The following is a 191339-nucleotide window of genomic DNA, read 5'->3' as shown; positions in this document are numbered from 1 at the left end:
TTATTGCCTGGCGGCGATAGCGTTGTGGAACCACCTGACCCCATGCCGAACTCAGAAGTGAAACGCGACCGCGCCGATGATAGTGTGGCAGCTGCCATGTGAAAGTAGGTCACTGCCAGGCACCCAATTAAAAACCCCGATACGAAAGTGTCGGGGTTTTTTCGTTTGGAACTGAACAGGTTCTGCTCCGTAGAGCCAGCCCTTCACGCCGGTGAAGGGCTGGCTTGCACCTGCTATCAATCCACATCCCGGCCCAGGGCGGCACGGCGGATGCGATACCACTGCTGGCGGCTCAGCTGAATGTTTTCCGCCTGCACGGCCTGTTTTACCCGCGCCATCTTGCCCGAACCGATGATCGGCAGCGGCTGGCTCGGCAACATCATCACCCAGGCATAGACCACCTGCTCTATGCTGGCGGCGTCGACTTCCAGGGCGATTTGTGCCAGTTCGTCCCTGAGCGGCTGAAAATCCGGATCATGGAACAAGCGACCACCGCCGAGGCAGGACCAGGCCATGGGCCTGATATGCCGCTGCTGGCATTGATCCAGGGTACCGTCGGTGAGGCTGTCCTGTCGGATGGGAGAAATTTCCACCTGATTGGTGACCAGGGGATAATCCAGCCGCGACTGCAACAGCTCGAACTGACGCGGGGTGAAATTGGACACGCCGAAGTGCCTGACCTTGCCGCTTTTTCTCAGGTTATTAAAGGCCTTGGCCATCTCGTCGGCATTCATCAGATAGTCGGGCCTGTGGATCAGCAACAGATCCAGGTGGTCGGTGCCGAAATGGCGCAGCGACTGCTCTACCGAAGCGATGATATGGGCTTTCTCGCTGTTGTAGTGAGCCAGCTGATGCTCCGCTTTGGCAGCGGAAGGCAGCGCGATACCACACTTGGTGACGATTTGCAGCTGCTCTCTCAGCCGTGGTTTGAGCTTCAGGGCCTCGCCGAAGGCGGCTTCACAACCGTAGCCTCCGTAGATATCCGCGTGATCTATCGTGGTGATCCCAAGCTCCAGATGCTGTTCGATAAAGGTCAGTAATTGCTGGGGCGACATCTGCCACTCCAGCAGTCGCCAGTAGCCCATGATCAGGCGGGAAAACTGGGGCCCTTCGGGACTGATAAGAAGACGTGAAACCGGCATAGCTGGACTCCCTGTTATTGATTGTCATTATGGTTCTGTAAGGTCCTTCCCAAATATAGCTATTCTAGCCTTCCTGGGGGATGGACAGCTTGAGTTCGACGATACCGTCTTCCAGGTGCATGTCCACCTTGAATCCCAGTTTGCGCGCCAGCATCACCATGCCCCGGTTCGAGGGCATGGTGATACCGCTGAGGGTATGCAGCCCCCGCAGCCTGGCGTAGCGGACGATTTTTTCCATCAGCAAGCGGCCGAGGCCCACCCCCTTGAGATCGGAGCGCACCAGCACGGCAAACTCGGCATCGTTGTTGTCGGGATCCGACACCGCCCGTACCACCCCGAGAATATCGCCGTTGCCGGCCACCGCCACGAACGCCATCTCCCGGTCGTAGTCAATCTGGGTCATGTGGGCCAGCTCCTCGTGACCGATCACCACATCGGCGAAGAAACGCTTGTACCTGTCCTCGTCGGAGACGTGGCCGACAAAGTCCTTATGGGCCGGCTCGTCTTCCGGCAGTATCGGCCTGAGCAGTATACGGTTGCCGTCCTTGAGCGTGGCGGGCTCTTCCCATTCCTTGGGATAGGGCCGGATGGCCAGCCTGGCCTGGCCGTCGCCGTCGAATGGCCGCAGTTGCACACTGACATCCAGCGCCACCAGCTCGTTGCCGGTCGCCAGCAGCGGATGGATATCGAGGCTGGTGATCTCGGGGTGATTGATGATCAGGTGGGAAACCTGGGAGAGCACCCGGCAGATGGCTTCCATATCGAGCGCTTTCTGGGAACGGTTTGCTCTGACCTTGCCGCTTTTCAGGGCATGGATCACCAGATAGCGGGCCAGGGTCATGTTGAGCGGCGGCAGGGCCACCGCGGCCTGCTCTTCCCCTTCCCAGTCGACGCCGCCGTCGCCGAGCAGAATAACCGGGCCGAACACCGGATCCGATCGCACCGCTATGTGCAGTTCCTGGGAGCCGGCCCGGCGGGCCATGCGCTGCACCAGCAGGCCGTGGATGCGGGCTCCGGGGTAGGTTTGCCGCACCCGGTCGAGGATGGCGTCGGCGGCCCGGGCGACTTCCGCCGCCGAGCGCAGGTTGAGCATGACCCCGGAGACGTCGGATTTGTGAGCGATATCCGGGGAGCGCAGCTTGATGGCCACCGGATAGCCGATCTGCTCGGCGATATGGGCGGCCTCGGTGGCGTCGGAGGCGATCCAGGTGGGCAGGGTCTGAATGCCGTAGGAGGCCATCAGCCGGCTCACCTCGTGGGTATCCAGCTGGTGCACACCCTCGTCGAAGGCCTGCCGGATCAGTGTCCGTACCGTCTCGCTGTCGTTCGGCATGTCGGACACCGAAACCGGTGTTTCCATCAGCTGTTTCTGGTTGCGGCGATATTCCACCAGGTGCATAAAGGCACTGGCCGCGCTTTCCGGGGTACGGTAGGTGGGAATGCCGGCTTCGGTGAAGCAGCGCCTGGCCTCGAATACGCTGGTTTCACCCGACCAGTTGGTCAGGATATTGAAACGGGGCGATCGGGGGTGCTGGCGGACCAGCTCGATCACTTCCTTCGCGACCCGGGTGCTGGATATGGCGGCGGAAGGGGCGTGCATGATCAGGATGGCGTCGAAGTCGTCGCTGTCGAGCAGCACCCTGAGGCTGGCGAGATAGCGCTCTATCGGTGCATCGCCGACGATGTCGATGGGATTGGTATGGGACCAGGCCGAGGGCAGCACCTGGTCCAGCGCCGCCAGGGTGGCGTCTCCCAGGGTGGCCAGCTTGCCGCCCCGGGCCAGCAGGGTGTCGATGGCCATGATGGCCGGGCCGCCGCCGTTGGTGAGGATCACCAGGCGCTCGCCGCGCAGGCTCTGGGCGTGATTGAGGGTTTCCACCGCCGCGAACAGATCGTGGGTATCCCGCACCCTGAGCATGCCGGCCCGGCGAATGGCTGCGTCGTAGGCCGCGTCCAGGCCCACGTCGCCGCCGGTGTGCAGGTGGCCGAACTGGGCGCCGAAGCGGGTCTTGCCGCTCTTGACCACCAGCACCGCCTTGTTGCGGGAGGCGGCTCGCGCCGCCGACATAAAGGTGCGCGCATCCTGGATCGCGTCCATGTACAGCAGGATGGCATTGGTATGCCGGTCCCGGGCCAGGTAGTCGAGCAGTTGGGCGAAGTCGATATCGCCGGCGTCGCCCAGGGAAATGAAGTGGGAGAAGCCGATATCGTTATGGCGGGCCCAGTCGAGAATGGTGGCGCACACCGCCGCCGACTGGGAAACAAAGGCGATACGCCCCGGTTTGGCTGGAAAAGGCGCAAAACTCACATTCAGGCCCAGGTGCGGCAGTATCACCCCCATGCTGTTGGGGCCGAGCAGGCGCATCTGGTATTGGCGCGCACTATTGCGCATCTGCTCGATGGCTGCGGGCCGGGTGCCGGCGGCCAGGATAATGGCCGCTTTACAGCCCTTCTGCCCCAATTGCTCGATAATCAGCGGATTCTTGTCGGCCGGCGTACACAAAATCGCCAGATCCGGGGTGCGGGGCAGGCTGGCGATATCGGGATAGGCCATGACGCCGGCGATGGCCTCGTACTTGGGGTTGACCGGCATGACGGGGCCGCTGAAGTTGCCGGCCAGCAGGTTTTTCATTACCAGTTTACCGGCGCCGTTATCCCGGTGGGAGGCGCCGATCACGGCAATGCTTGCGGGGCGGAATAAGGCATCAAGTCCTTGCAGGGGCATAGCGACTCCTTGATTATCGGGCGAACCGTACCCACAGGGCCTTAGGCTTTGTAGCACATTATAATGCCCTGATCCTGTTTCATTTTCACTGCCGTGACCGGGGACGTGGCGGCGGCGAGAGCCGGCTTGCCGGCCTGGCGGGAAGTCGAATCTAACATCGGGGATGGTCCGGAGTATTGCGCTATCGCAAGTCCGGCACGGCGACGGGAAGTTCTGCTGCTGTTATCACGATACCCGACGAGCCCGCGGCGGTTCAGCCGAACAGCCGCTCCCGGAACATGAAGAAAACGGCGCCCAGCAGACAGAGCCCGGCCCAGACGAAGTCCATGCGGAAGGGCTCCTTCAGGTAGAGGATGGAAAAGGGCACGAATACCGACAGGGTGATGACTTCCTGCAGTATCTTCAACTGGCCCACGTTCACCACCTGGGCGCCGATGCGGTTGGCCGGCACCTGCAGCAGGTATTCGAACAGGGCGATGCCCCAGCTGATCAGGGCGGCCCAGATCCAGGGGCTGTTCTGCATGCTCTTCAGGTGGCCGTACCAGGCGAAGGTCATGAAGATATTGCTCAGGGTCAGCAGGCAAATGGTGATGAGTAAGGGGTTCATGACGTGATCTCCGGTACAGGCGCACGGATTATCGGGCCTGGCGCAAACTTGTACAAGATGGCGTGGGACGGGCTGTGAAAAGTTTTCACCCTTGCCGCTGTGGCCCGGGTCCCGGACAGGGGGTAAACTGGCCGAAATGCCCTGTCACCAAGGTTCAACATGCAGTTTCCCACCCTCGAAGATTTTGTCGGCAACACCCCCCTGGTGCGGTTGCAGCGGCTGGCCAGGCATACCCGCAGCCTGGTGCTGGTCAAGCTGGAAGGCAATAACCCGGCGGGTTCGGTCAAGGACCGGCCGGCGCTCAACATGATCCGCCAGGCCGAGGCCCGGGGCCTGATCCGGCCCGGCGATACCCTGATCGAGGCCACCAGCGGCAACACCGGCATCGCCCTGGCCATGGCGGCGGCGATCAAGGGTTACCGGATGGTGCTGATCATGCCCGACAACGCTACCGAGGAGCGCAAGGCCTCGATGCTGGCCTACGGCGCCGAACTGATCCTGGTGAGCAGGGAAGCCGGCATGGAAGGAGCGCGGGACCTGGCCGACAGCATGGCCGCCGAGGGCAAGGGCGTGATTCTGGATCAGTTCAACAATCCGGACAACCCCCAGGCCCACCTGCTGGGCACCGGGCCGGAGATCTGGCGTCAGACCGGGGGCCGCCTCACCCACTTCGTGTCCAGCATGGGTACCACCGGCACCATCATGGGGGTCTCCCAGTACCTCAAACAGCAGAATGCCGAGATACAAATCGTTGGCCTGCAGCCCTGTGAAGGCAGCCATATTCCGGGGATCCGCCGTTGGCCCGAGGCCTACCTGCCGGGCATCTTCGACCAGAGCCGGGTGGATCAGGTGCTGGACATCAGTGAGGCAGAGGCGGTGGACACCATGCTCAGGCTGGCGCGGGTGGAGGGCATCTTCTGCGGGGTCAGCTCCGGCGGCGCCGTGGCCGGCGCCCTCCGGCTGGCGGAGCAGGTCGACGATGCCCTGATCGTGGCCATCATCTGCGACCGGGGCGATCGCTACCTGTCATCCGGGGTCTTCAACGGCACTCGGGCTTGAAGCCGATAGCTGGGTGCTTGATGATGGCCGGCTTCCGGCTTTATGGTTCAGGATGTTTTCTGCCCCCGGGCTCGCAACCACTCCCGCCAGGGAGCCCGGCTGCCGGCGGGGTTGCCGTTCAGTACCAGGTGGGCGGCCAGGCCGAACACCACACCCCACAGGGCCGAGGACAGCCCGTACAGCGACAGCCCCGAGGCGGTGACGATAAAGGTGATCAGCGACGCTTCCCGCCCCTTCGGCTCCTCCAGCGCGGTGACCAGATTGCCGCCGATGGCGCCGAGCAGGGCCAGGCCGGCCAGCACCGCCACGAAGGCCACCGGCAGCGAGGTGAACAGGCTCACTATGGTGCCGGCGAACAGGCCGCCCACCAGGTAGAAGACGCCGTTGAACACCCCGGCCACGTAGCGTCGCCTGGGGTCTTCATGGGCGTCCTTGCCGGCGCAGATGGCGGCGGTGATGGCCGCCACCACTATGCTGATGCCGCCGAACAGCGCCATGGGCATAGACACCAGGCTGGTCACGCCGATGATGGGCCTGGCTCCGACCGGGTAGCCGGAACCATGCAGTATCGCCATGCCCGGCAGGAACTGGCCGGACAGGCTGACCAGCACCAGCGGCAGCGCCAGGCCCAGGGTGGCGGCCAGCGACCATTCCGGCCGGATCAGTTGCGGGGTGGCCAGCTCCCAGCGCAGGCCGGCCAGCGACGCCCCCTCCAGCACCATCGCCAGCAGTATGCCGGCCAGCAGCAGCAGGATCAGGCTGTACTTGGGCCAGAGCCGGCGACACAGCAGATAGGCGGCCAGCATGCCGAGGGCCAGGGCGGGGGAGCCGTCGATGGCGGTGAAGGCGCCCACCCCGAACTGGAACAGGATGCCGGCCATCATGCCGGCGGCCACGCCTTTGGGAATGGCGCGCACCAGGGCGTCGAAGCTGCCGGACAGGCCGATCGCCAGGGTGATGGCGGCGGCGGTGAGGTAGGCGCCCACCGCCTCGTTGAGCGACAGCCCGGGAAACAGGGTCACCAGCAGGGCGGTGCCCGGGGCCGACCAGGCGGTGACCACCGGAGCCCTGAGCCAGAGCGACAGCACCATGCCGGAGACGGCGGCGCCGAGGGAAATGGCCCACACCCAGGAGGTCATCATCTCCTGGGACACGCCGGCGCTGGCGCCGGCCTGGAAGAAGATGGCGAGCGGCCCGGCGTAGGACACCAGCACCGCCAGAAAGCCCGCGGCCACCGCCGGCAGCGACAGATCGCGCAGAAAAGAGGTCATATCCGGCTCCTTCTGAAAATAAAGCAATATGAGGGATAAATAGCAGGTTCTACCAGGATCTATCAGGCCGCGACAAACTTTCGGAGCCACTCAATCCAGTAGCACCCATGCTCAAATAGGCGGACAAAGGGAACGGCTCCGCCGACCGTCACATGCCAGGGATGGCATGTGACGAGCGACACAGGGATGTGCTCGAAGCGTGTCGGCGGAGTTGGCCCTTTGGCCGACTTCTTCGGGCCATGATGACGGCTTTGTCGACAAACTGATAGCCCCGGCACAAGGCCGGGGCCATGGTTATCGCCGCGAGGGATCAGCCGTTGCTGGCCGCGCCGGCTTCGGCGGCGGGCTGGCTGGCGCCGAGGCGCCGGCCCACCAGGGCGATGGCCAGGGTGGCGATGGCGCCCGGTACCGCCAGGGCCAGGAAGTTCATCTGGTGCGGCAGCGCCAGGGCCAGCAGGGTGCCGCCCAGCATGGGGCCGACGATGGCGCCGTTGCGGCCCACGCCCGAGGCCCAGCCGAGGGCGGTGGAGCGGATGCTGGCCGGATAGAACTGGGCCACATAGGCGTACAGCAGGATCTGCGAGCCGATGGTGGTGGCGCCGGCCACGGCCATCAGGCTGTACAGCAGCCACATGGGGTGGGGATAGCCGAGCAGCACCAGGGATACGGAGGCCAGCATAAAGAAGGTCACCAGCACCGAGCGCAGCGAGAAGCGGTCGGCCAGCCAGCCGCCGCCCACGGCGCCGACGATGGCGCCGATGTTCAGCACCATCAGCGACATCAGGCTGGAGCCCAGGGCGTAGCCGGCCATGGACATCAGCTTGGGCAGCCAGGAGCCGAGGGCGTAGACCATCAGCAGGCAGCAGAAGAAGGCGGTCCAGAACATCAGGGTGCTGAGGGTGCGGCCGCCGCGCAGCAGCTCCAGCACCGGCGCCTTCTGCTCCTTGACCGGCGGCACCACCAACTCGTCCTCACCGCGAATCTGCCGTTCCGGTGCCACCTTCTGCAGCAGTACCCGGGCCTCTTCATGGCGGTTCTGCGCCATCAGGAAGGCCACCGACTCGGGCAGGAACTTCATCATCAGCGGCAGCAGCAGCATGGGCACGGCGGCCAGGTAGAACATGATCTCCCAGCCGTAGTTGGGCACTATCCAGATCCCCAGGCCGGCGGACATCATGCCGCCCACCGCATAGCCGCTGAACATCAGCGCCACCAGGGTGCTGCGGCTTCTCTTCGGCGAGTATTCGCTCATCAGCGACACCACGTTGGGCATGACGCCGCCGATGCCGAGGCCGGCGATAAAGCGCAGCAGGCCAAACTGCCAGGGGTTGCTGGCCAGGCCATTGAGCACTGTGGTGAGGCTGAATAGTACCACGCACATCAGTATGGTTTTTTTGCGGCCGAGCCGGTCCGACAGCATGCCGAAGCCCATGGCGCCGAACATCATGCCGAACAGGGCGCTGCTGCCCAACAGGCCGGCCACGTAGGGGTTGAGCGCCCACTGATCCATCAGTATCGGCAGCACCACCCCGTAAATGACCAGGTCGTAGCCGTCGAAAATGATGATCAGGGTGCACCAGAACAGCACCTTCCAGTGGAAGGGGGTAAAGCTGGCGTTGTCTATAGTCTCGTTGACATCGATATGTTTCATCAGGTGTTACTCCGCGTGTTGTCCTTAAGTCTGGAGTCTGGAGTCCGGGGGCCTGGGCCCCCGCAGTTCCGATGTAAAGGCGGTCGATTCCTTCCGAGGCTGTCAGTCAAGGTGTTATCGGGACAGGGAACTGCCACGCCAACACGCAGCAAGTACTTCCCTGTATGCTCGACGATGGCATCCCTGCCATCGACGGTTGGCTCTGGCCGTCCCCTGTCCCTCTTGACTTAACGCATCAGGTCGATCCCTCCGGCCGCCTTTTCGTGTATCAGCCCGGATCTCCGCCCGCCACGGGGAGAATGGTGCCGGTGATATAGCTGGCGTCGTCGGAGGCGAGGAACAGGATGGCCGCCGCCTGTTCGTCCAGGGTGCCGTAGCGGTGCATCAGGCTGGTCGCCTTGGTCTGCTCGACCAGGGTCTGGTACCACTGCCGCTCCCGTTCGCCCTGGGCCTCGCTGTTGCGCGGGGTCAGCCGGGGCGGCGCCTCGGTGCCGCCGGGGGCGGTGGCGTTGACCCGGATGCCGTGCTCGGCGTATTCGAACGCCAGGTTGACGGTCATGGCGTTGACCCCGCCCTTGGCGGCGCCGTAGGGCACCCGCATCAGGCCGCGGGTGGCCACCGACGACACGTTGACGATGGCGCCACTACGCTGCGCCACCATGTAGGGCAGCACCGCCCGGCAGCACCACAGGGTGGGGAACAGGGAACGCTGGATTTCCTTCTGGATCTGCTCCGGACTGTAGTGCTCGTAAGGCTGGGCCCAGATGGTGCCGCCCACGTTGTTGACCAGCACGTCGATGCGGCCGAACCGCTCGCCCGCCCGGGTCATCAGGGTTTCTGCCCCGTCCCAGCTTTCCAGGTCGGCCTGCACCGCCAGGGCCTCGGCGCCTTGTTGTTCGAGTTCGGCCGCCAGTTCGTGCACGTAATCCGCCAGATCCGCCAGCACCAGGCGGGCGCCTTCCGCCGCCGCCCGCTCGGCCACCCGCCGGCCTATGCCCTGGGCGGCGCCGGTGATCACCATCACCTTGTCCTGGAAGCGGGCGCTCATGCCACCTGCTCCGCGAGGGTGGTGACGCTGGGGCTGAACTTCTCGTAGTGGAAGGAGGCGGGCTGGATGCCCTGGCCGCGGAAGTAGCCCAGCACCGCGTCCACCATGGGCGGCGGACCGCACAGGTAGACGTCCACCTCGCCGTGCTGGAGGGGAGCGTCTTCCATATGGTTGGTGACATAGCCCTTGCGCGGGTGGGCGCTGTCGGCGCCGGCCACCACCGTCTTGAAGCTGAAATTCCCGATATCGGCGGCGAACCGCTCCAGCGCCGGTACGCACACCAGGTCGTCGTCGTTGGTCACGCCGTAGATCAGGTGCACCGGCTGGTCGCAGCCCTTCACCTTGAGTTCTTCCAGCATTGCCAGGAAGGGCGCCAGGCCGGTGCCGCCGGCCAGCATCAGCACCGGGCGCGCCACCGGGCGCAGGTAGAACACGCCCATGGGGCCGGTCAGGCTCAGCCGGTCGCCGGCCCGGGCCTGGCCCACCAGCCAGGAGCTCATCAGGCCGCCCGGCACGTTGCGGATCAGGAAGCTCAGCTCCCGGCTGCCCGGGCGCGAGCTGAAGGAGTAGGCGCGGCTTTCCTCGCTGCCCGGCACCCTGATGTTGACGTACTGGCCCGGCAGGAAGGGGATGTCCTGGTCCGCGCTTACCTTGAGTTCGATGGCGGTGGGGGAGATCAGGTTGACCTCGGCCAGGGTGCCGCCGAACTCCACCTGGCCGGTCTTACACAGGGTGGAGGGGGCGGGGATCTCCACCACGCAGTCGCCGGAGGGCACCATCTGGCAGGTGAGCACCTTGCCCTCGGCCACTTCCTCCTCGGTGAGGGCCTCGTCGATGTAGTCGTCGCCCAGGTCGAAACTGCCCTGGCGGCAGCTGCCCTTGCAGGTGCCGCAGACGCCGTCGGAGCAGTCCATGGGCAACTTGATCTGGTTGCGGTAGGCCGCGTCCAGCACGGTTTCCCCTTCGTTGCAGCTGATGAAGCGGGTCACGCCGTCTTCGAAGTTGAGGGCTATGTTGTAACTCATGATGCTCTCCCCACCGGTTACAGGTGATAGATATCAATCACCTGATTGATGTAGTCGTTGTTCAGGATGATCTTCTTCTCGGTGATCACCGGCCGCTCACCGCTGGTGTCCAGGGTGTAGAAGGAGGTGCCGAAGAAGAACTGGGTCTGGTTGTAGCGGTGGCTGTTGGTCTGCCAGTTGAAGCGCAGCGTCACCCTGTCGCCCGCCTGCTCCAGGATCTCCAGGTTGCTGGTCAGGTGGGTGGTGCGCGGCTCCGGCAAGGAGCTTGCGCCGGAGCGCTCGGTCTTGATGCGGTAGACGCGATCTTCCAGGCCCTTACGGTTCGGGTAATAGATCAGCGAGATCTCACGCTGCGGATCCTCGGTCAGTTGATCCTCGTCGTCCCAGGCGGGCATCCAGTACACCACGTCTTCGTGGTAGCACTGCAGCCACTGATCCCACTGGCGATCGTCCAGCAAACGGGCCTCCCGGTGAATGAAAGCCTGGATTTGTTCGAAGCTCATGCTCATGCGGATGCCTCCTGTTCGGTGATGGAGATCAGGCGGGCGCGCTCGGTTTTGACCGCCTGCAGCATCTCTTTTACCCAGTGCTGGTGGTGGGTGACATAAAGCCCTTCGTCTTCCGGCTTGGCACCGCTCAGTATGGGCTTGAGGCCGATGGCGTCGGCGCCGGCGTCCGGGCCTTCAACCCAGTGGGCGGCGCCCCGGCTCATGTCGTTCCACTTCAGGCCGCTGGCCTGGTAGCCGTTCTGGCAGGCGCGGAATTCTTCCAGGTCGTCCGGCGTACCCATGCCGCTGACGTTGAAGAAGTCTTCATACTGGCGGATGCGCCTGGCGCGGTCGGCCGCCGGCTCGTTCTTCGGCGCCCAGCAGTAGATGGTGATCTCGGTCTTGTTGACGGAGATGGGGCGCAGCACCCGGATCTGGGTGGAGAACTGGTCCATCAGGTAGACGTTGGGGTACAGGCACAGGTTCTTGGTGGTGTTGACGATGGCGTCGGCCCGGGCCGCGCCCAGTTTTTCCTCCAGCCGCTGCAGGTGGTTGAACACCGGCCGCACTTGGGGGTTGGTGAGCCGGGTCCACAGCATCATGTGGCCGTTGTCGAAGGAGTAGAAGCCGCCCTCGCTGGACCAGCTCTTGGCGTCCACCGCCTCGGTGCCGCCCTTCTCGTAGTTGCGCTGGCTCATGGTGGACAGGTAGTTCCAGTGCACCGTGCCCACGTGGTAGCCGTCGGCGCCGTTTTCGGCGGTCAGCTTCCAGTTGCCTTCATAGGTGTAGGTGGAGCTGCCGCGCAGCACTTCCAGGCCGTCTTCCGCCTGATCGACGATGTTGTCGATGATCTTGGTGGTTTCGCCCAGGTATTCCCGCAAGGGCTGCACGTCGGCGTTGAGGCTGCCGAACAGGAAACCGCGGTAGGATTCGAACTTCGGCAGCCGCTTCAGGTCGTGGGAGCCGTCGGTGCTGAAGCTGTCCGGATAGCCGCCCTTCTTCTGGTCCCGGGCCTTCAGCAACTGGCCGTCGTTCTTGAAGGTCCAGCCGTGGAAGGGGCAGGTAAAGGAGGCCTTGTTGCCGCGCTTCTTGCGGCACAGGGTGGCTCCCCGGTGCGAGCAGGTGTTGAGCAGCGCCTGCAGCTCGCCGTCCTTGGTGCGGGTGATCATCACCGGCTGGCGGCCGACGGTGGTGGTGAAGTAGTCACCGGGGTTTTCCACCTGGCTTTCGTGGGCCAGGTAGACCCAGTTGCCTTCGAAGATGTGTTTCATCTCCAGGTCGAACAGCTCCTGGTCGGTGAAGATGCTGCGGTCGCAGCGGTAGTGGCCGCTCTGGGCGTCGGCTTCCACCGCGCCGCGGATCTTGTTTTCGAGTTTGTCGAGTTGGCGAGTCATCTGTCGTCACTCCATGCGATGTTGGGCTGGCCGTTTCCGGGCGCGAGTGTCCCCGGTCCGGCCCGCTGAGTGCGGGCCGGACGGCTGATAAACAGCCTGTTGTCCGGGGCGGTGTTAAGCGGTTTCGCCTTCCAGGGCGCGCTTGCGCTCGTGGCGGCTCTGCAGCTCGGGCTGGTCGGTGGCCACCAGCCGGATGTTGAACTCCACCCGGGTGAAGGGCTGATTCAGGCCGAGCTGCTCGGCGGCGGTCGCGTCCTCGACGCGCACCGCGTCCACCACCAGCTCCTCGCGGGTGGCGAAGGCAAAGTCGTCGTAGGTGTATTCGTCGCCGGCCAGGTTGATCTGGGTGGTCAGGTGCTTGTAGCCCGGTTTGGACACGAAATAGTGGATGTGCGCCGGGCGGTTGCCGTGACGGCCGAGCTGGTTGAGCAGGGCCTGGGTGGCGCCTTCCGGCGGGCAGCCGTAGCCGGAGGGAATGATGCTGCGGGCGCTGTAGCGGCCCTCGGCGTCGGTCTTGATCCGGCGACGCAGGTTGTATTCGCTCTGGGACGGGTCGAAGTAGGAGTAGGCGCCCTTGAGATCGGCGTGCCAGATATCGACGATGGCGTCGGCCAGGGGCTGGCCGTGCTGGTTGGTGACCTGGCCGGTGAGGATCATGGTTTCACCGGCCTGGCTGCCGTCGTCCATGCGGGCGAAGCCGTCGGATACCGGGGCGCCGGCCACGTACAGCGGACCTTCGATGGTGCGCGGGGTGCCGCCGGCCAGGCCGGCAGCCTCGTCTTCGGCGTCCTGGCGGATATCCAGGTACTTGTCCATCCCCAGGCCCGGGGCCAGCAGGGCGGCCTCGCCGTTCTTGCCCAGCTCGTTGATGTAGTAGACGGCGCTCCAGAATTCTTCCGGGGTGATGTCCAGATCCTCGATAAGCTGGAAGACATCGTGCATCACGCGGTGGACGATGGTTTTCACCCGCTCGTTGCCGCCGGCCTGGTTCAGGCCGGCCACTTTTTCCAGCAGTTCTTTGACTTCCTGAGTGTGCATGGTCTTGACTGACATTGCTCTGGCTCCTTGCTTGTTATCGGGTCGTAGGGGTACTGAGTACTTGCTTAACGGTCATCCTGGTGGATGGAGGACGGGTGCCGGCACAGGGGCGCGACACTGATGTCCATGTAGGGAAACAGCGGCAGGGCGCTTACCAGCTCCTGCAGTTCGGCGTTGTCCGCCACGTCGAAGATGCTGACGTTGGCGTAGCTGCCGGCCACCCGCCACAGGTGGCGCCACTTGCCCTGGCGCTGCAGCTCCTGGGCGTAGGCCTTCTCCCGGGCCTTGATCTCGGCGGCCACCTCGGCCGGCATGTCGTGGGGCAGGTTCACCTTCATCTCGACTTTGAACAGCATGTCTTGTCCTCCTGTTGGCGGGCCTCGCGGCCGCTGCTTATTTCCGGCGGTACCGGGCCAGCTTGTCTTCGTCTATCGCCAGGCCCAGGCCGGGCCCGGCGGGCAGTTCGACGCCGTTGTGATGGAAATTCAGCGGCGTCACCACGATGTCGTCCTTTAACAGCCGCGGGCCGAACATCTCGGTGCCCCAGTGCAGGGTGTCGAGGGTGGACCAGGCGTGCAGGGAGGCGGCGGTGCCGATAGAGCCTTCCAGCAGGGTGCCGCCATAGAGGCCGATCCCGGCGGCGCCGGCCACCGCCGCCACTTCCAGCGCCCGCAGCGGGCCGCCGGCCTTGGCGATCTTGAGCGCCACGGCGCCGGCGAAGCCGGCCGAGGCCAGGCGGAACATGTCGTTGGCATCGGCCACCGCCTCGTCCGCCAGGATCGGCAGGTGGAATTTCTGTGACAGCCGCACCAGGGCGTCGTGATCCTTCATCGGCGTGGGCTGCTCCACCAGATCGATGCCGGCGGCCTGCAGTTCGGCCATGCCCCGGGCGGCGGTACTTTCATCCCAGGCCTGGTTGACGTCGACCCGCACGCTGGCGCCCTCGCCCAGGGCTTCCTTGATCGCCGCCACGTGGCGCACGTCGTCCATCAGCGGGCGGGAGCCGATCTTGAGCTTGAAGTCGCAGTGGCGCTGGGCGGCAATCAGGCTCTTGGCCTCGTCGATGTCCCGGGCGGTGTCGCCGCTGGCCAGGGTCCAGAGCACCGGGATGTGCCGGTGCACGGCGCCGCCGAGCAGCTGGTGCAGCGGCTGGCCCAGGCGCTTGCCCTGCAGGTCGAGCAGGGCGGTTTCGATGGCGGACTTGGCCAGGTTGTTGCCGCGGGTCGCCCGGTTGAGCCCTACCCTGAGGGTATTGATGGCATCCGCCGGCCGGCCGAGCAGCAGGGGGCTGAAGTAGGTGTCGATGGTCAGCTTGACGCTTTCGGGGCTCTCCGGGCCGTAGGCCAGGCCGCCGATGGTGGTGGCTTCGCCCAGACCCTCGAGGCCCTCGCTGTCCTTGATCCGCACTATGACCATGGTCTGAACGCCCATGGTGGCCATGGAAAGCTTGTGCGGGCGTATGGTCGGGATATCGACCAGGATGGCTTCGATGGACTGGATGGTTGCTGACATGTAAGCTCCGAACGTCGAGTGATAACTGTCTGTTGCAGTGAAGTTACATTTTCGGAGTCATACTCACCAATATTGATTAAGTCGCAACCAATACCCTGGAGGTATGGATGGAGCTGAGACACCTGCGCTATTTCATCGTGGTGGCGGAAGAGCTGAACCTGACCCGGGCGGCGGAACGGCTGTTTATCGCCCAGCCGCCCCTGACCCGGCAGATCAAGCAGCTGGAGGAGGAGCTGGGGGTGAAGCTGTTTATCCGCAAGGCGCGGGGGCTGGAGCTGACCCAGGGCGGCCTGTACTTCCTGCAGCAGGCCCGTACCATCATGGACCGGGTGGACGCCAGCATCGAGGGCACGCGGCAGGTTGCCCAGCTGCGCAAGACGGTGTTCGCCATCGGCTTCGTGCCCTCGGTGTTCTACGGCCAGCTGCCGCTGATGGTGCGGCGGCTGCGGCGTAACAAGAACCTGGAGATAGTGCTGCACGAGCTCAAGACCCGGGAGCAGATAGAGGCGCTCAAGAGCGGCAAGATCGATATCGGTTTCGGCCGGGTGCACATCGAGGATCCGGACGTGGAGCAGGAGGTGCTGTTCAACGAGCCCTTGCTTATCGCCCTGCCCGCGTCCCATCCCCTGGCCGGGCGGTCGCCGACCATGGCGGAGCTGGCGGAAGTGCCCATGGTGGCCTTTCCCGCCGGCCCCGGCCCCAACTTCGTCGACGTGGCCCTGGGGCTGTTCCAGCGCCGGGGCCTGAAACTGCAGGTGATCCAGCAGGTCAACGATCTGCAGACGGCGCTGTCGCTGGTGGCCTCGGAAATGGGCTTCGCCCTGGTGCCGGAGCAGGTGCACAAGCTTTCGCGGGAGGGGGTGGCGTTCGTGTCGGTGGGGGACGAGCAGCTCACCATTCCGGTGATCGCCTCCCGCCGCCGGGGCGAGAATCCCAACGCGGCGATGCGGCTGGTCAACACCATACTGGCGGAGCTGGTGGAAAACCGGCTGACCGGGCGTTATCCCTGAGAGCCTGTTTACGCTCCTTGCGAAGCTTGTCTGTCACGGCGTAGCGAAGAGGCAACAGGGCCACCTCCACCGACACGCTTCAAGCACATCCCTGTGACGCTCGGCAAATGCCGTCCCTGGCATTTGACGGTCGGTGGAGGTAATCCCTGTTACCTCTATCAATCCCCGACGTTGTCTGAGGGTGATGTCAGCAGGCGGCACCGAGGCTCTTTGACCGATCTCATCGGTGAGTTAAGACAACGTTGTCAACAAACTGCCCTCAGCCCTGTAGTGTTTCCCGGATCAGCCGGGCCTTGTCCTGCAGCAGCGGCAGGAAGCGGCCGGTCAGGGTGTCCATGTCCACCCGGGCGGCGTTGGTGCTGATGTTGATGGCGCCGAGCAGTTGCCCCTGCTGGTCGAAGGCTGGCACCGCCAGCGAGCGCAGGCCCGAGTCCAGCTCCTGATCGACGATGGCGTAGCCCTGGCGGCGCACCTGCTCCAGGGCCCGGCGCAGTTCCGCCTTGTCGGTGATGCTGTGTTCGGTGTGGGCCTGCAGCCGTACCCGCTCCAGGTAGGCGGCCAGCTCGGCTTCCGGCAGTTGGGCCAGCAGCACCCGGCCCATGGAGGTGTAGGCGGCGGGCAGCCGGGTACCGACCGACAGGCGAATGGCCATCAGCCGGTGTTCGGCGGCGGAGCGGGCGATATAGACCACGTCGTCGCCGTCGAGCACGCCCAGCGAGGTGGACTCGCCGATCTCCCGGGTGATCTCCTCCAGGTAGTGCTGGATCACCACCCGGTAGGGGTTGGCCGAGAGGAAGGCGTTACCCAGCTGCAGCACCCTGGGGGTCAGCGCGAAGTGGCGCAGCTGCTTGTCCAGGTAGCCCAGGGCGTGCAGGGTCAGCAGAAAGCGGCGCGCCTTGGCCCTGTCCATGCCGGTTCTGGCCGCCACCTCGCTCAGGGTCATGCGCGGATGCTGCTGATCGAAGGCCTGCAGCACCTCCAGCCCGCTGGCCAGGGCGGCGACGAAGTCCCTGTCTTCGGGGCTGAGCTTGTCCTCTGCGGTCATGGTATTCCTCCTGTGGCGGTGTCGGCGGTGGCCCTGGCCATCCATGGTAGCAAAAGTTCGCATAACGAACACCCGTTTTCACTCCGCCTGTTTTGCCTGTTGATGCGCAAAAAATAATCTTTTATTTTTCAACAGGTTAATCGCTTTTTCAAAAAAATCGCCGGGATCGGGGTTTGCCACGTCCGTCGAATGGGTGTAAATATGTTCGTAATGCAAACCCAAGTTCGCAATGCGAACTTCAAAGTCACCCAGGGAGGCGATACCCATGGCCCAATTCATGAGCCTGCACGACGCGATTGCCCGTTACCTTCAGGACGGCGACACCGTCGCCATGGAGGGTTTTACCCACCTGATCCCCTTTGCGGCGGGTCATGAGATCATCCGCCAGGAAAAGCGTCGGCTGACGCTGATCCGCATGACCCCGGACATCCTCTACGACCAGCTGATCGGCGCCGGTTGTGCCGAGCGGCTGATCTTTTCCTGGGGCGGCAACCCCGGCGTCGGCTCCCTGCACCGGTTGCGCGACGCGGTGGAGAAGGGCTGGCCCCAGCCCCTCGAGATTTTCGAACACAGCCACGCCGCCATGGCCTGCGCCTACGAGGCGGGTGCCGCCGGCCTGCCGCTGGCGGTGCTGCGCGGCTACATCGGCAGCGACCTGCCCAAGGTGAACCCGCAGATCCGCTTTATCGAGTGCCCCTTCACCGGCGAACGGCTGGCGGCGGTGCCGGCGGTGCGGCCCGATGTGAGCATCATCCATGCCCAGCGCGCCGACCGGCAGGGCAACGTGCTGGTGTCCGGCATCGTCGGGGTGCAGAAGGAGGCGGTGCTGGCGGCCAAACACAGCATCGTCACCGTGGAGGAGATCGTCGACGACCTGCGGGCCGACCCCAATGCCTGCGTGATCCCGGGCTGGGCCATCGACGCCATCGCCGAGGTGAAAGGGGGGGCGGCGCCGTCCTACGCCCACGGCTACTATCCGAGAAACAACAGCTTCTACAAGGAATGGGACGCGATTTCCCGCGATCGTGACACCTTTAACCAGTGGCTGGAACAGAACGTTTACAATGCAGGAGGGCAGGAATAATGACACTCGCATACAGTTCTTCCGAAATGATGACGGTCACCGCCGCCCGCGCCCTGAGCAACGGCATGACCTGCTTTGTCGGCATCGGCCTGCCCAGCGAGGCCGCCAACCTGGCCCGCCTGACCCACGCGCCCGAGGTGGTGCTGATCTATGAGTCCGGCACCCTGCAGACCAAGCCCGACATCCTGCCCCTGTCCATCGGCGACGGCGAGCTGTGCGAGCAGGCGCTCACCACGGTGGCGGTACCCGAGATGTTCCGCTACTGGCTGCAGGGCGGCCATATCGACGTGGGTTTCCTCGGCACCGCCCAGATCGACCGCTACGCCAACCTCAACACCACCCTGATCGGCGACTACCAGGCGCCCAAGGTGCGGCTGCCCGGCGGCGGCGGCGCCCCCGAAATCGCCTCCAACGCCAAGGAAGTGTTCATCACCCTCAAGCACTCGCCGCGGGCCTTTGTGGAGGCGGTGGACTTTATCACCACCCTGGGCTACGGCCGGGACGGCAAGGGGCGCGACGGCGTGCCCAACATCGGCCGGGGCCCGACCAAGGTGATCACCGATCTGTGCGTGCTGGCCCCCGATGCCGAGACCAAAGAGCTGGTGGTGACCTCGCTGCACCCGGGCGTGACCCGCGAGCAGGTGAGCGAGGCCACCGGCTGGCCGGTGCGCTTTGCCGAGCCGCTGGCGCAGACCCCCGAGCCCAACGGCAAGGAGCTGGAGATACTGCGCTCGCTCAAGGCCAGAACCGCCGACCATCACGCCAAGCCGGTATCCCAGGAGGCCGCCCAATGAAGCCCGTTTACCTTTGCCACCCCAGACGCACCGCCATCGGCCGCTTCGGCGGCACCCTGGCGGCGGTACGCCCCGACGACCTGGCCGCCCAGGTGTTCAGGGCCGTGCTGGCCCAGGCGCCGGCGCTGGATCCGGCGGCCATCGACGAAGTCATCATGGGCTGCGCCAACCAGGCCGGCGAAGACAACCGCAACGTGGCGCGGATGTCGTCCCTGCTGGCCGGCCTGCCGGTGAGCGTGCCCGGCACCACCATCAACCGGCTGTGCGGCTCGGGCATGGACGCGGTGGGCACGGCCGTGCGCGCCGTCAAGGCCGGCGAGCTGGAGCTGGTGCTGGCCGGCGGGGTGGAGTCCATGTCCCGCGCCCCCTTCGTGATGGGCAAGGCCGACACCGCCTTCAGCCGCACCCAGACCATTGAAGACACCACCATCGGCTGGCGCTTTATCAACCCGCTGATGAAGGCCCAGTACGGCGTGGACTCCATGCCGGAAACCGCCGAAAACGTGGCCGAGCAGTTCAACATCTCCCGGGAAGATCAGGATGCCTTCGCCGCCCGCTCCCAGCAGAAGGCGGCCGAATCACAGAAAAATGGCCGTTTTGCCGAGGAAATCGTGCCGGTGGAGATCCCGCGCCGCAAGCAGGAGCCGCTGATCTTCGCCGACGACGAGCACCTGCGCCCGGACACCACGGCAGAGAAGCTGGCCAGGCTGCCGACCCCCTTCCGCGCCGGGGGCAGCATCACCGCCGGCAACGCCTCCGGGGTGAACGACGGTGCCGCCGCCATGCTGATCGCCAGCGAGGAAGCGGTGCAGCGTCACGGCCTCAAGCCCATGGCCCGCATCCTGGGCATGGCCACCGCCGGGGTGGAGCCGCGCATCATGGGCATTGGCCCGGTGCCGGCGGTGCGCAAGCTGCTGGAGCGGCACAACCTGACCATGGACGACATCGACTTGTTCGAGTTCAACGAGGCCTTCGCCGCCCAGGCCCTGGCCTGCATGCGGGAGCTGGGCCTGCAGGACGACGACGCCCGGGTCAACCCCAACGGCGGCGCCATCGCCCTGGGCCACCCGCTCGGCATGTCCGGCGCCCGTCTGCTGCAAACCGCCGCCCACGAGCTGCACCGGCAGAACAAGCGCCTGGCCCTGTGTACCATGTGCGTGGGTGTCGGCCAGGGTATTGCCACCCTGATCGAACGGGTTTAACTGTCCGGAGCCTGTCGAGTTGTCTTCCAGTGCAAGGAAGTCGGCCAAAGGGACAGCTCCTCCGACACGCCGCAAGTACATCCATGTAGGCTCGCACATGCCATCCCTGGCATGTGACGGTCGGCGGAGCAGTTCCCTTTGTCCTCCCTTTCGGCATGAGCGTGTCTGTGCTGGAATGTCTGAAGGTTTATCAGCAGTCTGAACGCCGGCTCCGGCCGGCTTCTCCTAACTATTCGGAGGCTGAATGTCTTTTCTGGAAATAAACGGCCGCGCCGTCGGCTACCGCCTGTTGGGCGACCCGGCGCTGCCGCTGGTGGTGCTGGCCCATCCCCTGGGCATGAGCCAGGCGGTGTGGGATGACCTGCTGCCCGCCCTGCTGCCCCGTTGCCGGGTGCTGAGCTGGGATCTGCCCGGCCACGGCAGCAGTGCGGCCTGGCACGGGGAGCAAGTCACTCCCGAGAGCCTGGCGGCGGAGCTGCTGGCGCTGGTCGGCCAGGCCGGCGCGGAGCGGTTCCACTTCGTCGGCACCTCCATCGGTGGGGTGATCGGCCAGCAACTGCTGAGTGCCAACGCCGAGCGCCTGCTGTCCGCCACCCTCACCAACACCGGGGCGGTGATCGGCACCGCCGAGGCCTGGCAGGCCCGCGCCAGGGCGGTGCGGGAGAAGGGGCTGTCCGCCATGGCGGTGGACATAGTGCCGCGCTGGTTTGGCCCCGCCGCCTGCGAGCGCGAGCCGGCCCTGCTCAAGGGCTGGAATACCATCATGGGGCGGGGAGACGCCAACAGTTACGCCCTGCTGTGCGAGATGCTGGGCCGCGCCAACTTCAGCGAGCAACTGCAGGGCCACGGCGTGCCCCTGCTGCTGGTAGGCGGCAGCGACGACATCGCCACCCCGCCCGAGTCGCTGCGCGCCCTGGCCCAATGCAGCGGCGCCGGCGAGCCGGTGATCCTGGAACAGGTAGGCCATGTGCCCTCGGTGGAATGCCCGGCGGTGTTCGCCGAACTGCTGGTAAAACGGGTGAGCTAAACCTCAACGATGGCGCCCCTGCCTGCAGGGGCGCCCACCATCAATCCACGCCAACGCTCCTTTCTTCAGCAACCCCAGCCCGGAGCCGGCAAGAGATAACTCGTCATGAACTCTTACGAAGCTAGTTTTGTTCGCGCACCCCACCCGGAATCCCATATCAAAACGGCGCTGATCGCCGCCATCTGTACCCTGACCATATTGCTTGGCGCCCTCTCCATCCGGCTGGGTGGTCAGGATGGCATGGCGCTGACGCTGTCTCTGTCGGGCGCGCTGCTGGCCCTGACGGCGGCTTGCCTGGCCCTGAGGTTGCCGGCGCGCATGGTCGACCAACCGGCAGCGGAGCCCGTCGTGGTTGAAACGGCGCCTTCGCTGCCTCCGGTGGCAGAACCCGTGCCCACCGCCGAGCCTGCGCCCGACCCGAGCTACTCCCAACGGCTGCTGGAACAGCTCGGCCAACTGGGCGCCAACGCCGGGCTGATCCTGGAAGAAATGGCCCAGGCCGGCATGCTGGCCCGGCAATCCGGTAACAAGGTGGCCGAGACCGCCCACCGCATCCGCGCCTCGGAGGCCGCGATCCGCTCACTCGCCGGTGATATGGAGAATATCGATCGGGTATTCAGTCAGTTGCAGGATCAGTCCGCCGAGATCGGCGCCATCGTGGGCAATATTCAGGACATTGCCAAACAGACCAACCTGCTGGCCCTTAATGCCTCCATCGAAGCGGCCCGGGCGGGGGAACACGGCCGGGGCTTTTCGGTGGTGGCGGACGAGGTCCGCAATCTGTCCCGCCGGGTGAACCAGTCCAGCGAACAAATTCGGGACATTGCCGAGAACCTGGGGCATTCCGCCACCAGGGCCCGCACGGGACTGGAGAACATCGACCAGTCCCGTGGCACCTGTTTGCAGGAGGCCAGCCAGGCCCTGGCGGCGATTGATGATATCCAGGCGGGTGCACAGACCCGCATGGAGATTGTTCAGCAGGTCACCCAGCGAGTGGGCCATCAGCAGTCGCTGGTGGCGGAGGTGCTGGCGGACATGGCCGGCGCCGAGTAGATGTTGTTTATCGGTTGACACCCGTCGGCAAAGCATTGTTACTGAGGCTAAACCAACCGGATGCCGGCCACGGAACGAACAAGACGATGCCAAACCAACAGATCCAGATTTTCACCAGCGCCGACGGGCAAGCGCAACTGGAAGTGGCGCTGGAGCAGGAGACGGTGTGGCTGAATCAGGCGCAGATGTGCGAGCTGTTTGGCCGCGATCAGTCAGTGATTTCCCGCCACATTCGCAATGTGTTCAAGGAGGGCGAGCTGCCCGAGGACAGCAATATGCAAAAAATGCATATTACTGGCTCAGACAAGCCGGTCTCTCGTTACTCACTGGATGTCATCATATCTGTGGGCTACCGGGTAAAGTCCCAGCGCGGCGTCCAGTTCCGCCAGTGGGCCACCCAGGTGCTGAAAGAGCACCTGGTTCAGGGCTACACCCTTAACCGGCGCCGTCTGGCGGAGCGGGGCATCGAGTTCGAACAGGTGATGAATCTGCTCAGCCGCACCCTGAGCAATCAGGGGCTGGTATCACCACAAGGGGCGGCGGCGGCGGGCGTGATCAGCGACAGCTGTACTTTGTGATCAAGAATCATCCCTTGGCCGATGGCAACAAGCGCTGCGGCTCCTTCCTCTTTTTGTGGTACCTGCGCCGTAATGCGGCATTGCTGGCCCGGCCGGTGGAACAACTGATTAACGACAACACCCTGGTGGCCCTGGCGCTGCTGGTGGCGGAAAGCCTGCCGGAGCAGAAAGCCTTGATGATCCGGTTAATCGAGCATTTTATCCTGCTCAAGGAGCCGGCCGGGGATAAGGGCTGACTAACGATCAAAGGCCCGCAATCGCAGGCCTTTTTGTCAGTCAGGACTCGGCTGATAGAGACTATTCCATGACACAGCTGATATAGGTTGGCCATTCACCTCGCTGCTGCATACGAGCGTACGAGTATTTTTCGAACAACTGTTGTAGTTGCTCATCATGAGAAGCATTGAAGTTGTAGTTCAGCTGGTCCCGGTATGGCATTCTGGCCCTCCAGTATCCCATGCCCTGATCGAGCAGTATCTTGCAGACCTTGCCTGATGCCCATTTGACCGTGATCATCCGGCCATGCAACAGCTCGTAAGCTTTGTTCATCATGGTGATGTTCGGTGAAACATCAAGCTGCTCTTTCAGCCAGCGCTCAATTACGGCCTGTTGGTCATCCGGGAGCGTCCAGTCATGAGAAACCTGAAAGCTTGGCTGAGTGGTGTTTGAAGCCAGCGTCTGTACTGTCAGTGACTGCAATTTGTCTCCAGTAAAGAGCTCCAAAAATCCGTTAAGCAGCATCAGTGACCACGGTGATTTGAGGTAACGATCCGAATAACTGACCGATACTGCATCGTCACTGGTGAGTAGCTCAGACAATTCGGGCATGTGTTCTTTCAACAGGGTTTCCAGCCTCATTTTCAGAGTATTAACCGGACCATCCAGCTGGGAGGTGATTTCAATAATACGTGCCCCCTGTACAGTCCGGTGCCAGCCAGCAGTATCAATAGGCTCACCCAGGATTTGAGTCGCTTGCTCGCTAGTTACCCAAACAGCATCCGTCAGTCCTTTCAGCCAGTCCTCTCCCGGTACGCCTGCATGGCTTGTGCTGCAGTAGAGGCTTCTGGTTTTGGCTTGAGATGAAAGCTGAGCAATCAGGTAAGGCTGGTTCAGTGCGTTGCTGTCCAGTTTGACCAGTTCAACCCCCATGCGTGTAAGCAACGAGATAGTTTCCCTGTGCTCTTCGCTCAATTTTTGGGGCTCGGCAATGCCGATACGCACCTTAAGTTTTTCGGCAATGGTCCAGGTCAGCACCTGCTCTCTGAAACCAGGATAATCGAGATCCCACTCAGTCTGTTCACCATGCAGGCACAGCAGTAGTGAAATAGTCTCGTCGGTACGATCCAGAGAATGGATAGCCTGGGTCAGATCACGAGCAGGCCCAACGGAGCAATATCGGCCACAGTGAAGGCCAGCAAAGATATCGGGTAGCCTCAAGTGTTCGACCAGCTCGGCGTTGGTTAACCACTCAAGCGCCAGCTTGCGATCCAGCTCTTCGCGTTCGACACGGCTGTCCTGGCTGGCAAGACAATGGGAGCAGATATTTTCGCAGTCGGCCGGACATTGCAGATGGTTTTTGGCTGCTTTCAGCAGCTCGGTGATATCATTCAATCCCTCCAGCACAAAACCAGCGCCACCACTGACTTCGTCAAACAGCTGAATCACCGCGCGGCCTTCGTTACTGTTTTGATCCCGATCAAAACGATAACTGAAGCCCATTTCACTGCTGGCAATACCCAGGCGGTCGGCGATGACATCACGAATGGCCACACCGAGAGTTGTGGCAATCACTCTTCCTGCGGGAGTGTCTGGCAGCCACTCTTTGGTGAGCGGGTTGCGAAGAAATATTTCCAGTACATCGGTGCGTATCTGATAGCCCAGATGCAGATGCGTTTTAACCGCTTCGCCGGAGCAGTCTTTTTCTTTTCGGCTGCCAGCTAGTCCGCCCACCGGCCGGTGATCTCTACCTGCTTCCAGCTCTTTTGGAGCCCCACCTGAAGCAAGCATGGACTCGGCTCGTCCGCAGGCCATACAAACGGCATAACCTTGTTCATGTTCGCCGGAAGAGTGGTAAAACACGTTGCCTTCATGACCAAAGCGTACAAAACCACAGCGATGATCCGGCAGGGCGATATTCTCTCCATTTACCTGAATACGGGGGCGTTCAATCCGGATAAATTTCTGGGAAGTGACGTCGTTGGTGGTTTCTTCATAAAAGTCGGTTACAAAGCCACCTGGTCGAAGTACTAGACGGCGTTCGTCGAATGGAATCGCGGTGTGACAATGAGAACAGCGCAAGTCAGCATTATTGGAATAGGCATTTTCGATAACTCCAGAATGACCGCATTCCTTACATTGCCAGGCGATATCGAATTTCTGTGCTTCATTGACTTGACCATTCCCGTGCCATTGCAGACTGACGCCGGCGGAGCGGTACACGCGGCCATCGATGACTACCTGAGAGCCGGGAGCATATTCGCGAATAGCGATGTTCAGGCTACGAGACGGCATCTCCTTACTGTCGAAGATATTGTCCTCTCGGCTGTCTTCCTGTTTGTTCTTCTTGTTCAGAAAGTCTTCGACGTTATAGGTTTTCAGACTCACCACATCGGTAGGGAAGCCGTACCCGGGCAGAAATGCATATGACGCCAAGTGCCGCAGCAGATACTCGTTGGCATGGCGATGTTGCTCCAGGGCGAGGGCGCGCCTGTAGGGGCCTTCAGCAGCAGCTTGCAACTTCTGGCTGATATTATCGTATTCACCTGTCCAGCGATCTTCCAGCGCGCTTAATGCTTGCCTAGTTTCACCGGTAATAACGTTCAGTGAACGACCTTCAAGGCTGGTACCCCGGACCAGTTGTTTCACTGGCTCTCTGAACTCTTCCGGGCTGACCTCCAGCCAGGCCAGAAACTGCTTGCAGGGGGAGTCATCCGGGGCGAAGAACCAGTGCAGGGTCAGCTTGGTGCGATCACCATCATCGCTGCTGTGCTGGCGCAGGTATAGTGCCAGGAGCAACGAGTTGACATGCCGCTGTACGATGCGCTCCGAACTGAGCGTGATATTGGGTGCTGGAATGGCGGTGATAAACGGCCATTTGGGATTGGCAAAGGCCCGCTGATTATGGGGATCGGCCTTGCACAAGGTATAGGCGATGGCGCGGGCCTCGTTGCGTCGTCCGGCCCGGCCGGCCCGCTGCAGGTAGTTGGCGGGGTGGGGAGGCAGGTTGTTCATGACCACGGCGGAAATACCGCCGATGTCCACGCCCATCTCCATGGTGGTGGAGCAGTTCAGCACGTTGATATCGCCGCGCTTGAAGGCTTCTACATAGTCATCCAGTCGTTTGGCTGATTGCTGGGCCGAGTGCTCGGCAGTGCGGTAGTAAAAGCCACCTTCCACTGTACGGTCGCTGATATCCGTCCACAGGTTTTCCCGGCGCAGCTGGGCAATGTCCGTATCCTGGGCGATCAACTGGCGGATCTGCGCTTGCTTGGAAACCGGGCTGCCATCTGCAGAAAGGGTGCTCAGTGCGGGCAGCTGAACGTGCTGGCAACGGTAATCCCGGTTCTGTATCTTTTGGGGTAAATAAGGTGTCAGCCCACGAAAGGTGGTGTCAAAAATACGGTGTGTCAGCGGGCAGACCCAACCCTCGGTTGGCAGTGAAAAGGTTAGCGTCTCTAAACTCAGTCGGTGTCCGATATCAAAGGGTTCCAGTATACGAACATGAAGCAAAGCAGACCATGCGGCCTCTAGCCAAGCATTAATTTTGTTGTCATCCGTATTGCGGTTAAGGCCGATGCCCTGCTCCAGCAGCTTAACAAGTCGATGAGGGGTGCCCGGCTTGATTTGCGGCCACATTTTGGTGGTGCTGCTTTCGGTCTTGTCACTGTTTGGAGCAAAAAGAGCCTTGGGGGAAAAGCGGCTGCCCATCCAGCGGCGCATTCGGTCTTCCATGGGAATAAAGGTGTTTTCCCGGACGTAAAAGTCCAGGGCCACCTTGAGAAAGTCCCGCCAGTCCTGCAGTGTCAGCGGTGTGCGTGGCGCATACATATCGCCTGTGGCAGGGATGGCTCGGGTTTCGGACCAGAGTGGCGGAGTAGTAGAAATCCGGTCCAGCCCCTGGTAACCCACCTTAATCAGTCCCAAGGTTTCGGTGCTGTTCTGGTTTTTGGGCCGGCGTGAAAATTCACGGGCCAGCAGCAGGCGCGCCATGGTCAGGCCGCCCTCATTGCCATCGAACAGTGCCGGGTTGGCATAGCGGTTATAGCGCAGAATAAACAGTTCAATATCCTTGGTAGCCGCAAGTCCCTGTACCATTTCTTGCCAAGAGAGCTGAACTGGTGGTGAGGCTGCAGGTATCAGTGATTGTGCGTCTGCACGCGTTTTTTTGGCCTCATCATACAGGCCGTGCTTTTCAAGCAAGGAGGCACTGGCAAGGAGTTGCTCATAACCGATTGGTAAAGCAGGCTCTACGATACTCTGTTTAGCTTGCTTATTTCTTAACATTTCAAACACCAGCCCACGCAGCCGTGAGCGCTCGGCTTCCTGCTGCATACGAACCGCCATACGTGCCGTGCCCTGGCGGCTGTCGGTAAAGGTGATCAGCTTACGGCCGCGGCCGGGCAGCTCTTCCGGTGAGCGGCCTTCACAATCCTTCTTGTCCGGATCGGGGCAGAACTCCAGCACGGTAGGTACCGCATTGGCGACATAGAAGGGGGCTCCCAAGTAGGCCTTTTTCAGAAAATCACCGGTGCCGCTGTTGGTGGCATGTCCACATTGGCTGCAGCAAACCTGGTATTCTGCTGTGCTCAAAATATTGATATTGATATTGCGGGTGGCGTTCACAACTCCCAGCTTATTGGTGTCGAGATCCAGGCTGTATGCCATGTAAGGATCAGCCGGTGAGCCGGCGATAATCAGTTGTTGGATGCTGGGTTTGTGAGGATCAGCTTCGGTTTCTGAATTTTCACTGTCATCCTCATGGTTAAGGGAAAATTCATCGCCGGCATAGGGGCTGGGCTGATGCAAAATGCCATTTCTGTCCTCGGCCAGCAGGTGGGGAGTTTTGCAGTCGCCGCAGAAGCCCAGTTCATAGACGGGAGCATGGCACTCACAGTGGGAACGCTGGTTTACATAGACGTTGCCGAAGGGCCAGTCTTGCAGGTGTTGAGATTTGGTGCTGCATTGCGGGTCAACGCAGGCCCAGAGGCCGTGCAGCATGCGCTGGAATAGGTGTGCCCTGAGCTTAAGAAAGGGAGGCTGGTTTTCTGCTGGGTGGGTGCCGGTCATAAGGTCAACCCAGTCGAGCATTTCTTGCTGTTGTTCCAGCCGGTTGCTGTCCTGCAGCTGCTCGGCCACCACCTTTATCAAATCGTTCAGATCGAGTGGCTTGTCCGAGCTTACCACTGCATGGCGCAGCCGCCTGGCGATATAGCTTTGGCAAAGGGCCTCGAAGCGAGCAGAAGATACAGTGTTCTCCGGTTCAATATCGCGAATGGCCTGCAGGCTGATGTTTTTAGCGGGAGAATTAAAGCCAAGATCCGGCCATTTACGGGATCCATCGATAACTTCAACGTGACTCATAGGGACACCGGCAAGGTCTGCCAGATAGCGCTGCAGGCGCTCCTTTGCATCGGCGCCGGCAATGGTGGCCGAGGTGGCGACAAAGCGGATTTCTTCGGAGGTTCTGCCAAATGCCTGCACGACCCGTCGCAGCAGCAGCGACAGCTCCGCCGCCTGGGAGCCCACATAGGTGTGAGCCTCGTCGAGCACAATCCAGCGCAGGGATTGCTGCTGCCTTGAAATTTCCAGGATCGGGTTATCGACCTGGCGAACCAGCATGTATTCCAGCATGGTGGCGTTGGTCATCAGTATGGGTGCTGGTTCCCTGCGCAGCAGCTCACGGGACAGGATCTGGTTTGATTTTTTGTCTTGTTCCCTGCGGATTTTGTCGGCGCGTTCTTCGGTTTTGCCGTTGTACAGGCAGAAACGGATATTGTTGCCATATTGACGGGTCCAGGCGTCGAGACGTTCCTGCTGGGAGTTGATCAGGGCGTTAAGGGGGTAGAGGAAGAGGGCACGCACACCGACCAATGCTTCTTTTTTCTGTTCATGTTCTCGTATCAGGTCTTCAAGAATAGGCACCATAAAGCACTCGGTTTTCCCCGAACCGGTGCCTGTGGTGATCACGGCTGATCGCGGCTTTTCATTCAGCAGCGTGCGCCAGGCATGAAGCTGATGAACATAAGGGTGAGCGGTTTTTGGGAACTGATAGGCGGGCGCCTTTTCCAGCGTGTTGAGCAGGCTGGGCGACAGCAGCTCACTCTGGATGTCTTGCAGTTGCAAGTCGGATTCGTGCCAGCCAAAGGTATGCTCAAATACTGGCGGTGCCAGAAAGCAGCCATCGGCGCCCAGCTCATTCACCATGCTCTGGCTCAGATGCTGGCGCAAACCAGAGTGATTAATCCCGAGTACGCTCAGAGTTGCCTCGCGAGTGCGCACAAGGCTTTGCTCAATTAGATCTCTAAAGTAACGCATTGGAATTCCTTATGCTTTATTTGGTGAGGCGAGCAGATAAGATACCATCAGGGCGTGTACCGGCATAAACCAGCCCTGACGGTCGAAGTCGGCAACAACGCGAATGGCAAACTTCAGATAGGCGGAAGCGGCCTGCAAATCGGTAATGCTCGCCCGCCCTGCGGTCACAAAAGCCATGAAGACGGGTAGGTAGGTGACCGTGTCGGTGAAGTCGACCAAAGACAGCGCTTTTACCCGTGGTGGAAGCGTCTGTTTTTGTATCCAGTTGGTCAGTTCGTTACTCAGCTGGGTTGGCCAGTTACGGTTGTCTACGTGCAGCCGGCGTAGATCCTGGTACCAGAGTGGCAGAATCTGTTCGGGCGATATTGTCGTCAGAGAGTAACGGTTTCCTGTACTCAAGTAGTCTCCCAGGTAATCGAACCCGGATACGATGGATCTGAGAACGCTGGCACGATTCGATATCAGGTTGTTGACCAGAACCTCCGGCAGACCGGTCTGCAACATGCTTTTGTGGAACAGCTGGTTCGCTTTCACCCAGAGCGGAAGCGGAATGGTTTCCCAGATAACCGCGAGCTCATCACGTATGCGGGAGCAGAAGGCTTCGTCTATTTCGAGACGGAATACTGCAAAGCTTAATGCTTCCGGGTTCCGAGAAAGGGCTTTCCAAGTTTCAAAGGATGACAGCGGAAGGTGGCGATAGTTTTGCTTTAAATCGGCCAGATACTGCCAGCCGCTATGATTGAAGTCGCCTGCCATGACTGCAACTTGCTCGTTAATGACGTGTGGATTGTGCACCGGATGGAAAAGTTTGGCCGCCCGATGCAGAGATGTGACGCTAACGGCTGTATCTTCGTGTCTTTCCGGAGCGAGATACAGAGCCGGGCGAAAGTGAATGGCTGAACTCTCTGCAGGATAAATCAGCCATGGGCCGCAGGACTGCATGACGGAGGGGATTTCAAAGTTGCCGGTGCCGGTCGACTCGGTCATTTTCTCGGCTAACTGCAAAGGTGCCCGCTTGGGATCCGACAGCAGCATGGCTTCGGCCTGTGCGCCATCCAGTACGATCTTGTTGGAAGCGTTGCGTATAAAAAAGTTATCGCGGCCTTCCCATTGCATATGGCCGTTGTAGCGCCGAATGTCGAGTTTTAGCAAAGGCTGTTCGGTTTCGAGAGAGAGCCTGATGTAGACATCCTGATCATCTACTGCTCCGAGCATGTTCTGTATATCGTTCAGGTAGCTGAAGAGGCTTAGCATGACCGGCTTTGAGCCCACCTGAATACTGAAGGCTCGTTTGGGATGGGGCTGTTCCGTGCTTACCAGTTGTAACTGTAGGTGAAAGGTTTGACCTTGTGGCAGGCCGGAAGTCAGTACAATACGATGACCCAGCAACTCATTTAATGTCAGCTCGTGAGCTGATGATGGGATGCTGTTTTGATCCAGCAGGCGTGCACCCTGATAAGGGTAAGGGAGGCGCAGCTGTACTGCAGGAAGGTTCTGGCCAGCTTCGAGTATGAAGGAAGAAGGAGGAGTATCACCGTTATACTTCAGATACAGGATATTTTCGGTCTTTGTCGTTTTCAGTTCATTATTGATAATGCATAAATCGAGTTCTACAGCACCCTTGGTCAGCAGGCGAGCCGGGTGCCCCGGAGACTCAGGAAATAAAGACAGATTTAAATCTTGTGGCAATACACCAAACCGTCTCTGGAGTAGTAGCTTTCCGGAACGGGTACGCAACGTGTAGCGTACTGCGCCCCAGGCATGAGGGTGATGCCGATCCAGCTGTTTTCCATTGATGAGCTCCAGTAATTCCTCTTTTGCATAGGGATAGTCATCCGGTAATTCGAGTCTTGGCCATCCCATATAAACCAGAGACGGAAGTGTGTCATAGAGTGCGAAAACACCGGTAAGGAAAGGCCTATTGCTGCTGTCGCGTTCTTGCTTCAGGGATATGGAATAATGTTCTTCCCCTCTAACCAGTGAGAGTGATTCACGGGACTCCACCCAGAGACCTTGTTCTTGGTCTTCGCCCAGAACACTTTTATTTTCGTTGTCACAGCTGAGAGTAAAGCCGGGGGGGACTCGTAGTCGAACCAGCCCTGACGACAGGGAGCAACTGGAAGAGGCAGCTAGTTGCCAGCGCTCTGAACGATGCTCAAAAATCAATGGAGCTTCACAATAATCAAGAGCGCTGTCATCCAAAAAAAGACAGTACACCATGTAGCCGTTATCCAGTAGGCGAAGGCTGACGGGCTCGTCAATTTTTTGTCGTGCTAATGTGACTTGGGTATTGCTGAACCGGACTTTGATACCTTGTTCGGTGACTTGACCATATACCGCTGGCCCCCTTGCCAGCAGGCGCTCACCTTCGTAATAAGCCAGTTCAAGGCGAGTGCTGTTCAGGTTGTTGACATCTAATTGAAATGTGGTCTCAGCAGGAAGTATCAGCTCAGTATATACAGACCATTGCGGTAACGTGCCATACAGAAAATGTTCACAAGTGAAAGCCCGGGCTCTCTCCAGGGCTTCTTTTCGCTCCTGCCGTTTTTGGCCTGCATCACGTAGCCACTCATTCAGTAGCAGGCGAGCATTATTCTCATCCAGTGGGATGGGGAAGGCGTTGGCCCAGCTTGGTTCTACTTGATCGAGATAGCTGGCAGGGTCTTGTTGATCCTTGAGGGGATGTCGTTCCGCCAGGTACATAATCTGGTCAACGATACCTGCCAGTAGCTGCCTGGTTTCCAGATTACGAAAAAGTGAAGGCAGTTCGTTTTCAAAGTCAGCCATCAGATCGGCTGTTGTTCTGCGGTTACCTTCAGTGCGGTAAAAGTGCTTGATTCCACGGCGGACGGCTTTTCCAAATCCATGGGAAGTATTTTGTACCAGAGGCCAAGGCAGGCCTCCTTCGATAAAAAGTGAACCCAGCCAGTCATTGCCATTCTCACGGGCCCGTACTGGCCTTTGCCAGTAGTGCAGGCCAATGGATGTCAGTGAGGCGCGACTCTGGGGGGATAGCTCGGTTTCAAGTACTTCTTCAGCACCAGACCATGACCATGAAGAGTTGTAATGACGCCGGTAGTGTTCACTTACAAACAAGCAGAAACATGCCGCCAAGTGTACTGGGCTAGAGGAGTGGTAGCTTTTTTTAAAGCTGGTGCTCAAGAGCTGAGTAAGAGAGCGATACTCATGCTCTGTAACATGATAGCTGTAGAGAGGCTTTCCATTTGGACCTTTAAATAACACCCGGCTAAACAAAAACTCACTGATCCATGCTTTGGCGGACATGGAGTAGATAGAAGTAGCAGTCATCTGAAGGGCCCGTCCATTTTTTGTTTGTTATGTTTTCTGCGACATTATCTTCGGGGTATTGAGGTTGAATACTCTGTTAACCTCTGGAACTGGTGAGAACTCTAACTCTCTCAGCAGGTGTGTAAAAATAGATATATCTGAAGTACAGAATAACGACAAAAATGTTCAGTGACCAGTATCTTGAGGAAGTGCTTTGGAGTTGCCGGGGGAATGAACTGAAAAAGGCCTGCAATCGCAGGCCCTTTGGGTATCAGGAGGCGGGTTTTTCCGGCACCAGGGGCACCGCCGGCTTGGCGATCAGCGAGCGGGTGTCTTCCACCGCTTCGGTGAGGATCACCTGGATATGCTGGCCCAGTTCGTAGACCGCTTCCTTGTCCAGGTAGACGCGGCCGTCGTCCCAGCTGCATTCCAGCCGGTCCCGGTTGGCCAGGATCAGGGAGGAGGGCATGAATACCACGGCGCCGTTTTCCTGCAGGCGCAGCTTCACGCCGCCCCGGCCGATGTCGATGATTTCGGCGTCGAACACCTTGCCCTCGGCCACCGCCGGCTGCAGGTAGCGCACATAGAGCCAGTCGGCGATGTCGCGCTCGGCGCGGCGGTGCATGCGGCGCTGCTCGGACAGGTGCTGGGCCAGCTCGGCGCTGGGCGCGTGGGCCTCGTGCTCCTGCTCGGCCAGTATCGCCTTGATCAGCCGGTGGTTGATGATGTCGCCGTATTTACGGATGGGCGAGGTCCAGGTGGCGTAGGCGGCCAGGCCCAGGCCGTAGTGCTCGGCCGGGGTCACGCTCATGGCGGCGAAAGACTGGTAGCGGCGCACCCGGTTGTCCAGGTAGCTGGTGTTGCGGGTGTCCAGCCAGCGGCGCAGGGCGCAGAAGCCCTCCAGGCTGGCCAGGCTTTCCGGCTCGAAGGGGGCTTCGTGGGCCTGCAGCAGTTCGGCCAACTGGGCCAGCTTCTCGGGGTCGAAGCCGGCGTGCACGTTGAACACCCCGGTGCCGGCGTGTTCGGTCAGCCAGTTGCCGCAGGCCAGGTTGGCGGCGATCATCGCCTCTTCCACCATCTGGTTGGCGATGCGGCGGTGATCCACGTGAATGGCCACCACGTTGCTGGCGTCGTCCAGCTCGAAGCGGTAGTCGGGCCTGTCCTTGAACACGATGGCGTGCTCGCTGCGCCAGGCGCTGCGGGCGCGGGTCAGTTCGGTCAGTTCGCGCAGCTGCTCGGCGATCACCTCGCTCTCGGGCTGCCAGTCGCCTTTCTGCTCGACCCAGTCGGACACCTTGTCGTAGGCCAGCTTGGCCTGGGAGCGGATGCGGGCGGCGAAGAATTCCACCTGGTCGGTGACCTTGCCGTCAAAGTCGATCAGCAGGCGGGCGCACAGGGCGGGGCGCTCTTCGCCGGCCTTGAGCGAACACAGTTCGTCGGCCAGGGTGCGCGGCAGCATGGGAATATTGCGGCCGGGCAGGTAGACGGTAAAGGCACGCTCGGCGGCAACCTTGTCCAGATCGCTGTCGTGGGGCACATAGGCGGTGGGATCGGCGATGGCCACGGTCAGCTCCCAGCCGCCGTCCAGCTTCTTCACGCTGAGGGCGTCGTCCATGTCCTGGGTGGACTCGCTGTCGATGGTGAAGAAGGGCACCTCGGTGAGATCCCGGCGCGGCAGCGATTCTTCCAGGGTCTGCCACTCGTCCTGGTCCCGCGGCGCCTGGTTGGCCAGCTTGTTGCGGGCCAGCACCACCCACCAGGGTGCTATGGGATCGTCCACCCCGGCCACCAGCTCCACCACCTCGGCGAAGAAACCGTTGTCGTTCAGGGCGTGGCGCTTGAGCTCGCCCAGCACCCAGTCGCCGTCCTTCAGGCCCTTTTCATCCAACCCCTTGATGGCGCGGGCCTTGATGGCGTCCTTGATCAGCGGGTGATCGGGCACGATGTTGAGCCGGTCGCGGAACCACTTCACCCGGGCCACGAAGCGGGTCAACCCCTGCTCGAGCAGGGTTTCCGGCTCGGCCACTTCCTTCTCGTTTTCGGTGCGCACCAGGGCGGTGATGCGATCGCCGTGCAGCACCTTCTTCATGTAGGGCGGCGGAATGAAAATACTTTCCTTCTCGCTCACCTCGAGGAAGCCGAAACCTTTGGCGGTGGCCTTGACGGTGCCTTCCTTGGTCGGCATGGATTCGCGCAGCTGTTGCTTGAGCTGGGCCAGCAGGGGGTTGTCTTGAAACATAGATTGGGAACCTGTCGAAATATCGGCCTGACTATACGGATTTACCCCCCGGATGCCAAGGAAACCTTGGCCCGGGGCCGGGTTTCGGTTCCCGTTCGGAGCCGGTCAGCCGTATTCCCGGAGCAGGGTGAGTCTGCCGGGATCCGGCTGACCGTTGCCGTCCACGCCCCTGTCCAGCAGGTAGCGCAACCGGTCCAGCATCGCCGTCCGGCCCGGTGCCCATTGGGCGCTCAGGCGGGCCAGCTGGGCGTTGCCCAGGCCGCTTTCCAGGCTGTCGGCCACCACCACGTCCAGCCCTTGGGCCAGTGCTTCCTCGGCCAGCTCCCGGCACCGCGCCAGGCCGCCCAACTGGCTGGGCCTGAGCACCAGGGCTTTCAGTTGTTCGAACAGAGGGTAATCCAGGGCGACATGGCGGCCGAGATCGAAGGCCACCGGCCAGCCGTGGCGCTCCGCCAGCCGCTGGCCGGCGGCCAGGTCGGCGGCGGGATCCAGCAGCCAGTCGATGCGGGCGGGATCGATGCGCCGCCACAGCCCTTCCAGCTGCTCCTCGCTCAGCCGGCCGCCCGCGTCCAGCACCAGTTGCAGGCCGGGCACCAGCAGGGTCAGTTCGCGCACCAGGCCGGCGTCGTGCTGCACCTCGCCGGTGAGGGTCAGCCAGGCCCGCTGGGGGTGCACCCGGCGGCAGCGCCAGGCGCGTATAATGGGCTCCCGCTCGCCTTCCAGCAGCGGCAGCGAGGGGGCCGGCTCGCCGTCGATGGCGGTGAGGGCGCAGTCCAGCCCGAATTGCACCGAGGGCAGGCTGGCGCCGTGGGGCTGGCCTTGGGCCAGCCGCGCACAGGCGGCCAGCAGCTCGTCCCGGGCCTCCTCCAGGCTCTCGCGGGACTCACCGGGCAGGGGGGCGATCTCGCCCCAGCGGCCGTCGATGCACACGTAAAAGCCCCGGCGGCGGCCGAGGGGGGTGCCCCTGATGGTGAGCGCCATGGTCAGGGGAAGTTCATAGCCGTAAACCGCAATATGCATTTGTGGTGACCCCGTTAATCGCCGTCGGAAATATCTTTAATTAAAAGTAACATCTGTCCGCTAGGGACGGTAGCGCTGTTTTCAGCGGCCGGGGCGCGGCTATGATAGGGGTTTCCTTTGATGACCAAGAGAGCACCGATGCCCCTGAGCACCTGGCTGAACGCCATCCGGCCCAAGACCCTGCCCCTGGCGCTGGCGTCCATCCTGCTCGGCGCCGGCGTGGCGGCCGGGGAGGGCGACGTCGACGGCGGCGTGCTGCTGCTGGCGCTGCTCACCGCCCTGCTGCTGCAGATCCTCTCCAACCTGGCCAACGACTACGGCGACGGGGTGCGCGGCACCGACTCGGTGGACCGCACCGGCCCCGTCCGGGTGCTGGCCTCGGGCCAGGTGACCCCGGCGCAGCTGCTGTCGGCGATCCGGCTGACCGCCGCTCTGGCGGTGCTGTCCGGCCTCTTGCTGCTGGGGTGGGCCCTGGGCGCCGACCGGGGCGCCTGGCTCGGTTTTCTGCTGCTGGGTGCCCTGGCCCTGCTGGCGGCCCTGACCTACACCCTGGGCCGGCGGCCCTACGGCTACATGGGGCTGGGGGATCTGGCGGTGTTCGTGTTTTTTGGCCCGGTGGCGGTGCTGGGTACGGCCTGGCTGATGCAGCACCAGTTGACCCCGGCCGGTTGGTGGGCCTCCCTGGCGGTGGGGCTGCTGTCGGTGGCGGTGCTCAATATCAATAATATCCGCGACCTGGAATCGGACCGCCGGGCGGGCAAACACACCCTGGCCCTGCGCCTGGGGCTGGCGCGGGCGCGGGCCTACCAGTTGCTGCTGCTGACCACGGCCCTGCTGGCGGGGACGCAGCTGATGGCGGGCTGGGGTTTCCTGGCCCTGCTCGGGCTCCGGCCCCTGGCCGAAGCCACCCGGCTGGTGCTGACCGAGCAGGGGCCGGCGCTGAACCGGGCCCTGGGGCTGACCGCCCGCGGCACCCTGATCTTTACCGGCCTGCTGGCCCTGGGGCTGGCCTGGGGGTAAAACCGGGGACTGGGGACTGGGGACTGGGGACTGGGGACTGGGGACCTGTCGCTCTCCAGTCCCCAATCCCAAATCCCCGCTTTTAAATTCTTTTGTTGATAAAGAGTTAAAGCAAGATTGCAAAAATTGTATCCAACCGCTTTGCTTTTGACCGGCGGCTCTGGCTATACTGACCTCCATCTTGTCGGAGTGCCCCCAAGGGCTGAGACCGCGAACAGCGGGATCCGTTGAACCTGATCAGGCTAATACCTGCGAAGGGAAACAAGTGAGAACCAGGCCTAAAAACTTCCTTCCGCCCGGTTCTTCCTCAACACTCCTGACAAGCATTTTCACGAACTCAATGGACGCAAGGTGAGATTGCTATGTCAAAAATTAATCGTCGCGAAGTACGCAGCCAGGCCCAGGACTACATCCAGAACCTCAAGGGCGAACCCTTTCCCAACTCCGGCCGCATCTACATCGAAGGCTCGCGTCCGGATCTGAAGGTGGCCATGCGCGAAATCCGCCTGGCCGACAGCTTCAAGGGCGGCACCCAGGAAAATCCCATCCTCGAGCCCAATGCGCCGGTGCCGGTGTACGACACCTCAGGCCCCTACGGCGATCCGGACTCCGAGCTGGACGTACGCCAGGGCCTGCCCCAGCTGCGCCGCCAGTGGATACTGGAGCGTGACGACACCGAGGAGCTGGACAGCGCCACCTCCCAGTTCACCCAGCAGCGCATGGCCGACGACGGCCTGGATCACCTGCGCTTCGAGCACCTGCCCAAGCCGCGCAAGGCCAAGCTGGGCCAGTGCGTGACCCAGATGCACTACGCCCGTAAAGGCATCATCACCCCCGAGATGGAATACATCGCCATCCGCGAGAACATGGGCCGCGAGCGGGTGCGGGACGAGCTGCTGCTCCGGCAGCATCCGGGCCAGAACTTCGGCGCCAACCTGCCCGAGTTCATCACCCCCGAGTTCGTGCGCAAGGAAGTGGCCGAAGGCCGCGCCATCATTCCCGCCAACATCAACCACCCGGAATCCGAACCGATGATCATCGGCCGCAACTTCCTGGTGAAGATCAACGCCAACATCGGCAACTCGGCGGTGACCTCTTCCATCGAAGAGGAAGTGGAGAAGCTGGTATGGGCCACCCGCTGGGGTGCCGACAACGTGATGGATCTGTCCACCGGCCGCTACATCCACGAAACCCGTGAATGGATACTGCGCAACAGCCCGGTGCCCATCGGCACCGTGCCCATCTACCAGGCGCTGGAGAAGGTGAACGGCGTGGCCGAAGACCTGACCTGGGAAGTGTTCCGCGACACCCTGATCGAACAGGCCGAGCAGGGCGTGGACTACTTCACCATCCACGCCGGCGTGCTGCTGCGCTACGTGCCGATGACCGCCAAGCGGGTCACCGGCATCGTCTCCCGTGGCGGCTCCATCATGGCCAAGTGGTGCCTGTCGCACCACAAGGAAAGCTTCCTCTACGAGCATTTCCGCGAAATCTGCGAGATCTGCGCCGCCTACGACGTCTCCCTGTCCCTGGGTGACGGCATGCGCCCCGGCTCCATCGCCGACGCCAACGACGAGGCCCAGTTCTCCGAGCTGTACACCCTGGGCGAGCTGACCAAGGTGGCCTGGGAATACGACGTGCAGGTGATGATCGAAGGCCCCGGCCACGTGCCCATGCACATGATCAAGCGCAACATGGAAGAGCAGCTGGAGCACTGCCACGAGGCGCCCTTCTACACCCTGGGCCCGCTCACCACCGACATCGCCCCCGGCTATGACCACTTCACCTCCGGCATCGGCGCCGCCATGATCGGCTGGTTCGGCTGCGCCATGCTGTGCTACGTGACGCCCAAGGAGCACCTGGGCCTGCCCAACAAGGAAGACGTCAAGCAGGGCCTGATTACCTACAAGATCGCCGCCCACGCCGCCGATCTGGCCAAGGGCCACCCGGGCGCCCAGATCCGCGACAACGCCATGTCCAAGGCCCGCTTCGAGTTCCGCTGGGAAGACCAGTTCAACCTGGCGCTGGATCCGGAAACCGCCCGCGCCTACCACGACGAGACCCTGCCCCAGGAATCCGGCAAGGTGGCCCACTTCTGCTCCATGTGCGGACCCAAGTTCTGCTCCATGAAGATCACCCAGGACGTGCGCGACTACGCCGCCAGCCTGGAGAACAACATCGCGGTGCAGCTGGTGGACATGGACGGCAACAGCGAGACCGTGGTCGCCGGCATGGCCCAGATGTCGCAGGAGTTCAAGAAGCGCGGCGGCGAGCTCTACCACCAGGCCGACAAGCTGGAGCAGGAGGAGGCATGACCCGACCCATCGTCTGGACCGTCGCCGGCTCGGACTCGGGCGGCGGCGCCGGCATTCAGGCCGACCTGCATACCATACAGGCGCTGGGCGGCCACGGCTGCTCGGTGATCTCCGCCATCACCGCCCAGAACTCGGTCACGGTGGCCATGGTGGAGCCGGTGCTGATGCAGGCCTTCACCAGCCAGCTGGTGGCCCTGGCCACCGACCTGCCGGCCCGGGCCATCAAGATAGGCCTGCTGCCCGGCGGCCTGCGCGCCGAGGTACTGGCCCGCTACCTGAAGGAATACCGGCGCCAGTGGCAACCCTGGGTGGTGCTGGATCCGGTGGCCATCGCCAGCACCGGCCAGGCCATGGCCGAGCCCAACCTGCTGCCGGCCATCAAGCAGCATCTGCTGCCCGAGGTGGATTTGATCACCCCTAACGCCGCCGAGCTGGCGGCGCTGTCGGGCATTGCGCCCGACTCGCCCCGGGCGGTGCGCGCCGGCGCCGCGGCCCTGCTGGAGCTGGGCGCGCGCGCCGTGCTGGTCAAGGGCGGCCACCTGGACTGGAGCGGGGATCAGGCCCTCGACTACTTCACCGACGGCCAACGCGAGATCTGGCTGGCCAGCCCCCGGCTGGACACCGTCCACGGCCACGGCACCGGCTGCACCCTGGCCTCGGCCATCGCCACCGCCGTGGCCCAGGACTACCCGATCGAGGATGCCCTGGTGCTGGCCAAGGCCTACGTCAACCAGGGACTCAAGGCCGCCGAAGGCCTGGGCAGGGGCGCCGGCCCGGTGGCCCACCTGGGCTGGCCCGACCGGCGCGAAGACTTCCCCACCGTGGTGATGCCGGGCTCGGCCCTGGGCAAGCAACTGGGGCTCGAGGGCAGCCTGCCCCGGGGCGCCTTCGCGCCCATGGATACCCTGAAGCTCGGGCTCTACCCGGTGGTGGACTCGGTGGCCTGGCTGGAGCGGCTGCTCGGGCAGGGCGTGCGCACCCTGCAGCTGCGCATCAAGGACAAGGCCGACGCCGAGGTGGAGGCCGACATCCAGGCCGCTGTTGAGCTGGGCCGGCGCTACCAGGCCCGGCTGTTTATCAACGACTACTGGCGGCTGGCCATCCGCCACGGCGCCTACGGCGTGCACCTGGGCCAGGAGGACATCGAGGTGGCGGATCTGGAGGCCATCCGCGCCGCCGGCCTGAAACTGGGGCTGTCCACCCACGGCTACTACGAGATGCTGCGGGCCCGGGAGCTCAAGCCCTCCTACCTGGCGCTGGGGCATATCTTCCCCACCAAGACCAAGGACATGCCGTCCCGGCCCCAGGGCCTGGCGCGGCTGGGCCGTTACGTGGCGCTGATGGACGACTACCCGCTGGTGGCCATCGGCGGCATCAGCCGGGAGCGGGTACCGCTGGTGGCCGAGACCGGGGTGGGCAGCATCGCCCTGGTCACCGCCATCACCGAAGCGGCGGACCCGGATGCCGCCACCCGCGAGCTGCTGGCCCTGGTGGAGGGGGATCATGCTGAGTGACGGCGAATTCCTGCGCTACAGCCGCCATCTGCTGCTCGAAGAGGTGGGCGAGGCCGGCCAGCTCCGGCTGAAAAACGCTTCCGTGCTGATCGTCGGCCTGGGCGGCCTGGGTTCGCCCGCCGCCCAGTACCTGGCGGCGGCCGGGGTGGGCACCCTGTGGCTGGCCGACTTCGACCAGATAGAGGTGAGCAACCTGCAGCGCCAGACCCTGTACGACAGCGACAGCCTCAAGCTGAGCAAGGCCGAGGTGGCCCGGGACAAGCTGCACAGGCTCAACCCCGAGGTGGAGCTGATCGCGGTCAACCAGAAGCTGGACGAAGGCGCCTTAAGCGATTTTGTGGCCGAGGTGGACCTGGTGCTGGACTGCACCGACAACATGGCGGTGCGCCAGGCCATCAACGCCGCCTGTTACGCCTGGGGCAAGCCGTTGCTGGTGGGGGCCGCCATCCGTTTCGAGGGGCAGTTGCTGGCGCTCAACCCGGAACTGGATCACGGCTGCTACCGCTGCCTGTACCAGCCGGAGCAGAGCGAGCGGCTCAACTGCGGCAACGCCGGCGTTATTGGCCCGGTGGTGGGCACCATCGGCCTGTTGCAGGCGCTGGAGGCCATCAAGTTTTTAACCGGCACCGGCAGCGTGCCCTGGGGCGAACTCAAGCTGTTCGAGGCCAAGGCCCATCGCTGGCACAGCCTCAAGGTGCCCAGGGATCCGGCCTGCCCCGTGTGCGGCAGAGATAGTGGAGAATCATCATGCGCGTAACCCTGAACGACGAAGCGCTGGAGCTGGCGGAGGGTACCACCCTGGGCCGGCTGCTGGCGGAGCTTGAGCAAGACAAACCCGGGGTGGCGGTCGCCCTCAACCAGCAGGTGGTGGCCCGCGGCCGCTGGCCCGAGCAGGCCCTGGCGCCCGACGACACCATCACCCTGTTCCACGCCATCGCCGGAGGCTGAGATGAGCCTGACCATCGCCGACAAGACCTTTAATTCCCGCCTGTTCACCGGCACCGGCAAGTTTGCCAACGGCGCCGTCATGAAGGCGGCGTTCGAATCCAGCGGCTCCGAGCTGGTGACCATGGCCCTGAAGCGGGTGGACCTCAAGGCCCACAGCGACGACATACTGCCGCCGCTGCTGGCGCTGGGCGTCAACCTGCTGCCCAACACCTCGGGCGCCAAAAACGCCGACGAGGCGGTGTTCGCCGCCCGGCTGGCGCGGGAGGCCCTGGGCACGAACTGGCTCAAGCTGGAGATCCACCCGGACCCTAAATACCTGCTGCCCGATCCCATCGAAACCCTGCGCGCCGCCGAGCGGCTGGTGCAGGAGGGCTTCGTGGTGCTGCCCTACTGCGGCGCGGACCCGGTGCTGTGCAAGCGGCTGGAAGAAGCCGGCTGCGCGGCGGTGATGCCGCTGGGCGCCCCCATCGGCTCCAACAAGGGGCTGGTGACCCGGGACTTCCTCGAGATCATCATCGAGCAGTCCACCGTGCCGGTGGTGGTGGATGCGGGCATAGGCGCGCCCAGCCACGCCGCCTACGCCATGGAGCTGGGCGCCGATGCGGTGCTGGTGAACACCGCCATCGCCGTGGCCGGCGATCCGGTGGCCATGGGCCGGGCCTTCCGGCTGGCGGTGGAAGCCGGACGGATGGCTTTCGAAGCGGGGCTGGCCGGCCAGAGCCACCAGGCCCAGGCCTCCAGCCCGCTCACCGCCTTTCTGGGGGCGTTATGAGCTTCTTCGAGATCTGGTCGTCCCTCGACTGGGACGACATCAAGCTGAGCATCTACGGCAAGCAGGCGCGGGACGTGGAGCGGGCCCTGGCCCGGCCGAAACGGGATCTGCAGGACTTTATGGCGCTGATCTCGCCGGCCGCCGAGCCCTACCTGGAGCAGATGGCGCAGCAGTCCTACCAGTTGACCCGCCAGCGCTTCGGCAACACCGTGGGCTTTTATATCCCGCTCTACCTGTCCAACCTGTGCGCCAACGACTGCACCTACTGCGGCTTTTCCATGAGCAACCGGCTCAAGCGCAAGACCCTGAACGAAGCCGAAATCGAGCAGGAATGCCTGGCGATCAAGGCCATGGGCTTCGACACCGTGTTGCTGGTGACCGGCGAGCACGAGGGCAAGGTGGGGCTCGATTACTTCAAGCGGGTGCTGCCGATCATCAAGCGCCATTTCAGCTACCTGATGATGGAGGTGCAGCCCCTGTCCCGGGAGGAATACGCCGAACTGCGGGAATACGGGCTGGACAGCGTCATGGTGTATCAGGAGACCTACCAGCACCTGACCTACGACCAGCACCATATCCGCGGCAAGAAGAAGGACTTTCGCTGGCGGCTGGAAACCCCGGACCGGCTGGGCAAGGCGGGCATCGACAAGATCGGCCTGGGCGCCCTGTTCGGGCTGGAGGACTGGCGCGCCGACAGCTTCTACGTGGCGGCGCACCTGCGCTACCTGCAGAAGCATTACTGGCAGACCCGTTATTCGGTGTCCTTCCCGCGCCTGCGGCCCTGCGCCGGCGGCCTGGAGCCCAAGTCGGTGATGAGCGATCGCCAGCTGGTGCAGCTGATCTGCGCCTACCGGCTGTTCGACCAGGAGCTGGAGCTCAGCCTGTCCACCCGCGAGGCCCAGGAATTTCGCGACAAGGTGATCCCGCTCGGCATCACCAGCATCAGCGCCGGCTCCAAGACCCAGCCCGGCGGCTACGTGGCCGACGACAAGGCCGAGCTGGAGCAGTTCGAGATCGACGACGACCGCGCCCCGGCCGAGGTGGCCAGGGCGGTGGCCGCCGCCGGCCTGCAACCGGTATGGAAAGACTGGGACAACAGCTACTCCGCCAGCCGCTGACCGATAAAAACGGTGAACCGGCATGAAAACCGGTTCATCGTTATAAATTGGCGGCCATCGGAGCTATAGTGAGCACGGCAAGGCTCACTTGAGCCGTGATTGTGGTCATGACGGAGGTGGCAACTTGGTTGCAAACAACACGCACAGCAAGGTGATCGGCTATATCCTGTGGATTTTCGGGTTTATGGGCGCGCACCGCTTCTACTACGGCCGCCCCATCAGCGGCACCCTCTACTTCTTTACCCTGGGCCTGTTCTTTATCGGCTGGATAGTGGACTTGTTCCTGATCCCCTCCATGGACCGCGCCGCCGAGCGCCGCTACGTGGCCGGCAGCAAGGACTACAACCTGAGCTGGATACTGCTGACCTTCCTCGGCATCTTCGGCGTGCACCGGCTCTATCTGGGCAAATGGGTCACCGCCATTATCTGGTTTTTCACCGGCGGCCTCTTCCTGCTCGGCTACCTCTACGACTACTGGACCCTGAACGGCCAGGTGGACGAGGTCAACCGCGAGTCGCGCCGGTTCGGGTAAATCGCCCGGAGTTCATCGCTTCAAGCATTATCTGACCGGCCCGGCTAGAGATAGGGGGTGGCCAAGGTGGCGGCCAGGGCTTTGCCCTTGAGCGCCGCCTGTTTGTCGCCCGTTATATGGGCCTGCACGGTGGCGCCTTCCTTCAGCAATCCCAGGGTGTCGGCCAGGGACTGGGCGTCTCCTGGTTCCAGGCCGCAGCGAGCCAGGTGGCCGGCGATGCGAGCGATAACGGCGGCCTTGTGCCGGGCGCACTGGCGATGAACCTCGTGCTCCGGATCGCCGTATTCCCCGCAGGTATTGATAAAAAAACAGCCGTGAAACTCGGTGAGCAGCTCGACCCTGTCGTTGAACCAGTCATCCAGGGCGTCGAACAGCGCCTCGATCACCGCCGCCACACCGCCTTCCGCCCGGGCGAGGCGGGCGTCCAGCCATTCCAGGTAATTCCGGTCACGATAGGCCACCACGGCCTCCACCAGCGCCTCCTTGCCGGGGAAGTGGTGGTACAGGGTTTTCTTCGCCACCCCCGAGTGCTGCAGTATCTGGTTGATGCCCACCGCATGAATGCCATGCCGGTAGAACAGCTCGAAGGCGGTGACGATAAGCTGCTGGCGCTTGTCCATGGGTCTCTCCTTTTTCGTCGATGTTGACAGAGGTATACCGATCTGTCTACTTTAAGTCATTGGTAGACAGTTCGGTCTACTTTTTGATGGAGAAAATCTATGAGCAATACGATGATTTCGCGCCTGTCGGGCGCGGGCCCGGCCCTGGTGGCGGGAGCGGGCGCCATGCTGTGCATTTCGGTGCTGGCCGGCCTGGAGCAGTTCAATGACGGGGCCCTGTGGCTGATGGCACCTTTCGGCGCCACCATGGTGATCCTCTTCGGCCTGCCGGACAGCCCGCTGGCCCAGCCTCGGAACATCGTGTTCGGCCATCTCCTGACCACCCTGGTCGGGTTGACTACCATGAGCCTGTTTGGGGTGCACCCCTGGTCGCTGGGCCTGGCGGTGGGCCTGGCGGTGAGCCTGATGTTGCTGACCGGCACCACCCACCCGCCGGCCGGGGCCAACCCCCTGATCGTGATGCTCAGTGGCCAGGGCTGGGATTTCCTGTGGTCGCCGGTGGCAATAGGGGCGGTACTGATTGTGCTGATGGGCCTGCTGTATCACCGCGGCACGGGGCGCCGGAGCTATCCGGCACGGTGGCTGTAGCGGGCCGTACAAGCGGGACGAAACTACTCGAACCGCGCCCTGAATTGCCGGTATTCCCGTTGGGCGGCGTCGGTGGTGGTGGTGTACAGCCAGATCTGCTGGCCCGGCCGGCACTGGGCCAGGCGGGAGCAGGCCAGGGGCGTCAGGGTGCCGAGGCGGGGGTAGCCGCCGATGGTCTGGCGGTCGTTGAGCAGCACGATGGGCTGGCCGTCCGGCGGCACCTGCACCGCGCCCAGGCTGACGCCCTCGGAGATCATCGACTCGACCGAGCAACGTAAAGCCGGGCCCTGCAACCGGATGCCCATGCGATCCGAGCGGTTGTCGACCCGCCAGGGTTGGCCGAAGGCGTTGAGCAGGCTGGCGTCATCGAAAAAGCGGAACTGGGCGCCGGGGATCAGCGCCAGCCGGGGTGTTTCCCCATAGTCGGGCAGGGCGTCGTCGGGCCGGCGGCGCGCCGGTGTGGCTGTTTCATTCGGCACAAAGGCCAGCCGGTCGCCGGCCGCCAGCTTGCTGCCGTCGCCCTGGTGGCCGCCCAGGCCGTCGCGCACCACACAGGCCCGGCTGCCCAGCACCGGCTCGGCGATAAAGCCGCCGGCCACCGCCAGATAGGTACGCAGCCCCTGGCGGCACATGCCGAGGCGCAGCACCTGGCCGGCCTTGAGGGTGAAGGCCTGCCAGGGCGCGAGGGGCCGGCCGTCCAGGGTGGCCTGCATGTCGGCGCCGGCCAGGGCCAGTCGGCAGTCCTGCCCGGCGGTCAGTACCAGACCACCCAGGGTGATTTCCAGCGCCGTGCCGCCCCAGGGGTTGCCCAGCAGCCAGTTGGCCCAGGCCCAGGCGTGCAGATCGGCGGGGCCGCCCTGGGTGACGCCGAGGCGGCGCACGCCGTAGCGGCCGCCGTCCTGCAGGGTGCTGAGCGGGCCGGGGCGGCTGATGGTGAGATATCCTGGTGCCATCGTGAACTACCTTGTTGCCATGGGAGAGGTATCGCCGCCGAGGCGTTCGAAGGCGGCCTTGTCGACCGGGACGAAACGTACCCGATCGCCCACCTGCAGCAGGCTTAAGTGTTTGCTGCGCGGGTCGAACAGGGTGGCGCTGGTGCGCCCGAGCAGGTTCCAGCCGCCGGGGGAGGACCGCGGGTAGGCGGAGGTCTGGCGGCCGGCGATGGCCACGCTGCCCGCCGGCACCCGAGGCCGAGGGGTATCGAGCCGGGGCAGCGCCAGTTCGGCGGGCAGGGTGCCCATAAAGGCGAAGCCGGGGGCAAACCCCAGGGCGAATACCCGGTACTCGTGCTCGCTGTGCAGCCGGATCAGCCGCTCGGCGGCGAGGCCGGTATGCCGCTCCAGCCGGGCCATGTCCGGGCCCACGCTGGGGTGATACCACACCGGCAGCTCCTTGACCGGGGCGTCGGCATGGTCCCGATCCGGGGTCAGCCCGGCCAGCACGTCTTGCAGTTTCTGCCGTGCCTGGTCGTCGTTGAGGCGCAAGGGATCGTACTGCACCAGCACCGTGGTGTAGGAGGGCACCAGATCCACCAGCTCGTCGCCAAACGCCTGCTCGCAGCCGCGCACCAGGGCGGTGATCCAGCCCATGTTGCGCTCGTCGATACTGTCGAACAGCCGCACCAGCCAGGCGTCCATGCCGGCGTTTTCCAGCCGGGGCAGGGTGCTCATGGCAGTTGGTCCAGGGCCTGGCGGATGGCCTTGACCGCCGCGATGGACTCGGGGTTGTCGCCGTGCACGCACAGGGTGTCGGCGGCGAGCATAAGCAGGCTGCCGTCGCTGGCGGTGAGCGCCTGGCCCAGGGCGATGCGGCGGGCCTGCTCCACGATCACGGCGGGGTCGTGGTGCACGGCGCCGGGCAGCCGGCGCGAGACCAGGTAGCCCTGGGCGTCGTAGGCGCGATCGGCGAAGGCCTCGAACCAGAGGGTAACGCCGTGTCGGGCGGCAAGTGTCTGGGCCGGTTGCGGATCCCGGGTGGCCATCACCATCAGCGGCAGGGTGGCGTCATAGGCGGCCACCGCCTTGATCACCGCCTCCAGCCGGGCCGGCTCCTGCATCATGTCGTTGTAGAGGGCGCCGTGGGGCTTGACGTAGGCCACCCGGCCGCCTTCGGCCCGGCACAGGGCGTCCAGCGCCCCCAACTGGTAGAGCACCAGGTTCTCGATTTCGGCGGGGGAGCAGGCCAGGGAGCGGCGGCCGAAGCCCACCAGATCCGGGTAGGCGGGGTGGGCGCCCACTTTTACCCCGTGATCCAGCGCCAGGCGCACGGTGCGGCGCATGGTGTCCGGGTCGGAGGCATGAAAGCCGCAGGCCACGTTGGCCAGGTCCACGAAGGGCATCACTTCCTGGTCGCAGCCCATCACCCAGGGGCCGAAGCTTTCCCCCATATCGGCGTTCAGCAGTAGTTTGGGCATGGTGTCGGTTCCGTCTGTCAGATGATGCCTTATCTTATCCTGTCATGGCCGATTGCTTAACCGGCGGCGGCACATCGGCGCTGATGCGTTATTTCTGAACAGCTCTATTTATCAAACCGGTTTTTGTGATTATGATACCTGCTCATTTTAACCAAGAGGTCCGGTCCACCGCCGGTAAACTATATGGATTGCTCGCGAAGTTGCTTGCAAAACAACGTTGATTTTTTAGCTGTTTCCTTCCTGTCACTGCTCCCGGCGCCCGCCGCCCCATCCGGATTTGTCCGCTGCCCCGGCTATACTCAGCTTGCCGGCCTGGCCTGTGCTATTCGCTGATCTGCACCTATTCGACACGTATCAAGAGGTAAATCATGGAATTCCTGATGGATCCGTCTATTTGGGTGGGCCTGCTGACGCTGGTTATCCTGGAAATTGTGCTGGGTATCGACAACCTGGTGTTTATCGCCATCCTGGTCAAGAAACTGCCGCCCCACCAGCGCGACAAGGCCCGTATCATCGGCCTGTCGCTGGCGCTGATCATGCGGCTGGCGCTGCTGAGCGTGGTGTCCTGGCTGGTCACCCTGACCACGCCGTTGATCACCCTGGGTGAACTGAGCTTCTCCGGGCGGGATCTGATCCTGATGGCCGGCGGTCTCTTCCTGCTGTTCAAGGCCACCATGGAGCTGCACGAGCGGCTGGAAGGCAAGATGCACGAGGCCAGCACCAACGTGGCCTATGCCGGCTTCGGGGTGGTCATCGCCCAGATCTTGGTGCTGGACGCGGTATTCTCGCTCGACTCGATCATTACCGCCGTGGGCATGGTGGACAACCTGGCGGTGATGATGATCGCCGTGGTGGTGGCCATGGTGGTGATGCTGGCCGCCTCCAAGCCGCTCACCGAGTTCGTCAACGCCCACCCCACCGTGGTGGTGCTGTGCCTGAGCTTCCTGCTGATGATCGGTTTCAGCCTGGTGGCCGAAGGCTTCGGCTTTCATATCCCCAAGGGCTATCTGTACGCCGCCATCGGTTTCTCGATTTTGATCGAGTTCCTCAACCAGCTGGCCAAGCGCAACTCCGCCAAGGAAGAGGCTCGCCAGCCGCTGCGCGAGCGCACCACCCAGGCCATTTTCAACCTGATGGGCGGTGGCAAGCAGGCGGCCATGGAACCGGACGAAGCACGTCAGCAGAGCCTGGAGCAGGGCTTTGCCGAGGAGGAACGGCACATGATCAGCGGCGTGCTGTCGCTGGCCGAGCGCTCCATCCGCACCGTGATGACGCCCCGGGCCGACATCGCCTGGCTGGACGTGGCCGACAGCCCCGAGCAGGTGATGGCGGAGCTGATGGCCTCGTCCCACAGCCAGGTCCCGGTCTGCGAAGGGGAGCTGGACAACCTGCTGGGCGTGGTGCGGGCCAAGGATCTGGTGGCCGGGCTGAAGGAGGGCAAGAGCCTGGCCGAGCTGGCCACGGGCAACGAGCCGATCATAGTGCCGGACAGCATCAGCGTGATCCGCCTGCTCAACATACTGCGCGATGCCCGCGGCAACATGGTGCTGGTGAACGACGAGTTCGGCACCGTGCAGGGGCTGGTGACGCCCCACGATCTGCTGGAAGCCATCGTCGGCGAATTCCTGGACGAGGACGAGATCCCGGAAGTGCTGGCCCAGGAAGACGGCTGGCTGGTGAAGGGCAGCACCGACCTGCACTACCTGGAGCAGGTGCTGGCGCGCAAGGGGCTGGTGGATCCGGACAACGACTACGCCACCCTGGCGGGCATGCTGCTGGCCTGGAGCGGCCAGCTGCCGGAGCAGGGCGCGGTGTTCGAGCGCGAGGATCTGCGCTTCGAAGTGACCCAGGTGGAGGATTTCCGCATCGCCCAGGTGCGCATTACCCCGCTTACCGCCTGATCTAAGGAGGGTGCCGGGACCTTGTCATGCCCGCGAAGGCGGGCAGCCAGGACCCGGGTACCTTCCCGCGAAGGCGACAACGCCGAGCCCCTGGACCCCCGCCTTCGCGGGGGTGACTACAACACCGCCTCTATGGCGGTTTTCAGTTTTTCGTCCTCCGGCTTGGTCCGGCTGGAAAACACCGCCGTGACCCGGCCTTCCCGGTCTATTACGTACTTGTAGAAGTTCCAGCGCGGCGCCTTGCCGCTCTGGCGGGCGATCTCCCTGAAGATGGGGTGGGCGTCGTCGCCCCGCACCTTGATCGGCGCCACCATGTCGAAACTGACCCCGAAATTGATAAAGCACACCTTGGCGGTTTCCGCTTCGTCTTTCGCTTCCTGGCGGAAGTCGTTGGAGGGAAAGCCCACCACCCTGAGCCCCTGATCCTTGTAGCGCTGGTGCAGCGCCTCCAGCCCCTCGAACTGGCCGGTAAAGCCGCAGAAGCTGGCGGTGTTCACCACCAGCAGCGGCTGGCCGGCGAACTGGCGCATGTCCACCGTCTCGCTCGAGTGCAGCCGGGGCAACTGGTGTTCGAACAGGGCGCCGGTGTCCGGCTGTGCCGCGGTTGCCGTCTGGCACAGCAGCAGGCCGCACAGGCCGCTGAACAGTTTTTTCATCTCGATCACTCCCTGATGGTCCATGGGCATGGCTTAAGGTTACTGCCACAAAGACCCTGGCGGATAAAAAATGCTTGCACCGGGGGTGACGATAGGGATGAACTGTGATGTTATATTATAACTAAATGGTTTGTTCTCATTCGTATCCATTGTTCAGGTAGCCCCCATGATGCCACTGCGATCTTCCCTGCTCGGCGCCGGCCTGCTGGCCGTTGCCGCTTCCACCCATGCCACCGAAGGGGTGCTCGACATCGTCGCGCCCTGGGAAATCGGCAGTACCGACCCCGCCAAGGCCGGCTATGTCTATACCCGGCTGCAGATCGGCGAAACCCTGGTGGAGGTGGACAACCAGGGCCACCCCAGGCCCGGCCTGGCCGAAAGCTGGACCATCGCCGATGATCAGTTGAGCTGGCGTTTCGCCCTGCGGCCGGGCGTGCGCTTCCACGACGGCAGCCCGCTCACCGCCGAGGTGGCGGCCAGGGCGTTGCAACTGGCCCTGGCCAAGCCCGGCATGCTGACCGAGGCGCCGATAGCGGCCATTACCGCCGAGGGGGATGAGCTGCAGATCCGCCTGACCAGTCCCTTCGCGCCGCTGCCGGCGCTGCTGGCCCACAGCTCCGCCCAGATACTGGCGCCCGCCTCCTACGACGAGGCGGGCGAGGCCACCCGGGTGATCGGCACCGGCCCCTACCGCATCGAGCAACTGCAGATGCCGCAAAAGCTGACCGCCGCCGCCTTCAACGACTACTGGGACGAGGCGCCCGCCATCGAGCGGCTGACGTACCTGGCCGCCGGCCGGGGCGAGACCCGGGCGCTGATGGCCGAGAGCGGCGACGCCGACATCGTGTTCACCCTGGATCCGGCCAGCCAGGCCCGGCTGCAGCGCAACCAGCGGCTGAGTGTGCACGCCGAGCCCATTCCCCGCACCGTGACCCTCAAACTCAACGCCGGCCATCCCTTCCTGGCCGAGCCCGAGGCCCGGCGGGCCCTGAGCCTGGCGCTGGATCGCACCGGCATGGCCGTGGCCCTGCTGCGCAACCCCGAGGCGGCGGCCGGCCAGCTGTTTCCGCCTTCTTTAACCGATTGGCACCTGAGCGAGGTGGCCGGCGCCGAACGGGATCTGGAGCAGGCCAGGGCCCTGCTGGCCGGCCTGGGCTGGCAGGCGGACGACAAGGGCATGCTCAGCCGCAACGGCGAGCCTTTCACGCTGACCCTGACCACCTTCGCCGACCGGCCCGAACTGCCGCTGCTGGCCACCGCCATGCAGGATCAGCTGCGGGAACTGGGAATTGAACTGACGGTCAACGTCAGCAACTCCAGCGAAATCCCCGCCGGCCACCGGGACGGCAGCCTGCAACTGGGCCTGATGGCGCGCAACTTCGCCCTGGTGCCGGATCCCCTCGGCACCCTGCTGCAGGACTTCGGCCCCGAAGGCGGCGACTGGGGCGCCATGAACTGGCATTCCCCGCGCCTGGGCGAGATTTTGCAGCAACTGCTGGCACAAACCGACGGCGAGACCGTATCCGGGCTGCGCATTGAAGCCGCCGGCATACTGCACCAGCAACTGCCGGTGATCCCGGTGGCCTGGTACCAGCAAACCGCCGCCGTGTCCAACAAGGTGGAGGGCTTCAGCATAGATCCCTTCGAGCGTAACTATCGGGTGAGCGAGATGAGGTGGGCCCAGTGATACCGGTATTGAGTTATCGGCTGATGCAGGCCGCCCTGGTGGCGCTGATGGTGGGGGTGCTGACCTATATCCTCACCCATGCCCTGCCCGGGGACATGGCCTTTCGCATCGCCGCCGGCCGCTACGGCTACGACTATGTGAACGCGGCGGCCGCCGCCGCGGTGCGCGCCGAGCTGGGCCTGGACCTGCCCGCCTGGCAGGCCCTGGGCCACTGGCTGTGGGATCTGCTTCGGCTGGACCTGGGCCATTCCCTGGTGAGCGGCGAGGCGGTGGTGGACGAACTGCGCCACCAACTGGGCCATTCCTTCAAGCTGGCCGCCGCCGCCGTGGGGCTGTCGCTGCTGCTGGGCCCGCCGCTCGGCATCCTGGCCGGGCTCCGGCCCGGCGGCCGGCTCGACCGGTTGACCCTGCTGCTGGCCACCGTGTTGCGGGCCCTGCCCCAGTTCGTGATCGGCATTTTGCTGGTGATGCTGCTGGCGGTGCAGCTGGGCTGGCTGCCCGCTGCCGGCCACGGCAGCGCGGCCCACACCCTGCTGCCGGCGCTGACCCTGGCCCTGGGGCTGGCCGCCGTGGCCTGCCGGGTGAGCCGCAACGCCATGCAGGGCGTGGCCGGCTCCGCCTATTACGCCTTCGGCCGCACCAAGGGCCTGGGCGAGGGCCGGGTGTTCCTGCGCCACGGCCTGCGCAACGTGGCGGTGCCGGTGCTGGCCCACCAGGCCATGCAGCTGGTGTACCTGATCGAAGGCGTGGTGGTGGTGGAAACCCTGTTCGCCTGGCCCGGCATCGGCCATGCCCTGGTGCACGCCATAGTGGCGCGGGACGTACCCATGATCCAGGGCACCGCCCTGGTGCTGGGGCTGATGTTCGTGCTGCTCAACGCCCTGGTGGACCTGCTGTGCCACCGTATCGACCCGAGAAGGAGGGAGGCATGAGCCAAACCGCGACCCTGGCCGCCCCGGCGACTCCCGCCGCCGGCCGCCGTTTTTTGAGCCCCCGCCAGCGCCTGGGCGCCGCTTTGCTGCTGGCGCTGGCCTTGTTCGGCCTCGGCCTGCCGCTGCTGACCGAACTGGATCCGGCCCGGCAGAACTACAGCCGGATCCTGGCCGCGCCCAGCCTGGCCGAACCCCTGGGTACCGATCACCTGGGCCGCAGCATGCTGGCCCGCATGAGCTCGGCGGTGCAGCTTTCCCTCGGCCTTTCCCTGCTCGGGGTGCTGACCGCCGCCGTGCCCGGCGTGCTGCTGGGCGTGCTCGCCGGCTGGCGCGGCGGCTGGGTGGACCGGGCCCTGGGCGTGCTGGCCGACACCCTGCTGGCCCTGCCCGGCCTGCTGCTGGTGTTGCTGCTGGTGGCCATAGCGCCGGGCAACTTCTGGACCCTGTATGTGGGCATCGCCCTGGTGCTGTGGATCGAATACTTCCGGGTGGTGCGCCTGACCACCCGCACCCTGATGGCCTCACCACAAATCGAGGCCTCGCGCCTGCTCGGCTTCGGCCCCGGCTACATACTGCGCCGCCACCTGTGGCCGGCGCTGGCGCCGGTGGTGCTGACCCTGGGTGCCTTCGGCGCCGCCACCGCCATCCTGGCCATTGCCGCCCTGGGCTTTGTCAGCGTAGGGCTGCGCCCGCCCACCGCCGAACTGGGCCTGATGATGACCGAGCTGCTGCCCTATTACCACGAGGCGCCCTGGGTGCTGCTGCAACCCATAGCGGCGGTGTTCCTGCTGGTGCTGGCCCTCAACCTGCTGGCGGGAGGCCGCAAGCCATGACCGAACTGCTGAAAGTGGAACAACTGGCGGTGGCGGCGGCAGATGCCATAGTGCGGCCGCTGTCGTTCACCCTCAGGGCCGGCCGGCCGCTCACCCTGCTGGGGGAAACCGGCTCCGGCAAGAGCCTGATCGCCCAGGCCATCATGGGCAACCTGCCCGCGGGGCTGCAGGCCCGGGGCCGGATCTGGCTGCGGGGCGAAGAGCTCCGCGGCCAGGCCCCCGCCGCCCGGCGCCAGCGGTGGGGGCGCCAACTCGCCATGCTGCCCCAGGAGCCCTGGCTGGCGCTGGACCCGACCATGCGGGCCGGCGAGCAGGTGGCCGAAGGCTACCGCTACGTGGCCGGCGCCGACTGGGCCCAGGCCCGCAGCCAGGCCGAGCAGGATCTGACCCGGCTCGGCCTGGGCCACGCCCTGCACCGGCTGCCGGGCCAGCTCTCGGGCGGCATGATGCAGCGGCTGGCCTTTGCCGCCGCCAGCACCGGCGGTGCCGACATCGTGATTGCCGACGAACCCACCAAGGGCCTGGACGCGGGCAGCCGTGACCAGGTGACCGGCCTGCTGCGGCAGGTGGCGGAGGCGGGCGGCGGCCTGCTGACCATTACCCACGACATCGCCGTGGCCCGCCAGCTGGGCGGCGAGGTGATGATAGTACGGGGCGGCGAGGTGCTGGAGTCCGGCCCGGCGGAGCAGGTGCTGCAGGCCCCCGCCAGCGACTACGGCCGGGCCCTGCTGGCCGCCGAGCCCGCCGCCTGGCCCGAACTGGCGCCCCTGAACGCGGGCGCCACCGTGCTGAAGGTGGACGGGCTGGCCAAGGAGCGGGGCGGCCGGCCCCTGTTCCGGGATATTTCCTTCGAACTGCGCGCCGGCGAGGTGATGGGCGTGGTGGGCCCCAGCGGCTGCGGCAAGAGCACCCTGGGCAGCATCTGCTTAGGATTGCTGGAACCGGACGCCGGCTCGGTGTGGCGCGACCCCGCCCTGGCCCGCACCCGCTACCAGAAGCTCTACCAGGATCCGCCCGCCGCCTTTGCGCCCTGGTGCAGCCTGGGCCAGAGCCTGAAGGATGTGGTGAAGCTGCACCAAAAGGACTGGGCCGAGGTGGAGCGGCTGCTGCCCCGGCTGGGGCTCTCGCCCGACCTGCTGGCGCGCTCGCCCCGGGAGGTATCCGGCGGCGAGCTGCAGCGGCTGGCGATTTTGCGCATCCTGCTGTTGGAGCCGGTGCTGCTGTTTGCCGACGAGCCCACCTCGCGCCTGGATCTGGTGACCCAGCAGCAGACCATCAGGCTGCTGACCAGCCTGGCCCGGGAGCGGGGCTGCGCCCTGCTGCTGGTGAGCCACGAGGCGGCGCTGGTGAACAGGGTGGCGGACCGGGTGCTGACCCTGGGGTAGGGGGCCAAACGGGGAGGGAGCTGCTAGACTGCAAAAGCACTCCCCAAACGGTTGGCAAGGAGAAACCCCCATGAAAAAACGTACCCCCGCCCTGGTTCTGCTTTCGCTGCTTACCCTGTCACTGCTGAGCGGCTGCAACACCGTTCGTGGCGCCGGACAGGATGTGGAAGCGGGTGGCGAAGCCATTCAGCGCTCCACCTACTGAGCACCCGGGCCAGGGGCCGGCAGCATTTGCTCCGGCCCTTTTTTGTTGCCCGCCGCCGCCCGAGCTCCGAACGGGCTTATTCTTCGCTATCCTCAGGGCAGGTGGGTCATGACAACGCCAGGGGAGGAGGCATGAACGCAAGCCAGGCGACCATCGGCCATCTCGGCGCACACCTGGCCGAGCAGAGGCGGGAACTGCGCCGGCTGGAGGGCGGCGGCGGCCGGCTGCTGACCCTGTTCAGCCTGCTGCTGGTGGCCCTGGGCGTGCTCACCGCCTTTCACGCCACCCCGCTGTTCCACCCGGCCGGGCCCCTGGGCTGGATAGCCCTGGCGCTGTGCCTGCTGGCCTTTTTTACCCTGGCCTGCGGCTGGGGCCACGCCCTGCTGAGTTTTCGCCCGCCGGCGAAACCACCCGGCCCGCCGCTGGCCACCGAGCTGGACGCCCTGCTGCACGGCGACGATCCCGCCCGCCTGGAGCAACTGCAGGCGGAATACCAACAACTGGGCCGGGAGCTGGACCAGGCCATCGCCCTCAAGCGCCGCTTCTTCAACCACGCCTGCGACGAACTGGCCATCAGCGCCTGGCTGCTGGCCCTGTTCGGCCTGCTGCTGGTGTTTGCGCCGCTGCTGGCATAGCCGAATGCGCCTGCTAAAGGCGCGATTTACAATTGCCTTTTACCCCGGGAGCGACAAAACTAGTCCCAGATGAGTAAGCCAGGGATGCGCTTAAACCGGAGCACAGCGAAGGGCGGTAGCGTGCCCGGTGGGGCCCGGATGGTGATGGGTTTATACAGTATTAACGGCCAAAAACCACTGTACAGGCGCGATAACCCACATCGGACTTCCCGATAACCCCGGCAAGCCGATAAAAATCCTCACTGTTTCAGCCGGATAGCCGGCAGGTGTGGAGACAACCGAGCCGCCTATGGAGTTATCAAGCCGGCGTGTTTACTCCGGCGCTGGCTGTATAAAATATTTATATTATCAGTGAGTTATGAGTTTTTTGGTTCTGGTCAGATGTGTTCAAATGAGCCATGTCAATATACAATTGTTCTGTCGCCTAAATCAACGGGTGAATGTCGGAGTTGGCTACGGAAGTTGAAGTGTCGCTGAACCAGTCGGACAATCTTGGTGTCCGTTAAAACACGATATGGAGGTTCGGATTGCTGTTCCAAACATATTACCGATTAGACCCGTGGAGCTTTGAGCCGCCGCTCAAGGATCTTGGGGCAATTCAATTTGATGACCCCAAGCAGATGTTTTCGCTGTTCATGCGTTACAGGCATGCATTTAACGAAAGCGAGGAACCGCAAGTGCTGGTACAGACAATTCATCGCAAGGATGACATTCCAGATTTGGTACGCGCCGTATTTACCGGAGACGCAGAAATTGATTGGAGTATTGGAGGCGAGAATCAGGACGGGTTCACAAACTTGCCGGACGTCTATCGCGATTTCATAGTTGCGTTGAATGGGGATATGGATCGAATGGCATCTGAGATATTCAACGTGGTTCGCTGGAGAATGGGAATTGTCGGTGGGCCGTTGGTACTTCAGAGCGAATGGTCATCCATGAGATGGCACGATGACACCAAAGGAGAGGAGGTTGTCGACGATCATGGATTTTTAAACCGTCAAATGCTCGCCGGAGCATTTACACTGCATATGCCCAAAATGCAGGAGGTCGATTTCGACAAAGAGTGTCGACTGAATGTTGAAAGCTTAATTAAGTTTCAATCGAAGCAACCCTTGTATCACGATCTATTTCGTGAAGCATGGCAGAATCAACGGGACAATCTCCGAAGTGCGATTGTAATGGGGATTGCCGCAGCAGAGACTGGGTTCAAGACGTCTTTAATGGACTTGAACCCTTCGGTGAGTTGGATTGTCGAGAACTTGCAATCTCCGCCACTAGACCGCATGTTGCGAGACTACATGGCGCAGCTACCCGCAAGGAATCGGGTTAACGGTGAAGTTCGTCGGCCCCCTAAAAAGGTCATTTCCACGATCAAGAAAGGCATAGAACTGCGCAACAAGCTAGTACATGGGCGTGAAGAAACGGTAACAACCGAAGAGGTACGCGAAATGCTCGAAGCCGTTCGCGACTTGCTGTACATGCTGGACTACTACCGAGGCCATGATTGGGCCATGGAAAGAGTAAGCCCCGAAGTGGTAACGAGTCTGAACGAGGAGTAGCGCTCGTTGGCGAAAGAACAAAGGCATCCAGGCCGACGCGGTAGAGCCGCGCGGCTGATGCCTGGCGTTCGGCAGGGAGAGCTTGGTGGAGCTGGCAAGGAGATAAGTCCGTTGGATAGTGAAGTAGTCAACCTCTTTCGTTCGGCAATTGATGCTTACTTAGAAGAGCTAGGAAGTGCTCTGGAGCCTGCAGGCTCATACCTTCCCTATGATTTTGATTTCATCCACAACCACGAGTGGCACATTTTCGGAAATCAAATGGTCGAGGATGAATTGCGAGAACTCACGAACATTATGAATCGTTGGTGCGGTGATCTGCACCGGTGGCACGCTTGGAATAACGTAATTCGAAGTTATGGTGAAAATGAGGCGTGGAAAATTCGTAGAGAGTTTGTCGAGGCATTAGTGCATCATTGCTTGCTGGAGCCGAGTGCGGTGAGAGATCGTTTCACCTTCGTCGCTACTAACGCGTTTCACCAAATCCGATTATCTAGCGAAGAAGGCTATAAGGATCGTCTGGAAGGAGATCCAAAAAATCCCAATGAAAAATCCGTGTTCCTTAGCCGCGGAAAAAAAGAGAAGCGCCTTGAGAAAGTCATCTCCATATGGTCCGAATCAAAGAGGTTTCTAGAATCGATTGCGGCCATTAACGACAGATCGTACCAGCGCGCAACTTACGACTATAGAAATCGAGTGAATCATGCAATTGGGCCACGGCTCGGCGTAGGCATAACGCAGGCTGTAACGCGAAGCGTGGTGCAAGCGACTCACTTGAAAAAACAACCTGATGGAACTTATCGAGATGAGCCGATTCCTGGAAAATTATCTGTCAGGTATGGGGTTGGAGGCACGCAACCAATTGATCTCGAAGAAGCTCGGACATCGAATCTGAAGCAGTATCAGCTTGCGCAAACGTGCTACAACCGGTATTTCGAGTTGCTCAAATCGAAAGTGGCATGTATAAAAATGAAGGCAGAGAATGCAGGGAAAGATCATGAAAAAGCCTTATGGGAAAAGGCTTTCAGCGAGGTTTGATTTTGAATATAGCAGCCACTTTGTACACCGGAACGCACCTTTTTTGAAGAAAAATCTCGATATTAAAGGATCGCTTTGACGATCAATTCTAGCTGTGATCATATGCTGTCTTTTCAACGACAGATGATCGCCATGAACGGAATCGGCCTCTTGCAGCACCTATCCATCATCAGTGACCCGCGCCAGCAATGGAAAGTGGAGCACAAGCTCTCGGACATCCTCTTTCTCACCATCGTGGCCGTGATTGGCGGCGCCGAAGGATGGGAGGAAATAGAGGATTTCGGCGTCGATCATCTCGACTGGCTGCGCCAGTACGGTGACTTCGAGAACGGCGTGCCGGTGCACGATACCATCGCCCGGGTGATGGGCATGCTCTCGGCCAAACAGCTGCAAAAGAGCTTTGCCGCCTGGATGAAAGACTGCCATGTGGCCACCGAAGGAGAAGTGGTCGCCATCGACGGCAAAACCCTGCGAGGCAGCTACGACAAGGGCCGGCGGCAAGGGGCCATCCACATGGTATCGGCGTTCAGCGCCGCCAATCAGGTGGTGCTGGGCCAGGTTAAAACCGATGATAAATCGAATGAGATCACCGCCATTCCCGAACTGCTGGAGCTGCTGAGCATTCGTGGCTGCCTGGTGACCATCGACGCCATGGGCTGCCAGCGGGCCATCGCCCAGAAGGTGATCAACAAGGGCGCGGACTACCTGCTGGCGGTGAAAGGCAATCAGCCCAAGCTGGAAGAAGCCTTCAATCATTACTTCCGGATGGAGATGTTTCAGCATCCCGATAGTGACAGCTACAGCACGCAGGAAAGCGGCCATGGCCGCCAGGAAACCAGGCTGAGTCTGGCGGTGGACGACCTATCCATTCTGGGAGATTTGGTGTTTGACTGGCCGGAGTTAAAAACCTTAGGCGTAGTGGCGGCCATACGGGAAGTGAGCGGTCAACCGGCCAAGGACATCAAGGTGCGCTACTACATCAGCTCAGCCAAACTGTCGGCCAAGGAGCTGCTGGAAGCCAGCCGCTCCCACTGGTCGATAGAATCCCAGCTGCACTGGCAACTCGATGTAGGCATGCGGGAAGACGACTGCCGCATTCGGCGAGAGCAGGCCGGCGAAAACATGGCCACCATCCGGCATATCGCCTTCAATGCGTTGAAGGGAGACACCAGCTTCAAGGCCGGAATGAAACGCAAACAAAAGCGGGCAAGCCGAAACAACGCCTACCTGTCGCAAGTCTTGTCAGGACTGGGGGTTTCATAATCTTGCCCTGGGATGCCAACCGCTACGCGGTCATCACCCGTGTGCTTTGCGTTATATTTTCAAGTAGTTCGGGGATAGGGAAGATCATGGAACTCAAAGACTTCGTATCAAAGACCCTTCAAGAGATCTTAACGGGTGTCAAAGAAGCGCAAGACTCCGTAGCAGGTAAACATGTTGGTACGGTTGTTCCCGTCACATTTTCACAAGACAATTTAGAGCAGCCTAAAAACATTACACCCTTTCAAAATGTTAATTTTGAGATAATGGTAAATGTTGAGGAAAATGCAGGGAGTGAAGCGTCTATTAGTGTTTTGGGTGGCTGGATAAATGGGAAGGCTAAAGGGAATAGTGCAAATTCAAATATGGAAGCAACTAAAATATCTTTCTCGGTGCCAATTTCGTTTGCCGAGAGAACAAGAAATAGCTAAATATAACAAGGCACAGCAGTCGCTCCAAAAAGCGCCGCTCGTTCCTCGCTCTGCTTTTTGCTGCCGGTGATGTGAAGCGTTATGTTTCCGAGTTACCCACGAACAGTAGACACCTTCTATAGTTAGGTTTACCCCTGACGAGGAGGTGTCGCGAATGACCCGAGTAACCGATGAAAACAACTTTCGTGCGTTCTATGGTTCAGCAATGAAAATTTACGAGTATATTGAGATGTCTCAGGAGCTCTCTGTAAGTCCATGGGGGTTTGATGCAGCTACGTTCTCTGATGATGGAACAATTACGTACGCGCAATTCTCGTGCACATCAGTATCTGGCTGGGGTAAAGATCAGCTAACAGTTATTGCTACTGAGAATGACGGGGTGTTTAAATAACTGATCCTAATAGTGCTACATTCTGGCTGTTCCGTAACCATTTCCGGGAAAGGGCGAAACCGTATCCATGAAGTGCCTGACCCGTTGGAGCAGAGACCAGATGCTGCGGCATTGGTGGTTACGGGTAACCGTCTCGTGCAGCTTGTGCCACAGCAGCTCTATCTTGTTGATCCAAGGTGAGTAAACCGGTTGGAAGAGCAAGATGAACTTGGGGTTCTTCACCAGCCAGGCCTGGACCTGGCGGCTCTTGTGGATCACGTAGTTGTCCAGGATCAGAGTGATCTGCCGAGCCCGGCGATAGCGCCGCCGCAAGGCCTCCAGCAGGGCGATAAACAGGGAAGAATTCTTTTTATGGCCAGAGACATAGGTCACTTGCCCGGTGGTTGAGTGCAACGCGCCAGCCAGATAGTGCTTTTCGTTTTTCCCTGGGGTCACCACCTTCTTCTGTTGGCCTCGTGGCATCCAGTCCGCGCCCAGCTTGGGGTTCAGGTCGATGTCGACTTCATCGGCGTAAAGCACCGGGTTATCTCGGCTGCTGCCCGCCAGCGCTGCCCTTATTTGCTCGACTTTGTTGTGGTAATCCGGGTCCTTGATCCGCAGTGTGGGGGCGACTCTACGCCAGACCATCCCCTCGCGAGGCAGCCAACGGCGGAGCGTGGAAGCCGCGATGTCGAGACCCAGCAAGCGATTGATTTCAATCGCAAAGAGCTCGGTAGACCAGCGACTGCGCTGGTAACCCAAGTCTTGTGGTGACATCTGGATAAGCATCTGAAGCAGCATGATAATGTTACGGATAGGAAGCGCGGGTGGCCGGCCTGCCGGCAGCGAGCGTAAGGCATCAAGCCCGCCGTCCTGGTACCAGTTGAACCAGCGGCCCAGGGTAGAGCGTGCGGCACCGGTCAGCTCCTGTATTTTCTCAAGGGTGTATCGTTCGTGGCGTAACAGCACCGCTATGACTCGCCGAGCATGCTGCTTGTCAGGTGTGGTCTGAATGATTTTGTGCATCCGGCGTCGCTCAGGACGTGGCAGGGGTGGTAAGATCGGCATGAACTCAGTCCTTTGGGTGTCGAGTTGAGTATGTTTGGCGACTGATCAGATCGCACAAACTGGACTGAGTTCCCTGCCTCCACTGATCTACTATTCGGAACAGCTATTTAACTTCTCGCATAGGGTTGGCCGGGGCTAGGCGTCGTCGCAAAGTTCTTTGTCACCTAAAAAAGTTGTCAACCGGAACTGAATGCAACGTTAGCCATCATCCCTCCACACGGGCCCTTCGGGGCCCGTTTTGCGTCTGTATATCTGCAATACTCAAGGGCAGGTCCACCGTTCTGGAGTCGTGCTTGAAACCCTGGTTGATCCTGCTGCTGAGTCTGCTCGGCGCCGGTTGCGGCGGCGGGGACTGGCGTTACCTGCCCGGCTCTCCGGCGCAGGAACGCACCCTCTATCTGGTCAACCACGGCTGGCATACCGGGGTGGTGCTGCCGGCGGCCGCGCTGGAAGCCCGGCTGGCGGAGATAGGCCGGGACTTTGCCGGCGCTCGGTTTTATGAAGTGGGCTGGGGCGACCAGGCCTTCTACCAGGCGGAGGAAATCGGTGCCGGCCTGGTGCTCAGGGCCCTGCTCTGGCCTTCCGCGAGCGTGATCCACCTGGTGGCGCTGCCGGTGCCGCCGCAGCATTACTTCTGGCACAGCGAGGTGCTGGCGATCCCCGTTTCCGAGTACGGCCTGGCGCAGCTGATGGACCAGGTGTCGGCCTCCTTCCGGCGGAGCGGCGGCGGCCCTGTCTACGCCGGCCGGGGGCTGTACGGCAACAGCGCTTTTTACCGGGCCGAGGGCCGCTATCACCTGTTCAACACCTGCAACACCTGGGTGGCCCGGGTGCTGGCCGGCGCCGGGGTGCCGGTGCGCCCGGCCCTGGCCCTGACCGCCGGCGGCCTGATGCGCCAGGCCCGGGCGGCGGCCGCGGATTACCGGTGCTGCGCCGCGCCGGCCATCATGCCGCCGCCCCGCTGACCGCTGACCGCTATCCGCGCCCGGTGCTAACAGGCGCAGCCCGGGTCTGTGCCGCCCTGGCCCGGCCCGGCCAGGGCGAAGCCTTCGTCCTGCCAGCCGAGCAGGCCGCCGATCATCTCCTTCACCGGGTAGCCCAGGCTCGCCAGCCGCACGGCGGCCCGGTTGGCACCGTTGCAGTGGGGGCCGGCGCAATACACCACGAACAGGCTGTCGCTGGGGTAGGCCGCCAGGGTGTCGGCGCTCAGCTGCCGGTGGGGAATGTTAACGGCGCCCGGCACATGGCCCAGGGCGAAGGCGGCGGGGCCGCGCACGTCCACCAGGATGAAATCGGCCTCGCCCGCCTGCAGGCTGGCGTGCACGTCCGAACAGTCGGTCTCGAAGCTAAGGCGTTGGCTAAAGTGGCGCAGGGCCTCGGCGGCGGGGGCGGCGGCAATGGTACTGACCAGGCTTGGCATAATGTGCTCCTTGTGGGGTGAATACCGGGCCACTGTAACCCGCGCGGCCGGGGTGCTACAGTGGCGAACAAGACAGCTACCGGTAGTTTTACGCCAATGCATGCAACCCCCGGCCTGGTGGCCATTCTGGCCTACGACGGCCTCTGCACCTTCGAGTTCGGCATCGCCGTCGAAATCTTCGGGCTGCCGCGCCCGGAGTTCGATTTTCCCTGGTACGAGCACTGCATCGTGGCGGTCGAGCCGGGCCCGCTGCGGGCCATGGGCGGCATCCGGGTGCTGGCGGAGGCGGGGCTGGCGTCGCTGGCCGAGGCCCGCACCATCATAGTGCCGGGCTGGCGCAGCCGCAGCGAGCCGCCCCCGGCCGGGCTGCTGCAGGCGCTGCGGCTCGCCCACGGGCGGGGCGCGCGCATTCTGTCCATCTGCTCCGGGGTGTTCGTGCTGGCCGCCGCCGACCTGCTCGACGGGCGCCGCGCCACCACCCACTGGCGCTACGCGCAGGAGCTGGCGGCGCGTTTTCCGCTGATCGAGGTGGATCCGGAGGTGCTTTACGTGGATGCCGGCCAGGTGATCACCTCGGCGGGCAGCGCGGCGGGCATCGATGCCTGCCTGCACCTGGTGGCGCGGGACTTCGGCACCCGGGTGGCCAACACCGTGGCCCGGCGGCTGGTCACGCCGCCCCAGCGCACCGGTGGCCAGGCCCAGTTTATTCCGGCCCCGGTCAGCCGCACCCCGCGCAACGACCTGTCGCGGGTCATGCAGTGGGCGCGGGAGCGGCTGGACCAGCCGCTGGCGGTGCGCCAGTTGGCCGAGCGGGCGGCCATGAGCGAGCGCACCTTTCTGCGGCGCTTTACCGAGGCCACGGGCATGGCGCCCAAGGCCTGGCTGCAGCACGAGCGCCTGGCCCGGGCGCGGGAGCTGCTGGAGAGCACCGGGCTCGGCAGCGAACGCATCGCCGAGCTGTGCGGCTACCGCTCGGCGGAGAGCTTCCGGGTGGCCTTTCGCGCCCGGGTCGGCCTGCCGCCCTCGGTGTACCGGGAGCGGTTCGGCCGGGGCGGGCCGCCGCCGGCGGAGTAGCGGGCGGTGGCGGTTATCCTCGGGGCGCGGCAGGGGTTATGATGAACGTATTCCCGTTCCCTCTTCACAGGCATGCATCATGCGACACGGCTCCTGGCATCCGGATATGGACGACACCCCGTTCAATATCCGCACCCTGAAAACCCTGATCCCCTACCTGCTGGACTACAAGGGCCGCATCGGGCTGGCCCTGGGCTGCCTGGTGGCGGCCAAGCTGGCCAGCGTGGGTCTGCCCTTTCTGCTCAAATACGCGGTGGACGCCATGGACGCCGCCGCCAACCCGGTGCTGGTGCTGCCGCTCGGGCTGCTGCTGGCCTACGGCGCCGCGCGCCTCGCCAACGTGCTGTTCGGTGAAATCCGCGACGCCCTGTTCGGCCGGGTCACCGAGCGGGCCATGCGCCGCATCGGCCTCGGGGTGTTCAACCACCTGCACCGGCTGGAGCTGGACTTTCACCTCAACCGCAGCACCGGCGGCCTGTCGCGGGACATAGAGCGGGGCGTGACCGGGGTGGGCTTTCTGCTGCGCTTCATGGTGTTCAACATCGTGCCCACCCTGCTGGAAATCGGCCTGGTGGTGGGGCTGTTGCTGCTCAACTACCCGGCCTGGTTCGCGCTGATCACCCTGGTGGCGGTGGTGCTGTACGTGGGCTGGTCGGTGCTGGCCACCGACTGGCGCACCGGCTATGTGCGCGCCGCCAACAAGGCGGACTCGCAAACCCACTCCCGGGCGGTGGACAGTCTGCTCAACTTCGAAACGGTCAAGTATTTCAACAACGAGGGCTTCGAGGCCGAGCATTACGACCGGGATCTGGCCGAATGGGAAGAGGCCCGGCGCAAGAACCGGCTGACCCTGTTCGCGCTCAACGGCGGCCAGGCGCTGATCATCGCCCTGGCGATGACCGCCATGATGGTGCTGGCCGGCCACCATGTGGTGCAGGGCAACATGACCCTGGGCGACTTCGTGCTGATCAACGCCTTTATGATGCAGCTGTTTATGCCGCTCAACTTCCTGGGCTTCGTCTACCGGGAGATGAAGGGGTCGCTCGCCAATATCGAGCGCATGTTCGCGCTGCTGCGCCGGGAGCCCGGCATCAAGGATGCGCCCGAAGCGCCCGAATTGCGGGTGTCGCGAGGCGAGATCGAGTTTCGCGGGGTGGGCTTCGGTTACCGGCCGGACCGGCAGATACTGGACGGGGTGAGCTTTACCCTGCGGCCCCGGCAGAAGCTGGCGGTGGTGGGGGCCAGCGGCTCGGGCAAGTCCACCCTGGTCAAGCTGCTGTTCCGCTTCTACGACGTGAACCAGGGCGCCGTGCTGATCGACGGCCAGGACATCCGCACCGTCACCCAGGAGTCCCTGCGCCGGGCCATCGGCATCGTGCCGCAGGATACGGTGCTGTTCAACGCCTCCATCTACGACAACGTCCGCTACGGCCGCATCGACGCCGGCGAGGAAGAGGTGAACGAGGCCATCCGCCTGGCGCACCTGGACGGCTTTATCGCCAAATTGCCGGAGGGGGTCAACACCCTGGTGGGCGAGCGCGGGCTCAAGCTCAGCGGCGGCGAAAAGCAGCGGGTGGCCATCGCCCGCACCATCCTCAAGCGGCCGCCGATACTGGTGTTCGACGAGGCCACTTCGTCGCTCGACAGCCGCGCCGAGCAAAGCATTCTGCAGGCCATCCGCGAAGTGTCCCGCGGCCAGAGCAGCCTGGTCATCGCCCACCGGCTGTCCACCATAGTGGACGCCGACCATATCCTGGTGATGCAGGACGGCCGCATCATCGAGCAGGGCAGCCACGCCGCCTTGCTGGCCCTGGGCGGCAGCTACGCCCATATGTGGCGGCTCCAGCAGCAACAGCGGCAGCGGGAGGCGGCGATCGGGCTGGCCGGCTGAGGAGGCAGAAACCATGCACTACTTCGCCTACGGATCCAACATGTCGCTGGCGCGGCTGTGCGCCAGGGTGCCGGGCGCCCGCCCGCTGGGCCGCTTCCGGCTTGCTGGGCACCGGCTCTGCTTCCACAAGGTGGGGCGGGACGGCTCGGGCAAGTGCGACGCCGCCGAAACCGGCAACCCGGCGGACGGGGTCCACGGCGTGGTGTTCGCGCTCCCGCCGGGAGGCAAGGCGCGGCTGGACGAGGTGGAAGGGCGGGGCCAAGGGTACGGCGACAAATGGGTGTGGGTCGAGGACGCCGGCGGCCGGCGGTGGCGTGCCTTTACCTACTACGCCACCCGTCGTGATCCCGGCCTGCGCCCCTACTGCTGGTATCTGCACCATGTGCTGGTGGGGGCCCGGGAGGCGGCGCTGCCGGCGGACTATATCGGTGCCCTCGAGGCGGTGGCGTGCCGGCCGGACCCGGATCCCGGCCGGAACGCCGAGGAAGGCGCCATCTACCGATGAGGGACGGGGCATGAAGGTGTTGGTGAATATCGACGTGGCGGATCTGGAGCTGGCCATCGCCTTCTACCAGGCGGCCTTGCCGCTGCGGTTGTCGCGCCGGCTGTTCGGGGATCAGGTGGCCGAGCTGGACGGGGCCGGGGTCCGCCTCTACCTGCTGGAGCAGCCGGCCGGCAGCCCGGCCGGGGGCGAGCGCCGCCGCTACCGGCGACACTGGACTCCGGTGCACCTGGACTTCGTGGTGGACGACATCGAGCGGGCGGTCCGCCAGGCCAGGGCGGCCGGCGCCCGTCAGGAAAGTCCCCTCCGGCACTTTTCCTGGGGCCGGCTGGTCACCCTGAGCGACCCCTTCGGCAACGGTTTCTGCCTGGTGCAGTTTATCGGCGGGCCCTACCAGGAGCCCGCCGTCGCTATGCCGTGACTATGCCGCCAGCCAGGCGATCAGTCGGCGGTGCCGGCCGGCAGAGGCGCGGCCTGGCGGGCGCGCCGCCAGCGCAGCAGGTCGATCAGCAGGAACAGCAACAGGCTGGCGCCCAGCACCGGCAGGCACCAGCCCAGGGCAACGGCCAGCAGCAGGCTGGCGAGGCGGGCCGCCGGGCTCAGCCGTTGCCAGCTCTGCAGCAGGGGCAGCAGGCTGCCGGCCGCCGGACGACGGCGCCACCACATCAGGTAACCCAGCACTATCATCACCGACAGCGCCAGGCCGAAGGCGGCCAGCAGCAGCTGGTTGGCCAGGCCGAACAATATACCCATATGGGCATCGATGCCCCAGCGGATCAGCTTGGCCACCAGCGGAAACTCGGCGAAGTCGGCGCGGCTGGTCACCTGCAGGGTGGCGGGATCGATGGCGAGGGTGTCGACCTGGGTGGGCCAGGAACGGTCCACCTCGCGCACCAGCCAGGCGCTGTCCGCGCTGTTGGCGGGGCGGATTTCCAGCTCATCGGCGTCGATGCCCGCCGCCCGGGCCGTGGCCAGTATCCGGTCGAACAGGGCCGGATCGGCCAGGCCGGGCGCGGTGTCGGCGGGCGCCGCCTCATGGCCGTGATGGTGCCCGGCGTGGGCGCCGGCGGCCGGGGCCAGGGTGGCGGTGTTCAGCTGCGTCGACACCGACGGCGTCACCCAGCCCATGGTGGTGCGCAGGGCGCCGATACGATCCCCGGCCCATTTCGACCAGGTCAGGCCGGTGGCGGAAAAGAACAGCAGGCCCAGGACTATCCACAACCCGGTCAGGCCGTGCAGCCGGCGCAGGCGCAGCTGGCCGTTGCGGCCGGCGGCCGCCTTTCCCGGGCGCATGCCCAGCAACCAGAGCATGACGCCGCTCAGGGCCGCAATCCACAACCAGGACGCCGCCAGCTCGCTGTAGTGGCGGCCGAGATCCCCCAGCAGCAGGTTGCGGTGCAGGTAGTCGAGGGTGGTGCGAAACGGCAGTATGCCGCTGGTGCCGTACACCGTCAGATCACCCCGGATGGCGAGGGAAACCGGGTCGACAAAAATGGCCCGGCTTTCCGATTCACCCAGCTCCGGGCCGCTGAACATCACCCGGGTGGTGCTGCCCGGCTGCGGCGCCGGGCGCACCGCGAACAGCCGGGCGTCGTCCCCGGTGGCGGCCTGGGCGGCGGTGATCTGTGCCGCCAGGGGATGCGGGGTGCCGGTCGCTTCGGCCGTCAGTTGCCCGGCGTAGAGCCGGGTCTCGATCTGGGGCGTGAGCACGTAGAGGGTGCCGGTGACGATCGCCACCAGGATAAAGGGGCCGACGAACAGGCCGATGTAGAAATGCAAACGGGCGAGAAAGGCGATCAGGGCGGCGGAGCCCGCGCCCTTGCCGGAACCACCCGGTTTTTTGTTGAATGACATAATGCGTCCTTGAAACTCGTGGGCACGCTGCGCCGGTTCGAACCTCGGCTCAAACTGCCGGCAGCGGCGGGCGTCGTCTTGGGCCGCCCATGGCGGGGCCCGGGCGGCGGTCAAAGCGTCCCTTCCCGCATGATCGCGCATCGGGGCGGAACGGGAGGTGGTTTACCCAGGCATTATGGAGCGGGAGGGGCCCGGGGCCGGAAGGCCGGATGGGCGAGCAACGCCACCAGGGACGGGGGCGGCAGGACCGGCGTCCACCCGGTGGGGGGCGCCGGCTTGAGCGATTGGGCCGAAACGGCCAGCCAGGACAGCTGGCCGAGCAGGGTACAGTAGCCGCACAGCTCGTGGGCCACGGCATGGTCGCTGTGTTGCGGGGCTGTGGGCTGGGCCGGGGCAGGGTGGTGCCCCTGGTGGCCGGCGTGGAGACTGTGGTGCCGGGCCACGGCCTGGGAGGCCAGGGGCGCCAGGTAGAGCAGCAGGGTCGCCAGCAGGCCCAGCCAGGCCGCAAGGCGCTGGCGGTGATCGGACTGATGATGACGGGCCGTGTCCAATCCGTGGGCTCTCCTTTTTAGCAGTCGGCCATTCTAAAGACCCCTTTGCCGTTGCGCCATGGCCACCGAAAAAATCGGACCGGACAATGGGGGCTGTACATCGACAGATTATGGCGTTAATAAGAGACTTTGTTTCATAAAAAGATCCAATTACCGAGGGGTGTCACGGAGCGATTGGAAGCGGTGCGCAGTTTCGTGAACGTGGTCCTGCGTTTCAGCCGCCAGCCGGATCCCCAGTTGATCGCCCGCCGACTGATACGGGTGAACACCTGTCTGCGCGCCGCGCCCGCTTATCTGGGCCGGGCGCCCGCGGCCTGGGCATCGCCCTGCTGCCTATACTCTAGTGACCCGTTGCCCGGTTTTTATCAACAGAGCAAGAGAGAGTGCCAATGTCAGAACAACCCATTGCCCATACCGAAAACTGGGTCAGGCAGGTGATCATGAAATACAACCTCTGCCCCTTCGCCCGGCAGGAAGTCGAGCGCGGCAGCATCCGTTATGTGGTGGTTGACGAGCCGCAGCCGGCGGCGGTGCTGGAAGCGCTGATGGCCGAACTCCATTTGCTGGACGAACAGCCGGAGGTGGAAACCACACTGGTGATTATTCCGCAGGGTTTCGAGGGCTTTTATCCCTACCTGGATCTGGTGGACCTGGCAGATGCCCTGCTGGGCGAACAGGGCTACGAGGGACGCTATCAACTGGCCAGTTTTCATCCCGATTATTGCTTTGAAGGCGAACCCCAGGACGACGCGGCCAACTACACCAACCGCTCGCCCTATCCCACCCTGCACATTATTCGCGAAGCCAGCATGGAACAGGCCTTGGCCAAGTACGATCAGCCCGAGTCCATCCCCGAGCGCAATATCGAGTTTGCCCGCCGGCGGGGTAGTGACTTTTTCGTACAGTTGTTGGCCCAATGCGTTAAGCCTTAACCTCTTTTGTTTTGGATGAGAGGGGTTATGACTTGGCGGCAGTTCGCCGGCCAACATGGTGCGGAAATTGGTTACAGCGGCGGGAACTTCATCTATGGGCAAGCGTTATCAGGGCATCATCAGCCAATGGAAAGACGAACAGGGTTTCGGTTTTATCACCCCCGAAGACGGTGGGGAACGGATCTTTGTGCATATCAGGGCGTTTGCGGCGAAGCGCCGGCCCGCCGACAACGAGCCGGTGAGCTACGAGCTGGGCCAGGACGACCGGGGCCGGCCGCAGGCGCTGCGGGTGTTGCCGCAGGGCCAGCGGGCGGACGGCGATACCGACTACCTGGGCTTTATCCTGTTTTTCGCCCTGGTGCTGATCGCCCTCGCCTGGTTGGGGGTCACCTCATGGTGGCCGCCGGCATGGTATCTGGGCCTGAGCCTGGCCGCCTACCTGGCCTATGCCCTGGACAAGCAGGCGGCGCGGCAGGATCAGTGGCGCACCAAGGAGAGCACCCTGCACCTGCTGGCGCTGTTCGGCGGCTGGCCCGGTGCCCTGGTGGCCCAGCACCGGCTGCGGCACAAGTCGCGCAAGACCTCGTTCCGGGTGGTGTTCTGGCTGACGGTGGCGCTGAACCTGCTCGCCCTGGCCTGGCTGCTGTCGGCGCCGGGGGCCCGGATGCTGCAGTCGCTGCCCCTTCTCAACGGATAACGCGGAGGCGTTTATGCAACCACGGATCAGCATGATTACCCTGGGGGTGCGCGACCTGGCGCGCTCGGTGGCGTTTTACCGGGCGCTGGGGCTGCCGCAGCTGGACTCGCCGCCGACGGTGGCCTTTTTCAATCTCAACGGCAGCTGGCTGGGGCTGTACGGCCGCGAGGCGCTGGCCGAGGATGCGGGGGTGCCCGCCGAGGGCGGCGGCTTCGCCGGTTTCAGCCTGGCCCACAACGTGACCTCGCCCGGCGAGGTGGATGCGCTGCTGGCCGAGGCGGTGGCCGCCGGCGCCACCCTGGTCAAGCCCGGGCAGCCGGTGTTCTGGGGCGGCTATTCCGGTTACTTCGCCGATCCGGACGGCCACCTGTGGGAAGTAGCGCACAATCCCTTCATGTGGGTGGGCCCGGCGGAGGCGGACGACACGGCGGCTCCCGGCGGCGCCGGAATTTAGCCTGCTGAGCGGCTAAGCTTGATACACCACCCCGGCATAGGATGTGCCCGCCATGACAGGGATCCACACCACACTCCATGGTCTCGGGGCCGGCCGACTGCCGGCCCTGTTCATGCTCGGCCTGCTGGCCTGGCCACTCTCCCCCCGGGCGCAGCCCACGCCCAGCTACGCCGATCTGGTGCCGCTGTTCGCCGAGCGTTGCCTGATGTGTCATTCCGGCGAAAACGCGCCGCTCGGGCTGCGGCTGGACAGCTACCAGGCCCTGCTCGAGGGCAGCAGCAAGGGGCCCGTGGTGGTGGCGGGCCAGCCGGAGCAGAGCGAGCTTATCCACCGGGTGAAGGGCAGCCGCCAGCCGCGCATGCCGCTGACCGGGCCGCCTTTCCTCAGCGACGGCGAGATTGCGGCGCTGGAGGCCTGGGTGGCTAACGGCCTGCCCGAGGGAGCGCCAGTGGCCGTGCCCGAGGTGGTGCCGGAACGGCCCGCCGCCGGCGAAGCGGTGACCTACCGGCATGTGGCGCCGCTGTTCGCCCGCTACTGCGTCAAGTGCCACACCGAGAACGGGCTGATGGGTCCGGCCCCCGAGCAACTGCGGCTGACCTCCTACCGGGAGGTGCTGGCCACCGGCGAGCGGGCACGGGTGGTGCCCGGCCATCCCCGGGCCAGCGAGCTGCTGCACCGCATCCGCGGCCAGGCCCGGCCACGCATGCCCTACGACGGCCCGCCCTTTCTGACCGAAGAGGAGGCCCAACTGGTGGAAGACTGGATAGCCCAGGGCGCCCGCGATGCCGAAGGGCGCCCGGCCGGCATGACGGCCGGGGCCCGGATACGGCTGCACGGGGTGCTGGAGCCGGGCTGGCTGCTGAACGGGGTGCCGCTGCGGATCGGCGCCGACACCCGCATCGACAAGTCGCCCCGGCCGGGCGACTATGTGCAGGTGCGCGGCCGGCTCGACGGCCAGGGCGGCATTATCGTCGAGCGGCTCAGGCGCCGCTGAGCGGCGGCCATGGCGGCGGTGTTCAGTTGGCCAGCTCTATCTTGCGGTAGTCGATGCGGTTGGCCTTGGGCGAGCCGGCGATGGCCAGCACGGTGTCGCGCTTTTTGGCGACGATGTAAGTGCCGCAGGCGAAGAACAGGCCGATGACCAGGGCGCCGACCCACTGTATCTGCAGGAAGTCGAGCTGGAACAGCAGGGTCAGGCCGCACAGGGCCGTCAGGTTGCCGAGGAAGTAGCGCACCTTGCCCAGCCGGGCCACGGTGAGGTTGAGGTTGTCGGTGTACAGCCGGATCAGCGAGTCGAGCGAGTTCACCACCATGGTGATGCCCACCACCACCATGGCCCAGTTGTAGAAGCCGGCGGTGGTCAGGCCGTTGTCGTGGAAGTAGTAGAGCACGCTGAACCAGGTGGCGATGGCGACGGACGGAAACCCCAGCATGGCCGCCAGCAGTTGCCAGGTGCGCAGGCCGCCGACGAAGCGGGCGGTGAACTGGCCGATCATGATGCTCCAGGAAAACCACCAGAACAGGTAGAACTCGTGGTAGTCGTTGAGCGGCAGCACGAAGCGGTGAATATTGCCGAAGTAGTCGCCCACCAGGGCAAAGGTGCCGGCGAACTCGTCGATGCCGCCGTTGCCGATAAAGGCACCGCCCCACATCAGGGCGATCAGGCCGATAAACAGCCAGCTGGTGCCGAGGCTCAGGATCTTCACGTAGCGCAGGCTGGTGCTGGAGTGCACGGAGGCGGCGATCACCAGCAGCACGATCAGGTAGAAGCTGGCCACGATGGTCTCGCCGTCGCCCAGGCCGGGCAGGTACCAGGGCAGGTTGCTCAGCAGCAGGAAGGCGGTAAAGGCGCAGGTGCCGATGATCACCACGTTGTTGATGAACTTGACCAGCGGCAGCTCGAAGAAGCCGACCCGGGGTTCGATCACGCAGAAATAGAAGCAGGTGAGGAAGTAGAAGCCCCAGATCAGAAAGCCCCAGAAGCCGAACTCGATGGCCAGCGGGTTGGCGAAGCCGTATTCCGGGCTGGCGGCCAGATCCGCGTAGCCGGCGAATTCGGTGAGCGGAAACATGATCAGCCCCACGTCCAGCCCCGAAGTGAACAGGATGGCGATAAAGGTGAAGGTGCGTACCGGGGTCACGCCGATACAGCGGATATTGCCCCATTTGTACAGCACCAGGGCGATGGCGGCGAAGGTGAACAGGATCCCTGCGGACAGTAGAGCGGTCATGCGTTAACCCCTCCGTTTATTTCCATATCGATAAAAAACACGGGTACTTCTCCTTTGGTTGAACAACACAAGGAGCAGTCCGCTTGCGCCCCATTGCTGGCAGAGCCGGAATATCCGGAGGCTGGCGGGTTCAGCACGCCGACGCGCTGTGAATACATCCCTGTACGCTCCGCCGCTTCGTCCCTGAAGCGGAGGGTCGGCTTAGCTGTACCCGCCATCCTCCTCGTTCGTACTCCGAGCAACAATGTGAGACGCGAGTCAGGCCTTAAGTATCGCGGGGCCGGTGGCGGCGTGGCGCCACCGATTGCGATAGTTAAAGACTGAAAGGACGCTCAACACTTTTTTATTCAGGCAATATTGCGCTTGGGGCTGTTGGCCCGCTGGCGGCGTTGCCACTCCTGGTCCATGCCCACCTCGGCGGTGGAGGGAGCCAGCGGCGCCTTGCCCCGGATCAGATCTGCGGCCCGCTCCGCCGCCATGATGGTGGGGGCGTTGAGGTTGCCGTTGGGAATGGTGGGGAAGATGGAGGAGTCCACCACCCGCAGGCCCTTGATGCCGCGCACTTTGGCTTCCGGGTCCACCACCGCCAGGTCGTCGGTGCCCATGCGGCAGGAGCAGGAGGGGTGGTAGGCGCTTTCCACCGACCGGCGCACGAAGGCGTCGATCTCCTCGTCCGTCCTGACCTGTTCACCGGGCTGGATTTCCGCGTCCCGGTAGGGGTCCATCGCCGGCTGGTTGATGATCTCCCGGGTCAGGCGCACGCAGGCGCGAAAGCCTTCGCGGTCTTCCTCGTGCTCCAGGTAGTTGAAACGGATGCGCGGTGCGGCCTTGGGGTCGGCGCTGGCCACCTGCACGAAACCCCGGCTCTTCGGCTTGTTGTGGCCGATATGCACCTGGAAGCCGTGGCCGGCGAAGGCCTCGCGGCCGTCGTAGCGCATGGCGGCGGGCAGGAAGTGGTACTGCAGATCGGGCCATTCCACCCCGGCTTTCGAGCGGATAAAGCCGCAGGACTCGAAGTGGTTGGTGGCGCCCAGGCCGTCCTTCTTCAGCAGCCAGCGGCTGCCGATCAGGAACTTGTTCCACCAATCCAGCTTGCCGTTGAGCGAAATCGGCTGCTTGCAGCGGAACTGGAAGTAGAACTCCAGGTGGTCCTGCAGGTTCTCGCCCACCCCGGGCAGTTCGTGTTTGAGTTCGATGCCGGCCGATTCCAGGGCCTCCCTGGCACCGATGCCGGAGAGCTGCAGCAGGTGCGGCGAGCCGATGGGGCCGGCGCTGAGGATGACCTCCTTGCTGACCCGCACCTCCTGCACCTGGCCGTTGCGCTCATAGCGCACCCCCACCGCCCGCTTGCCGTCCAGCAGCACCCGGTGCACCAGGGCGTGGGTGATCACGGTCAGGTTGGCGCGGCCCATGGCCGGGCGCAGGTAGGCGTTGGCGGTGGACCAGCGTACGCCGTTCTTTACCGTCATGTGCATGGGGCCGAAGCCCTCCTGCTGGCGGCCGTTGTAGTCGGCGGTGTGGAAGTAACCGGCTTCCACCCCGGCGTCCACAAAGGCCTGGTACAGCGGGTTTTGCATCCGGTTGCCGTTGTTGACCCCGAGCGGCCCCTGGTCGCCGCGGTAGTCGTCGCCGCCGAAGGCCCAGCTTTCGGCCTTCTTGAAATAGGGCAGGCAGTGGGCGTAGTCCCAGCCCTCGGCGCCGTGCTGTTGCCATTCGTCGAAGTCGCGGGCGTGGCCGCGCACGTAGACCATGCCGTTGATGGAGGAAGAGCCGCCCAGTACCTTGCCGCGCGGGCAGTGCATGCGACGGTTATCCAGGAAGGGCTCGGGCTCGGTCTCGAACTGCCAGGCGTACTTCTTGGTGTTCATGGGGATGGACAGGGCGGTGGGCATCTGGATGAAGATGCTCTTGTCGCTGCCGCCGGTTTCCAGCAGCAGCACGGTGTGCTGGCCGTCCTCGGTGAGGCGGTTGGCCAGCACGCAGCCGGCCGAGCCCGCGCCCACGATGATATAGTCGAATACGTTATTCATTGCGTTACCTCGTCTGGATTTGGTCGACTGAAGTCGACCCTACGGGGCCAGGTCGCTCCCGCTGTGTGCTGTCGGGCCCATTTCAATGGGCCGTCCCTGGTCGACTGAAGTCGACCCTACGGGCTGGCCCTTAAAACGGGCTTTCCAGCTTGTTCATGCCCACGTACACCGCCTTCAGCTGGGTGTAGTGATGCAGGGTGGCCAGGCCGTTTTCCCGGCCGATGCCGGACAGCTTGTAGCCGCCCACCGGCATCTCGGCGGGGGAGGCGCCGTAGGCGTTGATCCAGCAGATGCCCGCCTGCAGCCGGTGGATGACCCGGTGCGCCCGGCGGATGTCCTGAGTAAAGACGCCGGCGGCCAGGCCGGTGTCGGTGTCGTTGGCGCGCGCCACCACCTCTTCCTCGTCCTCGAAGGTCAGCACCGACATCACCGGGCCGAAGATCTCTTCCCGGCAGAGGGTCATGTCGTCGCGGCAGTCGGTGAAGATGGTGGGCGCCACGAAGTAGCCGTTGGGGGCCGAGGCCGGACGCAGGGCTTCGCCGCCGTGGACCAGGGTGGCGCCTTCTTCCACGCCCTTCTGGATATAGCCCAGCACCTTGTCGTAGTGGGCCTTGGAGATCAGGGCGCCGAAGTTGGTGGCCGGATCCAGCGGGTCGCCGGCCACCATGTTGTTGCGGGTGCGCGCCAGCAGCCGCTCCATAAAGGCCGGGTAGATGTCGTTATGCACGAACACCCGGGTACCGTTGGTGCAGATCTCGCCCTGGGTGTAGAAGTTGCCGAGCATGGCGGCGGACACGGCGTCGTCCAGATCCGCGTCGTCGAAGATGATCAGCGGCGACTTGCCGCCCAGCTCCATGGTCACGTCCTTCAGCGAGCCGGCGGCGGCGGCCATCACCTTCTTGCCGGTGCCCACCTCGCCGGTGAAGGACACCTTGGCGATGTCCGGGTGCCGGGTCAGCCAGGCACCCACGGCGCCGTCGCCCTGTACCACGTTGAACACCCCGGCGGGCACCCCGGCTTCGATAAAGATCTCGGCCAGCTTGAGCGCGCCCAGGGGGGTTTCCTCCGAGGGCTTGAAGATCATGGCGTTGCCGCAGGCCAGCGCCGGGGCGGCCTTCCAGCAGGCGATCTGCAGCGGGTAGTTCCAGGCGCCGATGCCGGCACAGATGCCGAGCGGCTCCCGGCGGGTATAGTAGAAATCGCCGCCCAGGCTCTGCTGGTTGCCCTCGATGGCCGGGGCGAGCCCGGCGAAGAACTCGATGCTGTCGGCGCCGGTGACCACGTCCACCACCGAGGCTTCCTGCCAGGGTTTGCCGGTGTCCAGCACCTCGATGCGGGCCAGCTCGTCGTTGCGCTCGCGCAGCAGGGCCACGGCCTTGTGCAGGATGCGGGCGCGCTCCATGCCGGTCAGGGCCGACCACTGCGCGAAGCCGCGGCGGGCGGAGGCGATGGCCTGCTCCTTGATCAGCTCGTCGGCCACTTCCACTTCATAGATGACCTCGCCGGTGGCGGGATTGACCACGGTGAAGGTGTCGCCGGATTCGTTGGCCACATAGCGGCCGTCGACAAAATTCTGGTAGCGCATCAATGACATGCTTTGACTCCGTACTGCTGTAACAGGTTATCGATAAAGGTTTTGCACAGGGCCTCGGCGTCGCGGAAGTCGGCTTCCGGCGATTCGCTCAGGGCGCTGCGCAGCCAGAAGCCGTCGATCAGGGCGGCGGTCTGGCGGGCGGCAATCTTGGCCTGCTCCGGCCCCAGCAGGGGGCGGAAGGAATAGCGCAGGTTGCTGAGCAGCCGCTGGCTGTTGATGTGTTGCAGCCGGGCCAGGCCGGGGTCGTGCATGGCCTGGGCCCAGAAGCTGAGCCAGGTTTTGGTGGCCGGACGCGAGCGCTGGAACTCGGTGAAGTTGGCTTCCACTATCCGCAGCAGCCGCTGCTGCGGGGCGATGTCGGCGCTGGCGCGGCTGAGCAGTGCCTGTTTCAGCTCATCCAGCAGTTGCCGGACGGTGGCCTCAATCAGCCCCTGCTTGCCGCCGAAATAGTGGCTGATGATGCCCGACGACATCCCCGCCAGCCGGCTGATGCTGTTGATGGTGGTGTGCTGCAGGCCGTACTCGGCCACCGAGGCCAGGGTGGCCTCGATCAGCTGCTGCTTGCGTGTTTCCTGTACTCCGACGATAGGCATATTTTTCGCTGATTGACCGTTCAATAAAAATAAGGCTAAAGGTTAGAGTCAAAATAATCAAGTGTTGTGGTTTTTTCTGTGGTCGCCAAACCCAGGGAAAATATGTAATTCATTGGTTTTTCTATGTATCTCTATCTTTTTAAGGTGCCCGTTCATTTTATTTGCTGATTTTTTGTTCTTTTTGAATGGGGTTTAGTGTGGTTTTTGCTTCGTGTGTCGGCGGTTTTTCACCATAAGCACACCGCTAAACAAGGTGAGATTCATGTAAATTGAATCGTTCACTAACCATTCCTTGGGCGATGAATATTCAGGGGCGGGGAGGACACCGTTGCGGGTAGAAAGACGGGATGGCGTTGTCATCCGGCTGTCGTGCAAGCGCGTCATGCTTTTTCCGGGTCGCGGCCTGCGCTGCCGGATAAAAACAAAGGCGGACTCTTTCGGTACTATTCGGGATGTTTCCATCCGGTGCCCGCTTTACCACCTTGGTGGTGGATCTGGGGGATGCGCTGTAATATCGTTGAACGCTAATTAAAAAGGGTGCCTTTTGAGCACCCAGCCAATGTCACCAAGGAGCACTGCAATGTTGAAAAAGACACTGATGATCGCCGTCGCCACCAGCCTGTTCGCCACCGCCGCTACCGCCCAGGATCAGCTGTTCAAGCCGGATGATGCGGTAAAATATCGCCAGTCCATTTATCAGGTGATGAGCGCCCAGACCAAGGTTATGGGGGCCATGGTGAAAGGGGACATCGACTTTGACGCCGTTGCCCTGCATCAGCGGGCGGTGAACCTGGGCAATGCGGCCAGCTTGCTGGGGGAAACCTATTTTCCCGAGACCCGGGAAGTGTCCGACAGCAATATTCTGCCGCAGGCGTGGGATGATATGGACGGTTTCCAGGCCAAGGGCCAGAACCTGGGCACGGCGCTGCAGGAGCTGATCGAGGTGTCGGGTCAGCCCGGCTTCGATGCCGCCGAGGCCCGCCCGGCGGTGGCCAAGGTGATGCAGAGCTGCAAGAGCTGTCACGACGACTACCGCCAGTAAGCAGACAAAGGAGCCGGAAGGCTCCTTTTAGGTTAAAGCCCGTCGAAAATCAGCCACACCAGCCCGCAGGACAGGGCGACGGCGGCGGCGAACCTGAGCCAGGGGAAGGCCTGCGGCCGGAGGGCGAGCCGGTCGGCCACCTTGCCGGGCTCCGGCGCCTTGTGGCCGGTGATCATGGCTCCGACCAGCGCCTCGCCCCGCAGTTTATAAAGCCCCACCGCCATCAGGTGCAGGCCGACCAGTACCAGCAATCCTTGGTAGAACCAGCTCTTGTGCCATTGGGTCATCCAGCTTGCGGTGGCGCCGGACACGCTGTCGTACAAGGGGCCGTTGTAGAAGATGTCGTCGGTGGCGAACAGGCCGGTGCTGGCCTGGAACAGCAGGGTGCCCAGCAGGGCCAGCACCATGATGCCGCCCAGCGGATTGTGGCTGAGGTACACCGGTTTCGCCGGGGTTAACGAGGCGCGCAGGTAGGCGATGATGTGTCCCGGATGGTAGACGAAGTGGCTGAAGCGGGCGTAGGGGGTCCCGACGAAGCCCCAGAGGAGGCGATACAGTAGCAGCCCGAGCATGATCCGGGCCAGCTGCATATGCCGATCCATGTCTTCGCCGGCGGAGCGCCACAGCAGGAACAGCAGTACCGGCAGGCTCCAGTGAAAAAACCGGATGGACCAGTCCCAGACCTTGACCGGGGGGTGTGGTGTGCTGTTCATCGGTGTGCTCTCCAGTGATATCGGCGTGCTGCAAGTAAAGGGGGCGTGCGTTGTTTTTTAGTAAGTACCTAATTTATCTATCATAAACGGCGATGATAGTCATGCCTGCCGGCGAGCACGGACCCAAAAACAAACATCCCGGTAAAGACCGGGATGTCAGACTGTTGGTTCGGGCTGTTACTCGGGCTGGCGTTCGCGCAGTTCGGCCAGCGCCTGCTCCAGACCCTGGCGATACTGGCTGCGGGTGAGGGCATCGATCTCCGGCCACTTGTCGCGGGGGGCGAAATTGACCTGGGTTTCATTAATCACGTCCTGGCCCTGCAGGGCGATCCAGCGCGGGTCGTAATTGCGGCTTTGCTGGCTGTCCCACTCCAGTACCTGACCCACTATGCCCGCCAGGCGGTCCGGGTTGCTCAGGGCGTAGGGGTTGATCCGGCTGCCGAAGCGCTGGTTCAGCTGGCTGACGGCGCCGTGGGTGGTTTTATCGCCGGACTTGTTGGCATCGCTGCGCGCCCGCAGCTGGGCTGCGTAATACCAGAAGGTGGCCTGGTCCTGATAGTCGTTGTCGAACATGATGGCGGAAATCAGGTACAGCACCGGCGGAGCATAATCGTTGGGGCTTTTCAGCACCTCGTTGATGGTTTCCGCCTGGCCGCCGGTAATGGACTCCATTGCCTGCTGAGAGCGGCTGATATCGATCTGGGTAAACTCGCCCTTGGGCACGACATCGGTCTGGGATGTGGAGGTACCGCTGTCGGCCGGGGTGGCCGGCTCCTTGCTTTGCTCCGCGGGGGGCTTGCCGGCACAGGCGGCCAGCAGGGCGCACAGCAACAGGGGGTACAATTTCATGGTTTGGCCTCATGATGAATAATACTCCCAGCAAAGCGGGAAATGCGGTTCAGGTCAAGAGCCGTGGGGGAATTTCCGTGACTCCGCCGCCGGCCGGCCCGGTGGCGAAGGTCATGTTCTGACCGACGGCTCGGGTTGCGGCTGTTTTTGCCAGAACAGGCGGATATCCTGGCGATAGGAGGCGGGAATACTGCGTGAGCAGCTCAGGGTGATGCCGCTGCCTTTCTTGACTCCGCGGATGGTGCCCTTGAGGGTACGGGCGTCCTGCATCAGCTGCTGGCAATGGCTCAGCAGCGCCTGGGGCGGACGGCCCCGTTTTACATTAAGATGAATGCCTTCGATGCGGATGCAGAAGCTTTCCTGCTGGCGGCGCAGCAGGTACAGCAGGCCGAACAGGGCCAGCGACGTCGATACCAGTATGCTAAACATTGTTTTCCTCCCTGAAAAACAGCTGTTAAAGCCAAGATGATGACAGTTTGACCGGTAAAGGCAAGTAGCCCATGAGTCCCGTGCAGAAAATACGTATCGCCAGCTTCAATGTGGCCCTGGATCGGCGGATGCCGGGGCAACTGGCCGCCGACATCGCCGGGGCAGGCAGCCGCCAGATGCACAACATCGGCCGTATCCTGCGGCGTATCCGGCCGGATGTGGTGCTGCTGAACGAGTTCGATCACGACGGCGAAGGCCGGGACTACCGGCCCCTGCGGCTGTTCTGCCAGCGCTTCCTGGCGGCGGGGGAAGACGGCATCGACTATCCCTACGTCTATCTGGCGGCCACCAATACCGGCCTGCTGGCGCCGGTCCGGCTGCATGGCGAGGGCGAGCCTCGGCTGCCGGAAGACGGACTGGGCTTTGGGGCCTTCCACGGCCAGTACGGTTTTGCCGTGCTGTCTCGTTTTCCGCTGCTGGTGACGCGGTTGCGCAGCTTTCGTCGTTTTCTGTGGCGGGACATGCCGAATGCCCTGCTGCCCCGGACCGAGGCCGGGCCCTACTATTCGCCGGCGGCGCTCGAGGTACTGCCGCTGTCGTCCAAGAATCACCTGGATCTGCCGGTGCAACTGCCCAACGGCCGGGTGCTGCACCTGCTGGCTTGCCATCCGGCGCCGCCCATCGACGAAGGGACGGAGCGGCGCAACAGCTGCCGCAATCACGACGAGCTGCGGCTGTGGCACGACTATGTCCGCCCGGGGCGGGGCGATTACCTGATCGACGATGCCGGGCAGCGCGGCGGCCTGGAAGCGGGGGCCGATTTCGTGATCCTGGGCGATCTGAACGCGGATCCGCTGGATGGCGACGGTTTCCGCGACGCCATCCAGGCGCTGCTGGCCGATCCCGTGCTCAACCGCAGCGTGGCCCTGGGGCGCCTGCGGCCGGGCTCCCGTGGCGGTTTCGGCCTGAAAGGGGTGGGGGCACGCCGGGGCTCGCCCCGCCACTGGACCCACAGCCAGGGGCTGCGGCTCGACTATGTGTTGCCCGGACGCGGTCTGCAGGCCCTGGCCAGCGGGGTATTCTGGCTGCCGCCGGGCCATGCCCAGGCCGATCTGTTCTGGAACCGGGGCTGGCCCGATCGCGCCGTCAGCTCGGATCACCGCCTGGTGTGGGTGGACCTGGCGGCCCAGGGTGTGAGAGGGGTCACGCTTTCACCGCGTTGAGCCCGAATAACGCGAGCGATATCAAACAATCAATAATCACTGCTGGGTTTTTGCGGTTCCTGGCGATTAAATAGCGCCCGAGACCCTAGATTGCTTTCGAAGTTCAGTTATCCGGGTTGGTGACCCGGATAATCAACTGGTATTCTTCATCGCGGGCAAGCCCTTATCGGCTTGCCCTTTTTCTTGCCTGCCTCACTGCTGCCGCTGGCGCAGGAAGGCCGGGATATCGAGACCCTGGGGGGCGTTTTCCGCGGGGGCCGGCTGCGCCCGCTCCCGGCTCTGGGACGGAGCCAGGGTTTCCTGCGGCGGCTGGATGCCGGTGGCGATCATGGTGACCTGGATGCTGTCGGTGAGGTTGGGATCCAGGCTGATACCGGACACCACGGTGGCGTCCTCACCCACGCACTCCGCCACCCGGTCGCCGATTTTCTGGAAGTCGTCCAGGCCGATGTCCATGGACGCCACCACGTTGAGCAGCACGCCCCGGGCCCGCTCCAGCTCGACTTTTTCCAGCAGCGGGTTGTTCAGGGCCTGCAGGGTGGCGTCTTCCACCTTGTTTTCCCCGTGGCCGATACCGATGCCCATCACCGCCTTGCCCTGCTGACGCATGATGGTGCGCACGTCGGCGAAGTCGATATTGATAAGGCCGGTCTGGCCGATGATGTCCGCCAGCCCCTTCACCGCGTTCTGGATCACCCTGCTGCTTTCGCTGAAGGCGGCCAGCAGCGGGGTGCGGGCACCCAGTACCTTGAGCAGGTAGTCGTTGGGCAGCACCAGCAGGGCATCGGTCTGGTCGGCCAGGGCCTCGAGCCCCAGCTCCGCCGCCCGGGCCCGTTTCTTGCCCTCGAAGCCGAATGGCCGGGTGACGATGGCCACCGTCATGATGCCCAGCTCGCGGGCCACCTGGGCCACCACGGGGGCGGCGCCGGTACCGGTGCCACCGCCCATGCCGGCGGTAATAAAACACAAATCCGCGCCTTTCAACTGGGCGCGGATCTCGGCCAGGCTCTCTTCGGCGGCGCGGCGGCCCACCTCGGCCTCGGCGCCGGCGCCCAGGCCCCGGGTCAGGATCTTGCCCAGTTGCAGGGTGCCGACCCGGCTCTGCTGCAGGGCCTTGGCATCGGTATTCATGGCCACGATATTCACGTGCAGCGGCAGGGCGCTGTCGGCCAGCAGGTTGACGGTATTGCCGCCGCAGCCACCCACACCCACCACGCTGATGTGTATGGCATCACAGTCCGGTGCGGCCGGCTCAAAAAGGAGATCGCTCATCCTGTACTCCGTGGAAAAACAAAAGGGCTGAACCAGTCAGCCCCCGGGGTCAGTGTCTTTATAATAGTCAGCGGTTTTTCAGCGATTCCGGCGCCAGTACTTCGACTTTTCCCGCCATTTCGGTCAACCAGCGGCGAAACTCGGGCGAATCTTTCACGTCGGTTTCGACCATCATGCTCTGCTTGTCGTAACGGGTCAACCTGGGGTTGTTACCCGGGATCGAATCTTCCAGTATAGCCCGGCTGGGATTGGAGATCCGTCCGACGAAGTGGATGGTTTCCGCTTCTTCTTCGTAGCCTTTCTCGCGGATCAGCTTGTTGACGCTGAATTCCCGCGGCTGGGTAACAGGACGACTGGTCAGCTCCACTTCTTTAATGTGTTCGAAGGGGATGCCGTAAATCTTGGGATCCATGTCCGACACGGTGCACAGCAGCATGGGGCCGTCCTTGCGGCTGACGATGCCGAGCGGATTGACCTGTTCATAGCGAAGCCAGACGGTGCGCCCCTTGATCACCCGCTTGATCTCGGCGCTGAACTTGCGGCCACGCCACAGGGCATCGCGAATGGTGGTGGCGCGGCGCATTTCCGGGCTGCCCGGGAACGGCTTGGGCAACTGCACCACGTTTTCCATCCAGCGACTGGCCAGCTCGCTCTGGCTGTCTTTGATCACCTGGGTGGCCTTGTCGATGATGGGGTTCAGTTCGGCCAGCACGCTGGCCGGCAACAGGTCGGCGGCCTGGTCGTTCCAGGTTTTCAGTGCCATGGCCAGACCCAGTGGCATGAAGTTGGCGAAATCGTTCAAACCATTACGTTCGAAGCACCAGCCATGGGGCTTGCTGCGATCATCGGAGGTGAGATCGAACAGGCCCATACCGGACATTTCTTCCAGATCCCGCTGTACCGTGCGCAGGCTGACCTGGATGCCTTCTTCTTCCAGTTTTTCTTGCAGCTGGCGAGCGGTCAGCTTGTACGGACGATAAGGAACACAGCGCGCCAGGGTCAATTGTCTCAGCAGTTTCTTACTCATGGTTATGCCCTCTTGCATGGGATGATTCTATCCTAGGTACAGGTTGTGACAAGTTATGTCGCAACCTTTCCGGGGGTAACTGTCGCCTTTTTTCTACAAGCGACCGTTTACGGTCTGATCCTGTCGCTAAATAGCGGTTGCCTTTTTTCCGTGCATATGGCTATAAGTATTTGAAATAACGACATCTTATCCGGAGCACCATGAAGATTTTATTGAGTCTGCTGCTGCTGTGCACCAGCCTGGCCTGGGCCCAGCCCGTGCCGCCCACCCCCTTTGAAAACGGGAAATTTCTGACCCTGCCCGACAGTCGCGACATCGGCCGCTACCTCGCCGAGCTGGATGCCCTGTCGCCCAAGGCCCGGCTGGTGTCGCTCGGCACTTCAGCCGGCGGCCGGCCGATAGAGGCGCTGCTGATGTCTGAGTCGCCCGTCTTCCTGCGGGAATACGCAGCCGAGACGGACAAGCCGACGGTGATGATCTTCGGCTCCCAGCACGGCAACGAGCCCTCCAGCGCCGAGGCCATCCAGCAGTTGGCGCGGGAGCTGGTGGCCGGCGAGCATCCGGCGTTGTTGAGCCGGCTCAATCTGGTGCTGGTGTCCATGGCCAATCCGGACGGGCGGGATCTCTCGACCCGCCACAACGCCAACGACGACAACACCAATATCGACTATGTGGCGCTCAACGCCGGGGAGACCCGCTTGCTGGTGGATGCCCTGCATACCTTCGATCCGGACGTGGTGTACGACGCCCACGAGTCCGGCATCTGGAAGCGGGTGCTCACCAGGGAGCAGGGCTGGATGACCGATGTGGAGGCCCAGTTCGACATGGGCAACAACCCCAATATCGACGGGCCGCTGCGCGCCTACACCGAGCAGCGGCTGTTGCCGGCCCTGATCGAGCGGGTGTCGGACGCGGGCCTGGCGGCGGTGCGCTACCGGGGCGAGATCACCGACATCAACCAGTCGGTGGCCCGCGGCGGCCTGGGCATCACCAACCTGCGCAATTACGCGGCCATGCAGGGGCGCGTCTCCATCCTGGTGGAGAACCGGCTGGACAACAAGGACGGCAGCTATCCCACACCGCGCAACATCGCGGAGCGGGTGCGCAAGCAGCACCTGAGCATCCTGACCATGCTGGAGCTGGTGGCGGACGAGAGTGAACGGCTGGTGAGCCTGTCGCGCCGGGCCCGCCAGCAGTGGCAGTCCGGCACCGAGGACGGCCGCATTCTATGGATGGGGGTGAGCTTCGATGTGAACCGGGACGAGCCGGAGGTGACCCTGCCCCTGGTGCGTTTCGCCGACGGCCACCAGCAACAGCACCGGTTCCGCAACCACGACGCCATCGTCACCCGGGAGCCGGTCCGGCTGGCCGATGCCTATGCGGTGATCCGGGAACGCCAACGCATGGCGGACTGGCTGGCACGGCACCATATCGTCTTTGAAACGGTGCGCGAGCCGCGGGAGCTGGTGGCGGAACGACTGGTGATCGAGCAATTGTTGCCACAGCCCAAGGCCAGGCCGGGGGTGCGGGAGAAGGTGCAGGCCAGGGTGAGGGTGGAAGAGCAAAGCGTCACCTTGCAAGCGGGGGATCTGTTGGTGCCCATGGACCAATCGCTGGCGCCCTTGGCCGCACTGATGCTGGATCCGCGCTCCGCCAACGGCCTCTACCAGGAGAGCGAGTGGCGCTGGCTGCAGCCGGGCGAGTTCCCGGTGTTTCCGGTGCGCTTGCCCTGAGCCGGTGAGCGGAGAGGCCGGAATAGCGGCCTCTGTCTGTTGACAAAGCCCAGCATCCTATTTTTAGCTGGCCACTCTCCCTTCGATACTGCAGTTCAACCGCAGTCATCTCCACGAAGGCGGAGATCCATGACATACGGCACTGGACTCACGCCGGGAGTGACAACAGGGTAATCCGAAGGTGTATCGGTAGTCCTAGGCCAAAATACCGGCCTCAGTGCTACAGCGCCAGCCAGGACAGCGGGGACTTGCTGACGGCGGCGCCGTAGATATAGGCGAAGATGGCGATGGCCGCCAGGGTGGCGCCCAGGCGCTGGCCCCGGGTTTTACCGCGCTTGATGGCGATGGTGCCGACCACGATATAGAGCACCAGGCCGATCACCTTGGCGGTCAGCCAGGGGCTGTTGCCGAAGGGGGCCTGTCCGATCTGCACCGCCAGCCAGATGCCCAGCAGCAGCAGCAACGTATCGTTGACATGGGGCAGAATTTTCAGCAGCTTGTTGTTGATCCGGGCGGGGGAGGGAACGGCCAGCCAGGCGCGCAGCATGAACAGGGTGATACTGATGAGGGCAAACATCATATGGGCATGTTTGACGGCCAGGTAAGACATAGCAACTCCCGAAAAGACAATGAGACAGCGAAAGGATAGCAGCATACCCTGTTGCCGCCGCCCTGAATACTGAGGAAGATCAAGGTCGCACCTCCGCTGGCTGCTAACCTTGGCGTCGGAACCCATTTCAATCCAGAGGTAAATACTGATGAAAAAGCTGTTCTTTGGCCTGGCGGGCGCCTTGCTGGCGGGGCCGGTACTGGCGGCGCCGATGACGGTGTACAAGTCCGAGTCCTGCGGTTGCTGCCAGGGCTGGGTAGAGCACATGGAAGAGGCGGGCTTCGACATTGAGGTGATCAATACCGACAACCTGGCGCCGATCAAGGCCAGGGCGGGGCTCAAGCCCGGCATGGCGTCCTGCCATACCGCCATGATCGACGGTTATGTGATCGAAGGTCATGTGCCGGCGGCGGACGTGAAGCAGCTGTTGGAGCAGAAACCGGCGGTGCGCGGTCTGACCATTCCCGGCATGCCCCAGAGTGCGCCGGGCATGGATATTCCCGGTACGCCCTACGAGGTGCTGAGCTTCGACGAACAGGGCAACACCGCGGTGTTCAATCGTTATCCAGGATAGTCTCGTCCGGCTCGAAGGCGATAAACCGGCTGCCCTGCACCACCAGGGTGCCGGTCTCCCGCGGGATAAGCTGTTCGTAAATGTGCTCACTGACCTTGAACTCCCGCGCCTCCCCGCCGGATAGGGGAAGGAAGCTGACGTAATAGTCTACCCGCGGCGGCGGCAGGTCGGTTTTTTCCTTGCTGGTCCGGCCTATGAACTCCCGGGTCTGCTTGCCGGCGACGGTCACTTTCAGGCTGTGCTGCGGCTGGCTGTTGTTGTGAAAATGAAGATAGAGCTGCCGGCCGATCACCAGGCTGGCGATGATGATAATTCCCCAAAAAACCATCTTGTCCATTTCATTTCCCCCTTGTTTGGTTCAGCTTAATGCTTGTAGGACGGGACGCAAGCTGATTTGATGACGGCGACGATTGAAACCTATGACGACGAGGATCATGCGACGACTGGCGTGTTGCTGCCTGCTGCTGTTTTCCGGCATTCTGCCGGCGCAGATGCTGCCCGACTGGCTGAGCGCCCGGGTCGAGCTGGTGCGGGGCCAGGTGCTCGCCTGCCCGCGGGAGCGGGCCGAAGGCCTGGCGGTGACGCTGAAGGAGGGCCGCATCGAAGGGCGGCTGGCCCGGCTCAGCCTGGATCTGACCTGCTCCCGCAGCGGCGGCAGCGGGGCCGAGGGGGAAAGCGACGCCCTGTCGCTGCTGCTGACCCTGCCGCCCATCGACTTCCAGGTGGAGGAGTTGACCTTGTATCTGCCGACGGGGCAGGTGTCCGGCGCGGCCGAACTGCGTCATGACCGGCAGCATCTGGAGATTGCCTGGCAGACCGGGGCGGGGGAGGTCTGCCTGCTGCTGCAGCCGGAGCAACAGGGCTGGCGCTGGCAGGGTACCGTCCCCGGTGCCGTGGTGCTGCCCGAGCTGGCCCAGGTCCTGACCCTGAGCGGTGGCTGGCAGCCGGGGCAGGAGCTCAGGCTGAGCGCGGACGGGGCGCTGCCGGCCCCGCTGGCCGGTCACTGGCAACTGAGCCTGGCCGCCAGCCAGGGCGAACGGGGCTGGCAACTGCTGCCGTCATCCCGGTTGCGGATCCCCCGTTTGCGCTGGCAACGGCTAGAACTGCGGGATATCGAAGCCAGGCCGGTCGGCAGCCAGCCGCTGGACGGCCCCTGGCGAGGCGAACTGGCCTGGACCGGCGGACGCTGGCAGCAGCAGTCGCTCCCGGCGGCCCGGCTGCAGGTGGAGGCCGCCGGCAGGGACTCCCTGCAGGGGAATCTCGAGCTGTTGCTGAACGATGCGCTGCGGCTCGGCGGGCGCTGGCGCTACGACGAGGGGCTGGCCGTGACGGTGCCGGCGCAGCCGCTCCCCCTGGCCGGGCTCTGGCAGTGGCTGTCCGGCTGGCAAGCCCTGCCGGTGGGGCTGGAACCCACGGCCGGCAACCTGGTCTTATCGCTAACGGCACCGGATTTGCTGGACGGCACCCGGCCGATTGAGCTGGGGCTGGCGTTGCAGGACGGGCGGATCGGCTATCGGGACATGCTGGCCGAACAGGTTGCCGCCCGGCTCCAGTTGGAGTTGCGCCAGGGGAGCCTGCACACGGTCGGGGCCAACGGCCTGACGATCGACTCACTGGACATCGGCGTGCCCATCACCGAGATCCGGGCGGCGGTGCGCCTGCAGCAGGGGTGGCCCTGGTTGTCCGGGCTGACCGCCCGGGTGTTCGATGGCCGGCTGGCGCTGTCGCCCATGGCCCTGACCACCACTCCGGGAGGAGAAGTGCATTTTAGTGACATTTCGCTGGCGCAGGTGCTGAGCCATGCCGCCGTCAGCGGCCTGAGCGGCAGTGGCCGGCTCCATGGTCGGCTGCCCTTTTCCTTCGAGCGCGGCTTCAGTGTGACCGGTGGCAGGGCCTACAGCGACCATGGCTGGATTTCCTACCAGGCCGGCGAGCAGTTGCTGGCCACGGGCGAAAGCAACCTGTCGCTGGGGCTGACGCTCGGTTTGCTCAGCGATCTGCGCTACGACCGGCTGGAAGCGGAGATTTCGATGGCCGCCGACGGCGAGGCGGTGATCGACAGCCGGCTGCGGGGACAGGCGCCGGTGATGGGCCGGATGCACCCGGTGAACTTCAATTATCACCATCAGGAAAACCTGTTACAGTTGCTGGCGAGTCTGCGCTTTGCCCGGGATATCAGTGAACGGTTGCCGGCGGGACTGCAGGGGGAGAGCGAATAGATGAGAGCATATGTTGTGGCCATCATGAGCCTGTTGCTGCTGGCGGCCTGTACACCCCGGGTAGAGGTGATGGTGCCGGACAAGCCCATTACGGTAAACCTGAATGTAAAGGTGGATCACGAGATCCGGGTCCGGGTCGACCGGGAGCTGGAGCAGTTGTTTGAACAAGAGCAGGAATTGTTCTAAGGGGGTTAGATGCGGTGGTTAGCGCTATTGTTGGCGGCGACCCTGAGCTGGTCGGCCTGGGCACTGGATTTGCAGCAGGCCAAGCAGCAGGGGCTGATCGGTGAGCAGCAGAATGGCCTGGTGGGGGCGGTGCAGTCCAACGGCCGGGTGAATGCCATTGTCAGCGATATCAATCGCAAGCGGCTGGAAAGCTACCAGGACATCGCCCGGCGTACCGGCACCAGCCTGACCGTGGTGCAGAGCCGGGCCGGACAGCTGAATATCGAAAGGACGCCCAGCGGGCAGTATGTGCAGCTGGCCGACGGCAGTTGGCGACGTAAGTAATCACTTCCCCTCCGGAGCCGGTAACCGCCGGCTCCAAACGAACTTTTTTATGCTTATTCCCTCACTTTTTAACAAAAATCTTGGTTAGTTCCATTCCGAATGGTTAATATTTGAACGTTTGCAACCAGAGGAGCGGAACGTGCGTAATAGGGTAAGGCTTTGCCTGATGTTAGCATGGGTGGCTTGTGCCAAACCCTATGCGAAAGGTGCTGATTTGGAAATGAAGCCGCCAACGGCCAAAAAGATACCCCATGCCCTGACTCACCACGGTGATACCCGGGTCGACAACTATCACTGGTTGCGGGATGACGAACGCGATGATCCCGAGGTGCTGACCTACCTGGAGCAGGAAAACAACTACAGTGAGCAGGTGCTCACTCCGCTGAACGAATTGCAGGAAAGTCTGTACCAGGAAATGGTGGCGCGTATCCGCCAGGATGACAGCACCGTGCCCTACCTGAAGAACGGCTACTGGTATCAGACCCGCTACCAGCAGGGCCACGAATACAGCATCATCGAACGCTACCCCGACGGCCACCCCGAGCAGGTGGAACTGCTGCTGGACGGCAACGAGCGCGCCCGGGGCCAGTCCTATTACGGCCTGGGCCAGCTGGCGGTGAGCCCGGATCAGCAGACCCTGGCGTTCGCCGAAGACTTCGTATCCCGCCGCCAGTATCAGGTCCGCTTCAAGTCGCTGCAGACCGGCGAGCTTTACCCGGAGGTGCTGGAAAACACCTCCGGCAACCTGGAATGGGCCAACGACGGCAAGACCCTGTTTTACGTCAGGCAGGATGAAAAGACCCTGCTGCCCTACCAGGTTTACCGCCATACCCTGGGCACGCCCCAGAGCGAGGACGTGCTGATGTACGAAGAAAAGGACGCCAGCTTCTACACCAGCATCTACAAGAGCCGTTCCGACGATTATATCGTGATCGGTTCCTGGAATACGGATTCCAGCGAGCTGAGCCTGATCTCGGCGAACGATCCCACCGCTCCGGCCCGGGTCTTTCTGCCGCGCGCGCGCGGTCATGAATACGATCTCGAGCACTACCAGGGACGCTTCTATGTGCGCTCCAACAAGGACGGCGCCAACTTCGGCCTCTACCTGGCCGACAACGGCGAGCCGGCGCAGTGGCAGCCGCTGATCCCGGCCCGGGACGAGGTGCTGCTGGAAAGCTTCGCCCTGTTCCGCGACTGGCTGGTGCTCGAGGAGCGCCGCGAGGGGCTGGTGCATTTGCGCCAGATCCATCACCGGGACGGCCGCGAGCACCAGATCCGCCTGGACGATCCGGCCTATGTCACCTGGCTGGGCGCCAATCCCGAGGACGACAGCCCCTGGCTGCGCTACGGCTATTCGTCCATGACCCGGCCGGTGACCACCTATGAAGTGAACATGGATACCCAGGAGCGGCGCGAACTGAAGCAGCAGTACGTGGGCGAGCGGTTCAACGCCGAGGATTACCGCAGCGAGCGGCTCTGGGTCGAGGCCCGGGACGGCACCCGCGTGCCGGTGTCGCTGGTTTACCGGGCCGACAAGTTCAAGAAGGACGGCAGCAATCCCCTGCTGGTGTATGCCTATGGCTCCTATGGCGCCAGCATGGACCCGGATTTCAGCAGCGCCCGCCTGAGCCTGCTCGACCGGGGCTTCGTCTACGCCATCGCCCATGTGCGCGGCGGCGAAGAGCTGGGGCGCGACTGGTACGAGCAGGGCCGCCTGCTCAGCAAGCAGAATACCTTCCACGACTTTATCGACGTGACCCGCGAGCTGGTGATGCAGGGCTATGGCGACAAGGAGCGGGTGTTCGCCTCCGGCGGCAGTGCCGGGGGCTTGCTGGTGGGGTCGGTGATCAATATGGAGCCGGAGCTGTTCAAGGGCGTGGTGGCCGCGGTGCCCTTCGTGGACGTGGTGACCACCATGCTGGACGAGTCGCTGCCGCTGACCACCGGGGAGTACGGTGAATGGGGCAATCCGCAGGAGCCCGAGTACTACCACTACATGAAGTCCTACAGCCCCTACGATCAGGTCAAGCCCCAGGCCTATCCGCACATGCTGGTGACCACCGGACTGCATGACTCCCAGGTACAGTACTGGGAGCCCGCCAAGTGGGTGGCCAAGCTCAGGGAGATGAAAACCGACGACAACCTGCTGCTGCTGCATTGCGACATGGACAGCGGCCACGGCGGGAAATCGGGGCGTTTCGAGGCGTATCGGGAGCTGGCCCGGGAATATGCCTTCCTGCTGGCGCTGGCCGAAGAAGAACAGGGCACCAGCCTGGCCGCCTTCAGCGATGCTGCCGGCGCAGTTCACTGAATAAAGGGCCGCATCGCGGCCCTTTTGCTGTCAGTTGCCCGGCTTGGGCGTATAGATGGGGGTGGGAAAGGGGGTGACCTTGTCACCGAGCTCGGTGAGCCGGGCGGCGCCACGTTTTTCCACCGCGTCGATGCGCAGGATCTGATGCAGGGGAATATAGGTACGGCTTACCTCGGCAAACTCGCTTTTCAGCTTGTCTTCCGCCGGATCCACCAGCAGCGAGGTGCGGGTGTCCCACACGAAGTCCGCCAGCTCCACGAAGCCGAACAGGCTGCCCTGGGTTACTTCCCGCACATAGATTTCATAATGCTTGCCCGCATTGATAAATTGCACGCGATACAACAGCTCGGCTGATTTCATTGCCTTTCGACTCACCTCGGATAGATTGCCCAAGGGCGGCCTCAGCCGCCCACCGACTGCACGATCACCACCAGCACCAGTACCGGACACACCAGGCGGACATACCAGGGCCAGATTTTCCAGAACAGGCCCTGCTCCAGCCCGGGGCAGCCGGACTTCAGTTCGGCCAGCACCTGGTTGCGCTGCCAGACCCACCCCGCGTAGAGGGTGATGCACAGGCTGACCAGCGGCTGGGCATACTGGGTGGTGAGGGTGATCACCAGTCCAAACAGGCTGCCAAAATTAAACACTATCACCACACTGATCAAGGTGCACAACGCCGTCATCAGCCAGGTGGCCCGGATCCGGGACAGGCCGGTGGACTCCATGGCCAGCGACACCGGGGCTTCGAGCATGGAAATGGAGGAGGTCAGGGCGGCGACGATCATCAGCACGAAAAAGGCGAAGGCCACCGGATACCGGGCCGGACCCATGGTGTCGAACAATGCCGGCAATACCGAGAACACCAGGGTATCGGAGCTGAGCAGGCTGCCGTCGGCGGCAAAGATCTCCACGCCGTTGTGCTGGGCCACGTACATGGCGGGCAGGATCAACAGGCCGGCGAGGAAGGCCACGCCGGTATCCAGCAGGGTCACCTGGGCGGCCAGGGCGGGGATGCTGGCCTGGCGGCTCAGGTAGGAGCCGTACAGCATCATCACCGCCGCGCCCAGGGAGAGGGAGAAAAAGCTCTGTCCCAGGGCGCCGATCAGTACCTCCCCATGCAGCACCCGGGAAAAGTCCGGCACCAGGTAGGCCCTGAGGCCGGCTCCGGCACCCGGCTGCAGCAGCATGTAGCCGGTCAGCAGCACCAGCATCAGCAGCAACAGCGGCATCAGCCGGCGGGACCACTTTTCGATGCCTTGCTCCAGGCCACGGCTGACCACGTAGAGGCTGAGCAGGGCGAACAGCAGGGTAAACACCAGGTTGCGGGAGACGGAGAAGCCGGTCAGCCAGCCGGCACTGTCGGTCGCGCCGACCAGGTTGGCGACAGGAGCGATGGCATAGGCGACAAACCAGCCGGAAACGATGGCGTAGAAGGTGAAGATCAGGCTCACGGTCACCACCGCCGCCAGCCCCACCAGGCCGGCGATGGCCTTGCCTGCCGGGTTTCCGGTCAGTTGCTGCAGGGCGCGGAAGGGGCTGGCCTGGCCATGGCGGCCGATGGTGATTTCCGCCACCAGCATGGGATAACCGAGCAGGAAGATGAACAGCAGGTAAACCAGCAGGAAGGCGCCGCCACCGTTGCTGGCCGCCTGGGTGGGAAAACCCCAGATATTGCCCACGCCGATGGCCGAGCCGGCGGCGGCCATCACGAATCCCAGCTTGCTGCTGAACTGAGCTCTTGTTTCCACGTCTTGCTGCTCCTGCGGACTGTAAAGCTGACCGTACAGTCGTCGTCGGTTAAAAATGGCGAAGACTATGGTGTTTTGCAGCGTTTTTGTCAAAGGGAAGCTAACTGGGCAGGGAATAACGGTGATGGTGCTAGAATTTTTAGCAAAAAATAAGGCGGGATGCCCCGCCTGGTGTCTTTAAGCAAACTGGGTGGTCAGCTTCAGCCAGTTGCGCCGCTGGGTGGTAAAGGCGGCCTTGAGTTCGTCGCAGCTGAGTTTGAGCCTGAGCTCTTCGTACTTGCAGCGTGCCGCCTTTTTCTTCAGCTCCAGCAAGGATTTGCGCACCTGGTAGTAGTCCTTGAGCTGGGCCAGCAGGCGCTCGTATTCGCTGTGCAACAGGGCCAGCCACTGCTCGGTGTCGGCATTCTGCTGCCGGCGCAGTATCTTCTGGCGGGTTACTTCCAGCCGGCGTTCCAGCCTGGCCTGCTCGATCCTTTCCTGGGGGCAGGTGCGCAGCTTCCTGGCCAGGCCCAGCCAGCTCAGGGAACGGATCAGCCACTTGGTGGGGTCGTAGTGCCACCAGCTGATGCCGTTGCGGTAGTCGTATTCGAACAGGTGATGGAAGTTGTGGTAACCCTCGCCGAAGGTCAGCACCGCCAGGATGTCGTTGTCCCGCGCCGTGTTCTTGCTGGTGTAGGGCTGGCGCCCCCAGTAGTGAGCCAGGGAGTTGATGAAGAAGGTGACATGGTGGCCGAGGAACAGGCGCAGCACGCCCGCCATCAGCAGCATGCCCCAGAGATCCCCGTGCCACAGGCCGAGCAGCACCGGCAAACCGATGTTCATGGCCAGGGTCAGCGCCAGGTAATGCCGGTGCTGGAACTGCAGTATGGCATTGCGCTTGAGATCGGGAATATTGCTGTCGTCCTCCGGGTGGTAGTCGCGCAGCATCCAGCCCATGTGGGAAAACCACAGGCCGCGTTTGGCGGAGTAGGGATCCTTGTCCATATCATCCACATGGCGGTGGTGGCGACGGTGATCGGCGCACCAGCGATAGGCGGAGTTCTGCAGCGACAAGGCGCCGCCCAGGGCGAACAGCCATTGGATCAGCGGGTGGGCGTCGTAGGCTTTATGGGCCCACAGCCGGTGGTAGCCGGCGGTGATCGACAGGCAGCTGTAACTGAACAGCAGCAGCATGGCCAGCCATTGCCAGCCGTCATAGCCCTGGGTCAGTCCGTACCAGGGAACCAGCACCGCCGCCGCCAGCCCGGTGCTGGCAAAGAGGATGGCATTGGTCCATAACAAGGGAGGTTTGCGCATCTTGGTATCCATTGAGCGAACAACTGTACACTATTTTCATGCCTAGCCGGTGCAGGGTCAATCATAAATTGACCAATCGGGGCTGACCGGGTTCACACAAAAAGGTATGATCCGGCCATTGAGGTTTGGACCCTGGTGTGCCGTGGGCATTCGCGCTGAACAGAAAGAAAAAACTCGGCGCTCGCTGATCGACGCGGCTTTTCGCCAGTTGAGTGCCGAGCGCAGCTTCTCCAGCCTGAGCCTGCGCGAGGTGGCGCGGGAAGCGGGGCTGGCGCCCACCTCCTTCTACCGTCATTTCAAAGACATGGAGGAGCTGGGACTGACGCTGGTCGACGAAGGCGGACTGACCCTGCGCCAGCTGATGCGTCAGGCCCGCCAGCGTATCGCCGACGGCGGCAGCGTCATCCAGATTTCGGTCAAGACCTTCATGGAGTTCATCGACAGCAGCCCGGACGTGTTCCGCCTGCTGCTGAGGGAACGCTCCGGCACCTCGGCGGCGTTTCGCCAGGCAGTGGCGCGGGAAATACAGCATTTTACCGCCGAGCTGACCGACTACCTGGAAGAGAAACAGCATACCAGCCGCAACCATGCGGAAGTACAGGCCCAGACCATGGTAACCATAGTGTTCAGTGCCGGGGCCGAGGCGCTGGATATGAATGAAATGGAGCGCTCGGTGCTGGCCGAGCGCATGATCCTGCAGCTGCGCATGATTGCCAAGGGCGCAGATGCATATAACAAGGCAAAACGGCTATAAGCCCTACAGTAGGAAGGATGACCATGTCAGGAAGTAAGCAAATTCGCCGTAAACCTATCTTGTTGGCGCTGCTGGTTGGTGTATGTGGCAATGCCACTCTGGCCACCCTGAGCGTCAGTGAGCTGGCGTTTTCCATTTTCCCCATTATCGCCCTGGTGCTGGCGGCACACATGCTGTATCAGGAATACCTGAGTGTACCCATGGAGGGCGACACCCCCCTCTGTACCCTGTTGAGCTTTTTGATTGGGGTATTCGGTTACTCGGCATTCCTGCGCACCCAGTTTCCGGAAATGGGAACCAACTACCTTTCCGTGATGATTACCCTGGTGCTGGTGATCTGGCTGGCGCTGAAGATGGGGGTGGCGGCACGGCCCAGTGCCACTAAATAAGCGCATCGACGCAACACCGATACCCGCCTCCGGCGGGTATTTTTTTAGCTGTCTTGCTGTACCGGCAGGGTGGCGGAACCGCCCCATTCAGCCCAGGAGCCGTCGTAAACGGCAACGTCGGGGTGACCGATCAGGGTGGCGGCCAGGGCAAGAATGGCGGCGGTGACTCCAGATCCACAACTGCAGAGCAATCGCTGATCTTCCCGCAGCAGGGGCGCCAGCTTTTGTTCCAGCTGTGCCTTCGGCAGCAGCCGGCCTTCCGCCAGCAGTTCTCCGAAGGGCAGGCAAAGGGCGCCGGGCATATGGCCGGGCCGAACCCCGGGCCTGGGATCCGCCGCCTCGCCGCTGAAACGCTCCCGGCTGCGGGCATCGAGCACCCGGGCCCGAGGGTCGATCAGGGCCGCTGCCACCTGCTCGGCATCGGCTACCCAGCGGGGCTGTCGTCTGGCCACGAAATGCCCCGGTATGACCGGCGTGGGCCCGGTGCATTCCAGGGCATATCCCTGAGTCTGCCAGGCGGGCAGGCCGCCATCCAGCACCGCCACCTGGTCGTGACCCATGGCGCGGAACATCCACCAGGCTCGGGGCGCGGAGAAGATGCCGCTGCTGTCGTAAATCACGATGTGCCGATCATTGCTCACCCCGAGTGCCGACAGTGCGCGCGAGAAAGAGGCTTCGTCCGGCAGCATATGGGGCAGGGGGTTATCCTGATCTTTTATCTGGCGATCAAAATCAAAAAAGCGGGCACCGGGGATGCGTTGCCTGCGCCATTCCTGTTTGCCATCACGGTTGGCCGCCGGCATGTGCCAGCTGGCGTCCAGCACCACCAGATCGGGGTCGTGCAGGTGGGCCGCCAGCCAGTTGGGGTCCACCAGCGGAGAAGTCAGTAGCGATGTATTCATCTTTGCTCCTTGCCTGAGTCTGCCCCTATCCTAGTCGGCGGCCTAAGCCGGGGCCAGTGTTTTCGGGCTGGGTGGCGGCCAGTGGATTTTCTCCCGCTCTCTTGTAAGAGATCTCTCAAGTAAGGTGCATCGAAAACGTTTTTCTGTAGGACGTTTTTGCCGGGAAAAACAAATTTCTTTTTATATAACAATTGCTTGATTCTTTGGTGGGGATAAGCACGGTATTTTTGTCAAATTCACCTCCTTGAGGGATTTTAAAACTGCTCTATATTTAGAAGGGCAAGGAGCAATGAAGTCTGTCAGGACGACGGGCTGCTAGGAAGGCGAAAGGAACCCCGCAGGATGCGGTAAGGGACACCTCCCAGGACGGAGATAGTGTAGCGGCTCAGGATGAACCGCAGTCAGGATGACCAAAGGACACACCGACGGATCGGGAAGAGGAACACCTTAAGGATAAGGTAATGTCAGGGAATGCAGGGAGCAATTTGGTTTAAGGACTGAACCATACGACAACCCAAAAGGGGGTGACACGATGTCACCCCCTTTTTCTATCTGCCGTACCGGCAAAGGGGGCGTATGAGCGAGTGGATCCGGATTTATGATGCGGCCAACAGTCTCGAGGCCCACACCCTCAAAGGGGCCTTCGAGGTCAGTGGCATCGCGGTGCAACTGCGGGGGGAGGCGCTGGCCGGTGCCCTGGGCGAACTGCCGGTCAACGCGGCGGAAGTCACCCTGCTGGTCCGCTCCCGGGATCTGACTAAGGCGCGGGCGATTTTAACCCGCTATCGGCAGGGTAGCGGCCGTTCCTGGTGTTGCCGGCATTGTGGCGAGCACAACGCCGGTAGCTTCGAATTCTGCTGGCAATGCGGACACGAAGCCGCAGCCGACTGACGGCGGGTGATCAGCGTTTCTGCTCCATCAGCGCTTTCAGGCGGGCACGGTGGCGATGCATGGCGAAGGAGCCGAATACCAGCACTTCGATATAATCCCTGGGCGTCGGGTGGAGCACGCCGGCGACCTGCCTGAGCATCAGCACCTGCAGCAGATGCATAAACAGCACCACGCCGCCCAGGATCAGCGGCATGGAGCCGACCTCTTCGATTTCCGGGCCGAACAGCGCATAGACAATGCCGCCCCAGAACACCAGCATGACCAATCGCATCAGGATATTCAATATCCTCATTCACTTTGCTCCCTTTGATAAAGTTGATAACAGACCTGACCGGCTCGCTTGTCTTTCAGCAGAGTCCAGTTAACGGGCAGGGCCGGCGGCTCGGGGCTCGGTTCCCGTTCGATGTAGATCTTGGTCTCGTCAGTCAGCCAGCCCCCTTGTTCGAGCAGCCGACAGACGGCCGGCAGCAGTTCCCGGTGAAACGGCGGATCGAGAAAAACCAGGTCGAAGGGAGTGCCCGTCCCCTGTAGGTAGTCGAGGGCATCGGCGTTGACGACCTGGCCCCGGGCCCCGGGCAGGCTGGCCAGGTTGTGCTGCAACTGCCGGGCGATCCGGGTGTCTTTTTCTACCAGTACCACCTCGGTGGCCCCCCGTGACAGTGCCTCAAAGCCCAGGCTGCCGCTGCCGGCAAACAGATCCAGGCAACGACTGCCGCGAGTGTCGAACATCAGCCAGTTGAACAGGGTTTCCTTCACTCGGTCGGTGGTGGGCCTGAGCCCTTCGCCGTCGAGCACCGGCAGCTTGCGCCCACGCCATTGACCACCGATAAGGCGGATCTGGCCGGTGCCCGCCGAGGAGGGTCTTGCCGGTTTTGCTTTTGCCATCTCGTTTCGCCGTCTTTCAATAAAGTGCTAGTATAAGGCGGTTTTGCACCCCCAAGGGGCGAGTATTCTAATGAAGGGGCCGAGTCGCGGCCAGCCCTAATCGTCCCGAGATAAAGTGAGTAAGAGCAGGATGGCGAAGAAAGGTTTCTTTTCCTGGCTGGGCTTTGGCAAAAACAAAGAACAGCAGGAAACAGCGGAAGAACAAACGACGGTCGAGCAACCGGCAATAGAATCGGAGGCCGAAGCCGGCGCGGCAGCGGAGGTGGAAGAAGCGCTGCACGAGCAGGAGTCGGCGGCCAGGGCGGAAGAAGCGCGGCTGGCGGCCGAGGCACAGGCGGCGGAAGAAGCACGGCTGGCGGCCGAGGCGCAGGCGGCGGAAGAAGCGCGGCAGGCGGCCGAGGCGCAGGCGGCGGAAGAAGCGCGGCAGGCGGCCGAGGCGCAGGCGGCGGAAGAAGCGCGGCAGGCGGCCGAGGCGCAGGCGGCGGAGGAAGCGCGGCTGGCGGCCGAGGCGCAGGCGGCGGAGGAAGCGCGGCTGGCGGCCGAGGCGCAGGCGGCGGAGGAAGCCCGTCAGGCGGTGGAAGAGGAGGCCCGTCTGGCCGCCGAGGAAGAAGCGGCGGCGCAGGCAAGGCTGGCTGAAGACGCCGACCGGGCACAGGCGGAAGTGGCCAAGGCGCCCAGGCAGGGGTTCTTTTCCCGCCTGAAGCAGGGCCTGCTCAAGACCCGGCAGAACCTGGGCTCCGGCTTCTTCGGCCTGTTCCGGGGCAAGAAGATCGACGATGACCTGTTCGAGGAGCTGGAAACCCAGCTGCTCACCGCCGATCTGGGGGTGGAAACCACCATGTCGATCATCGACAACCTGACCCGTCAGGCCAGCCGCCGGCAACTGAAAGACGGCGAGGCGCTGTATGAGCTGCTGAAGGAAGAGCTGGGCGAGATCCTGGCCAAGGTGGATCAGCCTCTGACGATCGACAGCGAACACCAGCCCTATGTGATCCTGATGGTGGGCGTGAACGGCGTGGGCAAGACCACCACCATCGGCAAGCTGGCGCGCCAGTTCCAGGCCGAGGGCAAGTCGGTGATGCTGGCCGCCGGCGATACCTTTCGTGCCGCGGCGGTGGAGCAGCTGCAGGTGTGGGGCGAGCGTAACCATATTCCCGTTATCGCCCAGCACACCGGCGCCGATGCCGCCTCTGTCATCTTCGATGCGGTGCAGGCGGCCAAGGCGCGCAAGGTGGATGTGCTGATTGCCGACACCGCCGGTCGCCTGCAGAATAAGGCGCACCTGATGGAGGAACTGAAAAAAATCGTGCGGGTGATGCAGAAGGTGGATGTCGCCGCGCCCCACGAGATCATGCTGACCCTGGACGCGGGCACCGGCCAGAACGCCCTGAGCCAGGCCAAGATCTTCAACGATGCCGTGCCCATCACCGGTATCACCCTGAGCAAGCTGGACGGCACCGCCAAGGGCGGGGTGATCTTCGCGGTGGCCGACAAATTTGGTATTCCTATCCGTTACATCGGGGTGGGCGAGAAGATCGATGACCTGCGCCCCTTCAACGCAAAAGAATTTATCGACGCTCTCTTCAGCCGGGAAGAATAAATGATCCGCTTCGAGCAGGTTAGCAAGGTTTACAGCGGTGGCTTTCAGGCCCTGCAGAAAGTCAGCTTCCACCTGGAAAAGGGGGAGATGGCGTACCTGACCGGCCACTCCGGAGCCGGCAAGAGTACCCTGCTCAAGCTGATCAGCGTGATGGAGCGGCCCAGCGACGGCCGGGTGTTCTTCAACGGCCAGGACGTCAGCCGCATCGGCCGGGGCGACATTCCCTATGTGCGCCGGCGTATCGGTATGATTTTCCAGGACCATCACCTGATCAATGGGCGCACCGTGTTCGACAACGTGGCGCTGCCGTTGGTGATCGAAGGCTACAGCCACCAGGATATCCGCCGGCGGGTATCGGCGGCGCTGGACAAGGTCGGGCTGCACGGCAAGGATCGCTATTTTCCGCCCATGCTTTCCGGTGGCGAGCAACAGCGGGTGGGCATCGCCCGGGCCATCGTCAACAAACCCTCGCTGCTGCTGGCGGACGAGCCCACCGGCAACCTGGATCCGGAGCTGTCGATGGAGATACTGCGCCTGTTCGAAGCCTTCAACCGGGTGGGAGTGAGCGTGCTGATCGCCACCCACGACACCGGCCTGATCAACTCCCTGCGCTACCGCACCCTGACCCTCAATGCCGGTCGCATGCAGGCGGAGGAAAGCGCATGAGCACACATAAACTGGCCTGGCACCAGCGGCTGGCCATGTATTGGGTCGATCACCTGCGCCAGCTGTTCGCCAGCCTGGGCGAACTGTGGCGCACGCCCCTGAGCTCGCTGATGACCATAGCGGTGCTGGGGGTCAGCCTGGCGTTGCCGGCCAGCTTCTACGTGCTGTTGAAGAATGCCGAGTCGGTCAGCCAATTCTGGCAGAGCAAGGCGCAGATCAGCCTCTACCTGCAACAGGGCGTGGACGAGCGGCAACTGACCGACTTGCAGCAACGGCTCGCCGCCATGGAGCAGATAGAGCAGGTGAGCTACATCAGCCCCGAGCAGGGGCTGGAGGATTTCAGCGGTGCCGCCGGCTTTGCCGAAGCCCTGTCACTGCTCGAAGACAACCCGTTGCCGGCGGTGTTTATCCTCAACCTGTCCGCCGCCGGGCGGGATCCCGAGGCGGCCGAGGTCTTGTTGGCGGATCTGCAAACCGAGCCGGCGGTCGACACCGCCCGGCTGGACATGGCCTGGCTGGCCCGGCTGTCGGGCATCGTGGATCTGCTGCGCCAGGCGGTGGTGGGCATGGCGGTACTGTTGCTGGCCGGGGTCTTGCTGGTGGTGAGCAACACCCTGCGGCTCAACATCCTCAACAGCCGTTACGAAATCGAGGTGATGAAGCTGGTGGGGGCCACCGACGGCTTTATCCAGCGACCGTTTTTATACGTCGGCCTGTGGTACGGCATTATCGGCGGCCTGCTGGCCTGGTGGCTGACCCTGGTGATGGTATTCTGGCTCAGCCACAAGGTGAATGCCCTGGCGGCGCTCTACCTGAGCGATTTCCACCTGCTGGGGCTGGGTTTTCGGGAAAGCCTCTGGCTGATCCTGACCGGCACCCTGCTCAGCCTGCTGGCCTCCGGCTTTTCGGTGCGCCGCCATATCCGGGCCATCGAGCCCGGTTGAACTCGAGGGCCGGGTTGTGGTCTCATGGGGGCAGCAAAAAGCGATCCGGCTTGACATTTGGTATAAGATAAATACATTTTCCGCAGCGTAACGCGTGCGTAACCGGACAATCAAGGTCATTGCAGGGTGCCTAAACGCAGCCGTTTGATACGGAGTCATGTAATGAACACGAGTTTGATGACGACAGATTTTCAGCGCCACTTTGCCCTGGTTCCCCAGGGCAGCCTGGAGGCCTATATCCAGGCAGTCAATACCATTCCCGTGCTGAGCGCGGAAGAAGAGAAGTCCCTGGCCGAGCGGCTGCAGAACGATGGCGACCTGAGTGCCGCCCGTAGCTTGATCATGTCGCACCTGCGCTTCGTGGTGCATATTGCCAAGAGCTATGCGGGTTACGGCCTGCCCCAGGCGGACCTGATCCAGGAAGGCAACATCGGCCTGATGAAAGCGGTCAAGCGCTTCGATCCCACCGTGGGCGTGCGCCTGGTGTCTTTCGCCGTGCACTGGATCAAGGCCGAAATCCACGAGTACGTGCTGCGCAACTGGCGGGTGGTCAAGGTGGCCACCACCAAGGCCCAGCGCAAGCTGTTTTTCAACCTGCGCAAGTCCAAGAAACGACTGGGCTGGTTCAACCAGCAGGAAGTGAACACCGTCGCCGAGGATCTGGGGGTGTCGCCCGCCGAAGTGCTGGAGATGGAATCGCGCATGAGCGCCCAGGATCAGGCCTTCGACCTGGCCTCCGATGACGACGACAAGGACACCAGCTTCTCGCCGGTGCACTACCTGGAAGACAAAAGCTCGGACGTGGCCCACCAGGTAGAGGAAGCCAACTGGGAGCAGACCGCCAACCGCCGCCTGCGCGCCGCCCTGTCCGCCCTCGACGAGCGCAGCCAGCGCATCATCCAGGCCCGCTGGCTGGAAGAAGACGACAAGACCACGCTGCAGAGCCTGGCCGACGAATACGGAGTCTCCGCCGAGCGCATCCGCCAGCTGGAGAAAACCGCCTTGAAAAAGCTCAAGGCCGCCATGGATGCCTGAGCGATAATGAATCAGTGATCAAAGGCCCCGACGGGGCCTTTTTTCCGTAAGCATATCAACCATTGGAAAGCAGGATAGCCCCCATGAAAATTCTGAAGCATCTGTTCGACAACAACCGGGAATGGGCCGAACAAATCAAGGCCGAAGACCCCACCTTCTTCGAGAAACTCTCCCTGCAGCAGGCGCCCGAATACCTGTGGATCGGCTGCTCCGACAGCCGGGTGCCGGCCAACCAGCTCACCGGCCTGCTGCCCGGCGATGTGTTCGTGCATCGCAACGTGGCCAACCTGGTAGTGCATACGGACTTCAACTGTTTGTCGGTGGTACAATACGCCGTTGAAGCGCTCAAGGTGAAACACATCATCGTCTGCGGCCACTACGGCTGCGGCGGGGTGCTGGCCGCCATGCAGAACAAGGAGCTGGGGCTGATCGACAACTGGCTGCGCAACATCAAGGACATCTACTACAAACACCAGGAAGCGCTGGAAGCGATAGAAGATCAGCAGGTGCGGGAAGACTACATGTGCGAGCTGAACGTGGTGGAGCAGGTGGCCAACCTGTGCCATACCACCATAGTGCAAAACGCCTGGAAGCGCGGCCAGCCGCTGTCGGTGCACGGCTGGGTGTACGGCATCAAGGACGGCAAGTTGCACGATCTGGACGTGTGCGTGACCGGGGTGGAGCAGATCCCCGATGTCTACCGCATCTTCCGCCAGCGGATCCTGGGCAAATAGCGATAACTGGAATTATTAGGACATCTTCATGAGACGTGAATTGGCCATTGAATTTTCCCGGGTGACCGAAGCGGCCGCCCTGGCGGGCTACAAGTGGTTGGGCCGGGGCGACAAGAACATCGCCGACGGCGCCGCCGTGGCGGCCATGCGTCATGTGCTGAACGAAATCGAGATCAGCGGCGAGGTGGTGATCGGCGAGGGCGAGATCGACGAGGCGCCCATGCTCTACATCGGCGAGAAGGTCGGCCTGGGCGGCGACGAGGTGGATATCGCGGTGGATCCCATCGAGGGCACCCGCATGACCGCCATGGGCCAGTCCAACGCCCTGGCGGTGATGGCGGTGGGCGAGAAGGGCGCTTTCCTGCGCGCCCCCGACATGTACATGGAAAAGCTGATCGTCGGAGCCGGCGCCAAGGGCGCCATCGATCTGGACAAGTCCATCGAGCAGAACATCAAGGCGGTGGCCAGGGCGCTGAACAAGCCGCTGTCCCGCGTTACCGTGATCACCCTGGCCAAGCCGCGTCACGACAAGGCGATCAAGACCATGCAGGCCCTGGGCGTGCGAGTATTCGCCATTCCCGACGGCGACGTGGCCGCGTCCATCCTGGCCTGTATTCCGGAAAGCGAAGTGGACATGCTCTACGGCGTGGGCGGGGCGCCCGAGGGGGTGATTTCCGCCGCCGTGGTGCGTGCCCTGGACGGCGACATGCAGGCCCGGCTGGTGCCGCGCTATGAAGTGAAGGGCCCGGACGAAGAGAGCATGGAACTGGGCCGGCAGGAGATCGAACGCTGCAAGCAGATGGGCATCGAGGTCGGCAAGATATTGAAGCTGGAAGAGATGGCCCGCACCGACAACGTCATCTTCGCGGCTACCGGCATCACCAAGGGCGACCTGCTGGAAGGCATCAGCAGCGACGGTCACTATGCCCACACCGAGACCCTGGTGATCCGCGGCAAGTCCCGCACCATCCGCCGTATCCGCTCGACCCATATCCTGTCGCGCAAGGACAAGAAGCTGCAGGATATCATCCTGTAAAGCGGCGCCGCCGGGAAAGAGCCGGCTAAAAATGGCATGATGGACGTTATCATCAAACCGAAAAAAGGGATGCTACCGCATCCCTTTTTGCGTTTATCCCCCCTTGTCCGCCTTACCGGCGGCGTCGGCGAAACGGGCCAGCCATTTGTCCCAGAACCAGGGCTCGTCGCCCCTGTCCTCGGCGTTTTCCTTACGTTGTATGGCATTGCGTACCGTCATGGCGCCCAGCCAGCGCACCGGCTCCGGTGGAAAGCGCCCCTGGGGACCCTGCGCCAGGCCGCAGTTGGCCCAGTCGTCGTTCCGGCCCAGCACCAGGCTGGTGAGGATTTTGGCGCCGAGCAGGCTCTGCACCACGCCGTTGCCGGAATAGCCCAGGCCGTAGTAGATGTCGCCGTCGCCGTCGAGCCGGCCGAAGAAGGGCAGGCCGGTGGCGGAGCGGTCCGAGGGCCCGGTCCAGGTGGCGGCGATGTCGGCCCGGAGATCGGGAAAGAAGCGCCGCAGCGCCGCCGCCAGTTGGGGGCGATAACGGCTCGGCCGGTCGAAGGCCCCGACGATCCGGTTGCCATAGGCGAACAGGTTGCCGCCCTTGCCCAGCATCAGCCGGCCATCCGGGGTGCTGCGGTAGTAATGCACGAAGGTGCGGCCGTCGACCACGGCGGTGCCGTGGTTCAGGCCGAGGCGCTTCAGCTTGGCCGGGGCCGGGCTGGTGATCGCCATGTCCGACGACACCAGCACCAGGTGCCGGTCGAACTCCCTGAACAGGCCGGGAGTCCAGGCGTTGAGCGCCAGTATCACCTTGTCGGCGGTGACGCTGCCGGCGGCGGTGTCGACCCGGGCCGGGCGGCCGCGGCTGAGCCGGGTCATGGGGCTGTGCTCGTACAGGGTCACGCCGAGCTCGAGCGCCACCCGGCGCAGGCCGCGCACCAGCAGCGCCGGCTGCACCGAGCCGGCGAGCGGCGAAAAGTGTCCCTCCAGGTGGGCGTCGGAGCCGGTGAGTGCCAGCAGTTCGGCTTCGCTCAGTGCCGACCAGCTGTTCAGGCCCTCCCGCTCCAGCCCCGCCGCCAGCCGGGCCATGGTGCCGCTCTGGGCGCCGTTGGTGGCGGTGTAGCAGGCGCCATCGATGCGCAGCTCGGCGTCGATGCCGAACCGTTCGCAGAAGTCGCGGATCTCCAGCACCGCCTGTTCCGAGGCGCGCACCAGCCGGGCCGCCTCCCGGGCACCGAAGCGGCGGCGCAGCGACGGGTACTTGGTGGACCAGGTCAGCAGGCAGCCGCCGTTGCGCCCGGAGGCGCCGCTGCCGCACAGCTCCCGCTCCAGCACCACTATGTTGAGTTCCGGCGCGGCCTGCTTGAGGCGAATGGCGCTCCACAGGCCGGTGTAGCCGCCGCCGACGATGCACACGTCGGCCTCGATATGCCGCTGCAGTGGGGGGGCGGGGGCGGGGGCTTCCCGTTCCAGGGCCTGTTGCAGCCAGAAGGGACGTTGGGATTGGGTCATGCTTGTCTCCAGCCTTGAGTCAGGCGCAGCAGGCCACGGCCGGCGGCCAGGTGCAGCAGCTTGGCGCCGAGGGCGGTGAAAAAGATCAACATGGCCATGGCCGCCGCCGGAGCGATATCGCCGCTGTCGTCCAGATTGAGCACGGCGACCGAGGCCAGCATGGTGTCGGGACCGTACAGGAACACCACCGCCGACACCGTGGTCATGGCGTTGACGAACAGATAGATGGCCACGTCCAGCACCGCCGGCAGGCACATGGGCAGGCTGATCCGCCACATGGCCTTGAACCGGCTGATACGCAGCGAGGCGGCGATGGCCTCGATCTCCGACGGCAGTTGCTTGAGGGCGGTGATCGCGGTCAGGTGCCCGACCGTGTAGAAGTGCACTATGGTCGACACCACCAGCAGGGTCATGCCGCCATAGAGGACATTCAGCGGATTGCCGGGCTGGTTGAAGAAAAAGATGTAGGCCAGGCCCAGCACCAGTCCCGGCACCGCCAGCGGCACCATGGCCAGGCCGTGCAGCAGCTTGCGCAGGCCGCTCTGGTGCTGACCCTTTTCCACCAGGTAGGCGGCGAGGAAGATCAGCAGGGTGCCGAACAGGGCGGTCAGGCCGGCCATGCGCAGCGAGTTGCCATAGGCCTGCCAGCCGTCGATCAGGTCAAAGCCGTAATGGTCCAGGGTCAGGCTCAGGTTGTAGGGCCAGAACTGCACCAGGGAGGCATAGCCGGCCATGGCGACCACCGCCAGCAGGGCCAGGGCGATCAGGCTGCAATACAGCAGGAAGAAGCCGTCGCGCCAGGGGTTGGGCTCGGGCCGAAACGGCTGGGAGCGGCTGTCGATCAGCGGCGGATTGCGCTTTTGCAGCCAGCTGTCGGCGGCAAAGGCGAACAGGGCCGGCAGCAGCAGCAGGGTGCTGACCAGGGCGCCCATGGTGAAGTTCTGCTGTCCCACCACCTGCTTGTAGATGTCGGTGGCCAGCATGGAATACTGACCGCCGATCACCTTGGGCACGCCGAAGTCGGTGATCACCATGGTGAACACCACCATCAGGGTGCTGAGCAGGGCGTACTTGATGCCGGGCAGGGTGACCTTGAAAAACGCCCGCACCGGGCCGCCACGCAGCACCCGGCAGGCCTCGAACAGGCGGCCGTCGGCGGCGCCCATGGCGGTGCTGAGCAGCATGACCGCATGGGGAAAGGCCCAGAATGACAGTCCCAGCACGATGCCGATGGGGCCATAGATGCTTTCGCCGCCCAGCCAGTGACGCAGCACACCCTGGTTGCCGAACAGGTAGATCAGGCTGATGGCCGGCAGCAGGGACGGCGCCAGGATGGGCACCATGGCCACCACCTTGAACAGGGGGCGGGCCGGCAGCCGGGCGCGGGTCAGGCCGTAGGCATAGAGAAAGGCCAGGCCGGTTACCAGCAGGGTGACCATCAGGCCCATGGTCAGGGTGTTCTGCAGGGACTGGCCCAGGGCCGGGGTGGCCAGGTAGCGGCGTATGTTGTCCAGGCCGGCGAAGCGGCCCTCGCCGTCGGTAAAGGCGGTGATCAGGATCTGGCCGAGGGGCAGCACCAGGGCTGCCAGGAACAGCACGCAGATCAGTGCCAGCAGGCCGCGCTGCAGCTTGTCGTCCCGGCTCAGCGGCCGGGGCAGGGGCAGGCTGGTCATGCGTTGGCCCCGCAGAACAGGTGGGTGTGCTCCAGCGGCAGCGCCAGGCTGATTTCCTGACCGGGCCTCAGTTGCTCCATGTTGCAGTCCCGGGGCGACAGGTCGGCCAGGATCGGCTCGGGGTGGCTGTCCACCGTCACTTCGGCCCGCACAAAGGCTCCGAGAAAAGACAGCTCACGAATGCGACCGCGCAGGGCGGGGCCCTGACCGGCGTCGGCCAGCCGGGTCAGCTCGGGACGCCAGGCCAGCAGATGGCGGCTGCCCGGGGCGACCTGTCGGGGCAGGGCGTGCTCGCCCAGGCGCAGCCGGCCCTGCTCGTCGGCCACGGCGCTGTAGAAGTTCATGGCGCCGATAAAGCGGGCCACAAAGGGGGTGGCGGGCTGGTAGTAGATCTGCTCGGGGGTACCGATCTGTTCGATTTCGCCGTGGTTCATCACCACGATGCGATTGGCCATGGCCAGGGCTTCTTCCTGATCGTGGGTGACCATGATGGTGGTGATGCCGAGCTCCTTCTGCAGCCGCTTGATCTCGGCGCGCAGCTGAATGCGCACCCGGGCGTCCAGCGCCGACAGGGGTTCGTCCAGCAGCAGCAGGCCCGGTGACAGGGCGATGGCCCGGGCCAGGGCGACCCGCTGCTGCTGGCCGCCGGAGAGCTGGCCCGGATATTTGTGGCCGCTGTCGGGCAGGCCTATGGTGTCGAGCAGCGACTGCACGCGTTCCTGGATCTCGGCCTTGGGCAGGCGCATGTTTTCCAGGCCAAAGGCGATGTTCTGGTAAACGCTGAGGTTGGGAAACAGGGCGTAGGACTGGAACACGATGCCAAAGTCCCGCTGCTCCGGGGGCGCCAGGGTAATGTCGCGCCCGGCCTGTTCGATGCGGCCGTCGGTGGGCAGGTCCAGGCCGGCGATGGCGCGCAGCAGCGTGGTCTTGCCGCAACCGCTGGGGCCCAGAAAACAAATGAACTCGCCTTCTTCCACGGTCAGGCTGACGCCCTTGAGCGCGCGAAAGTCGCCGAAGCTTTTTACCACAGTGTCGATTGTCAGATATGTCATCAGATTTCCCTAATCTGGTTTAGACCAGTTTCGGGCAATCTACAAAGCCAACATGACGATGGTGTGACACTTTGTTTAAAAAGTGATGTTTCCGGCTCAGACCGACAGCTGAATATTAAGCGCGTCGTGGCGCCAGTATTCCCAGTCCAGCTCGACCACCTCGCCGGCGGCATCCCGGGACAGGCGGCTGATGAAGAGGGCGGCGGCCCCGGTGGCCACGCCCAGGGCCTGGGCCCGTTCCTCATCCAGCGCCACCGGGTACATGTTGAGTTCCATGGTGGTGATGACGACGCCGTATTCCTGCTCGAACAGCCGGGTCAGGGAGCGGCTCAGATCGTGCCGTTCCAGCCCGGGAAAGCGGGTCGGGTTCAGGTGGTTCTCTTCCAGCAGTACGGCGTGGCCGTCTATGGTGCGCAGCCGGCGCACTCGGTGCAAGGGAATCAAAGGCGCCAGTCCCAGCGCCTTGTGTACCGCCGGCTCGGCCGGGGCCAACTGACGGGCCAGCACTTGAGTGTCGGGCTGGCGGCCCTGGCTGGATACCACTTCGTTGAACGGCAGGCGCTGGGTCGGGTTGTAGTTGATGCGGCCTGGGGTGATGTACCAGCCACGGCGGTTGGCGCGGTAGATCAGGCCCTTGCCTTCGAGCCGGGACAGGGCCTCGCGCAGGGTCACGCGGGTGGTGGCAAAGGCGTCACTCAGCTGGCGCTCGGAGGGCAGCTTGGTGTTAGCGAGCAGGGCGCCGCTGCGGATCTGGGCCTCGATGCTGTCGCTGATCTGCTGGTAGTGAGGTTTGGTCATGGTCTTCCATTATGGCCTACACCAGCCGTTGGGCTTGCTGCTGGGGTGGCCGCTCTCAAAGCGTTGAAATCTGACCTCATTATCACTCTTGCTTGAGGCGATGCACAGGGCTGAGGCAGATGAATTTTTTGTTGCAGTGCGGGGAGGCATCTTGCTCCGTTGCCAGGGGACGACTATCGTGTTGCCAAGTTTGGTATATACCAGGAGTAAACGTGAACAATCCTTACCTGCTGCTGACCCCGGGTCCCCTCTCTACTTCTGCCACGGTGCGGGAAGTCATGATGAAAGACTGGTGCACCTGGGACGACGACTACAACCAGGGCGTGGTGCAGCCCATTCGCCGCCAGCTGGTCCGGCTGGCCACCGCCCGGCCGGGCTATACCAGTGTGCTGATGCAGGGCAGCGGCACCGCCGGAGTGGAATCGGTGCTGGGCTCGGCGATTCCCGCCGAGGGCAAGCTGCTGGTGTTGAGCAACGGCGCCTATGGTCGCCGCATGGGCGACATCGCCCGCTGTCTGGGCCTGAGTCTGGCGACCGTGGACGTGGCCGATACCGAGCCGCTGTCCGCCGAGCTGCTGACCCGGGCGCTGGCGGCGGATCCCGCCATCAGTCATGTCGCCTTTGTGCACTGTGAAACCACCACCGGCATTCTCAACCCCCTGGCCGAGCTGTGCCAGGCAGCCAAGGCGGCGGGCAAGACCCTGATCGTGGACGCCATGAGTTCCTTCGGCGGTGTGCCCATGGACGTGGGCGATCTGGCCATCGACTTTCTGATCTCCAGCGCCAATAAATGCATTCAGGGCGTGCCCGGCTTCTGCTTCATCATTGCGCGGGAAGCGTCCATGCGGCAGTGCGAGGGGCGGGCCCGCTCGGTCAGCCTGGATCTGTTCGACCAGTGGCAGTGCATGGAGCAACAGGGCGGCAAGTGGCGCTTTACCTCGCCGACTCACGTGGTGCGCGCCTTTGCCCAGGCGCTGACCGAGCTGGAGCTGGAAGGGGGCGTGGCCGCCCGCCATCACCGTTACCAAAGCAATCAGCGCGCGCTGGTGGACGGCATGGCGCGGCTGGGCTGTGAGCCCCTGGTGGCACGGGACTGGCAGTCTCCCATCATCACCGTGTTCGCGGCGCCCACCAGCCCGGACTACGACTTCAAGCGTTTCTATATCGGGCTCAAGGAGCAGGGTTACGTGATTTACCCGGGCAAGGTGTCGGCGGTGGACTGTTTCCGCATCGGCACCATAGGCGAAGTGTACCAAGCGGATGTGGCCGGCCTGCTGGCGGCCATCGAGAACGTCATTTACTGGTAATCGAGGACTACACAATGAACTATCGTTTCGAACGTCGTTACACCGGCTCAGTGCAGGCGGTGATCATGGACTGGGCCGGCACTACCGTGGATTTCGGCTCCATGGCCCCGATCCGCGCCTTTCAGCGGCTGTTTGCCGGCGAGGGCATTGAGGTGACCCTGGCCGAGTGCCGCGCCCCCATGGGCAGCGAAAAGCGGGAGCACATTCGCCAGATGCTGGCCATGACCCGCATCGCCGATGCCTGGACCCAGGTTCACGGCGCCGCCGCCAGCGAGGCCGACATCGACCGCCTGTACCAGGACTTTGTGCAGATCCAGATCGAATCCATTCGTGACAGCGCCGAGCTGATCCCGGGCATGGCCGAGGTGGCCCGCGAGCTGACCGGCCGTGGCATTCGGCTGGGTGCCAACACCGGTTACAGCCGCGACATGATCACCGAGCTGGTGCAGCGCGCCGCCGAGCAGGGCTATGCCCCCGAGGTGGTGATCACCGCCAGCGACGTGCGCCGCGGCCGGCCCTGGCCGGAGATGAGCCTGCAGGCGGCCTGTGCCCTGGAAGCGAGCGCCGTGCAGGCCTGCGTCAAGGTAGACGACACCGGCGTGGGCATAGAGGAAGGCCTGAACGCTGGCATGTGGACGGTGGCGCTGGCGGTGTCGGGCAACGAGGTGGGCCTGTCGCTGGCGGACTGGCAGGCGCAAAGCCCGGAGCAACGGCGCCTGCTGCGTGAGCGGGCCCATGGCCGGCTCGCCGCCATCGGCGCCCATTATGTGATCGACACCATCGCCGAGCTGCCGGCGGTGATCGACGACATCAACGCCCGGCTGGCGCGGGGCGAGTGTCCCTGACCTTGGCCCGGACCGGAAGCGCATTCCGGTCCGGAGCCGTCTCCCGGTGCCGCCATCCGCAGCGCCGGGACGTATTTTCATCTTGTTGTCACCCGGCCGTCATCTTCTCCCTCTAGGTTGGGATTTTTCTGGTATATACCAAATGGAGCTAAGACCATGCTGAACAAGACCCCCCTGGCCGTGCTGCTGACTCTGGCCGCCGCCGCCGCCGGCGCCCAGGCCAGGACCGAGCTGACCGTGTACACCGCGCTCGAGCTGGATCAACTGAAGGCCTATCAGGCCGCCTTCGAGCGGGAAAATCCGGACATCGCCATCCGCTGGGTGCGTGATTCCACCGGTATCATCACCGCCCGCCTGCTGGCGGAAAAGGAAAACCCCCAGGCCGACGTGATCTGGGGCCTGGCGGCCACCAGCCTGATGCTGATGGACCAGCACGACATGCTGGCGCCCTATGCCCCGGCCGGTCTGGACCAGTTGTCACCGGAATTTCGCGATCCGCGCGAGACCCCGCGCTGGGTTGGCATGGATGCCTGGCTGGGGGTGATCTGCTACAACACCGTCGAAGCCGAAAAGCACGGCCTGAGCAAGCCCACCAGCTGGCAGGATCTGACCAGGCCCGAATACCGGGGCCACATCGTGATGCCCAACCCGGCCTCCAGCGGCACCGGCTTCCTCGACGTGTCGGCCTGGCTGCAGCAGTTCGGCGAAGAAAAAGGCTGGGCCTACATGGATGCGCTGCACCAGAACATCGTCAACTACAGCCACTCCGGCTCCAAGCCCTGTGTGCAGGCGGCTTCGGGCGAGGCGGCCATCGGTATCTCCATGGCTTACCGGGGCGCCAGGCTCAAGCAGCAGGGCGCGCCCCTGGAGCTGGTGTTCCCCACCGAAGGAGTGGGCTGGGAGATGGAGGCGGCCGCCATCGTCAAGGGCACCGGCAAGGACGCGGCGGCCCGCAAGCTGCTCGACTTCGCTATCAGCCGGGACGCCAACGAGCTGTACAACCAGAGCTTCGCGGTGGTGGGCCTGCCGGGCGTGGCCCAGCCGGTACAGTACTTCCCGGAGCAACCGGCGGCGGTGATGATTGACAACGACTTCGCCTGGGCGGCGGGCCAGCGCGAAGCCATCCTGTCCGAGTGGCAGCGGCGCTACGACGGCAAGAGCGAGGCCCGGTAGAGGCCTTCTCCGCAAGATGACCCCGCCAGGGCCCGGTGTTCGCCGGGCCCTGGCCGTTTGGATCCTTTAGTCCTGCCGGTTGCCCCTGGTCAGCGCCGCCGGGTCCAGCAGTTGGCGCAGCTCCGCTTCCGACAGACCGCTGTGCTCCAGCGCCACCTCCAGTATGGGCCTGCCTTCGGCGTAGGCCTTTTTCGCAATCTCGGCGGCCTTGGCGTAGCCGATCACCGGGTTGAGGGCGGTCACCAGTATGGGGTTTCTGGCCAGGCTCTGGTCGATATGGTCCTGGTTGACGGTAAAGCCGGCGATGGTGTCGGCCAGCAGGGGCGCGCTGTTGGCCAGCAGCCGGATCATGGTGAGCAGGTTGTTGGCCACCAGCGGCAGCATGACGTTGAGCTGGAAGTTGCCCGACTGACCCGCCACCGTGATGGCGGTGTCCAGCCCGATCACCTGGGCGGCGACCATGGCCACCGCCTCGGGGATCACCGGGTTGACCTTGCCGGGCATGATGGAGGAGCCGGGCTGCAGCGCCGGCAGCTGGATTTCGGCCAGGCCGGTGAGCGGGCCCGAGTTCATCCAACGCAGGTCGTTGGCGATCTTCATCAGCGCCACCGCCAGGGTCTTGAGCTGGCCCGACAGCTCCACCGCCGTGTCCTGGCTGCTCAGGCTGTAGAAGTAGTCGTCCGCCGGGCAGAAGTCGAGGCCGGTATGGCGGTTGAGGTAGTCGCAGGCCAGCTCGGCCTGGCGTGGATCGGCGTTGATACCGGTGCCGATGGCGGTGCCGCCCAGGGCCAGTTGCTGCAACCGGCTCTGCAGCCCTTCCAGCCGTTCCCGGCCGTGGCGTACCTGGGTGGCCCAGCCGCCCAGCTCCTGGTCGAAGCGCAGGGGCATGGCGTCCATCAGGTGGGTGCGGCCGGTCTTCACCTGATCCTGCAACTGCTCGGCCTTGGTGAGGATGGCCTGCTCCAGCCGGAGCAGGGCGGGCAGCAGTTCACGGCTGAGACCGAGGGCGGCGCTGACATGGATGGCGGAGGGGATGACGTCGTTGGAGCTCTGCCCCATGTTGACGTCGTCATTGGCGGCCACGTCCCGGCCCAGGCTGGCGCTGGCCAGATGGGCCAGCACCTCGTTGACGTTCATGTTGGTGCTGGTGCCGGAGCCGGTCTGATAGACGTCGATGGGAAAGGCGTGCGTATGGCGGCCGGCGAGGATCTCTTCGGCGGCCTTGATGATGGCGTCGGCCTTGTCCTGCTCCAGCCGATTCAACTGGCCGTTGGCATGGGCGCAGGCCGCCTTGATCTTGGCCAGGGCCCGGACAAAGGCCCTGGGCATGGGCTGGCCGGAGATGGGGAAGTTATTGATGGCGCGCTGGGTCTGGGCGCCGTAGAGGGCATCGGCGGGCACCTGGATGTCGCCCATGGAGTCCCGTTCGGTTCTCATCTTCATTACCCTTTCCTTCTGTTGTTGGCCTGGGGCGGCAGTTGCAGGTGGCGCCTTTCATTGAGTACACGTCGGCCAAAGTGACCACTCCACCGACACGCCATAAACCCGTCCATGGGGGCGCGGACATGCCATTCCTGGCATGTCACGGTCGGTGGAGTGACGCCCTCTGACCTCCTTGGGGAATGGGCATTGTGTCCCCATGGAGCTAGCCTAATGCCGCGACTACCACCGGATTTTAGTCATACAGGCAACAGCTTAGCACCCCGTCCCGGGGCCGGAAGCCCTGGCCCTGCAAAAAGGCGGCAAGGCCGTCCCGTTCCCCGTCCTGCGCCTGCGCCGGATCGCAGTCGAGCCGGGTCAGGCCCGCCGCCTTGGCATCCAGCTTTATCTGGCGCAGCAGCTCCCGGCCTATGCCCCGGCGGCGGGTCAGGTCGCGCACCGCGAAGAAATCGAGCCGCTCGTCCCGGCGCCAGGCCAGGGCCACCGCCCGGTCGTTGAAGGTGGCGAGGTAGCACTCCGCCTGTTCGGGCAGCGGCGTGCCCTGCAAAATCAGGCCGGCATGATGGCGGTGTTGTTCGGGGATCCGGGAAAGATGGTGTACGGTCAGGCGCATGGCTGGCCTCCTTTGCCTAAAAGCGGCAGTTTATCACGGGCCCCGGTGGTCATGGCGGGCGTCGACAACTTGTGCGCGGCGCGGCATCATATCGGCTGGCAATCTGAGCGAGGCCCCGCCGCCCCATGAGCATCGACACCACGGCCCTGAACCGTACCATGACCCACTTCGACCGGCACCACAGCCTCTGGCTGTTCGGTTACGGCTCGCTGATCTGGAAGGCCGACTTTCCGTTCATCGAACGCCGCCCGGCCTGGATCACCGGCTGGGCGCGGCGCTTCTGGCAGGGCTCCCACGATCACCGGGGCACGCCCGAGGCACCCGGGCGGGTGGCGACCCTGGTGCGGGAGTCGGGGGCGATCTGTCACGGCATGGCCTATCGCATCGCGCCGGCTACCCTGGCCCAGCTCGATGCGCGGGAGAAAAACGGGTATCTGCGCGAACGGGTGCCGGTGTATTTCACCGCCACCGAGCACGACGAAGGGCTGATTTACCTGGCCACCGCCGACAACGCCGCCTTTCTGGGCGCCGCCCCGCTGGCGGTGATGGCGGCGCAAATCGCCGGCGCCCACGGCCCCAGCGGCAGCAACCGGGACTACCTGCTCAACCTGGCCGAAGCGCTGGCGCAGCAGGGCGCGGCGGATGAGCATGTGTCGGCGCTGGCGGCGCTGCTGCAGCCAGCCTGATCCGGGCGACGCCAGGAGGTATACTGGCCGGCCAAGTTGCGAGGTGTTTCATGGAATGTCGAAGTGGTTGCGGTGCCTGTTGTATCGCCCCCAGTATCAGCGGTCCCATCCCCGGCATGCCGGACGGCAAGCCGGCTGGGGAACCCTGTGTTCATCTGCTGGCGGACATGCGTTGCGGCCTGTTCGGCCGGCCGGAGCGGCCGGCGGTGTGCGCGCGCTTCAAGGCGGCAGAGGACGTGTGCGGCGGCAGCCGGCGCGAAGCGCTCTGGCTGATTGACGAGCTGGAGTCAGCGACGCGCTAGCCAGGGCAGGGGATCGATGGCCTGGCCCTGGTAGCGAATTTCAAAGTAGAGGCCGGACCTGTCCTGGCCGCCGCTTTCACCACTGAGGGCGATGGCCTGGCCGGCGCCGACCTTGTCACCCGGCCCCTGCAGCAGCGACTGGTTATGGCCGTAGAGGCTCATGTAGCCCTTGCCGTGATCGATCACCATCACCATGCCGAAGCCGTTGAGCCAGTCAGCATAGACCACCTGGCCGTTGGCCACGGCTTTCACTTCCTGCCCGACGCCGGCGCCGATCAGCAATCCTTTCCAGCTCAGCTGGCTGGTGCGGGCGGCACCGAAGCGGTGGATCAGCTGGCCCCTGAGCGGCCAGGGCAGGGTCCCCTTGGCCAGGCCGCCGAAGTTGCCGCTGGGTTTGGCCACCACCGGCGTCCTGCCGGAGCCGTCCTGCTGCCGGGCGGTGCGGCGTTCCCGCTCCAGTTGTTCCCGCTCCGCTTTTTCCCGTGCCGCCTGTTCGCGGGCGGCCTTTTCCTGGGCGGCCTTGATCTGCTGCTCCAGGTGGCTGGCGGCCTGTTGCAGGCTGGCCAGCTTCTGGTTGCCCTGGGCCAGGTTGGCGTTGAGCTTGTTGGCGGTTTCGTTGCGTCTGGCCTGCTGCGCTTCGAGTTGCTGCTGTTCTTCCTGCTGGCGGGCCAGCAGCTGATTGAGCCGGTTGCGGCTCTGTTCGGCCTGGCGCCGGTTGTCGGCCAGTTGCTCGCGGGTGCGGGCGAGCCCGGAGAGGGCGTCGGCCCTGGCCTGGTTCAGGTGGCCGTAGTAATGCAGCAGCCGATCGATATCGCTGCTGTCCTGGCCGTTGAGCAGCAATTTGAGGTAATCGTGGCGGCCGTTCTGGTAGGCGGCCCGGAGTTGTTCCGCCAGCAGCCGTTGCTGCTGCTCGGCCTGTTTGCCCAGGGCCTGGTGTTCCTGATCCAGCCTGGCGAGACCGGTTTCGTTTTCTTTCAGCTGCTGCCGGGTCTGGTTCAGCTCCCGGGCCTGGGCGGAGATGGCCTTCTCATCCTTGGCGAGTTGCTGTTGCAGGGCTTGCAACTGCTGCTGCTGCTGTTGCAGATCTTGTTTCTGGCTGGCGATCTGCCCCTGGACGTTCTTGAGCTCCTTGCTGTCATCCGCCCATGCGAAAGCACCGGCCATCAGGCCGGTGCTCAGCAACATTGAAACAATCAGTCTGTGCAAGCCCATAGGGCCCTGATTATTTCAGAACCATCAGAGGCTTGCCAGTCATTTGCTCGGGGATTTGCATGCCCATCAGGGTCAGCATGGTCGGCGCCAGATCCGACAGCTTGCCGCCCTCCACCGGGGTGGCGTCGCGGCCGACGTAGATCAGCGGCACCGGCAGGTTGGTGTGGGCGGTGTGGATCTCGCCGGTCTCGGGGTTGACCATCTGCTCGGCGTTGCCGTGATCGGCGGTGATCAGGCATTCGCCACCCACCTCTTCCAGCGCCGCGACCACCCGGCCGATGGAGTTGTCCACCGCTTCACAGGCCTTGACCGCCGCCTCGAACACCCCGGTGTGACCGACCATGTCGCCGTTGGGATAGTTGCAGATGATGACGTCGAATTCCCGGCTTTCGATGGCCTCGACCAGCTTGTCGGTGAGCTGCTCGGAGTTCATCTCAGGCTGCAGGTCGTAGGTGGCGACCTTGGGGCTCGGGATAAGCGTGCGCTTCTCGCCGGTGAAGCAGTCCTCGATGCCGCCGTTGAAGAAGAAGGTGACGTGGGCGTACTTCTCGGTTTCGGAGATCCGCAGCTGGGTCTTGTCGTGCTTGGCCAGCCATTCACCCAAGGTGTTTTCCAGCTGCTCGGGCGGGTAGGCACAGCTGGTGTGGATGTCGGCGGCGTACTCGGTGAGCATCACGAAGTCGCTCAAGGCCGGACGGGCGTCGCGCTCGAAGCCGGTGAAGTCGTCTTCCACGAAGGCGCGGGTGATTTCCCGGGCACGGTCGGCGCGGAAGTTCATAAAGATGACGGCGTCACCGTCCTGCATGGCGACCGGCTCGCCCACGGTGGTGGCCTTGACGAACTCGTCGTTCTCTTCCCGGGCATAGGCGGCCTGCAGGGCTTCCACCCCGGAGCCATACCGGAACTCGGCCTTGCCCTGGGTCAGCAGGTCGTAGGCGCTCTGCACCCGATCCCAGCGGTTGTCGCGGTCCATGGCGAAGTAGCGGCCGACGAGGGAGGCCAGGCGGCCCTTGCCCAACTCGGCGAACAGGGCGTCGAAACGCTCGATGGACGCCTGGGCGGAGCGGGGGGCCACGTCACGGCCGTCGAGGAAGGCATGTAAGTAAATTTCATCGGCACCGCGCTCGGCGGCCAGTTTGACCATGGCCGCGATCTGCTCTTCGTGGCTGTGCACGCCGCCCGGTGACAGCAGGCCCATGATGTGCACCGCCCGGCCCCTGGCCTTGGCGCCGTCCACCGCCTTGGTCAGGGCCGGGTTGGTGAAGAAGTCGCCGTCGACGATGGCCTTGTCGATGCGGGTCAGATCCTGGTAGACGATGCGGCCGGCGCCAATGTTGACGTGGCCTACCTCGGAGTTGCCCATCTGGCCGTCGGGCAGGCCGACGTCGTGGCCGGAGGTGGAAATCAGCACCGAGGGACGGGTCTTCATCAGGTTGTCGAGCACCGGGGTGTTGGCGCTGTGAATGGCGTTGTGTTCGGTCTTTTCACTGTAGCCCCAGCCGTCGAGGATGATGAGTACCAGGGGTTTTTTGGTCGAGTTCATAGTGATAACCCTATGTTGTTATTTGAAAACAGAAGTTAAGAAAAATGAAACTATCGTCATATTACTACAATTGCCGATTTCGTCGCCAGCCGTGGCCCGGGGGTATTTCCGATGGCCGTCTCAGGCGGCGCCTATCGATGGACCGGATTAGGGCCGGGCTGCTGTTATTTACCGATGCCCCATGTATACTCGGGCTTTTCCGCATTTTGATCCGAAAGAAGTAACATCATGCAAGAGTACCTCGATTTTGCCGCCAATCATCCCTTGCTGACCATGGTCTGGCTGGGCCTGGCTTCGGCGGTGGTGTACATGACCATCATGTCCAAGCTGACCAAGGTGAAGGTAGTGGCCGCCCAGCAGGCGGTGCTGCTGATCAACAAGCAGGATGCCGCCGTGGTGGATATTCGCTCGGCAGAAGAGTTCCGCAAGGGCCATATCGCCGGCGCCATTAACCTGCCCAACACCCAGCTCAAGGCCAACAACCTGAACCTGATCGAAAAATACCAGGAAAAGCCCCTGGTGCTGGTATGTGAAACCGGCATGAGCACCAGTGGTGCCGGCCGGATGCTGAGCAAGGCAGGCTTCAAGCAGGTTTATGCCCTGCGCGGCGGCATGGCAGACTGGCGCAGCCAGAACCTGCCGGTGACCAAACGTTAATCTCTTTCAACCGTACATTTTATAAGGATATCCTCATGGCTGAAGTAGCAAACGGTGCCAACGAGCAGGCGCAGCAACAGGTAGAATTCCAGATCCAGCGCGTTTACGTAAAAGACATTTCCTTCGAAACGCCCGGTACCCCGCTGGTGTTCCAGAAAGAGTGGAAGCCGGACGTCAAGCTGGACCTGGATACCAAGAGTGCCCGCCTGGGTGACAACGTGTTCGAGGTGGTGCTGACCCTCACCGTCACCTGCAAGCTGGGCGAAGACGACGTCGCCTTCCTGTGCGAAGTGCAGCAGGCCGGCGTGTTCACCATCGGCAACATGGCCGAGCCGCAACTGGCCCACTGCCTGGGCTCCTTCTGTCCCAACATCCTGTTCCCCTATGCCCGGGAAACCGTGGCCAGCCTGGTGAGCAAGGGCTCCTTCCCGCAGCTGAACCTGGCGCCGGTGAACTTCGACGCCCTGTTTGCCGCTCATGTGCAGCGCGCCCAGCAACAGCAGGCGGATACCTGATGACCCAGGATGCCGCCATCTCGGTTCTGGGTGCCGGCTCCTATGGTACGGCCCTGGCCATCGCCCTGGCGCGCAATGGCCATCGCACCCTGTTGTGGAGCCACAGGCCCGAACAGGTGGCGACCCTGGCCGCCGAGCGTTGCAACAAGGTCTTTCTGCCCGACGCGGTCTTTCCCGACAGCCTGATCCCCGAGGCCAGCCTGGAGCGGGTGGTCAAGGCCAGCCGCGACCTGCTGCTGGTGGTGCCGAGTCACGTGTTTGCCGATGTGCTGAAACAGCTCAAGCCGTTTCTGCGCAAGGACAGCCGCCTCGCCTGGGCCACCAAGGGCCTGGATCCGGCCTCCGGCCAGCTGCTGCAGCAGGTGGCGCGGGAAATATTGGGTGAACGGATCCCGCTGGCGGTGCTGTCCGGCCCCACCTTCGCCAAGGAGCTGGCGATGGGCCTGCCCACCGCCATTTCCCTGGCCTCGACCGATGCAAAATTCGCCAAGGAGCTGGCGGATCTGCTGCACTGCGGCCGCTCCTTCCGGGTCTATCTCAATGACGACATGGTGGGGCTGCAACTGGGCGGGGCGGTGAAGAACGTGATCGCCATCGGTGCCGGCCTGGCCGACGGCCTGGGCTTTGGCGCCAACGCCCGCACCGCGCTGATCACCCGCGGCCTGGTGGAGCTGCAGCGTCTGGGGGTGGCCCTGGGCGCCGAGCAGGAGACCTTTATGGGCATGGCGGGGCTGGGGGATCTGGTGCTGACCTGCACCGACAACCAGTCGCGCAACCGCCGTTTCGGCCTGGCCCTGGGCCAGGGCAAGAGCGTGGACACCGCCATGGCCGAAATCGGCCAGGTGGTGGAGGGTTACCGCAACGCCGCCGAGGTGCATCAACTGGCTGGCCGCCATCGGGTGGAAATGCCCATCTGCGAGCAGGTCTACCAGGTGCTCTATGAGGGGAAGAACGCCAAGGAGGCAGCCCTGGCCCTGCTGAGCCGGGATCGCAAGGCGGAGTGACGCCGCTTGGGCCGGAAGCTTGAAGCTTGATGCTGGAAGAGGGCATTGGGGGAAAATTAAGGCCAGTTCTGCCTTTTTCGGTTCGGTGACAAACCTCCAAACTGATTCCAACCGGTCACGTCGATGCTAAAACAGGCGGACAACGCGAGCCTACATGGATGTACTTGCGGCGGGTCGGCGGAGTTGGCCCTTTGGCCGGTCTTTCCGAGATCATCAGGCCTTATCGACAAACAAAAGGGGAGCCATCGAGGCTCCCCTTTGTATTGATTGCGGCCGGTGGCTCAGTAGTAGGAATGCTCGCCGCGCTCGTGTTCGGTGGCATCGCGCACCCCGGTCAGTTCGCCCGGGAACAGCTCGAGCAGCTGCTTCTCGATACCTTCCTTCAGGGTGACGTCGACCATGGAGCAACCGTTGCAGCCGCCGCCGAACTGCAGTATGGCCAGGCCATTCGGGGTGATTTCGGTCAGCACCACCTTGCCGCCATGGCTGGCCAGGCCGGGGTTGATCTGGGATTGCAGCACGTACTCGACCCGATCGGCCAGGGGAGCGTCTTCCGGCACCTTGGCCATCTTGGCGTTGGGCGCCTTCAGGGTCAGCTGGGAGCCCATCTGGTCGCTGACAAAGTCGATTTCGGCCGCCTCCAGGAAAGGCACGCTCTGCTGATCGACGACCGCCTCGAAGCCCTCGAACGGCAGGTGCAGATCGTCATGATCCACCGCATCCGGGGGGCAGTAGGAGACACCGCATTCGGCATTGGGCGTGCCCGGGTTGACCACAAACACCCGGATATTGGTGCCTTCCGGCTGCTGCGATAAAAGCTTGCGGAAATGGCCCTGGGCTGTCTCGGAAATCGTAATCATCGCTATCCTCGTAAACCTGACTAAACAACTCAACTTTTATCATACTCTTGTTGCCTGCGCTTGAATAGTTGTCAGTGTTCAAGAGTCCGGCAGGGCGCCCATACTTCCACCGACTCCACCCCCTGTCGGTGCAACAGGTGGGTCAGTTCGGCCATGGTGGTGCCGGTGGTGATCACGTCATCCAGCAGCGCCACGTGGCGGTAGTCCCGCGGGCGGGCCACAAAGGCCCGGTGCAGGTTCAGCCGCCGTTGGCGGCGGCTGAGACGGGTCTGGGACGCGGTCATCCGGACGCGTTGCAAGGCCCCCGGGTCGACCGTAATGCCGAGCACCTGCTGTACCCCGCGGGCTATCTCTTCCGCCTGGTTGTAACCCCGGCGCAGTTTCCGCCACCAATGCAGCGGCACCGGCAGTATCACCTCGGGCAGGGGCGGGCTGACCGCCGCCGCCAGCAACTGGCCGAGCAGGCGGCCGTGGAGCGGCTTGCGGTGGTATTTCAGCTGGTGGATCAGGTCGCTGTAGGGCGGGGCAAAGTCGGCGAGTACCTGCATGCGCTGCCAGGGCGGTGGCCGCCGCTGGCACTGGCCGCAGTGTGCGTCCTCCACCGCCAGCGGAAAGCCGCACCGGGTACAGGGGCGTGCCAACTGGGGCAATTCGTCCCGGCACTGGCGACAGATCAGCGTTTGCTGCTCGCAATCGTGCCGGCATAGCAGGCACTGGCCCCACCAGAGCGGGCTCGATTGTAAGCAGGCGGCGAGGCGCTTTATCATGGGGCGCTGTCGATAAAAGGGATATCTGATGAGTTTATACGTAGAACGGCGCGGCCGGGGGCCGGATCTGGTGCTGCTGCACGGCTGGGGCATGAACGGTGCCGTCTGGCGGGAACTGGCCTCGCTGCTGGAGGCGGATTTCAGCCTGCACCTGGTGGATCTGCCCGGCTTCGGCCACAGCGGCGCACTGCCACGGGAGGCCGGCCTGGAAGACTGGACCCGGGCGGTGTTGCGGGTGATGCCGCCGCGGGCGGCGCTGCTGGGCTGGTCCCTGGGCGGGCTGATCGCCACCCATGCCGCCCTGCTGGCGCCGGCCCGGGTCGAGGCCCTGATCACCCTCGCCAGCTCGCCCAGGTTTGTCGCCGATGTCGACTGGCCCGGCATCAAGCCGGGGGTGCTGGCGGAATTCCAGCGCCAGCTGGCGGAGGATCACCAGCAGGTGGTGAACCGTTTCCTGGCGTTGCAGGCGATGGGCAGCGAACACGCGAGAGAGGATATCCGCCGCCTGCGCGACAGCCTGAGCCGCAAGCCGGGGCCCGACGCCGGGGCCCTGGCCGCCGGCCTGGCCCTGCTGGGCGACAGCGATCTGCGCCCCCTGCTGGGATCGCTGCGGGTGCCCATGCTGCGGCTTTACGGCCGGCTCGATGGCCTGGTGCCGAAGAAGGCCGTGGCCCTGGTGGATGCCCTGGCACCGCACAGCCAGAGCCATATCGAGCCCAAGGCGTCCCATGCGCCCTTTATTTCACACCCGCTGCCGACGGTGGAGCGGATCCGGGCCTTCCTGCTATCTCTTGAGCACCAGTCCTGACGCAGGAAAGCCATGGTGCCGGCAGGCGACACCGGAGCCTTGGGGAGGACGAAGGGCACGACTCCGCCGACCTTCTGTTTCAGGGATGAAACAGAGAGCGTACAGGGAGGTATTTATAGCGTGTCGGCGGAGTCGTGCCCTTTGGCCGACGGCCCACGCCTCAGTCGTCATGGGTGTCGGGTCCTGCATCGGCATGGCGGGGCAGCCGATCCGCGGTATCGAACCAGCCGATGCGGCTCTGCCGCCAGATATGATACTGGGGCGCCACTGTTGTGGGGTCGTCGAGGCTGGCCAGGGTCACGTCGACCGTCTTAGCGTCCCGACAACGGCGGAAGGCGATCTGGGTGCCGCAATGGGCGCAGAATTCCCGCTGATAGCGCCGGCTGGAATGGAAGCTGGCCGGGACCGCGCCCTGGTAGGCGAAGCCGTCGGCGGCGACCGTCAGCCAGGCCAGTACCGGCGCCCCGCTCGCGCGCTGGCAGAGCCGGCAGTGGCAGTAGCCGGCATCGATCGGGGGCCGGGTGATGCGATAACGTACCCTGCCGCACAGGCAACCGCCTTCCAGCTGCTTTTGCATCGTTTCTCTCCTTCGCTGGTCCGCCGGGCGCGATAAAAAATGCCGCACCGGCGGCGGACAGGCGGTCAAAATGGCCAAGGATGTTCATAATATAACCGAGCATTCCCGGCTCTGGAGGTCATTATGGCAATACCGGTGATCCTGCCCAACATCGCGCCCAACCTGGCCCAGCCGACGACGGAAGCGGCCCAGGCCGATAATCTCCGCCGCCCGGCCATACCGGTGATCAAGGCGGTGCAGCCCTACGTGGCCATCCGCAAGCGGGACAGGGAGCGGGACAGGAACCGGCGTGAGGCCGCGTTCGAAGCCTGGCTGGGCATGCACAACGGGGTGTGCTGGGTCGGGGCCAACACTGCCATGAGCCGCCGGATGCAGGTGATTGCCAGGCGCTACCGGCAGCCGGGCGAAGCGGCCGGCGGCGGGCTGGATATCGAAGCCTGAGCCTGATCGTCGGGTTCAGCCGCCGAAAGGGCGGCCAATAATAGATTTGCCGCATGTCTGTGTGTAAAATTCGCGCTCTTCCGATGATCAACAGGACAATAACATGGGCAGAGCCTATCAAAACCGCAAAGAATCCATCGCCAAAACGGCGAATGCCAAGAGCAAGGTCTACAGCAAATACGGTCGCGAGATCTACGTGGTCGCCAAGTCCGGTGGCGCAGATCCTGACGGCAACCTGTCTTTGCGCGGCCTGATCGAACGCGCCAAGAAAGACCAGGTGCCGGCTCATGTTGTTGAAAAAGCGCTGGAAAAGGCCAAAGGCGGCGCCGGTGAGGACTTCTCACCCGCCCGTTACGAAGGTTTTGGCCCGGGCAACTGCATGGTGATCGTGGACTGCCTGACCGACAACCCCAACAGGACCATCGGCGATGTGCGCCAGTGTTTCAACCGGGTCAAGGCCAAGCTGGGCACCTCCGGCACCGTCAGCCACATGTTCGATCACTGCGCCATCCTGGCGTTCGAGGGCGACGACGAAGACGCCGTGCTGGAGGCCCTGATGACGGCCGATGTGGACGTGACCGACATCGAGAACGAAGACGGCCGGATCACCGTGTTCGCACCCCACACCGAGTATTTCAAGGCCAAGCAGGCGCTGACCGAAGCCTTCGAGGGCATCGACTTCGAGGTGGACGCCATCCAGTTCGTGCCCCAGACCACGACCCCTGTCAGCGGCGACGACGTGGCCCAGTTGGAGAAGTTCCTCGACATGCTCAACGACGTGGACGATGTGCAGAGCGTCTATCATAACGCCGAGTTCTAACGCCGGCGTACCGGCAGAATAGCGTCGAACCCTCCACCCGGAGGGTTTTTTGTTGCCCGCAATGGGTGCACTGGATCACATAATTGCTAACGATTAACTATTTCATGGTGCACCATTAGGTGGCGTCACCGACGACAGCCGTGGCTTTTTCCCGCCTCTCGGACCTCGGGGTATCCTGGTTTTGAAATATAAATTTCTTCAATTTCAATGACTTTTAATTTTGATGATAATGTCAGTTACTCGGCTGGCATGATGATTGCCTTTATTTTTTACGATTAAAATTTATATCGTAAACATGTTTACAGCTTGTTAAATGTTGTTCTAGTATTAAATTGTTAACAATAAATCAGTAAATTCGTAAACAAGGAGTTAGTCATGCGGATCAAGATCATCAATCCCAACACCACCCAGTCGTTCACCGATGCGTTGCAGCGACTGGCCGATGCGGTGGCCCGGCCCGATACTGAGATCATGGCGGTCAGCCCGGCCAGCGGGCCCAGCGCCATCGAGAGCTTCTACGACGAGGCGCTGGCGGTGCCCGGAGTGCTGGAAGAAATCGCCAGGGGAGACAGGGAGCAGGAGGTGGATGCCTATGTGCTGGCCTGTTTCGGCGATCCGGGCCTGTATGCGGCCCGTGAGCTGACCGACAAGCCGGTACTGGGCATCGCCGAGGCGGCCTTCCACATGGCGGCCATGGTCGGTGCCTGCTTCAGCGTGGTGACCACCTCGCCGCGGGTCCGCTTCATGACCGAGCACCTGGTCAGCCGCTACGGCTTCGGCGAACAGTGCAAGAAGATCCGCACCACCCCGATCCAGGTGCTGGATCTGGCCCATTCGCCGGATACCGCCATCGCCAAGGTGATCGCCGAGTGCCGGCGGGCGCGGGAAGAGGATCACGCCGAGTCCATCGTGCTGGGCTGTGCCGGTATGTCCCAATACCGCACCCATATCGAGCAGGAAATCGGCATTCCGGTGATCGATGGCACCCTGGCCGCGGTCAAACTCTGTGAAGCCATGGTGGAGATGAAACTGGGCACCAGCAAGGTACTGACTTTCAACTGGCCCCGACCCGAACTGGCCAACCCCGGGCGTAACCTGAAAATCGCCTGATCCGGGGGCGGTCAACAGCGGCAGTCGGGGACACCCGGTTGCCTGAACAGGATGCACGGCTCAAGGCGGCCGGCAGAGGAAAGGGTGGCGACAACGCGACCCAGTGATGGAATACCGAGGATAAACCAATGGCAATCCAACAAGTTAACAGCGAAACCGCGATTCCCATGGCCCAGGCCAATGCCAAGCCGGCTGCCGCCGTCGAAGGACATGACAAGAAAGCCGGTGAAGAATCCCTGGCTCCCCAGAAACACCGGATCATGGGGCGGGTTTCCTACCTGCTGGCCTGGTTCGGCGGCTGTGTCTCCATCGGTACCTTTACCATGGGCTCCAGCATAGTGGGTACCCTCAACTTGCTGCAGGCAACCATGGCCATCGCCATCGGCTGCTTCGTGATCGGTATCGCCCTGGCCCTGAATGGCGCTGCCGGCTACAAGTACGGCATTCCCTTCATGGTGCAGGCGCGCGGCGCCTTCGGCTTTGCCGGCACCCGCTTCCCGGGGCTGGTGCGGGCGGTGCCGGCCATCGTCTGGTACGGTTTCCAGAGCTGGATCGGTGCCGGCGCCCTGAACGCGGTATCGGCCACCTTGTTCGGCTTCGACAACCTGGTGCTGTTCTTCATCCTGTTCCAGTTCTTGCAGATTGGCCTGTCGATCTTCGGCTTCCAGGGCATCAAATGGCTGGAAAACGTGGGCAGCGGCTTCATCCTGCTGGCACTGGTGTATATGTTCTACAGCGTGATCAACCGCTACGGCGACGAGATCACCACCAACCTGGTGCATATGGAAGGTACCTGGGGGATGCCGTTCTGGGGGGCGACCATGCTGTTCCTCGGTATCTACAGCACCATGATGCTCAACGTCAGCGACTATTCCCGCGAGCTGAAGGAAGGCACCAGGCCGGGCCTGCTCACCGTCATCTATGCCATGTCCATCCTGCCCTGCACCCTGTTCATGGGGCTGATCGGGCTGATGGTGTCCGGTGCCACCGGGGTGTCCGACCCCATCCAGGTGTTTGCCAGCGCCGTCGACAACACCCCGCTGCTGGTGATCACCCTGCTGTTCATCGCCTTCGCCCAAGTCACCACCAACGTGCTCAACAACGTGGTGCCGCCCACCTATATCCTGATGGACGTGTTCAAGCTGAAGTTCCGTACCTCCACCATATTGGTGGGCCTGCTGGCGTTCTGCACCTTCCCCTGGGAACTGGTGAAGGACGAATCCTCCGCCGGCCTGCAGCTGTTCGTGCAAACCTACTCGGCCTTCCTCGGCCCGATCTTCGCGGTGATGGTGGTGGACTACTTCATCCTGCGTCGCCGCAAGCTGGATCTGGACAAACTCTATGACGAGAACGGCCCCTACCGTGGCGTCAACTACGGTGCTGTCATCGCCGCCCTGGCCGGCGCCGCGGTGGCCCTGACCTTCTCCTCCGTGTCCTGGTACGCCAGCCTGCTGCCCGCCGGCATCATCTACTACCTGCTGATGCAGTACTGGCAGCCCTGCCAGCGGTTCCGTCAGTAATGGTCTCGGCCCCACCCTCCTTATCCTGGGTGGGGCACTTCTTTTTCGTCTATGCCACCAATGGATATGGAGAGATAGCCCCATGTTTATATCACTATTGCACCCACGCTGCCGTTTTGTCGGTTACCTGTTGGCCCTGTCCCTGACGACGCCCGTGTTGGCGGAAGCGTCGTCCGACATCAGTTCTCTGCCGGATGCCGCCAAAACCATAGTGCTGATCAACCCCAACTCCAACGAACAGGCCACACAGTCTATGGTTGACCTTGCCCGACTCGAAAGCGCGGGGGCGGTGAAGGTGTTGGGAAGAAGCAACACGGGGGCGCCGGCCCTGCTCACTACCCCTCAGGATATGCTCGATGCCGTTGCGGGCGTGGTGGCGATTGGTGTGGAAGCCGCCACGGACGAACAGGTGGCCGCCCTTATCGTATCGGCCTTCAGCGATCCTGGGCTGGCAGAGCTGCGCGCCGCGGTGGATATTCCGGTATTCGGTATCGGTGAAGAGGTGTTTCATGAAGCGGCGCGTGGCAATCGCGGATTCGGCATCGTGACCGTCACCCCGGATGAGGCGCTCATCGAATCATTCCGGCAGAAGGCGACCGAGCTGGGATACGAGTCGCTGTATCGCGGCACCAGGGTCACCAGCGGAGACCCCATGGAACTGGTCAAGTCACCGGCAGAACTGGATCAGGCCCTGGCCGCCGCGGTGACGGAGTCGGTGGAGCTCGACGGGGCGCAAGCGGTCATCATGGGCGGTGGTCCGCTGTCGGCTTCGGCATTACGTCTGCAACCGGATTTCGAGGTGCCTCTGGTCGTGGCCGTGAATGCCGCGACCCGTGCCGCCGTCAAGGTGATCCAGGGCGAGTAACGACTCAACGAGGGAACAGGAGCACCGCATGATGCCAGAGATCAATCGTCGCCGGTTTATAACCGGCACCTCGGCGGCTTTACTGTCTGCCATCCCGCTGACCGGCGCCGAGATTGTTGCGGATCCCTGTCGTTATTGGCCGAGTTGTCCGAAGCTTGTGTACGGGAAGACGGGGTCGAATGCGTGGTGCCGGGGCTGTCGTCGGTAGACAGCGTCGGTTTGTCGGAGAAACTGGCTGCCGCCCTTCGGCAGGGTTAATTAGCCATATTCGTGTCCTGCGCACCGGGATGAGGGGTCTATCGACCCCGTTTGAACCTGGCATGTGGAGGCATAATGCAAGCTCAACAACCCGAGGTGATGGTATGGAAGAGAAGGAACTCGAGATCAAAAATATCGATCCTCTGCTTTATAACGAGGATCTGGCTCCCATCAAGCACAAAGACCGCAGCTGGGGCTGGTTTGAAATCTTCAACGTCTGGTCCAACGACATTCAGAGTCTGTTCGGCTATACCCTGGCCGCCTCGCTGTTCCTGTCCTACGGCCTGAACGGCTGGGCGGTGATGGCCGCCATCATCCTGGCCGGTGTTATCGTGATGGTGCTGGTCAACCTGACCGGCAAGCCCAGCGTCAAGTACGGCATCCCCTTCCCGGTGATGATCCGCGCCAGCATGGGGGTGCGCGGCGCCAACTTTCCGGCCCTGCTGCGCGCCATCATCGGCATCTTCTGGTACGGGGTACAGACCTATTTCGCCTCCACCGCCGTGACCCTGCTGCTCACCGCGCTCTGGGGCGTGGGCAACGGCAGCAGCTTCCTGGGATTGTCCGGCACCGCCTGGCTGTCATTCGTCATCGTCTGGCTGTTCCAGATCCTGCTGTTCTGGCAGGGTATCGACAAGATCAAGACCTTCCTCAACTGGGCCGGTCCTCTGGTCTATGTGGTGATGCTGGCGCTGATGGCGATCGTATGGGTTCAGGCCGGCGATCAGCTGCTCCCGGCGGTGGGTACCATCTTCAGCGGCGGTGGCGATTACCAGGGCAGTGACCTGGCGGCCTTTACCGCCATCGTCGGCACCATGGTGGCCTATTTTGCCGCCGTGGTGATCAACTTCGGCGACTTCACCCGTTTCGTGCGCAGCGAGCGGGAGATGAAGATCGGCAACCTGCTGGGGCTGCCGCTCAACGTGGCCTTCTTCTCCTTTATCGCGCTGATCATTACCGCCGGTACCCTGGTGCTGTTCGGCGAGGCGTTGACCAACCCGGCCGATATCGTGGAGCGGGTGGACTCCCTGCCCCTGACCATAGTGGCGGCGCTGACTTTCTTCGCCGCCACTGTCGGCATCAACCTGGTGGCCAACTTCATACCGCCGGCCTACGACCTGGCCAACCTGTTCCCCAGGGTGATCAGCTTTCGCATCGGCGGCCTGATCACCGCCGGGGTGGCCTTCTTCGTGGGAGCGCTCTGGGTCTCGGTGATAAGCCAGATCGGCATCCCCGGCTTCGTCAACGCCCTGGGGGCCATCGTCGCGCCCTTCTACGGCATCATAGTGGTGGACTACTACCTGGTGAAGAAGCAGACGCTTGATATGGAACAGCTGTTCTCCACCGATCCCAAGGGCGCCTACTACTACCAGAACGGTTGGAACGCCAGGGCGCTGACCGCCTTCGGCCTGGCGGCGCTGTTTTCCATCTCCACCGTGCTGGTGCCGGCGCTGGCCGAGCTCAACGGCTATGGCTGGCTGATCGGCGCCGCCCTGGGCGGGGTGTTCTATTACCTGCTGATGCCGAAGCGATAAGCATCGGGGGCGGGGCCCCCCTTTATTTAACAACCAGTGGCTTTATTGTTGACAATATGGCCCTGTGCTACTCTGTGGAGCATTCAACGGCGCACGGTGCGATCCGGTTGTGGAATAACGGCGGGTGGCGGGTTGCCCCACCTTGCCGGGCGAAACGGGGTAGGGACATGAATAATAAAACCAACGATCTGGACAGCGTCTATCAACGCATCTGGGAGGCCATCGTCGCCCACAAGCTGTTGCCGGGCACCCGCCTGAAGGAAGAAGATCTGAGCGAAACCTTCGGCCTCAGCCGGGGCTTCGTGCGCAAGCTGCTGCTGCAGCTGTCCCACCACAAGCTGGTCAACCTGGTGCCCAACAGCGGCGCCTTCGTGGCCGAACCCTCGCCGGAAGAGGCGAGGGAAATTTTCCAGGCCCGCCGCCTGATCGAGGCCGAACTGGTGCGCGAGCTGGCCAGCCACTGCACGGCCCGGGAAAAGCAGCTGCTGCAGGAACACGTGGAGCGCGAGCACCAGGCCTTCGCCCAGGGGCAGCTGAGCCTGCGCATCCGGCTGTCCGGCGAGTTCCACTTGTTGATCGGCAAGCTGGCCAACAAGCCGGTGCTGACCTCCTTCCTGCACGAGATCATTCCCCGTTCTTCCCTGATCATCGCCCTCTACCAGGGGTCGGGCCCGCTCAAGGGCAAGGCGCGGCATTCCGGCCTGTCGTGCAGCGAGCACAGCGGCCTGCTGGAAGCCATCGGCGCCCACCAGGTGGACAAGGCGGTGCAGCTGATGATCGACCACCTTAACGAAATCGAAGCCCAGCTGCAGCTGGAGCCTTCAGCGGATGAAGACGCCGACCTCAAGGCGATTTTCGCCGATCTGTAACACCGGCCCCGATGCGGGGCTGCCCGTAGTGACTGCCCCATCCTGTAGCAAGGCCCCATGCCGGTGCAGCCGCATCGGCCAGTCGCCGTCGTCTCCGGTCGCGTTCCGGCGCCCTGCCTCATTCGCTACTCTTTGATCTTCAAGTACTTTGGTCGCCGTTGGTGGTTTTCGAGTCAAAGCACTATCGCTTTGGCACTATCGTTGCAGATATTGCCTTGCCTGAGCCGAAAGTTTCAGGTTTGCCCGATACATGGAATCCACAGAGGTGAGTAATGGAACTCGTTAAATTGCATACGTTGAAACGGATGATGGTGCGCGGCCTGGCGGCCCTCGGTCTGCTGGCGGCGGTCGGCTCCGCCCAGGCCAGCCAACTGGCGGACATCGAACAGCGCGGGGTACTGCGGGTAGCGGTGCCCCAGGACTTTCCGCCCTTCGGCTCGGTTGGCCCGGATCTCAAGCCCAGGGGCTACGACGTGGACATGGCCGCCTACCTGGCGGAGCAGATGGGCCTCAAGCTGGAGCTGATCCCGGTGACCAGCGCCAACCGAATCCCCTACCTGCAGACCGGCAAGGCCGATCTGGTGATCTCCAGCCTGGGCAAGAACGAAGAGCGGGAGCGGGCCATCGATTTCACCGAGGTTTACGCGCCCTTCTTCCTCGGCGTGTTCGGCAATGCCGAACTGCCGGTGGCGACGGCCGGGGATCTGGACGGCCGGGTAGTCGGGGTAACCCGGGGGGCGGTGGAAGACATGGAGCTGGAGAAAGTGTTGCCCGCCTCGGCCAGCATCCAGCGCTTCGAGGATAACAACACCACCATCTCCGCCTATCTGTCCGGCCAGGTGTCGCTGATCGCCACCGGCAACCTGGTGGCCGCCGAGATCGCCGAACGCCACGCGGACCAGGCGCCGGTCGCCAAGTTCATGCTGAAAGACTCTCCCTGCTATATCGGCCTGAAAAAGGGTGAAACCGAGCTGCGCGACAAGGTCAACGCGCTGATCGCCCAGGCCCTGGCCGACGGCACCCTCGAGCGCATCTCCCAAACCTGGCTGAAAGCCCCGCTGCCGGCCGGCTTCGGCAGCTGAAGGACGGACCCATGCTGAACTTTAACGAGCTGTGGCCCTACCAGGAGCTGATCCTCCAGGGATTGTGGGTCACGGTGGAACTCACCTGCTACGCCACGCTGGGAGGCGTGGCCATCGGCACCGCCTGTGCCGCCGCCCGCCAGTACGGCGGCCGGCCCCTGCGGGCGCTGGTGGGGGCCTATGTGGAGCTTATTCGCAACACGCCCTTTATCGTCCAGCTGTTCTTCGTCTTCTTCGGGCTGCCCGGCCTCGGGGTCAAGCTGAGCGCCTGGGAGGCCGGCCTGCTGGCCATGCTGCTCAACCTGGGCGCCTACAGCACCGAGATCATCCGCGCCGGCCTGGCGGCTACCCCCAGGGGGCAGATAGAGGCGGCCCGGGTGCTGGGGATCAGCCCCCGGCAGAGCTTCTTCCGGGTGGTGCTGATCCCGGCGTTCGAGAAGATTTATCCGGCACTGACCAGCCAGTGCATCATCGTCATGCTGGGCTCGGCGGTGGTGTCGCAGATTTCGGTGGCCGACCTGACCTACGCCGCCAACCTGATCCAGTCCCGCAACTTCCGCAGCTTTGAGGCCTACCTGGTGGCGGCGGCGCTTTACCTGGGGCTGGCGATACTGATGCGGCAACTGTTCGCGCTGCTGGGCAACCGCCTGTTCCGCCACCGGAGGGCCACGGCATGATGGAGTTCACCAACTGGGATATTTTCCGCAACCTGCTGCTGGCGGCACGCTGGACGGTGGCACTGTCGCTGGTCGCCTTCGTCGGCGGCGCCCTGGTCGGGCTGTTGCTCACCGCCCTGCGCCTGACCCGGCGCCGGTGGTTGCAGTGGCTGGTGCGAATTTACGTGGAGCTGTTCCAGGGCACACCGCTGTTGATGCAGCTGTTCCTGGCCTTCTTCGGCCTGGCCATGCTGGGACTGGATATCTCCGCCTGGTCCGCCGCCGCCTTGGCGCTGACCCTGTTCACCAGCGCCTTTCTCACCGAGATCTGGCGCGGCTGCATCGACACCCTGCCCAGGGGCCAGTGGGAAGCCGCCCGCTGCCTGGGACTGGGTTTCGGCCAGACCCTGAGCCGGGTGATCCTGCCCCAGGCGGTACGGGTGGCGTTGGCGCCCACCGTCGGCTTTTCGGTGCAGGTGGTCAAGGGCACCGCCCTGGCCTCGATCATCGGCTTCGTGGAGCTGACCAAGGCCGGCACCATGCTCAACAACGCCACCTTCGAGCCGTTCAAGGTGTTCGCCCTGGTGGCGCTGCTCTACTTCGCGCTCTGCTATCCGCTGTCCCTGGCCAGCCAGTACCTGGAGAAAAAATTCAATGGCTCTCGTTAATATCGAACAAGTTCACAAGTACTACGGGGATCTGCACGTGCTCAAGGGCATCGATCTCAGGATCAAGGCGGGCGAGGTGGTATCCATCATCGGCCGCAGCGGTTCCGGCAAGAGCACCCTGCTGCGCTGCATCAACGGCCTGGAAAACTACCAGCAGGGCGCCATCGTGGTCGACAGCAAGGAAGTGACCAGCGACGAGGTGCAGGTGCGCCGGCTGGCGCGCAGCGTGGGCATGGTGTTCCAGAGCTTCAACCTGTTTCCGCACCTGACGGTGGGGGAGAACCTGATGCTGGCGCCCAGGCTGGTGCTGAAGCAGACGAAGGCCGAAGCGCGGGAACTGGCCCGGGAGATGCTCGGCAAGGTCGGCCTGGCCGACAAGTTCGACCAGTACCCGGACCGCCTGTCCGGCGGCCAGCAGCAGCGGGTGGCCATCGCCCGAGCCCTGGCCATGTCGCCCAAGGTGCTGCTGTGCGACGAGATCACCTCGGCGCTCGACCCCGAACTGGTGGGGGAGGTGCTCAAGGTGCTGGAGGCGCTGGCGGCGGAGGGCATCACCCTGATCCTGGTGACCCACGAGATGAACTTCGCCCGGGACGTGGGCGACAGGGTGGTGTTCATGCACCAGGGCAAGGTGTGGGAAAGCGGCCCGGCCGAAGCGGTGTTCGCCCGGCCCCGGACCGCCGAGTTGCAGAGCTTTATCAATGCGGTACTGTAGCGGCACCCTTGTCGACCAGGAAAGACCCGAATGAGCCAGCTTGGAGCACAGATCCGCGCACAGTTTTTGCAACTCAGCCCCAAGGAGCGACGGGTGGCCAGCTTTATCCTCGATCATATGGACGATCTGGCCACCTACAACTCGGTGGAGATCAGCCGTTGCTGCGGGGTGTCCAAGTCCACCGTCAGCCGGCTGTTCCGCCGCCTCGGCTACGACAGCTTCCGGGAGATGCGCGATGAGAACCGCCGCCTGCGGCAGTCCGGGGTGCCGGTACCGGCCGTTCTGGGCGGCGGTCCGGCGGGCCTGGTCGAGCGTCAGTTGCAATGCGAAGCGGACAAGCTGGGTCGGCTGATGGCGTTGCTCAGTACCGAAACCCTGAACGCGCTGACCGCCCGGCTCGCCGGGGCCCGGCGGGTGGGGATCATCGGTTTTCGCAACAGCTACCCGGTGGCCCTGCACCTGCGCCAGCAACTGATGCAGGTGAGGGAAGGGGTTCGGCTGCTGCCCCAGCCGGGGCAGACGCTGGCGGAAGAACTGGCGGATTTCGGTGAGCAGGATGTGCTGATCCTGGTCGCCTTCCATCGCCGCCCCATGCTCTTCCCCAGGCTGTTCGCCACCATCCGCCGGGCCGGGATACCGCTGGCACTGATGATCGAGCCCCAGGCGGAGCTGGCACAGGAGCCGGACTGGCGGCTGGAAATACCGCTCGACTCGGTGTCGGCCTTCGACAGCTACAGTGCCGCCATGTGTACCGTCAGCCTGCTCTCCAACCTGTTGCTGCACCGCAGCCTGGAGCAGGGGCGGGAACGCATCGGCCGCATCAACGATCTCTACCGGCAAACGGAAGAGCTGGATCCGGGGTTAGGCTGATCGGCGGGCCGGCTGCACTATACTGTTAGCGAGACAGGAGGTGTGCCATGGCCAGCAGTACCATTACTCTTATCCGTTCGCAGAAGGTTGCCGAAGGCACCCTGGCGCTGTACTTCGAGAAGCCGGCCGGCTTTGAGTTCAAGGCGGGCCAGTGCGCCCGCCTGCAGTTGATCGATCCGCCGGAAACCGACGAGCAGGGCAACGGCCGGATTTTTTCGCTGGCGTCGGCCCCGTTTGAAAAAGAGCTGATGATGGCCACCCGCCTGCGACAAAGCGCCTTCAAACGGGTGCTGGCCGGTCTGGCCCCGGGAACCGAACTCGTGCTCAAGGGCCCCTACGGCTCCTTCACCCTGCATCATGACCAGGCGGTGCCCGCGGTGCTGATCACCGGCGGCATCGGCGTCACCCCGCTCAGGAGCATGCTGCTGCAGGCCCGGCATGAGCGGCAGGCGCCGCCACTGGTGGTGTTCTATGCCAACCGCCGGCCCGAGGACGCCGCCTTTCTCGATGACCTGACCCTCGCCTGCAACGAACTGCCCCACTGTACCCTGGTGCCGACCATGACCCGGATGGCCGAGTCCGGCCGGCCCTGGCAGGGGGAAACCGGCTACCTGGACCAGGCCATGCTGGCCCGTTATGTGCCGGACCTGAGCCGCCCCCTGTATTACCTCGACGGCCCGCCCGGGATGGTGGATGCCATGCAGCGCCTGCTCAACCGGGCCGGGGTGGCGGACGACAATATCCGGGTCGAGGAGTTCGCCGGCTACTGACGCCCGGACGGCACTGACCTACCCTTAATGCTATGAAGCCCGCAGGCCGCGCCTCTCGCCCGGCCCGGCGCCGATGGATCACGAGGGCGGCGGTTATGCTCGAACTTCCCATTCGTCTGCTATTGATTGAAGACAACCAGCTGCACAGCCGGCTGATCCAACAACTGCTCAAGGCCGATACCCGGTTGCAGTGCGAGGTCGAGGCGGTGGCCTGCCTGGCCGACGGCCTGGCCCGGCTGGCCGGGGGCGAGGTGGATCTGGTGTTGCTGGATCTGGTGCTGCCCGACAGCCAGGAGCTGGAAACCCTGTTGCGGGTGCGCCTCGCTGCGCCCCAGGTGCCGGTGGTGATCCTCACCAGCCTGGACGACGTCAAGCTGGCGGCACGGGCGGTGGAGTCCGGCGCCTACGACTATCTGGTGAAGTCGAACCTCAAGAGTACCGCCCTCAGCCGGTCCATCCGCTACACCCTGTCCCGTGCCCGGGCGCGGGGCGGTGAGTGGGACTCCCCCATGTTCCGCCTGGCCCAGCAGCAGTTTCTCAAGGCCGCCCAGTACATGGATCTGGACGACAACATCCGCCAGCGGCTGCTGTTTCCCCAACGCACCCAGATGGTGTCCTTCCCCTTCTTTCGCGATGATCGCAACCAGGTCGAGACGGTGTTCGGCTACCGGGTGCAGCACGTGTTGTCGATGGGGCCGACCAAGGGCGGGATCCGCTACCACCAGGACGTGGATCTGGGCGAGGTGGCGGCGCTGGCGATGTGGATGACCTGGAAGTGCGCCCTGATGAAACTGCCCTTCGGCGGCGCCAAGGGCGGGGTGCGGGTCGATCCCACCACCCTGAGCAAGCACGAGCTGCAACGGCTGACCCGGCGTTACACCGCCGAAATCATCGACATCATCGGTCCGGACAGGGACATACCGGCGCCGGACATGGGCACCGACGAACAGGTAATGGCCTGGCTGATGGACACCTACAGCCAGCAGGTGGGCCATGCGGTGCCGGCGGTGGTCACCGGCAAGCCGGTGGTGCTGGGTGGCTCCCTCGGCCGCAAGGAAGCCACCGGTCGCGGCCTGGTGTACCTGATCGAGGCGTCGGCGGCCCACCTGGGGCTGGATCTGAGCCGGGCCACGGCGGTGGTGCAGGGCTTCGGCAACGTGGGCAGCTATACCACCCGTTTCCTCGCCGGACTGGGGGTGAAGATCATCGGCGTCAGCGACGTGTCCACCGGCTTGTACCAGCCCGAGGGGCTGTCGGTGGAGGCGCTGCTCGCCCATGTGGCGGAACACCGGGTGCTGGCCGGTTTTCCCGGGGCCGAGCCGATCAGCAACCGGCAACTGCTGGCGCTGCCCTGCGACGTGCTGGCGCTGGCGGCGCTGCAGAACCAGGTAACGGTGGAAAACGCCGGTCAGATCCAGTGCCGGCTGCTGGCCGAGGGCGCCAACGGCCCCACCATGCTGGAAGCCGACGAGATCCTGTTCGAGCGGGGGATCTTCGTGCTGCCCGACATCCTCGGCAACGCCGGCGGGGTGACCGTGTCCTACTTCGAGTGGGTGCAGGGAATGCAGAATCTCACCTGGACCCTGGAGGAGATCAACGACCGCTTGCAGGCGATACTGCTGGACGCCTTCCAGCGCACCCTGCGCCGGGCCGGGGAAAACAACATAGATATGCGTACCGCGGCCCTGATCGAGGGGGTGACGCGGGTCACCGAGGCCAAGCTGCTGCGCGGCGTCTTCCCCTGAGCCCCGGGAGGCCGCCATGACCGACCGCCGCCATCCTTACAGCCGCTTCCTGCGGCTCAACCAGATCATCACCAGGGCAGCAAACGAGGCCAATAGCGTGGACGAGGCGATGCAGACCGCTCTCGATCAGGTGTGTGCCCATACCGGCTGGCCGGTGGGCCATGCCTGGTATCCGGCCGACCCCCCGGCCACCGGGCTGATACCGGCCCGGCTCTGGCACCTGAGCAACGGCGAGCGCTTCCGGCTGTTCCGCGAGCTCACCGAGGCCAGCCACTACGGCTCCAGCCTGGGCCTGCCGGAGCGGGTGCTGGCCAGCGGCGAGCCGGCCTGGATCCCGGATGTGACCCGGGATCCCGACTTTCAGCGCGCCCGGCAGGGGCAGGACATCGGAGTGCGTGCCGGCGCCGCCTTCCCGGTGCTGGTCGGGCCCCGGGTAGTGGCGGTGCTGGAGTTCTTTTCCGACCAGGTACAGGAACCCGACCGTTCGCTGCTCACGGTGATGGGGCAGATTGGCACCCAGCTGGGCCGGGTGATCGAGCGCGAACAGGCGGCCCGGGCCCTGCGCGAAAGCCAGCGGCGGCTGGCCACCCTGATGGCCAACCTGCCCGGCATGGCCTACCGTGGCCGCAACGACCGGCAGTGGGGGATGATCTTTGTCAGCGAAGGCTGCCGGGCCTTGACCGGCTACGCGCCGGAAGAGATGACCGCCGGCCGGCCCCATTATGTCGAGCTGGTGCACGAGCAGGACAAGGCCGCCCTCTGGCAACAGGTGCAGGACGCCCTGGCCGAACGACGGCCGTACCAGGTGGAATACCGCATCCATACCCGTGACGGAGAGGAAAAATGGGTGTGGGAGCAGGGCTGCGGGGTGTTCGACGGCGAGGACGGTCTGCTGGCGCTGGAGGGGTTTATCGCCGACATCAGCAGCCGGCGCCAGGCCCAGCAGGCGCTGGCCGAGCAGGTGGAGCAAACCCGCACCCAGCAGGCGCTGGCCGAGGCGGCGCACCAGCAGCTCACCGAGGCCATCGAGTCCATCTCCGAAGGCTTTACCCTGTACGATGCGGAGGATCGGCTGGTGGCCTTCAATTCCCGCTTTCGCGACGACTATGCCGCCGCGCCCGACATCGTGCGGGTGGGCATGCATTTCCGCGAACTGATCCGGGCGGTGGTGGAACGCAAGCTGCTGGTCTTCTCCGGCGACGACGATGCCGAACAATGGTTCAACTGGCGCCTGGCCCAGCGGCGCAGCCCGGGCCCGCCGTTCAAGCTGAAACGCAGCAACGGCCTGCAGCTGCGGGTCAGCGAACGACGCACCCGCGATGGCGGCGCGGTGGCCATCTATACCGACATCACCGAGCTGGAAGCCCAGCGGGAACACCTGGAAGAGCAGGTGCGGATGACCGAAGAGGCCCAGGCCCGGGCCGAGGCGGCCCGGGACCAGCTGAGCGAGGCCATCGAATCCATCGCCGAAGGTTTTACCCTGTACGACGCGGACGACCGGCTGGTGCTGTTCAACTCCCGCTTCAAGCAGCATTTCGCCCTGCCCAACGATCTGGTGGCGGTGGGCATGGGTTTTGAAGAGCTGCTGCGAGACGTGGCGGCCAAGGGGCTGGTGCCCCGCGGCTACGCCTCGGCCGAGCAATGGATCGCCCGGCGGCTGGAGCAGCACCGGGATCCTCACGGCACCTTCTCCTTCGTGCGCAGCGACGGCCTGTGCATCCAGGTCAGCGAACACCGTACCGGTGACGGTGGTTATGTGGCGGTGTACTCGGATATCACCGAGCTGGAGCAACACCGCCATCATCTGGAAGAGCGGGTGGCGGCACGGACCCGGGCGCTGCAGGCCACCACCGAAGCCCTGCGCGAGTCCCAGCTGGAGCTGCGCCAGGCCCGGGACCAGGCCGAGCAGGCCAACCTCGCCAAGAGCGAGTTCCTGGCCAATATGAGCCACGAGATCCGCACGCCGATGAACGGGGTGATCGGCGTGGCCGAACTGTTGGAGCGGACCGAACTGACCGAGCAGCAGGCGGAGTATGTGGCCATCATCCAGAAATCGGCCGACACCCTGCTCAGCCTGATCAACGACATCCTGGACTTTTCCAAGATCGAGGCCGGCCGGCTGGAGCTGGAGTCGGTGGCCTTCCAGCTGCGCGATACCCTGGGCGACACCCTGCAGACCCTGGCTCTGCGTGCCCACGAAAAGGGCCTGGAGCTGGCGGTGCATATTCCGTTCGACATCCCCGACCGGCTGCTGGGGGATCCGGTGCGGCTGCGCCAGGTGGTGGTCAACCTGGTGGGCAACGCCATCAAGTTTACCGACAGCGGCGAGATAGTGATCGACTTGCGCCTGGTCCGCTGCGACAAGCGGCAGGTGTGCGTCGCCTTCGAGGTGCGCGATACCGGCATCGGCATTCCCGAGGCGCAGCGGCAACGGGTGTTCGAGGCGTTCGGCCAGGCGGACACCTCCACCACCCGGCAGCGCGGCGGCACCGGGCTGGGGCTGTCGATAGCCGCTCAACTGGTGGCGATGATGGGCGGCCGGATCCGGATCGACAGCGGCCCGGGCGGACGAGGCAGCTGTTTCAGCTTCGACGCCCTCTTCGGCCTGGCCGGGGCATGCCGCTATGACCCGGAACATCCGCTGGGGCTGCAGGGACAGCGGGTGCTGGTGGTGGACGACAACCAGACCAACCGCATGATCCTGGATGAAATCCTGCAGCGCTGGGGGATGCGCCCCAGTCTGGCCACTAGTGCGGCCCAGGCGCTGGACCTGCTGGAGCAGGCCCGGGACCAGCCCTTTGCGCTGGCGCTGCTGGACGTGATGATGCCGGAGATGGATGGTTTCGAGCTGGCCGCCCGGATCCGGGAGCACCCGGCGCAGGAGGCGCTGGCCATCGTGATGCTGTCGTCGGGTGGCCGTTCCGGCGACAGTTCCCTGCGCCGTCAGTTGCGGATCTCCCGCTTGCTGCTCAAGCCGGTCAAGCAGTCGGAGCTGCTGAATGCGGTGAGCGAAGCCCTGGGCGTGACGGCCAGCGGCGGCCTGCTGGCCGGCGGCGCCCGGGAGCGGCCCGAAGGCATCGTGTCGCGCCGGGTGCTGCTGGTGGAGGACGGGCTGACCAACCAGAAGGTGGCCATCGATCTGCTGGGCCAGCGCGGCCATCGGGTTGAACTGGCGCAAAACGGAGCCGAGGCGGTGGCGGCGGTGCGGGACAGACGCTTCGAGGTGGTGCTGATGGACATCCACATGCCGGTGATGGACGGCCTGGCCGCGACCCGGGCGATCCGCGTCGGGGAAGCGGAGCGGGGCGGTCATGTACCGATCATCGCCATGACCGCCAGCGCCACCAAGGAAGACCGGGAGCGCTGCCTGGCGGCGGGCATGGACGACTTCGTGACCAAGCCGTTCCGGGCCGTGGAGCTGTATCGGGCGGTAGAACAGCTGGCGCCGGCGGTGAGCGCGGGCCGGGCGGCGCGGCCGGTTGCACCGGTGGCCGCGGCGACGGCCGGGCCGGAGGAAGGCTGCCTCGACTGGGACGGCGCCCTGCGCAACCTGGAGGGTAACCGCGCCCTGCTGGCGGAAATGGCCGAGCTGTTTCTGGAGGAGTGCCCGAAGCTGATGCGGGAGATCGAGGCCGCCATGGCGGAGAGCGATGCGCCGGTTCTGCGCCGGGCGGCCCATACCCTCAAGGGCTCGGCCCTGGTGGTGGGCGGCCGGGCGCTGGCGGCGGTGGCGCTGGAGCTGGAAACCCTGGCCCGCGGCGGCGAGCTGGCGGCGGCGGCGGAATGCGTTGCCCGGCTGCAACAGGCGGTGGCCGAGCTGACACCGATGCTGCGGCGGCAGGCCGGGCTGACGTAGCGGCGGGCGTTGTCCCGACTCAAGGGGCAGGGCCAGTCATGACCGCCCGGGCGGCGGTTCAGCGGCGGGGGAAGTTGTCCAGGGTAAGTTGGGCCACCTGTTTCAATTCCTCCGGTGTGGCGCCATTGGTGGCCTGGATGGCCATACCCTGCAGCACGGTGCCCAGATAACGGGCCAGCACGGCGGTATCGACCTCGGTCGGCAGGTCGCCCTGCTCCCTGGCCTGTTCCAGGCGTTCCCGCAAGGCCAGTTCGCCGTTGCGGCGGCGGGCGATCAACGCGGCCTTGACGGTCTCGGCCGCCTCACTGCAGGACAGGGCGCCCTGCACCACCACGCAGCCATGGGGGTGGCTGGTATCGGCCATGCTGGTAGCCGCGCCGAACAACATATGCTCCGCCACCTGGTAGGCGGTCGGTTGCTGCAGGGCCGGGTAGAAGAAGGCGCAGGGGCGTTTTTCGTAGAGTTCGATCGCTTTCAGAAACAGCTGTTCCTTGTTGCCGAAAGCGGAGTACAGACTGGGCTTGTTGATGCCCATGGCTTCGGTCAGGTCGGACAGCGATGCCCCGTCATATCCTTTCTTCCAGAACACGTCCAGGGCTTTCTCCAGGGCTTTCTCCATGTCGAAGGCACGTGGGCGGCCAACACTGGGGGGGCAGGTTCCCGTAGACATAAACAAGCTCCTACATAAAAAACTGTTTATATCTTAAACATCGTAAAACCCTCTGTCCAGCAGGCTTATTTACCGACCGGTAAGCAAATGGCGGCAGCGAGCGGGCCGATGAAAATATTTTGTACCCATAGGTATAAAATTAATTGACTGTCATTCCTTACCCTATATATTTACTCATCGGTACAAAATTAAATGGCTGCCCGCATGTCGGCGCGGGCTACCGTCAACCGCCTTGAGGATATCGTTGTGAACAGCAATAGCGCCATCAGAAACATTATTTTCGCAAGCCTTGCCAGTGTGCTGCTGGCCGGGTGTGAACGTCCGCAAGCGGCGGCGGGAGCGCCCGCCGCGCCCGAGGTGCAGGTCGCCACCGTGATCCATGAACGCATTACCGAGTGGGATGAGTTCACCGGCCGGCTGCAGGCGCCGGAGACGGTGGTGCTGATGCCCAGGGTCTCGGGCTATGTACAGCAGGTACATTTCAGGGAAGGGAGCCTGGTCGAGCCCGGCGAGGTGCTGTTCCAGCTCGACCCGGCTCCCTTTCAGGCGGAAGTGGCGCGTCTGCAGGCCGAACTGCAGGGCGCGCAGACGGCGCTCAAGCTGGCCGACAGCGACTACCGGCGGGCCAATGCGCTGCGGGCCGGGCGCGCCATTGCTGAAGAGGTACTGGATGCCAGGCTGGCGCACAAGCATCAGGCGGCGGCGGCGGTCGCCTCGGTGTCGGCCGCCCTGCAACGGGCCGAGCTGGAGCTGGCGTATACCCGGGTGACGGCGCCGATCGCTGGCCGGGTGTCCTATGCCCAGGTTACCGCCGGCAACCACGTCGGCGCCGGCCAGACCCCGCTGACGCGTATCGTTTCCACCGAGGAAATGCATGCCTACTTCGATGTGGACGAACAGAGCTACCTCAAATACGCCACCTTGAGCCGCGAAGGGCGACGGGCCGATGCCCGGGAGGACGACAATCCCGTTTTTATGGCCCTGTCCGGTGAGGGCGAGTTCGACCGTATCGGCCGTATCGACTTCGTGGACAACGCGGTCGATCAGCACACCGGCACCATCCGTCTGCGGGCCCGCTTCGCCAACCAGGACGGCAGCCTGCTGCCGGGCCTGTTTGCCCGCATCAGGCTGGCCGGCAGCGGCAGCTACCGGGGCGTGCTGATCGATGACAAGGCGATAGGCACCGATCTGAACCATAAATTCGTGCTGGTGGTCGACGACCAGGATCGGCTGGAATACCGCGGCGTGACCCTGGGAGGCAAGGTTGGCGGCCTGCGCATTATCAAGGCCGGGTTAAGCCCGCATGAGCGGATAGTGGTCAATGGCCTGCAGCGGGTCAGGCCCGAGATGACGGTCACGCCCACCCCGGTGGACATGGCCGAGGCCGGGCAGCTGAACGGCCTGCGGGCGAGTCAGGCATTGCTGGACCAGGCCGGAGCCGGGCTGACGGCCCGGGCCGAACCGGTCCGCGGTTAAGGAGTGGGAGCCATGTTTTCGCAATTCTTCATCAAAAGGCCGATCTTCGCCGCGGTGATCTCGATGATGTTCGTGATCACCGGCGCCATAGCGGTATGGCAGCTGCCCATTACCGAATACCCGGATGTGGTGCCGCCGACCGTGGTGGTCACCGCCAGCTATCCGGGCGCCAATCCCAAGGTGATCGCCGAAACCGTCGCCTCGCCGTTGGAGCAGGAGATCAACGGCGTGGAGCAGATGCTGTACATGTCTTCCCAGGCCACCTCCGATGGCCGGATGACGCTGACCATCACCTTTGCCATCGGCACCGATGTCGACCGGGCGCAGACCCAGGTGCAGAGCCGGGTCGACCGGGCCATGCCGCGGCTGCCGCAGGAAGTGCAGCGGCTGGGAGTGGTCACCGAGAAGTCGTCGCCGGACCTGACCATGGTGGTGCACCTGACCTCGCCCGATGACAGCTACGACATGCTGTATCTGTCGAACTATGCGGCGCTGAACGTGAAGGACGAGCTGGCGCGGATCAAGGGCGTCGGCAGCGTGCGGTTGTTCGGTGCCGGGGAATACAGTCTGCGGGTGTGGCTGGATCCGCACCGGGTGGCGGCCCTGGGCCTGTCGCCCAGGCAGATCATCGACGCCATCGGCGAGCAGAACCAGCAGGCCGCCGCCGGCAGCCTGGGGGCCCAGCCCAGCCGGGAGTCCGAGTTCCAGTTGCTGATCAACGTCAAGGGCCGGCTGAGCACGGTGGAAGAATTTGAGGACATCATCATCAAGGTCGGCCCCGACGGGGAGATCAGCCGACTGAAGGATGTGGCCCGGGTTGAACTGGGAGCCGACAGCTACGCGCTGCGTTCCCTGCTGGATAACCGGGAAGCGGTCGCCATTCCGATCTTTCAGGCTTCCGGCTCCAATGCCATCCAGATCTCCAACGATGTCAGGGCCAGGATGGCCGAGCTGGCGGAGTCCTTTCCGGCCGGGGTGGACTACGCCATCGTGTACGACCCGACGGTCTTTGTGCGTGGCTCGATTGAAGCCGTGGTGAAGACCCTGTTCGAGGCCGTGCTGTTGGTGGTACTGGTGGTGGTGCTGTTTCTGCAGACCTGGCGCGCCTCCATTATTCCGCTGGTGGCGGTGCCGGTATCGCTGGTCGGCACCTTTGCCTTCATGCATCTGCTGGGTTTCTCCCTCAATGCCCTGTCCCTGTTCGGCCTGGTGCTGGCCATCGGCATCGTGGTGGATGATGCCATCGTGGTGGTGGAGAACGTGGAGCGCAACATTGCCGACGGGCTTTCGCCGGTGGCGGCGACCCAGAAGGCGATGAAGGAAGTCACCGGCCCGATCGTGGCCACCACCCTGGTGCTGGCGGCGGTATTTATTCCCACCGCCTTCATGTCGGGCCTGACCGGGCAGTTCTACAAGCAGTTTGCCCTGACCATCACCATCTCTACCTTTATTTCCGCGCTCAATTCGCTGACCCTGAGCCCGGCGCTGTCGGCATTGTTGCTGAAAGGCCACGGTGCGGACAAGGACGCCCTGACCCGGGCCATGGACCGGTTGTTGGGCGGCTGGCTGTTCGCTCCCTTTAACCGCTTCTTCGCGCGTCTGTCCGATGGCTACGGCTGGCTGGTCAGGAAAGTGATCCGCTTCGGCGGTATCGTCGGCGTGCTCTACCTCGCGCTGGTGGGTCTGACCGGATTGCAGTTTGCCAGCACGCCCACCGGTTATGTGCCGGGGCAGGACAAGCAGTACCTGGTGGCCTTCGCCCAGTTGCCGGACGCCGCCTCGCTGGAGCGCACCGACGCGGTGATCAAGGAGATGTCGCGCATCGCGCTGGCGCACCCCAGCGTCGAGCACGCGGTGGCTTTTCCCGGCCTGAGCATCAACGGCTTTACCAACAGCCCGAACAGCGGCATCGTGTTCGTGACCCTGAGCGACTTCGCCGAGCGCCAGGGCGCCGAGCAGTCGGCCAATGCCATCGCCGGCGAGCTGAACCAGGCGTTCGGGGGCATTCAGGATGCGTTCGTCGCCATTTTCCCACCGCCGCCGGTCATGGGCCTGGGCACCATCGGCGGTTTCCGCCTGCAAATCCAGGACCGGGCCAACCTGGGCTACGAGGAACTGTACCGGGTGAACATGCAGGTCATGCAGCGGGCCTGGGCCACCCCCGAGCTGGCGGGGATCTTCTCCAGTTATCAGGTGAACGTGCCGCAGCTGGAACTGGACATCGACCGCACCAAGGCCAAGCAGCAGGGGGTATCGCTGGATGAGCTGTTCCAGACCCTGCAGGGCTATATGGGGTCGACCTACGTCAACGACTTCAACCGGTTCGGCCGCACCTATCAGGTGAATGTGCAGGCCGACGACGCCTTCCGCCAGGATCCGGAGCAAATCCGCCAGCTGAAGGTGCGCAACATGAGCGGAGACATGGTGCCGCTGGGCTCCTTTATCAACATCAACCAGGTTGCCGGACCGGATCGGGTGATGCGCTATAACGGCTTCACCACCGCCGAGATCAACGGCGGGCCGGCGCCCGGATTCAGCAGCGGCGAGGCCCAGGCGGCGATGGAACGGATCCTGGCGGAGACCCTGCCTCATGGCATGAGTTACGAGTGGACCGAGCTGACCTACCAGCAGATCCTGGCCGGCAACAGTGGCCTGCTGGTTTATCCGCTGGTGATCCTGCTGGTATTTATGGTGCTGGCGGCCCAGTACGAGAGCCTGAGCCTGCCGCTGGCCATTATCCTGATCATTCCGATGACGCTGTTGTCGGCGCTCAGCGGCGTGCTGCTCTACGGCGGAGACAACAATATCTTCACCCAGATAGGCCTGATCGTGCTGGTGGGGCTGGCGACCAAGAACGCCATCCTGATCGTCGAATTCGCCAAGGAGCTGCAGGATCGGGGCATGACCACCCTGCAGGCTATTCTGGAGGCGGCGCGGTTGCGGTTGCGGCCGATCCTGATGACCTCCATCGCCTTTATCATGGGGGTGGTGCCCATGGTGTTCTCCTCGGGGGCCGGTGCCGAAATGCGCCAGGCCATGGGCGTGGCCGTGTTCTCCGGCATGATCGGGGTCACCGTGTTCGGGTTGATACTGACGCCGCTGTTCTACTACCTGCTGGCCCGGCGCGGCGAGCGCCGGGCCGCCGCACAGCCAGTTGCACCGGCCGAGGAGCTGCAACATGCGTAACAACACCATTGTGTCCATGGTTGCCGCCCTGCTGTTGAGCGCCTGCACCACGGTGGGGCCCGACTACCAGACTCCGCGGCAGGTGGCGGACATCGACTTCAGCAGTCCTTACAGCCGGGCCGAACGGGCCCTGAGCTGGTGGCAGGTGTTCGAGGATCCGCACCTTGACCGGCTGATTGAACTGACGCTTGCTAACAACCGCGAGCTGGAGCAGGCCAGGGCCAATGTTGAGCGGGCCTATGCCGTGTTCCACGACGAGGGCAACAACCGCTGGCCCCAGGGCAGTCTTGATGCCGGCTATCAGGCCGGCGAAAACGGCACCGTGGCCAGCGACGACGATGGTGTTATCGCGCGTGGTTACCGCAGCGGTCTCGGCCTGAGCTGGGATCCGGACCTGTTCGGCAAGCTTCGCCGTGCCACTCAGGCGGCCCGGGCCGATGCCGAGCAGGCCAGGATCCTCTGGCACGACGCCCAGTTGCGGCTGGTCAGCCAGGTGGCGACCAGCTACGGTGAGTACCGGGGCGCCCAGCTACGGCTGGAGGTCGCCCGGCAGAACCTGGACAACCTGCGGCAGACCAGGGACGTCATTCAGGCCCGTTTCGATGCCGGCCTGGCCTCCGAACTGGAGCTGGTGCGCATCGATGCCCAGTTGCTGGAGGTGGCGGCCGGTCTCCCGGACCACCAACTGGCACTGCTGACCGCGGAAACGACCCTGGCGGCGCTGGTGGGCAGCAAGCCGGGCTCGCTGCAACTGGGAGAGCGGGCCGGTTTGCCGCGGCTGGCGCAGCCGGTGGCCATCGCCGACGGCACCAACTATCTGCGCTATCGCGCCGACGTGGCCGGGGCCGAGCGGGCGCTGGCCGCGCGCACCGCCGATATCGGCGTGGCCACCGCCGATCTGTACCCCAGCCTGTCGTTCAGCGGTTTCCTCGGGTTCGTGTCCGGTCCCGGCTGGGCCCTCGGCGCCGACCAGCGCAGCTGGTCCATCGCCCCCGGACTGAGCTGGCAGGCGGCGGATCTGGGGTCGGTCCGGGCGCGCATCCGGGCTGCCGGCGCCGGTCGGCAAATGGCGCTGGCCGAGTTTGAACAAAAGGTCATCGACGCCCTGGGCGAGATGCAGCTGGCACTGCACGGCTACAACCTCGGCCGGGAACGGCAGCTCCGGCTGGAGCAGCAATGGCAGGCCAGCGACAAGGCGGTGGCGATTGCCCGGGCCCGCTACCATGCCGGCAGCGGCGACTTCCTCGAGCTGCTGGACGCGGAGCGGGAGCAACTGCGCAGCCGCGATCGGATGGCGCAACAGGAACAGGACAGCTTCAGCCGGCTGGTCGCCGTCTATCGCAGCTTTGGTGGCGGCATCGAGTCGATGTAGGGGCTTGGCATGCCGCTGTTTGCGCCTGCGCGCATCAGGCGGGGAGGCGGTTATCGCAGGTCTGGTTGCAGGCGCTGATCAGCCTTTCCGCCAGTATCCGGCTGTGGGCAGAAAGCTGGTCCTGGGCGTGCAGGGTCAGCTCCAGATCCGGTACCGGCGGCAGGCCGTCGCGCTGGTTCAGGATGCGGTGGCGTTCGGTGACCAGCCGGCGGGGCAACAGCGAGATGCCCAGCCCGGCCTCCACCGCGCAGCATACCCCGGACAGGCTGGTGCTCACATAGGCCAGCCGCCAGCTGCGGCCCAGGCTGTCGAAGGTGTGGGCCATCTCGCTGCGGTAGAGGCCGCCGATGGGAAAGGTGACCAGGGGGATGGGGTGGTTGTTCAGGTTGTTGCCGTGCAGGCTGTCGATCCAGCACAGCGGCTCGGGCCAGCTGGCCAGGCCGGGGGCGCTGCCCTGGCGCTGCTTGACCAGGGCCAGGTCCAGCTCGTTGCGCTGGAATTCGCGCCAGATGTCGCTGCACAGGCCGCTCTTCACTTCCAGGCGGATGCCCGGGTATTCGCTGGCGAAGGCCGACAGGGTGGGCATGATGGCGTGGGTGGCGAAGTCTTCCGGCACCCCCAGGCGGATCTTCTGCTGCTCGGCGCTCAGGCTGGTCTGGGCCACCGCCTCGTTCATCAGCTGCAGGATGCGGCGGGCGTAACTCAACACCCGCTCCCCCTCGAGGGTGGCGGTGACGTAGCGGCCCTTGCGGTGCAGCAGCTCGCAGCCGAGCAGAGACTCCAGCTTGCGCACCTGCTGGCTGACGGTGGACTGGGTGAGGTGGGTGCTGTCGGCGGCGCGGGTGAAGCTGCCGGTGTCGACCACGGCCACAAAGCTGCGCAGCAAAACGGGATCCAGGGTGGTGTTCAGGTTCATGCCTTCCATCCAGTGGCAAAGCCACTAGTTGCCATTCAGTTATTTAATTTATAAATCAAATGGCCATGCTCTACAATCAACGATATTCAGCATCTAAACAGCAGCCTCGTCAGGACCACTGCTGATCCGTTGGCGCAGACCAACCACTTTGCATGAAAAAGGACAGATGTAATGGCCCGTAACACTTATTATGCCCCCACCGGCGGTCTGCCGCCCCAGACGCAACTGATCAACGACCGTGCGGTCTTTACCGAAGCCTATGCCATCATCCCCAAGGGCGTGATGAGCGATATCGTGACCAGTTTCCTGCCGTTCTGGGATAACACCCGGCTGTGGGTCATCGCCCGCCCGATGAGCGGTTTTTCCGAAACCTTCTCCCATTACATCATGGAAGTCTCCCCCCAGGGCGGCAGCGACCGGCCCGAGCTGGACAGCGGCGCTCAAGGCGTGCTGTTCGTGGTGGAAGGGGAAATGACCCTGACTCTGGAAGGGAAAGAGTACCAGATGGAAACCGGTGGCTACGCCTACCTGCCGCCGTCTGCCAACTGGACCCTGAAGAACAACGGCGACGCGCCGGTGCGCTTCCACTGGATCCGCAAGGCCTACGAGCATGTGGACGGTATCGAGGTACCGGAAGCCTTCGTCACCAACGAAAACGACATTGAGCCGACGCCGATGCCGGACACCAACGACGCCTGGGCCACCACCCGCTTCGTGGACTCCGCCGACATGCGTCACGACATGCAGGTCAATATCGTGACCTTCCAGCCCGGCGGCGTGATCCCGTTCGACGAAACCCACGTCATGGAACACGGCCTCTACGTGCTGGAAGGCAAGGCGGTGTACCACCTGAACCAGAACTGGGTGGAAGTGGAAGCTGGCGACTACATGTGGCTGCGCGCCTTCTGCCCGCAGGCCTGCTACGCCAGCGGCCCGACCCGCTTCCGCTACCTGCTGTACAAGGACATCAACCGCCACATGGTGCTGAATGCCTCGCCCGCCTACCGCGGCAACCGGCGCTAAGCCAGCATCACCAGCACAAGGGCGGCCTTCGGGCCGCCCTTGTTGTTTTCCGTGCCATTATTCCCTGGCGCCTGCACTTTCTTTCCGCGCCTGCCAGAACAGGGCAAACAGCTCCGACTGCGAATTGATGTTCAACTTGGCATAAAGGTGTTTCTTGTGCGCCCTGACCGTTTCGACCGAAATCCCCAGGCGCCGGGCAATCTCTTTGGTGCTGCAACCGCCGAGCATCAGTTGGCTGACCTCTCGCTCCCTGTCGGTCAGGGCCGTGATGGCCGGCGGTGCCGGCAACTCCGATTGTGGATGCCAAGGGTGAGGTCCGGGTAGCGCCGTCTCCCTGGCCTTTTCAAAATGCATGCGCTGACGCATCAGCGGCAATAGCCAGGGCTGGATCATGGTGAGGACACCGATGGCCGGTCGCCGGAAACGGTGCGAGGAACCGAGTGAAAGGCACAGGGTGCGTTCGTTATCCAGGACGACATTGAACTGTATTTCATCGGCCACGATGTTGCGGTGAAAATAACGCTGGTAGTACTCAGTGTGTACGAACTGTTCCGGCGCCACGTCATCGAGCCGGAACAAGCCGCTGCGAGCCTGGGAGCAGGCATCGATATAGAAGGGATCCAACAGGTAAAGCCCCTGCTGGTAATCGCGGAACAACTGCTCGTCACTGCCATCGTCCGTGTCGCTTTCGGCCAGGATCTCCGGTGGCCGGACGGGTGAGAAGATCAGCGCCACCCAGCTTTCGAAGCTGACGTCGTCACGCAACAGACGTGCCACGCCGAGCCAGAAATCAGGCGCATCCAGCTTATCGACCAGTCGCCCAAATGAACGGTGCCAGTACAGGCTGTCCAATCCGGTTGGTGTGATATCCCCCAATTGCGTTACCCCTCCCATGGAATAGGCAAAGTCCTGCCAGCTGTCATACTGGTGCCGTAACGGAAACTGCGGCCTTCAACATAACATAACAGGAGACGGGACATGCAGATTGAACTCGCCCAGCTGGCCAGCCGTGAAGGGGATGTCGAACACAACCTGGCCCAGGCCCTGACATGGATAGACAGCCGTGATCCGGCTACCCGGCTGGTGATCTTTCCCGAAACCCACCTCACCGGTTTTGCCGAACCTGGTCATGTTGAAGACCGGGCGCTGGCGATCGCTGGCCCAGAACTGACCACCCTGATCGATGTCAGCCGCCGCAAGGATATGGCCATCGCCATCGGCTTACTGGAACGTGATCGCGACCGGGTGTTTAACACCACCGTCTTGATCACGCCGGAAGAAGGGGTGGCACTACGCTACAGAAAAACCCACCTGTGGCCCGATGAGCGCGACTTGGTCTGTCCCGGAGACCGGCTGGTCAGTGGGGTGTGGCGCGGCCGCCGGATTGGTTTGCTGATTTGCTACGACATTGAATTCCCCGAAACGGCCCGAGCTCTGGCCGCCATGGGCACCGACCTGATCCTGGTGACCAACGGCAACATGGATCCCTATGGCCGGGTACACCGTCAGGCTGCCCTGGCCAGAGCGCAGGATAATCAAGTGTTTATTGCCATGACTAACCGGGCGGGCAGTGGCGCCGGACTTACCTTTGCGGGAGAGAGCGCAGTGATGGATCCCCATGGCGAGCTAGTGGCCGAGCTGGGGCGGGATCAGGGTTCCGCCCCTGTCTGGCTGGATTTCACCCGGCTGGACCGGGCTCGCCGGGATTACCACTACCTGGCGGATCGCCGCCTGCAGCTGGCCGGCCGGGCGGAAGATGCCCCCGATGGCCGGCGTTACTGGTTCTTCGATTAACCCTCAGCCCCATCTTTATTATCAGGACTACGACGACAAGGAGTCGATGATGCTCAAATTACAGAAAACCCTGACATTACCGCAGCTGGTGCTGTTTGGTCTGGCCTATATGACACCTATTATCGTGCTGGGCACGTTTGGCATACTGGCCATCATTACCGAGGGCAGCGTACCGGGCGCCTACCTGATTGCGCTGGTGGCCATGCTGTTTACCGCACACAGTTACGGCCGCATGGCGGCCGCCTGTCCGACGGCGGGCTCCGCCTATGGTTATGTTCGTCATGCCATCAATGACAAGCTGGGTTTTTTTGCCGGCTGGGCGATACTGCTCGACTATCTTTTCCTGCCCATGGTGATCTGGCTGATCGGGGCCGCTTATCTGGCGTCGGCGTTTCCCGCCATCCCCCAGGCGGTATGGCTGCTCGCCTTTATCGGGGTGACCACGGTAATTAATATTATCGGCCTCAAAATGGCGAGCGCCATCAATGCGTTGCTGATGGTGGCACAGTTCCTGGTGTTGGTCGCCTTCGTGGGCCTGACCCTGCATTATATCGGCTCCGATGGGTCCAGGCCGTTCTGGAGCCTGGCCCCTTTCCTGGGGGAGCAGGGGGCGACCATGAGTACGCTGATGGCGGGCGCCGCCGTGGCCTGTTATTCCTTTCTCGGCTTTGACGCCGTAACCACCCTGACGGAAGAAACCCGGGACGCCAGGCGTACCGTGCCCAAGGCAATCCTGCTCATTACCCTGATTGGCGGGCTGATCTTTGTCGCCGTGTCCTACTTCGTGCAGCTGGCTCATCCCGGTGCCCGGTTTGACAATACCGATGCCGCGGCCATTGAAATCGCCCGTAATATCGGCGGGGATATCTTTGTTTCCCTCTTTATGATCGGTCTGGTCGTGGGGCAGTTTGCCTCGGGTATTGCCGCCCAGGCCAGTGGCGGACGGCTGATTTACGCCATGGGGCGTGACGATGTCTTGCCCAGACAGCTGCTGGGTCAGCTCGGTCGCTTCAACACACCCGTGGCGGCGTTGTGTTTCAGTGCACTGGTGGCCTTGTTGGCCCTGGGTCTGGATGTTACCACCTCGACCTCTTTTATTAACTTCGGTGCATTTCTGGCTTTTTCCCTGGTGAATGCGGCGGTGGTGTTCCATTACTTTATTCGGGAACGGCGGCGAGACGGCCATGGCGTGCTGTTTTATCTGATTTTCCCCCTGCTGGGCATGATGGCGACCTTGTGGCTGCTGAGCAGCCTGGACAAGACGGCCGTCCTGTTGGGGAGCACCTGGCTATTGGCCGGCATGTTGTGGTTGGTATGGCTGACCAAGGGATTCCGGCAACCGACCCCGGCCATGCGGTTTAATACCGAGGAATGAATAAAGGGCGGCCTCCGGGCCGCCCTTGTTGCGTGTAGCTGTGAGGGGAAAGTGTTGGTATTCTCCTGCAACGCCTCACGCCTCACGCCTCACGCCTCACGCCTCACGCCTCACGCCTCACGCTCTAACACAGCAGCAGTTTGTGCAATTCGTGCAGCGAACTCACCTGGTAGTGGGGGCTGATGCCCTCGGGTGCGGGCTTGCCGGCGGTGTTCAGCCAGCAGGTGTGGATGCCGGCGTTGAGGCCGCCGAGGATGTCGGAATGGGGATTGTCGCCCACCATCAGCACCTGCTCCCGGGGTGGCCGGCCCATCAGTGCCAGGGCGTGTTCGAAGATGCCCGGATCCGGCTTGGCCAGGCCCACCTGCTCGGAGATCACCAGGGTGGAGAAGGCGTCCCTGAAGCCGGTGCGCTCCAGCCGTACCTGCTGCAATTCGGTAAAGCCGTTGGTGATGATGCCGAGTCGGGCCCTGCCGGACAGGGCGTCGATCAGTTCCCGGGCGCCGGGCAGGGGGGCGCAGATGTCCGCCATGGCGTGGAGGAAGGCGCTGTTCAGCTCGCGGGTTGTCACCGCCAGGCGTTCCGCCCAGCCGGCGAAGCGTTGATGCTGCAACTGCTCGGCGGTGATGTGGCCGTTCTGGTAGTCCACCCACAGCGGCTGGTTGAGGGTCTGGTAGTGGTGAAAGTCCTGCTCACCGAAGTCCACCCCGAAGCCGGCGAACATACGCCTGAGTCCCGCGAAGGCATCGAAGTGAAAAAGGGTGTCGTCGGCGTCGAACAGTATCCATTTATATTGCATTTATTATGTTCTCCAGCGTCTTTCGCGCTTTGGGTCGGGGCTTTTGGCAAGAAGAAGGGATTGTATGGTTTTTGTCCATGACAAGACAATAGGGTGTCGGATGGCCATCGCCCCTTCAGTGCCGGCACCGGCTGGCCTAAGATAGGCCTCCGGCCGACGGAAGGATAACTCAAGGTGCACAAAGCCAACCTCAACCTGCTGCCCACCCTCAAGGTGCTGCTCGACACCCGCAACCTCAGCCGGGCGGCGGAGCTGCTGCACCTGAGCCAGCCGTCCATCAGCAAGCAGCTGGCCCAGTTGCGCAGCGAGTTCAACGACGAACTGCTGGTGCGCGAGGGCCAGCGCTGGCTGCTCACGCCCAGGGCCGAGTTGCTGGCGCGGGAGCTGGCCGACTCGCTCGGGGCGCTGGAGCGGCTCTACGCGGCGCCCGGCTTCGATCCGGCCCGTTGCGAGCGGGGGTTCCAGCTGGCTTCATCCGACTACGTGGCCCAGTACATACTGCCGGACATCTGCGCCGAACTGGCCCGCCAGGCGCCGGGGGCGGCACTGGAGTATGTGTTGTGGGACAAACGCCAGTTGCCGCAGCTGTGGCAGTCGCCGCTCGATCTGGTGTCCACCATCACCGACCAGGTGCCGGAGCAGATCCGCGGCCTGTGCCAGGGGGAAGATGGCCTGGTGGTGCTGATGGGCCGGCACCATCCGCTGGCGGGCCGCTCGCCCGGCCTGGACGACTACCTGGCCTGGCCCCATCTGCAGGTGAGCGGCGGCGGCGACAAGGACAGCCCGGTGGAGCGGGTGCTGGCGCCCCTGGGGCTGGCCCGGCGCTGGTTCGCCCGGGTGCCTTTCTTCCAGGCGGCGGTGGAGGTGCTGTGCCGCACCGACTGCCTGCTGACCACCCCGGCCCATATTGCCTGGCAGCTGTCCCGGGCGCATCCGCTATGTTATACGGCGCTGCCGTTCGCCACCCAGGCCCAGCAGTATCACCTGATGTGGCACCAGCGCCACCACCAGGATCCGGCCCACCGCTGGTTCCGGGAGCTGTGCTTCCCCTTTCTGCGGGATCACCTGCAGCGCACGGTGCGGGAGAGTCGCACCAAACTATAGCTTTTGGTTATGAAATCTATTCCTAACTTTCACTATGGGCATGATGAGGGCGGTATTAAGCTGAACTCAGAACCCCGGTGACAAGAGAGGAAGAACATGGAACTGACCAGTTGGCTGGCCTTGGCGGCGATCTGTATGATGGGGGCGGTCAGCCCCGGGCCCAGCCTGGCGCTGGTGATCCGCAACACGGTGCGGGGCGGCCAGGGACACGGCGTGGCCACCGCCCTGGGCCACGGCCTGGGGGTGGGGCTCTACGCCCTGATCACCGCCCTGGGGCTGGCGCTGCTGATCACCAAAACTCCGCTGCTGTTCGACATCATCCGCTACGGCGGCGCCGCCTTCCTGGCCTGGCTGGGGATCAGGGCGCTGCTGGCGAAGCCCGGCGGCGGCGAAGGGAGTCAGGGCACCCATAATGTGCGCGGTCGCCGGGGGGCCTTCGAGGGCTTTATGGTCGCCTTCCTCAATCCCCAGCTGGCCATCTTCTTCCTGGCCCTGTTCAGCCAGTTCGTGCGCGCCGACACCGGCTGGCAGCAGGGCGGCATTATGATGCTCACCGCCGGCGGCATCGACGCCCTCTGGTATGTGCTGGTGGCGCTGGCGCTGTCGCGCGGACCGGTGCTGGTGTGGCTCAAGGCCAAGTCGGGCATGATCGACAAACTCAGCGGCCTGGTGCTGCTGGGGCTGGCGCTGAAGGTGGTGATCTGATGGAAGCCCATACCCTGCTGATGTTCGTGATCGCCACCCTGTCGCTCAACCTGATCCCGGGGCCGGACGTCGTCTATGTGGTGTCCAGCACCATGCGCGGCCGGCTGCGTACCGGGCTCAAGGCCGCCCTGGGGCTGGGCCTGGGCTACCTGGTGCATACCGCCGCCGCCGTGCTGGGGCTGTCGGCGCTGATCCTGAGCTCCGCCTTCCTGTTCGGCCTGGTGAAGTACCTGGGCGCCTGTTACCTGCTCTACCTGGGCGTGATGGCGCTGCGCAACAGCTGGCGCGGCACCTCGCCGCTGCGGCCGCAGGCTGGCGCTGCGCCGGCGCGGGGGGTGTTCCGCCAGGGGGTGGTGGTGAGCGTGCTCAATCCCAAGGTGGCCATCTTCTTCCTGTCCTTCCTGCCTCAGTTCGTTAGTGCGAACTCGGCTAATCCCGCCGCCGAACTGGTGCTGCTCGGCCTGCTGTTCAGCCTGCTGGCCACCCTGAGCAACAGCTTCTATGCCTGCCTGGGCGGCCTGGTGTTCGGCAACCCGGCCGGCGCCCGTTACACCCGTGCGCTGGAGGGCGGCTCCGGCCTGCTGCTGCTGGGCCTGGGTGCGCGTATCGCCCTGAGTCGATAATCACTGGCTGGTCGCGCTATGAATACCGCCGTCAGGCTCCAGCTCGAAAAAGGCGCCATCCCAGGGCAGCAGCAGCCGGTTGTCTCCGACCAGCAGCTCGAGCCAGGGCCGTTCGGCGCAGAACACCTCCAGCCGTTGCGGCCGTGCCGCCGTTTCCAGCGGCGGCAGGCTGCCCGGGGCCAGCCGGTAGTCGGCCAGCAGGGCGTCCGGTTCGAGGGAACTTAGCCGGTAACGGGGCCGTTCGCAACGCTCGCCCTCCCACTCCGCCCAGGGAAAGCGCAGTTGCAGCCGCCGGCCGTGCCAGGCGGCGGCCTCCGCTTCGCTCATGGCGCCGATGCCGGGCAGGTGATGGGCGGTGATGGTCCAGTCGCCCATCAACCGCTCTTCTTCCTCGATGCGGATAAACTTCAGCGGCTGGGTATGGTTCGGGCCGTAGAGGTAGAGAAAGGGCCCCTGGGTGATGAAGCGGGTGGCACTTGCCAGCGCTGCCAGGTACCGCCGTTCCTGATGCTCCACCGCCTCGGTGCAGCCCTTTTGCGTGGCTTTGAGGCCGTTTATCCGGATCTGCTCGCCGTCGATATCGGCGCTGCCGCCAAATTGGTTGCAGGAGGCGAAGCCGGCGACCCGGCCCGGCTCGGGGAAGGCCAGGGTGACCGGCACCCGATCCAGCACGCCCCGGCCGCCCAGGTCTTCCAGCCGCCAGCGGCTGCCCGGCAGGGCAACGGCGGGCTCGGGCTCGGCCTCGCGGATGCGAGTCAGCTCTATCATGGGGCCGACCATGCCGATGGACAGCAGGTCGTCCCGCCGACGGGCCTCCACCGCCACCGCCAGGCCGTCCCGGCGGAAGGCGGCGGGCAGGTTGACCGGGTGGTAGTTGGTGCCGCCGGCGTCGCGGACAAGATAGAGGCCACCTTCCAGCTCCAGATGGTGCACCATGCCGGTGAACCTCAAATCGGGCCCGCCCGGGGCCAGCACCTGCCAGTCGCCCGGCTTGGGGTTGGCGCAGGCCGACAGCAGCAACACCAGGGGCAGCAGCAGAACGGAATACAGCGAGGACTGCATAAAGGACTCCGATGGAACAGGTGATGCTCAAGCTTAGCGGAATAACGGCGGGGAGGGGAGCCTGATAAGGCCGGCCGTGACCATGGCGTCGCGGCCGGCAAATGGCGGTCACTGCATGGAGTGCAGGCCGATCATATTGCCCTCGGTGTCTTCCACCAGGGCGATAAAGCCATGGGGGCCGATGGCGAATTTGTCGCGCACCAGGCGTCCGCCGCTGGCTGTCGCCCGGGCGGCCTCCTGAGCGCAGTCGTCGCAGCCGAAATACACCAGGGTGCCGTTGCCCCCGGGGGCGCAGCCCTCCATCCGCGCCAGGGTGCCGCAGGCGCCGGCCCCTTCGGGCTGGCCCGGAAAGGCCCACATCTCCAGATTGGTGCCGTCGTCGACGGTGGGATCGGCCAGCGGCTCCAGCCGCACCGCCAGCATGGCTTCGTAAAAGGCCCTGGCCCGGGGCATCTCCGCCACGTAAATCTCGAACCAGACTACCGGATTCATGTTCATCGCCCTGCTCCTTGTTATGGTCAAGAGTTATGGTCAAGCCATTAACTATAGCCGGATTTGGCCGGGCTCAGCTTTCGTCCTCCCGACCGCGCAGTATGGCCTCGAGGCTGACTTTGGGGCAGACCGCGTCGTTGATGTAGTCGATCAGGTTGCGCGCCGCCCGGCGGATGAATTTTTCCGTGCCGGCATCGAGGCAGTGGCCCTCGGCGTCGAACACCTGCTGCACATTGGCCACCGACACCGCCAGCGGCAGCGGTACCGCCCCGATATGGGCGCAGATGGCGCGCAGCTGCTCGGTGGATTTGATGGCGCCGATGCTACCCGCCGCCACCCCCAACAGGGAGACCGGCTTGCCGGCCAGCTTGCTGGGAAAGCCCAGGTTGTCGATGGCCAGCTTCATCGGGCTGCTGACGCCGCCGTGGTATTCCGGCGAGGCCAGCAGCACGCCGGTGGCCGCCGCGACCGTGTCCTGAAAGCGGGCGATGGCGTCCGGCTTGTTCGCCGGCAGTCCCGGCAGGGGCAGCGCCAGCTCGTCCAGCCGGAGGGGGGTCAGCTCCACCCCGGGCATCTTCCTGAATTCGTCATGGACCAGTTCCAGGGCCATGGCGGTGTAGTTGCCGGGGCGAACGCTGCCGCAGAGGGTCACTATCTTGATGGACATGGGGTTTCTCCTGTGGATGCCGCGCCGGCGGGCCGGACAGGCCTGCCGGCCGAGGATCCGAGTATAGAAAGGAGCGGACCATCCTGCCCGTTCGGTATGTGCCGCGCGGCTTCAGGAAGGCAGCAGCAGCAGCGGGTTGACCGCCTGTCGGCAGATCCCCTCCAGGGTGGCGCCGAGCGATTGTTCGCCGCCGGACGGGATGCGGTGCTTGCCAAGCACGATCAGCGGTGTTTTCAGCTCGCTGGCGGCCTCGCAGATCTCATCCACCGGATCGCCGATGACCACGCCGACGTCCAGTTGGGCATTGTCCTCCGCCCATCCCTCTTCGGCCTTCAGTTCCTCGAAGGTCACCTGATGATCCGGGTTGCGGACTATCATCACCCGGCCGCGGCGCCCGGCGCCCAGCAAGCCGGCGAAACAGCCACGCGCGCTGGCGGAGGCCGGTGAATGATCCGTGACCAGCAGCAGGGGGGCTTCGTCATCGACGGGGCCGAGATCGAGCGGGATGATCAGCAGCGGCAGCCGGCTCTGGCGGGCCAGGCTGAGCGCCACGTTGCCCATCAGGAATTCCTGCCCGCGGGAATGGCTGCCGTTGGCCACCAGCAGCAGGTCGGCCTCGCGCCGGGTGGCCACCTCCTGCAGGGCGGCGGCGGCAAAGCCCGACACGAAGACGGAATCGGCCGGTATCGCCAGGGCCTGCACCATGTCGCCTGCCAGCTGTTCCAGGTGAATACGGCGATTGGCACAGCCGTTGGCGTCCTTGTGGCTGCGGTGATGGGGCTCGTCCGCGTAAACCAGGGTCAGTCGTTCTATTCCCAGCAGGGGGATCATCCGTGCCAGCTGAGACTGTACCTGGTCCCAGCCGGCGGAAAAATCGGTACCCGCGACGCAATGCCTGAACATGACAACACCTCTCAGCGTCGATTTACACTGTCACCCAGGGTGACCCTCTCCCCCAAGAATAGTTCAGGGCCCCGCTTTCCTCCGCTGCCCGGCGGCTATTCGAGGCGGCTGGCCCGGCGGATGCGCAGCAGCTCGACCCTGAGGCCGAACTGGCTGTCATTCCGCAGCCTGGCCAGGGCCTCGATCGGCAGCCCGTCCTGCTGGAAGGCGGTCGGCAGGTTGATGGGATGGTAGTGGGTGCCACGGGCGTCGCGGATGATATAGATCCCGCCTTCGAGGTTCAGGTAGCGCACCGTGCCGCTGATATGGATCCCGGGTGCGCCGGGAGTGACCTCGAACCAGCGGGGGCTGTTGGACTGGGCGGCGGCGTCGGCCAGCACCAGGGTCAGGCACAGCAACCTGGTGTGCCGGCGGAGGCGAGAAAAGCATGTCATACAAGACTCCTGTCGGATGCCCCGCCAATACGGGGGATCCCATCCTGCGGCTGGCATGCCGGTGGTTTCCCTGGTATCGGCATGCCGGCCCGGCGCCGGTGCGCCTTATCGGTATCAAGCCCGCCTACAAGGTGATGATCGGCTCCCGCGCCCCTTGTTATGGCTCAGGTTAACTATAGACCCGCGGCAGGGCGGGCACCGGCGATAACTCTTCGTCGCCGGCACCCGGGCCCGGCGGTTGTGCGGTTGTATACTTTTTGATACTCTCCGGGGCCTTGGTGATTGAGAACAGTTGTGTTTCCTCTTTCACCGGCACTCTAAGCCCCGGCCGGACCATACCCATTGAACCAGAGCTGCAACACCACCCTTGCTGAAACATGGCGCTTGCCCGCGCCCTTGTCCCGCGCCGGCATGGCGGGCGTCGGTGGTGTCTGTCTGTTCGCCCTGCTGGGGACGATCGCCGAATGGCTGTTTTCCTGGTTCGGCCTCTTCGGCCAGGCGGCGGAATACCTGCTGGTGCTCGGCGACAGCCTGTCGCTGCTGTCGCTGGCTGAGCTGGGGGCCGCAGGGCTGCTGCTGCTGGCGCCACTGCTGTTGCAGCAATGCCTGCTGATCCTCAACCTGCTCACCGATCCCCTTTCCGGGATCGCCGTTGAACCCCCGCCACCGGCGCTGCCTGCCCCCGCCCTGGGTGGCATGGCGCAGCGGGCCCACGGCTGCCGCGCCCCTCCTGTCCTGTCCGTCATGATCCGGTAACGCCCGGTGGATTGCACCCGGTGCGCCGCGGCCTTGTCCGCCGGCGAACGGGCGCCCCTGCGCCGGTGTCTGCCCGGATCATGTTCATAAGTTCCTGCTGACAAAGCAGTTGTCTCGTTGCCGCTCGAACGGGCGGCACCCTTATGACTTACGGATAGGGGGAGGTCCCTTTTGTTAATTCGCAGCCTTTTTAACGCGGCGTTGTCGCTCGCGGCCGTCGCCATGCTGGCCGGCTGCCGGGGTGGCGTGCTCGATCCCAAAGGACAGGTTGGCATCGACGAGAAATACCTGATTATCGTCTCGACCATACTGATGCTGCTGGTGGTGGTGCCGGTGATCGGCATGACGCTGTATTTCGCCTGGAAATACCGCGATGGCCGCGACCACGAGCGCTACACGCCCAAGTGGTCGCATTCCCGGAAGATAGAAACCGTGGTCTGGGTGGTGCCCATCCTGATCATCCTGGTGCTGGGCACCATCACCTGGCGCTCGACCCATGCGCTCGACCCGTACCAGCCGCTGGACGGCGACCGGCCGCACCTGACGGTGGAGGTGGTGTCGCTCAACTGGAAGTGGCTGTTCATCTACCCGGAGCAGGGCATCGCCTCGGTCAACGAGCTGGTGTTCCCCGCCGATGTGCCGGTGGAATTCAAGATCACCTCGGACACCACCATGAACTCCTTCTTCATTCCCCAATTGGGCAGCCAGATCTACTCGATGGCGGGCATGGAGACCAAGTTGCACCTGATTGCCAACGAAGCCGGCACTTTCGACGGTATTTCCGCCAATTACAGCGGAGAAGGCTTCAGCGGCATGCAGTTCAAGGCCATCGCCACCCCGGACCGGGCCGGCTTCGACGACTGGGTCGCCGGGATGAAAGGCGAGCCACGGGCGCTCACCCCCGCCAGCTACCGGCAGTTGGCCAAACCCAGCGAGCATCACCCGGTGGAGCACTACGGCACGGTCAGCCCCGGCCTGTTCCACCATATCGTGATGCAGTACATGCAGGATCACCAGAGCGCGGCCGACGACCACCAGCATGCCGCCCATATGCCGATGGCGGCGGAGGAGTAATTATGTCATTTCTCGGAAAGTTAACACTGGATGCGATCCCCTACCACGAGCCCATCATCATGGTGACGCTGGCGGTGGTCGGGGTGGCGGGTCTGGTCATCGCGGCCCTGCTCACCCGTTACCGCAAGTGGGGTGTGCTCTGGCACGACTGGCTGACCTCGGTCGACCACAAGCGGCTGGGCATCATGTACATCATCCTGGCGCTGGTGATGCTGATCCGGGGCTTCTCGGACGCCATCATGATGCGCGCCCAACTGGCCCTGGCCACCAACGGCGCCGAAGGCTACCTGCCGCCGGAGCACTATGATCAGATCTTCACCGCCCACGGTGTCATCATGATCATCTTCATGGCCATGCCCTTCATGATCGGCCTGATGAACATAGTGCTGCCGCTGCAGATCGGCGCGCGGGACGTGGCCTTTCCCTTCCTCAACAACCTGAGCTTCTGGCTGGCGGCCTCCGGCGCCGTGCTGATCAACATTTCCCTGGGCTTGGGCGAGTTTGCCAGGACCGGCTGGGTGGCCTATCCGCCGCTGTCGGAGCTGTCGTTCAGCCCGGGCGTGGGGGTGGACTACTACATCTGGGCCCTGCAGATCTCCGGCATCGGCACCCTGCTCACCGGGGTCAACTTCCTGGTCACCGTGTTCCGCATGCGGGCCCCGGGCATGAAGCTGATGCAGATGCCGATCTTCACCTGGACCTGCACCTGGGCCAACATCCTGATCGTCGCCTCCTTCCCCATCCTCACCGCGGTGCTGGGCCTGCTGACCCTGGATCGCTACCTGGACTTCCACTTCTTCACCAACGACGGCGGCGGCAACGCCATGATGTACATCAACCTGTTCTGGGCCTGGGGCCATCCCGAGGTGTACATCCTGATCCTGCCCGCCTTCGGCATCTTCTCCGAGGTGATCTCCACCTTCACCGCCAAGCGGCTGTTCGGCTACAGCTCCATGGTGTGGGCCAGCGGCGCCATCTCGGTGCTGGGTTTTATCGTCTGGTTGCACCACTTCTTCACCATGGGCTCCAGCGCCAGCGTCAACGCCTTCTTCGGGGTGATGACCATGATCATCGCGGTGCCCACCGGGGTGAAGCTGTTCAACTGGCTGTTCACCATGTACCGGGGCCGGCTGCGGCTGACGGTGCCGGTGCTGTGGACCCTGGGCTTTATGGTGACCTTCACCATCGGCGGCATGACCGGGGTGCTGCTGGCGGTGCCGGGCGCCGACTACGTGCTGCACAACAGCCTGTTCCTGATCGCCCACTTCCACAACACCATCATCGGCGGCGCCGTGTTCGGCTACCTGGCCGGCTTCGCCTTCTGGTTCCCCAAGGCGACCGGCTTCCACCTCGACGAGCGGCTGGGCAAGGCGTCGTTCTGGTGCTGGCAGGTAGGGTTTTACCTGGCCTTTATGCCGCTGTACGTGCTCGGCTTCCTCGGCATGACCCGGCGGCTCAACCACAGCGACAACCCCGACTGGAACCTCTGGCTCTACCTGGCCGCCGCCGGCGCCCTGGTGATACTGGCGGGCATCCTGCTGCAGTTCGTGCAGCTGTACGTGAGCATCCGCGACCGCGCGCAGCACCCGGATCGCACCGGCGACCCCTGGAACGGCCACACCCTGGAGTGGTCCACCGCCTCGCCGCCCCAGTTCTACAACTTCGCGGTGCTGCCCCGGGTGCGGGACATCGACGCCTTCACCGACATGAAGGAGCGGGGTGAGGCCTATTCCCGCCCGCGCCGCTACGCCCCGGTGCACATGCCGAAGAACACCGCGGCCGGCGTGCTGATGGCGGCGGCGGTCACGGCAGCGGGCTTCGGCGCCATCTGGCATATCTGGTGGCTGGTGCTCGCCGCCCTGGCGGGAACCTTTGCCGTCTTCCTGTGCCGCGCCTACGACAATGACACCGACTATTACGTGCAGCCCGAGGAGGTCGCGCGTATCGAACAGGCCCATCTGACCAACTTGGCGAAGGAGGCATCATGACCGCAGTACCCCTAGATCTCAGCGTCGCCCACGAGGCCGAGTCCCACGAGGAACACCACGACAGCGGCGGCAACACTATTTTCGGCTTCTGGCTGTACCTGATGACCGACTGCATCCTGTTTGCCTCGGTGTTCGCCACCTATGCGGTGCTCTACATGAACACCGCCGGCGGGGTGTCGGGCAGGGACATCTTCGAGCTCGACTTCGTGCTGGTGGAAACCGCGGCCCTGCTGGTGAGCAGCATCACCTACGGCTTCGCCATGCTGTGCGCCCATCGCCGGCGGCGCGGCGGCACCCTGCTGTGGCTGGCCGTCACCTTCGCCCTCGGCGCCGTCTTTATCGGCATGGAGCTCTACGAGTTCCAGCACCTGATCGCCCACGGCAACGGCCCCCAGCGCAGCGCCTTCCTCAGCGCCTTCTTCACCCTGGTGGGACTGCACGGCCTGCACGTCACCGCCGGCCTGATCTGGATGCTGATCATGATGGTCGAGGTGGTCCGGCGCGGCCTGGGCGGCCGGACGGTCACCCGGCTGAACTGCCTCAGCCTGTTCTGGCACTTCCTCGACGTGGTGTGGATTTGCGTATTCACCGTGGTTTACCTGATGGGGGCAATGTGATGAGTCATGAACATTCGGCCGGCGCCCAGGCGCACGGCAGCGTGAAGTCCTACCTGACCGGTTTTGTGTGGTCGGTGATCCTGACCGCCATTCCGTTCTGGGCGGTGATGGCGGGGCAGCTGAGCAAGCCGGCCACCCTGGCGGTGGTGGTGGGGCTGGCCATGGTGCAGTTGGTGGTGCACCTCAAGTATTTCCTGCACCTGGATTTTTCCCGGGCGGGACGGGACAGCAGCTTCGCCTTCCTGTTCACCGCCCTGATCATCGTGATGGTGGTGGGATTGTCCGTGTGGATCATCTACAGCGCCAACGCCATGATGATGTATTGATCATGAAAGAAAGTCATGAGGGGCCCTGAGCCAGCCCCTCATGGCTGAAAGCATCGCCTGCCAACGCGAATGAAGTCAGCCAAAGGGCCAACTCCGCCGACACGCCGTAAACCCATCCCTGGGGGCTCACTGCGCCATCCCTGGCGCAGAGGGTCGGCTGAGCAGGGTCCCTTTGGCTCCCTTGGTGCTCATGGGTTGACTGTTCGGGGTGGTGGCAGGCGCCTTGTATACGATAACGGGATGCTGGCATCCGAAGGATTTTTTATGATTTGGCCTTATCTCAAGGTAACCAAGCCGGGCATCATCATGGGCAACCTGATCGCGGTGGCGGGCGGATTCTGCCTGGCGGCCCGGGGCGATATCGACCCGGCGCTGCTGGCGGCCACCGTGCTCGGGTTGTCGCTGGTGGTGGCCTCCGGCTGCGCCATCAACAACTGCATCGACCGGGACATCGACGCCCGTATGGAACGGACCCGCCGGCGGGTCACCGTGACCGGCGAACTGGCGCCCCGCACGGCGCTGATCGTCGGCCTGGTGCTGGGCCTGCTCGGCTTCGGCCTGCTGGCGGCGGCCACCAACCCGGTGGCGCTGGGGTTCGCCGCCTTCGGCTACGGGATTTACGTGGGGCTCTACAGCCTGTACATGAAACGCCGCTCGGTATACGGCACTCTGGTGGGCAGCCTGTCCGGGGCGGTGCCGCCGGTGGTGGGGTATTGCGCCGTGAGCGGCCGCTTCGATCCCGGTGCCGCCATTCTGCTGCTGATGTTTTGCCTGTGGCAGATGCCGCACTCCTACGCTATCGCCATCTTCCGCTTGCGGGATTACCAGGCGGCACGCATTCCGGTGCTGCCGGTGGCCAGGGGCATCCACCGGGCCCGGGTGCACATCGTGCTCTATATCGCCCTGTTCTGCCTGGTCTCCGCCCTGCTGCCGCTGGCGGGCTACACCGGCCTGACCTTTATGGCGGTAGCCTGCGCCACCAGCCTGTGGTGGCTGGCCCTGGCCTGCTGGGGCTGGCGCCGAGGCATGGAGGTAAGCGGCTGGGCCCGGCGGGTATTCGTGCTGTCGCTGATCACCATAGTGGCGGTGAGCCTGACCATGGCGCTCGACTTCCGCCCCGGGGGCGAGCTGTGGGCGCTCAACCCGCGTTGAGCACGGGCCGGCGGCAAAGCCGGCACGGCTGGCCGATACTGAAGGAAGCTCCATCGGCAAACGGAGGTAGGCCTTGTGAAGATCACCCTGCTCGGCGCGACGCAAACGGTCACCGGCTCCAAGTTTCTGGTGCACAGCGGCGACACCCGCATCCTGGTGGATTGCGGCCTGTACCAGGGCTACAAATGGCTCAGGCGGCGCAACTGGCAGCCGCTGCCGCTCGATGTGCACCGGCTCGACGCGGTGGTGCTGACCCACGCCCACCTCGATCACTCCGGCTACCTGCCGGTGCTCTACCGCCAGGGCTATCGCGGGCCCGTGTATTGCCATCCGGCCACCCGGGCGCTGTGCGACATTCTGCTGGCCGACTGCGGTCATCTGCAGGAAGAAGACGCCCGCTTTCTCTCCCGCCACCAGTTGAGCAGGCATACCCCGCCGGAACCGCTCTACGATCGGGAAACGGCGGAGCTGAGCATGGAACTGTTCCGGCCGCTGGAGTTCGACCAGCCGCTGCAACTGGGCGGCATGGTGCTGCGGCTGCAGCCCTCCGGCCATATCCTGGGAGCCGGCAGCCTGATCCTCGAGGCCGAGGGCAAGCGGGTCGGCTTTTCCGGCGACGTGGGCCGGCCCGAGGATCCCTTCATGTATCCGCCCCGGCCGCTGCCGGCGCTGGACCTGCTGTTGCTCGAGTCCACCTACGGCGATCGCCGCCATGAGCCGGGCGATCCTTTCGAACAGATGACGGCCCTGGTCAACGACACCGTTGCCGCCGGCGGCGTCATGCTGATCCCGAGCTTTGCCGTGGGCCGGGCCCAGGTCCTGCAGAGCCTGCTGGTGCAGCTGATGGCCGAGCAGCGCATTCCCCGGCTCAGCATCTTCCTCGACAGTCCGATGGCGATAGAGGTGGGGGAAATCTACGCGCGCTTTGCCGACCAGCAGGAACTGAGCCGGTCCATTACCCTGATCCGCAGCGTGGAGGAGTCCAAGGCGCTGGCCAACGAGGTGTATCCCCATATCATCATCGCCGGCAGCGGCATGGTGACCGGGGGCCGCATCCTCCATCATATGAAACGGCTGTTGCCGGATCACCGCACCACCCTGGTACTGACCGGCTACCAGGCGGGCGGCACCCGGGGAGCCAAGCTGCTGCAGGGCTGCGACAGCGTGCGTATCCACGGTGAATGGGTGCCGAACCGGGCCCGGCTGGCGATGCTGCACGGGCTGTCGGGCCATGCGGACTATGTGGAGCTGCAGCAGTGGCTGGCTGCTTCGGCCCTGCGCCCCGGCACCCCTATTCAACTGGTGCACGGCGAGCCCGAGGCGCTAGAGGCGATGCGCGATTATCTGCGCAGAACCACCGCCTTCGAGGTGGAGATCGGCGAATATGAGCGCATTCTTACCCTTTGACCCGGCCCCGCCGGCCGGCGGACAGGGTCCGACAGCCGCGGCTTCACGGCGCCTCCCCGGTCATAAACAGATCCTGGTTGTCGGCGTAATAGTCGGCGGCGTAGTCCAGCTCGCCCTGGCTGAGCAGGATGCGGGTATTGGCGTTGAACCCTTCGGCGCGGCACACCTCGCAGTCGGCGCGCATGAACAGCACCGGCTCCTGGTGGCGGGCAACGCCACCGGATGGCGGCGAATGTACTACATTGAGTCATGCCGGTGTCGCGCCGGCACGGGAGAGCACGTATCAACCTCGACGGAAAGGAACACGGCATGGCTTATGTAACCATTGGTGGCGAAAAGTACGAAAAAGAACTGATCGAGCTGGCCACGGCACACACCACGGGCAGGGGAGAGGGCAAGATATCGAAGGAGGAGGCGGCCGATTTGCTGAAATCGGCCCAGGATGGGCAGGGGGTGACCGACATCGAGCGGAGCACGCTGCACTATATTCGGCAGCATTTCGAGTTTACCGATGCCGCCGCCAGCTACTTCGACGGCGAGCTCGCCAAGCTGTAACCCGCCCGGCCCGGCTGGTCCGGGCTTTTTTGTGCCCGGCATCCGCTCGATGGCGCGGCACCATCGCGGCCGGAGGCCCGGCGATGCTAAGCTGTAGATCAGATTTCGCCACCGCAGGACCGTCTCCCCATGCTTCGCCCCCAGATAGCGCCCCATCAGCTCGGCCATCAGCATCAGCCTCTGGACGGCGACGAACTGGGCGTGCTGTGCTGGAACGCTCAGAAGCTGACCCTGAACCCCAATTTCCAGCTGTGCCTGGCGGGGCTGATGGACCGCTTCCCCACCAGTTTGCTGTTGTTGCAGGAGGCCAAGCTGGCGATGCACCGGCGGCTGCAGCTGGAGAACTGGTCCTACGCGGTGTCGCCCAATATCCAGACCCCGTCGCACCTGTTCGGGGTGCTGACCGCCGGCCAGTGCGCCTTCGACGAAGTCACCGCCCTGCTCAGCCAGAGCCGGGAGCTGAGCTTCGCCACCCACAAGAGCCTGATCCTCACCCGCCATCCCCTGGCCGGGGGCGCCCAGTTGCTGGTGGCCAATATCCACGCCATCAACTTCGTGCATCACGGCCATTTCTACAACGACATCACCGCCATGAAACGGGAGCTGTTGCGCCACCAGGGGCCGCTGATCGTGGCCGGGGATTTCAATGTGTGGAGCCGGCAGCGGCGCCGCTACCTGAGCGACTTCTGCCGGGCCATCGGCCTGCAGCAGGCGGTGATGGAAGACCCGCACCATATCAAGAGCTACCTGCGCCAGCCGCTGGATTTTATCTTCTACCGGGATCTGACCCTGCGCTCGGCCACCGCCATCAACACCAGCCTGATCTCCGACCATAACCCCATCTACGCCCGGTTTTCGTTGTGAGGGGCTATTTTCGCGGGGCTACTAAGCCGTATCCGTTGCCACCTGCTCCGCCAGTTGCCGGGCCAGTTCCTGCAATTCGTCGGCTTCTTCCAGCCCGTCGATAAAGCGCCGGGGGATGCCCGACAGCCCCGCCCGGGCGCCGGCCAGGGTGCCGGTGAGCATGGCGCGGGCCTGGTTCTGGCCACCGCCGTTGATGGCGTGCAGCACGGCGGCCTCGAAGTCGCGGTCGAAGCGGGCGGCCAGGTAGTAGGCGGCGGGCAACTGGTGGTAGATGGCGCAGGGCATGCCGTACACCAGCGAGACCTTCCAGGCCGGCTCGATGCGGATGGCGGGATCCTCGGCGGCCCTGGCCATGTAGGAGGGGGTGAGCAGGGCGTCCGGCGAGGCGAAGCGGCCGGCTCGGGACGGCTCGGGCTCGCCGGGACGCGGCGGCTGCAGGTTGCCGGCGGTGACCGCATGGAAGGGCAGCTCGCCGCTTTTCACCAGCGCCATCAGCTTGTCGGACAGGGCCCCGTCCAGCTTATGTCCCTGCACCAGCAGGCCGGTGACGGCGCCGAAGGCCACCGTCATCGCCACCATGTTGTTGTCTATCTGGGTCAGCACCGTGTTGGCGGCCACCGCTTCGGCCAGCCGGTGCGGCTCGCCGGCGTAGCGCACGGCGATGGCCAGGGTGCGTTCTATCGCCTCGGTGGTGTCGGCGTGGCCGCCGCAGCGGCCCCAGGGGTGGTTTTCTTCTACCCGTTTGTGCCAGGTATCGCGGATCGACTGGCTGGTGTAGCCGCCGGGCCCTGTGGTCGGTGTGCCGTCGAGCAGGGGGAACAGATCCTGGTCCAGCCGCCAGCAGAAATCGGCCTCGTCGTAGCCGCCGCAGTCCACCAGGGAGGCGAGGGTGAGCTTGAGGATGATGCCGGCCTGGGACAGTTGCCCGGCCCTGAGCCCTTCGTGGTAGCGGCCCGTTTTGGGGGTAGTGTAGCCGTCTATCCAGTCGCCGTGGTCCCGGCGCAGCTGGTCCAGATCGTAATACCAGTGCGGGCCCACGCCCAGGGCTTCGCCGATAAAGGCGCCCATAATGGCGCCGGCGGCACGATCCTGCAGGGGAGTCATGGTTTTTTCCTCGTGGTGACGAACCTGTTCTCACTATATGCCATGGCGGGGGATTTTGGGCCGCGGCCCTCGGACCCGGGGAGCCGGCCCGGTAGCGGAGTCCTGCGGTGGCCGGGCGAGACGGACTTGTAATTCATCCGATATCTACCCAAATTTTGGATAGGTTCCGACAGCGAGACGCCGATGACACGCCCAGCCGCCCCCCAGCAAGGCCGCCGGCCGCCCCCCTCCCGGCGAGGGCCGGGCCCGTCGGCTGCCCGCCGTCGAGGCCGGTTCGACGCCATGAAGACCCTGCTGCCGGCGGCGGTATTGCTGCTGGCCGGCTGCGGGCCCGAGCCGGACCGGGTGCTCGGCACCCTGGAATGGGATCGCATCACCCTGCCGGCCCCGGCGGCGGAGCCCGTCACCCGGCTGGCGGTGCGGGAAGGCGAGCGGGTGATGCCGGGGCAGGTCCTGGTGCAGCTGGACGACGGCCTGGCCCGGGCCCGCTGGGCCGCCGCCGAGGCCGAGGTGCGGCGGCGGCGGCAGCTGCTGGCGGAGCTGCGTGCCGGCCCCAGGCCGGAAACCATAGCGGTGGCCCGGGCCGCCCTGGCCGCCGCCCGCGCCGAGGAGCGGGAAGCCCTGGCCCAGTATCGCCGCCTGCGCGCCCTGGAGCAAAACGGCCATGTGTCCCACGCCGACACCGACGCCGCCAGGGCGGCGGCGGAAAGCGCCGGGGCCCGGGCGGAGGCGGCCCAGGCGGCCCTGCTGGAGTTGCAGCGGGGCACCCGCCCCGAGCAACTGGCCCAGGCCGAGGCGGCGCTGGCCCAGGCGCGGGGTGAGGCCGAGGCGCTGTTGCTGCTGCAGCAGAAACTGACCCTGCGGGCGCCCCGGGCGGGACGGGTGGACAGCCTGCCCTTCAAGGAAGGCGACGAGGCGCCGATGGGCGCTCCGCTGGCGACCCTGCTGGTGGGCGACAGCCCCTATGCCCGGGTGTATGTGCCCGCGCCCCTGCGCCCGGGCATAGGGGTGGGGGACGCCGCCCGGGTGGTGGTGCAGGGGGTGGAGCCGGGCTTTCGCGGACGGGTGCGCATGATCCGCGGCGAGCCCGGCTTCACGCCCTATTACGCGCTGACCGGCGAGGACGCGGCGCGGCTCAGCTACCTGGCGGAGATCCAGCTGGGCGAGGACGCCGCCGGGCTGCCCGCCGGCCTGCCCCTGAGCGTGATCTTCGAGGAGGCCGCCGATGCCCGATGACGCCCTGGCCATCCGCGCCAGCGGGATGAGCAAAGACTTCGGCGGCCTGCGCGCGGTGGACGGAATGGATCTCGGGGTGGCGCGGGGCCAGGTGTACGGCTTTCTCGGCCCCAACGGCTCCGGCAAGTCCACCAGCATCCGCATGCTGTGCGGCCTGCTGACCCCTTCCGCCGGCCGGATCGAGGTGCTGGGGCTGCGCATTCCCGAGCAGGCCGAGGCGCTGCGCCGGCGCATCGGCTACATGACCCAGCATTTTTCCCTGTTTGCCGATCTCACCGTGCGCGAGAACCTGGAGTTCCTCGCCGCCATCCAGGGCCTGCCCCGGCGGGCCGGCGCCCGGCGGGTGGACGATCTGCTGCGGGAATATCGTTTTTCCGACCGGGCCGGGCAGCTGGCGGGCGCCCTGAGCGGCGGCCAGAAACAGCGGCTGGCGCTGGCGGGGGCGGTGATCCACCGGCCGGAGCTGCTGTTCCTGGACGAGCCCACCAGCGCGGTGGATCCGGAGTCGCGGCGGGATTTCTGGGAGACGCTGTTCGAGCTGGCGGACGCGGGCACCACCATACTGGTGTCGACCCACTATATGGACGAGGCGGAACGCTGCCACCGGCTGGCGATCCTGGATCGCGGCCGGCTGGTGGCGGACGACAGCCCGGCGGCGCTGACCGGCGCCCTGAGCGGCCGAACCCTGGAGGTGCGCTGCGCGCAACCGCGGCAGGCGAAGCAGCGGCTGCTGGCGCTGGCGGGGGTGCTGAGCGCGGCCCAGATCGGCAACAGCCTGCGGGTGCTGGTGGCGGAGGGGCAGGGCAGCGGGGAGGCGGCCCGTATCGGGCAGGCGCTGGCGGGGCTGGCGGCCCAGGTGCGGCCGACCCGGCCGAACCTGGAAGACGTTTTTGTGGCGGTGACCCGCCACGACGGCGGCCCGGCGGGCGGGGCGGCGCCGTGAACGGGCGCCGGCTGTGGGCGGTGGTGCTGAAGGAACTGCGCCAGATCCGCCGCGACCGCGTCACCCTGGCGATGATCGTCGGCATTCCCCTGCTGCAACTGATCCTGTTCGGCTACGCCATCAACCTGAACCTGCGCCACCTGCCGGCGGCCATCGCCGACGAGGCGCGGACCAGCCAGTCGCGCCAGCTGGCGATGGACATGATTGCCACCGGGGTGATAGCGCCGGTGGCCGAGGCGAACAGTGCCCAGGAGCTGATGCGGTTGCTGCGCCGGGGCGAGATCCGCGTGGGGGTGGCGATCCCGGCCGACGTTGAGCGGCGGCTGGCGCGGGGGGAAGAGGCGGTGCAGGTGCTGGTGGACGGCAGCGACACCGTGGTGCAGAGCGCGGCGCTGCCGCTGGCGCAGCTGCCGCTGGCCCGGCGGGCCGAGGGGACGCCTTCGTCGTCGGTGCCCCTGCCCGCGGCACCCATCGGCGTGGTGAGTTTTTACAACCCGCAGCGGGTGTCCGCCATCAACATAGTGCCCGGGCTTATCGGCATCATCCTGACCATGACCATGGTGATGTTCACCGCCGTGGGCATAGTGCGCGAGCGGGAGCGCGGCAACATGGAGCTGCTGATCGCCACCCCGCTCGGCCGCGCCGAGCTGATGATCGGCAAGGTGCTGCCCTACGGGCTGATCGGCCTGGTGCAGACCAGCCTGGTGCTGCTGCTCGGCCTGCTGCTGTTCGCGGTGCCCATCCGCGGCAGCGTGCTGGATGTGTACTGGGCCAGCCTGCTGCTGATCCTGGCCAACCTGAGCATGGGCCTGCTGATTTCCACCCGCGCCCAGTCGCAGTTCCAGGCCATGCAGATGACCTTTTTCATCTTCCTGCCGTCCATCCTGTTGTCCGGCTTTATGTTTCCGTTCGACGGCATGCCCCGGCCGGCCCAGTGGATTGCCGAAGCCCTGCCGCTGACCCACTTTTTGCGGCTGATCCGCGGCATTATGCTGCGCGGGGCGGGGCTGGCCGAGCTGTGGCCGGAGGTGCTGGCGCTGCTCGGCTTTATTGCGCTGATGATGACCCTGGCGATCGCCCGCTTCCGCAAGCGGCTCGACTGAGCCGGCCGCTCAGCGGCCGGGCTCTCGCACCCGGGCCAGCAACGCGGCGCCGAGCACGAACAGCACCAGCAGGCTGAGGATGGACAGCCGGTTGCTGCCGGTGGCCAGCGCCACCACCCCCACCAGCAGGGGGCCCAGCACCGCCGCGAACTTGCCGATCATGTTGAACAGGCCGAAATAGGCGCCGGCCTGATCGGCGGGGATCAGCCGGGAATAGAAGGAGCGGGACAGCGCCTGCACCCCGCCCTGCACCAGGCCGATGGCGCCGGCCAGCAGGAAGAACTGGCCCTCGGTCTGCATGGCGTAGCCGCCGGCGGTGACCAGCGCATAGACCAGCAGCCCCAGGTAGATGGCCAGCCGGGTGCCGATGCGCTCGCCCAGGTAGCCGAAGGCCACGGCGGCGGGAAAGGCGACAAACTGCACCAGCAGCAGGGCGACGATCAGGCTGTTGCTGGCAAAGCCCAGGGCCATGCCGAAGTCCACCGCCATGCGGATGATGGTGTGCACCCCGTCGATATAGAGCCAGTAGGCGATGAGGAAGGTCAGCACCCCGGGGGTCTTGACCGCCCGGCGCAGTACGGCCAGCAGGGCGGCGAAGCTGGTGTCGGTGCCGTCGCTAGCGGGTCGCTCCTTCACCCAGAAGAACAGCGGCAGGGCGAACAGCGTCCACCAGGCCGCCACCATCACGAAGGAGACCTTCACCGCCTGGGTGGCCGAGGCCAGGCCGAACCACTCGGGCTGGGTGGCCATCACCACGTTGAGCGCGAACAGCAGGCCGCCGCCCAGGTAGCCCAGGGCATAGCCCCAGGCCGAGACCCGGTCGCTTTCTGCCGGGGCGGCCACGTCCACCAGCAGGGCGTCGTAGAAGGTGAGGCCGCCGAAAAAGCCGACGCTGGCGGCGGCGAACAGCAGCGCCGCCAGCAGCCACTGGCCCTCGCCGGCCCAGAACAGCCCCAGGGTGGGCAGCACCCCGATCAGGGTGAACAGCAGCAGCAGGCGCTTTTTGGCGCCCTGCCTGTCGGCCACCGCCCCCAGCCAGGGGGACATCAGCATCACCAAGAGGCTGGCCGCCGAGCTGAACAGCCCCAGCCAGAAGGTGCTCTGGGCCGCCGCCATCTCCCCGGCCCAGTACTGCTTGAACAGCACCGGGAAGAAGCCGGCCAGCACCGTGGTGGCGAAGGTGGAGTTGGCCCAGTCGTACAGTGCCCAGGACCAGGCGGCACGGTTTTTAAGGGTAAGGGTAGTCATAGGGTGGGGATCCTCGAATAGGGGTGGGGGCCGATCATCGCACGCCACCTTTACCGTTGGGTGTCGGCCGGCGAGGGCCGCCTGCTTAAACGATCTTCTCTATTCTGGTCGCGATTGCGGGCAGCCACCAAGGTGGCGGGGTGTTTTTATGGAGCGCTGGATTGCTGAGTTAGCTTCCCTGTTTTGTGAGCTGGCATGGCTCACCTCATGCGTTATCGAGGTGTATCCGTGAAAGCAGGTGAGGTCCATCGTCGGGGTGGCTCCTTGTTACATTCCCCTAACAAAGGAAACTACTTAAATAAACTAAATTTTCCTGTAAACTCCTTGAGCACAGACGTATCGCCGAACATACAAATACCGAAGTACTCTAGATCTTGCTCCGATTTTTCTGAAGTTGCTTTTACTTGCTCCGCTGATGTTCCAACTATCATTGTGTCAGTGAAATCGGTGAATGGGATGTTTCGTTGTAAAAGTTCTCTACGAACTTTTCTAATTTTATTGGAGTTATCAGCCTTGAGAACTATAAACGGGTAATGCGATATCGACGGGTGAATACCTTCTTCCTTATCTCGATACTGCAAAAAACATAGACTATCGACGTCACCAACTTGAGCTACAAGCCCTGCTGTCATATGACCAAGAGCGTTATAAAGTCGCCCTATCTCAACTTTTTTATTTAATACGGCGACAAATCGTTTAGAGTTTTCATCTGGCAAAGTGGAAAAATCAATCATAAATTTCCTTCATTCTTTGAAAATGTAACGCCAGCCAGCCAGAATGCGTGGCTGCGGAGTGGAGGCGAAGCCACAATGTAGTAGGCGTCGCCGTGACTGGCCTGGTTATGTGGATCGTGAACAATGGATATAGAACCAACACTTTCTTCAACGAGTAAAGTCGTCTATTTCATCGTATACCGTGGCTGAAACTCTCTCCCCTATCTTTCGCATTTCAACCATCTCCGACGGATTCTCAGAACCCCAAAATGCTCTCCAACTATCCATTGAATTCCATTTTGCCACTGTAATCACTTCGGTTTTATCCTCTGGACTACGAAGCATAAAGCTTCCCAGTGCCCCTGGAACCGTCTCATGTATTTTGTTCGTAGTACGACTCCATACATCTTGAAATCTCGTAAAATTCTCTTCCTTAACTTTCCAACGATAAACTACCCGAATCACAATCAGCTCCTTCACTGCTAACGCTTTGCTCACCGGAAAATTGGGAGCGCAGCGAGTAATTTTCCGTGTGCAGCAACTTGTTATGCATTACTTCGCAAGACACGCTCAATGATTTTAACTACATCATCATTTTTATCTATTGTTACTGGAAAGCCGTTAACATTCAGAATCTTACTTTCTATGTCAATCGTTAATTTTTCACCATCAACAGAGCACTTAAATATATTAGCGCGCTCCCCAAGAATAGTTTTGGCTAAAATGTTGATATCCTGGGTAGTTGTCTTTTCATTTGCGCTTAATCGGGCAGCTGCTGGTGCTGCAATAGACAGAAGAATATCTCTAAGTGATTCCGCCTCGTCAATGCGTTTGCCGTCAGATGCGTGTTCAATACAGCGAACTAAATCACCCAATTTTTCTCTAATTTCTGCGATTGGAATCTGATCTAAGAACTCAATTTCATCGACAGCAGCAGTGGGCTTTCCTTCTGACGTATAAATATCAGAAGCTTGATAATATGATTCAATCGCCCCCTTCCTTAAAATAAAACACCCAGACTCTTCTAGTAAACGCAATACAACTTCTAGCCGGTCCTTCATGGAAGACCATTTATCGGCATTGATTAAACCTTTCAAATCCGAGCCAGCCAAACTCATTAGCGTGCAAAAAGCAGATCTTCTCTTAACTTTATCATCAACTGGCTCTTCGGCGTTAACGCAGTAAGGATGCCCTTCAGCCAATTTAGATATATCTCCCCAATTAGGACCTACTAATGAACAAAAATCGCTATATGTTGAAGATGCGAGCTTTATAGCTGATGGCGCTCCAAGTTTCGAAGCACTTGCATCTGCAGCAGGGGAATTGGCTAAAAAGCATTGAACTAGGTCCATGTCATCTGTAAATGCGTCAGCATCTGCGAGAACTACTGGATTTTTCCCAAGCAGCCTCATGAACTTCACAACAACTGGCATTTGGCCTTTGCCAATTACCGGTAGCAATTGAGAGCCTGCAGCTTCAAGATGAAGCTCAAGTTTGTTGGAAATGAACGACGCAATCATTACATCACTTGGCCCTTCTACTAAGAGCGGCCTTCGGCAAAACAATGATAGCTTATGCTCTTGTCCAAGCCTGGCAATCAAAGTTTGAAGCTTTCTATTTTTCAATTGTTCATCGCTGGGATTGAGCTGGACAGGAGGTTTATCTAAATCATGACAGAATATTAGCGACGTTAAGTCACTAGGCTTGGTGATTCGGAGCATTTCTGTCGAATGCGTAGCCATAATCACTATCTTTTTATACCCACCTTCAGATGGGTGCCCAGCTGCAGAGATAATTTCATTCAATAAAAATGACTGCAGTTGTGGGTGGAGCGAGACTTCAGGCTCATCAATTAATAAAGCTCCTACTTCATCGTCATACAAGGCCGCCAAAATACCGACAAGATGAAGTAATCCTGATGCTTCTCGACCTGACGAGTATGGTTTAGATGTGGTATCTAATCTCGCAAATACCACCTTTAAAGTTCCGGCATCCCATTCAATTATCAAATCCCGCTTGAACAGCTTTCTTAATCGCTCTTGCACCTTAATTAATATATCTGCGCGCTCAGAAAGAGTTTGGAAATCACCATTTAGCGTTTCCGTTTGATGCCTTCGGGTTGTGTCGTGCTTTGACCCAAAATTTGCGCCGTCATAATCCGGGTTGCTTCCGTGATGCCCGTTGTAATCTGAGCGATATTGCTCAAGAAGGCCCATTCGCCCAGCAGACAGAAAGCGAACCTTTTTCCCAGGTACTATGGAAGCTAGTGGTTGCTTTAACCCTCTCAGAAGGTGAGTCTTACCACCACCATTTGGGCCAATGAGAACGGTCAGCCCGCCTTGAATCTCTATATCTCTAGAAAAGTTACCATTGTGGCTATTGATATTTGCTTTAATGCTTATTGGAAAATTCAAAATCATTCCTTCGAATTAATATGTGCAAGATTCTGAGCTGACATCAGATGCATAACGCTTTGCTAATTGGCTGCCGCAGCGCAGCGTAGGCAGTCCAGTGGAGGCCACGCTTTTTGTGGCCGGAACGAAATTAAGCAATTTGTGTACGCCCGGCATGGGCATGAACTGATGGGGTGAGAGTCCCCTGTAGGAGAACCAACGTCGATGGAGAGCTGTGCTGATCATACTGTTCCCTGTGAGTGGTTGATTTCCTTCACTTTCATCCATTGAACGATAACTACTAGCCGAAGGCAAGGGCTCTGCCACGAGGTAGGGTCTGAAGGAAGCCCGAGCGCAAAGCTGCGAGCCGACGAACAGAAATCACATACGAGGCTTAGCTCTGGGACGAGTCTGCACAAGAAGACGAAGTCCGCTGGTTCAGGAGCAAAGTAAATGTGGCGGTTGTGCAGCGAAGGTCCATGTTCTTATCCGGGGAGATCTGCTTAACCCGCGATCGTGTCAACAACACCCCAGTCTGGCCACTGGTTTCAACAGGCCCGGCGTGCAGGCCCCATCAACCTGTACGAGCAAAACCGATGACCACCGATAGCGCCCTGCGGGGTAACCCGTCGGGTGATTAAGCAGAAGTCAGCAGACGGCATAGTAGCCAAAGGCCCGGGCGTAATGGCCGGGACAGAGTGAAGGCCTGAACACCTAGAACAAAGGAGGAGGAGCCTTGTCAGACTTGAATACACGAATGCCGCCCGGCAATGACGTGACTCAGCGTCATGACCCGAAGCCAGCCTTTAGCCACGATCTGTTCGAGCGCGTCTTGCAGCGGGCAAACCTGCAAGCTGCATGGGCCCGTGTTCGACAGAGCCAACAAGGGGGCGCCGGGTATCGATGGCATGACCATCGAGGCGTTCCCCGCCTGGGCCAAATCCGGTCACTGGAAAAGCGTGGTCACCGAACTGGAAACCGGTCGGTATCGGCCGTCTCCGGTTCGGCGGGTAGAGATCGACAAACCGGATGGCGGCAAACGCCCACTGGGGATCCCCACCGTTATCGACCGCGTGATCCAGCTGGCCATCGCCCAGGTTCTCACGCCCATTTTCGATCCCGGCTTCTCGGAGCACAGCTTTGGATTCCGTCCGGGTCGCAATGGGCAGCAGGCGGTGAAGCAGGTACAGGGCATCATCAAGGAAGGACGGCGCTTCGCCGTGGATGTTGACCTGTCGACGTTCTTCGACCGGGTCAATCACGACCTACTGATGTCCTGTCTTGGCCGCAAGATCCAGGATAAACGTTTACTGGATCTGATTGGCCGCTACCTGCGAGCCGGGGTTGTCGACAACCAGCGCCATCACGAGAGTCGAGAAGGGGTGCCACAGGGTGGACCACTGTCTCCCCTGCTGGCCAACATCATGCTCGATCCGCTGGACAAAGAGCTGGAGAAACGCGGCCACCGGTTCGCCCGCTATGCCGACGACTTTACCATTCTGGTGAAGAGTCGGCGTGCCGGCGAGCGGGTGCTGCGCAGCATCGGCCACTTCCTGCAACACCGTCTGAAACTGGTGGTCAACCCAACCAAAAGCCGTGTCGTTAACACCACTGAAAGCCAGTTCCTGGGGTTCACCTTCCGGGCCGGACGCATTCAGTGGCATCCAAAAACCCTGCTGAAGTTCAAGCAGCAGGTTCGACGGTTAACGAACCGCAACTGGGGCGTATCGATGCGTTATCGGTTGTTCAAAGTCAGCCAGTACCTGCGGGGCTGGAGAAACTATTTTGGCATCGCCAATTGCTATCAACTCTGCGTCGATCTGGATAACTGGATCCGGCGTCGGGTACGGATGGCGTACTGGCGTCAGTGGCGCAAGCCACGTACCAAGGTACGGCAACTGACGAAACTCGGCGTACGCGTACAGTCGGCAGTGGCGTGTGGCATCACCAGCAAAGGCCCATGGCGCAGTTCAAAGACACCGGGAATACAGGAAGCGCTGAACAACGCCTACCTGAAAGCCCAGGGTTTATATGCGTTGCGTGATGGATGGATCAAGCTTCACCATTCCAAGTGAAACGCCCTGTGCGGACCCGCATGCAGGGTGTTGTGGGGGCTGAGGGTTAGAAACCCTCGGCTACCTGATTATGCATTACCTAATTTTTTTAATGAAACCTTCTGATGAGAGTAGACCAAATTGCTTTAGATCAAACTTAGACCGCTTAACACCTAATTTAATGAGTACGTTAACAAAGTATGAATGGGCTGCCGAAGCGCTATCAATAGCTTTTTCAAAATGGGGGATTTCTTTGCCTACATATTCATAATTAAAATGAGCACATACGGAGTCTCTAACTTCTTTCATTTGGCGCCAGTAAGCGCTGTACTCTTCTTGCGACACATTAGCTGAAGAAAACAGATCTGCTCTAAAGGCCACCAAGTCAGCTTCATTGATAAGTTTTTTCCAATGCATTTCTTCGTTGTCTGTTCCGAATACTTTGCACCATCGAATTACTACATCAGCGACAAGTACATTACAAAGATGCCTATAAGGCGCAAAAGCCTCGAACCCGAAATCTAAACTTATAATGTGTTGGTTGATAGCCTTGCTAATGAAATAAGACTTTGAAATCTCTTCAAGATTGCTTACCAGCCACTCAATTTTTTCTACTCTTGATAAACTCATATGGGGCTCGAATGTATTCTTGCATAACGCCCGCGGAGGCCCGAAGGGCCGGAGCATACTGCCTGCGATTGTTAAGGCTGGATATATAATGCTACCACCGTACCGGCCGCTACATTAAGAAGAAAGGATATTCCTACTGAAACGAACAATTTAATTGAACTATTTCTTGATCTTGCAGCGATTTTGGTCTGCTGATTCTCATCCCCTCCTGTGAGCATAAACATGCTAAATCTTCTGCTGCTTCTAGCCCAATCTCTGATATTGCCATTGAGATGTTGAGCCCCAGTTCGAATAGTCATAAAGCCAACAAAAGCTAGGAAAGCAAGCTCCATTACAGTTTCTTGAGAGGACCTCACCAAGTAAACATATGCGCAAAGACTAAAAAGTAATGGAAAAATCCAAAAATTTACAAACGAAATTTTATTTTCATGTTCATAAATAAAATTATTCAACCCGGTAATACTAACCGGTTGTGGGCAGCTATCCGCCCATCTAGAAACGATAGAAAATATTTCTTCTGCCGTAGTTTGCGTTGCACCATGAATTGAAATAGAAACTGCACCTCCGTCAAGCTCCAAATTATCTGCTTCAGAATGATCTTTTGACATTGCAGCCTGAAGCATTACAAAGGGATTTAACGGGTTGGAAATTCTTACCGTTACTGACATCTCATTTTCAACACCATCAAGTTCATGGCCAATAACCCAATTTAAAATAAGCTTATCAGTTTTTTTACCAGAATTACTAACGACACCTTCGAGCGATCCAATGTTATTGTTCTCGTAATGAGTGTTATCAGTAAAGCTAATTAGGTACTGAAATCCAGCCTTCGTTGGTTTGAAGTTTACAATTTTTTCACCTATAGAATCGTAAAGCCGATGCAGTTCTTTAGGTGTGCAAAAAAATTGTTCATCAACTACTTTCGTTGTTGCGCCTAGCGTTGATCTAGTAACAACGTATGGCTTGGCCAAAGCAGGCGCCAATTCTTGTAAATCAATGATATCACTCATACTAATTTCTTAATTTAAATCCACGTATAGCCTTAACGCCGCTCAGCACGCGCGGCTACGGAATGGAGGCGCAGCCGCAATGCAGTAGCCGTCGCCGTGACTGGCTTGGTTAAGGGCCGTTTACCCCTCGATTTATTTGGGCACCCAATGCGGAATGCCGACTCCCCGATACCTTGTACCAAATTGACCCATGGCGCCAGGAACCAGAACACTGAATAAGCGGAGGTTGCCCGATGGATGCGCCGGATTGCCCCGGGACCTAAACTCCAAATTGGTTGGCAAAACCGTTGCAGCACTGAGGGTTGTTTTCAGCCTACAGACAACCACCGAAGTCAGTGCCAACTACCAAGCCAATGAACACCGCAGCAAGGCCTTTAACGCCCCAATCACCGAGCCGGCGGAGTTTAGCTATTTTTGTGGTAAAAGAGCGAAGCGATACCACAAAAATTGCGCAACGTAGCTGGCTCCGTGTGCATTGGATTGTTAGCTTTATGCAGACGGCAACAATAGAGTGGTGACAAATGTCAACGCTTGTTGATCTCTCTGCCCAAAATACCTTGGTGCATGTTGCTGAAGCCAGACCTCATTAAAATGCCGTCTAAAATCTTCGTATAGCTCAATAGGGTAAAGTTTTGCTTGCACAACTCTCCCGTCGGGGTATTCATGAGGATATGTAGGAAACTCGTTCGGCTCTATACCTCTGGATTCCCTGAGCCATTTGCAAAACAATCTTCCTTCAGAAATATCAGGAACCATTTCTTGAGGAAGGGTATACCCCGCCTGCTCTAATGGGGCAATCAGATTAAGAGTAAGCTCATTAAGCATAGAGAAATGCGTGTAGGGAACTTTCGCGCGGTTTTGCATATATCTTTCAATATGCACTGGCATGACAGCTTTAGCGCGCCCTTGTTGCCATTCTACAACCCACTGCGAGACTTTTACCGCGAATTTAGGCGATAGCCACTGAGCCAAGTTAATAGCAAGGTAAGGATGAACCCAAGTTCCCTGTAAGCCAGGATTGCCACCGCTAATAATATGAATAAGCTGCGCCTCCTGCAGCCCAGTCTGGTTTACTAGCTCAACAATGAATTCATTTGTTGATTTTAATGCTCGATAATCAGAGTAACGCTTGCCTACGGACTGACATAGCGCCGTCGCACTTATGTAGCCATCACCAATTCTTTGCGGAATGATGCTCCTTCTTCAACGCGTGGAATAAGCGCTAATTGTTGCATAGATTCTCCTTTTTCGTAGAGCTAACGCCGCCATCACGTGCTTGTCGCGCTCATAGATTTGTTAGCATTGATTAGAAGCTGTCAGGCTCTGTCTTTCCGGCTGTTGCCAACGCCGTTATAAAATAGTCGTCGAAATGGGTGAGAAGCATATCTATAAACCGACCATGATAAAGCCCGTAAACCTGCTTTTCTAAATTAACATCCTTTTGCTTCAAGATGCCAAATCGCAATTCTCCGTTATAAACCTTTGGCCTTAGCCAAGCCTTGTTTTTCCATTGCTCAGAGTCATGGGTAAAATCACCGTCATCATCATATGACCATGAGCGAACCTTTCCATCATCAATCGCCTTTTTGATTTTCTTCAATAGATCAGATGGTGATGTCGTATCTACAATAATTGCCACAATTTTCTCCTGTTTGTTTAAGCTAACAATTTAATAGAAGGCATGATGCCCGATTTTTGAACATGCGTCTCGCCTTCTATCCAGAAAGAAGACATGGGATAGATCTTTTAACTCATTGATAATAGTTATCATTTATTGCTCACTCCCGGATCTCGGTAGAAATATCGTGCATGTGGCCTTTGAGTATGTGGCAAAATCACTCAATCACAACTGCTGTTTATTTATACAGTAATGTGTGGAGGGGGTCATCATGGCTTCACCATTTTTTGAGTACCTGCGTGAATTTATGCTGTCCAGGCGATATGCCAAGCGAACGATAGATACTTATCTATATTGGATTAGGTTTTTTATTCTATTCCATGATAAGCGACACCCGAACCAGCTGGGTGATGCTGAAGTTGAACAGTTTCTGTCATATTTATCTAATCAACGCCATGTTGCGGTGAAAACCCAGGCAACAGCATTAAACTCCTTGAGTTTTTTGTATCGTCATATCATACAGCGGCCACTGTCCCAAGATCTGCATTTTAACAAGTCTCATACTCCACAAAAATTACCGGTCGTATTGACTCGTGCCGAAGTTCAAGCCCTGTTGGCGTTGGTTGATCTGCGTTACAAATTGCTGGCCCAGCTTCTCTATGGTAGTGGCTTGCGTTTAATGGAAGCAATTCGACTCCGGGTGCAGGATATCGATTTTGACTATTTGTCTGTATTGATCTGGCAAGGGAAAGGCAATAAAAATCGTCGAGTTACCTTGGCGGGTGAACTTGTGCCGGCACTGCATGGGCAAATTCACTTGGTAGAGCAGTATTACCAACAAGATAAAGAGACCGCCGATTATGCAGGTGTCTGGTTGCCCCACGCCTTGGCGAGAAAATATCCAAGTGCTCCCGGTCAACTGGGCTGGCACTATCTGTTCCCTTCGCATCAGTTAAGCCTAGATCCAGAATCCAGGCTGTTGCGCCGCCATCACCTTGATGAAACCACCTTACGCCGGGCGATTAAGCTTGCAGCCCGAAATGCGAAGATCCGCAAGAATGTTACCTGCCATACGCTGCGCCATAGTTTTGCCACGCATTTATTGGAGGCGGGTGTGGATATTCGTACCGTACAGGAGCAGCTGGGGCACTCGGATGTTAAAACCACGCAAATTTATACCCATGTCCTTAAGCAGGGTGGCAATGCCGTTAAGAGCCCACTTTCGTTGTTATTGGCCGGCAATGTCAGCCAGGAATGAGGGTAATGGCAAATTTCTCAAAGGCACGCTACCGCCCTTGGGTTACAGCGCCCCATATGCTGTAAAAGGCAGCTTAGCGGCAGGTGCCAACAGGGTCTAGACGGTGGTGTGGTTTTTGTTGGTTTGGGGTGATGATTGGTTGATAAATGACCGGTTTACGTGTGGGTTGAAGTATTTGGCCGGACGTTGGAACTGTGCCCCGGTTTATGGACCCCCGCCTTCGCGGGGGCGACAGTTTGTAATGGCCCGGGTTGCCCCGGGTCTTTTTATTACTTTTTCTTCTGCAGGGCGGCGGCCAATGCGGCGCCCATGGCGCCCTGGGGGGCGGGCTGCTCGCGGCGGGCGGGGCGGTTGCCGGTCTGGCCCTTGTTGCCGCCGGTTCCCCGGCTGCTCTGGCTGCGCTCGTCCCGGCGCGGCTTGCCGCCGGCCTGGTCGGCGGCGCTCTGCTCCAGGCGCATGGTCAGGGCGATGCGGTTGCGCTGCAGGTCCACCTCCAGCACCTTCACCTTGACGATATCGCCGGCCTTTACCACTTCCCGCGGATCCTTGATAAAGCGGTCGGTCAGCACCGAGATATGCACCAGGCCGTCCTGGTGCACGCCTATGTCGACAAAGGCGCCGAAGTTGGTGACGTTGGTCACCACTCCTTCGAGCACCATGTCCGGGATCAGGTCCGAAGGTTTTTCCACCCCGTCCATAAAGCGGGCGGTCTTGAACTCGGGGCGCGGATCCCGGCCCGGCTTGTCCAGCTCCTTCAAAATGTCCTGCACCGTGGGCAGGCCGAAGTGCTCGTCGGTGTAGTCGCGGGCGTCCAGGGTCTTGAGCAGGCCGCTGTTGCCGATAAGGCCGTTCACCGGCTGTTGCAGTTTGGCCAGAATGCGCTCCACCACCGGGTAGGCCTCGGGGTGCACGGCGGAGGCGTCGAGCGGGTTCTTGCCCTCGCGGATGCGCAAAAAGCCGGCGCACTGTTCGAAGGCCTTGGGCCCCAGGCGCGGCACCTTCAGCAGCTGCTTGCGCTCGGCAAAGGCGCCCTGCTCGTCGCGAAAGGCCACTATGTTCTGGGCCAGGGCCGGGGTCAGGCCCGACACCCGCGCCAGCAGCGGCGCCGAGGCCATGTTCACGTCCACCCCCACGGCGTTCACGCAGTCTTCCACCACCGCCTCCAGCTTGCGGGCCAGCTGGGTCTGGGACACGTCGTGCTGGTACTGGCCCACGCCGATGCTCTTGGGATCGATCTTCACCAGCTCGGCCAGCGGGTCCTGCAGCCGGCGGGCGATGGAGACGGCGCCGCGCAGGGACACGTCCAGATCCGGGAATTCGTTGGCGGCTAGTTCCGAGGCGGAATAGACCGAGGCGCCGGCCTCGCTCACCACCACCTTCTGCAGCTTGAGCTCGGGCGCCTGCTTCATCAGCTGCTCCACCAGCCGCTCGGTCTCGCGGGAGGCGGTGCCGTTGCCGATGCTCACCAGGCTCACCTGGTGGCGGCGGCACAGCTCGCCCAGGGTGCGCAGGCTCTGCTCCACCTTTTTGTGCGGCTCAAAGGGATAGACGGTGGCCTGCTCCAGCAGCTTGCCGGTGCCGTCCACCACCACCACCTTGACCCCGGTGCGGATGCCCGGATCCAGGCCCATGGTCACCCGGGCGCCGGCGGGGGCGGCCATCAGCAGATCCTGCAGGTTAAGGGCAAACACCCGGATGGCTTCTTCCTCCGCCTGCTCCCGGGCCTGGCCCAGCAGCTCGGTTTCCATCTGCAGCGAGAGCTTCACCCGCCAGGTCCAGCCGATCACCCCGGCCAGCCATTGGTCGGCGGCGCGGCCCTGGTTCCGCCAGCCCACCAAGCGGGCGATAATGCCCTCGCAGGGGTGGCTGTCGGCCTCGGTTTCCACCACCAGGCTTAAGCTCAGCACCCCTTCGTTGCGGCCGCGCAGCATGGCCAGCAGCCGGTGGGAGGGCACCCGGCTTATGGGCTCCTGGTGCTCGAAGTAGTCCTTGAACTTGGCGCCGCCTTGCTCCTGGCCGGCGATCACCCGCGCCTGCAGCAGGGCGTGCTGCCACATATGGCGGCGCACCGCCTCCAGCAGATCCGCCTGCTCGGCGAAGCGCTCCATCAGTATGTATTTGGCGCCGTCCAGCGCCGATTTGGCGTCGTTTATGCCGGCATCGGCCTTGATATAGCCCTCGGCCAGCCGCTGCGGATCCTGGCCCGGGTCGTTGAACAGGGCGTCGGCCAGGGGTTCCAGCCCGGCCTCGATGGCAATCTGCCCCTTGGTGCGGCGTTTGGGCTTGTAGGGCAGGTAGAGGTCTTCCAGCCGGGTCTTGGTATCGGCGGCCAGCAGCTCGGCCCTGAGCGCCGCGGTGAGCTTGCCCTGTTCGTCGACGGACTTGAGGATGACGGCGCGCCTGTCTTCCAGCTCGCGCAGGTAGCCCAGGCGGCTGTCCAGGTTGCGCAGCTGGGTGTCGTCCAGGCCGCCGGTCACTTCCTTGCGGTAACGGGCGATAAAGGGCACGGTGGCGCCTTCGTCCAGCAGGCGCACGGCGGCGTCTACCTGGGCTTGCGCAACGGTCAGTTCCTGCGCCAGTAATTGGTTGATATTGGTCATCAGTTTTTGCGCGAGAAACCCCGCCCTTCAGGGCGAGGAGGGATAGCGCGCAGCCGTCAGGCTGCCCTGTTCTCGCTTTCTCCTTTTAACTGGCTATCTATACAGTATTTAACTACGCTGAGCGTATGATGAAACGCGCCTATAAGTACCGGTTTTACCCCAGTCCCGAGCAGGAACAGCTGTTGGCTCGGACCTTTGGCTGTGTGCGTTTTGTCTACAACTCGGTGCTGCGCCATCGCTCCGAGGCGTTCCAGCAGCGCAAGGAAAAGATAAACTACCTTGCGGCCAACGCCTTCCTGACTCGACTGAAGAAAACGCCCGAGGCGGTCTTTCTCAACGAGGTCAGCTCGGTGCCATTGCAGCAATGCCTTCGCCACCAGCAGACGGCCTTCAAGAACTTCTTTGAAGGACGGGCCAACTATCCCACGTTCAAGCGCAAGCGGCATCGTCAGTCGGCGGAGTTTACCCGCTCGGCATTCAAGTACCAAGATCGCCAACTGTTCCTCGCCAAGTGCAAGGAGCCGCTGGTTGTCCGCTGGAGCCGTGAGCTGCCCGGCGAGCCCAGCACCGTCACCGTGTCCAAGGACTCGGCAGGCCGCTACTTCGTGAGTTGCCTGTGCGAGTTCCATCCCGAGACCTTGCCCATCACGCCAAAAATGGTGGGCATTGACCTCGGCCTGAAAGACCTGTTCGTTACCAGCGACGGGCATCGAACCGGCAATCCCCGCCATACGTCGAAGTACGCGGCCAGGCTGGCCAAGGCACAGCGGCATATGAGCAGGAAGAAACTCGGCTCCAGGAACCGCGCCAAGGCCCGGCAGAAGGTGGCCCGCATTCACGCCAAAATCGCCGATTGCCGGATGGACGGCTTGCACAAGTTGTCCCGCAGACTGATTAACGAGAACCAAGTGGTCTGCGTCGAATCCCTCAAAGTGAAGAACATGGTGCGTAATCCAACCTTGGCCAAGTCCATCAGCGATGCCGGCTGGGGCGAGTTGGTGCGCCAACTGGGGTACAAGGCGGAGTGGGCCGGACGGCAACTGGTCGCCATCGCCCCGTGGTATCCGTCCAGCAAGCGCTGCTCCTGTTGTGGGCAGGTGGTGGACAGCCTGCCGCTGTCGGTGCGTGCCTGGACCTGCCCCGAATGCGCCACCGAACACGACCGCGACATCAATGCCGCGGTCAACATTAAAGCCGCCGGGCTGGCGGTGTTAGCCCTTGGAGAGAACGTAAGTGGCATGGGGCCAGTCTCCGTGTCCGGTTCTCGGTGAATTGGGAATCCTCTTCCTTCAGGGAGGGAGCAGTCAAAAATCAGTCTTCGAAGGGGCTGTATCTAATGTGGTTGATGTACCACTCCCGGACGCCCGAGGGGGTGTTTACCCGCACCTCGTCGTCCACCTGCTTGCCGATCAGCGCCCGGGCCATGGGCGAGTCGATGGTGATGTGGTTGTTCTTGGTGTCGATCTCGTCGGGGCCGACGATGCGGTAGCGCACCGTTTCGCCCTCTTCGTTTTCCAGCTCGACCCAGGCGCCGAAGAACACCTTGCCGTTCTGGCGCGGGTCGTGGTCGACGATTTTCACCGCCTCCAGCCGCTTCATCAGGTAGCGCACGCGGCGGTCGATTTCCCGCAGCCGCTTCTTGCCGTAGATGTATTCGGCGTTTTCGCTGCGGTCGCCCAGGGCGGCGGCTTCCGACACCGCCTGGGTCACCGCCGGCCGTTCCACCTTCCACAGGTGCTTGAGCTCGTCGTCCAGCTTGTGCCAGCCGGCACGGGTGATCAGGTTGGTTTTCATGGGCGCGTGTTCCGTGGCCTGAGAGGTGCCGGCTATTGTGTCCCAGCGCCGGGGAAGAGGGAAGCCCCTGGGCTGCACCACCGACGGTTGCCTCGGTACGGCAGAACCGGACTTTGTCCTTCCTGTCGACATGTGTGCTTTTTGTTTTGGGAGATCTGGAGCTGTGTCCGGAGCGTGGCGGTAGCGTGATATAAAGAGGGCGATTTTGCCCGCCATAACCGGTGACGGTAGGAATACGGTAGCGCATCAATATGGTGGAAGTACAGCGAGGTGTCTCAGGGGGGCTAAGGTGCTGATACAAGACACTACGTCTATAGGCTGTATTCAGCACCTGTTTGAATATGGGCTATTATGTTGCGCGATTATTCAAAACTGTATTTTTGTTCTATTTGTCTTTTGGCAAGAACATATTCGGTGTTATCGATTTGGCCCATGGCTAATTTTTCATCGAGCTTTGAAACTTCCTGATCTTTATCTCTCTGAAGCTTCTGCTTGGTGATGTCATAGTTGATTTCCATGGCGCCTTCATAGCCACTGATAGGATCCCATAACACAGACACCGGCCACATCAACAGATTGACAATACCCAGTCCAGGTTCACGGGCATAGAATGAGCCGCCACCAGGAAGGATGCCCAGCACGGCACCGGTGGTTGGTTTTTTCTCTTCTACCAAGACGTTATTTTGTTTAAATGCCTGATATTCCCGCTTTTGCATGGAGTTCAATCCGGAGGCACACCCTGTGCTCAAAGAAGCGACGAGGGTAGCGAGCAATAAGGATTTCATTTTCATGTTCGTTATTCCAATGAGAGTGTGTCGCGCTATTTTTACAGTTCCGCTTTGAATGAAAAATCAACAAAAGGCTTTGCTGATGACGATTTGCACATCATTTAATGTATCTGAGTAAGGGCGGGTATGGCTTGCATTCTCTGTTCGTATTCATTTTTGAATGCTTTTCGCTCCGTCGATTAATTTCCCATGTGCAAGTGAAAGACTATCGAAGGGCCTCAGAATAGTCCATACCTATTTGGCAGGCATGGGCTCAATTTCTCGCTCCCACTGAAGTGCCGGAAGTGAGTGGTGGGTGACCTTTATTTCAGTTTTTTACCGGGTCATTATAAAAAGTCGATCAAGATAGCGAGCGACAACCGCTAAGCAGTCCCGCGCCAGTGGGCTGAACGTCCGGCGCTGCGACCGTGTCGGTTCCCGCCATTACCGATAGCCTGAGATAGCCGGCTTTATTCCCAAGCTGGCAGGGGGAAGAAGGCCAGGGCCTGTGGCACCGTTCGCCGCCGGTGCCCACCGGCTACCGGCGGCTGTTCCTGTCGATGGATTTTGCCGACTGAACCGAACCAAACAGGTGCGTACGCACCATTTTGGTGCTCTGTTGTGGTGCGTCGCCGGGCGGCGGTGGTGGCGCCGCCGGATAAAGCACCATAAATACCACCAAAGTGGTAAATTAAATGCTTGGAAATTGTCCGCCCGGGGCAGCTCCGCCTTTTCCACGCCATGGAACGCTTCTTGCTGAGGTGTGTAAAAAGCACTAAAAACAAGGAGTTTGCATGGAATCGGCAGCCATGAGCGGTCAGTTTGTTTCCCCCCATATGGCCGGTCGCGGCCCCCGCATGAGCCCGGCCCTGCGGCTCAACATGAAATGGTCCTGCTGGCTCAACCGGCGCAGCATCGCCGGGCTGGAGCAGGTGTTCGACGGCTTTGCCGCCACCCGGGTCAGCCTGCTCCAGCGCTGGGCACGCCAGCAATGGCACCATCTCGAAACCCTGGGCCCGCGGCTGGACTGGCGGCAGCCGGCCGCCAACGGTGCCCTGCTGCAGGGGCAATGCAAGGACAACGGCGACTGCTCCGAGCTGTTCATGCTGTCGGCCGAAGGCCGGGTGCTGGCCTCCAGCCAGGCAGGACGGGAGGGGCAGGCCGGCATAGACCCCAAGGTGCTGGCCGAGGCCAGGAGCCAGCCCTTTCTGCGCGGCCCCTACGCGGATCCGGTCACCCTGCGGCTCGGCCCTTCCAGCTCGCGCTTTCACGACGCCATGACCCTGATGTTCTGTTTCCCGGTGCGGGTGAAGGGCGAACTGCGCGGCCTGCTGTGCGCCCGGGTGCCGAACGACGTGATGAGCGACCTGATCCAGCGCGAAGCGGGGCACATCTACCCCGATTCGGGCGACAACTACCTGTTTATGGTCGAATCCCGTTTCGACCCGCGCATCGCCCCCGGCACCGCCCTGTCCCGCTCCCGCTTCGAGGACAGCACCTTCGGCGGTGGCGAAAACCTGAAGGAGGGCATCAACACCCCCTGGGGCCAGATCCGCATCCGCCACCATAC

182 protein-coding genes, 1 rRNA gene, 1 pseudogene and 1 riboswitch (1 of these 185 only partly in view) are annotated in these 191339 nt (G+C 63.0%); of the genes and pseudogenes, 107 read left to right on the top strand and 77 right to left on the bottom strand.

Annotated elements, in window-relative coordinates:
• The first annotated feature begins 6 nt into the window (after positions 1-6).
• Positions 7-121, top strand: a 5S ribosomal RNA gene (rrf, locus tag C7H85_RS14525).
• Between the two features lie 115 nt (positions 122-236).
• Here the strand turns inward: rrf and C7H85_RS14520 are convergent.
• The 3 genes from C7H85_RS14520 to C7H85_RS14510 form a co-directional block, all read right to left on the bottom strand.
• Positions 237-1142 carry an aldo/keto reductase gene (locus C7H85_RS14520; protein ID WP_106730408.1) on the bottom strand — a complete coding sequence of 302 codons (906 nt, stop codon included), beginning with the start codon at positions 1140-1142 and terminating at the stop codon, positions 237-239.
• Positions 1143-1206: 64 nt separating this feature from the next.
• Positions 1207-3867 carry a bifunctional acetate--CoA ligase family protein/GNAT family N-acetyltransferase gene (locus C7H85_RS14515; RefSeq protein ID WP_106730407.1) on the bottom strand — a complete coding sequence of 887 codons (2661 nt, stop codon included), beginning with the start codon at positions 3865-3867 and terminating at the stop codon, positions 1207-1209.
• A gap of 253 nt (positions 3868-4120) precedes the next feature.
• Positions 4121-4474 carry a DMT family protein gene (locus tag C7H85_RS14510; protein ID WP_106730406.1) on the bottom strand — a complete coding sequence of 118 codons (354 nt, stop codon included), beginning with the start codon at positions 4472-4474 and terminating at the stop codon, positions 4121-4123.
• A gap of 159 nt (positions 4475-4633) precedes the next feature.
• Here C7H85_RS14510 and cysM point away from each other — a divergent pair, with 159 nt between their 5' ends.
• Positions 4634-5533 carry a cysteine synthase CysM gene (gene cysM, locus C7H85_RS14505; RefSeq protein ID WP_106730405.1) on the top strand — a complete coding sequence of 300 codons (900 nt, stop codon included), beginning with the start codon at positions 4634-4636 and terminating at the stop codon, positions 5531-5533.
• A 47-nt stretch (positions 5534-5580) separates the two neighbouring features.
• Here the strand turns inward: cysM and C7H85_RS14500 are convergent, their stop codons facing one another.
• The 9 genes from C7H85_RS14500 to C7H85_RS14460 form a co-directional block, all read right to left on the bottom strand.
• Positions 5581-6804 (bottom strand): benzoate/H(+) symporter BenE family transporter, encoded by a 1224-nt coding sequence (locus tag C7H85_RS14500; protein WP_106730404.1) that lies wholly within the window; start codon positions 6802-6804, stop codon positions 5581-5583.
• Positions 6805-7114: 310 nt separating this feature from the next.
• Positions 7115-8455, bottom strand: a complete 1341-nt coding sequence (locus C7H85_RS14495; RefSeq protein WP_106730403.1) for an MFS transporter — start codon at positions 8453-8455, stop codon at positions 7115-7117.
• Between the two features lie 268 nt (positions 8456-8723).
• Positions 8724-9503 carry a benzoate diol dehydrogenase BenD gene (gene benD, locus C7H85_RS14490; protein ID WP_106730402.1) on the bottom strand — a complete coding sequence of 260 codons (780 nt, stop codon included), beginning with the start codon at positions 9501-9503 and terminating at the stop codon, positions 8724-8726.
• The gene (benC, locus tag C7H85_RS14485) at positions 9500-10528 is read right to left on the bottom strand and encodes a benzoate 1,2-dioxygenase electron transfer component BenC (protein WP_106730401.1); all 1029 of its coding nucleotides are present in this window, start codon (positions 10526-10528) and stop codon (positions 9500-9502) included. The genes benD and benC overlap by 4 nt, the downstream gene beginning before the upstream one ends.
• Positions 10529-10545: 17 nt before the next feature.
• Positions 10546-11037, bottom strand: coding sequence for a benzoate 1,2-dioxygenase small subunit (gene benB, locus C7H85_RS14480; RefSeq protein ID WP_106730400.1), 492 nt, complete (start codon positions 11035-11037; stop codon positions 10546-10548).
• Positions 11034-12410, bottom strand: a complete 1377-nt coding sequence (locus tag C7H85_RS14475; RefSeq protein WP_106730399.1) for a Rieske 2Fe-2S domain-containing protein — start codon at positions 12408-12410, stop codon at positions 11034-11036. Before C7H85_RS14475 ends, benB begins: the two co-directional genes overlap by 4 nt.
• 114 nt (positions 12411-12524) lie before the next feature.
• Complete coding sequence (gene catA, locus C7H85_RS14470) at positions 12525-13463, bottom strand: catechol 1,2-dioxygenase (protein WP_106730398.1); 939 nt, start codon at positions 13461-13463, stop codon at positions 12525-12527.
• Between the two features lie 50 nt (positions 13464-13513).
• Positions 13514-13804 carry a muconolactone Delta-isomerase gene (gene catC, locus C7H85_RS14465; protein WP_094040516.1) on the bottom strand — a complete coding sequence of 97 codons (291 nt, stop codon included), beginning with the start codon at positions 13802-13804 and terminating at the stop codon, positions 13514-13516.
• 37 nt (positions 13805-13841) lie between these two features.
• Positions 13842-14960, bottom strand: coding sequence for a muconate/chloromuconate family cycloisomerase (locus C7H85_RS14460; RefSeq protein ID WP_106730397.1), 1119 nt, complete (start codon positions 14958-14960; stop codon positions 13842-13844).
• Between the two features lie 107 nt (positions 14961-15067).
• Between C7H85_RS14460 and C7H85_RS14455 the strand changes: the two genes are divergently transcribed.
• Positions 15068-15970: a LysR family transcriptional regulator gene (locus tag C7H85_RS14455; protein WP_106730396.1), complete on the top strand. Its 903-nt coding sequence runs from the start codon at positions 15068-15070 to the stop codon at positions 15968-15970.
• A 259-nt stretch (positions 15971-16229) separates the two neighbouring features.
• Here C7H85_RS14455 and C7H85_RS14450 read toward each other — a convergent pair whose 3' ends face one another.
• Both C7H85_RS14450 and C7H85_RS14445 read right to left on the bottom strand, forming a co-directional pair.
• On the bottom strand, positions 16230-17015 hold the full coding sequence (locus C7H85_RS14450; RefSeq protein ID WP_106730395.1) for an IclR family transcriptional regulator domain-containing protein: 786 nt from the start codon (positions 17013-17015) through the stop codon (positions 16230-16232).
• 78 nt (positions 17016-17093) lie between these two features.
• The gene (locus tag C7H85_RS14445; RefSeq protein ID WP_106730394.1) at positions 17094-17282 is read right to left on the bottom strand and encodes a hypothetical protein; all 189 of its coding nucleotides are present in this window, start codon (positions 17280-17282) and stop codon (positions 17094-17096) included.
• On the opposite strand from C7H85_RS14445, the gene C7H85_RS14440 reads away from it, so the two are divergent.
• The 7 genes from C7H85_RS14440 to C7H85_RS19920 all read left to right on the top strand — a co-directional run bounded on the left by C7H85_RS14440 (position 17281) and on the right by C7H85_RS19920 (position 22989).
• Positions 17281-18099: a CoA transferase subunit A gene (locus tag C7H85_RS14440; protein WP_106730393.1), complete on the top strand. Its 819-nt coding sequence runs from the start codon at positions 17281-17283 to the stop codon at positions 18097-18099. The two genes, C7H85_RS14445 and C7H85_RS14440, sit on opposite strands and share 2 nt — an antisense overlap.
• Positions 18099-18893, top strand: a complete 795-nt coding sequence (locus C7H85_RS14435) for a CoA-transferase subunit beta (RefSeq protein ID WP_106730392.1) — start codon at positions 18099-18101, stop codon at positions 18891-18893. The genes C7H85_RS14440 and C7H85_RS14435 overlap by 1 nt, the downstream gene beginning before the upstream one ends.
• Positions 18890-20095 (top strand): 3-oxoadipyl-CoA thiolase, encoded by a 1206-nt coding sequence (pcaF, locus tag C7H85_RS14430; RefSeq protein WP_106730391.1) that lies wholly within the window; start codon positions 18890-18892, stop codon positions 20093-20095. Before C7H85_RS14435 ends, pcaF begins: the two co-directional genes overlap by 4 nt.
• 244 nt (positions 20096-20339) lie before the next feature.
• Complete coding sequence (locus C7H85_RS14425) at positions 20340-21122, top strand: alpha/beta fold hydrolase (RefSeq protein WP_106730390.1); 783 nt, start codon at positions 20340-20342, stop codon at positions 21120-21122.
• A gap of 105 nt (positions 21123-21227) precedes the next feature.
• Positions 21228-22175: a methyl-accepting chemotaxis protein gene (locus tag C7H85_RS20270; RefSeq protein WP_106730389.1), complete on the top strand. Its 948-nt coding sequence runs from the start codon at positions 21228-21230 to the stop codon at positions 22173-22175.
• Positions 22176-22261: 86 nt separating this feature from the next.
• Positions 22262-22753: a virulence RhuM family protein gene (locus C7H85_RS14415; protein ID WP_210433662.1), complete on the top strand. Its 492-nt coding sequence runs from the start codon at positions 22262-22264 to the stop codon at positions 22751-22753.
• Complete coding sequence (locus tag C7H85_RS19920) at positions 22750-22989, top strand: hypothetical protein (RefSeq protein ID WP_210433661.1); 240 nt, start codon at positions 22750-22752, stop codon at positions 22987-22989. The genes C7H85_RS14415 and C7H85_RS19920 overlap by 4 nt, the downstream gene beginning before the upstream one ends.
• Before the next feature lie 61 nt (positions 22990-23050).
• On the opposite strand, the gene C7H85_RS14410 is transcribed toward C7H85_RS19920, so the two are convergent.
• The 4 genes from C7H85_RS14410 to C7H85_RS14395 all read right to left on the bottom strand — a co-directional run bounded on the left by C7H85_RS14410 (position 23051) and on the right by C7H85_RS14395 (position 35834).
• Complete coding sequence (locus tag C7H85_RS14410) at positions 23051-29287, bottom strand: DEAD/DEAH box helicase (RefSeq protein WP_106730388.1); 6237 nt, start codon at positions 29285-29287, stop codon at positions 23051-23053.
• Between the two features lie 9 nt (positions 29288-29296).
• Positions 29297-32596: an STY4851/ECs_5259 family protein gene (locus tag C7H85_RS14405; RefSeq protein WP_106730387.1), complete on the bottom strand. Its 3300-nt coding sequence runs from the start codon at positions 32594-32596 to the stop codon at positions 29297-29299.
• Between the two features lie 250 nt (positions 32597-32846).
• A complete protein-coding gene (locus tag C7H85_RS14400) occupies positions 32847-34814 on the bottom strand; it encodes an exoribonuclease II (RefSeq protein WP_106730386.1) in 1968 nt (655 codons plus the stop codon).
• A gap of 105 nt (positions 34815-34919) precedes the next feature.
• Positions 34920-35834 carry an o-succinylbenzoic acid (OSB) synthetase gene (locus tag C7H85_RS14395; protein ID WP_106730385.1) on the bottom strand — a complete coding sequence of 305 codons (915 nt, stop codon included), beginning with the start codon at positions 35832-35834 and terminating at the stop codon, positions 34920-34922.
• 120 nt (positions 35835-35954) lie between these two features.
• Between C7H85_RS14395 and menA the strand changes: the two genes are divergently transcribed.
• The 8 genes from menA (at position 35955) to C7H85_RS14355 (ending at position 44053) form a co-directional block, all read left to right on the top strand.
• The gene (menA, locus tag C7H85_RS14390; RefSeq protein WP_245879676.1) at positions 35955-36854 is read left to right on the top strand and encodes a 1,4-dihydroxy-2-naphthoate octaprenyltransferase; all 900 of its coding nucleotides are present in this window, start codon (positions 35955-35957) and stop codon (positions 36852-36854) included.
• A 175-nt stretch (positions 36855-37029) separates the two neighbouring features.
• A riboswitch (TPP riboswitch) is annotated at positions 37030-37132 on the top strand.
• Between the two features lie 84 nt (positions 37133-37216).
• Positions 37217-39169 (top strand): phosphomethylpyrimidine synthase ThiC, encoded by a 1953-nt coding sequence (thiC, locus tag C7H85_RS14385; protein ID WP_106730383.1) that lies wholly within the window; start codon positions 37217-37219, stop codon positions 39167-39169.
• The gene (gene thiE / locus C7H85_RS14380; protein ID WP_106730382.1) at positions 39166-40683 is read left to right on the top strand and encodes a thiamine phosphate synthase; all 1518 of its coding nucleotides are present in this window, start codon (positions 39166-39168) and stop codon (positions 40681-40683) included. Before thiC ends, thiE begins: the two co-directional genes overlap by 4 nt.
• Positions 40673-41440, top strand: coding sequence for a HesA/MoeB/ThiF family protein (locus C7H85_RS14375; protein WP_106730381.1), 768 nt, complete (start codon positions 40673-40675; stop codon positions 41438-41440). Before thiE ends, C7H85_RS14375 begins: the two co-directional genes overlap by 11 nt.
• Entirely contained in the window at positions 41431-41631 is a 201-nt protein-coding gene (gene thiS / locus C7H85_RS14370; RefSeq protein WP_094041314.1) for a sulfur carrier protein ThiS, read from the top strand. The genes C7H85_RS14375 and thiS overlap by 10 nt, the downstream gene beginning before the upstream one ends.
• 1 nt (position 41632) lies before the next feature.
• The gene (locus C7H85_RS14365) at positions 41633-42403 is read left to right on the top strand and encodes a thiazole synthase (RefSeq protein ID WP_106730380.1); all 771 of its coding nucleotides are present in this window, start codon (positions 41633-41635) and stop codon (positions 42401-42403) included.
• The gene (gene thiH, locus C7H85_RS14360; RefSeq protein ID WP_106730379.1) at positions 42400-43521 is read left to right on the top strand and encodes a 2-iminoacetate synthase ThiH; all 1122 of its coding nucleotides are present in this window, start codon (positions 42400-42402) and stop codon (positions 43519-43521) included. Before C7H85_RS14365 ends, thiH begins: the two co-directional genes overlap by 4 nt.
• Positions 43522-43645: 124 nt before the next feature.
• Positions 43646-44053 (top strand): TM2 domain-containing protein, encoded by a 408-nt coding sequence (locus C7H85_RS14355; protein WP_106730378.1) that lies wholly within the window; start codon positions 43646-43648, stop codon positions 44051-44053.
• Positions 44054-44097: 44 nt separating this feature from the next.
• Here the strand turns inward: C7H85_RS14355 and C7H85_RS14350 are convergent, their stop codons facing one another.
• The gene (locus C7H85_RS14350; RefSeq protein ID WP_106730377.1) at positions 44098-44673 is read right to left on the bottom strand and encodes a TetR/AcrR family transcriptional regulator; all 576 of its coding nucleotides are present in this window, start codon (positions 44671-44673) and stop codon (positions 44098-44100) included.
• A gap of 99 nt (positions 44674-44772) precedes the next feature.
• Between C7H85_RS14350 and C7H85_RS14345 the strand changes: the two genes are divergently transcribed.
• Positions 44773-45261: an HPP family protein gene (locus tag C7H85_RS14345; RefSeq protein ID WP_245879675.1), complete on the top strand. Its 489-nt coding sequence runs from the start codon at positions 44773-44775 to the stop codon at positions 45259-45261.
• A 23-nt stretch (positions 45262-45284) separates the two neighbouring features.
• On the opposite strand, the gene C7H85_RS14340 is transcribed toward C7H85_RS14345, so the two are convergent.
• Genes C7H85_RS14340 through C7H85_RS14330 form a run of 3 tightly spaced genes read right to left on the bottom strand, consistent with a single transcriptional unit; the run spans position 45285 to position 47674 of the window.
• On the bottom strand, positions 45285-46214 hold the full coding sequence (locus C7H85_RS14340) for a 5-oxoprolinase subunit C family protein (protein ID WP_106730376.1): 930 nt from the start codon (positions 46212-46214) through the stop codon (positions 45285-45287).
• Positions 46215-46220: 6 nt separating this feature from the next.
• Entirely contained in the window at positions 46221-46931 is a 711-nt protein-coding gene (pxpB, locus tag C7H85_RS14335; RefSeq protein WP_106730375.1) for a 5-oxoprolinase subunit PxpB, read from the bottom strand.
• Positions 46928-47674, bottom strand: coding sequence for a 5-oxoprolinase subunit PxpA (locus C7H85_RS14330; RefSeq protein WP_106730374.1), 747 nt, complete (start codon positions 47672-47674; stop codon positions 46928-46930). The genes pxpB and C7H85_RS14330 overlap by 4 nt, the downstream gene beginning before the upstream one ends.
• Before the next feature lie 368 nt (positions 47675-48042).
• Here C7H85_RS14330 and C7H85_RS14325 point away from each other — a divergent pair, with 368 nt between their 5' ends.
• Positions 48043-49575 carry a TerC family protein gene (locus C7H85_RS14325; RefSeq protein ID WP_106730373.1) on the top strand — a complete coding sequence of 511 codons (1533 nt, stop codon included), beginning with the start codon at positions 48043-48045 and terminating at the stop codon, positions 49573-49575.
• A gap of 116 nt (positions 49576-49691) precedes the next feature.
• Here C7H85_RS14325 and C7H85_RS14320 read toward each other — a convergent pair whose 3' ends face one another.
• Positions 49692-50231, bottom strand: a complete 540-nt coding sequence (locus tag C7H85_RS14320; protein ID WP_106730372.1) for a glutathione peroxidase — start codon at positions 50229-50231, stop codon at positions 49692-49694.
• A 166-nt stretch (positions 50232-50397) separates the two neighbouring features.
• On the opposite strand from C7H85_RS14320, the gene C7H85_RS14315 reads away from it, so the two are divergent.
• The 11 genes from C7H85_RS14315 (at position 50398) to C7H85_RS19610 (ending at position 60584) form a co-directional block, all read left to right on the top strand.
• Positions 50398-51918: an ABC transporter substrate-binding protein gene (locus tag C7H85_RS14315; RefSeq protein WP_106730371.1), complete on the top strand. Its 1521-nt coding sequence runs from the start codon at positions 50398-50400 to the stop codon at positions 51916-51918.
• The gene (locus C7H85_RS14310) at positions 51915-52850 is read left to right on the top strand and encodes an ABC transporter permease (RefSeq protein ID WP_106730370.1); all 936 of its coding nucleotides are present in this window, start codon (positions 51915-51917) and stop codon (positions 52848-52850) included. Before C7H85_RS14315 ends, C7H85_RS14310 begins: the two co-directional genes overlap by 4 nt.
• Positions 52847-53683, top strand: a complete 837-nt coding sequence (locus C7H85_RS14305; RefSeq protein ID WP_106730369.1) for an ABC transporter permease — start codon at positions 52847-52849, stop codon at positions 53681-53683. Before C7H85_RS14310 ends, C7H85_RS14305 begins: the two co-directional genes overlap by 4 nt.
• A complete protein-coding gene (locus C7H85_RS14300) occupies positions 53680-55068 on the top strand; it encodes an ABC transporter ATP-binding protein (protein ID WP_106730368.1) in 1389 nt (462 codons plus the stop codon). The genes C7H85_RS14305 and C7H85_RS14300 overlap by 4 nt, the downstream gene beginning before the upstream one ends.
• Before the next feature lie 70 nt (positions 55069-55138).
• Positions 55139-55273, top strand: a complete 135-nt coding sequence (locus C7H85_RS14295) for an entericidin A/B family lipoprotein (protein WP_106730367.1) — start codon at positions 55139-55141, stop codon at positions 55271-55273.
• 131 nt (positions 55274-55404) lie between these two features.
• Positions 55405-55908: a hypothetical protein gene (locus C7H85_RS14290; protein ID WP_106730366.1), complete on the top strand. Its 504-nt coding sequence runs from the start codon at positions 55405-55407 to the stop codon at positions 55906-55908.
• A 527-nt stretch (positions 55909-56435) separates the two neighbouring features.
• Positions 56436-57467 carry a hypothetical protein gene (locus C7H85_RS14285; RefSeq protein WP_106730365.1) on the top strand — a complete coding sequence of 344 codons (1032 nt, stop codon included), beginning with the start codon at positions 56436-56438 and terminating at the stop codon, positions 57465-57467.
• A gap of 6 nt (positions 57468-57473) precedes the next feature.
• On the top strand, positions 57474-58502 hold the full coding sequence (locus C7H85_RS19620; protein ID WP_146140468.1) for a hypothetical protein: 1029 nt from the start codon (positions 57474-57476) through the stop codon (positions 58500-58502).
• 132 nt (positions 58503-58634) lie between these two features.
• On the top strand, positions 58635-59765 hold the full coding sequence (locus C7H85_RS14280) for an ISAs1 family transposase (RefSeq protein WP_106730422.1): 1131 nt from the start codon (positions 58635-58637) through the stop codon (positions 59763-59765).
• 86 nt (positions 59766-59851) lie between these two features.
• Complete coding sequence (locus C7H85_RS19615) at positions 59852-60193, top strand: hypothetical protein (protein WP_146140467.1); 342 nt, start codon at positions 59852-59854, stop codon at positions 60191-60193.
• Positions 60194-60347: 154 nt separating this feature from the next.
• Positions 60348-60584 (top strand): hypothetical protein, encoded by a 237-nt coding sequence (locus C7H85_RS19610; RefSeq protein WP_146140466.1) that lies wholly within the window; start codon positions 60348-60350, stop codon positions 60582-60584.
• Positions 60585-60599: 15 nt separating this feature from the next.
• Here the strand turns inward: C7H85_RS19610 and C7H85_RS14275 are convergent, their stop codons facing one another.
• Positions 60600-61631 (bottom strand): IS630 family transposase, encoded by a 1032-nt coding sequence (locus tag C7H85_RS14275; RefSeq protein WP_106730364.1) that lies wholly within the window; start codon positions 61629-61631, stop codon positions 60600-60602.
• Between the two features lie 293 nt (positions 61632-61924).
• Between C7H85_RS14275 and C7H85_RS14270 the strand changes: the two genes are divergently transcribed.
• Complete coding sequence (locus C7H85_RS14270; RefSeq protein ID WP_158260099.1) at positions 61925-62596, top strand: DUF2459 domain-containing protein; 672 nt, start codon at positions 61925-61927, stop codon at positions 62594-62596.
• 26 nt (positions 62597-62622) lie between these two features.
• Here C7H85_RS14270 and C7H85_RS14265 read toward each other — a convergent pair whose 3' ends face one another.
• Positions 62623-63051, bottom strand: a complete 429-nt coding sequence (locus tag C7H85_RS14265; protein WP_106730362.1) for a rhodanese-like domain-containing protein — start codon at positions 63049-63051, stop codon at positions 62623-62625.
• Between the two features lie 96 nt (positions 63052-63147).
• Between C7H85_RS14265 and ftrA the strand changes: the two genes are divergently transcribed.
• The 4 genes from ftrA to C7H85_RS14245 all read left to right on the top strand — a co-directional run bounded on the left by ftrA (position 63148) and on the right by C7H85_RS14245 (position 66939).
• Positions 63148-64125 (top strand): transcriptional regulator FtrA, encoded by a 978-nt coding sequence (gene ftrA / locus C7H85_RS14260; protein WP_106730361.1) that lies wholly within the window; start codon positions 63148-63150, stop codon positions 64123-64125.
• Between the two features lie 79 nt (positions 64126-64204).
• Positions 64205-66016: an ABCB family ABC transporter ATP-binding protein/permease gene (locus tag C7H85_RS14255; protein WP_168388269.1), complete on the top strand. Its 1812-nt coding sequence runs from the start codon at positions 64205-64207 to the stop codon at positions 66014-66016.
• Between the two features lie 13 nt (positions 66017-66029).
• The gene (locus C7H85_RS14250) at positions 66030-66521 is read left to right on the top strand and encodes a gamma-glutamylcyclotransferase family protein (protein WP_106730360.1); all 492 of its coding nucleotides are present in this window, start codon (positions 66030-66032) and stop codon (positions 66519-66521) included.
• 10 nt (positions 66522-66531) lie between these two features.
• On the top strand, positions 66532-66939 hold the full coding sequence (locus C7H85_RS14245; RefSeq protein WP_106730359.1) for a VOC family protein: 408 nt from the start codon (positions 66532-66534) through the stop codon (positions 66937-66939).
• 20 nt (positions 66940-66959) lie between these two features.
• Here the strand turns inward: C7H85_RS14245 and C7H85_RS14240 are convergent, their stop codons facing one another.
• The gene (locus C7H85_RS14240; protein ID WP_106730420.1) at positions 66960-68372 is read right to left on the bottom strand and encodes a PepSY-associated TM helix domain-containing protein; all 1413 of its coding nucleotides are present in this window, start codon (positions 68370-68372) and stop codon (positions 66960-66962) included.
• A gap of 173 nt (positions 68373-68545) precedes the next feature.
• Positions 68546-68923, bottom strand: a complete 378-nt coding sequence (locus C7H85_RS14235; protein ID WP_158260098.1) for a DUF2946 family protein — start codon at positions 68921-68923, stop codon at positions 68546-68548.
• 389 nt (positions 68924-69312) lie between these two features.
• On the opposite strand from C7H85_RS14235, the gene C7H85_RS14230 reads away from it, so the two are divergent.
• From C7H85_RS14230 to C7H85_RS14215, 4 genes are all read left to right on the top strand, one after another.
• Entirely contained in the window at positions 69313-69855 is a 543-nt protein-coding gene (locus C7H85_RS14230) for a DUF1415 domain-containing protein (protein WP_106730357.1), read from the top strand.
• 94 nt (positions 69856-69949) lie between these two features.
• Positions 69950-70552, top strand: coding sequence for a DUF1294 domain-containing protein (locus C7H85_RS20350; protein ID WP_106730356.1), 603 nt, complete (start codon positions 69950-69952; stop codon positions 70550-70552).
• A gap of 13 nt (positions 70553-70565) precedes the next feature.
• On the top strand, positions 70566-71006 hold the full coding sequence (locus tag C7H85_RS14220) for a VOC family protein (RefSeq protein ID WP_106730355.1): 441 nt from the start codon (positions 70566-70568) through the stop codon (positions 71004-71006).
• 52 nt (positions 71007-71058) lie between these two features.
• Positions 71059-72000 carry a c-type cytochrome domain-containing protein gene (locus tag C7H85_RS14215; RefSeq protein ID WP_210433659.1) on the top strand — a complete coding sequence of 314 codons (942 nt, stop codon included), beginning with the start codon at positions 71059-71061 and terminating at the stop codon, positions 71998-72000.
• A 22-nt stretch (positions 72001-72022) separates the two neighbouring features.
• On the opposite strand, the gene C7H85_RS14210 is transcribed toward C7H85_RS14215, so the two are convergent.
• The 4 genes from C7H85_RS14210 to betI form a co-directional block, all read right to left on the bottom strand.
• On the bottom strand, positions 72023-73237 hold the full coding sequence (locus C7H85_RS14210; RefSeq protein WP_106730354.1) for a choline transporter: 1215 nt from the start codon (positions 73235-73237) through the stop codon (positions 72023-72025).
• A 347-nt stretch (positions 73238-73584) separates the two neighbouring features.
• Entirely contained in the window at positions 73585-75267 is a 1683-nt protein-coding gene (gene betA, locus C7H85_RS14205) for a choline dehydrogenase (protein ID WP_106730353.1), read from the bottom strand.
• A 130-nt stretch (positions 75268-75397) separates the two neighbouring features.
• The gene (gene betB, locus C7H85_RS14200) at positions 75398-76861 is read right to left on the bottom strand and encodes a betaine-aldehyde dehydrogenase (protein ID WP_106730352.1); all 1464 of its coding nucleotides are present in this window, start codon (positions 76859-76861) and stop codon (positions 75398-75400) included.
• Positions 76852-77454: a transcriptional regulator BetI gene (betI, locus tag C7H85_RS14195; protein ID WP_106730351.1), complete on the bottom strand. Its 603-nt coding sequence runs from the start codon at positions 77452-77454 to the stop codon at positions 76852-76854. The genes betB and betI overlap by 10 nt, the downstream gene beginning before the upstream one ends.
• A 580-nt stretch (positions 77455-78034) precedes the next feature.
• Between betI and C7H85_RS14190 the strand changes: the two genes are divergently transcribed.
• Positions 78035-78496 (top strand): c-type cytochrome, encoded by a 462-nt coding sequence (locus C7H85_RS14190; RefSeq protein WP_106730350.1) that lies wholly within the window; start codon positions 78035-78037, stop codon positions 78494-78496.
• A 32-nt stretch (positions 78497-78528) separates the two neighbouring features.
• On the opposite strand, the gene C7H85_RS14185 is transcribed toward C7H85_RS14190, so the two are convergent.
• From C7H85_RS14185 to C7H85_RS14175, 3 genes are all read right to left on the bottom strand, one after another.
• Complete coding sequence (locus C7H85_RS14185; protein WP_106730349.1) at positions 78529-79209, bottom strand: cytochrome b/b6 domain-containing protein; 681 nt, start codon at positions 79207-79209, stop codon at positions 78529-78531.
• Positions 79210-79386: 177 nt separating this feature from the next.
• Positions 79387-80058: a hypothetical protein gene (locus C7H85_RS14180; protein WP_106730348.1), complete on the bottom strand. Its 672-nt coding sequence runs from the start codon at positions 80056-80058 to the stop codon at positions 79387-79389.
• A 111-nt stretch (positions 80059-80169) separates the two neighbouring features.
• Positions 80170-80487, bottom strand: a complete 318-nt coding sequence (locus C7H85_RS14175) for a DUF3634 family protein (protein WP_106730347.1) — start codon at positions 80485-80487, stop codon at positions 80170-80172.
• Between the two features lie 71 nt (positions 80488-80558).
• Here C7H85_RS14175 and C7H85_RS14170 point away from each other — a divergent pair, with 71 nt between their 5' ends.
• Complete coding sequence (locus tag C7H85_RS14170; protein WP_245879674.1) at positions 80559-81710, top strand: endonuclease/exonuclease/phosphatase family protein; 1152 nt, start codon at positions 80559-80561, stop codon at positions 81708-81710.
• A gap of 192 nt (positions 81711-81902) precedes the next feature.
• Here C7H85_RS14170 and ftsZ read toward each other — a convergent pair whose 3' ends face one another.
• Both ftsZ and C7H85_RS14160 read right to left on the bottom strand, forming a co-directional pair.
• Entirely contained in the window at positions 81903-82982 is a 1080-nt protein-coding gene (gene ftsZ, locus C7H85_RS14165) for a cell division protein FtsZ (protein WP_106730346.1), read from the bottom strand.
• A gap of 67 nt (positions 82983-83049) precedes the next feature.
• Positions 83050-84009: a helix-turn-helix transcriptional regulator gene (locus C7H85_RS14160; protein ID WP_106730417.1), complete on the bottom strand. Its 960-nt coding sequence runs from the start codon at positions 84007-84009 to the stop codon at positions 83050-83052.
• A 200-nt stretch (positions 84010-84209) separates the two neighbouring features.
• Here C7H85_RS14160 and C7H85_RS14155 point away from each other — a divergent pair, with 200 nt between their 5' ends.
• Positions 84210-85742 carry a M14 family zinc carboxypeptidase gene (locus C7H85_RS14155; RefSeq protein ID WP_106730345.1) on the top strand — a complete coding sequence of 511 codons (1533 nt, stop codon included), beginning with the start codon at positions 84210-84212 and terminating at the stop codon, positions 85740-85742.
• A gap of 220 nt (positions 85743-85962) precedes the next feature.
• On the opposite strand, the gene C7H85_RS14150 is transcribed toward C7H85_RS14155, so the two are convergent.
• Positions 85963-86352: a SirB2 family protein gene (locus tag C7H85_RS14150; RefSeq protein WP_106730344.1), complete on the bottom strand. Its 390-nt coding sequence runs from the start codon at positions 86350-86352 to the stop codon at positions 85963-85965.
• A 145-nt stretch (positions 86353-86497) separates the two neighbouring features.
• Here C7H85_RS14150 and C7H85_RS14145 point away from each other — a divergent pair, with 145 nt between their 5' ends.
• Positions 86498-86926 carry a DUF411 domain-containing protein gene (locus C7H85_RS14145; RefSeq protein WP_425445076.1) on the top strand — a complete coding sequence of 143 codons (429 nt, stop codon included), beginning with the start codon at positions 86498-86500 and terminating at the stop codon, positions 86924-86926.
• Here the strand turns inward: C7H85_RS14145 and C7H85_RS14140 are convergent.
• Positions 86907-87263 (bottom strand): DUF2500 domain-containing protein, encoded by a 357-nt coding sequence (locus tag C7H85_RS14140; protein WP_106730342.1) that lies wholly within the window; start codon positions 87261-87263, stop codon positions 86907-86909. The genes C7H85_RS14145 and C7H85_RS14140 overlap by 20 nt on opposite strands.
• A gap of 97 nt (positions 87264-87360) precedes the next feature.
• Here C7H85_RS14140 and C7H85_RS14135 point away from each other — a divergent pair, with 97 nt between their 5' ends.
• From C7H85_RS14135 to C7H85_RS14120, 4 genes are all read left to right on the top strand, one after another.
• Positions 87361-89145, top strand: coding sequence for an intermembrane phospholipid transport protein YdbH family protein (locus C7H85_RS14135; RefSeq protein WP_245879673.1), 1785 nt, complete (start codon positions 87361-87363; stop codon positions 89143-89145).
• On the top strand, positions 89146-89331 hold the full coding sequence (locus tag C7H85_RS14130; protein ID WP_106730341.1) for a YnbE family lipoprotein: 186 nt from the start codon (positions 89146-89148) through the stop codon (positions 89329-89331).
• 9 nt (positions 89332-89340) lie between these two features.
• A complete protein-coding gene (locus C7H85_RS14125) occupies positions 89341-89655 on the top strand; it encodes a YdbL family probable chaperone protein (RefSeq protein WP_106730340.1) in 315 nt (104 codons plus the stop codon).
• 166 nt (positions 89656-89821) lie between these two features.
• Positions 89822-91966: a S9 family peptidase gene (locus C7H85_RS14120; RefSeq protein WP_106730339.1), complete on the top strand. Its 2145-nt coding sequence runs from the start codon at positions 89822-89824 to the stop codon at positions 91964-91966.
• 30 nt (positions 91967-91996) lie between these two features.
• Here the strand turns inward: C7H85_RS14120 and C7H85_RS14115 are convergent, their stop codons facing one another.
• From C7H85_RS14115 to C7H85_RS14105, 3 genes are all read right to left on the bottom strand, one after another.
• Positions 91997-92326: a DUF1820 family protein gene (locus tag C7H85_RS14115; RefSeq protein ID WP_106730338.1), complete on the bottom strand. Its 330-nt coding sequence runs from the start codon at positions 92324-92326 to the stop codon at positions 91997-91999.
• Positions 92327-92367: 41 nt separating this feature from the next.
• Positions 92368-93717 (bottom strand): sodium-dependent transporter, encoded by a 1350-nt coding sequence (locus tag C7H85_RS14110; RefSeq protein ID WP_106730337.1) that lies wholly within the window; start codon positions 93715-93717, stop codon positions 92368-92370.
• A gap of 177 nt (positions 93718-93894) precedes the next feature.
• Entirely contained in the window at positions 93895-95013 is a 1119-nt protein-coding gene (locus C7H85_RS14105) for an acyl-CoA desaturase (protein WP_106730415.1), read from the bottom strand.
• Between the two features lie 142 nt (positions 95014-95155).
• On the opposite strand from C7H85_RS14105, the gene fabR reads away from it, so the two are divergent.
• Positions 95156-95767 (top strand): HTH-type transcriptional repressor FabR, encoded by a 612-nt coding sequence (gene fabR, locus C7H85_RS14100; RefSeq protein WP_106730336.1) that lies wholly within the window; start codon positions 95156-95158, stop codon positions 95765-95767.
• A 23-nt stretch (positions 95768-95790) separates the two neighbouring features.
• The gene (locus C7H85_RS14095; RefSeq protein ID WP_106730335.1) at positions 95791-96156 is read left to right on the top strand and encodes a YijD family membrane protein; all 366 of its coding nucleotides are present in this window, start codon (positions 95791-95793) and stop codon (positions 96154-96156) included.
• 44 nt (positions 96157-96200) lie between these two features.
• Here the strand turns inward: C7H85_RS14095 and sseA are convergent, their stop codons facing one another.
• A complete protein-coding gene (gene sseA, locus C7H85_RS14090; protein WP_106730334.1) occupies positions 96201-97058 on the bottom strand; it encodes a 3-mercaptopyruvate sulfurtransferase in 858 nt (285 codons plus the stop codon).
• A gap of 576 nt (positions 97059-97634) precedes the next feature.
• On the opposite strand from sseA, the gene C7H85_RS14085 reads away from it, so the two are divergent.
• On the top strand, positions 97635-97949 hold the full coding sequence (locus C7H85_RS14085) for a putative signal transducing protein (protein ID WP_106730333.1): 315 nt from the start codon (positions 97635-97637) through the stop codon (positions 97947-97949).
• 10 nt (positions 97950-97959) lie between these two features.
• On the opposite strand, the gene C7H85_RS14080 is transcribed toward C7H85_RS14085, so the two are convergent.
• Positions 97960-98241 carry a DUF1145 domain-containing protein gene (locus C7H85_RS14080; RefSeq protein ID WP_106730332.1) on the bottom strand — a complete coding sequence of 94 codons (282 nt, stop codon included), beginning with the start codon at positions 98239-98241 and terminating at the stop codon, positions 97960-97962.
• On the bottom strand, positions 98238-98834 hold the full coding sequence (gene rsmD, locus C7H85_RS14075) for a 16S rRNA (guanine(966)-N(2))-methyltransferase RsmD (protein WP_106730331.1): 597 nt from the start codon (positions 98832-98834) through the stop codon (positions 98238-98240). The genes C7H85_RS14080 and rsmD overlap by 4 nt, the downstream gene beginning before the upstream one ends.
• Positions 98835-98964: 130 nt before the next feature.
• Between rsmD and ftsY the strand changes: the two genes are divergently transcribed.
• The 6 genes from ftsY to glpX all read left to right on the top strand — a co-directional run bounded on the left by ftsY (position 98965) and on the right by glpX (position 104849).
• Positions 98965-100434 (top strand): signal recognition particle-docking protein FtsY, encoded by a 1470-nt coding sequence (gene ftsY, locus C7H85_RS14070; RefSeq protein ID WP_106730330.1) that lies wholly within the window; start codon positions 98965-98967, stop codon positions 100432-100434.
• Positions 100435-101100, top strand: a complete 666-nt coding sequence (gene ftsE / locus C7H85_RS14065) for a cell division ATP-binding protein FtsE (RefSeq protein ID WP_106730329.1) — start codon at positions 100435-100437, stop codon at positions 101098-101100.
• Positions 101097-102044: a permease-like cell division protein FtsX gene (gene ftsX, locus C7H85_RS14060; RefSeq protein ID WP_106730328.1), complete on the top strand. Its 948-nt coding sequence runs from the start codon at positions 101097-101099 to the stop codon at positions 102042-102044. The genes ftsE and ftsX overlap by 4 nt, the downstream gene beginning before the upstream one ends.
• 177 nt (positions 102045-102221) lie before the next feature.
• Positions 102222-103079: an RNA polymerase sigma factor RpoH gene (gene rpoH, locus C7H85_RS14055; protein ID WP_106730327.1), complete on the top strand. Its 858-nt coding sequence runs from the start codon at positions 102222-102224 to the stop codon at positions 103077-103079.
• 83 nt (positions 103080-103162) lie between these two features.
• Positions 103163-103813, top strand: coding sequence for a carbonate dehydratase (gene can, locus C7H85_RS14050; RefSeq protein WP_106730326.1), 651 nt, complete (start codon positions 103163-103165; stop codon positions 103811-103813).
• Positions 103814-103841: 28 nt separating this feature from the next.
• Complete coding sequence (gene glpX, locus C7H85_RS14045) at positions 103842-104849, top strand: class II fructose-bisphosphatase (RefSeq protein WP_106730325.1); 1008 nt, start codon at positions 103842-103844, stop codon at positions 104847-104849.
• Between the two features lie 93 nt (positions 104850-104942).
• Here the strand turns inward: glpX and C7H85_RS14040 are convergent, their stop codons facing one another.
• The 4 genes from C7H85_RS14040 to C7H85_RS14025 all read right to left on the bottom strand — a co-directional run bounded on the left by C7H85_RS14040 (position 104943) and on the right by C7H85_RS14025 (position 109869).
• Positions 104943-106346 carry an FAD-dependent oxidoreductase gene (locus tag C7H85_RS14040; RefSeq protein ID WP_106730324.1) on the bottom strand — a complete coding sequence of 468 codons (1404 nt, stop codon included), beginning with the start codon at positions 106344-106346 and terminating at the stop codon, positions 104943-104945.
• Positions 106343-108019, bottom strand: a complete 1677-nt coding sequence (locus C7H85_RS14035) for a putative 2-aminoethylphosphonate ABC transporter permease subunit (protein ID WP_106730323.1) — start codon at positions 108017-108019, stop codon at positions 106343-106345. Before C7H85_RS14035 ends, C7H85_RS14040 begins: the two co-directional genes overlap by 4 nt.
• Positions 108016-109071 (bottom strand): putative 2-aminoethylphosphonate ABC transporter ATP-binding protein, encoded by a 1056-nt coding sequence (locus C7H85_RS14030; protein WP_106730322.1) that lies wholly within the window; start codon positions 109069-109071, stop codon positions 108016-108018. Before C7H85_RS14030 ends, C7H85_RS14035 begins: the two co-directional genes overlap by 4 nt.
• Before the next feature lie 96 nt (positions 109072-109167).
• Positions 109168-109869 (bottom strand): UTRA domain-containing protein, encoded by a 702-nt coding sequence (locus C7H85_RS14025; protein WP_106730321.1) that lies wholly within the window; start codon positions 109867-109869, stop codon positions 109168-109170.
• A 212-nt stretch (positions 109870-110081) separates the two neighbouring features.
• Between C7H85_RS14025 and phnW the strand changes: the two genes are divergently transcribed.
• The 3 genes from phnW (at position 110082) to C7H85_RS14010 (ending at position 113194) form a co-directional block, all read left to right on the top strand.
• On the top strand, positions 110082-111176 hold the full coding sequence (gene phnW, locus C7H85_RS14020) for a 2-aminoethylphosphonate--pyruvate transaminase (protein ID WP_106730320.1): 1095 nt from the start codon (positions 110082-110084) through the stop codon (positions 111174-111176).
• Positions 111177-111190: 14 nt separating this feature from the next.
• Positions 111191-112021, top strand: coding sequence for a phosphonoacetaldehyde hydrolase (phnX, locus tag C7H85_RS14015; protein ID WP_106730319.1), 831 nt, complete (start codon positions 111191-111193; stop codon positions 112019-112021).
• Between the two features lie 156 nt (positions 112022-112177).
• Complete coding sequence (locus tag C7H85_RS14010) at positions 112178-113194, top strand: putative 2-aminoethylphosphonate ABC transporter substrate-binding protein (RefSeq protein WP_106730318.1); 1017 nt, start codon at positions 112178-112180, stop codon at positions 113192-113194.
• A gap of 66 nt (positions 113195-113260) precedes the next feature.
• On the opposite strand, the gene C7H85_RS14005 is transcribed toward C7H85_RS14010, so the two are convergent.
• Positions 113261-114637, bottom strand: a complete 1377-nt coding sequence (locus C7H85_RS14005; protein WP_106730317.1) for a class II fumarate hydratase — start codon at positions 114635-114637, stop codon at positions 113261-113263.
• Between the two features lie 232 nt (positions 114638-114869).
• The gene (locus tag C7H85_RS14000; protein WP_106730316.1) at positions 114870-115247 is read right to left on the bottom strand and encodes an acetyl-CoA sensor PanZ family protein; all 378 of its coding nucleotides are present in this window, start codon (positions 115245-115247) and stop codon (positions 114870-114872) included.
• Positions 115248-115372: 125 nt separating this feature from the next.
• Here C7H85_RS14000 and C7H85_RS13995 point away from each other — a divergent pair, with 125 nt between their 5' ends.
• A complete protein-coding gene (locus C7H85_RS13995; RefSeq protein ID WP_106730315.1) occupies positions 115373-115933 on the top strand; it encodes a gamma-glutamylcyclotransferase in 561 nt (186 codons plus the stop codon).
• A 50-nt stretch (positions 115934-115983) separates the two neighbouring features.
• The gene (locus tag C7H85_RS13990; protein ID WP_106730314.1) at positions 115984-116235 is read left to right on the top strand and encodes a YkgJ family cysteine cluster protein; all 252 of its coding nucleotides are present in this window, start codon (positions 115984-115986) and stop codon (positions 116233-116235) included.
• Here the strand turns inward: C7H85_RS13990 and envC are convergent.
• Both envC and gpmM read right to left on the bottom strand, forming a co-directional pair.
• Complete coding sequence (gene envC / locus C7H85_RS13985; protein WP_245879672.1) at positions 116221-117420, bottom strand: murein hydrolase activator EnvC; 1200 nt, start codon at positions 117418-117420, stop codon at positions 116221-116223. The genes C7H85_RS13990 and envC overlap by 15 nt on opposite strands.
• Positions 117421-117457: 37 nt before the next feature.
• On the bottom strand, positions 117458-118990 hold the full coding sequence (gpmM, locus tag C7H85_RS13980; RefSeq protein ID WP_106730312.1) for a 2,3-bisphosphoglycerate-independent phosphoglycerate mutase: 1533 nt from the start codon (positions 118988-118990) through the stop codon (positions 117458-117460).
• 228 nt (positions 118991-119218) lie between these two features.
• Here gpmM and C7H85_RS13975 point away from each other — a divergent pair, with 228 nt between their 5' ends.
• The 3 genes from C7H85_RS13975 to gpsA are packed head-to-tail and all read left to right on the top strand — an operon-like array spanning position 119219 to position 121166.
• Entirely contained in the window at positions 119219-119647 is a 429-nt protein-coding gene (locus C7H85_RS13975) for a rhodanese-like domain-containing protein (protein ID WP_106730311.1), read from the top strand.
• Between the two features lie 35 nt (positions 119648-119682).
• Complete coding sequence (secB, locus tag C7H85_RS13970) at positions 119683-120162, top strand: protein-export chaperone SecB (protein WP_106730310.1); 480 nt, start codon at positions 119683-119685, stop codon at positions 120160-120162.
• Positions 120162-121166, top strand: coding sequence for an NAD(P)H-dependent glycerol-3-phosphate dehydrogenase (gpsA, locus tag C7H85_RS13965; RefSeq protein WP_106730309.1), 1005 nt, complete (start codon positions 120162-120164; stop codon positions 121164-121166). Before secB ends, gpsA begins: the two co-directional genes overlap by 1 nt.
• A 281-nt stretch (positions 121167-121447) precedes the next feature.
• On the opposite strand, the gene nfuA is transcribed toward gpsA, so the two are convergent.
• Together nfuA and C7H85_RS13955 are read right to left on the bottom strand one after the other, a co-directional pair.
• Positions 121448-122026 (bottom strand): Fe-S biogenesis protein NfuA, encoded by a 579-nt coding sequence (gene nfuA / locus C7H85_RS13960; RefSeq protein WP_106730308.1) that lies wholly within the window; start codon positions 122024-122026, stop codon positions 121448-121450.
• 71 nt (positions 122027-122097) lie between these two features.
• The gene (locus tag C7H85_RS13955; protein WP_106730307.1) at positions 122098-122793 is read right to left on the bottom strand and encodes a ComF family protein; all 696 of its coding nucleotides are present in this window, start codon (positions 122791-122793) and stop codon (positions 122098-122100) included.
• Positions 122794-122821: 28 nt separating this feature from the next.
• Between C7H85_RS13955 and bioH the strand changes: the two genes are divergently transcribed.
• Positions 122822-123601, top strand: coding sequence for a pimeloyl-ACP methyl ester esterase BioH (gene bioH, locus C7H85_RS13950; protein WP_106730306.1), 780 nt, complete (start codon positions 122822-122824; stop codon positions 123599-123601).
• A gap of 160 nt (positions 123602-123761) precedes the next feature.
• On the opposite strand, the gene C7H85_RS13945 is transcribed toward bioH, so the two are convergent.
• Positions 123762-124178: a GFA family protein gene (locus C7H85_RS13945; RefSeq protein ID WP_106730305.1), complete on the bottom strand. Its 417-nt coding sequence runs from the start codon at positions 124176-124178 to the stop codon at positions 123762-123764.
• A gap of 123 nt (positions 124179-124301) precedes the next feature.
• On the opposite strand from C7H85_RS13945, the gene C7H85_RS13940 reads away from it, so the two are divergent.
• From C7H85_RS13940 to C7H85_RS13870, 15 genes are all read left to right on the top strand, one after another.
• Positions 124302-124619, top strand: coding sequence for a hypothetical protein (locus tag C7H85_RS13940; protein ID WP_106730304.1), 318 nt, complete (start codon positions 124302-124304; stop codon positions 124617-124619).
• A gap of 103 nt (positions 124620-124722) precedes the next feature.
• A complete protein-coding gene (locus C7H85_RS13935) occupies positions 124723-125439 on the top strand; it encodes a YebC/PmpR family DNA-binding transcriptional regulator (protein ID WP_106730303.1) in 717 nt (238 codons plus the stop codon).
• Positions 125440-125814: 375 nt separating this feature from the next.
• On the top strand, positions 125815-126549 hold the full coding sequence (locus C7H85_RS13930) for an aspartate/glutamate racemase family protein (protein WP_106730302.1): 735 nt from the start codon (positions 125815-125817) through the stop codon (positions 126547-126549).
• A 128-nt stretch (positions 126550-126677) separates the two neighbouring features.
• Entirely contained in the window at positions 126678-128069 is a 1392-nt protein-coding gene (locus C7H85_RS13925; RefSeq protein WP_106730301.1) for an NCS1 family transporter, read from the top strand.
• 82 nt (positions 128070-128151) lie between these two features.
• Positions 128152-128934, top strand: coding sequence for an aspartate/glutamate racemase family protein (locus C7H85_RS13920; protein WP_146140465.1), 783 nt, complete (start codon positions 128152-128154; stop codon positions 128932-128934).
• A gap of 362 nt (positions 128935-129296) precedes the next feature.
• Positions 129297-130727 (top strand): NCS1 family nucleobase:cation symporter-1, encoded by a 1431-nt coding sequence (locus C7H85_RS13915; RefSeq protein WP_106730300.1) that lies wholly within the window; start codon positions 129297-129299, stop codon positions 130725-130727.
• Positions 130728-130894: 167 nt separating this feature from the next.
• On the top strand, positions 130895-131596 hold the full coding sequence (locus tag C7H85_RS13910; RefSeq protein WP_106730299.1) for a GntR family transcriptional regulator: 702 nt from the start codon (positions 130895-130897) through the stop codon (positions 131594-131596).
• Positions 131597-131868: 272 nt separating this feature from the next.
• Positions 131869-132678: a transporter substrate-binding domain-containing protein gene (locus C7H85_RS13905; protein WP_168388268.1), complete on the top strand. Its 810-nt coding sequence runs from the start codon at positions 131869-131871 to the stop codon at positions 132676-132678.
• Between the two features lie 11 nt (positions 132679-132689).
• On the top strand, positions 132690-133355 hold the full coding sequence (locus C7H85_RS13900) for an amino acid ABC transporter permease (RefSeq protein ID WP_106730297.1): 666 nt from the start codon (positions 132690-132692) through the stop codon (positions 133353-133355).
• On the top strand, positions 133352-134002 hold the full coding sequence (locus tag C7H85_RS13895) for an amino acid ABC transporter permease (protein WP_106730296.1): 651 nt from the start codon (positions 133352-133354) through the stop codon (positions 134000-134002). Before C7H85_RS13900 ends, C7H85_RS13895 begins: the two co-directional genes overlap by 4 nt.
• Entirely contained in the window at positions 133989-134717 is a 729-nt protein-coding gene (locus C7H85_RS13890; RefSeq protein ID WP_106730295.1) for an amino acid ABC transporter ATP-binding protein, read from the top strand. The genes C7H85_RS13895 and C7H85_RS13890 overlap by 14 nt, the downstream gene beginning before the upstream one ends.
• Positions 134718-134747: 30 nt before the next feature.
• A complete protein-coding gene (locus C7H85_RS13885; protein WP_106730294.1) occupies positions 134748-135587 on the top strand; it encodes a MurR/RpiR family transcriptional regulator in 840 nt (279 codons plus the stop codon).
• Positions 135588-135634: 47 nt separating this feature from the next.
• Positions 135635-136357, top strand: a complete 723-nt coding sequence (locus C7H85_RS13880) for a ferredoxin--NADP reductase (RefSeq protein ID WP_106730293.1) — start codon at positions 135635-135637, stop codon at positions 136355-136357.
• Positions 136358-136452: 95 nt separating this feature from the next.
• On the top strand, positions 136453-138102 hold the full coding sequence (locus C7H85_RS13875) for a Glu/Leu/Phe/Val dehydrogenase dimerization domain-containing protein (RefSeq protein ID WP_106730292.1): 1650 nt from the start codon (positions 136453-136455) through the stop codon (positions 138100-138102).
• Between the two features lie 16 nt (positions 138103-138118).
• On the top strand, positions 138119-141958 hold the full coding sequence (locus C7H85_RS13870; RefSeq protein ID WP_106730291.1) for a response regulator: 3840 nt from the start codon (positions 138119-138121) through the stop codon (positions 141956-141958).
• 58 nt (positions 141959-142016) lie between these two features.
• Here the strand turns inward: C7H85_RS13870 and C7H85_RS13865 are convergent, their stop codons facing one another.
• Positions 142017-142577 (bottom strand): TetR/AcrR family transcriptional regulator, encoded by a 561-nt coding sequence (locus C7H85_RS13865; protein ID WP_210433658.1) that lies wholly within the window; start codon positions 142575-142577, stop codon positions 142017-142019.
• Between the two features lie 297 nt (positions 142578-142874).
• On the opposite strand from C7H85_RS13865, the gene C7H85_RS13860 reads away from it, so the two are divergent.
• Genes C7H85_RS13860 through C7H85_RS13850 form a run of 3 tightly spaced genes read left to right on the top strand, consistent with a single transcriptional unit; the run spans position 142875 to position 148662 of the window.
• Entirely contained in the window at positions 142875-144104 is a 1230-nt protein-coding gene (locus C7H85_RS13860) for an efflux RND transporter periplasmic adaptor subunit (RefSeq protein WP_168388267.1), read from the top strand.
• Positions 144105-144116: 12 nt separating this feature from the next.
• Positions 144117-147290, top strand: a complete 3174-nt coding sequence (locus C7H85_RS13855; protein WP_106730288.1) for an efflux RND transporter permease subunit — start codon at positions 144117-144119, stop codon at positions 147288-147290.
• Positions 147283-148662, top strand: coding sequence for an efflux transporter outer membrane subunit (locus tag C7H85_RS13850; RefSeq protein WP_106730287.1), 1380 nt, complete (start codon positions 147283-147285; stop codon positions 148660-148662). The genes C7H85_RS13855 and C7H85_RS13850 overlap by 8 nt, the downstream gene beginning before the upstream one ends.
• 34 nt (positions 148663-148696) lie before the next feature.
• On the opposite strand, the gene C7H85_RS13845 is transcribed toward C7H85_RS13850, so the two are convergent.
• The gene (locus C7H85_RS13845) at positions 148697-149578 is read right to left on the bottom strand and encodes a LysR substrate-binding domain-containing protein (RefSeq protein ID WP_106730286.1); all 882 of its coding nucleotides are present in this window, start codon (positions 149576-149578) and stop codon (positions 148697-148699) included.
• 171 nt (positions 149579-149749) lie between these two features.
• Here C7H85_RS13845 and C7H85_RS13840 point away from each other — a divergent pair, with 171 nt between their 5' ends.
• Positions 149750-150601: a bifunctional allantoicase/(S)-ureidoglycine aminohydrolase gene (locus C7H85_RS13840; RefSeq protein ID WP_106730285.1), complete on the top strand. Its 852-nt coding sequence runs from the start codon at positions 149750-149752 to the stop codon at positions 150599-150601.
• A 57-nt stretch (positions 150602-150658) separates the two neighbouring features.
• Here the strand turns inward: C7H85_RS13840 and C7H85_RS13835 are convergent, their stop codons facing one another.
• Positions 150659-151495, bottom strand: a complete 837-nt coding sequence (locus C7H85_RS13835) for a helix-turn-helix transcriptional regulator (protein WP_210433657.1) — start codon at positions 151493-151495, stop codon at positions 150659-150661.
• Between the two features lie 84 nt (positions 151496-151579).
• Between C7H85_RS13835 and C7H85_RS13830 the strand changes: the two genes are divergently transcribed.
• Positions 151580-152395: a carbon-nitrogen hydrolase family protein gene (locus C7H85_RS13830; protein WP_106730284.1), complete on the top strand. Its 816-nt coding sequence runs from the start codon at positions 151580-151582 to the stop codon at positions 152393-152395.
• A 49-nt stretch (positions 152396-152444) separates the two neighbouring features.
• Positions 152445-153770: an APC family permease gene (locus tag C7H85_RS13825; protein WP_106730283.1), complete on the top strand. Its 1326-nt coding sequence runs from the start codon at positions 152445-152447 to the stop codon at positions 153768-153770.
• Between the two features lie 124 nt (positions 153771-153894).
• Here the strand turns inward: C7H85_RS13825 and yjjG are convergent, their stop codons facing one another.
• Positions 153895-154569, bottom strand: a complete 675-nt coding sequence (gene yjjG / locus C7H85_RS13820; protein WP_106730282.1) for a pyrimidine 5'-nucleotidase — start codon at positions 154567-154569, stop codon at positions 153895-153897.
• A 174-nt stretch (positions 154570-154743) separates the two neighbouring features.
• On the opposite strand from yjjG, the gene C7H85_RS13815 reads away from it, so the two are divergent.
• The 3 genes from C7H85_RS13815 (at position 154744) to C7H85_RS13805 (ending at position 157001) form a co-directional block, all read left to right on the top strand.
• Positions 154744-155673 (top strand): LysR family transcriptional regulator, encoded by a 930-nt coding sequence (locus C7H85_RS13815; RefSeq protein ID WP_106730281.1) that lies wholly within the window; start codon positions 154744-154746, stop codon positions 155671-155673.
• A gap of 96 nt (positions 155674-155769) precedes the next feature.
• On the top strand, positions 155770-156378 hold the full coding sequence (locus C7H85_RS13810) for a LysE family translocator (protein WP_106730280.1): 609 nt from the start codon (positions 155770-155772) through the stop codon (positions 156376-156378).
• Positions 156378-157001 carry a LysE family translocator gene (locus C7H85_RS13805; protein WP_106730279.1) on the top strand — a complete coding sequence of 208 codons (624 nt, stop codon included), beginning with the start codon at positions 156378-156380 and terminating at the stop codon, positions 156999-157001. Before C7H85_RS13810 ends, C7H85_RS13805 begins: the two co-directional genes overlap by 1 nt.
• Here the strand turns inward: C7H85_RS13805 and C7H85_RS13800 are convergent, their stop codons facing one another.
• The 5 genes from C7H85_RS13800 to C7H85_RS13780 all read right to left on the bottom strand — a co-directional run bounded on the left by C7H85_RS13800 (position 157002) and on the right by C7H85_RS13780 (position 160559).
• Positions 157002-158063, bottom strand: coding sequence for an META domain-containing protein (locus C7H85_RS13800; RefSeq protein WP_106730278.1), 1062 nt, complete (start codon positions 158061-158063; stop codon positions 157002-157004). It abuts the gene before it with no gap.
• Between the two features lie 108 nt (positions 158064-158171).
• On the bottom strand, positions 158172-158561 hold the full coding sequence (locus C7H85_RS13795; protein WP_106730277.1) for a VOC family protein: 390 nt from the start codon (positions 158559-158561) through the stop codon (positions 158172-158174).
• 67 nt (positions 158562-158628) lie between these two features.
• Positions 158629-159222, bottom strand: a complete 594-nt coding sequence (locus tag C7H85_RS13790) for an NADPH-dependent FMN reductase (protein ID WP_106730276.1) — start codon at positions 159220-159222, stop codon at positions 158629-158631.
• A 111-nt stretch (positions 159223-159333) separates the two neighbouring features.
• Positions 159334-160125, bottom strand: a complete 792-nt coding sequence (locus C7H85_RS13785) for a universal stress protein (protein WP_106730275.1) — start codon at positions 160123-160125, stop codon at positions 159334-159336.
• A 95-nt stretch (positions 160126-160220) separates the two neighbouring features.
• Positions 160221-160559 (bottom strand): hypothetical protein, encoded by a 339-nt coding sequence (locus tag C7H85_RS13780; protein WP_106730274.1) that lies wholly within the window; start codon positions 160557-160559, stop codon positions 160221-160223.
• A gap of 342 nt (positions 160560-160901) precedes the next feature.
• On the opposite strand from C7H85_RS13780, the gene C7H85_RS13775 reads away from it, so the two are divergent.
• The 7 genes from C7H85_RS13775 to C7H85_RS13745 all read left to right on the top strand — a co-directional run bounded on the left by C7H85_RS13775 (position 160902) and on the right by C7H85_RS13745 (position 167879).
• Complete coding sequence (locus tag C7H85_RS13775) at positions 160902-161315, top strand: hypothetical protein (protein WP_146140464.1); 414 nt, start codon at positions 160902-160904, stop codon at positions 161313-161315.
• Between the two features lie 171 nt (positions 161316-161486).
• Complete coding sequence (cyoA, locus tag C7H85_RS13770; protein WP_106730272.1) at positions 161487-162389, top strand: ubiquinol oxidase subunit II; 903 nt, start codon at positions 161487-161489, stop codon at positions 162387-162389.
• Between the two features lie 2 nt (positions 162390-162391).
• Entirely contained in the window at positions 162392-164377 is a 1986-nt protein-coding gene (gene cyoB, locus C7H85_RS13765; protein WP_106730271.1) for a cytochrome o ubiquinol oxidase subunit I, read from the top strand.
• A complete protein-coding gene (cyoC, locus tag C7H85_RS13760; RefSeq protein WP_210433655.1) occupies positions 164374-164994 on the top strand; it encodes a cytochrome o ubiquinol oxidase subunit III in 621 nt (206 codons plus the stop codon). Before cyoB ends, cyoC begins: the two co-directional genes overlap by 4 nt.
• Positions 164994-165320: a cytochrome o ubiquinol oxidase subunit IV gene (gene cyoD, locus C7H85_RS13755; RefSeq protein WP_106730269.1), complete on the top strand. Its 327-nt coding sequence runs from the start codon at positions 164994-164996 to the stop codon at positions 165318-165320. The genes cyoC and cyoD overlap by 1 nt, the downstream gene beginning before the upstream one ends.
• 264 nt (positions 165321-165584) lie before the next feature.
• Entirely contained in the window at positions 165585-166472 is an 888-nt protein-coding gene (gene cyoE / locus C7H85_RS13750; RefSeq protein ID WP_106730268.1) for a heme o synthase, read from the top strand.
• A gap of 75 nt (positions 166473-166547) precedes the next feature.
• Positions 166548-167879, top strand: a complete 1332-nt coding sequence (locus C7H85_RS13745; protein ID WP_106730267.1) for an MBL fold metallo-hydrolase RNA specificity domain-containing protein — start codon at positions 166548-166550, stop codon at positions 167877-167879.
• Positions 167880-167922: 43 nt separating this feature from the next.
• Here C7H85_RS13745 and C7H85_RS19735 read toward each other — a convergent pair whose 3' ends face one another.
• Positions 167923-168072: a hypothetical protein gene (locus C7H85_RS19735; RefSeq protein ID WP_158260097.1), complete on the bottom strand. Its 150-nt coding sequence runs from the start codon at positions 168070-168072 to the stop codon at positions 167923-167925.
• A gap of 116 nt (positions 168073-168188) precedes the next feature.
• On the opposite strand from C7H85_RS19735, the gene C7H85_RS13740 reads away from it, so the two are divergent.
• Positions 168189-168434 (top strand): hypothetical protein, encoded by a 246-nt coding sequence (locus C7H85_RS13740; RefSeq protein WP_106730266.1) that lies wholly within the window; start codon positions 168189-168191, stop codon positions 168432-168434.
• Between the two features lie 129 nt (positions 168435-168563).
• Entirely contained in the window at positions 168564-169298 is a 735-nt protein-coding gene (locus C7H85_RS13735) for an endonuclease/exonuclease/phosphatase family protein (protein WP_106730265.1), read from the top strand.
• Positions 169299-169319: 21 nt separating this feature from the next.
• Here the strand turns inward: C7H85_RS13735 and C7H85_RS13730 are convergent, their stop codons facing one another.
• Positions 169320-170402 (bottom strand): ADP-ribosylglycohydrolase family protein, encoded by a 1083-nt coding sequence (locus tag C7H85_RS13730; protein WP_106730264.1) that lies wholly within the window; start codon positions 170400-170402, stop codon positions 169320-169322.
• Between the two features lie 282 nt (positions 170403-170684).
• Here C7H85_RS13730 and C7H85_RS13725 point away from each other — a divergent pair, with 282 nt between their 5' ends.
• From C7H85_RS13725 to C7H85_RS13715, 3 genes are read left to right on the top strand one after another with little or no spacing between them, the layout of a single operon-like run.
• Positions 170685-171638 (top strand): HlyD family secretion protein, encoded by a 954-nt coding sequence (locus C7H85_RS13725; RefSeq protein ID WP_106730263.1) that lies wholly within the window; start codon positions 170685-170687, stop codon positions 171636-171638.
• A complete protein-coding gene (locus C7H85_RS13720) occupies positions 171628-172581 on the top strand; it encodes an ABC transporter ATP-binding protein (protein ID WP_210433654.1) in 954 nt (317 codons plus the stop codon). The genes C7H85_RS13725 and C7H85_RS13720 overlap by 11 nt, the downstream gene beginning before the upstream one ends.
• The gene (locus C7H85_RS13715) at positions 172578-173684 is read left to right on the top strand and encodes an ABC transporter permease (protein WP_106730262.1); all 1107 of its coding nucleotides are present in this window, start codon (positions 172578-172580) and stop codon (positions 173682-173684) included. Before C7H85_RS13720 ends, C7H85_RS13715 begins: the two co-directional genes overlap by 4 nt.
• Positions 173685-173693: 9 nt before the next feature.
• Here the strand turns inward: C7H85_RS13715 and C7H85_RS13710 are convergent, their stop codons facing one another.
• From C7H85_RS13710 to C7H85_RS13695, 4 genes are all read right to left on the bottom strand, one after another.
• Positions 173694-174932: an MFS transporter gene (locus tag C7H85_RS13710; RefSeq protein WP_106730261.1), complete on the bottom strand. Its 1239-nt coding sequence runs from the start codon at positions 174930-174932 to the stop codon at positions 173694-173696.
• Between the two features lie 290 nt (positions 174933-175222).
• On the bottom strand, positions 175223-175666 hold the full coding sequence (locus tag C7H85_RS13705) for a DUF2000 domain-containing protein (RefSeq protein WP_106730260.1): 444 nt from the start codon (positions 175664-175666) through the stop codon (positions 175223-175225).
• A 147-nt stretch (positions 175667-175813) separates the two neighbouring features.
• Entirely contained in the window at positions 175814-176125 is a 312-nt protein-coding gene (locus C7H85_RS13700) for an antibiotic biosynthesis monooxygenase family protein (RefSeq protein ID WP_210433653.1), read from the bottom strand.
• Positions 176126-176190: 65 nt separating this feature from the next.
• Positions 176191-178059 carry an AAA family ATPase gene (locus tag C7H85_RS13695; RefSeq protein ID WP_106730259.1) on the bottom strand — a complete coding sequence of 623 codons (1869 nt, stop codon included), beginning with the start codon at positions 178057-178059 and terminating at the stop codon, positions 176191-176193.
• A gap of 767 nt (positions 178060-178826) precedes the next feature.
• Here C7H85_RS13695 and ltrA point away from each other — a divergent pair.
• A complete protein-coding gene (gene ltrA / locus C7H85_RS13690; RefSeq protein WP_425445074.1) occupies positions 178827-180113 on the top strand; it encodes a group II intron reverse transcriptase/maturase in 1287 nt (428 codons plus the stop codon).
• A gap of 75 nt (positions 180114-180188) precedes the next feature.
• Here the strand turns inward: ltrA and C7H85_RS19605 are convergent, their stop codons facing one another.
• The 4 genes from C7H85_RS19605 to C7H85_RS13680 all read right to left on the bottom strand — a co-directional run bounded on the left by C7H85_RS19605 (position 180189) and on the right by C7H85_RS13680 (position 183371).
• Positions 180189-180722 (bottom strand): hypothetical protein, encoded by a 534-nt coding sequence (locus C7H85_RS19605; RefSeq protein ID WP_146140463.1) that lies wholly within the window; start codon positions 180720-180722, stop codon positions 180189-180191.
• Positions 180723-180793: 71 nt separating this feature from the next.
• A complete protein-coding gene (locus C7H85_RS19600) occupies positions 180794-181732 on the bottom strand; it encodes a hypothetical protein (RefSeq protein ID WP_146140462.1) in 939 nt (312 codons plus the stop codon).
• 489 nt (positions 181733-182221) lie between these two features.
• Positions 182222-182923: a KilA-N domain-containing protein gene (locus tag C7H85_RS20375; protein WP_483887916.1), complete on the bottom strand. Its 702-nt coding sequence runs from the start codon at positions 182921-182923 to the stop codon at positions 182222-182224.
• A 115-nt stretch (positions 182924-183038) separates the two neighbouring features.
• Positions 183039-183371 carry a hypothetical protein gene (locus C7H85_RS13680; protein WP_106730258.1) on the bottom strand — a complete coding sequence of 111 codons (333 nt, stop codon included), beginning with the start codon at positions 183369-183371 and terminating at the stop codon, positions 183039-183041.
• 250 nt (positions 183372-183621) lie between these two features.
• Here C7H85_RS13680 and C7H85_RS13675 point away from each other — a divergent pair, with 250 nt between their 5' ends.
• Positions 183622-184608, top strand: coding sequence for an integron integrase (locus C7H85_RS13675; protein ID WP_106730257.1), 987 nt, complete (start codon positions 183622-183624; stop codon positions 184606-184608).
• Positions 184609-184877: 269 nt separating this feature from the next.
• On the opposite strand, the gene C7H85_RS13670 is transcribed toward C7H85_RS13675, so the two are convergent.
• The gene (locus C7H85_RS13670) at positions 184878-187208 is read right to left on the bottom strand and encodes a Tex family protein (RefSeq protein ID WP_106730256.1); all 2331 of its coding nucleotides are present in this window, start codon (positions 187206-187208) and stop codon (positions 184878-184880) included.
• Between the two features lie 128 nt (positions 187209-187336).
• On the opposite strand from C7H85_RS13670, the gene C7H85_RS13665 reads away from it, so the two are divergent.
• A complete protein-coding gene (locus C7H85_RS13665) occupies positions 187337-188479 on the top strand; it encodes an RNA-guided endonuclease InsQ/TnpB family protein (protein WP_245879669.1) in 1143 nt (380 codons plus the stop codon).
• Positions 188480-188519: 40 nt separating this feature from the next.
• Here C7H85_RS13665 and greB read toward each other — a convergent pair whose 3' ends face one another.
• Both greB and C7H85_RS13655 read right to left on the bottom strand, forming a co-directional pair.
• Entirely contained in the window at positions 188520-189002 is a 483-nt protein-coding gene (gene greB / locus C7H85_RS13660; RefSeq protein WP_106730254.1) for a transcription elongation factor GreB, read from the bottom strand.
• Between the two features lie 362 nt (positions 189003-189364).
• Complete coding sequence (locus C7H85_RS13655) at positions 189365-189793, bottom strand: hypothetical protein (RefSeq protein ID WP_106730253.1); 429 nt, start codon at positions 189791-189793, stop codon at positions 189365-189367.
• Positions 189794-190260: 467 nt separating this feature from the next.
• Between C7H85_RS13655 and C7H85_RS13650 the strand changes: the two are divergent.
• Both C7H85_RS13650 and C7H85_RS13645 read left to right on the top strand, forming a co-directional pair.
• A pseudogene (locus C7H85_RS13650) lies at positions 190261-190347 on the top strand (DUF1826 domain-containing protein); the annotation flags it as partial.
• Between the two features lie 216 nt (positions 190348-190563).
• Positions 190564-191339, top strand: partial view of a methyl-accepting chemotaxis protein gene (locus tag C7H85_RS13645; protein WP_210433652.1) — the 5' portion only. Its footprint extends 1369 nt past the window's final position; 776 of the gene's 2145 nt are visible here — the first part of the coding sequence; it begins with the start codon at positions 190564-190566; the stop codon falls past the right edge of the window.

Origin of the sequence: Zobellella endophytica (genome assembly GCF_003012775.1) — a bacterium.
Classification (GTDB): Bacteria; Pseudomonadota; Gammaproteobacteria; order Enterobacterales; family Aeromonadaceae; genus Oceanimonas; species Oceanimonas endophytica.
The sequence above is the reverse complement of the archived record's forward strand: the minus strand, read 5'-3'. Positions and strand labels throughout refer to the sequence as shown.

Coding starts and splice junctions, on each gene's coding strand:
- C7H85_RS14280 (WP_106730422.1), top strand. CDS start 58,635: ATGAACGGAATCGGCCTCTTGCAGCACCTATCCATCATCAGTGACCCG.
- C7H85_RS14450 (WP_106730395.1), bottom strand. CDS start 17,015: ATGACCGCAGAGGACAAGCTCAGCCCCGAAGACAGGGACTTCGTCGCC.
- C7H85_RS14230 (WP_106730357.1), top strand. CDS start 69,313: ATGTCAGAACAACCCATTGCCCATACCGAAAACTGGGTCAGGCAGGTG.
- C7H85_RS14030 (WP_106730322.1), bottom strand. CDS start 109,071: ATGACATATCTGACAATCGACACTGTGGTAAAAAGCTTCGGCGACTTT.
- C7H85_RS14325 (WP_106730373.1), top strand. CDS start 48,043: ATGGAATTCCTGATGGATCCGTCTATTTGGGTGGGCCTGCTGACGCTG.
- benD (WP_106730402.1), bottom strand. CDS start 9,503: ATGAGCGCCCGCTTCCAGGACAAGGTGATGGTGATCACCGGCGCCGCC.
- C7H85_RS14495 (WP_106730403.1), bottom strand. CDS start 8,455: ATGAAACATATCGATGTCAACGAGACTATAGACAACGCCAGCTTTACC.
- C7H85_RS13835 (WP_210433657.1), bottom strand. CDS start 151,495: ATGGGAGGGGTAACGCAATTGGGGGATATCACACCAACCGGATTGGAC.
- C7H85_RS13920 (WP_146140465.1), top strand. CDS start 128,152: ATGTTTATATCACTATTGCACCCACGCTGCCGTTTTGTCGGTTACCTG.
- C7H85_RS14345 (WP_245879675.1), top strand. CDS start 44,773: ATGAGCAATACGATGATTTCGCGCCTGTCGGGCGCGGGCCCGGCCCTG.
- C7H85_RS14330 (WP_106730374.1), bottom strand. CDS start 47,674: ATGCCCAAACTACTGCTGAACGCCGATATGGGGGAAAGCTTCGGCCCC.
- envC (WP_245879672.1), bottom strand. CDS start 117,420: ATGTTGCTGAGCACCGGCCTGATGGCCGGTGCTTTCGCATGGGCGGAT.
- C7H85_RS20270 (WP_106730389.1), top strand. CDS start 21,228: ATGAACTCTTACGAAGCTAGTTTTGTTCGCGCACCCCACCCGGAATCC.
- C7H85_RS13910 (WP_106730299.1), top strand. CDS start 130,895: ATGAATAATAAAACCAACGATCTGGACAGCGTCTATCAACGCATCTGG.
- sseA (WP_106730334.1), bottom strand. CDS start 97,058: ATGAATACATCGCTACTGACTTCTCCGCTGGTGGACCCCAACTGGCTG.
- C7H85_RS14300 (WP_106730368.1), top strand. CDS start 53,680: ATGACCGAACTGCTGAAAGTGGAACAACTGGCGGTGGCGGCGGCAGAT.
- C7H85_RS13900 (WP_106730297.1), top strand. CDS start 132,690: ATGCTGAACTTTAACGAGCTGTGGCCCTACCAGGAGCTGATCCTCCAG.
- C7H85_RS14425 (WP_106730390.1), top strand. CDS start 20,340: ATGTCTTTTCTGGAAATAAACGGCCGCGCCGTCGGCTACCGCCTGTTG.
- C7H85_RS14040 (WP_106730324.1), bottom strand. CDS start 106,346: ATGACCCAATCCCAACGTCCCTTCTGGCTGCAACAGGCCCTGGAACGG.
- ftsE (WP_106730329.1), top strand. CDS start 100,435: ATGATCCGCTTCGAGCAGGTTAGCAAGGTTTACAGCGGTGGCTTTCAG.
- secB (WP_106730310.1), top strand. CDS start 119,683: ATGGCTGAAGTAGCAAACGGTGCCAACGAGCAGGCGCAGCAACAGGTA.
- C7H85_RS14025 (WP_106730321.1), bottom strand. CDS start 109,869: ATGACCAAACCTCACTACCAGCAGATCAGCGACAGCATCGAGGCCCAG.
- C7H85_RS13810 (WP_106730280.1), top strand. CDS start 155,770: ATGGAACTGACCAGTTGGCTGGCCTTGGCGGCGATCTGTATGATGGGG.
- C7H85_RS14000 (WP_106730316.1), bottom strand. CDS start 115,247: ATGCGCCTGACCGTACACCATCTTTCCCGGATCCCCGAACAACACCGC.
- C7H85_RS14510 (WP_106730406.1), bottom strand. CDS start 4,474: ATGAACCCCTTACTCATCACCATTTGCCTGCTGACCCTGAGCAATATC.
- ftsX (WP_106730328.1), top strand. CDS start 101,097: ATGAGCACACATAAACTGGCCTGGCACCAGCGGCTGGCCATGTATTGG.
- C7H85_RS13890 (WP_106730295.1), top strand. CDS start 133,989: ATGGCTCTCGTTAATATCGAACAAGTTCACAAGTACTACGGGGATCTG.
- C7H85_RS14405 (WP_106730387.1), bottom strand. CDS start 32,596: ATGACTGCTACTTCTATCTACTCCATGTCCGCCAAAGCATGGATCAGT.
- C7H85_RS13865 (WP_210433658.1), bottom strand. CDS start 142,577: ATGGAGAAAGCCCTGGAGAAAGCCCTGGACGTGTTCTGGAAGAAAGGA.
- glpX (WP_106730325.1), top strand. CDS start 103,842: ATGAGACGTGAATTGGCCATTGAATTTTCCCGGGTGACCGAAGCGGCC.
- C7H85_RS19610 (WP_146140466.1), top strand. CDS start 60,348: ATGACCCGAGTAACCGATGAAAACAACTTTCGTGCGTTCTATGGTTCA.
- C7H85_RS14435 (WP_106730392.1), top strand. CDS start 18,099: ATGACACTCGCATACAGTTCTTCCGAAATGATGACGGTCACCGCCGCC.
- C7H85_RS13705 (WP_106730260.1), bottom strand. CDS start 175,666: ATGATTGATTTTTCCACTTTGCCAGATGAAAACTCTAAACGATTTGTC.
- thiC (WP_106730383.1), top strand. CDS start 37,217: ATGTCAAAAATTAATCGTCGCGAAGTACGCAGCCAGGCCCAGGACTAC.
- C7H85_RS14455 (WP_106730396.1), top strand. CDS start 15,068: ATGGAGCTGAGACACCTGCGCTATTTCATCGTGGTGGCGGAAGAGCTG.
- C7H85_RS13880 (WP_106730293.1), top strand. CDS start 135,635: ATGGCCAGCAGTACCATTACTCTTATCCGTTCGCAGAAGGTTGCCGAA.
- C7H85_RS14010 (WP_106730318.1), top strand. CDS start 112,178: ATGCTGAACAAGACCCCCCTGGCCGTGCTGCTGACTCTGGCCGCCGCC.
- C7H85_RS14460 (WP_106730397.1), bottom strand. CDS start 14,960: ATGTCAGCAACCATCCAGTCCATCGAAGCCATCCTGGTCGATATCCCG.
- C7H85_RS13790 (WP_106730276.1), bottom strand. CDS start 159,222: ATGTCCATCAAGATAGTGACCCTCTGCGGCAGCGTTCGCCCCGGCAAC.
- C7H85_RS14035 (WP_106730323.1), bottom strand. CDS start 108,019: ATGACCAGCCTGCCCCTGCCCCGGCCGCTGAGCCGGGACGACAAGCTG.
- C7H85_RS13670 (WP_106730256.1), bottom strand. CDS start 187,208: ATGACCAATATCAACCAATTACTGGCGCAGGAACTGACCGTTGCGCAA.
- C7H85_RS13805 (WP_106730279.1), top strand. CDS start 156,378: ATGGAAGCCCATACCCTGCTGATGTTCGTGATCGCCACCCTGTCGCTC.
- C7H85_RS14080 (WP_106730332.1), bottom strand. CDS start 98,241: ATGAGGATATTGAATATCCTGATGCGATTGGTCATGCTGGTGTTCTGG.
- nfuA (WP_106730308.1), bottom strand. CDS start 122,026: ATGATTACGATTTCCGAGACAGCCCAGGGCCATTTCCGCAAGCTTTTA.
- C7H85_RS13710 (WP_106730261.1), bottom strand. CDS start 174,932: ATGACTACCCTTACCCTTAAAAACCGTGCCGCCTGGTCCTGGGCACTG.
- C7H85_RS13945 (WP_106730305.1), bottom strand. CDS start 124,178: ATGCAAAAGCAGCTGGAAGGCGGTTGCCTGTGCGGCAGGGTACGTTAT.
- pcaF (WP_106730391.1), top strand. CDS start 18,890: ATGAAGCCCGTTTACCTTTGCCACCCCAGACGCACCGCCATCGGCCGC.
- C7H85_RS13850 (WP_106730287.1), top strand. CDS start 147,283: ATGCGTAACAACACCATTGTGTCCATGGTTGCCGCCCTGCTGTTGAGC.
- C7H85_RS19615 (WP_146140467.1), top strand. CDS start 59,852: ATGGAACTCAAAGACTTCGTATCAAAGACCCTTCAAGAGATCTTAACG.
- C7H85_RS14320 (WP_106730372.1), bottom strand. CDS start 50,231: ATGAAAAAACTGTTCAGCGGCCTGTGCGGCCTGCTGCTGTGCCAGACG.
- betI (WP_106730351.1), bottom strand. CDS start 77,454: ATGCCTATCGTCGGAGTACAGGAAACACGCAAGCAGCAGCTGATCGAG.
- C7H85_RS13915 (WP_106730300.1), top strand. CDS start 129,297: ATGGAAGAGAAGGAACTCGAGATCAAAAATATCGATCCTCTGCTTTAT.
- benB (WP_106730400.1), bottom strand. CDS start 11,037: ATGAGCATGAGCTTCGAACAAATCCAGGCTTTCATTCACCGGGAGGCC.
- C7H85_RS14220 (WP_106730355.1), top strand. CDS start 70,566: ATGCAACCACGGATCAGCATGATTACCCTGGGGGTGCGCGACCTGGCG.
- C7H85_RS13845 (WP_106730286.1), bottom strand. CDS start 149,578: ATGAACCTGAACACCACCCTGGATCCCGTTTTGCTGCGCAGCTTTGTG.
- betA (WP_106730353.1), bottom strand. CDS start 75,267: ATGAATAACGTATTCGACTATATCATCGTGGGCGCGGGCTCGGCCGGC.
- C7H85_RS14175 (WP_106730347.1), bottom strand. CDS start 80,487: ATGTTTAGCATACTGGTATCGACGTCGCTGGCCCTGTTCGGCCTGCTG.
- benC (WP_106730401.1), bottom strand. CDS start 10,528: ATGAGTTACAACATAGCCCTCAACTTCGAAGACGGCGTGACCCGCTTC.
- C7H85_RS13935 (WP_106730303.1), top strand. CDS start 124,723: ATGGGCAGAGCCTATCAAAACCGCAAAGAATCCATCGCCAAAACGGCG.
- C7H85_RS13830 (WP_106730284.1), top strand. CDS start 151,580: ATGCAGATTGAACTCGCCCAGCTGGCCAGCCGTGAAGGGGATGTCGAA.
- C7H85_RS13720 (WP_210433654.1), top strand. CDS start 171,628: ATGCCCGATGACGCCCTGGCCATCCGCGCCAGCGGGATGAGCAAAGAC.
- thiE (WP_106730382.1), top strand. CDS start 39,166: ATGACCCGACCCATCGTCTGGACCGTCGCCGGCTCGGACTCGGGCGGC.
- C7H85_RS14500 (WP_106730404.1), bottom strand. CDS start 6,804: ATGACCTCTTTTCTGCGCGATCTGTCGCTGCCGGCGGTGGCCGCGGGC.
- C7H85_RS13895 (WP_106730296.1), top strand. CDS start 133,352: ATGATGGAGTTCACCAACTGGGATATTTTCCGCAACCTGCTGCTGGCG.
- C7H85_RS13940 (WP_106730304.1), top strand. CDS start 124,302: ATGGCAATACCGGTGATCCTGCCCAACATCGCGCCCAACCTGGCCCAG.
- C7H85_RS13870 (WP_106730291.1), top strand. CDS start 138,119: ATGACCGACCGCCGCCATCCTTACAGCCGCTTCCTGCGGCTCAACCAG.
- C7H85_RS14240 (WP_106730420.1), bottom strand. CDS start 68,372: ATGTCATTCAACAAAAAACCGGGTGGTTCCGGCAAGGGCGCGGGCTCC.
- gpsA (WP_106730309.1), top strand. CDS start 120,162: ATGACCCAGGATGCCGCCATCTCGGTTCTGGGTGCCGGCTCCTATGGT.
- C7H85_RS14415 (WP_210433662.1), top strand. CDS start 22,262: ATGCCAAACCAACAGATCCAGATTTTCACCAGCGCCGACGGGCAAGCG.
- C7H85_RS14215 (WP_210433659.1), top strand. CDS start 71,059: ATGACAGGGATCCACACCACACTCCATGGTCTCGGGGCCGGCCGACTG.
- C7H85_RS13795 (WP_106730277.1), bottom strand. CDS start 158,561: ATGAACATGAATCCGGTAGTCTGGTTCGAGATTTACGTGGCGGAGATG.
- cysM (WP_106730405.1), top strand. CDS start 4,634: ATGCAGTTTCCCACCCTCGAAGATTTTGTCGGCAACACCCCCCTGGTG.
- rpoH (WP_106730327.1), top strand. CDS start 102,222: ATGACGACAGATTTTCAGCGCCACTTTGCCCTGGTTCCCCAGGGCAGC.
- C7H85_RS14445 (WP_106730394.1), bottom strand. CDS start 17,282: ATGGGTATCGCCTCCCTGGGTGACTTTGAAGTTCGCATTGCGAACTTG.
- C7H85_RS14115 (WP_106730338.1), bottom strand. CDS start 92,326: ATGAAATCAGCCGAGCTGTTGTATCGCGTGCAATTTATCAATGCGGGC.
- C7H85_RS14120 (WP_106730339.1), top strand. CDS start 89,822: ATGTTAGCATGGGTGGCTTGTGCCAAACCCTATGCGAAAGGTGCTGAT.
- cyoE (WP_106730268.1), top strand. CDS start 165,585: ATGATTTGGCCTTATCTCAAGGTAACCAAGCCGGGCATCATCATGGGC.
- C7H85_RS13740 (WP_106730266.1), top strand. CDS start 168,189: ATGGCTTATGTAACCATTGGTGGCGAAAAGTACGAAAAAGAACTGATC.
- pxpB (WP_106730375.1), bottom strand. CDS start 46,931: ATGAGCACCCTGCCCCGGCTGGAAAACGCCGGCATGGACGCCTGGCTG.
- C7H85_RS14395 (WP_106730385.1), bottom strand. CDS start 35,834: ATGCATATTGCGGTTTACGGCTATGAACTTCCCCTGACCATGGCGCTC.
- C7H85_RS14305 (WP_106730369.1), top strand. CDS start 52,847: ATGAGCCAAACCGCGACCCTGGCCGCCCCGGCGACTCCCGCCGCCGGC.
- C7H85_RS13975 (WP_106730311.1), top strand. CDS start 119,219: ATGCAAGAGTACCTCGATTTTGCCGCCAATCATCCCTTGCTGACCATG.
- C7H85_RS14350 (WP_106730377.1), bottom strand. CDS start 44,673: ATGGACAAGCGCCAGCAGCTTATCGTCACCGCCTTCGAGCTGTTCTAC.
- C7H85_RS19605 (WP_146140463.1), bottom strand. CDS start 180,722: ATGAGTTTATCAAGAGTAGAAAAAATTGAGTGGCTGGTAAGCAATCTT.
- catA (WP_106730398.1), bottom strand. CDS start 13,463: ATGTCAGTCAAGACCATGCACACTCAGGAAGTCAAAGAACTGCTGGAA.
- C7H85_RS14410 (WP_106730388.1), bottom strand. CDS start 29,287: ATGCGTTACTTTAGAGATCTAATTGAGCAAAGCCTTGTGCGCACTCGC.
- C7H85_RS14130 (WP_106730341.1), top strand. CDS start 89,146: ATGAGAGCATATGTTGTGGCCATCATGAGCCTGTTGCTGCTGGCGGCC.
- C7H85_RS13730 (WP_106730264.1), bottom strand. CDS start 170,402: ATGACTCCCCTGCAGGATCGTGCCGCCGGCGCCATTATGGGCGCCTTT.
- C7H85_RS20350 (WP_106730356.1), top strand. CDS start 69,950: ATGGGCAAGCGTTATCAGGGCATCATCAGCCAATGGAAAGACGAACAG.
- C7H85_RS14375 (WP_106730381.1), top strand. CDS start 40,673: ATGCTGAGTGACGGCGAATTCCTGCGCTACAGCCGCCATCTGCTGCTC.
- C7H85_RS14210 (WP_106730354.1), bottom strand. CDS start 73,237: ATGACCGCTCTACTGTCCGCAGGGATCCTGTTCACCTTCGCCGCCATC.
- C7H85_RS14515 (WP_106730407.1), bottom strand. CDS start 3,867: ATGCCCCTGCAAGGACTTGATGCCTTATTCCGCCCCGCAAGCATTGCC.
- bioH (WP_106730306.1), top strand. CDS start 122,822: ATGAGTTTATACGTAGAACGGCGCGGCCGGGGGCCGGATCTGGTGCTG.
- greB (WP_106730254.1), bottom strand. CDS start 189,002: ATGAAAACCAACCTGATCACCCGTGCCGGCTGGCACAAGCTGGACGAC.
- C7H85_RS13840 (WP_106730285.1), top strand. CDS start 149,750: ATGGCCCGTAACACTTATTATGCCCCCACCGGCGGTCTGCCGCCCCAG.
- C7H85_RS14265 (WP_106730362.1), bottom strand. CDS start 63,051: ATGCCAAGCCTGGTCAGTACCATTGCCGCCGCCCCCGCCGCCGAGGCC.
- C7H85_RS14105 (WP_106730415.1), bottom strand. CDS start 95,013: ATGCGCAAACCTCCCTTGTTATGGACCAATGCCATCCTCTTTGCCAGC.
- ftsZ (WP_106730346.1), bottom strand. CDS start 82,982: ATGAGCGATCTCCTTTTTGAGCCGGCCGCACCGGACTGTGATGCCATA.
- C7H85_RS13780 (WP_106730274.1), bottom strand. CDS start 160,559: ATGACATGCTTTTCTCGCCTCCGCCGGCACACCAGGTTGCTGTGCCTG.
- C7H85_RS14005 (WP_106730317.1), bottom strand. CDS start 114,637: ATGAAGATGAGAACCGAACGGGACTCCATGGGCGACATCCAGGTGCCC.
- rsmD (WP_106730331.1), bottom strand. CDS start 98,834: ATGGCAAAAGCAAAACCGGCAAGACCCTCCTCGGCGGGCACCGGCCAG.
- C7H85_RS14255 (WP_168388269.1), top strand. CDS start 64,205: ATGCGACACGGCTCCTGGCATCCGGATATGGACGACACCCCGTTCAAT.
- betB (WP_106730352.1), bottom strand. CDS start 76,861: ATGTCATTGATGCGCTACCAGAATTTTGTCGACGGCCGCTATGTGGCC.
- C7H85_RS14290 (WP_106730366.1), top strand. CDS start 55,405: ATGAACGCAAGCCAGGCGACCATCGGCCATCTCGGCGCACACCTGGCC.
- phnX (WP_106730319.1), top strand. CDS start 111,191: ATGAACTATCGTTTCGAACGTCGTTACACCGGCTCAGTGCAGGCGGTG.
- ftsY (WP_106730330.1), top strand. CDS start 98,965: ATGGCGAAGAAAGGTTTCTTTTCCTGGCTGGGCTTTGGCAAAAACAAA.
- C7H85_RS13825 (WP_106730283.1), top strand. CDS start 152,445: ATGCTCAAATTACAGAAAACCCTGACATTACCGCAGCTGGTGCTGTTT.
- ftrA (WP_106730361.1), top strand. CDS start 63,148: ATGCATGCAACCCCCGGCCTGGTGGCCATTCTGGCCTACGACGGCCTC.
- C7H85_RS14135 (WP_245879673.1), top strand. CDS start 87,361: ATGCGACGACTGGCGTGTTGCTGCCTGCTGCTGTTTTCCGGCATTCTG.
- C7H85_RS13925 (WP_106730301.1), top strand. CDS start 126,678: ATGGCAATCCAACAAGTTAACAGCGAAACCGCGATTCCCATGGCCCAG.
- C7H85_RS13875 (WP_106730292.1), top strand. CDS start 136,453: ATGCTCGAACTTCCCATTCGTCTGCTATTGATTGAAGACAACCAGCTG.
- C7H85_RS13675 (WP_106730257.1), top strand. CDS start 183,622: ATGGCTTCACCATTTTTTGAGTACCTGCGTGAATTTATGCTGTCCAGG.
- C7H85_RS14150 (WP_106730344.1), bottom strand. CDS start 86,352: ATGTCTTACCTGGCCGTCAAACATGCCCATATGATGTTTGCCCTCATC.
- C7H85_RS13655 (WP_106730253.1), bottom strand. CDS start 189,793: ATGAAAATGAAATCCTTATTGCTCGCTACCCTCGTCGCTTCTTTGAGC.
- C7H85_RS14440 (WP_106730393.1), top strand. CDS start 17,281: ATGGCCCAATTCATGAGCCTGCACGACGCGATTGCCCGTTACCTTCAG.
- thiH (WP_106730379.1), top strand. CDS start 42,400: ATGAGCTTCTTCGAGATCTGGTCGTCCCTCGACTGGGACGACATCAAG.
- C7H85_RS14245 (WP_106730359.1), top strand. CDS start 66,532: ATGAAGGTGTTGGTGAATATCGACGTGGCGGATCTGGAGCTGGCCATC.
- C7H85_RS13930 (WP_106730302.1), top strand. CDS start 125,815: ATGCGGATCAAGATCATCAATCCCAACACCACCCAGTCGTTCACCGAT.
- C7H85_RS14400 (WP_106730386.1), bottom strand. CDS start 34,814: ATGTTTCAAGACAACCCCCTGCTGGCCCAGCTCAAGCAACAGCTGCGC.
- C7H85_RS14095 (WP_106730335.1), top strand. CDS start 95,791: ATGTCAGGAAGTAAGCAAATTCGCCGTAAACCTATCTTGTTGGCGCTG.
- C7H85_RS14520 (WP_106730408.1), bottom strand. CDS start 1,142: ATGCCGGTTTCACGTCTTCTTATCAGTCCCGAAGGGCCCCAGTTTTCC.
- C7H85_RS13885 (WP_106730294.1), top strand. CDS start 134,748: ATGAGCCAGCTTGGAGCACAGATCCGCGCACAGTTTTTGCAACTCAGC.
- menA (WP_245879676.1), top strand. CDS start 35,955: ATGACCAAGAGAGCACCGATGCCCCTGAGCACCTGGCTGAACGCCATC.
- C7H85_RS13800 (WP_106730278.1), bottom strand. CDS start 158,063: ATGCAGTCCTCGCTGTATTCCGTTCTGCTGCTGCCCCTGGTGTTGCTG.
- gpmM (WP_106730312.1), bottom strand. CDS start 118,990: ATGAACTCGACCAAAAAACCCCTGGTACTCATCATCCTCGACGGCTGG.
- C7H85_RS13995 (WP_106730315.1), top strand. CDS start 115,373: ATGAGCATCGACACCACGGCCCTGAACCGTACCATGACCCACTTCGAC.
- C7H85_RS14160 (WP_106730417.1), bottom strand. CDS start 84,009: ATGAGTAAGAAACTGCTGAGACAATTGACCCTGGCGCGCTGTGTTCCT.
- C7H85_RS14475 (WP_106730399.1), bottom strand. CDS start 12,410: ATGACTCGCCAACTCGACAAACTCGAAAACAAGATCCGCGGCGCGGTG.
- catC (WP_094040516.1), bottom strand. CDS start 13,804: ATGCTGTTCAAAGTCGAGATGAAGGTGAACCTGCCCCACGACATGCCG.
- C7H85_RS14155 (WP_106730345.1), top strand. CDS start 84,210: ATGAAGATTTTATTGAGTCTGCTGCTGCTGTGCACCAGCCTGGCCTGG.
- C7H85_RS14250 (WP_106730360.1), top strand. CDS start 66,030: ATGCACTACTTCGCCTACGGATCCAACATGTCGCTGGCGCGGCTGTGC.
- C7H85_RS14275 (WP_106730364.1), bottom strand. CDS start 61,631: ATGCCGATCTTACCACCCCTGCCACGTCCTGAGCGACGCCGGATGCAC.
- C7H85_RS13785 (WP_106730275.1), bottom strand. CDS start 160,125: ATGTTCAGGCATTGCGTCGCGGGTACCGATTTTTCCGCCGGCTGGGAC.
- thiS (WP_094041314.1), top strand. CDS start 41,431: ATGCGCGTAACCCTGAACGACGAAGCGCTGGAGCTGGCGGAGGGTACC.
- C7H85_RS14365 (WP_106730380.1), top strand. CDS start 41,633: ATGAGCCTGACCATCGCCGACAAGACCTTTAATTCCCGCCTGTTCACC.
- can (WP_106730326.1), top strand. CDS start 103,163: ATGAAAATTCTGAAGCATCTGTTCGACAACAACCGGGAATGGGCCGAA.
- C7H85_RS13735 (WP_106730265.1), top strand. CDS start 168,564: ATGCTTCGCCCCCAGATAGCGCCCCATCAGCTCGGCCATCAGCATCAG.
- C7H85_RS14295 (WP_106730367.1), top strand. CDS start 55,139: ATGAAAAAACGTACCCCCGCCCTGGTTCTGCTTTCGCTGCTTACCCTG.
- C7H85_RS14085 (WP_106730333.1), top strand. CDS start 97,635: ATGAGCGAGTGGATCCGGATTTATGATGCGGCCAACAGTCTCGAGGCC.
- yjjG (WP_106730282.1), bottom strand. CDS start 154,569: ATGCAATATAAATGGATACTGTTCGACGCCGACGACACCCTTTTTCAC.
- C7H85_RS13725 (WP_106730263.1), top strand. CDS start 170,685: ATGAAGACCCTGCTGCCGGCGGCGGTATTGCTGCTGGCCGGCTGCGGG.
- C7H85_RS13955 (WP_106730307.1), bottom strand. CDS start 122,793: ATGATAAAGCGCCTCGCCGCCTGCTTACAATCGAGCCCGCTCTGGTGG.
- C7H85_RS14340 (WP_106730376.1), bottom strand. CDS start 46,214: ATGGCACCAGGATATCTCACCATCAGCCGCCCCGGCCCGCTCAGCACC.
- C7H85_RS14125 (WP_106730340.1), top strand. CDS start 89,341: ATGCGGTGGTTAGCGCTATTGTTGGCGGCGACCCTGAGCTGGTCGGCC.
- cyoC (WP_210433655.1), top strand. CDS start 164,374: ATGACCGCAGTACCCCTAGATCTCAGCGTCGCCCACGAGGCCGAGTCC.
- ltrA (WP_425445074.1), top strand. CDS start 178,827: ATGACCCGAAGCCAGCCTTTAGCCACGATCTGTTCGAGCGCGTCTTGC.
- C7H85_RS14185 (WP_106730349.1), bottom strand. CDS start 79,209: ATGAACAGCACACCACACCCCCCGGTCAAGGTCTGGGACTGGTCCATC.
- C7H85_RS13990 (WP_106730314.1), top strand. CDS start 115,984: ATGGAATGTCGAAGTGGTTGCGGTGCCTGTTGTATCGCCCCCAGTATC.
- C7H85_RS14180 (WP_106730348.1), bottom strand. CDS start 80,058: ATGAAATTGTACCCCCTGTTGCTGTGCGCCCTGCTGGCCGCCTGTGCC.
- C7H85_RS13855 (WP_106730288.1), top strand. CDS start 144,117: ATGTTTTCGCAATTCTTCATCAAAAGGCCGATCTTCGCCGCGGTGATC.
- C7H85_RS13905 (WP_168388268.1), top strand. CDS start 131,869: ATGGAACTCGTTAAATTGCATACGTTGAAACGGATGATGGTGCGCGGC.
- C7H85_RS13665 (WP_245879669.1), top strand. CDS start 187,337: ATGAAACGCGCCTATAAGTACCGGTTTTACCCCAGTCCCGAGCAGGAA.
- C7H85_RS19600 (WP_146140462.1), bottom strand. CDS start 181,732: ATGAGTGATATCATTGATTTACAAGAATTGGCGCCTGCTTTGGCCAAG.
- C7H85_RS14315 (WP_106730371.1), top strand. CDS start 50,398: ATGATGCCACTGCGATCTTCCCTGCTCGGCGCCGGCCTGCTGGCCGTT.
- cyoB (WP_106730271.1), top strand. CDS start 162,392: ATGTCATTTCTCGGAAAGTTAACACTGGATGCGATCCCCTACCACGAG.
- C7H85_RS14170 (WP_245879674.1), top strand. CDS start 80,559: ATGAGTCCCGTGCAGAAAATACGTATCGCCAGCTTCAATGTGGCCCTG.
- C7H85_RS14190 (WP_106730350.1), top strand. CDS start 78,035: ATGTTGAAAAAGACACTGATGATCGCCGTCGCCACCAGCCTGTTCGCC.
- C7H85_RS14140 (WP_106730342.1), bottom strand. CDS start 87,263: ATGGACAAGATGGTTTTTTGGGGAATTATCATCATCGCCAGCCTGGTG.
- cyoD (WP_106730269.1), top strand. CDS start 164,994: ATGAGTCATGAACATTCGGCCGGCGCCCAGGCGCACGGCAGCGTGAAG.